Origin of the sequence: Breoghania corrubedonensis, assembly GCF_003053845.1 — a bacterium.
GTDB classification, from domain to species: Bacteria; Pseudomonadota; Alphaproteobacteria; order Rhizobiales; family Stappiaceae; genus Breoghania; species Breoghania corrubedonensis.
This window is the reverse complement of record NZ_QAYG01000005.1, coordinates 1-230,686: the sequence shown is the minus strand read 5'-3', so window position 1 is coordinate 230,686 and position 230,686 is coordinate 1. Positions and strand designations below refer to the sequence as shown.

Here is a 230,686-nt window from a genome sequence, read left to right as displayed (position 1 = left end):
TTCAGAACATGCAGTCCGACATTGTGGATGGCCTTGCCAACCGGTGGCAGACGTTGCCAGCTGTCAGGATCTTCGCCGAGCGCGTAACAAGCCACGACATGGGTTTCCGACGGACCATACTGGTTGAAGAGCCTGCACTTCGGTAGCGCGCGGAAAAACGCTCGCACGGGTTCGGAAACCACGAGTTGCTCGCCTGCGGTATGAATTTCTCTGAGCGAGCTCGGAAAGGTCCCCGCCGCCGCGGCGGACTGGACAAGCTGCTTCAAGGCCACAAACGGCAGAAAGAGCCGCGATATGTCGGAACGTTCTATCTCCTCGATGAGCAGGAACGGATCCCGCCGTTGCTCGGGCGAGAACAGGACGAGCAATCCGCCTGCGCACAAGGTGGAGAAGATTTCCTGAAACGAAACGTCGAAGCTGATCGGCGCGAACTGCCCGGTGGCAGCGTTTTCCGGCAATCCGCCCGAAAGCTCCAACTGCCATGCGATCAGGTTGGCAAGCGCCCGGCCCTTCATGTTCACGGCCTTGGGAAGCCCTGTCGATCCGGAGGTGTAGATCTGATATCCGCCGACCGGCGTCGCATCGTGACCACCGCGCGCGCGCTTCAAGGCGCTGTTGGACGTGCGCCCTTCACTCTCCCCCTCACCTATGTCTTCGGCGTAAAGCACGCGGCCCGGCGCGGTATCCAGCCCACACGCGGCGGCGGTGCGCCGGGAGGTGACAAGTACATCCGGGCGCGAGGTGCGCAGCATGTGGGTGAGGCGCTGAAGCGGATATTCCGTGTCCATCGGGACGTAGGAACATCCGAGTATCTGGCACGCCACGAGGCCCGCGACGAGATCAAAGGATCTCTCGAGGCACAGTCCGACGACACCAGGGAATACCGGCCGCCCCCCGGCAAGGTCGCCCTCCGTTCCTCTGGCGATTTCCCCGGCCAGAGCATGTGCGATGGTCTGAGCGCGACGAAGCAATGCCGCATAGGTGTAGACGTCGCCATTCCACCTGACGGCGGGGCGATCAGGGTCACGTTCGCCTATCCTGCTGATCGCCGAATAGAGAGTGATCTGGTTCGCGGCCGGGGCGATGTCGACGGACTGATTTCCGGGCAGATCGGATGTGCGGTCAACGGCAAGGGGTTCAAGAGGAATGGGCTTTGTCATTCAGGCAACTCCCCGATCGCAATAACGTGAATTTATAATATAGCTATATTGCTATTTCCAGATCCACCCGTCAACCGCTGGGCGGACGTTGTCTGGGCCTCCAGACCGTGACTCGATGATCGCGCCCGACGCCACACCGGCCTTCACTTGCGGACAGTCGCCTACTCCCCCGTTTCAGTCTCGCCCCCATCCAGCCCTTGCGGCCGGACATTTGCGATAGGAAGGGGTTCGCCTGAGAGGTTTCGATTGCAGAGGTGAGCCGTCCGGGAAAACTGCCGGTTTCCATAATAGGCTCGCTACGAAATTTCCCAACCTCTCTGCTCAATCGAAGTATATGCTCCGACCGGGCGTATCTCGCCCTCGCATTTCTTCGCCGCCTCGGTGCCGTTTCAGGCTCGCTTTTGGGCTCTCACTCGAATTCTTGACGAGACAGGCAGCAAAACCTCCGTCTCATGTGCGAGCCACATCAAACGCGAGCCCTGCATGCGGACCCGCAAACTGGTCGGTACGGGGGCGCAGGTGTCCGGGCTCGCCGCAGATTCTCTCCGCCCATTTCTCCACTCGTACAGGGCGCCGTTTTTCCAGATTGTCGGGATCGGGGGCGGCGGAGGCGACGTTCGCGCTGAGGCGCCGACAAGCGGGCTTCACCCGCAGGGCAAGGTGCCCTTGTGCGCGGTTGAACAGCCCGGCGCCACAGCCACGGCGCAAGTTCTTTTCCAATCCCGGCTGGGCACGATACTGAAGCTCAGCCGCACCTTGGATATAATAGTTAACATACCTACTGAATAGCACAGTACATTCACCCAGAAGTACTTTTCAATATAAAACGATGATCGGAATTCCAGTAAAAAATGATATATCAAGCAATATTCATGCTTGAAGAAGCCTATCATGCCATTATCCGAAAGACCACACACCCGACAACTCGTTGATCCATGATCAGCGGGGCGTCGATATGTGCTCCCTCAAACCCATCAGATCAAAATGCCGGTTCGCTTCACACGTTAATCGAAAGCCAACGGGAGAATTCCTTGATCGCGTCTTCGTTCCGGCTATAAAACGACCAGGAATGGATCTTTCTGATCTTCACGAAATCGCTGTTCTTTAGAATTTCGAGGTGACGGCTCGCCGTCGGCTGGCTGATTTCAGCTTTGGCCGCGATAAGCGTGACGCACACGCCGATCTTCGCGGGGTCTTCCGTCTTCTGGTTGGGGAAATTCGTCCTGGGATCCTTGAGCCATTCAAGGACTGTCAGGCGCACGTCGCTTGCGATCGCCTTCAATTGACGAAGTCTGTGCTCTGATGCTTCTGGCAGGCAGATCATGGTCGGCATCTTCTATTTTATGTTTATCGCTATATTGCTATGTCCCCAATCGTTAGCCGAGTCAAGGATCTGGCGAGGCGGCGCACGGGAACATGACGCAGCTCGACGCGCGCCGGACGCTTGAGCAATTTGAGGGGTCCGCGCACGGCGGACCATTCCGCATCGAGATCCGGATGCCGTGCGGAACGGTTGCCACACTCACCTTTTCCCGCACTGGTATCCGAACATGGACGCCTCCATCCCGGATGAATTCGGCTCCCCCGCGCCGGGGGGCTTATCCAGCCCCGCTCGTAACGGCCCGCTCCTGTGGCGCTCGCAGGGCATGTGCCGCTTTCTGGGAGATATAGGCGCAAACCAGAAGCTGGCTCATGTGATAGACGAGCAGAGGCAAGACGATCGCTCCCACCTTGTCGGCGGCAAAGAGCGCGGTGGCGATGGGCAGTCCCGACGCGAGGCTCTTGGTCGAACCGCAATAGAACAAGGCTGCGCGGTCGGGCGCATTCAACCGGAAGACCCGGCCCGCTCCCGCGATCAGACCCATGATGATCGCGAGGAACACCAGCACCACGAGAATCAGCATCAACAGGCTGCTGACTGGGATGGCTCCCCACAATCCCGTGACCGTGCTCCGGCTGAACGCGGCGTAGATGATAAGCAGGATCGACCCGCGATCGACAACCATGGTCAGCGTCTTGTGCTTTTGCACGAAGGCCCCGACCCATGGCCGCGCGATCTGTCCGATCACGAAAGGCAGCAGGATCTGCGTGCCGATCTTGATAACGGAATCAAGACTGACACCGCCATCGCCCTGATGCAGCAGAAAGGCGACCATCGCCGGCGTGAGCACGACGCCCACGAGGTTCGACACGGAAGCCGCGCAAATGGCAGCGGCAACATTGCCGCCGGCAATAGAGGTGAACGCGATGGACGACTGCACGGTCGAGGGCAGGACGGCCAGGAACAGAAGCCCCAGCGACAGCTTCGCCCCGAGCAGCGGTCCGAAGATCCAGGCGAGCGCGAAGCCCAGCAAGGGAAACATCAGATAGGTCGCGGCGAAGGTCATGCCCTGGATACGCCAGTTCGTGATCCCCGCGCGCACGGCCTTCGGATCGAGTTTGGCGCCGTAAAGAAAGAACAGCAGCGAAACTGCCCAATAGGTCAGATGCTTCAAGGAGGTGGCGGCCAATCCCTGTGCCGGGAGAAGCAGGCCGAGGCCGACCGTTGCGAACAGCAGCAACATGTATGTGTCGACACCGATGCGCCTTAACAAGCTCATTACCGGATCCATTTCCGTTGTTTGCCAGAATCCCGGCCTGGAAGACGAACCGCCAAGCCCCCCCCCTGTGCGGCGGAGTTCAGAACCCTGCCGCATGTCCGTCCTTGCGCGGATCCGAGCCGGCCGCATATCCGCCGTCCGGAAGCCGTTGAACCAGTTGCGCCCCGCCGAAGCCGAAAGCGTTGTCCGGGGCCTCAACCTGGATCTTGTGACCAAGGTCGACAAGACCGCGCAGCACTTGCGGCGCCATGGTCGGCTCACAGGCGACGTCCAGTCCCTCGATTGCCCGCCAGCGCGGCGCGTCGGCGGCACTCTGCACGTCCTGGTTCCACAGCTGCGTGCGCAGCAGAAGCTGCATATGGCCTTGCGCCTGAATCGGCCCGCCCATCATGCCATAGGCCATGAGAGGTTCCTCGCCCTTCATGGCAAAGCCGGGGATGATCGTGTGGAAAGGACGCTTTCCTCCCGCCACGCAGTTCGGGTGTCCCTTTTCGGTGGTGAAGCCGACACCCCGGTTCTGCATCGAAATGCCGTAACCCGGCACCACGACGCCGGAGCCGAACCCCATGTAATTCGACTGGATGAAGCTGACCATCATGCCCGAGGCGTCGGCAACGCTCATCAAAACGGTACCTCCGCGCTTCGGCGCACCGGCACCGAAGTCCTGTGCCTTGTCGGGATCGATCAGCGCGGCGCGTGACTTGAGATAATCCGGATCGAGCAGCGCTTCTTCGCTGACACCCGTCATGTATTTGCGGTCGGCGACAAAGGCATGCAGATCGCGATAGGCGAGCTTGATCGCCTCGATCTGGAGATGAACCGATGCAAGGTCATCCGGCCCGCGATCCCGGATCGAGGTGTGTTGCAGGATTCCCAACGCCATGAGGGCGGCGACGCCCTGGCCGTTGGGCGGAATCTCGTGCAATGCCACGTCATCGAACCGCTGGCTGATCGTGCCGCACCATTCGGGACGGTAGCCCGCGAGATCTGCCACGGTCATCGCCCCGCCGTTCGCCTTCGAGAAAGCCGCGATCGCCTCGGCGATCTCACCTTCGTAGAAGGCGCGTCCCCGGGTGTCCGCGATCGCCCTGAGGGTGCGCGCGGCACCGGGATTGCGAAAGCGCTCGCCCGCCTTCGGTGCGCGGCCGTCGGGCATGAAGGTTTCCGCGAAGCCGGGTTGGGCGCTCAATGACTGCGCCCCCTTGGCCCACAGCGCACCGATGACCGGCGACACGGTGAACCCATCTTCCGCATACCGGATCGCCGGCGCGAGAACCGTGGCAAGCCCCAGCTTGCCGAAGCGCTCCGAAAGCTCGACCCAGGCGCCGACCGCGCCGGGCACCGTGACGCTGTCCCAGCCATGCAGCGGAATGCCGTTCGGAAACCGCTCCGGCGCCCATGCGGCCGGAGCCGGCCCGGAGGCATTCAGCCCGTGCAGCTGCTTGCCATCCCACAGGATGCAGAAGCCGTCGGAACCAAGGCCGTTGCCCGTCGGCTCGACCACCGTCAACGTGGCGGCGACCGCGATCGCGGCGTCGACCGCATTTCCGCCCTGCTGCAGGATCGTTATGCCGGCCTGAGTGGCCAATGGTTGCGATGTGGCCACGACGTTATCGGCGAGAACCGGAGACCGTCGGGAGGGGTAAATGGGATCATGACGTAGAAGCATCGGACGTATCCTCGATATAGTATTTTTGTTTTTTCAGATGGCTGCGGATCGCCCAAACGATCGAAACGAAGGCGGCAGCAAGGAAGAGCAGGCTGATGGGCCGGGTGACGAAAAGCATCGGATCGCCATCTGTCATCAACGCCCGGCGCAGATTGGTTTCCGCGATTGGCCCCAGGATCACGCCCAGCACAAGCGGCGCGAGCGAATAGCCGAGCTCGCGCAGCACATAGCCCGCGACACCGATGAAGCCAAGAAGGTAGAGATCGGTCACACGGTTGTTGAGGGCGAAAGAGCCCACCACGCAGCAAACCATCACCACCGGCACGATCACCCATTTCGGCGTCTGCGCCACCCGCAGGAAGAGACGCATGGAGACGAGGGACACGAACAGCATCATCAGGGATGCCACGGCCATGGCGATGAACATGCCGTAGACGAGATCCGCGTGATCCAGCATGAGCCGGGGGCCGACCGAGATGCCGTGAACCATCAGGGACGCCATGAGGATAGCGTCGACCGCGGACCCGGGAATACCGAGCCCGATCAACGGGATCAGGCCGCCACCGGCGGTCGCGGAGTTGCCGGCTTCCGAGGCGACGACGCCATCTGGTATGCCACGCCCGAATTTCTCCGGCGTCTTGGAGGCCCGCTTGGCCTGGTCGTATGCCACGAGATTGGCGATGGACCCTCCGGCTCCCGGCAACGCGCCGATCAGCACACCGACCATGGAGGACCGGATCAGGTTTACCGGTCGCCCCAGCACCTCCTTCATGACCTTCCATGTCTGAAAGTCGATGGAGCCCGCCACGAGCGACGTTCCCGAACGCACACTCTTTGCGTCCTCCACCTCCGAAGTCAGCTGTGAAATCGCGAAAATGCCGATCAGCACGACCAGGAACGGCAATCCGGCCTGTAGCATCTCCACGCCGAAATCAAAGCGCGGACGACCCATGATCGGATCGGTGCCGACCGTCGAGATGGCAAGTCCGATGAGACCGGCAAGCATGCCCCGGATGACCGAGGACCCGACAAGGCTCGCCACGATCGTGAGGGCGAAGACGATAAGGGAAAAATACTCCCACGGTCCCAGCTTCACCGCGATGATGGCCAGCGGCGGCGCGGCGACGATGAGCACGATCGTGGAGATGACGGTGCCAAAGAACGAAGCCCACACGCCGAGCGACAACGCCCTGCCCGCTTCGCCGTTGCGCGCCATCGGGAACGCGTCGAAGGTGGTTGCCACCGAGGACGGCGTGCCGGGAATACCCAACAGCGCAGCCGAAATGAGACCGCCGGTATAGCCTCCCACATAGACCGAAAGCATGACCGCGATGCCCTGCAACGGCTCCATGGAAAACGTGAGCGGCAGGGTCAGGACGATGGCCATCGTCACGGTGAAACCGGGAATGGCGGCCGCGACGATACCGGCGATCGAGCCGGCCAGCATGTAGATCAGCGTGGTGAACGTGAAGATCTGCGACAGGCCGTCAAGGAAACTGTCCATATCACAACACTCCCCGTGGCAGGTACACGTTGAAGACCTCGGCGAAAAGCCAGTTCAACCCGAACGAGAAGGTGATTGCGACAAGGAGCCCGATGAAGATGGGAACCGGACGACGCGGCATCAGCACCAGTTCGAGCCCGAAGATGAAGAGAAAACTTGCGAGCGAGAACCCCAGCACCGGGATGGCGACCAGACATGCCGCCAGTGCGGCGAGGCAGATGAAGACCAGATAACGCCGCTGTGCCCAGCGGACGGTCTCGCCCAGAAACCGGCCGAAGGCCTCATGCCGTATTTTCCGCAGCGCATCGATGATCGCAATCACGGCGACCAGCGCGATACCTGCGAAAACGATCTTGGGAAAAGCGCCCGCGCCCAGGCGTTCGAAACGCGATGGAGGGATCGCGTTGGCGGAGAGGAACAGGCCGACTGACGCAAACAGGAGCAGGCCATAGCTCAGAAGGCGGGCAATTTCGCCCGCCTCCTTTGCGTGTTCCTTGTCATAACCGGGCTCGCTCACGGCGCGAGCACCTTGGACAGGGACTTGACGGTCTTGTCGAGGTTGGACAGGTACGTCCGATAGGCTTCCTGACCGCGGAAATCGACCGAGGCACCCGCGTTGTGGGTCTGCTCGATGTAGGACTTGTCCTCGGACAGCTTCTTGAGCGCCGCTTCAAGCGTGTTGCGGGCTTCTTCCGGCGCACCCTTCGGCATGACGATGCCGCGGGTCACGTTGAGCTCCAGATCTTTCCCGTTCTCCGCGAAAGTCGGCACGTCCGGGGTCTCCGCGACGCGCTTTGCGGATCCGACGGCCAGGAACTGCAGATCGCCATTGTCGACGAATTCCTTCGAAGAAGAGATATCGCCAATGGCCGCATCAAGGTTGCCGCCAACCAGCGCGCGAATACGCTGCCCGGTTCCCTCATAGCCCACATAGGCGAACTTCAGGCCATAGGCCTGCTCGATCATCGCGGCGTCCAGATGCGGCACGCCGCCAAGCGTCACGCCCATGGTGATCTCGCCGGGGTGGGCCTTGGCGTATGCGACGAATTCCTGCAGGTTGCTGTAGTTCTCGGAGGGATGCACCACGAGGTATTGGGGTGAGGCCGTCATGAGGGCGATGGGGTCGAAGTCGTCCCAGGCCAGATCGGTGATGCCGGTTTCGGTCGCCACGAGCAGGCCTTCATGCACCTGGCTGATCGTGTAGCCGTCCGCGGCGCGGCGCGAGGCTTCGCGCAGGCCCACGGTGCCGCCGACGCCGGGCATGTTGATGATCGGCATGTCGACGCCGAGATACGGCTTGATCTTCCCCGAGATGATGCGCATCAGCGTGTCCGAACCTCCGCCCGGCGACCACGGAACGATGAACTCGACCGGCCGATCGGGATAATCCTGCGCGCTGACGGGCGCGGCGAAGAGTGCGGCTGCTGAAAATAGAGCGGCAAGGCTCATCCTGAGTTTCATGTCGATAGTTCCCTTTTTTATTGTCGGCGGGTCGAGCGCCGGCACTTGTGGTGAGGAGACGATAGTAACTCAAGCAAAAGCCACGAAAACCGCATATTTGTTGTCATTAAGTTTAGGTTCTCTTATGTTGCGACCATGGATATGCGGCAACTCGAGACGCTGCTCGCGGTGGAGCGCTATGGAGGATTTGCGGCGGCCGCACAGGCCGTGAACCTGACGGCGTCGGCCGTCAGCCAGCAGATCTCTGCGCTTGAGAGGGAGCTTGGCGCGGACCTCTTCGACCGCTCCCGTCGCCCTCCCGCATTGACCGCCAAGGGAGCCGAGGTCGTGCGCTCCGCGCGCATGATCTTGCAGATCTATACGGAAACCAAGGCTTCGGGCCCGGGAGGGCCGGTCCGCGGCACGCTGGCCCTCGGCACATTGCGCACCGGAGCGGATTCCCTTCTGCCGCGCACGCTGGCGCGGATGCGAGAACTCTACCCGGACCTTTCCGTTCGCCTGCGCATCGGCATGGCGGAAGAGCTGATGAGCGAGGTCGCTTCCGGCCAGCTTGACGCCGCGCTCGTCGCCGACCACGTTGCCGTGCCCTCGAGCCTGCGATGGACCGAGGTCGTGCGTGAGCCTCTGGTGGTGCTGACGCCGCCGGGGACGACAGATCTCTGTCTGGAAGATCTGGTGCGCAACACGCCCTATATTCGCTATCGTACACAGGTGCCGCTCGCCCGGCAGATCGATACGGAAATGGCCCGGCTGAACGTGGCGCCGAAGCAGCTCGTCTCGGTGAACACGATGACGGCGGTTATCGGTTGCGTGCATGCAGGGCTTGGCTTTGCGGTCATCCCCTATCTCACATTGCAGGACCGGATAACCGCCTCCCTGAACTGGTTTCCCTTCGGAGCACCGCCGATCAGCCGGCGGCTCGGGGTCGTACAACGGCCAAGCTCCGGCCGTACCGAAGTTCTCACGTCCCTGGTTTCCGCACTGACGGAGATGGGCCGGCCGCGCGACGACAACGATTGAGCGGGCGGCAAATGCGCGGACGCCGAAGAACGCGGCCGCGCCGAGTGCGCAAAGGGGCCCGTCCCGGTCTTGGCGCGCGCGGCTCGGATTCTTGTCGATCAAACGTGTTCGTTTGATCGGAAAGCGCTCTAGTACTTCAGGCCAAATTCGCTGATCTTGTTGAAGAGATGCCGCTTGGTGATGCCCAGATGGTTGGCCGCCTCGCCGATATCGTAGTTGTAGTGAATGAGAACCTTTTCGATGTAGCTCTTTTCGGTCTCCTTGCGGAGCTCTCTCAACGAGCGTGAATCGATGCCGGTTGACGGCTGAGCGTAGTCGGTGGGGACCACGGATTCATCGAGCTCGATCTGCCCTTCCTGCGAAAACACGACGAGCTTCTCGATAATGTTGCTGAGTTCGCGCACGTTGCCGGGAAACGGATAGGTCTTCAGGAATTCGGAAGCCTCGTCGCTGATGGCCGTCACCGCCCGATTGTACTTCCGGCTGAAGCGCGCGACGAAATAGGAGATGAACATGTCCAGATCCTCCCGGCGCTCTCTGAGCGGGGGAATCTGGATGTTGACCGCGTTGATGCGGAACAGAAGATCCTGCCGGAAACGGCTCGCGGCGATTTCCTCTTTGGCACTCTTGTTCGTGGCGGAAATGAGCCTGATGTCGATATCGATGCTCTTGTTGCTGCCAAGCCGTTCGATCGACCGGTTTTCGAGCACGCGCAGCAACTTCACCTGAATGGCGGGGGACAGTTCCAGCGCCTCATCAAGAAAGAACGTTCCTCCCTGAGCTTCCTCGAAGCGGCCGATCCGTCGGCCGACGGCCCCGGTGAACGCGCCCTTCTCGTAGCCGAACAGCTCCGCCTCGAGCAGGTTTTCGGGAAACGCCTGGCAGTTGATCGCCACGAACGGACCGTCCTTGCGCAGGCTGTTGTCGTGAACATGCCGCGCCAGGACTTCCTTTCCGACGCCGGATTCTCCGCTGAGCAGCACCGACAAATCCGTAGCGGCGACCTTCTCGACCACATGCTCGACCTGCCGCATCTTGGGGCTGGCGCTCGCGCTCAACAGGGGTTCGTTCAGGTCCAGTTCCGTGCGAACGATCTGCTTCAGCCGGTTGATCTTCTCGATCTCGTGCAGCAGCTCACCGGGATCCGTCCCCTTGATGAAGTAGCTGAACGCCCCCGAGCGGATCGCCTCGACGGCGTTGCGGATCGAACCGTAGCCGGTCACGATGATGACTTCCGCCGGCACCCCCATGGCCTTCATTGCCCGGAGCAACCCGATGCCATCCATGTTCGGCATGACCAGATCGCTCAGGACCAGATCGTAGGCGTTGGCGGCGAGCTTCGTCAGCGCATCGGCGGCTGAAGCCGCGTCGTCCACCTCGTGGCCGGCGTCGCGCAGAAGAATGTGGAAGAGTTGGCGGTACTCCGCTTCGTCATCCACGACAAGTATCGACAGTCCCGGATTCATACCACGCCTCTCAGTCTGACTGTAAATGCCGTCCCCTCGCCCAGCTTCGTCTTCACGCTGATCTCCCCTCCCAGTTTCTGAACTTCGTTGTAGACAATGTAGAGTCCGAGCCCCGTCCCCTTGTTGGGTCCCTTCGTCGTGAAGAACGGCAGGAAAAGCGACTTGATGTGCTCGTCCGAAATGCCCTCGCCCGTGTCGGAAACGGTGATGAAAGCGTCGCGACCTTTGGTCGTGGATGCGAGCTTGAGCGTCCCGCCGTCCGGCATGGCGTCGATCGCGTTGGAAAGCAGATTGATCAGGATGTGCTTCATGCTTTCGAGATTGGAATGGAGAAGCAGCGTTTCGGGCACATCCAGCGCCGTCTCTATTCCTGCAATCTCGTATGTCTTCTTGCCCAGGGCGAACAGCTCCGTTCCCAGCGCGTGCAGATTGAACGTGTCGCGTTCATCGCCCGAAAGGCGGGAGAAATTCAGCAGGTTGGAAATGATGGTGTTCGCGCGCTCGATCGAATTGTCGATGACGGTGAGATAACTGGCGATGGTTTCCGGCTGCGCGGTGACCGCCTGGGGCTGGGCGTTGCGGATCAGGTAGCTGTAGCTGCGGATCAAGCCGAGAGGATTGCGGATCTCGTGGGCCATGCCGGTTGCGAGTTCGCCGATGGCCGCCATCTTGTTCTCGAGTATCAGCTTCGACTCGTCTTCCTTTTCCTTTGTGACGTCCTTCACCGTGACGATGATGTTCACCACCTGGCCCTTGTCCTCGACGGGATAGAGCGCCACCCTCAGGACAGCGTCGTTGAAGGGGATCTGTTCCTCGCGGCTCTCCCCATTGCGGAACACGCCCTCGACCATGGCGTCGTTCTCGGTGAGAAAGGCGAGCGCGGGGAACTCCGCGATGGAACGCTCCTTGAGCTTCAGCCGGTCCGTGGCCAGATATTTCTCGAGACTGAAATTCGCATTCAGTATCTTGCGCGCGTGATCGAGGATGAAGATCATGTATGGAATGTTCTCCAGGATCTTCTCCAGCTCCAGTTTGCGATAGGCAAGTTCTTCCGTTCTCTTCGCGATTTCTTCCTTCATGCGCTGATGAACGGTCTGGAAGAGAAAGGCGACAGTCGCCAGCAGGACGATGGAGGCCATCGTCCAGATCAGCGCGCGCCGCTGGTTGGAGCCTTCCTCGATGGGAGAGGTCACCCCCATCCACTTTTGTTGCAGACGATTGATGATGTCGGCCTTCTTCAGGTGAAGAATGCCCTTGTTTATGATGCTGACCAGTCTCTCGTTGCCCTTGCGGGTGGCAAGGACAACGTCCTGCTCATAGAGGTAGTGGTCCGACAGGCTGAGCTGCCCGTGCGCCTGTTCCTGGTTCAGGTAATAGAGAAGTACGGGCTCGTCACCCACAACAGCATCCCCGTCCCCCGCCAGAAGAAGCTTGATGCTTTCCGCCTGGCTGTTGGCATAGACGAACGTCGCGTCAACGGCCTTCTCGTGCAAGAAGTCCTGCGCGTAGTCGCCGGTGGTCAGGATAATCCGCTTGCCTTGCAAATCGGCCAGCGTCTGGATCCGGCCCGCGTCCCGCCTTGAAAGGATGGCGCCGCGGAGCCTGTAGATCGGATAGGCGAAGGAATAGGTCTGGGCGCGCTCCGGACTGGCCGATATGTCGCAAAGATCGGTCTCGCCGTCCTTCAGTTTCAACAGGGCATCCGACCAGACGGAGGGAACGAACTCGATTTCGATCCCCAGCTCCACCGACAGACTGTTCACGTAGTCGATGACGATGCCTTTGTACTGGCCGGATCTCGGATCTATGTAGCTCAACGGAGGGGAGCTCGCATCCGTTCCATATATCAACCTGCCGTGCGACTTCAGGTAGTCTTTTTCTTCCTTGGTATAATCGGCCGAATATTTGACGTAATCACTCAGATTGAGGCCGTAGGTGTTCTCTACCAGGTAGTTCGCGATCAGCAAAATCGCACAGGCCAGAACGATGATGACAACGACGGTTCTGGCCAGCCTCTGCATGCGGCTCCTGCCGGTCCCGGCGCGGTGGGTCCGCCCCCTAAGTCGACGGAAGGCGAGGAGTTTCCTGCGAAGCCACATAGCGTCTTGCCCTGTCAGTTCGTAGCGCCAACCCCGAAGGTGGATGCGCACGAGCGGCATCCACTGGCCGGGTTCGGCAACGGTTCGCGAAAGGGGGGCCTCCTTCTTCCCTCAGCTTTCCGACGTTGCGTTCGGGTGACATCGCGACGACATGCTGGAAGACTGTCCGGCACACCTGTCTCCAAGATCCGCGACCATGCCCGGCACCTCCGCACAGACATCTCAAATGCCGCATATGGGCGGAGGACAGGCTTGCGAAACGCTGTCGATTCGAAGTCCGCTCGGAAGGTTGTTCGAGGTTGCGAGCCGTTTCCGCAAGCACGGCGGCCTGCGGCCGGGTACGATTGCGAAGGGCACATGCATATTCTGCGTCGTTTCATTTTCGGCTTATTCTTCAACGCACTTGCACCATAGCAGATACCCTGTGCCGATACGTTGATCTGGGGCGTATGTGATGATTTGTAGCGCAACTCGCCCCCGTCGTTTGCGACATGGGGCCTGTACGGACCGCGAACCGGCCGGTTCCCGACGAATGCGATGTCGGTAACCGGCCGGCCCAGATGGACAACCTTTTACGCGATTTCGGGCACGTAAACGGTTTCGCCCACCTCGGCGCTCGTGATCGTCGTCCCAGTTTCGCCGCGAACGAGCGCCGGCAGATCCTTCAGCGCGCCGATGACCGCCGGCTTGCCGGTCAGGCGCGCGAAGTTGCACGCCGCCGCAACCTTCGGCCCCATCGAGCCCGCCGGGAAGGCGTGCGCCGCCATCGCGTCGGGGGAGGCCCGCCGGATCGCGCGGGCCTCGGGCGTGCCCCAGTCGAGGAACACGGCATCGGCATCCGTCGCCATCACGAACATGTCGACATCGAGTTCACGTGCCAGCAGATCCGAGCACAGATCCTTGTCGATAACCGCCTCCACGCCGGCGAGCTTGCCGTCATCTCCGTAAGCGGTCGGAATGCCGCCGCCACCGGCCGCGACGACGACCGCCCCCTTCTCCAGGAGCCATTCGATCGGCCGGATCTCGAAGATCCGCTTCGGCTTGGGCGAGGGCACGACGCGGCGCCACTTGTTGCCATCCTGCCTGAAAGTCCAGCCCTTCTCCTTCTCCAGATCATCCGCCTCCTGCTCCGAATAGACCGGACCGATGAACTTGGTCGGATTGTCGAAGGCGGGATCGTTGCGATCGACCTCCGTCATCGTCAGCACGGTTGCGAACGGCACCTCGAACGGCAGCAGGTTGCCGAGCTCCTGCTCGATCATGTAGCCGATCAGGCCTTCCGTCTCCGCCCCCAGAACATCGAGGGGAAACAGCGAGCCGGGGTCGTAGGCATGGCCCTGCAGCGACAGCAGGCCGACCTGCGGCCCGTTGCCGTGGGTGACGATCACCTCGTTGCCGGGGCAGATCGTCGCGAGCGAGCGCGAGGCGGTGCGGACATTGGCGCGCTGCGCCTCCGCCGTCATCGGCTCGCCGCGGCAAAGCAGGGCGTTGCCGCCCAGTGCGACCAGGATACGCATGAGATCAGTCCCCCAATGTCGCGACGAGAAGCGCCTTGATGGCATGCATGCGGTTCTCGGCCTGTTCGAACGACAGGTTCTGTTCGGACTCAAAGACGTCCTCCGTCACCTCCATTCCGTTCAGCCCGAACTGCTCGAAGATCTCCTGGCCGATCTTGGTTTCCAGATTGTGGAAGGCGGGCAGGCAATGCAGGAACTTGGCCTGCGGGTTGGCGGTGGCCGCCATCAGCTTCTCGTTCACCTGATAGGGCCTGAGAAGCTCGATCCGCTCGCCCCACACCTCCTTGGGCTCGCCCATGGAGACCCACACGTCGGTGTAGACGAAGTCGACATCCTTCACCGCCGCGCAGACATCCTCGGTGATGGTGAGGCGTGCGCCGTGCTTTGCCTGCAGACTGCGCGCCTGCGACTGGTAGGTGTCGGCCGGCCACAGCACTTCGGGGCCCGCAAGACGCACGTCCATGCCCATCAGGCAGCCGCCCAGCATGAGCGAGTGCCCCATGTTGGAGCGCGTGTCGCCGACATAGGCGAACTTGATCTGGTTGAGCGGCTTGTCGGTGTACTCGCGCATGGTCATCAGATCGGCGAGGATCTGGGTCGGGTGATATTCGTCGGTGAGGCCGTTGTAGACCGGCACGCCGGAGAAGGCCGCCAGCTGCTCCACCGATTCCTGCGAGAAGCCACGAAACTCGATGGCGTCGTACATCCGCCCCAGAACGCGGGCCGTGTCCTTGACGGACTCCTTGTGCCCCATCTGCGAGCCCGCCGGATCGAGATAGGTCACATGCGCGCCCTGGTCGTGGCACGCGACCTCGAAGGCGCAGCGGGTTCTGGTCGAGGTCTTCTCGAAGATGAGGGCGATTTCCTTGCCCTTGAGATGCTGCTGCTCGGTATGGGCGTACTTCGCCCGCTTCAGGTCCCGGGCGAGGTCGAGCAGATACCTGAACTCGCGCTGGCTGTAGTCCTGGACGGTCAGCAGGGACCGGTCGCGAAGATTGAAAGACATAAGTGGAACTCCTGATGAAGATTGGTCAGAGGGAGACGGGATCGCGCAGCACGGGGCAGGTCATGCAGTGACCGCCGCCGCGGCCGCGGCCCAGTTCGCTTCCGCGGATGGCGATGACCTCGACGCCGGCGGCCCGCAGGGCGGCGTTGGTCATCTCGTTGCGCTCGTAGGCGACGACGACGCCCGGCTCGAGCGCGACGACATTGGCGCCGTCATCCCACTGCTCGCGCTGCAGCTCGTAGGCATCGGCGGCAGCGCCGGGAGTGACGACCCGCAGGTTCTGCTGGCCCATGGCTTCGGCCGCGATGCCGGTGCCCTCGGCGGTGAGGAAAGGCCGGGTCTCCGACTGGTAATCCACCTCGTCGTCGCGATCGCCGGGACGCAGGCTCCAGCAATGGATCTGCTCGCAGACCGGGATGTAGGCGTCGACCACATCGCGGTCGCAGACCGTGAACACCGTGTCGAGATGCATCGCCGCGCGGGATTTGGGCATCTGGCAGGCGATGACCCGTTCGGCGGCTTCCGCCCTGAACAGGGTCCGGGCGAGCTCGCCGACCGTCTGAGGCGTGGTCCGCTCTCCCATGCCGACGAGCACCACGCCATTGCCGATCGGCATGACGTCGCCGCCCTCCAGGGTGGCGTTGCCGGTGTTCAGATCGGGATCGCCCCACCAGATGCGGGCCCCGTCCGGCCCGAAGCGCGGATGGAACTTGTAGACCGCGGCGAGCAGCAGCGATTCCTGCCGGCGGGCCGGCCAGTACATCGGATTGACGGTCACGCCCTCGTAGATCCAGCAGGAGCTGTCGCGCATGAAGAGCGAGTTGGGCAGCGGCGCGAAGACGAAATCGTCCGGCTCCATGGAGCCGGCGACGAGGCCGTGCGCCTCGAAGGGCAGCTCCGAACAGGCGATGCCGCCGATCAGATGCTCGGCCAGAAGCCGCGAGGGCATTTCATCGAGCCAGGCGCGGATATCCTTGCACATGGCGGTGCCGACAAAACCGGGCGTGACGCGGCGGTCGAGGATGTAGGCGCGGCCCTGGGCCGTGTTCAGGACGTCGGCGAGCAGGTCGTGGAATTCGAGAACCTCGATGCCGCGGCCGCGCATCATCTGCACGAATGCGGCGTGTTCCTTCTGCGCCTCGGAAACCCAGAGCACGTCGTCGAACAGCAGTTCCTTGCAGTTTTCCGGCGTCAGGCGCTTCTGGGCGAGACCGGGACGGCAGACGATCACGGTCCTGAGCCGGCCGCATTCGGAATGGACGCCGAATTGCGACGCTCCTTCGGCGCCGACGAAATTCAGCATCTCCGGCGCGCAGGGCTGGGCTCCTTTGGTGGAAAGGCCAAGATCTTGCATTTTTTCCTCTTTCGGCTTGTCGGCAGAGGCATTGCCGACGGTGGAAGTGGACGAGATGGGGGAGCCGACCTGGTGGTCGCGTGGCCGGCTCCCCGCCCGACGGTCCCGGGCAGGCGGGGCGCGTCGGGGGGTGGAGACGCGGGAAAGGCGTTTCGCGCGTCTCAGAACGGCGAGATGGTTCCCTGGTAGATGAGCCAGCCGGCGACGCAGGCGGCGACGATCAGCGCCAGCGCGAACAGGCCTTCCCAGACGTTGAACAGCCGCGCATGTTCGCCGGCATTGCGCCGCGCGAGCACGTAGACGACCATTCCGGGGGCGAAGAGGATCGTCATCATCAGCAGGAAGGACGGGCCGGCGGCGTAGAGCATCCAGACGCCGTAGACGGTGGCGATCAGCCCGATGACGAGGTCCTTGGTGCGGCCCCTGGGGTTCTCGTCGTAGCTCTCGCCGGTCAGCGCGATCTTGAGCGCGTAGGCGCCGGAGAACAGGTACGGCGGCAGGATCGCGACGGTGGCGATGGAATAGAAGAACTGGTAGGCGGTAGAGGCGAACAGGCTGAGGATCAGGAAGATCTGGATCAGGCCGTTGGTCATCCACAGCGAGTTGACGGGCGCACCTGCCGCGTTTTCAGCCGAGAACCAGCGCGGGAAGATGCCGTCCTTGCCGCAGACGTAAGGGATCTCGGCGCACAGCAGCGTCCAGCTCAGGAAGGCGCCGCCGACGCAGATGACGAGGCCGAGATTGATGAGGCCCGAACCCCACTTGCCGGCGATCGGCTCCAGCACGTAGGCCATGGCCGGGACCTTGAGGCCCGCCAGCTCCGGCTGGGACAGGACGCCGGTGGAGAGCAGCGAGACCAGGATGTAGATCGCGAGCGTGGCGAGGAAGCCGATCACGGTCGCCCGTCCGACGTCGGAGCGCCGCGCGGCACGGCCCGAGAACACGCTCGCCCCCTCGATGCCGACAAACACCCACAAGGTGACGAGCATGGTGCTCTTGACCTGCCCCATGACGCTGCCGAGCCCCTCGAAGCCGTCGGCGGTGGCGTTGCCCCAGAAGTTGAAGGTGAACTTGTCGTAGTTGAAGGCCAGCAGCGTCAGCACGATGAACAAGAGCAGCGGCGCCAGCTTGGCGATCGTGGTGATGACGTTGACGAAGGCGGCTTCCCGGACCCCGCGCAGCACCAGCGTGTGCAGCAGCCACAGGCAGATCGAGGCGCCGATGACGGACACCAGATTGTTGCCGGCGCCGAAGACGGGAAAGAAGAAGGCCAGCGCGCTGAAGATGGCGACCGCATAGGACACGTTGCCGAGAAAGGCGCTGATCCAGTAGCCCCAGGCGCTGGAGAAGCCGACGAAATCGCCGAAGCCCGCGCGGGCATAGGCATAGGGGCCGGCGTTCAGCTCCGGTTTTCGCATGGAGAGGTTCTGGTAGACCAGCGCGAGCGCCAGCACGCCGATACCGGTGATGACCCATCCCAGAATGATCGCGCCCGGGCTGGCGGCGGCCGAAGCGTCGTGCGGCAGGTTGAAGACACCTCCGCCAAGCTCCGATCCGACGACCAGTGCGACCAGCGGCAGAAGCGTGAGCTTGCCGCTCTTTGACGACGTGGCGGCGCCAGCGCTTTCTTCTGCTTGAACGGCGACATCTGCGACGGCATTTATATTTTCTGTGTTTGACATGTCTCGATACTCCGCATCGTGGACTTGTCCTGGTGCATGACGTCACGAAGGGGCGGTTGCGCAGGTTCGTTGCAACGGATGGGAGCGGGCATGCGGGTGCCCTGTCCCCCGACGCTATCGGTCGAACTGGCAAGAGATCCTCGGTCGCGAACGCAACGACCTGGCGGCGATGTGAGAGAGGGTTAGGAGCGGTTCCCGCCCGCGATGACGGGCGGTCCGCGCTGCACCCGAAGCCGCGAATTCCGGCCAGTTTCAGCCCGGCGACACTGCCGCTCTTCTTCGGCATGCCATCCGGAGTTGCGGCAGGAATTGGTCAATCGAAATCGCGTGGGCCTCTCGATCGTCGTCGGCTCGAAATCCCGCTGTCTGTCGTCGCGATGCTGTCTGCTTGCACGGTCCAGAGCCCGGGATGCGGCTTTTGCGGCGTTGGTCATTCGACTGTTTCCTTTTGCAACGTAGGAATTGCAAAAGGCGTGCCACAATAAAGACAAAGAAAATTCCGCGCGTTCTCGCCGAATTTCCAAATAACGCGCTGCGCGCGAGAAGAAATTTTCAGGGGAATAATGAAATTTTTTTCATTGACCGGCGCGCCCGGAGTGCCGCTGGATCCAGTCGAAGGCACACAAGACCTGTCCCACCCTTGTGAAGGGACGATGATGGAGCTGCCGATCCAGGCCCGTCCCCGGTCATCACCGATCCGCCGCAGCGTGGAGACGCAGGCATCCGAGAATGGACGGACCTTCCCGGACGCCCCAGCCCGCCCGCCTCGCCCTTGGCGCCAGGCTTATTCGTGTTCCGACATCTTATCAGGCGGTTGCGATCATACCCCCGCCGCGATCGGCAAGGAGGACGAGGCCGATGGCGGGGCCCCTGCTGTCGTTGACGAAAAGGCTTCCCCCGACAAGTTCGCCGACTGTGGGTGCGGCAGCACGGCCACATGTCCACCGGAGATCTGCTCCAGAGGCTATATCAATTGGAAATTCGTTCGTGAGAGCCCCCACGGCGGAGGCTAATCGTACCTACTGCCAACGGCAAGCGACTGTGTTGCGGTCGGAGAACCAGGCCCTTGGGACTGTTGCCATCCGATCTTGCGCGCCGTGCCACCTGGTTTTGCGCGCTACAGGTAGCTGGATTGCCGGATCGTCCGCCAACTTGGTGGCGTACGGTGATCGGTGATACATAGGCTATTGCACGCGGCAATCGGCGATAAGTGGCGGAGGAGGTGGGATTCGAACCCACGAGACGGTTGCCCGCCTGCCGGTTTTCAAGACCGGTGCCTTCAACCACTCGGCCACTCCTCCGGGAAATGCGCCCCTCCTTTGAGGGGATGGAAGCGCGTTGTCAAGCGGCGTGGTGTGGATGGGCGCGTATAACCGCGGTGCGGAGAATATTATCCCCGGACACCCGCGCCGTTAAACGGTCGCGAACTAGCCCTCTTCCTTCTTCAGCATGTAACCCAGAAAACGGACGGATTCGATCGGATCGTAACCCAGCTGCATCTTCAACTTCTTGCGCAGCTTGGAAATGTGACTTTCCACGACGCTCTCGTCCACATCCTCGTTGGAAATGCCGTAAACCGCATTGTAGATCTGCGTTTTGGTCACCCGGCGACCATGGTTGCGAGCCATGAATTCAAGGATCCGTCTTTCGCGACGAGGCAGGGCGTATTCCTCGCCGGCGATGACAGGATCGCGCCCGTCGAAGTAGACACGGATGCCCCCGACCTGCATGTCGTCCGCATCCTTGATCGCACGACGGCGGATGGCCCCCACCCGCGCCATGATCTCGCGGACATGGATCGGCTTGCGCAGGACATCGTCGACCCCGGCGGCAAACAGCTCCAGTGTCTGTTCCAGGCACGTCTTCTCGTTGAGTGCAAGAACCGGCGCTTGCCTGACACGGTTGCGAATGATGCGAGGATAGGTCGAACGCTCTTCGCAGTCACCGATGAGAAACGCGTCTACCGCAGTCAATTCATCTTGCGGAGTCGTATTTACCCAATCGCTAAACTCATCAGGCGGCAAACCGAGCGAAGAGATTCCTTCTCGTTCGAACCCGGAAGCGTAACCTGAGGTCACTATCTCTCTATCGTCTACAATGATGAACACGGTGATCAGCCCTCGAATACTCAGCCCGCATCATCCGTATGGTGTAATATAACGGACGTCAATTATTTCGGATGTTATCCAAACGCTGATTGTATTACATTGTTATAAATCCGTAAGCGGTGGCGGAAAAATCTTAATAAAAAACAATATATTCCACTTTGCAAAGAACCTAGCGTCAATTCACATCCCAGACAAGTTCTCGTAAAATTTGAAATTTCACGTGGTTAAAGAATTAAAACCACTCAACGCCGAAATCATGTTTTCAAAGACGCGCATATATACGGATAACCGCCAGTTTCCGTGCACATTGCATGCGAAGACGCCCCCCACGCGGCAGGCCGCGGAGGTTAACTCGGCAACAAGAATGTGAAGCTGGCAAGGAAAGAACAGGACCGGCGACAGCCCCCGCAACGTGAAATCGGCGCTTGCGGATGCGTCTGGCTCCCCGGTCAGGGCGCCACGAAGCCGGGCGAGGAACGGGTGTCGCGATCGGCGTTTGCGTGGCGGGGAGAAATCGACAGAAACAGGTGCGCGCGTATCCCGCGCGTCACGATTCGGCGGGCGATGCGTCGGCTGACAGCGCACGGGCCAGCGCGTCGAAGGGATCGCTGGCGATCTTGTCGCGCCCGCCCTGGCGCAGCGCCTCGTAAATGCGGGGCACGATCTGGCAGGCGTAGTCAAGTTGCGGATCGTTTCCGGGTTGATAGCCACCCATGAGCCGCAGGTCGCGCGTATCCTCGTACCGTGCGATCAGCCCCTTCAGGCGCATGACGAGTTCGCGCTGATCGGCCGTCCAGGCATGCTGTGCGAGGCGGGAAATGGATGCCAGCACGTCAACGGCCGGGTAGCGGCCGGCGTCCGCGATCGAGCGGCTCAGCACGATATGACCATCGAGAATGCCGCGGATGCTGTCAGCGACGGGATCGTTGTGGTCGTCGCCGTCCACGAGAACGGAAAAGACGCCGGTGATCGCACCGCCGCCGTTGACCCCGGGCCCGGCGCGTTCCAGCAGCCGGGGCAGCTCGGAAAAGACACTCGGCGTATAGCCGCGTGCCACGGGCGGTTCACCCGCCGCCATCGCCACATCGCGCGAGGCGTGGGCAAAGCGGGTCGCGGAATCGATGATCAGCAAAACGGAGTCGCCGCGATCACGGAAATGCTCGGCGATGGTCATGGCCGTCTTGGGTGCCAGGCGCCGCATCATCGGGCTCTCGTCACCGGTGGAAACGACGACGACGGACTTCCCGATCGCCTCGCCGAGCGCATCCTCGATAAACTCGCGCACCTCTCGCGACCGCTCGCCGACAAGCCCCACGACGACCGTATCGAAATCGCCGGAGCGTGCGAACATGGCGAGCAGGGTCGATTTGCCAACGCCCGAACCGGCAAAGATGCCGACGCGCTGGCCGATACAAAGAGGCGTGAAGAGATCGACGACGCGCACGCCGGTGCGAACGGGCGTCGTCACACGCGCGCGCTTCAGCGGCGGCGGCGGATCCCGGTCGAGCGGCACGGCACGGGTGCCTGGAGGGATGGGGCCCCGGTCGTCCACCGGCTGGCCCAGAGCGTTGACCACCCTGCCCTTCCAGCTTGCGTCCGGATGGATCGTCAGTCCGCCGACGCGATAGATCCGCGTCCCGATACCGACGGCTGTCTGCCTGTCGAACGGCTTGACGATGGCCTCTTCCTCATCAAGGCGGATGATCTCGCCATGCTGGGGCTTGTCCTTCGTCTCAAGAACGACCGTGTCTCCCAGGCACACGAAGGACGACAGCCCAACGACCCGGTAGAAATTCGGCGCCACCTGGTTGATCCGGCCGCCAATGCGCACCGGCGCCACCTCCTGAAGCGTTGAGGCGACCGTTCGTTCCAGCCGTTCAAGCTTGTTCATCGCCCAACAGTCCCATGTGCCGCTGGCGCAGCGTTTCCAGCACGCTCAACGGAAGGTGGTTATTGGGATCCGCCGCCAGCCCCTCGACACTCGCCGGAATGGCGGGTTCGCGAGCCCCCCATTGCGGGGCGTCGGGCGCGTCGTTCGAACCTGCAACGGGGAAGCGGGCGATCGCGGCTTCCGGGCGCAGCCATTTGAAAAGATCCGTCGGTGCGCCGGGCGCGGCTTCAGCGCCCGAAACAGCTTCGGCAACGCTGTCGCTTTCGGTCGGGGGCGCGGGCGTACCCGGGGCGTCGCCGGACGTGGCAAGCTGCACATCTCGCGTCTGAAAATGATCAGAAACGGCATCGCCCACCATGGCCATCCCAAGGAAGGCGCCCATCCCCACCGGGCCGCCAAGCGCCATGCCATAAAGAGCGCTGCCGGCATAGTGAGCCTGGGGAGAGATTTCGTCGCCCGTGACAGCGCGGTAGAGGCTGCCGACAAGCGGCAATTGCTGGAGCGGGTTCAGCGTGTCGATCAGATCGGAAAAGCCGAAGCCCTCGGCGTCGCCTTCACGCGCGGATGCGGCCGGACCGGCGGATATCCTCGCGGTCTGGGCGGACGCTGCCGGACGCACGGGGTTTGGCCGGGGCAACTGCACCTCGGCCCGCTCCACCGGTTTTGCCAGCGGCGTGACGGCGATCTCGCTCATGAGGTCTCACCCAGCTCGCGGATCGCCTGTTGCTGGTTGTCCGCCCCGGAATCGATCATCTTGGAAATGCTCTCGAAGGTGCGGGTGAGCTCGATCATCTTGGTCATTTCACGGATCGGGTTGACGTTTGAGCCTTCCGTGTAGCCTTGCGCGAAGCCGTTTTCGGAAAATTCCAGCACCGGCGTCGCCGGCTTGTCCGGGATGACCGCGGAATTGTCGTAACGCGTCAGACGGGCATCGCTGGCGATCGTGAACAAGCCGACATCGCCCAAGCGGTTCTCGCCCTGATAGACGGCACCGTCCGCGGTGATCGTCGGCGAACCGGCTTCGGGATCGAGCATGATCGGAAGACCGCCGCTATCGAGAACCGGATAGTTGTTCACCGAACGCAACATGCCGTCCGTTCCCATCTGCATCCGGCCGTCACGCGTGTAGGCGATGCCGGAAGTGGTGCGCACGGCGAGCCATCCATCCCCGTCGATGGCGATATCCAGCGGATTGTCGGTCTTGGTGAGGCCACCGTGCTGACGCGAGATGTAGGTTTCACCGCCATTGGCGAAGGAGACCGGATCCGGCCCCTTCTTCGACAGCACCTCGGAAAACTTGATCTCGTCGGCGCGGTAGCCGGCGGTGTTCATGTTGGCGACGTTGCGCGCGACCGTATCGAGCCGGCGCGCGATGGCGACCTGGCTCGAAAGCGAGACATAGAGCGACGACTGCATGGCTCACATACCCCCGAGCTTCAGGTTCTGGATGCTGGCGAGCAGGCTTTCGTCCATCGCCACGGTCTTGTTCGCCGAAGTGATCACCTGCAGCGCCGGCGAGGTCGCCGTGGCTGTCTTGTTTTTCATGTCGTACATGGCCGTGAACCGCGCGAGGAATTTCTCCGTCTTCTCCGGATCCTGGAAGTCCTCGATATCGATGCGGTCCGCGATGAAGGCAGCCTGCTTGTCGATGTCGGCGGAGGCGAACTCGTCGGGCAGACCGAGCGCGGTGTAGACGACCTGGGCCATGGCCTTGTCTGCGAGTAGATCCATGCCGCTGTCGATCTGGGAAGCCTTGCGCGAGAAATAGAGCGCCAGCCGCACGCCTTCGTTGGAGGACCCCTCGTTTTCTTCCAGCGTCTGACGCATGTAGGCGTCGACGACATCCTGCTGGGTCCTGTCGAAGGATGTGGTGGCTTCACCGTAGCGCGCGAAATTGAAGGTCTTGGCGAACGTCGCGTACTTTTCGTCGGCCAGCTGATTGGCGAAGGAATCGTCTTTGTCGGTCCCCTCCTCCAGCACCTTGCGCATGAACGCCTTGGCGTAGTCCATGTCTTCAAGGCCGAACGCCTTCATGGCGTAGTCAAAGAGCTGGTCGTCCTCCAGGAAGTCGTCGATCGACTTCACGTTGCCGATGTTTTCCAGATAGTAGGCGCTCTGGCGCTTCACGACGGGATCCGTGGCGACGGTCGTCAGCGATCGATCCAGGTTCTTCGTCACGATCTGGTACTGAAGCAGCGTACTTATCATTACAGCGCCCTCACAATTCTCGCCCTCACGATGCTGACGAGGGCTTTGCAAGGATGATCGCGGTCGTGGCTTGCCTCAGGCTGACGTGGTGAACCGGGGGGTCGGCAAGGCGCGGGAGAGAGGCTTAAAGAAGCAGCTTCGCCGCGCTTTTTGCGCTGGATTCCGAGTCTGGCCATGCGCCTCCGGCGCAGACCGCCCGGAATGAGGAGCGTGTGGCCAAGCTGTAGCCAAACTCGCCCTTCCTCATTCCGGACAAGTGAGGCGCAAGCCGAGCGCTGATCCGGAATCCAGAAATCAGCGCGCCGCAGGCGCTCAATTTCCCCTTCTACCTTCCCCTATCCTTTCCCTCTCACCGCCCCCTTCCCGCTCCGACAGCTTCGGGCAAGCCTCGCCCTCTAGCCTCCTGTCCATACAAACGAGCCAGCTCAAGCAGGAGGCGGCAATTGACTATCATCATCGGCCTGATCATCGCCGGCGCGTCGCTGATCGGCGGCTTTGCAGCGCTCGGCGGCAATGTCCTCGTGCTCTGGCAGCCCTATGAATTCGTGATCATCGTCGGGGTCGCGCTGGGCACCTATGTGGTTGCCAACCCGCTCAAGGTGATCAGCGACAGCGGTCGCGCCATCGGCGAAGCCCTCTTCCATTCCGTACCCGGCAAGCGGGACTATCTCGACGTGGTCGGCGTTCTCTACGCCTTGATGCGGGAATTGCGCGCCAAGGGCCGCAACGAGGTGGAGCCGCATATCGAGGACCCCGACAATTCCGATATCTTCCGCAAGTTCCCCACCCTGCAGAAGCAAAAGTCCCTCAGAACCTTCGTTTGCGATTACTTCCGCCTGATCATCGTCGGCAATGCGCGCCCGCATGAAATCGAAGCGCTCATGGACGAGGAACTGGAAACCATCGCGCGCGACAAGATGAAACCCTACCACTCGATGACGGTGCTGGCCGAAGCGCTGCCCGCCATCGGCATCGTCGCCGCGGTGCTGGGCGTCATCAAGGCGATGGGCGCGATCGACCAGTCGCCGCAGATCCTGGGCGGGCTGATCGGAGCGGCCCTCGTCGGCACCTTCCTCGGTATCTTCCTGTCCTATGCGCTGGTCACACCGCTCGCCAACAACATCAAGGGCGTGCGCGAACGCAGGCTTCGTCCCTACATCATCGTCAAGCAGTCGCTGCTGGCCTTCCTCAACGGAGCCGCGCCGCAGATCGCGGTCGAGCACGGCCGCAAGACCATCAATGCCAACGATCGCCCCTCGATCGACGAGGTGGAGAACGAAACCATGGCCCATGCCGTCATGGCAAGCGGAGACAACGTTCAGGAACTGAACCAGAAGGGAGCGGCCTGACGCCATGATGGATACAGCTACCGCCACCGTGTCGGAACGCTCGCAGATCACCGATCGCCTGCTCGATGCCGCCGGCATCTCAGTCGATCGCCTGCCGATGCTGCCTGTGGTTTTCGACCGCATGGCCCGCATCTTCGCCGACGCCATGCGTCAGAAGTCGACGTCGCCGTCCTACATCTCGGTATCCTACATCGACAACGAGCGCATCGGCGACGTGCTCGACGAACAGGAGGCGAATGCGCTCATCGCGGTGTTCTATTCGCCCGAATGGGACAGCCGCATCCTGATCGGCTTCGACCGCGACTTCATCTTCACGCTGGCCGACGTGCTCTTCGGCGCGGACGGAACCGAGCCGCCGGTCGATGACGAGCGCAGCTTCTCCAACATCGAGACGCGGATCGCCCGCACCATTTTCGATGAAGCAGCCAAGGCGCTGCGCGCCTCGTTCAAGCCCATCGCGGAAACCCAGCTGAAGCTGGAGCGCATCGAGAGCCGGATGGATTTCGCCATTCTGGGCCGGCGCAACAATCCGGCCGTCGTCGGCCGGCTGCTGGTGCAGGCGATCGGGCGCGGCGGCGAGGTCTTCGTGATCCTGCCGCACGCCACGCTGAACCCGCTGCGCCAGCGCCTGTCGCAGGTCATCTCCGGTGAAATGACCAACCGCGACAAGGAATGGACCCACCACTTCCAGAGCGAGATCCAGCGCACCGAAGTGAAGCTGCAGGCGATCATGGAAGAGCGACAGATGACTCTCGGCGAAATCGTCGATCTGGAGGTCGGCCAGGTTATCGAGCTTCAGGCCACGCCCAGAAGCCCGGTCAAGCTGGAATGCAACAAGCAGCCGATCTTTACCTGCCGGCTCGGCCGGCTCGACGGCGCCTACACGCTTCAGGTGGAAGACCTGATCTACCAGAACGAGGATCTGCTCGATGATCTCCTATCTCGTTGACGCCGCGCTGATGGTCGCGCTCGTGATCACCAGCGTCAAGATGATCGCGATGTATCGCGAGTTGAAGCGGCTGGGCGGCTATCACGCCGACTACCAGCGGATCTTCGATCAGACCACGCTGGCGCTCGACGGCATCGAGGTCTCGATTCAGGAGATCAACGTGCGCGGCGCCCAGGTCCTCAATGCGCTGGGCTCCCGCATGGACGATGCGCGCGGCATCATCGCCGACATCGAGACATTGATGCGCGATGCCCGCAAGCACCAGGCGGCGCTGCGTTCGGAGATGCGTGCGCTTCAGGCCGAGCGCGAAAGGCAGTGCAAGGGCCACTGCAAGGAGCAGAACGCCGAGGATGCGACGGGAGAGCGCAAGGCCGGAAGCGAAAAGACGAGCCAGGAAACGGTCGACCGCGATCGCGCGGGTCGCGACAAGGCGCGCCTTTACACGAGCAAGGGCAACCGGCTTGCGGTCGATGCCCAGGCATTCGCGACCGCCAATTCCACAGACATGCGCGTCCAGCGCATCGATGACAGCACCTATGCGGGCTCGTTCCGGTCCGTTTGTGTAGGCGAGAAGGATACTGCGAAATGAGTGATATCAACGATTTCGGCATTGGCCACGAAGATGGCGACGACAACACGATGGCAGCGAAAATGCACGATTTCGGGACCTCCGACGCCCCTCACGTCTCCAAGCACGCGATGCACGACGATGCGGACGATGAGGAGAAGCGCAACCTGGATACCATTCTCGGCATCCCCGTCGATGTGCAGGTGGTGCTCGGTTCCGCCTCCATGCTGGTCGCGAACCTGCTGAAGCTCGGCCGTGGCTCGGTCATCCCGCTCAACCACCGTGTCGGAGAGCCCGTCGACATCGTCGTCAACGGCCGCGTCGTCGCCCGTGGCGAGGTCGTGGTCGTGGAAGACGACAATTCGCGGTTCGGCGTTTCGCTGACCGAAATCATCGGAAACCAGGCCGGCGCGCTCGAAGCCTGAGTTGCGCGACCCGAGCGATAACGCCCGAGCAATAACGGATGAACGCAGATGAATGCCAATGTGAGCATCGAACCTCAGCGCAGGCCGAAGCCGCTGCGCGGCATCCAGAAGGTGGCGGCGCTGCTGCTGGCGATGGGAAAGACAAACGCCGGCCGTCTCCTCAGACACTTCGACCAGGAGGAGATCCGGCTCATCACGCTGAACGCCGCTCAGCTCGGGGCCGTCAGTTCGGCCGAGCTCGACGAGATCGCGGATGAGTTCCTGAGTCAGTTCGCCAATGGCGCCAGCCTTTTCGGGACTGCTGGCGAAGTGGAGAAGATGCTCGACGGCGTGCTGTCCGAGGATGCGGTCTCCGAGATCATGGCCGACGTGCTGGGCAATTCCAATCGCTCGATTTGGGACCGGATCGCGACCGTGTCGGAAACGGTACTCGCCAACTATCTCGCCAAGGAGCACCCGCAGACCGCGGCGCTGATCCTGTCGAAGATCCGGCCGGCGAGCGCGGCCAAGGTGCTGGGCCAGATGCCCGGCCCCTTACGCAACCAGCTCATGCGCCGCATGCTGTCGATCAAGCCGATCGTGCAGGAGATCATGCGCGACGTGGAGAAGACCCTGCACGAGGACTTCATGCTGAACCTTTCGGGATCGATGGAGGCCGACAGCTTCGCCCGCATGGCGGACATCCTCAACAAGATGGAGCGCGACCACATGGAGGAAGCGCTGGAAAACCTCAACGAGGAACGCCCGAAGTCGGCGGAGCTGCTGAAGGGGCTGCTTTTCACCTTCGACGATATCACCAACCTGAACGCCCGCACCCGCATGGCGATCTTCGACCAAATCTCCACCGACAGCATCGTCATGGCGCTCAAGGGCACCACGGCGCAGTTCCGGGAGGTGATCCTGTCGTCGCTGACCTCGCGCATGCGGCGCATTGTGGAATTCGAGCTCAATTCCGGCGAACCGGCTTCCCAGCGCGATGTGCTGGAAGCGCGCCGCGCGATCACCGACCTCGCCCTGGAAATGGCCGGGCGGGGCGAGATCGAGCTCAATCCCAAGCAGGACGAAAGCACCTATTTCAGTTGATCGCCCGCGCCGGCGGTGGGCCCGCACGGGTCCCCGTTCGACGCGGCGAAGCAATAGGGTGCGCTTCGTGCGGGTACGCATGGGGCGGTTTCACAAGGCCTTTGCGATTTCCAACAGGGCACGTCTCCGGCCGCTTCGGCGTGCCAGCGTCAGGCAGGAACGGCAATGTCGGATTCACAGGACGACGATTCAAAAACCGAGGAGCCGACAGAAAAGAAGATCAGCGATGCCATCGAGAAGGGAAATGTCCCGGTTTCAAAGGAGGCATCGGTTCTCGTCTCCTTTCTGGCTATCCTGCTGATCGGAAGCTTTGCGACGGTTTCGGGCGCGCAAAGACTGTCGCAGGCACTTGCCAGGTTCATCGACGACGCGGAGGGAATGCAGCTTGGAAACGGCGCCGATGCGATCATGCTTACCCGCGTTGTCGGGCTTGAAGTGGGACGGTTCCTCATCCCCATCGTCGCCATTCTCATGGTCGGAGGGCTTGCCGCGGCATGGTTCCAGAACGCCCCGCGCGTCGTCGCCGAACGGATCAAGCCGGACCTCTCCCGCCTCTCGCTTTCCAAGGGCTGGAAACGGATCTTCGGCGTGGAAGGTCTCGTCGAATTCCTCAAGGCGCTCTTCAAGTTCACAACCATCGCCGTGGTCGCACTCGTGCTGCTGCGTTCCGATCAGAACATCCTGGTGAATGCCATGTTCACCGACCCCAGTGACCTTCCGGAAACGATCCTCCGCCTGGCCATGAGGCTGTTGTCGGGGGTCGCCATCGCCACCATCATTCTGGTCGCCGCCGATCTCGTGTGGGCGCGCACCAACTGGCGGCGAAAGCTCCGCATGAGCCGGCGCGACATCAAGGACGAACACAAGCAGATGGAGGGCGATCCGCTTGTCAAGGCGCGCATGCGCTCGCTCGCGCGTGACCGTGCCCGCAACCGGATGATGGCAGCGATCCCCAAGGCGACGCTCGTCATCGCCAACCCGACCCACTTCGCCGTGGCGCTTCGCTACGAGCGCGACGAGGATGCCGCGCCGATGGTTGTCGCCAAGGGCCAGGACCTGATCGCGCTGAAGATCCGTCAGATCGCCGAGGACAACCAGATCCCCGTGATCGAGAACAAGGAACTCGCGCGCGCGCTGTACCCCGCCGTCGAAATCGACCGGATGATCCCGCCGCAATTTTATCGTGCAGTCGCTGAGGTGATCTATTATGTCTACTCGCGCGACAATGACATGGTCGTGTGATGCAACATGTTGGAGTGAGTCCCACGCCACGCTGTACCAGTGATAGCAGCGGCAAGCGCGAGCAGATCCTTGCGCACGCGATCCAGGATATCGCGGCCGAACTGCGTCTCATCGACGTGACAGACCTGATATTCAATGTGCTTGCTGGCAAGCATGGGAACATCAACGATCTGGTGCGCTCTTCGGTTGAACTCTATTTCAAGAACGACACGTTGCGCTACGGCTCGGCGGCGAATGTCGACCTCCATTGGGGATCCACGCCGACGGTCAATCTCGATCTGGAATTCCGCCACAACGGCGTGTGGGTCTATTTCGGCCTGTCGCTGTCCGCCCTGTGCGCGGGCGTCGACATGTACCACATCGAATTTCTGGAGCCGGCGGCCGATCCCGATCGCAATACCGAACAGCTGGTCAATGCGCTCAAGGACGCCCGTCTGCCCGCGCCACGCGCCAAGAGCCGCGAATTCCAGTAGTCGCTTTGCCGGCACGAACGGACAGGCCGGCGTACGGCCCCGTTCCGGCAGCGCCAGGCCGCGCATGCGGGACGACGCTCCCGCGCCCTGGGTTTCCCGCGGCCTTGTTTTCCCCGCCTTGCGCCTATGGCCGCGTGCCGGATGGCTCGCGTTTCATCGGTGTGCGGAAGGACAGGAAGGCCATATGCAGGAAGGCGGTGGCCCGCCCACATGGAGCAGCGCCTTTGACATCGCACAGGCGATATGGCGGAGCGGGTTCCTGAGAAGCGGGTTTTCGGCCCCTCCTCCTGCACGTCATTAGAGAGCGTCCGCGGTTGCGAGGCGCTGCACGGTGTTCCTCCGCACGGGGCCACCCCGCACGAAAAAAGACCGCCGCCTGGTTGGGGCAACGGTCGAGGTGAGGCGATAACCGCACCGAAGCAGAACGTCGGACTTCGGTGCCGGCCTCGATCGCCCGGGCAGGGCTGTCAGTCCGGGAAAGGCACTTCACCGCAGGAGAGAGAACTCCCTTCCGGCTCAGTGCGAAACGACGTCGTCTTTTGAGAAATAGTTGAACTCCTCCACCAGAACCTCATGAATGAAGGGTCCCTTCATCCGCGCGTTGACCCGGTCGCGGATCTGCGTCTTCAGGGTCTCGAGGTCGTAGCGTTCCAGATGCTTGAAATCGAGCGAGCGGTCTTCGTAGATCAGCCGGAACGCCTCATCGACGATGAAGGGATGAGGCGGCACCGGCAGACGGGCGAGCGCGGCGGCATCGGCGGTAAAGACGAATTGCGCCACCACGTACCCCTGAAGCCGTCCATCCTCGATTACCGGCACGTTGATCGGCCGCGTCTTTTCGTAGTCGAGCCCCTCCAGCACGGCAGCCGCCGGATCGCGCCCCTGCATGTGGGTCATCCAGTAGACCGCGCCATAGCTCGAGCCCGCCGTGACGGCCGCTATCCAGATCCCGGTTGCAAGCACCTTGAGCATGATCAGGCCTGGCCCGCGCCAAACTGGCGCGAATAGGTGCCGTCGGATTCCGCCTCGATCAGCGAACGCGAAATCAGTTCGGAGATCTCGCGCACCGCCCGCAGGTGGGTCGACAGCAGTTTCATGTTGTCATCGAGACTCGCGCGCAGCTTGCGCAGGTGCTCGACAAGCGCGGCATCCGCCGGGCCTTCGCCGAGATTGCGGCCGGCCCGGGTCAGGTCCAGCAACGCCTGGCTCTTGCGCCGTTCGAAATCGCGCAGATCGACCCCCGCCCGCTTGCGCAGTGCCCGGGTCTCAGCGACGACGGCATCGTTCGCGCGCTCTATGGCGACGAACAAGGCCTGGCGGCTGTTTGCCGAAGGAGCATGTTGCGGGGGCTGCGGAAGAGAGGATTCTGCCGGAAGGTTCTCCATCGAGACCAGACCTTTTTGTAAGCGTACCGTTTGCGGCCCGTGATCAAGAAACGAACGACCGCTGGTAATGTCGAAATGCCGGAGAGTTCCGCCGAATGGCGGCCGGCGGGAATTTGTCAACCGTTGCGCAGCGCCATGGAGCGCTGAAGCATGTCCGCGATACCGACACCGCCGGATGCGACGACCTGCTTGCCGATCTGCTCCGCCATCATCGATTTCCAGATCGAGCCGGCCGTGCCCTTGCCGAACACTTCTTCCGCGTCATCCGGCATCATCGTCTCGATGAACTGCTGGAGTATCAGGGCCTCGAACCGCTGGTTCGCCGTGAAGGCTCCAGTGCTGGCACTGGCGACCGCAGTGCGGCTGTGCATGCCCACGCGCTGGGCGTCGATGGAGGAACCGTACCCTCCCTTGCCGGCCAGGGTGTCATAGGTGTCGCCGAAGCCCGGGCCATCGGCACCGCGCATCGCGGTGGCGGAGGCGCTGGTGAGGGATTGCAGCTTCGCGGATGCGAGTTTGAGCTTTTCCGGATCCGCCGCCTTGGCGACGTCCAGTATCAGATCGCTGGGAGGCGAAATCGCCATCGTCCTATCTCCAGATGACGGGCTTACTTGTGTTTCAACTTAGCCGCGGGCGCTTGTGCGAGGCTTGCCTCACGTTTGGTAAGGACGGAGTCGATGACGAGGGTGAGCTGCTGCTTCTCCTCCGCCGCGCGCGCATCCTTCTCCACGCGGCCGAGCTGGCGCCTGGTCACCTCCATCATCCGTTCCTGACGCTGGAGCCCCTCCTCGACGCTCTGGCGCGCGGCGATCACCTGGCTCTGTTCGGCGGCGATCGTCTTCAGTCTGCGCGAGGCGTTGCGGATGAAACGGTCGTGCAGCGCCAGGTCTCCCCCCGACAACGACACCAGCACCCGTTCCTGGTTTTCCATCAGGGTCTGGTTCTTGCGGTCGAGGGATACCAGCATCCACTCCGAAAGCTGGTGGAGCTGGTTTTGCAGCTTGAGAATGCGGTTGATCTGTCGAAGTCGGTCGGACATCGCGCTCTACCCGTATTGAAGCCATGAGAAGTAGCCGTCGAGGAAGATCCTCATGAAGTCGGAAATGACGACGAAGAGGAAATAGAGGCCGCCGATGATGATGAGCGGCATGGAGATGAAGTAGACAGGGATCTGCGGCGTCAGGCGGTTGGTGATGCCGATCGCGAAGTTCACGGCCACGGAATAGACGATGAAGGGACTGCCGATCCTGAGCGCCAGGAAGAACGCGACGGAGAGCTGGTCGGCGAATTGCTCCAGTCCCTCCAGCGGCTGGATGGCGAGGCTCGGCGGCAGCCGCATGTAGGATTGCGCGAGACCGCGAAACACTTCCTGGTGCTGGTCGGTGATGAAGATCATCGCCGTTGCGGTAACCGACAGCAGGCTTGCCAGAGGGGGCATGGTTTCCCCTCCCCCGACCGGCACGCCGGGAATGTTGTTCATGCCGATCGCCATCGACATCAACGTGCCGATCATCTCGAGCGCGGCGATGAAGGCCCGCCCCATCAGCCCGATCAGCAATCCGATATAGAGCTCGCCCGCGATCAGCCGCACGGTGGTCGCGGGGCCGAGGTCGGGCATCGCCTGGCGCATGATCGGCAGCAGCATCGGCGCCATGGCGAAGGTCGAGGCAACCGCCATCAAGAGCCGGATGCGCATCGCCACGCGGTCGCTGGAAAAGCCCGGAATGACCAGCATGCACGCGCCGATCCTGCAAAACAGCAGAAACGTCGCCAGAACCATTTCCGGCCCGATCGCGGCGACGAGAAGCCCGCTCACGACACGCTGCCGATAGGCGTGACCTCGACGCCGCGCGCGATTTCGAGATGCGACAGCACCGGCAGCGTGGGGAACATCCTTTCCACGATCATGCGCACGTAAGGCCGGGCCTCGGGCGCGGCGACGACGACGAACTTGCTGCCCTGATCCATCTGCGTGCGCACGGCCTTGGAGAGTTCCGCGCCGAACTGCTCGACGAGCTGCGGATCGATGTCGAACTCGGTCACCTCGCCCTTGTTGTCGCGCTTCAGCGCCTGATGGAAAGCGAGATCCCAGCGATTGCCCAGCCGCAACACCTTCAGCGGTTCCCCGGCGGCGAGGTCGCCGCAGATCTGCTGGGCGATACGCAGCCGCACATGCTCCACCACATGTTCGGAGCGGCGCACGTGCGGCACGATCTCAGCCACCGCTTCCAGGATCAGGTGCAGGTTGCGAATGGAAACACGTTCGGCCAGCAGCAGCTTCAGCACCGCCTGAAGGCCCGAATACGAGATATGGGAGGGGCAGATATCCTCGATCAGGCGCTTGTATTCGGGGTCCAGCCTGTCGAGCAGATTGCGCATGTCCTTGTAGGAGAGAAGCTGCGGGAGGTTGTTGCGCACGACTTCCGACAGATGCGTGAGGATGACGGTGTCGTTTTCGGCCGGCACGTGGCCGCTTCGCTTGGCCTCCTCGCCATAGGTGCTCGGCACCCAGAAGGCCTTCATGCCGAAGGCGGGCTCACGGGTCTCGTCGCCGGGCACGGTCAGCTTGTCGTTCTCGCCCGTGATCACCAGCAATTCGCCCACGCGCAGCTTGTGCTGGGCGACGACCGTGCCGTGGATCTTGATCTGGTAGCTCTTGGGATCGAGTGTCAGGCTGTCGGAGACACGGATGTCGGGAACGACGAAGCCGAACTGTTCCGCGAACTTGCGCCGCATCCGCCCCACGCGCTGGGCGAGTTCGCCGTGATTGGCGAGAAGCTGGACGGCGATCTGCTTGCCCAGGCAAAGCTCGATCTCGACCGACTTCAGCGACTCCTTCACCGAATCCCGGTTTTCTCGCTTCTTCTTCGTCTCCGCCGCCTTAACCGCCTCATCCTCACGCGTCTTCTTTTCCGCCAGCTTCTTGGGCACCGTGTAGGCGACGAAGGACATCAGCGCGCCTAGCAGCGCGAAGGGAAGGAACGGCAGGCCCGGCACCAGAGCGAGAATGGCCATCAGCACGGAGGCGACGAACAGCGCACGCGGATAGTGACCGAGCTGGCCCAGAACCGCGCTTTCCGCCCGCCCCCGCGTGCCACCCTTGGAAACCAGCAGACCGGCGGCGAGCGAGACGATCAGCGCCGGGATCTGCGAGACGAGGCCGTCGCCGACCGACAGCTTGGTGAAGACATCGGCGGCCGACGAGACGTCCATGTCATAGCGCGTGACGCCGATGACGATGCCGCCAAGGATGTTCACCCCTGTGATGATCAGGCCGGCGATCGCGTCGCCGCGCACGAACTTGGAGGCACCGTCCATGGCACCGAAGAAGGAGCTTTCCTCCTCCAGCTCATAGCGCCGGCGCTGGGCCTCCTTCTCGTTGATCAACCCGGCATTGAGATCCGCGTCGATCGCCATCTGCTTGCCGGGAATGGCGTCCAGCGTGAAACGGGCGCCGACTTCCGCGATACGCGACGCGCCCTTGGTGATGACGAGGAAGTTCACGATCACGAGGATCGCGAAGACGATCAGGCCGATAACGAAATCGCCGCTCATGACGAATTTCGAAAAGCCGTTGATGATGTAACCGGCCGCCGTCGTGCCTTCGAACCCGTGCGCCAGGATCACCCGCGTCGTGGCGATGTTGAGCGAGAGGCGCAGCATCGTCGCCAGCAGCAGGATGGTGGGAAAGGAAGAAAAGTCGAGCGGCTTCTGGATCCACAGCGCAACCATCAGGATCAGCACGGAAAAGGCGATCGAAAGCGCCAGCCCGACATCGATCAGGAAGGAGGGAACCGGCAGGAACAGGATCGTCAGGACGATGACGATACCGACGGCGAAACCGATATCCCTGCGGCTTTCCTTGATGGCTTCGGTGGGTACGCTGACCCCGATTACGGACATGCCATCTCCTCTTGAGCGCATTTGCGTTGGAAGGAACTATTGCGCGCTCAAGCTTGCGCGAGGGTGGCGTGGGGAGAGAGGGACACGGTGCGAGGAGGCAGGGCGCGCACGTGCGAGCGGCCCATCCTGCGAGACGCGGCCCGCACCTGCTTCTCAGGACGGGCCACGTTCTCGGTTCCGCCGCCTCCGCGCCTTCCGCGAAACCGCTTCCTAGAACCCGGTCTCGATGTGCGAATAGGCGAGCGCGGTGAAGGCGTAGATCTGGGCGCCGATGAAGGGGCCCGCGATCACGATCATCACCAGGATGGCGACGATTTTCGGGATGAAGGTCAGGGTGACCTCCTGCACCTGGGTCAGCGCCTGCATGAGCGCGATGGTCACGCCGACGATCATCGCCGGCACAATCGCAGGTGCCGCTCCGACGATGATCGCCCAGATGGCGTTGCGGACCAGATCGAGTGCGTCTGCCTCGTTCATGTCAGGAAATCGCCACACCGGGGCCGAGCAGGATGCCGGACCCGTCTTCCAGCCCCAGCACGGTGCCGTCGCTGTAGACTTCAACGGAGGTGATCACGCCCGTGGTGCCGTTGGCCGCCGTCGCCGTGCGGCCGATCAGATCGCCGGCCTGGGAGAACGACAGGTTCGTTAGCAGCGAATCCAGCTTGGAGTTGGTCTGGATCGACTGTTCGACCTGCGAGAAGGTCGCAAGCTGCGACAGCTGCTCGGTGGAATCCATCGGATCGGTCGGATCCTGGTTCTTCATCTGCTGGATCATCAGCGTCAGGAACGCGTCGTAATCGAGCGTCAGGTCCTCAAGCGCGGAGGATGTCGCAGGCGTCGACGTGTTGGGTGTCGTCGTCGCGTAGCTGGTGGATGTGGTCGTCATCTTCCCTGCTCCTTCATGCCGCCCGGATCGAGGCGGTTTCGGACTTATTTGCCATGATCGCCTCCTCGGTCGCATAGAGACCGCGAATGATCTTCATGGCGTCGAAATAGCGGCCCGTCTCCAGCAACAGGCCCACCTGGTCGAGCCCGTTCAGGATTTCCAGGTTGGAGAACGTCCTCTGTGCCGCCTCGATCAGCGAGGCGGCGAGGCCGCGCGCCGGCCCGACCGTGTTCGGGTCCATCAGCATGGTCTGGAGCGCGAAATAGATCTGACGCAGCGGCGTCGTCGTCTCGTGCGGCTGGATCACGTGGCCTTCGAGCAGGAACACCGCGTCGCTCATCAGCTCCACCGTGGTCTTGCGATTGAAGCGCAGGACCGCGCCGTTGATGAACAGCCGTTCGCCCGCCTTCAGGACAAGGTTGATCGATTTGGTCATGCGAGCCCGTCCCGGATCATGGTGTTTATCTGGATGAGACCGTCGAAGCTCTCCGATTGTTCCGTGCGGATCGCCTCCAGTTCCTTCATCACCCACAGCCCGATCGAGATCAGATCGGCGCGCAGGGCCACCGGCAACTCGTTCCTCTCGTTCGACAGATCATCGATGAGGTAGGCCCAGACCCGGCGGGTGTTGTAGATGGCCTCGATCGCTTCTCTGGACCGCCGCCCCTTTTCCTTGGCAGCCTGCAGCTGCTCGATGATCACTCCCATTGCCTGCCTTTCGTTTCCGCGCGCATCGACGCAGAATTCGTCAAGCGTTTCGGCATACGAGAAGTTGTACATAGACACACCTTTGCCTGTGGACGCGGTGCGGGCCCGCGGCCCGCACCCGGCACCTTTCGGGAAATTAGAGGTAATTGATCAGGCTCAGCTGACTGAGCCGGGCCGTGACCGCGTAGGTGGTCTCCATCTGGTCGACGGCATTCTGCAGCCGCACAGCGGTCTCCGTCGGGTCGACGCTCTCCAGTTCGTTGATACGCTCGTTCAGAATGTTGGTCTGGATGGAGAGCCGTTCGCTGGCATTGGAGACCCGCTCCTGCGCGGTGCCCATGTCCGCCATCAGGTCCGTGACCCCGGCGATCGCCTCTCCCAGAAGCTTGCTCGCCTTGTCGGTGAGCGCCTGGTAGGCGCCCTCGCCCAGTTCAGATGTTCCCAGATCCGCAACCATCGAGAAGGCCTCGGCCAGCTGACGGAACGCGTCCTCGTTGGCACTCACCGATGTCTCGGCCAGTTCGCTGGTCGAAATCCGGCTGCGGATGCTCTGGTCGGACGCACTGGACCAGTCGTTGCCCCAGGCGGGATTGTCGAAGAGCGCGGCGAAGTCACCGTCGAGGAACGTCTCCATGTCGGCGGCGGAGATGTTCGCAACGGCCGGATCGTCCTGATTGAAGCCGAAGAAGGTGTTGAAGGCCGTGTCGACGGCCGTCTTGTTCGATCCCGCCGGCGTTCCGAAATAGTCCGCGATCGGGCTCACGTCGGTGTTCAGCCCGGCGAAGATGTAGCTGCCGTTCAGCTGCGTGTTGAGCCGGGCGACGAGGAGATCGAGCCCTGCCTTGCCCTCTCCCTGGGCCACGGAAGAACTGCCGGACGTGTCGGATACGCCGACCAGGGTCGAGAGGAAATTCTCCGCCGTGGACAGGACGTCGTCGAGAGCGGCCTGCGTCACATCAAGACGCGAGGCGACCAGTGCGTTCGTGTCCATGATGGCGTTCAGGCGGTTGTATTCGGAACGCAGGGTCACCGCCTCGCCTGTGCCGCTGCCAAGATCGAGCCCGACATCGGCCTTGCGACGCGTCGACAGCTCCGTTTGCAGCTTCGAGAGGTTGCTCGCCTGCTGCATCAGGACGCTGCGCGAGGAATTCGACAGGGTGTATGAGGAAACGAAGGTCGTTTTCATCGCGACAACTACCTTATGGTTGAGAAGAGATCGTCGAGCATCTCGTCGACGGCCGCGATCAGCTTGGCCGCGGCGGAGTACCCGCGTTCGATATCGAGGAGGAGGGTCATCTCCTCGTCGATGTTGACGCCTGTGGCGTTGGAGAGGGATTGAGCGGTTCGCTCGACGATGACGGTCTGGACCTCCATGTCGGAGTCCGCCGACTTCCGGGCGGCTTCGAGCCAGCTCACGGAAGAGGCGGCAAAGCCCGTCAGCGTGTCCGTGGCATCGAGTTGAACGCCGGCGTCGAAGACACGCGGTTCGTCGAAGGCGCTCAGGTATTCCTGCAAGCGGTCGGAGTAGGCAGCGAGATCGCCGGGGTTGTAGTCGTAGGCCGCGCCCGCCATGCCACCGTCGCGCAACAGATCGATGTTGCCGCCCTGATCGGGATCGACCGACACGTTGATCTGAATGTCGCTGGCAAGCCCTGTGATCAGCGTCGAGGCGGGCGGAAGCCCCGGACCGCCCGAATAGGTGAAGAGCCCCGCCTGATCCGGACCGCCACCACCGCTCTGGTCGCTTTCCGCGAAGGCCTCGATCAGTCCGCGCGCAATCTCGTCGAGCTGGCTCTGGTACGTCGTGGCGTCCTTGTCGCGCAGTTCCGTGAGGCCGAAAAGCTTGCCGCTGGAAATCGGCATGATGGCGTCTTCGCCGGTAACCGGCACGCCGTCGACATAGATGGCGTTGCCAACGGTTGCCGCCTGGTAGGTCGAGGTCGGCACAAAGGAGACGTCGCGCGCGGTCGTTTCGAACAGCGTCACACCGCTGTCGGTGTAGACGACGATGTCTCCGTCTTCCCGGTTCAGCGTCGTGATGCCGATTTCCTCCGACAGCGACAGCAGCACCTGATCCCGGGTATCGAGGGCATCGGTGATGTCCGCCCCGTTCTGGGTGCCCTTGACGATGATGCTGTTGAGATCCTCCAGCTGGGAGAGCAGCGCGTTGATGTTGTCGACCGAGGTGGAGATGTCCGCATCCGCGTCCGAGCGGACGCTCTGAACGAGATCGGACGCCTCGTTGAGGTTGGTCGCCATGTTCCTGGCGGCGCTCAGCGCCGATTGGGCGAGAATGGGGTCCGCCGGATCGGAAGCGTAACTCTGCAACGCGGTCTGGAGACTGCCGAGATAGGCGGCTGGCGAGGTCTCGAGCTTCGTGTCGCCGATCGTCTCTTCCAGGCGTTGCAACCCGGAGAGCACCGCATCCTGCCCGCTCGCCACGGAGGTCGAGGTGAGCAGCGTGGAATAGAGGGCGGAATTGGTGGTTCGGCCAATGCCCGCCACCTTGACACCGCCGCTCTGGCCGGAATCTGTCACAAGTGTGCTCAAAAGCACGCTCTTGCGCGAATAACCGGCCTGCGAGGCCCCGGCGATATTGCGAGACGTCGTCGCGGTTTCGGACTGGCGCGCGGCAAGCGCGGACTGGGCGACCCGAAGAGCTACGGATAGGCTCATCTGTCAAATCTCTCGTATCACTGGGGCGATTGTTACGGACGAGGCTCGCCTAGCGAGCCATGTTGACGAGGGTTTCCAGCAGGTCGGATCCCGCCTGGAAGACCTTCGAATTCGCGGTGTAGGTGCGCTGCGCCTCGATCATAGAGGTGAGCTCGGTGGCGAGATCGACGTTGGATGCCTCCAGCGCGCCCACCTCGATGGAGCCCATGCCGCCCTTGCCCGCAAAGCCGATGATCATGTCGCCGGAATCGTTGGAGACCTGATAGACGTTGCCGGAAACCGGGGTCAGCTTGTCCGGGCTCGCCACATCGGCGACCGGAACCTTGTAAAGCGCCTTGCGCGCGCCGTTGGCGTAGACCGCGTAAAGCGTGCCGTCGTCGTCGAACTCCACCGACTCCACCGCGCTTGGCGCGTTGCCGTTGGTGTTGACCTCGGTGACGGAGAAATCGGCGTTCAGATAGGTCATCTTCGACATGTCGATATCGAAGGTGCCGCCGTTGGGAATGGTGATGTTGAGCGCCGTCGGGCTCGTCGCCGTCAGATCGCCCGTGGTGACGTCGAAGGTGAAGGTATCGGTGGAAAGCGCGGGCGAGGTGTAGGGAAAGCCGCCGCCGGCCGCCGCATCGGCGGCATTGTAGACGGTGATCTCCCAGTCGGAGTCCGTGCCCGTCTCGGAGAGCTTGGTGTAGTAGACATCCAGCGTCAGTTCGTTGCCGAGATTGTCATAGACGGTGATCGACGTCTTGGCCGAATAGGTGGATGTGGCGAGGTTCGCCGCCGGCGTGTCGCCGGTCACCACGGTCGCATCTTCCGGTACGTTCGCCCACAGCAGCGCTTCGTCGGTCGGCGTCGCCTCGAGCGTGTTCTGCGAGACGTTGATCCTCTCGAGCCCGCCGGTGCCGTTGGCCACGGTGGAGACGTTGCCATTGTCATCGACCGGATAGCCCTGAAGGTAGTAGCCGGCCGTGTTGACGAGATACCCCTTGTTGTCGACCACGAAGGACCCCGCCCGCGTCAGCGCCGACGTGCCATCCTCATCGGCGACGACGAAGAAGCCGGACCCGTCGATCGCCAGATCGAGGCCGGACGTCGTGTAGTTGATCGCACCGCCTTCCGAGATCGAATAGACGGTCGTCGCCTTCACGCCGCCGGAATTGTAGCTGCCGGAGCCCTGCGACAGGACCTGGGAGGAGAATTCCGATTCCGCGCGCTTGTAACCGGTGGTGCTGGAATTGGCGATGTTGTCGGCGACGGTGCCGAGCTTGCTCGACTGCGCGTTCATGCCGGACACGCCCGTGCGCATAACTCCAAAAAGGCTCATGGAAAGACTCCGTTTTCCAGACTTGTCCCGAGCATTTGGCTTGTTCAAACTTGCGCGAGGCTTGTATTGGGAGTTTCCATGCGGATTATTTTTTTACTCAAATTTTAGTTTTCGCGTATCGGGAAGATATCTGCCCGCATGTGCCACGCTCTATTCTGTAGCTTTTCTAAAGTCGGCAAAGAAAGCCCGACACCCCAAAGGGGTGCCGGGATTGCGGATTTGCCGGATTTTCATGAAGGCTTGCGAAGGGGCGCCGGGCGCTCACTTCCCGAAGGGCTGCCGGAAAGCGGCATCCTTGCGGTCTATCGACAGAACTCGCGCGCGGCGCGCGTCCATGTGCCGAAACCGGAGGCCACCATGTTGGTGATCACCCGGCAGACGTAACGCTTCTGGGCGGCGTCGTTGTCGGGCCCGGCATGATAGCGCGCGACCGCCATCGTCCACGAGCCCTGTCTCGCGCGCAGCTGCTTCAGGAAGCGCGCCGCGTACTGGACGTTGGCGCGTGGTTCCAGCATCTGCGAAACCGAGGAAAACTGGCTGGCGTGGTAGTGGTGGTTGATCTGCATGCAGCCGAGATCGATCAGCCGTTTTCCCTGTCCGCGCGCCTGCAGAAAGATCGCCTCCGCCTCGCGTGCCGATTTCGCGAACCTCGCCTCACCCTCGATGTTGAGGGCATAGGGCTGGAGCGAGTCCTTGCGGCCCGTTTCCGTCAGGCCGACCGAATAGAGCACGCCCAGCGGAACGCCGTAACGGCGCGAGGCCGCGACCATCTCGCGCTCGCAGATGTTCATTGCAGCCGCTGTCCCCGCGCCGAGACCGGGCACGGCGAGAGCGGGAACGAACGCGCTAGAGATAGAGAGCGCCGCCGTCAGCGCGACGGTCGTAACCGCGATCCTCGCCGCCATGAGTATTCTCTCCGTTTTCCGCAGTCCCGTCACCACGTCCGCCGCCGTCAGACCCGGTGCCGCGGCCGCCCTCCCCGTTCGACGCCGCGCCGCCGGGCTGACCGTCACCGCGCCCGCCTGCCAGCAACGAGCCCTGCGCGTTGTTCTGCGCATTGGCCGTCGACCCGATCTGGAAGGGCGAACGATCACCGTCCATCGCCTGAATGGAGACGTGGTCCGCCTTGTAGCCCGCCGAATGCAGCAATCGGTCAAGCAGGTGCTTGTCCTTTTGCAGCAGTTCGACGGTCTGCGGGTTCGCCGAACGCACGTCCACCTGCAAGGTGTCGTCGACCATGCGCATGGTGACGCGCACCGTGCCGAGCTCTTCCGGCTGAAGCTTGATCTCCAGGATCTTCACCGTCGGGCCGGATGACTGGCCGAGCGCCGTGTTGGTGTCGATGAAAGTCGAGGGGTTTCCCTGCGTCGCCTGCGTGTTCGCGAGCGCCTTCGTCATCGCCTCGCCGACCTGCTGGATCGGCGGGATGCGCATGGAGGGGGCGAAATGGGTCTCCTGGCGAACCACTTCGATGCTGTCGGCGGTGATCCGTGTGGAGGCCTTGAGCGACGCCTTCGCATCGCCCGCGCCCACCGCCTCGGGCTTCACCGCGAAGCGCGAAAAGAGTGTGTCGCCGTCCTGTGTCTTTCCGGCTTCGCTCGCCTGCGAGGACTGCGCCTGCGCCAGTCGCTCGGAAATCGCCGATCCGGCCCCGTGCGCCGAGGGCCCGCCGTCCTTGCCCTGGATGGCGGCCGCAAGCCGCGTCGCAAGGTCGACAGCGCCCGACATGGTCCCAGGCACCGTGTTTTCCGTCTTGCCTGCGGCCTTGTCCGCGCCGTCGCCGGAAACATCCGCCGGCGTGGCATCGGGGTCCTCGCCAGCGGTGCCGGAAGCCGATCCTTCGCCGCCGTCTTTCGGGCCCTTCATGCCAAGGAACCGGGCCAGAGCCGAGGTGGTTGCGGTCCGGGCTGTGTCCTCACCGGCCTTCGCGTCGTGCGAGACGGCATCGTCCGTCGCTCCTCCACTCTTCGCACCTTCGTCCGAACCGCCCTTCTTCAGGAGGCGCATCATCGCGGTGAAGCCGCCGTCGGCTGTGTCCTCGGTGGTGCGTGATCCGGAGGACTTGGCATCGACACCGGCCGTTGCCGAACCGGCCGGCTTCGCGAGGCTCTGGGGAAGTTGCATGTTCAAGGTCTCCGGGTAGCTTTTTCGAGGTCGGCCTTCGCGTCATCGATATCCGAACCGGCGCGCTTCATCAGCGGCGTTTCCCATGAGGGGGCGTCCGGTGTCGCCGTCACTGTGACCGGGCTGAGGGACCCGTTCGTTCCCTTTGGGGGATCGGGCCAGTATCGCACCTGATTGATGCGCGCGAAGATCGCGTCGAGCAGCTCGGTTTCTTCGGGGTCGAGACGCTTGCGGTCAATCGACCACAACAGCGAAAGCGCCTCCTTGACGTCGTCCTTGCCGATCAGGGCGCCGGCCCGATAGAGCTTCAGCCGCAGAGCCTCGTCGGTGCCGGCCATGGCAAGCGGGGTCGCGATGTCGGTCGCCTTGCGCACGATCTCGAGCTGTCCCTTGACGAGCGCATGGTGGGCAAGCGCGATGTAGAGCGTACGCCGGCTGTCGATATCGAACTCGGCGAGCAGGCTCTCCAGAAGCGCAAACCGGGTGGCGCTGTCGGCGAAGCCCAGCGAGTCCAGCGCGGCGGCGAAGCGACGGCGGAAATCCCCGCCATAAACGGACCCCCGGTAACGCCGGAGATAGTTCAGCGACAACGACTGGAACTTCTCCAGATCGCCGAGCTTTCCGACGAGGAAGACCTCGCGGCGCAATGCCGCCTCTTCCACCAGCGTTCCCGGCATCAGCAGGCGCGCGACATCAAGCATGCGGATCGCTTCGGCCGGATCGTCGTGGACCAGCAATGCCGCGCGCACCAGCGCGACCTGGCCGCCGAGCCCCGGTTCGAGCGAAAGCGGATCGAAATCCTCAAACAACGTGCGGGCCTCGTCCGCCCGTCCCTCGATATAGGCGAGCGCGCCGCGCATCAGACGTTCATCGACCGCCGGTTTCGGATCGTAGCCGAGAAGTTTGACCATCACCGCCGGATGGCCGCCGGAAAGCAGGTAGACGACGGCGGCGCGCGCGTTGCGTGGGTCCTGCCAGACCTCGGGATCTGCCGCTTCGAACGCGGCGCGCATCGATTTCAGGAGAACCCGCTGCGCGGTATGGGCCTGGCTGTTGCCATGAGCCACCTGCCCCTGAAGAGCTTGCAGCGAGCGGACCATCTCGAAGGGAGCCGGAGCCGCCTCCTCGGAGGCCGACGCGGCACAATAGCCGAACGCCGCCAGCAGCCAGAATGCGATGAGCGCAACAAGCGGTGTTCGTGCCGGCGTCGCGCGCGGGACGTGGAGGCGTCTCATGCCTTGCCCCCCTCCTTGAGCAGAATCTCGATGCGCCGGTTGGCCGCCGCATAGGGATCTTTCGGCACCTTCAGATGACGGTCCGCATAACCTTCCACGCGCTCCACGCGCCCGGCATCGAAGCCGCCGCGCATCAGCATGTAGTAGGCGATATGGGCTCTCGCCGTCGAAAGCCGCCAGTTATCATAGGTCCTGGAGTGGAACGGCCGGGCATCGGTATGGCCGCGAATGATGACGTCGCCCTTGGAGGCGGCAAGGGTCTTGCCGATCTCTTCCATCAACTTGACGAGTTGCGGGCGCGGTTCGGCCGAGCCGATGGCGAACATGCCGAAATTCTTCGCATCCGTCAGGCTGATCAGCAGCCCGTCGTCGCTGCGTTCCACGCTCACGCGGGCCGCGACGTCGCCCATCGGACCGGAGGCAATGGCCGCGAGCTGCGAGCGCAGACGCCTCTCGGTCTCGTCGACGCCGTTCTTTCCCGAAGCCGGGCCGGCGTTGCCGGCGGAGCGTGCCGCATCCATGCCCGAAGCGGCTTTCACGCCCCCAGCCGATACGGCCGTTTCGGCACCCGCTCCGGGACGCGGTCCCGAGCCTTTCAGCGTATCGGCACCACCGGGGCCGGGTGCTCCGGCAACCGCCACATCCTTGGCTGCGAACCGCAGGCCGTCGCCGGGTGCCGGCTTGGCGGGCGGTGTCGGCGCGCTCTCGCTTGTCTCGGTCAGCACGGCGGTCCCCGCCCCGGCCGTCGTGGGACTCCGTTCAGCGCCCGGATTGGCGAGCGCAACCTGCCGCACACCGGGCTTCGCGGCGCTTCCCTCTCCCTGGGGGGTGAATTGCCAGTAAAGCGGATCGAAGGGATCGCGATAGGCATCGCCACCCTTGGCGCCCTTTTCGGTCTTGATACCGAAACCCGCCTTTTCCGGCGCGCTTCCTTGCGCCACGACCGTGCCGGGAACCGCGTTGGCGAGTTTCTCCAGAACGGCGTAAGGGTCCGCGAACAGCGTCTCTTCTGCAAACGACTGCGCGAACTCGCCCCCCGGCTTGACTTCACCCGTTCCCGCACCGCGCGAGGTCTGCGCGCTGGGCGTGTCGAAGTCCATGTCGGTGCCGGCGTCTCCCAACGGCTGGTCCTTGCCGTCCTCGTTGGTCACCCCGTCCTTGTCAGGATCGTTGAGGCCACGCCGGTTCGGCGAGGTCGCGGCCAGATTGACCGGATTGAAATACTGCGCGACGCCCTTCTTGACGTTGTCGTCCGTGACGTTGATCAGCCACATGACAAGAAAGAACGCCATCATCGCCGTCATGAAGTCGGCATAGGCGATCTTCCACACCCCGCCCTTGGGGGCTTCGGCGAACAGCGGCGGCCGGCGTCGAACGATCACCAGCTCCGTGGGGGCGCTCTGCGTCATGCCTTGTCCTCGCGCGCGTCTTCCAGGCGGCGCAGCCATGCGCCCAGTTGTGTTTCGATGGTGGTGTCATTGATGGAGACGAAGATCTCGATGCCGTCCACCGGTTCAAGACGGATCCCCGCGCCCTCATCGCCCAGGCACGCCTCAAGCCGGCGCAGCAGCCGGTCGGGGCCGCGCACGACAAGGCTCGTGCGGTCGTGCGAGCCGAGCAGGTCCTTCAGGTTGTCGGCAAAGGCCTCCACCACATGGGCGGTCGCGGCCTCTTCCAGAAAGGGCGAGATCAGATGAGCGACCGCGTCGGTCACCCGCATTTCCAGATCCTGCAGGCCCTTGACGATGGAGGACGCAAGCCGTTCGCCGAGGTCCTCCTCGAACCGCATGCGTGCCGCATCCGCTTCTTCGCGAAGGCGCTGCTTCTCGGCAAGCAGCTTCTCCTCGTAGTTTCGGGCAGCCTCCTCGCGCCCCGCTTCCTCGCCGCGGGCAAATTCGGCCGAAAGCTTGCGCGACAGGCTCTGAGGATCGAGATATGCGCTGTCGGGCTCCACGGGCACCAGATTGGCGGCATCGGCGCGCAACTGGGCGAAGGCGGCGGCGGAGAGATCCGGCAACCGGGCGGCGATGGAATCACTCATCGCACGACCTCCGTCTCATACATCCACTGTTTCAGGATCGCCGCCGCCTGGTCCTCATCAAGATCGAGCAGAGGCTCGAGTTTCTTGAGCGGGGACTGGTTGATCTTGCGGGTCAGATCCTGGATCAGCAGGCTGTGATCGGGCGGAGCCAGGCGCAGGGCGGCCTCGCCCTCGCCGCCTTCCAGCGCGGCCTGAGCCTCGGCGCTGCCGGGCAACGCCTCGAATTCGCTGATCTGGGCCGGCGGGGCCTTGGCCGGCACCAGGGCGGCCAGCGCGGGACGCAGCCCGAACCAGACCAGCATGCCGGCGACGATCAGGATCGTCAGCGCGTTGATGACATTGCCCGACTGGCGCACGAACAGTTCCACCAGCGAGATCGGCGGCACCGGCTCCAGATCCCGGCCGTTCGCGATGAAGTCGACCATGGAGACGGTGACGCTGTCGCCGCGCTTTGCGTCGATGCCGGCGGCCGAGGCCACGATCTGCTTGATATCGGCCAGCTGCGCATCGACCGCCTCTTCCCCGGCGTCCTCGCCGAGCGTCTTCATCATGCGGGCCTTGTCGACCAGCACAGCGATCGACAGTCGGTCGACACGATAGCCGTCGCGGGCGGTCTCGATCGTCTTCGACGAGATCTCGTAGTTGACCGTTTCCTCGCGCCGGTTGTTTTCCTCGTTCGAGCGGTCGCCGGCATTGGCCGTGACATTCTCGTTGGGCAGGTTCTGTTCCACCGTGGTGGGTGGCTCGGAGCTTGCGTTTTGCGAGGTTTCCTCCTCGCGCACGGTGCGGACGGAGCGCTCGGTGCGCGAGTCCGGATCGTAGATCACTTCGTTGGTGTGCTTGCGGTCGGTATTGAGGCTCGCCGTGACGCTCACTTCAAAGTTGTCGAGGCCGAGATAGGGCGTCAGCGTGGTGCGGATGTTCTCCTGGATGCGGGCGTTCACCGCTTCCTCGAGCGAGGCCATCATGCCGGCCGAGGCATTGGCGGGATCCTTGCCGGTGGCAAGCATCGTGCCGTGGGTATCAAGAACCGTGACCTTGTCGGCCGTCATTCCGGGCACCGCGGCGGCGACCAGGTGGCGGATGGCCTCCGCCGTCTTCACCTCGTCCGCGGAATCCATGCGGATCACGACGGAGGCGGATGGCGGTTGCTGGTCCCGGCGGAAAGATCCCTTCTCCGGCATGACGATATGAACCCGCGCCGCCCTGACCCCGCTCATGAGCTGGATCGTGCGGGCGATCTCGCCTTCCAGCGCCCTGACCCGGGTGACCTCCTGCATGAAGGAGGTGAGCCCCAGCGAGCCGATCTGGTCGAAGAGTTCATAGCCGGCTTCCGCCCCGCGCGGCAGACCGCGTTCGGCGAGCAGCATGCGGGCGCGCGCGGTTGCGGAATGATTGACGAGAACGGCGGTTCCTTCGGCATTGATGTCGTAGGGAATGCCGGCGTCCTGGAGGGCGGCGCCGATGCGGCTGACGTCCTCGCCCTCGAGCCCGGTATAGAGCATGACCATTTCCGGTCGGCTCAGATAGTAGGCGCCGAAGCCGACGGTCATCATCGTCGCAAGCCCTATCAACGCCAGGGCAATGAGCCGTTTCGGTCCCAATTCAAGAAGATTGGACCAGAGCTTTTCAGCGTGTTCGCGACCTGGCATCGAGCACCCCTGTCAACGGTCGGATTATCGGTTGCCCAGACTATGGAAGACCAAGCTTGCGCGGACATTGCGCGTGGTGCGCCAGGATGGTTCTCGGACAAAAAAGGCCGCGCCCCCCGGAGGAGGCGCGGCCCGTATTCGACCGTAGAACGGTCCCGGTGTTCTTACTTGAACAGCGAGAGGATGTTCTGGCTGGACGAGTTGGCGATCGACAGCGCCTGAATGCCGAGCTGCTGCTGGACCTGAAGGGCCTGCAGACGGGTGGACTCTTCGTTCATGTCGGCATCGACCAGCTGGCCGACACCACGATCGAGGGCATCCGTCAGCGAGGACACGAAGTCCCGCTGCATTTCGACACGGCTCTTGGCGGCGCCGAGCGCGGTGGCCGCGTCGGTGATCTGCGCAAGAGCGTCATCGACGTCCTTCACCATGCCTTCCAGCGTCGTCAGATCGGCGGCGGAGTCGGTCAGGGCGGAGATGTCAATGGTGGCGACGGCGTTACCGTTGGCCTGGGCCTTGTCGAGGATGCCGGACTGGTCCGCATCATCGTAAAGCTCGGTCTCGGTGATATCGACCTTGATCTTCTCGATCGTGATCACGCCGCTGTTGCGGCTGAACGAGGCGACCACTTCCTTCGTGGCATTGTAGGCCGCGTCACCGGAGTCGACCGACAGCCAGTTCTCGTTGTTGAAGACCGCGGAGTCGGCGATCGAGCGCAGGTTGTCCTGCAGAGCGCTGATTTCCTTCTGGATCTTCGCACGATCCAGTCCCGGCTCGCTGGCCGCGACGAGCTTCGACTTGATCTGATCGACGATGTCGACCGTGCTTTCCATGGCCGTGTACATGGTGTCCATCGTCGCGGCGCCGAGGCCGAGAGCGTCTTCCACCGCGGAGAGAGCCAGATTGTCGGAGCGCATGGTCGTCGCGATGGACCAGTAGGCCGCATTGTCCTCGGCAGTCGACACGCGATAGCCGGTCGCGATGCGGTTCTGAACTTCATCGAGAGACTTGTTGGTGGAGCTCAGGGTCTGCAGTGCGGTCATCGCCGAAGCGTTGGTCATCAAGCTAGACATTTCATGTCCCTTTCAAAGAAAAGATTGGATGGGACATACCGGGTTCGCGCCGGTACGGCAGGGCGGCATCATGCCTTCGGACCTGTGGTTGGTTCGTGGATCCAACCTGCCGTGCTTAGGAGACTGACACGCGGAGCTTGCGCGAACCTTGCGCGGCCCGATTGCGTGTCAGAAAAAAGATCGTACCAGATTCCCGACCAGAAGGTTCCATCCATCGATCAAGATGAAGAACAAGGCCTTGAACGGCAGGGAGATCACGGTCGGCGGCAGCATCATCATGCCCATCGACATGGTGATGGTCGCCACGATCATGTCGATCACCAGGAACGGCAGCACGATCAGGAAGCCGATCTCGAAGCCGCGTCTGAGTTCTGAAATCATGAAGGCGGGAATGAGAACGCGAAGCTCCACCTCCTCCGGGCTCGCCGCCGGCTTCTTCGTCACGCGATTGGCCGCAAGATCGTCGAAGAGCACAAGATCGCGTTCGCGCACCTGCGTGAGCATGAACTCGCGGAACGGCTGCGTGATCTTCGTGTAGGCTTCCTGTTCCGTGATCTTGTTCTGCATCAAGGGCTCGACGCCGTCATTCCAGGCTTTGTCGAAGGTCGGTGCCATGACGTAGAAGGTCATGAACAACGCCAGCGAGATCAGGATGAGGTTTGCCGGCGTCGTCTGAAGGCCGAGCCCCGAGCGCAGGAACGACAGCGCCACGGCAAAGCGGGTGAAGCTCGTCACCATGATCAGGATGCCGGGAGCGACGGACAGCACCGTCAGCAGCGCCGCGATCTGGATGATCCGCCCCGCCGCGCTGCCATCGCCTTCGGGGATCAGGCTGGAAAGATCGGGAACCTGCGCGGCGGCTGCCGTCGCGGTGAGGGCCACAATCATTGTGGCAAGAACCAGTCGCTTCATTGGACCACCAGCGATTCAAGGATGAGTTCGCGGACCAGCCCCTTGGAGCGAATTTTCGCCCGCTCGTTCAGATCCTCGCGCAGGTGCTGGAGACCACCCGCGCCCTCGATCTGCGACAGGGTGATGGTTCTCAGATAGGCGAGAACGTCCTGCTCTATCCGGCTGACCAGAAGGCTCGCCTCCTCGTTCGCCTCGTCCTTCAGGATCACCGAGGCCTGGAGACGGATCCACGTGTCGCGCGGGGCGGCGAGGTTCGTCACCATCGGCATCAGCGTTCGAAGCTGTGCGTTTGACACGTAGATGGGCGAGAAGCTCGTCTTGCGCGCGGACTGGGAGGCATTCAGGGCGACGGAGTCGCGCACCGTTTCCACCATCTGCAAGCCGATCAGGCCGCCGGCTCCCGCCGCCAGCGCCGTCAGCAGCACAAACCCCAGGAAGGTGCCCGCGCGACCTGCTCCGCTTGTGCGCGCGGCGGGCGCGGGTTCAAAGAAAGTTTCGGACATGGGCCGGGCTCCTAGAACGGGTTGACGATGTCAAACAGCTGCTGGCCCCAGCCCGGCTGCTGGACCTCGCTGATGCGCCCGCGTCCGCCGTAGGAGATCCGGGCCTCCGCGATCTTGTCGTATTCGATCGTGTTGTCGCCGGCGATGTCGCGCGGGCGCACGATGCCGGCCACGTGCAGGATCCGCATCTCGTAGTTGACGCGCACCTCCTGGGAGCCGGAAATCAGCATGTTGCCGTTTGGCAGACGCTCGGTGACGACCGCGGCGACCTTGAGCACGATTTCCTCGGAGCGGTCGATCGACCCTTGCCCCGTGGAAGACGATCCGCTCGTCGTACCGCCGGAAATGTCTCCGGAACCGGAATCGCTGGTGGTGTTGTAGGAGCCGCCGAGCTTCACGTCGGTGGACGAGCTCTTGGCCCGGTCCGAGGTGTTGTCGAGTTCGGCCTTGTCGTCGATGGCGATCTTGACGGTCAGCACGTCACCGACCTTGCGGGCGCGGGGATCGCGGAAGAAATCGTTGCGATCCGCAACCCACAGGGAATTGTAGTCCTTGCGCGTCATTGGCGCGAACGTCTCGGTCGGGATGGTCGTGCGCACGGGCCGAAGCCCCTCGCCGACCGCCGACATGCGCGGTTCGCGTCCGAGATCCTTCAGCTGGCCGGCGCAACCGCCCAGAAGGAGCGTGGAAAGCACAAGCGCGACCGGAACGCCTGGGCCGCGAAAAACGGAGCGGGTGCGCATCACGAGCCCTCACCCAGTTTCGCATTGGTGAGGCTTGCCATGGACTGCGCGAGCTGAGCGGCGCGTGCGGGCTCCATCTCGTTGAGAATGGCGCTGGCATCGCGCGGCTTCAGCCGTGAAAGCACCGCGACCGCGATCTCCTCGTCGAGGGTCGCGAGCTGCTCCGCGGCCGCATCGGGTCGCATCTTGCCATAGATAGAGACAACATGGTCCTCGACGGCGGCGAGGATCTTGTTGCGCTTTTCCACCCATTCCTGGAACTGCGCGCGCTTCCTCTCCAGCGCATCTATCTGCTGTCGCAGGGAATCCTGCAGGGCCAGAAGCTTCCAGGTCTGCCAGGCGATCCGGGCTTCGGCGGTCGCATCTGCGGTATTGCGGCAATAGGCGGCCACATCGCTCTCCTGGGTTGCGGCTTGTGTGTCGGCAGCGGGCGCATCGCTGTGCGCGGCCGCACCGGCGCCTGGCGCGGGAGGGGACTGTTCGGCGGCGCCGGCGGCGGACGCCGCAAACAGCGTGGCCAACAGCACGGGGGCCCATCTGCGCCCCGGGCGGATCGCGGAAATGAAAGTCATCGACGCACCGTCTCTCCATTCGCTTCAGGAACCGGAGCCGGGCTCATCCCGGCGCCGTACCGCCCGCATTGCAGCGGACGGTTCGCAGCATGGAGGGTCTGGCTTGTGCGAGGCTGGGGTGGAGAAAAGCGGAGGATTTCAGAAACGCTCGGGAAGCGGCATGCCGGCAATGCTCCACGCGCCAGCAATGCTCCACGCGGACGAGCACTCTATGCCTGCCACGTGCGCAGCACCCTCCACCGTCATTGCCCGGCACGGTCCGGGCAATCCATTGCCGTGTCCGACATAGGCGAGCGTGGCATCGATCACCCGGATTTCGCCGGTTGATGACGATAGAGCGGCAGGGACCCGCCCGCGCTCCCCCTACTGGATCACCAGTTCCGCCTGCAAGGCGCCCGCGGTCTTGATCGCCTGGAGGATCGCGATGATGCCGGTGGGCTTCAGCCCGATGCGGTTGAGACCGCGCACCAGCGTCTGCAGGTCGGAGCCGCCGACAATGGCCATTCGTCCGCCCTGTTCGTTGGCATCGATGAAGGTGCGCGGCACGACGGCCGTCTGCCCCCGTCTGGCGAAAGGTGCGGGCTGGGACACCTGGGGCGTTTCCACCACACGGACCGTCAGGTTGCCGTGCGTCACGGCGACGGTCGAGATCTGCACGTTGCGGCCGATGACGACCGTTCCGGTGCGCTCGTCGATGACGACGCGGGCGGGCTGGTCGGGCTGCACGAGAAGGCCCTCGATCTCGGCGATGAAGCGCGTCACGCCGACGCGCTTGGGCATGCGCAGGACAACCGAGCGGTAGTCGCGCTCGCGCGCCACGCGAACGCCGTAACGCTCGCGGGTATAGGTGTTGATGGCGTCGGCCATACGAACGGCGGTGCGAAAATCGGGGTTGTTGAGCTCCAGAACCAGCGCGGGGATGTCGGCGAAGCTGTCGCCGATTTCCCGCTCGATCACGGCGCCGTTGGGAATGCGGCCGGCCGTCGGCGTCCCGTCGGCCAGGCTTTCGGCATCGCCAGCGGCGGAAAACCCGGAAACGGCGAGCGGCCCCTGCGCCAGCGCGTAGACGGCCCCGTCCGCCGCCATCAGCGGCGTCGCGATCAGCGTGCCGCCCTTCAGCGAGGTCGCATCGCCCAGCGAGGAGACGGAGACATCCACCCTGCCCCCCTTGCCGATGAAGGCGGGGAGATCCGCCGTGACGACGACGGCGGCGACGTTTCGCGTCCTCAGCCGCGCGTTGCGGACATTGACGCCCATGCTGTCGAGCATCGATTGCAGCGACTGCTCGGTGAACGGCGCGTTGCGCATGCTGTCGCCGGACCCGTTGAGGCCAATGACGAGACCGTAGCCGACGAGCTGGTTCTCGCGCACGCCCTGAAGGCTCGCGATATCCTTGATGCGCGCCATGGAGTGGGCGGGACCGGCAAGGGTCAGGCCGAGAAGGAGGCAAAGCAGAAGACGCATCACTCGTTTCCTATCAGGACGGTGCCGTCGGACTGAACGGTGCCGAAGACGGTCAGTCCGCTATCGAGGTTGCGGACCTTGATGACATCCCCCACAGCGCCGCTCTGCACCGCTTCGACCTGCGCCACGATGATGAGCCCGCCGTCGTGGAAGACGAGCCGCGTCGGTTGTCCTCGCTTGACGAGTTCGGGAACCGCCACGGCATTGAGCGGGATCGGCTGGCCCGGCAGCAATGTGCGTCGGGCCTCCATGCCGGCGAGATCGGCGCGGTTGACCACGACGGCGAAGCGCTGGATCGTCGCATCCGGAAACCGCCGTTCGACGATCATCGACGGCTCGATCGCATCGCCCGGGTGGATCGTGGCGCGCGGGACCGGCAGATCGATGCCGGCCGAAGCGGCACCCGTACCCGCCGCGAATGCGGCGAGCGCCAGTGCCAGGGCCCGCGAGAGAACGTCGAGCTTGCCGTTCCGCGTTGTCGTTGCCTTCGTGGCGAACATTACCGATCCCCTGTGCTTGACCCTTGACGCTTGACCGTTGGCCCCAGGCGCCGCCGCGGTGCGTCTGGTTGTCGACCGGACCGGTTCAGTCCGATCGAAACGGGCTCTAGCGGATGCCGTTGGTGACGGTGCCGGCCATCTCGTCGGCGGCCTGGATCACCTTGGAGTTCATTTCGTAGCCGCGCTGGGCTGTGATCAACTCGGTGATTTCCTTGACCGGATCGACGTTGGAGCTTTCCAGATAGTTCTGGCGCACGATGCCGAAGCCGGGATCGCCGCCGACCCCGTCGACCGGCGTTCCCGAAGCCGGTGTCTCGCGAAAGAGATTGCCGCCGACAGGTTCCAGTCCGGCATCATTGGCGAAGGTCGCGAGCGAAAGCTGGCCCAGTTCGCGCGGCTTCACCTCGCCGTCGACCTTGGCGTAGATCTGACCGGATTCGTTGATGGTCACCTCGATCGTCTCGGGCGGAAAGACGATGGCCGGCTCCACAGTGTAGCCGTCGAGCGTCACCAACTGGCCTTCGTCGTTCTTGTTGAAGGAGCCTGCCCGGGTGTAGAGCGTCTCGCCATCCGGCCCGGTGATCTGGAACCAGCCGCGGCCATCGAGCGCCACGTCGAGCGGATTGTCGGTGTTGGTCAGGCTGCCCTGTTCGTGCAGCTTGCGAATGGCGGCCGTGCGCACGCCAAGGCCGAGCCTCGCGCCTTCGGGAACCACATCCTCGCCACCCCGGTTCGGCACGCCCTGCAGGCGGTCTGCCTGATAGAGCAGGTCCGTGAATTCGGCACGCGCCCGCTTGAAGGCGGTCGTGTTCATGTTGGCGATATTGTTGGCGATGACCTCGAGGTTGGTCTGCTGGGCGCTCATGCCCGTCGCCGCGATCGCAAGCGCTTTCATGCTTCAACTCCTGATGGCAGGCGCCCGCGTTCCATCAGGGACTTGCGGGCATTGAATTCGGGAAATCGGAGGGCTTCGACGCGACGCGTCAGATCGCCATGCGGGAGACTTCCTGGTATGCCGAGACGACCTTGTCGCGGATGGCGATGGCGGTCTGCAGCGTCGTCTGCGCCGACATCACGGCCTCGACCACCTGCTGGGCGGAGGCCTTTCCCGATACACCGGAGATCGCGGCGGCCTCGCCGTCCTTCAGGGTCTGCACAGCTTCCATGGAAACGTTGGCGAGCGCATCGGAGAAGCTGACTTGCGAAGCTTCCTGCACGCTCTGCGCGCCGCCGACCGGTTGGCCGTAGACGGTTTGGGAAACCTTGCTCGTCGAGGCGCCGTCGGAAACGGTGCGCAGGGCGTCGATTGCGTTGATCATCACGAATTCCTCAGAAGGTCGATTGTGCGCATCAGCATGGAGCGGGTCTGCGTCACCATCTTCAGGTTGGCCTCATAGGACCGACTGGTTTCGCGCATGTCCGCCATCTCGATCAGGATGTTGACGTTCGGTTTCTTGACGTAGCCGTCGACGTCGGCGGCCGGATTGCCGGGCTCGTACTCGACGCGGAACGGGGAATCGTCCTTGCCCACGTCCTTGACCCTGACGAGATCGGCGTTCTCCACGCGGTTGAACTCGTTCTCGAAGGTCACGGTCTTGCGCCGGTAGGGATCGGAGCCGGCGGTCTTGCCGGTCGAATCCGCGTTGGCGATGTTTTCGGAAACAACGCGCATGCGCTGCGACTGGGCATGAAGCCCGGAAGCCGCGATCGTCATCGATGCGCTGAGTGGATCTGCCATGGCCCTTATCCCTTCACCGACGTGAGGATCATCTGATGGAACGACTTCAGGATGGAGGTCGTCAGCGCGTGCATCTCGCCGACCTCCGTCGCCTTGACCATTTCCTGTTCAAGGGAGACGGAGTTGCCCGAATAGCTGACCTGCCAGGTCTCGCCCTTTTTCACTTCGGTGCTTTCACTGGTCGCTGCCGCGCCGCCCATGTGGCCGTCATGGGTCGCGATCATCGGCATCGCCATGTCATCGAAGACGGCGGTGAACGGCGTCACGTCCTTCGCCCCGTATCCGGGGGTGTTGGCGTTGGCGATATTCTCCGAAATCGCGGCCTGGCGGACCGAAAGCCACTCGTTGCGCTGCGAGGCGAGAGAAAAGAGATAGACAGGTTCCACGGACACTCTCCGGTATTCCCAATGTCGGAACCCGGTTTTAGGTGCCCAAGCTTGTCCGAGGCTGGCCGGATGCGGAAAGGCGGAGGAAGACGGGCGGGATCGGCCCGTGACCCCGCGCCGCACGGCAGCCATCGTCCCCCTGTCTCACCGGCGCACTTTCGCATCCCGCCCAAACGAAAAAGGCCGCGCCCTTGTCGGACGCGGCCCATTCATGCGTTTCTGCGATCAGCGACCAGCCGGCCTAGCGCACCAGAATGTTGCGGAACTGCCAGGGATCGCTGGTGTCGAGGTCTTCGGGAAAGAGCCCCGGACGATCATCGAGCGGAGTCCAGTCGGTGTAGTAACCCTTTACTGGTCCCAGATAGGGCTTCTGGATCTCCAGACACCGCTGGAAGTCCATCTCGTCGGTCTCCACGATGCCCGCTTGCGGGTTTTCCAGCGCCCAGACCATGCCGGCGATGACGGCGGAGGTCACCTGCAGGCCGGTGGCGTTCTGGTAGGGCGCGATCTCGCGGGTTTCCTCTATGGAAAGCTGGGAGCCATACCAGTAGGCATTCTTCGCGTGGCCGTAGATCAGCACGCCCAACTCATCGCAGCCGGAAACGATTTCGTCCTCTTCCAGAAGATGGAACGTCTCCTGGATCTTGCCGGCGCGCCCAAACAGTTCGTGCAGCGAAAGCACCGCGCAATTGGCCGGATGGTAGGCGTAGTGACAGGTCGGACGGTAGACCGCCTTCCCGTTCTCGCGCACCGTGTAATAGTCGGCGATCGAGATCGACTCGTTATGCGTGACGAGAAATCCGTATTGCGCGCCCGGTGTCGGGCACCAGGTGCGCACGCGGGTATCGGCGCCGGGTTGCTCCAGGAAGATCGCCGCCTGGCAGCCGGTGTCGAAGCCGGACGCGTTTTTCGGGATCCATTTCTCATGCGTTCCCCAGCCGAGCTCCGAAGGCTGGAACCCTTCCGCGATGAAGCCGTCGACGGACCATGTGTTCCAGAACTCATCGAGCGGCTTGGGCGTATCGGCGAGCTGCGTGTCGCGCTCGGCGATGTGGACGCCCTTGACCCCCAGATCGCGCATCAGCGCCGCCCAGCCCTCGCGCGTTGTCGGCACCTCGGTCTCAAGGCCGGTGTCGCGGGCGATGTCGATCAGCCCCTGCTTGACGAACCACGAAACCATGCCCGGATTGGCGCCGCAGCACGAAACCGCCGTCGTGCCGCCGGGGTTGTTCCGCTTTTCCCCACGCACCGCTTCGCGCAGCGCATAGTTCGTGCGCTTCGCGTTGTCGGCCTCGGTGTTGAAGTAGAAACCCAGCCACGGCTCCGTCACCGTGTCGATGTAGAGCGCGCCGATCTCGCGGCACAGCTTCATGATGTCGAGCGAGGAGGTATCGCAGGACAGGTTGACGCAGAATGCCTGCCCCTCACCCTCGCTGAGCAGCGGCTTCAGGACGTCGCGATAGTTTTGCGGGGTCAGCGTCGTCTCGTCGTAGCGGTAGCCGCGCTCGTCCACCAGCGCGCGATGCGCGGTGTCGGGCGAGATGACGGTGAAGCGGGTCTTGTCGAAATTGAAGTGTCGCTCGATCAGGGGCAACGTGCCGGAACCGATGGAGCCGAGGCCGATCATGACGATCGGGCCGGTTATCGTGGCGTGAACTGGCCAGTCGGCCATCGTTGTCCTCCGTTTCGTTCGGAAAAGGAATCGCGGGGCCTCATCCGGCTCGCGATCGGAAGGTCGGCCACAGGTCGCGGTATTCGCGAGCCGACAAGGAGTGCGGTTTCCCGCAGTTGCCGAATAGGCTTAGGCAAGCCTTGTCGAGGCTGTCAACCGGCAAGCCCGGTCTGCCGCCGAATGGCGCACATCCGGCGGACGGGACAATCGCCCAAACGATGTCCCTCCGCGCGACCCGTTACGCCGGTGCTCAGCGCACCGGCGGCCAGGGTTTGAGAATGGCACCGACTTTCGCCCCCTCGACAGCCGCGAAATGCTGCGTGGCAAGCGGAGCGGCAGCGCGAAGGGTGCCGGAGGCTCCGTCCAGGGCGCCGGTCGCAAGCTCGTGGGCCAGAAGGCGGTGCTGATCGTAGGCACCGGGCATCGACAGAGCGCCGGTATGGGCTGCGGTGAAGCCGAAGCGGGCATAGTAGGCCGGATCGCCGACCAGGATCACCGCCTCATGCCCGCCGACCGCCGCCTTGTTCAACGCGGCCCGCATCAGCCGCCCGCCAAGCCCCGCCCCCTGAAGCACGGGCGAGACCGCGAGAGGACCAAGCAGCAGAACGGCCCGGCCATCGCCGGTCACCGCACGCCACAAGCGCACGGTGCCGACAAGTTCGCCCTCCTCTATCGCGGACAGCGCGATCTCGGGAAGACGGCCTTCACGCAAACGCTCGGACGGCTTTTCGAACCGCGAGGGCCCGAACACGCGGTCGAGCAGGTCTTCGCGCGCCGCGGCATGCCACGGCGCCTCGTCAACGACATCGATCATCGCGCCAGTCCCTCAACCGGTCAGATGACGTAGGCGGCGAGCGGCGCGAAGCCGTTGAAGCCGACCGACGAATAGGTGGTCGTATAGGCGCCGCAGGCCTCGATCAGCACCTTGTCGCCGATCGACAGCGACACGGGCAACTCGTAGGGCACCTTCTCGTAGAGCACGTCGACGCTGTCGCAGGTGGGGCCTGCGAGCACACACGGCGCGGTGTCGTCGCCGTCCTTCGGCGTGCGGATCGGATAGCGGATCGCCTCGTCCATGGTCTCGGCAAGGCCATGGAACTTGCCGATATCGAGATAGACCCAGCGAAGGGTATCCTCGTCGGACTTCTTCGAGATCAACACGACCTCGGCCTCGATCATGCCGGCATTGCCGACCATGCCACGACCGGGCTCGATGATCGTTTCCGGCAAGCGGTTGCCGAAGTGGCGCGACAGCGCCTGGAAGATCGCTTCGCCGTAGCTGGCGACGCCCGGCATCTTCTTCAGGTAGTCGGTCGGGAACCCGCCGCCCATGTTGACCATGGAGAGATGAATGCCGCGCGCCGCCATTTCGCGGAAGATCGCGGCGGCGGAGGCGAGAGCGCCGTCCCAGGCATCGACATTGGACTGCTGGGAACCGACATGGAAGGACACGCCATAAGCGCGCAGGCCGGAGCGATGGGCGAGCTCCAGCACCTTCGGCGCCATCGCCGGCTCGCAGCCGAACTTGCGCGACAGCGGCCAGTCCGCGCCCGCGCCATCGCACAGGATGCGGCAGAAAACCTTGGCGCCCGGCGCAACGCGGGCGATCTTCTCCACCTCGGCCTCGCAATCGACGGCGAAGAGGCGCACACCAAGCTGATAGGCGCGCTCGATGTCGCGTTCCTTCTTGATGGTGTTGCCGTAGGAGATGCGGTTCGCGGTGGCGCCGGTGGCCAGAACCATCTCGATTTCGCCGACGGAGGCGCAATCGAAGGACGAGCCGGCACGCGCCAGCAGGTTCAGCACTTCCGGTGCCGGGTTCGCCTTCACCGCATAATAGACATTCGTGTCCGGCAGAGCGCGGGCGAAGGTCTCGTAGTTCTGGCGGATGACATCGAGGTCGACGACGAGGCACGGGCCGTCGTCTCGTCGGGTACGCAGGAAGTCGCGGATGCGTTGGGTCATGGCTGTTCCCCAATCCATTTTACGTATCACGTCGCAGGGTTGCGGATGTGACTTCGCCTTGCCCGCGCTGTGGAGACGCCGGCAATCGCTGCAGTTCATCGCGCGGTCGGTCGAGCCATCGGTCAAAACCGAAAAGCCGTCCCGCGTGTGATGCCTTGGCTTGGAAAGGGGGAAGACCCTTCCGCACGGCCGGCAAGGAGGTAATAAGTGCCTCTTCAGTGACCCCGGGCGTTGGAAAACCCGGAAGAGACCAAAAAAGCCCTCTTACGTCGTTGCTTTAAGCCGTCCGGTGTGCCGCAGGCGGTGGGAAGCCCCTCCCCGCTGCGACGGCCCTTGTTCAGTGTGGACGACCACGGGCACGTGCGAATTTGGGCGGGACTGAAATCGCTCCATTTGCTTTCGATTGCAAGAGGTAATTTGCCATCGAGAAATTTTTTTGCCGATCCGGCACCTGTGCAAAACCACGCCCCATATCCACAGGCAACGCGCCAGCATTCACAAGCTATTCATAATTTACGTAATGCTACCTATATGTATTTCACTTCACTCCCATTTTTTACGGAAGACAGATTGATTCTCATATCAAAATGATCTATCAATCCTAGTGATTTCTCGCACCGCTTACTTGCTCGCATCTGCACGTCGCCACGTGTTGGTCAGGCTTTCCCCTTCCAGTCTCCCGTTTCCGGAAGATAGGGATACATATTTATACTTTTCACGTAGGCAGGAGATGGGCCGCGAATGAGGACGGTCGCGATGACCAGGCAACGGCGACTATCGATCAGCAACCGAAAGCTGAACGACGTCATCGCACTCGCCCGGCGCTCGCAGCCCGTTACCCGGTTGACGAGTATGGGTAGTGAAGTCCCGCTCGGCGGATCTTCGGCGAACAGGACCGAAACACGCGGTGCGGCGCCGCGCGACGATGCCCTGCTCCACCACATAGAGGCCTTTGATCAGCGCATTCAGCAAGATCTGCTGGCTCTGGCGTGGTTCGGCCGCGAGGAAGCGGCTGCGGCGGAGTGGGAAGACTTCGCGCTCGATGCCAAACGCGCCTGGACGCGGGCCACAGCCGCCTATCTGGCCGCCATGCCCGCTCTGGGCGACTATCTGGAACAGGCGACCGCGATCCTGGGCATGCCACGATCAGACGCCTAGCGCGCTTTCCGAACAAACCAACCGTTTGATCGACAAGAAGCCGCTCCAGATAGCTTGCTGGAGCATATTCTTATCGACCGGATCGATTCGATCCGATCGGAATATGCTCTAGCGCGCGGGCCGGCCGCAATCGCAGAACGCTCACGTGTTGCCGCTATTCGGAAAGAAGATCCTTCAGCGCCAGTGCGACGATTTCCGTCGCCGCCTTCAGGTCGCCGAGATACAGATGCTCGTCGGCGCCGTGGGCGTTTGCCTTCAGGATGGAGCGCGGCCCCGCTCCGTAAAGCACGGTCGGAATTCCGGCCTCGGCATAATGGCGGGCGTCGGTGTAGAGCGGGATACCCGTAACACCGATCGGTTCACCCAGAATGGCTTCGGCGGGAATGGCAATCGCCTTGACCAGCACGTCGGTGCCGTCGCCCGGGCGCAGCGGTTCGGCCAGCATGATCCGCCGGCATTCCACCTCGATACCGTCCGTCGAGGGTGCCGCGGCCATGATCAGCTCGCGCAACCCTTCCTCCACGGCAGCGCCATTTTCCTCCGGGATCAGGCGGCGATCGACACGGAAGGTGATGCGATCGGGAACGACGTTGGTGTTGATGCCGCCATTGATGAGGCCGATCGTGAGCTTCGGCGTATCGATGCCCTTCTGCGCGCTGTGTACGCCCGCGAGGCGGTGGCGTTCGTCATAGAGCGCGGCGAGGATCGGCACCGAAGCCTCCAGCGCATCCGCGCCTGTTTCCGGCATGCCCGCATGCGCCTGACGGCCGCGCACGAGCACTTCCACATGCAGGCAACCGTTATGCGCGGTGGTGATGGCGTACGAAAAGCCGGCGGAAATCGCATAATCGGGCTTTGTCAGCTCCTGCCCCAGCAGCCATTTCGGCCCGACGAAGCCGCCCGCCTCCTCGTCATAGGTGAAATGCAGCTCCACAGCGCCGTTAAGCCCGTCCGGCTCCGCGATCAACGCCAGCAGGGCGAAGGCATAGGTGGCGAAATCCGATTTGGAGACGGCGACGCCACGCCCGTAGACCGCGCCGTTGTGTTCCTCCGCGCCGTAAGGATCCGTCGTCCAGCCGTCGCCCGGAGGCACCACGTCGCCATGCGCGTTGAGCGCGATGGTCGGGCCCGTTCCGGCACCGAAAACCTGGCGCACGATCAGGTTGGTCACCGAACGCATGCCGTTCTGACGCACGAAGGGTTCCGGCACAGGGTGCTGCTCGACCTTGAAACCCAGTTCCTGAAGAAGTTCCGCGGTGCGCTCGGCATGGGCCTCGCAATCCCCCGGCGGATTGTCCGACGGTACCTTCACAAGTTCCTTCAAGAATTCCACTTCCTCGGCCCATCGGGCCTCGATCGCGGCTTTCATCGGACGTTCCTCTCCTGCTGCGCCAGCTTTTCTATCGTTCGCACGAGAACCTCGACGGCCGTGCCCATGTCCTCGACAGAGGCATGTTCCAGCGGATTGTGGCTTATCCCGGCCCGGCAGCGCACGAAAATCATGCCGATATCGGTCAGTTTCACCATCGCCTGGCCGTCGTGGCCTGCTCCCGACATCAGCCTGAGCGGTTTCACGCCGATGTCGGTTATGGCCTGTTCCATGGCAGTTTGAAGGTGGGGTGCGCAAGGGGCCGTCTCGGCATCGTGGAAACGTTCGATGCCGATGACGCAGCCGCGGCGCGCGCCGATCGCCCGCGCCCGCGCCCGGATCGTGTCGATCGCGGCCTGTCGCGCCGCATCGTTCGCCGCGCGCACGTCGAGCGGCATGCGCACCTCGCCGGGGATGACGTTGACGGCGCCGGGATGCGCATAGATCTCGCCGACAGTCGCGACCAGATTGTCGCGCACGCCTGCGCGGGCAATGTCCTCGACGGCGAGAACAAGCTCGCTCGCGGCCGCCAGCGCATCGTGGCGCAGCGCCATCGGAACGGTGCCGGCATGGCCAGCCTCCCCGCGAATCGTGATTCGGAACCGGCTCGCGCCCGCGATCGCGGTGACGATGCCGACGGGAAGGTTTTCCTTCTCCAGAACAGGCCCCTGCTCGATATGAACCTCGAGATAGCCCAACACTTCCTTCGGGTCGTAGGCGGCACTACCCGCGAGGTCGGGATCGCAGCCGAACCGTGTCAGCGCCTCGCGCACGGTGATGCCGTCGGCGTCCGCGGCCTGAAGGGCCCGCCAGTCGAGTTGACCGGCGGCAGCCGAGGACGACAGCAACGTGGTGGGAAACCGCACGCCCTCCTCGTCGCCGAAGGCCAGCACCTCGATGCCGAAGGGACGTTCCACACCGCGCTCGGCCAATCCGTGGGTTGCCAGGATGCCGGCGACGACGCCGAGATTTCCATCGTAGCGGCCGCCGTCGCGCACCGTGTCGATGTGCGAGCCTATCAGCAGCACACGGCAACGGCCGGCCACGTTTGGCGACAGATATCCACGCACCGTCCCCAGGTTGTCCTCAGACACCTGCAAGCCCGCCTGCCGCATCCACGCGGCCACGTCATCGGCCGCCGCCCTGTGTTCGCGCGAGAGATAGAGGCGGGTGAGCTTGCCTTCGTCACTGGTGTGGCGCGCGAGCGCCTCGATCATCTCTTGTGCCCGCACACCGAACCGGCCATCCACAGCCTTGTCCCCAAGCTTCTCCACAGACCCGCCCGCTGTCTCTCCCGGTCCTTTCCCGGTTTTTTCCCCAAGGCCGTGCACAGTTACGCGGTCTTCGATGCGGAAACGCAGAATGCGCGCGATCTGGGTGAGCGCGGTTGCGAATTCGGTTTCGGGATCGTTGCGGATGCGTTCCTCGAACGCGCTGAGGATCTGGTACTTCGTCGCCCCCTTCACCGCCAGGATGAAGGGAAAATCGAAGCGCACCTTGTAGGCCTCGTTCAGACGCTCGAAGCGGGCGAATTCGTCCTCGCTCAACGTGTCGAGACCGGCGCCGGCCTGCTCGCGGCGGGAATCGTCGGCCACCTTTCCCGCGTTGGCCGCCTTGCCGGCGAGATCGGGGTGGGCGCGGATCAGGGCAAGCTTGCGGTCGCGCGAGACGGAGCGCATGGCAGCCTCGAAGCCCGCGACCATGCTTGGAACATCGGCGAAGGGGCGAAGTTCCGCGGCCGCCTCAGCCACCCAGGGCGAATGCTCCGCCACATCGGCGAAATGACGGACGAAATCGTCCGCGGTCATCGCATTGACCGCGGCGAGTTCGACCGGAAACACGGGTCTTTCTGACATCGTCTGGTTTCGTCCGAACCTGTTGGCGCCAGCTGTCCGTGCTGGTCTTTCGGCACTGGTCTATTGCTGCTGGGCGATCCATGCCCCCAGCTCCTTGCGCTCTTCCTCGGTCATGCCCGTCTCGTTGCCAAGCGGCATGGCGTCCGAATGCACGGCCATTGCCAGGATCTGCTCCGACCAGCGGTGCAGCTCATCAATGGTCTCCAGTTGCACACCATTGGGCGGTTCTGCAAACAGTTCGTTCGTCGGCGTGGCGGAATGGCAGGCGATGCAGTGCTTGTGGGTCAGCGCCAGCACCGCCCGATCGGAGACCGCCGCGCCACTGGCGTCGATGCTTTTAGGTGCCGTCATGACGATGGCGGCAAAAAGGCCGATGGCGGCGATCGGCAGCGTCCACACGATCTTGGCGAGCGGATCACCCGCCTCGTGCCGGTTGAGGAAATGGCGCACCATCGCGCCGATGATGATGATCAGCGCCACCAGCAGCCACGAATGGGGATGGTTTGTGAGCATCGGATAATGGTTCGACACCATCATCACCAGAACGGGCAGCGTCAGGTAGTTGTTGTGGACCGAGCGCTGCTTGCCCTTCGCGCCCAGCGCAGGATCGGGATCGCGGCCGGCCATCAGCGCGCCCGCGATCTTCTTCTGGTTGGGGATGATCACGCCGAAGACGTTCACCGCCATGATCGTGCCGATGAAGGCGCCGACATGGATGAGCGCGCCGCGCCCGGAAAAGACATGCGTGTAACCGTAGGCGGCCGCCAGGATCAGCGCGAAGACGCAAGCCGCCAGAAGCGGCGTGTTGCGCCCGATCGGCGACTTGCACAACGCATCGTAGACGAGCCAGCCGCCGGCAAGCGATGCGATGGAAATGAGGATCGCCTCGCCGGGCGTCATCACCAGCACGCCCGGATCGATCAGGTAGCTCGACGCCTTGAAATAGTATTGCACCATCAGGAGGCCGAAGCCGGTCACCCAGGTCAGATACGCCTCCCACTTGTACCAGAGGAGATCATCGGGCAGCTGCTTGGGCGCGACCGCGTATTTCTCAACGTGATAGAAGCCGCCGCCATGCACCTCCCAGGCGGTTCCCATCACCCCTTCGGGCATCGCCTCCCGCTTCTTCAACGCCAGATCGAGCGCGATGAAGTAGAAGGACGTGCCGATCCAGCCGATGCCGACGATCATGTGCGCCCAGCGCAGGAGAAGATTGAGCCAATCGGCGATAAAGGCACTCATGGGAAGATTCTTCTTTTTAAGGCCGCAGTATCTGGAAGCGGGCGCGGGCGCCCGTCGCGGTCGGCGGCTCATCGGTTGATGCGTGACCGGCCCGGCATCGCGCGCCGGGCCGGCCGGTTCGCGTGGCCTCAGGCGGCCTTTGCATCCGTCGCTTCGGCGGGAAGGACGAGGTTGAGGACGACGGCCAGCGTCGTTGCAGGCAGCAGACCGGAGGTCAGCAGAACCTTGAGCGTCGCCGGCAGATGCTGAAGCGATTCCGGCACCGCCTGCAGGCCCAGACCCACCGACAGCGAAATCGCCAGGATCAGCATGTTGCGCCGGTTCCAGTGGACGTCGGACAGCATGTTGATGCCGGCCGACACCACCATGCCGAACATGACGATGACGCCGCCGCCCAGCACCGCGATGGGCATGGTGGAAATCACCGCGCCCACTTTCGGCACGAGACCGGCGACGATCAGGAAGATCGCGCCGTAGGTGACCACATGCCGGCTCATCACGCCCGTCATCGAGACGAGCCCGACATTCTGCGAGAACGAGGTGTTCGGCAGACCGCCGAAAACGCCGGCGATCGCGGTGCCAAGACCATCGGCCATGGTGCCGCCGCCGATCTCGCGATCTGTCGCCTCGCGCCCCGCCCCGCCCTTGGTGATGCCGGAAATGTCGCCGACGGTCTCGATCGCCGAGACGATCGCCATCAGGCACATGCCGATAACGGCCGCGATGTTGAACTCGAAGCCATAGGAAAACGGCTGCGGCAGCGCAAACCATTCGGCCCCGCCGACACGGGCAAACGACACCATGCCGAAAGCCAGCGCCACCAGATAGCCGGCCAGAAGGCCGATCAGCACGCCGGCGGTCGATACCATTCCCTTGCCGAAGAACTTCGCGGCCAGGGTGACCAGGATGACGACGATGGCGAGCCCCCAGTGTTGCAGGGTGCCGAATTCGGGCTTGCCCATCAGCGGCACGCCGCCGGCGGCATACTGGATGCCGACCGGGATCAGCGCGAGACCGATTGAGATGACGACGATACCGGTGACGAGCGGCGGCAGCGCGTTGCGGAAGCGGCCGATGACCGTGCCGATCAGGAAATGGAAGATGCCGCCGATGACCACGCCGCCGAAAAGCGCCGCCATTCCGGCGGTCTTCACCACCGGGATCATCACCGGAATGAAGGCGAAGCTGGTGCCCTGCACCACCGGCAGGCGCGCGCCGACAGGGCCGATGCTGACGGTCTGGATAAGCGTGGCGACGCCGGAAAAGACCATCGCCATCTGAACCAGATAGACCATGTCGGGCGAGCCGAAGGCATAGCCGGCGGCAAGCGAGACGATAATGGATGGCGTGAAATTGCTGACGAACATCGCCAGCACGTGCTGGATGCCGAGCGGCACCGCCTTTTCGATCGACGGCGTCCAGTCGGGATCGCGCAATTGCTCGGGCGTTGCCCCGAGATGCTGAGCCTCAGACATGAATAGTCCCCCATGGAAGATGTGACCTGATCCCTCGCCGATCTTTTGCCGGCGTATCGGATCTCAGTTCCCGTATCCGTTGCGAGCAAGGGTGTCAGGACGGCTCCGAGCGGTCGCCGCTTGTTCCCCTCTCCCCCCTTGCGGGGGAGATGTCGGCGAAAGCCGACAGAGGGGGTGAAGCCGCTTGCTCCGAGCCTGCCGCCTTACCCCCCTCTGTCACCCTGCGGGTGACATCTCCCCCACAAGGGGGGAGAGAGGTGCAAGCGGCGAATTTTCCCGAAAAGCCAAATGCTCCTTCCCCGGCCGGGCCGTGGTCCGGCCAAGGTATTCGGTCTCACGGCCGATACGGCCGCGGTCGCTCAGAGCATGATGCTGGTCGGGACGGCTCCGACAGATCCCGAGCGGTTGCCGCTTGTTCCCCTCTCCCCCCTTGCGGGGGAGATGTCGGCGAAAGCCGACAGAGGGGGGTGAAGCCGCTTGCTCCGAGCCTGCCGCCTACCCCCCTCTGTCACCCTTCGGGTGACATCTCCCCCACAAGGGGGGAGAGGGACGCAGGCCACCGTTTTCCCGAAAAAACAAAACGCTCTGCCCCGGCCGGGCCGTGGTCCGGCCGGGATGTTCCTTCTCCCGCAGATCCCTCGTCATGCGGGAGAAAACGGCGTTCGACCCCGCCTTACTGCGGCAGCTTGTCGTCGATTCCCTTGATGTAGAAGTTCATGCCGAGCAGCGTGCCGTCGTCGGCGACTTCGCCGTCCTTCAGCCACTCGGAGCCATCCTGCTTCATGATCGGGCCGGTGAAGGGATGCAGCTCGCCCGACTTGATCTTGGCTTCGGTTTCTTCCGCCATCGCCTTCACGTCGTCCGGCATGTTGGTGAAGGGCGCCAGATGGACCATCTCCTTGTCGAAGCCGCCCCAGGTGTCTTCCGACTTCCAGGTCCCGTCGATCACCGCCTTGGCGCGGGAGATGTAATAGTCGCTCCAGTTGTCGACGATCGCGGTGAGCTGCGCCTTCGGTCCGAACTTGATCATGTCGGAGGCCTGGCCGAAGCTGTGGATGCCGCGTTCCTCGGCGACCTGCGTGGCGGCCGGGCTATCGGTGTGCTGGGCGATGATGTCGACGCCCTGGTCGATCAGCGCCTTGGCCGCATCGGCTTCCTTGCCCGGATCGAACCACGAGTTCACCCAGATCACCTTGACCTTGAAGTCCGGGTTGATCGACTGCGCACCCAGCATGAAGGCGTTGATGCCGCGCACCACTTCCGGGATCGGCACGGAGGCGATGTAGCCGGCGGTGCCGGTCTTCGACATCTTCGCCGCGATCTGGCCGATCACGTAGCGCCCTTCATAGAAGCGCGAGGAATAGGTGGAGACGTTGTCGGCGCGCTTGTAGCCGGTGGCGTGCTCGAATTTCACATCCGGGAACTTCTTGGCGACCTTCAGCGTCGGGTCCATGTAGCCGAACGAGGTCGTGAAGATCAGCTTGTTGCCGGCGCGCGCCAGACGCTCGATGGAGCGCTCGGCGTCCGGGCCTTCCGGAACGCTTTCCAGATAGGTGGTCTCGACCTGGTCGCCCAGCGCCTTCTCGATGGCCTTGCGGCCCTGGTCGTGCTGGTAGGACCAGCCGAAATCGCCGGTCGGGCCGATGTAGATGAAGCCGATCTTCAACGGCTCCGCCTGGGCGGCGCCGGTCGCAAGGCCGAGGGCCAGTGCGGCTGCGGCAAAGAGTTTTGTCTTCATGGCAATGGTTCCTTTGGGTTCCCTTTGGAGTTTGGGGTGCGCATTCGCCCGTGCCGGGACTTTCTCGCTAACGCTCCGGCACGAAGGGCTTTCCGAGCGCCGCCGGCGTGTTGATCAGCGACAGCCGGCGGTTGCTGGAAATCAGGACAAGGACGACGATCGTCGCGATGTAGGGCAGCGACGAGAGAAACTGCGAGGGGATGCCGCTGCCCAGCGCCTGCAGGTGCAGCTGCGAGATCCAGACCGCGCCGAAGAGATAGGCCCCGACGACCACCCGCCACGGCCGCCAGGAGCCGAAGACGACCAGCGCCAGCGCGATCCAGCCGCGCCCGGCGGTCATGTTCTCCACCCATTGCGGCGTGTAGGCGAGGCTGAGATAGGCGCCCGCCAGCCCCGAGCACGCACCGCCGAACAGGATCGCCAGATAGCGGTAGCGGACAACGGGAATGCCGAGCGCATGGGCGGAGACGTGGTTGTCGCCGATGGCGCGCAGCTTCAACCCCGTGCGCGAGACGAACAGAAACCACGTCACCGCGACGACAAGCGCGAAGGAGAGATAGACCAGCAGGTCCTGACCGAAAAAGACCGGCCCGATGAACGGAATGTCGGAAATCCCGGGAATGTCGAGCGCCGGCAGCTTGATGCCCGGCTGGCCGACGAAGGCCTCGCCCAGCATGCCGGAAAGCCCCAGCCCCAGCAGCGTCAGCGCAAGGCCCGAGGCGACCTGGTTGGCGACCAGTGTCTGGGTGACGAAGGCGAAGATCAGCGCCATGAACATGCCCGCCAGCACCGCGCAGACGATGCCCGCGTAAGGATTGCCGGTCCATTGCGCGCCCGCAAAGCCCATGACGGCGCCCATCACCATCATGCCTTCCACGCCGAGATTGAGGACGCCGGAGCGCTCCACCACCAGTTCGCCGATGGCGGCGAGCAGCAGCGGCGTGGAGGCGGTGATCACGGTCAGCAGGATGGCCTCGAACATGGTCATACCGCTTCCTCCGCCGGAACGAGGTTTTCGCGCGGCGCGTCATCCTTGCCGGCGGAACTGCGCCCCGAAACGAGGCTGATCCGGTAGAGGATCAGCGTGTCGCAGGCGAGCACGAAGAACAGCAGCATGCCCTGGAACACCCGCACGACCTTGTCGGAGATGCCCATGGTCACCTGCGCGGACTCGCCGCCGAGATAGGTCAGCGCCAGCATCAGCCCGGCGATGAGGATGCCGACCGGATTGAGCCTTCCCAGAAACGCGACGATGATCGCGGTGAAGCCGTAGCCCGGCGAGATCGAGGGCTGGAGCTGCTGCACCGTGCCCGACACCGTGGCGATACCCGCGAGCCCCGAAAAGGCACCCGACAGCAGGAAGCCGAAATAGACCATCTTTTTCCGCGAAAAGCCGGCAAACGCCCCCGCGCGCTCCGCCTGCCCCAGCACCTTGACCTCGAAGCCCTTGAGTGTGCCGCCGAGCAGGAAGGCGACGACGACGACGGCGACGAGCGCGAAGACCGCTCCCCAGTGCATCGCGCCGTTGCCGAACATCGGCGGCAGGATGGCGGCCTCTGAGAAATCGCGGGTTTCGGGGAAATTGTAGCCGCCGGGATCGCGCCAGGGGCCGCGCACCAGCCAGTCGAGGAAGAAGCCGGCGACATAGACCAGCATCAGCGAGGTCAGGATCTCGTTGGTGCCGAAGCGGGTCTTCAGAAAGGCCGGGATCGCGCCATAAAGCGCGCCGCCGATCATGCCCATGATCATCATCGCCGGCAGCACCATCCAGCCGTCCCACTGCCAGAAATAAACCGGGATGATGGAGCCGAAGATGGCGCCCATCGTGTACTGGCCTTCCGCGCCGATGTTCCAGGTGTTGGACAGGAACGCCACCGAAAGGCCGACCGCGATCAGTACCAGCGGCGTGGCCTTGGAGGCGAGTTCCTCCAGCGACCAGGCTTCCGTCAGCGGCTCGATGAAATAGGAATAGAGCGCCTTCAGCGGGTCGTAGCCCAGCACCGCGAACAGGATCGCGCCGAAGGCAACCGTCAGCGCGATGGCGATCAGCGGCGAGGCGATGGCCATCGCCTTCGAATGTTCGGGACGCTTCTTCAGCTCAAGCCGCATCGATCTGTTCCCCTGCGGTCTTTGCCGCGTCCGTGCCGCCGCCGGCGTATTTCTCGCCGGCGCCGCCCATCAGCAGGCCGATGCGCTCGCGCGTCATCTCTGCCGCCGGTTCGGGTTCCGACAGTTGCCCGCGCGAAATGACCGCGATCCGGTCGGCGATCTCGAAGATCTCGTCGAGATCCTGCGAGATGACGAGCACGGCGGAACCCGAGCGTGCCAGATCGATCAATGACTGGCGGATCAGCGCCGCGGCGCCCGCATCCACGCCCCATGTCGGCTGGTTGACGACGAGCACGCCCGGCGAGCGGTCGAGTTCGCGGCCCATGACGAATTTCTGCAGGTTGCCGCCCGAAAGCGAGCGGGCCTCGGGGTTCTCCCGGCTCATGCGCACATCGAAGGCGCCCTTGATGCGCCGCTCCATGGCGCGGGCCGCGCCGCGTGCCAGCAGGGTGAGGTTGACGAGCCCGTCGCCGGTGGAATGGCGGGTGAGCAGGATGTTGTCGGCGAGCGCCAGCCCCGGCACAGCGCCGTGGCCGAGCCGTTCCTCCGGCACGAAGGCCGCGCCTGCGCGCCGGCGCTGGGTGATCCCCATCCGGCCCGACGGCTTGCCGTCGATCTCCACCGCATCCGCCTGGCGCGCGATCGTCTCGCCGGAAATGGCGTCGAAAAGCTCGCTCTGGCCGTTGCCGGCGATGCCTGCGATCGCCACCACCTCGCCGGCGCGCACCGCCAGCCCCACATGTTGCGGCGGCACCGAGAACGGGCTTTCGGCCGGCATGGTCAGGTCGTTGAGGGCAAGACGCACAGGCCCGGTTGCGGACGCACCGTCGGCCTTCACCTGCTTGACGTCGGCCCCCACCATCATCGAGGCGAGCGAGCCGGCGGTTTCCTCTCGCGGATCGCACGAACCCACGACCTTGCCATGGCGCAGGATCGTCGCCGCCCGGCACAGCCGCTTCACCTCCTCCAGCCGGTGCGAGATGTAGAGGATCGCGCAGCCTTCGCGCGCCAGACGCTCCAGCGTCTTGAAAAGCCCGTCCGATTCCTGCGGCGTCAGAACCGAGGTCGGCTCGTCCATGATGATCAGGCGCGGATGCTGGAGGAGACAGCGCACGATCTCGATGCGCTGGCGCTGGCCGACGGAGAGATCGGCGACGCGGGAACCGGGATCGAGCGGCAGCCCGTAATCGCGCGAGACGGTCTCGATCCGATCGCACAGCGCCTTCATCGATGGCGCATCGTTGAGCGCCAGCGCGATATTCTCCGCCACCGTCAGCGCCTCGAACAACGAGAAATGCTGGAATACCATGCCGATGCCGAGCGCGCGGGCCGCGGCCGGGCTGGAAATCGCAATGGGCTTGCCGTCCCACACGATCTCGCCCTCGTTCGGCTCCAGCGCGCCGTAAAGAATCTTCACCAGCGTCGACTTGCCGGCGCCATTTTCGCCCAGAAGCGCATGGATCTCGCCGGCCCGGATGGCGAAATCGATATGATCGTTGGCGAGCAGATCGCCGAAGCGCTTGGTGATCCCGCGCGCGACCAGAAGCGCGGCACCCGCGTTCTCCCCGGCACCCGAGGGCGTCATCGTCGGCCCAGCGTCGCTCATCCTCGAAACCCCCGCCTCATACCCGTCATTCGGGCGGCTCTCGCCGGCCCGTCCCCGTCCAACCCGTTATCTGTCGCTACGCCGGCTCAGTGATGCTCCGGCCTCTTCCGTTTTTCCATCGGTCACGATACCGCGCGTACCGAATTGCCCGCCTTGCCCGTGGCAGGTTTCGTGCCAACGGCGGCGCTGTCGCGCAGCACCAGCAGTTCCGCGACGGTGGCGACCGCAATCGCCGCCGGCTCGCGCGATGTGATACCGCTTATGCCGATGGGGCACACAAGTTCAGAAATCAGATCCTGCGATATCCCCACCTTGCGCATGTGCCGTTCAAAGCGCGCGCGCTTCGTCTGGCTGCCGATCAGTCCCACATAGGCAAAACGCCCCGCCGCGATCGCGGCTTGCGTGATTTCCAGATCGATGGCGTGCGAATAGCTCATGATCAGCACGCAGGCCCCGTCCGGCGCGTGATCGAGCACGCTCGCGGGCTCCGGGACATGCCGGCAGACGACATTGCCCGGCACGGCCGCGGGAAAGGCATCGGCGCGCGGGTCGATCCAGGTGACGTCGAAGGGCAGCGGCGCCAGCGCCAGCACCATCGCCCGGCCGACATGGCCCGCACCGAAAAGATAAAGCGGCACCCGCGCCTGCCCGAACCGTTCCACCAGCACCCCGCCCTCGCCGAGCGCTGCCGCCGGCATCGCCGCGACATCGGCCTCATCCAGAATGACACGCTCCAGAACCGTGCCTTCGCCGAGGATGGCGCGGGTCGCGAACGGTCCCAGTGCCTCGCGTTCGGCCAGCGCACGTACCGTCTCCGCCCGTTCGGGGGTAAAGCGCTCGATCAGCAGGTCTGTTCGCCCGCCGCAGCATTGGCCGAGTTCGGGGCCAAGCGCGAAATTGCGCCGCACGGTCTGGGGCAGCCGGGCCCCGTCCGCCGCCTCAAGCGCCTTGCGCGCCGCCGCGATTGCCTGAAATTCCAGCTCACCGCCGCCGATTGTGCCGCGAAACGCGCCGGACGGCCGCGCCACGAGCCGCGCACCGGCCTCCCGTGGGGCGGATCCCTCGACACGGATCACCGTCACCAGCGCGGCGGCGCCCTCGCTCTCGAGCGCCTGCGCCACCTCGGCCCAGATCCCGTTCCCCCCCTGACCGCGCCTCATGGCACCCTCGCGGCTTTCACCGCATCGACGGCGGCGAGGATCGCCTCCGGCGTCGCGGGCGCATCGAGCGGCGGAATAACGCCGGGCCTCAAGCTCGCCACCGCATCGACGATGGCGCAGAAGACGGAATTCGCCAGCATCACCGGAGGCTCGCCAACCGCCTTGGAACGGTAGATCGTCGGCTCGGGATTTCCCAGGGAATTGTATAGGGATACACGGAAGTCTTCAGGAACGTCCGAAGCTGTCGGGATCTTGTAGGTTGAAGGCGCATGGGTGGTCAGGCGGCCCCTGTCGTCCCACACCAGTTCCTCGGTTGTCAGCCAGCCCATGCCTTGCACGAAGCCGCCTTCGATCTGGCCGATGTCGATGGCCGGATTGAGCGACTTTCCGACATCGTGCAGCACGTCGACACGGGTCACCCGCATTTCGCCGGTCATCGTGTCGATGATGACTTCCGAACACGCCGCGCCAAAGGCGAAATAGAGGAACGGCCGGCCGGTCGCCGTCTGGCGGTTCCAGGTGATCTTCGGCGTTGCGTAATAGCCGGTCGCGGAAAGTTGCACGCGGCTCGAAATGGCCGCCTTGGCAAGCTGGCCGAGCAGGATCGGCTCGTTGCCGATCAGCACATGCCCGTCGCGGAACACGATCTTGTCGATCGGCACGCCGTACTTGTCGGAGGCGAAGCCGACGAGCCGCTCCTTGATCGTCTCCGCCGCCCGACGCGCCGCCATGGCGTTGAGATCGGAACCGGAGGAGGCCGCCGTCGGCCCGGTATTGGGCACCTTGCCGGTGTGCGTCGCGGTGATCTTCACCTTGTCCAGCGCAATGGCGAATTCCTCCGCCACCACCTGCGCGACCTTGATGTTGAGCCCCTGCCCCATCTCCGTGCCGCCGTGGTTCAGATGAACCGAGCCGTCCTGGTAGAGATGAACCAGCGCGCCGGCCTGGTTCAGGTGCGGCAGGGTGAAGGCGATGCCGAACTTCACCGGCGTCAGCGCCAGCCCCTTCTTCAGGATGTGATTGGCGGCATTGAAGGCGCGGATCTCTTCGCGCCGCGCCCGGTAATCGCAGGTCTGCTCAAGCTCGGTGACGATAGCGTGCTGGGTCGCGAATTCCTCCACGCGCATGCCGTAGGGCGTGATATCGGCGCCTTGCGCATAGAAATTGCGCTTGCGCACGTCGAGCGGATCGAGCCCGAGCGTGATGGCGATGGCGTCGATCAGCCGTTCGGCCGCCAGCATGCCCTGCGGGCCGCCGAAACCGCGAAACGCCGTGTTGGAGACGGTATGCGTGCGCATGCGGCGCGAGGTGATCAGCGCGTCGGGATAGTAATAGCTGGAATCGGCGTGGAACATCGTGCGGTCGACAACGCCCAGCGACAGGTCCGCCGAACAGCCGCAACGCGCGGCAAACGCCATGTCGACCGCCTTGATCGCGCCGTCGGTCTCGAAGCCCACCGAATAGTCGATGCGGAAATCATGCCGTTTGCCGGTCATGATCATGTCGTCGTCACGGTCGAGCCGCAGCTTGCAGGCCTTGCCTGTCACGCGCGCGCCAAGGGCTGCGAGCGCCGCCCACTGGTTGGCCTGGCTCTCCTTGCCGCCGAAGGCCCCGCCCATGCGGCGCACCTCGATCGTCACGCCCGCTTCGATCACATCCAGCGCCTTGGCGACGATATGCTGTACCTCGCTCGGGTGCTGGGTCGAGCAATGGACGAACATGTCTCCATCCTCACCCGGCACGGCCATCGAGATCTGGCCCTCCAGATAGAAATGTTCCTGCCCGCCGATGCGCATGACACCGGAAAGCCGCCGGTTGGAGGTATCGAGCGCCGCCTCCGGCTGCCCGTTGCGGAACTGGTAGTCCGGCAGCACGGTCGCATCTTCCACCAGCGCAGCATCGACGCTGATCGTGGGTGCGTCTTCCTCGACCTTTATGCGGGCGAGCCGGGCGGCGCGGCGCGCCTCGGCGCGGCTGCGCGCGACGACGGCGAAGACCACCTGCCCCCAGAACATGATCTCCCCGTCCGCCAGGATGGGGTCGCCGCCGATGGAGGGCGAACAGTCGTTGTCGCCGGGAATGTCCTCGGCCGTCAGCACCGCGACGACGCCGGGCGCCGCCCTGACGGCATCGAGGTCCAGTGCAACGATCCGTCCGCGCGCGGCACCGCGGCACCAGCCCGGCGCCATGTGCAGCGTGCCCTCCGGCTCGGGCACGTCATCGACATATACGGCTGTGCCGCTGACGTGCTTTTCGCCGCTGTCATGTTTCAGCGCGCGACGAACCGTGGCGTAGGGAGTTGTCGGCGTTTCAGCCATATCAGACAAGGATTTCCGCCGCCTCCCTGTGTCCCTGCACCCGGGTGCGCTCAGACGGCATCCCGGCCGCCTCCACCAGCGCCTTGGCGAAGAGCGAGCGGGCGGCCTTGGCGCGGTATTCCGCGCTGGCCCGCATGTCGGAGATCGGCGCGAAGTCGCGTTCGATGGCCTTCAGCGCGCGCCCCCAGGTGCCGGGTTCGGCGAGAACAGCGCCGCCAAGGGCGGCTTCCGCACGGCGTGCGCGCCGGGGCGTCGCGGCCATGCCGCCAAAGGCGATGCGCGCATGGATGATCCGGCCGTCCTCGACCGTAAACAGAAAGGCCGCCATGACGGCCGAGATATCCTGGTCGAAGCGTTTCGAGAGCTTGTAGGCGCGGAAGACGTCGTTGGGGCCGGGCGCCGGCACGAACAGGCCGGTGACGAACTCCGCCTCGCCGCGATCCTGCCGGCCGTAGTCGATGAAGTAATCCTCAAGTGGCAGCGTGCGGGCCGTATCGCCCTTGCGCAGCTCCAGCGTGGCGCCAAGCGCGATCAGCATCGGCGGCGTGTCGCCAATCGGCGAACCATTGGCGATATTGCCGCCGACCGTACCCGAGGCCCGCACCTGCTTTGACCCGATGCGCGACCAGACCGCGCCGAGATCGGGATCGAGACGGGCGATTTCCGGCTCGACCCGCGACAGCGAGGCCGTCGCGCCAATGATCAGCCCTTCCTCGATCGGTTCCACCCGGTCGAGGAAGGCCACCCGGCCGAGCCAGATGATCTTCGGCAATTCGCGAAGCTGCTTGGTGATCCACAGTCCGACATCGGTCGCCCCGGCGACAAGCGTCGCATCCGGGTGGCGGGCGTAGAGATCGGCCAGTGAGTCAATGCTTGCGGGCGATGCGAAGAACGACCTCTCGTCGCCGATGAAGATCTCGTCGCCATCCCGCAGGCCCGACAGGATCTCGACGATCGTGTCGGCCTGACGGGAAAACTTGTCGTCGGGCTCGGCGAAGCAGACCTCCAGCGCGGCGTCGGCGATCGGCCGATACCCCGTGCAGCGGCACAGGTTGCCCGCCAGCGCCTCGTTCACCGCCTTGCGGTCTGGTGCCGCCGCGGGCTGGTGGTAGAGCGTGAACAGGCTCATGGCGATGCCGGGGGTGCAGAAGCCGCATTGCGAACCGTGATGGCGCGCCAGCGCCTCCTGCACGGGATGCAACGCGCCGCCTTCGGCCAGATCCTCGATGGTGACGACCTCGCAGCCATCCACCTGGCCCAGCAACTGGATGCAGGCATTGACCGGCTCATAGACCAGCCGTCCGTCGACAAGCCGGCCGAGCGCCACCGTGCAGGCGCCGCAATCGCCTTCGTTGCAGCCCTCCTTGGTGCCGACCTTGCGTTCGCGCAGGCGCAGATAGTCGAGCAGCGTCTCGGTGGGCGCCACGTCGAACAGCTCGATGATCTGATCCCCGCGCAGGAAGCGGATCGCTTCACGCATGCAACTCAACTCCCGCGATAGGTCGAATAACCGTAGGCCGACAGCAACAATGGCACATGATAGTGCTGGCCGGAATCGGAGACCCCGAAGCGGATCGGGATCATGTCGAGAAAGGCCGTCTCGGGCAGCTCCTGCGTCTTGCGCAGGTAATCGCCGGCAAAGAAACGCAATTCATAGGTTCCGACGCGAAAGTCCGCTCCTTCCAGAAGCGGCGCGTCGGCGCGTCCGTCGGCATTGGTCGAAAGAGCCGTCAGCCGCACCGGTTCGCCATCCAGGCACCATAGCTCGATATGCAATCCGGCCGCCGGTTTGCCCGCGGCGGTGTCGAGAACATGGGTGGTCAGGCGGCCCATCACGGCTCCTCTTGATAACGACCATTCATTGGGCATGCACCACGAGTGTGCATCACCATAGAGGCTCACAAAAGAACTTAATTCAGCACCCGGCGATGCCAAAACGGCATCGCCCTCCACCGTACCGATGCCACAGCGGACTCATCCATGATCGAAAATCATCGCCGGCGCGAGAGCAAGCCCGGATCGGGAAAACGCCGGAGGCTGCGAAGGGCCGGATTCGCCCGGCTTTCGGCGACGGCAAACGCACGTCCCGAAAGACCGCACAAAACCGCCATTATCATCGCCTGCCGGGATCAGCGGAGGAAATGCGGCATATGGTGCGCGCGGACGAGGACGTCGTCGGGAAGGAACGTCTTGTGGATAAGAGGCTGACGGCGCCCGCAAAAGCGCAACGCCAACCCCCGGATATCGCCGCAGCCCGCCCCATCGGTCCACGCCTCACGGCATGTCTCAGGGCAGCAGCACCGTCGTGCCCGTCGTGCGGCGGCCTTCAAGGTCCTGGTGGGCCTTCACGGCATCGGCAAGCGCGTAGGTCTGGTTGACCTGGATCTTCACCGCACCGCTCGCCACCACGTCGAACAGATCGTTGGCGGTGCGCTCCAGGTCGGCCCTTTGGGCGACGTAGGTGAAGAGCGTCGGCCGGGTGGCGAAGAGTGAGCCCTTCTGGCCCAGCAGCGCCAGGTTGAAATCCCTGATCGGGCCCGACGACTGGCCGAAGGACACCCACATGCCGAGCGGCTTCAGGCAGTCGAGCGAACCGGGATAGGTATCGTTGCCGACCGAATCGTAGACGACATCGCACTTCGCGCCGCCGGTGATCTCGGCCACCCGCTCCACGAAGTTCTCCTTCGTGTAATCGATAACATGCTCGTAGCCGTGGGCTCGCGCCAGCTCCGCCTTTTCCGGCGAGCCGACCGTGCCGATGACGGTGGCCCCCAGGTGCTTCGCCCACTGTCCGGCGATCAGCCCGACACCGCCGGCCGCGGCATGGAACAGCAGGGTGGTGCCCGGACCGACCTTGAACGTGTCCTTCAGCAGATAGCTCGCCGTCATGCCCTTCAGCATCATGCCGGCCGCCGTTCGACTGTCGATTTCGCCGGGAAGCTTCACCAGACGGTCGGCCGGCACGAGCCGTTCCTCCGCATAGGAGCCCAGCGGCCCGACATAGGCGACGCGGTCGCCCACCTTGACCTCGGTGACATCCGGCCCCACGGCGACGACCGTGCCGGCGCCCTCGTTGCCAGGCGTCATCGGCAGGCCGGCGGGGGCGGGATAGAGGCCTGAGCGGAAATAGGTGTCGATGAAGTTCAGGCCGATCGCCTCGTGCCGCACGCGGGCCTCCCCGGCTCCCGGCTCGCCGATCTCCACCTCTTCGAACCGCATCACTTCCGGTCCGCCGGTTTCATGCACGCGAATGGCTCGAACCATCTCAAGCTCCCTTTTGGTTTCGCCGTTGTCGGAGTGCCCCGCGCCAAACGGGATCAGCGCACCGCCTCGCGGCGTTCGCGGCGGCGCTTTGCGGCCATGACATTGAAGACCTCGACCGCGGCCGCGAACGCCATGGAGAAGTAGATGTAGCCGCGCGGGATGTGAAAGCTCAAGCCGTCGGCGACGAGCGCCACGCCGATGAGCAGCAGGAAGGCCAGCGCCAGCATCTTGGTCGTGGGGTGGCGCCGAATGAAACCGGCGATCGGGCCGGACGCCACATACATGATGACCAGGGCAACGACGACGGCGGCGATCATGATCGACAGATGCTCGGCCATGCCGATCGCGGTGATGATCGAGTCGATGGAGAAGACCATGTCGATGATCGCGATCTGAACGATGATGGACATGAACGACGCGGCCGGACGGGCCTGTCGCGCGCCCTCTTCGTCGTCCTCGCCCTGCTCGATGGTGTCGTGGATCTCCCGCGTCGCCTTGACGATCAGAAAAAGGCCGCCGGCCAGCAGGATCAGGTCGCGCCACGAGAAAGCGACATCGAACAGATCGAAAAGCGGTCGCTGCAACGTGATGATCCACGCCAGCAGAGACAGCAGCACGACACGGAAAACGAAGGCCAGCATCAGACCGATGCCGCGTGCCCTGTCGGCGGAGGCCCCTTCGAGCCGGCCGACGATCAGCGAAACGAAGATGATATTGTCGATGCCGAGGACGATCTCCATGACCGTCAGGGTGATAAGGCTGGCCCAGCCGGCCGGTTCAGTCACCCACTCGAACATTCATCACTCCGTATGGCGTGCCCGCATCTTGTCGTTGAGCTGAAACAGCGCGCCGATCACCAGCAGATAGATACTGGAGGCGGCAAGTCCAATACCGGCCAGCCCATTGGCCTGCATATTGTTGCTGGCCGCCACGAAGGCCGAGGCCAGCCAGACGACGGCGACGAGAAGCGTCAGCGGCCGCCACCGCTTGACCCGGACGGGATGGACGAAGCGCACGGGCGCGAAGGTGAGCGCGACGAAGACGAGGACGATCACCAGAGAATACGCCTGGAGAACGGGAAACGCGAAGATCACGAAGACCAGCATGTTCCACGTCACGGGGAAGCCGCGGAAACAGTTGTCGGGTAGCTTCATACCGTCATAGGCGAAATAGAGCGCGCCGGAGACGACCACCAGACCGGCGGCGATCAGATTGTACGGCGTGCTCATCAGCCCGGCCGTGGCGATGGCGAAAGCCGGCAACAACACGTAGGTCGCATAATCGATGACGAAATCGAGCGCGGCGCCCGACCAGGTCGGCAGCCTCTCGGTGACGTTGGCCGCGCGCGCCAGCGGTCCGTCGATGCCATCGACGACGAGCGCGACGCCAAGCCAGGCAAACATCATCGGCCAGTCGCCATCGGCCGCGGCGACCATGGCGAGCAGAGCCCACAACGCACCGGACGCGGTAAGGATATGAACTGCGAAGGCCAGCCAGGTGGACCTGCCTCCGGTAGCGGTTTCTTCGCGCGGCTGCGTCGCCATTTCACTTGCTTTCCGGGGATACGCGTTGGTTGCGCCGTTGCAGCAGACTGCCTCCTAACGGCAACCGGGCTTTCATTCCAGCCTTTTTGAACCAATAGGCTGTCGAAGCCATACTCTCTTGACGTGAAAGATCGTTTGATCCAGATCGGCTTCGCCTGCAAAGGCACTCCGGATAATGTCTTCGCATTGCTGGGCGCCGCCGTCGATCAAAACTTGTCGCAAAGCCGCCCATTCCAGCCGGCCCGCCCGGAAAAATTGGGCAAAACCGCGCAACAGTCGTTTACCGTGTCGCAGAATGACGCAGGGCGCACGGTCTGGCGGCCCGCGGGTGAGTCGCGCGCGCTGACCCCTCGCATGATCACGCTCTTGCCGGAACCCGACGGCTGGCCTAAGCCTTCCCCACACACAAGCTTCGAAACGAAACGGACCTCGCGGGGCGCCTTCGGGCACCTCTCCCGCGACGTCAGGAAGGATGGAGAACATGAACCAGGCGACAGCGGACAGGACGGAGATCGCCGTGGTCGGGTCCGGCCCATCAGGCATGATCGCCGCGCTCCTGCTCTCCCGTCGGGGTTTCTCCACCGTTCTCGTCGGCCCCCGGGCGAAAGCCGATCCGCGCACCACCGCGCTGCTCGATGCCTCCGTCGCCATCCTTGGCGATCTCGGCATATGGGAGGATATCGCGCCGCTGGCCGCCCCCTTGCGCCAGATGCGGCTCATCGACGACACGGGCCGCCTCGTGCGTGCGCCCGAAACCCTTTTCGACAGTGCGGAAATCGATCTCGACGCATTCGGTTACAATGTGTTGAACAACGATCTTAATTCAGTACTCGAAAAGGCCCTGGCAGCCTCCTCCGTGACGCGCATCGAGGCGCTCGCAGACGCGATCCGGCCCGGCGACGATGGCGTGGAAATCGATATCGAAGGCCGCGCGACACCGCTTCGCGTTCAGCTTCTGGTCGCCAGCGACGGCCGCTCGTCGCGGGCCCGCGACGCGGCCGGCATCGCGGTACAGCGCTGGAGCTATCCCCAATCCGCGCTCGTCGCCAATCTTTCGCACCAGCGCCCGCACGACGACACATCCACCGAATTCCATACCCCTCACGGCCCCTTCACGCTGGTGCCGCTGAAGGGCAACCGGTCGAGCCTCGTCTGGGTGGGTGAGCCGAAGGAGATCGTGGCGATGCAGGCGCTGGACGATGCGGCCTTCGCGCGCGAGGTCGAACGGCACGCCAAATCGATCCTGGGGCCGATGACGCTTGAAAGCGGCCGGCAGGTCTTCCCGCTGTCGGGCATGAAGGCGAAGACGGTGGCGGCCAACCGGATCGCGCTCGTCGGCGAAACCGCGCATGTCTTTCCGCCGATCGGCGCGCAGGGGCTCAACCTGTCGCTGCGCGATGTGGCGGATCTTGGCGACGCCTGCGAGCGCGCCCGCTCCAACGGCCAGGATATCGGCGGCGGCGCCGCCCTGTCGGCCTACGCGGCGGCGCGGCGCGGCGACATCGACACCCGCATCTTCGGTGTCGATACGCTCAACCGCACGCTTCTGGCCGACTTCCTTCCCATTCAGATGGTGCGCGGCCTCGGGCTCTATCTCGCCGGACGGGTCGGCCCCTTGCGCCGGCTCCTGATGCGCGAGGGCGTCGCCCCCTCGTTTCGGGGACGCGCCAGATCGGCATGAGGGCCGAAAGGTCCGTCTCGAAGGACGGGCCGCTTGCTCCCCTTCTGCGCCGGTCCCGTTCGGCCGCCACGCGGCCCCCTCACCTTGGCGGGATCGAGTAGGTCGCTGTGGCGTGAGCCACGATCTCGTCGCTTTCCTCGCTGGTGATCGCGCATTCCGTCACGGCCAGCCGTTTGCCGAGCTTCAGCAGACGGCAGGTGCCCAGCAGATCGCCGGGCGCCGGCTTCTTCAGGAAGTTGATGTTGAGGTTGGTCGTCACCGCCAGCGCCACCGGTCCGATATGGGCGAGAATCACCACATAGGCGGCGAGATCCGCCAGCGCCATCATCGCCGGGCCGGACACGGTGCCCCCGGGCCTGAGGTGGCGATCATGCGCGTTCAGGCGGATCACCACTTCGTTTTCACGCACCGATTCAACCGAATAGGCCGGTCCGTCGTGGTTGATTTCGGGAAACTCGCGGTCGAGGAAGCCGGAGACCTCCTCGCGGTTCATCACGGTGCCCATCGCTCCTCCCAGTGAGATTGGCATCTTTACCTATGCGTCATGGGAGACAATCTCGACCGATTTCGCAAGCGCCTTGAGAGACGACGGGACGTGATTTGCGTTATAACGCGCGAAACACGATGGAGGTGCCCATGGCCGATGCCGCGACCACGCTGCCGAGCAGCCCGCTCAAATCCTCGCTCGAAAGCGGGATCCTGCGCCTGACGCTGAACAAGCCGGAGCGCATGAACGCGCTGTCGGAAGCGATGATGGCCGCGCTCTCCTCCGCGCTGTCGAAGGCCACCGACGACGACGCGGTTCGGGTCATCGTCATCGACGCTGCGCCCGGAAAGGTCTTCTGCGCCGGCCACGACCTGAAGGAAATGACCGTCCATCGCGCCGACAGGGATCGCGGGCGCGCCTATTTCCAGGACATCCTGGGCCGCTGCTCCGCGCTGATGCAGCAGATCGTGACGCTGCCCAAGCCGGTGATTGCGGGGGTCGCCGGCGTGGCGACGGCGGCCGGCTGCCAGCTCGTCGCCTCCTGCGATCTGGCGATCGCCACCGACCGGGCGACCTTCTGCACGCCGGGGGTCAATATCGGGCTTTTCTGCTCCACGCCGATGGTGGCGCTGGCGCGCAATGTCAACCGCAAGCAGGCGATGGAGATGCTGCTCACCGGCGAGAGCATCGATGCCTCGACGGCGCGCGAATTCGGCCTGATCAACCGCATCGTGCCGTCGGAATATCTCGATACGGTCGTGATGAAATACGCCGAGATGATCGCGTCGAAATCGCCGCTGACACTGAAGATCGGCAAGGAGGCGTTCTACCGGCAGGCGGAACTGTCGCTTGAGGACGCCTACCGCTACTGCGCCGACGTGATGGTGGAGAACATGCTCGCCCGCGACGCGGAGGAAGGCATCGGCGCGTTCCTCGAAAAGCGCGCACCAGAGTGGGAGGGGCGGTAACGGGGCTGCGCTCCAGCAGGCCAAGCGGGCCTTGCGGCCTTCCCGTTCTCGTTCTCCCGACAACCCCGCTCGCCTAACTCGCCTGCCCGCTCTGCATCAGTGCCACAGCGCCGCTGACGCCGGAAATCACCATCTGTGTGCCGATGACCGCCAGGATCAGCCCCATCAACCGGGTGATGATCTTGATGCCGTTCGCGCCCAGATAGGTGACGAAGCGGTTGCCGAACAGGAAAAAGCCGTAGCTGACCACGCACAGCACGAAGAAGGCCGCGATCGTCGTCATCAGTTCGCTGACACCGCGTCCCGATGCGAAGCTGACGGCGGTCGCGATGGTGCCGGGGCCTGCCAGGATCGGCACCGCGAGTGGCGCTATGGCGACATCGAGTTCCGCCTCCCGGCTCGCCTTCTTGTCCTCGCTCGAAGGCTGCTGCACGCGCGAGGCATCGCCCTGCACCATGTGATAGCCGACGAGAAACACCAGCAGTCCGCCGGTGATGCGGAAGGCCGGCAGGGTGATGCCGAAGACCTGAAAGATCAGGTTCCCCGCCACCGCGAAGACAACGACGATGGCGAATGCCAGCGCCAGAGCGCGGAAGGCGACGAGATGGCGGACGTCCTCGTCGTCGCCCGAGGTGAGCGACAGGAACACGGGCGTGTTCGCGACCGGGTTCATGATCGCGAAAAAGGCGGCGAAGACCGAAACGGCGTGCCCCAGGAAACTCTCCAACACTCTCTCCGCAAAGCCGTGGCTTGCTCCGGCTTGCCAAAGCCAATAGCGTTGCCGGCGCTCATGTTAAGCAACCTTCAGGTCCATACGTGTTCCACGATCAATATTCCGATGCAACGATCCGCGCCATCCTCGACGAGGTCAAGACCATCGCCATCGTCGGGGCCAGCGCCAATCCGGTCCGGCCGAGCTTCTTCGTTCTCAAGTACCTGATCGACAAAGGCTACACGGTCTTTCCGGTCAATCCCGGACAGGCCGGCAAGGAGATCCTCGGCCGCCCGTGTTTCGCAAGCCTCGGCGAGGTTCCCGGGCCGGTGGACATGGTCGACATCTTCCGCGCCTCGGAGGCTGTTCCGGCCATTGTCGAGGAGGCATTGGGCCTCGCCCCGCTTCCAAAGGTGATCTGGACGCAGCTCGGCGTCGTCCACGAGGCGGCGGCGATGCGGGCGGAGGAAGCCGGCATGCAGGTCATCATGAACCGCTGTCCCAAGATCGAATACGGACGGCTTTCCGGCGAGATCGGCTGGACGGGCGTCAATTCGCGCACGATCTCGTCCAAGCGGCCGGCGATGCGCGGCGGTTTCCAGCATCGGGGCCTGCGCAAGTAGCGGCTTTGGAAGCCAATCCGGCAGCCAATGAGGTAACGCTTTGCCGCCTTTCGCGGCCATTGGGAATGGCGTGCTTTGCTTTCGGGGCGAGGAAGCGGCATTTTTGTCGCCGATTGACATTCAACGATCCGCAAGAACGACCGGGCAGACCGGGCGCGGCGGGAACAACGACAAGGAAAACGACCTTTCATGACCGACAGGACTCCGGGATTTTCCACGCTCTCCATCCATGCCGGCGCCCAGCCCGATCCGGCGACCGGCGCGCGCGCAACACCGATCTACCAGACGACGTCCTACGTGTTCGACGATGCCGACCATGCGGCCTCGCTGTTCGGCCTGCAGGCCTTTGGCAACATCTACACCCGCATCACCAACCCCACGACGGCCGTGCTGGAAGAGCGCGTCGCCGCGCTGGAAGGCGGCACGGCGGCTTTGGCGGTCGCCTCCGGCCACGCGGCGCAGCTGATGGTCTTTCATGGCCTGATGCAGCCGGGCGATGAGTTCGTCGCGTCCACAAAGCTTTACGGCGGCTCCATCAACCAGTTTGGCCATTCCTTCGAGAATTTCGGCTGGAACGTGAAATGGGCAGATCCGGACGACATCTCGTCATTCGAGAAGGCGCTCTCGCCCAAGACCAAGGCGATCTTCATCGAATCGATCGCCAATCCCGGCGGTATCGTCACCGACATCGCGGCCATCGCGGCTATCGCCAGGAAGGCGCGGGTGCCGCTCATCGTCGACAACACGCTCGCCTCGCCCTACCTGTGCCGGCCGATCGAGCACGGCGCCGACATTGTCGTCCATTCGCTGACCAAGTTCATGGGCGGCCACGGCAATTCCATGGGTGGCGTGATCGTTGACGGCGGCTCGTTCGACTGGTCGGCCGATGATCGCTACCCGATGCTCTCCAAGCCGCGGCCCGAGTACAACGGCATGGTGCTGCACGAGACCTTCGGCAACTTCGCCTTCGCCATCGCCATGCGGGCGCTGTCGCTGCGCGATCTTGGCCCGGTGCTCTCGCCGTTCAACTCGTTCATGATCCTGACGGGTATCGAGACCCTGCCGCTGCGCATGCAGCGCCATTGCGACAACGCGCTGGCCGTCGCCAGCTGGCTCGAGAAGCACCCGCAGGTGTCGTGGGTCTCTTATGCGGGTCTGGAGAGCAGCCCCAGCCACGAACTGATGAAGAAATACGCGCCCAAGGGCGCCGGCGCGGTGCTGACCTTCGGCATCAAGGACGGCTATGACGCGGGCGTGAAATTCGTCTCCAACCTCCAGCTGCTGTCGCATCTCGCCAATATCGGCGACACCCGCTCGCTGGTGATCCACCCCGCCTCCACCACCCACCGCCAGCTCTCCGACGAGCAGAAGGTCGCCGCCGGCGCCGGCCCCGAGGTGGTGCGCCTGTCAATCGGCCTGGAAGACGTGGACGACATCATCGCCGATATCGATCAGGCGCTGACCGCCTGAACCGTCACTGCGCGAAATACGAGACGGCGTGCGGGCTCACCGTCCGCATGCCGGCATGGAACAGGACCATCGCCGGCGGGGTTTGGCGACAGAGCTCCACAATCAGCTCTCGCCCCCTGTCATTTGCCCGGTCGCAGCCGCTGCGGTCCGGTTTCATATCGTGCTTCATTCACGGAACTCTCCAGCGTCATCCGTGTCCACGGTGGCTTTGGATCAAGTTTTCCAAGACCGATCAAGCATTCGCACCCCACTCGCTGATCCAAACCGGACAGGAGCGATCGGAGCGTGCAATGACGCGCGAACAGGGAAGCCCGCCCCCACGCTCACGCCGCCCGGATGCGGTCGAAGAACGCGCCGATTTCCTTGCGCAGCGCCTCAAGCTCACCGCCGACCGTGTCGACCGAACCGCCGACGCCCTCACTTGCCGCAAGCGTCTCGCCCGCGACGTTGCGCAGCTCGCCGAGATTGCCCGCGACACGTTGGGTGGCGGCCGCCGTTGTCTGCATGTTCGCCGAAATATCGCCTATCGCCAGCATGTTGCCGGCGATCGACGTGCCGATCTCGCCTGAAATGCCGGTAATCTCGGTAGTGGACGTGACGATGCCCTCGATCTCGTCGACCGTGCGCGCCGTCGACTTCTGGATCGCCTCGATCTGGGCGGCGATTTCTTCCGTGGCGCTCGAGGTCTGCTCGGCGAGCTTCTTCACCTCCACCGCGACGACCGCAAACCCCCGGCCAGCTTCCCCGGCGCGCGCCGCCTCGATGGTGGCATTCAATGCCAGCAGGCTGGTCTGGCCGGCGATATCGCTGATCAGCGAGAGCACGGAACCGATACGGTCGGCGGCATCGGCGAGGTCGTGCACCGTGGCGCGCGTCGCCGTCGCCCGCTCGTGACTGTCGCCGGCAAGGTGCGTCGCCTTGTCGGACTGATCGCGGATCGAGGCGACCGCCCGGGTGAGATCGTCGGAGGCCTGCGCACTCGCCGAAACCCCCTCGCTGGCGCGTTCCAGTTCGCTGCCCACGCCGTCGGCCATGGTCTTGGTCTCGGTGGCCACGTGGCCGAGCGTCCCCGCCATCTCCCGCATCGCCTGCATCACGTCGCCAATGCGCGACAGCGAGGTTTCCGTCGCCCCCTCCAATACATGGATTGCTTCCTCGCGCCGGCGCATGCGGTCCTGACGGGCCTCGGCGTTCATCTGCTCGTAGACGGCGAGCGACAGATCGAGATCGAGCATGATCGCACGCATGATCGCCCGGTTGGCCATCACCGAACGGTTGGCGCGCAGAAACCCGGAGCGGCCGACGATCGACAGCAGTTCCACCATGATCCGCTGATAGCCGGCAATGTACCAGCGCGGCTCCATGCCGATGCCGTAGTGTGCCCGCCCGATGCGCACGATACTGGCGACGTGTTCCTGCGCGAAGGGGGCGTTGAACAACAGTTTCCAGTGCCGCATCTGCGCCGACTTCAGCCCGCTCGTGTCCCGCCCGACCATGGAGCGGGTTTTGTCGAACTGCCCCAGATGCTCGTAGAACCGGTCAAGCACACCCGGCATCTTCGCCTCGACCTGCGGCCAGACCTGCGTCAGCGCCAGGCGGTCTTGCGCCGAAAAGGAGGCGAAGGACAACCGGTTCTCGATGTCCAGGGTATCGGTTGTTGTTGTTCTCAGCACGTTGCGGGCCTCCCAAACCAGCGTTTGAAATATCCGGACTTCTACGGAGGCTCAGATAAAAATACTGTTAAGAATGCCGGGAGCCGCGACGGAATATCCGCCGCGGCCGTCCGGTTCTCGAACAAATTCGAAATATGGCATGCGGCCGATCCGTCAGATCCCGCGGGCCGTGTTGGCGGGGAAAAACCGCGCGGCGTGGACAACGAGCGACATCAGGACCAGAACGGCGAGCGCCTGATGGGCGAGCGCGAACCAGAAGGGCACCACCAGCAGCAGCGTCGTGATGCCGAGCATGGCCTGTATGAGGATCGCCCAGACCGCATGCGCGGCGCCCCATTTGAGCCGTCGCGAGGCGGCGCTGCCGCGCATGGCCCACCAGTGCCACAGCGCGACCGCGAGCAGCAGGTAGGCGCCGCAGCGGTGCTGGAACTGCACGGTGGTGATGTTCTCGAAGAAATTCACCCAGCCCGGGTGCATCATCAGCAGACCGGAGGGCACGAGGTCGCCATCCATCAGCGGCCAGGTGTTGTAGGTCAGCCCCGCGTGCAGTCCCGCCACCAGTCCGCCCAGGAAAATCTGAAGGAATCCGAGCCCGACCAGCAGGAACGCCCGGCGGCGTCCCGAGGGGGGCGCGTGGGCGGCAACCTCCGCGTCGGCCGGCGACAGGCGCTGCGCGAGCCAGAGCGCATAGGAAAGAATTCCGCAGGCGAACGTCAGGTGAACCGCGAGCCGGTACTGGCTGACATCGACGCGGTCGACGAGGCCGGAGGCGACCATCCACCAGCCAATCGCGCCCTGAAAACCGCCCATGGCGAACAGCACGACAAGGCGCGGCTTCAGCCACGGTTCGATACGACGGGTTGCCCAGAAGAACACCAGCGGCACGAAGAAGACGAACCCGACGAAGCGACCGAGGAACCGGTGCGCCCATTCCCACCAGAAGATGTTCTTGAATTCGCCGAGGCTCATGCCCTTGTTGACGCGCTCATATTGGGGCGAGAGCTTGTACTTGGCGAATTCCTCGTCCCAGTCGGACTGGCTGAGCGGCGGGATGACGCCGTGTATGGGCTTCCATTCGGTGATGGAGAGGCCGGAATCGGTGAGCCGCGTCGCCCCGCCCAGCATCACCATGGCGAAGACCAGCAAGACGATGGCATAGAGCCACAGCCGCACACCCTTGCGACCGCGCACGGCCGATGACGTCTCCAGGGTTCCGTTCAACGTGGTTTCGGCGTTCATCGGTTCTTGCTTTCCCTCTCCCCCCGGCCCTCGTATCCGGGCAATTCGACCTAGCCCGAACCGCGCCGCGGGGCAAGACGGGGATGACGGGCCGCATTCCCCGGTCAGATGCCGCCTCCGCCCAACGTCCCCTCGACTTTCGCCCCTGACGGCAGCTAAACAGGGTCCCGGACGGTTCATGTCGAGCCCGCCCGCTGTTTGCCGCCCCGTGCCAAGGACCTTTCATGCCGCCGCTCAAACGTCTCTTCGGCACAATCGTGCTGGTCGTCTTCGTGGTCGTCTACGCCTTCGTCGCCGCCGTTATCGGCGACATGACGATGCAGAACGCCTCGGAGCTGACCCGCATCGCCTACTATCTTGTCGCCGGACTTCTGTGGACGGTCCCGGCCGGCGCGATCATCTGGTGGATGTATCGCCGCTGAAGGGGGCCTGAACGGGAATAGCGATCCTGTCGGGTCCCTGCCGGGCGCTCCGCCCTGCCCTTGTCTTCTCCGGCTTCGCGGGATGGACAACCGAAAGAGCCATTCTCCTCACAAGCCCGGCAGCAGGTTGTTGGTGATCGCGTAGAGAAAGCCCGTCACGGTGACCACCGAGGCGAGCGTTCCCAGCAAAACGATGGCGGAGGCGCGCTGCACGTAGGTCTGGTAGGCCGTCGCCATGACGAAGACGTTGGCGGCCGGCGGCAGGCAGGCCATCAGCACGGCGGTCGCCTTCCACAGCGGGCTTATCCCGCCGATCCAGTTCAGCAGAACGAGAACGAGAATCGGGTGCGCGATCAGCTTGATGAAGAGCAGTACCGGCAATTCGCCCGGAATGCGCCCCAGCGGTCGGATCGCGACGGTGACGCCGAGCGCGAACAGGGCGCAGGGCGCGGCGGCCGAGCGCAGGAAGGTCAGGAGCGTGTCCAGCGCCGCCGGCGGCTTGAACTGGATCGCCGCCGCCGCGACGCCGAGCACGGTCGCCACGATGAAGGGATGCGTCGCGATCTGGCGCATCACGCCGAAGGCCGCCTTGCGAAATCCGACCTTCTCCGTGCCGCCCAGCGCCATCAGCAGCGGCAGCAGGGTGAACAGCAGGATGTTGTCGAAACAGAAGATCAACGCCGTGGGCACCGCCGCCGCCGCCCCCAGCGTGGCAAGCGTGATGCCCGGCCCCATATATCCGATGTTGGAATAGGCGCCGGCCATGCCCTGGATGGTCGCCTCGCCGATGCGGCCGGTCTTGACGATGCCGAAGCAGAAGGCCAGCGCGAAGGCGCAATAGGTGGAAAAGGTGGTGGTGGCGACAAAGGCCAGATTGGCCAGTTCCTGAATCGGCGTCTTTGCCAGAAGCTGGAAGAACAGCGCCGGCAAGGCCAGATAGAGGATGAAGAAGTTCATCCAGTCGAGACCGGCGGCGGGAATGGAGCGGATCTTGCCGGAAAAATAGCCGAGAAAGATCAAGCCGAAGAACGGCAAGGCGAGGGATATGACGTCCTGCATGCGTGGATCGGTCCGGTGGCGCGGCGGGGACAGGAGCCGGGTTGGGGCGGTGCCGGTTGCGTCGTCTGGCCGGCTCGGGGTATCCAGAATTGCCTAGAGCGCTCTCCGCTCGGGCGGAACCGCCTGAGCGACAAGAAACCGCTCAAGATCAATGCCTTGAGCATATTCGTGTCGATCAGTTTGATTCAATCTGATCGTAATATGCTCTAGCGGTTTCATTCCGTTAGGTCAATTGAACGACAGGCCCGCACGAGAACGGGCCGCATGAAAGACGACATGGCCCGGCATAATCTCTCCCCCCTCATGAAACTGCGTTATGCGGGCGAATACGTCGTGTTGCGGCTGGTCGCGGGGCTGATCCGCCTGATGCCCGTGGACATGGCCTCGCGGGCAATGGGCAAGGCCTGGCGGCTGATCGCGCCGAAAACGAAACGCCACGCCCATGCGCTGGAGCATATCGCCCTCGCCTATCCCGACATGCCGCCGGCCGAGCGCGAAAGGCTGGCACGCGCTATGTGGGAAAATCTCGGCCGGATCGCGGCGGAGACCTTCCAGCTCGACCGCCTCCATGCCCAGCCCTCGCGCTACACGTTCGACGTGGAGGACGCGCGCGCCTTCGTGGAGAAAAACGGCGGAGCGGCCGTCGTCGTCTCGCTCCACACCGGGAACTGGGAAATCATCGCGGAACCGGCGCGTTATGTCGGCCTTGATACCGCCGGCGTCTATCAGGCGCTGAAAAACCCCTATGCCGATGCCTATCTGACGGATATGCGGCAGCGCTATTTTCCCGGCGGACTGCACGCCAAGAGCCACAGCACCGCGCGCCGGCTGATCCAGCATGTCCGCAGCGGCGGCGCGATCGCCTTTCTGGCCGATCTTCGCGACGTGCGTGGCGTGACGGTGCCCTTCTTCGGCCACCCGGCGACGGCCAATCCGTTCCCCGTCATGGTCGCGCGCACCTATGGCGTGCCGCTGATCATCTGCCGCACGATTCGCAGGGACGGCGCGCATTTCCATTTCGAGGCGCGCGTGCTGGAGCTTCCGCGCGAGGGCGATCGGCAGGCCGATATCCAGGAAGGCACGGCCCGCATCCATGCCGTCTTCGAGAGCTGGATCCGCGAGCATCCCGAGCAATGGATGTGGATCCACCGCAAATGGGTGATGCCGAAGAAGAAGCGGAAGCCAGCGTCCCAGTGACGGGTTGCCTCACACACTCCCCATCATTGCCGGCACCGGCCCCGGCAATCCATGCCGTGATGTTTCGGCAAGCGGGAGGACAAGCCGGCATACGGATCACTCTTCAATCGTGTTGACAGATCACGGGATGGACCCCGGCTCGGGGGCTGGATGACGAGAGCAAGCAGGAACATCCGACCAGGGACCGACTGCGGCGCAGCGCCGCAAGCGTGCCCGTTTCCGCAATGGGCCACCCGCCAGCCACCATCTTCCTCCCCTCGCCTTTCGCCGCATTTGTGCCCTGCACAAAAAGCGCTATACGATACGGCAAACTCGGGGAATTTGAGGGAGGAACCAATCGTATGAAGACACCGCGCGCCTTCTACCAGCCGCTCGCCATCGGAGCGCCCGCGCCCTATCGCGAGCTGCCCGTCACGCTGGAACGGATGATCCATTTCGTACCGCCACACGTGGAGAAGATGCGCGCCAAGGTGCCGGATCTCATCTCCAGGGTGGATGTGGTGCTCGGCAATCTGGAGGACGCCATTCCCGCAGACGCCAAGACGGCGGCGCGCGACGGCTTCATCGAGATGGCGAAGGCGAACGATTTCGGTGCCACCGGTCTGTGGACGCGGGTCAACTGCCTCAACAGCCCGTGGTTTCTGGACGACATCATGCAGATCGTGCCGGCGGCCGGCGACAAGCTCGACGTCGTCATGCTGCCGAAGGTCGAGGGTCAGTGGGACATCCACTATCTCGACCAGCTTCTGGCCCAGCTTGAAGCAAGGAACGGCATCACCAAACCGATCCTCATCCACGCGATCCTGGAGACGGCCGAGGGCGTGAAGAACGTGGAGGCGATCGCCACCGCCTCGCCGCGCATGCACGGCATGAGCCTGGGGCCCGCCGACCTCGCCGCCTCGCGCGGCATGAAGACGACGCGCGTCGGCGGCGGCCATCCCGATTACGCGGTGCTTGCCGATCCGCATGGCGATGCGCCGCGCGCGGCGTTCCAGCAGGATCTTTGGCACTACACCGTCGCCAAGATGGTGGATGCCTGCATGTCGGCCGGTATCCGCGCCTTCTACGGCCCCTTCGGCGATTTCTCCGATACCGCGGCCTGCGAGGCGCAGTTCCGCAACGCCTTCCTGATGGGCTGTGTCGGCGCGTGGTCGCTGCACCCCTCGCAGATCGAGATCGCCAAGCGGGTCTTTTCGCCCGACCCCGACGAGGTCGCCTTCGCGAGGAAGATCCTCAAGGCGATGCCCGACGGCACCGGCGCGGTGATGATCGACGGCAAGATGCAGGACGACGCGACCTGGAAACAGGCGAAGGTGATCGTCGATCTCGCCCGGCGCGTCGCCGACAAGGACGCTGAAATGGCGGAACGTTACGGATTTTGAGGCGTTGAGCCGGGCCGCTTGCGATGACTGTCACTTGACACTCAACCGCAAGCGTGCCTTGTAAGGCGCCCAATGAAGACCAGAGACATTCCAGACCGGCTGGCGGCCTCCGGAGAGGCCGCTGGCGGGCGTTTCATCACGCGCGGAGACAACGATTTGATTGAGAGGATCCGATCGGCCAAATACAGGATCGGCCAGGTCGTGCGCCACCGGGTCTACCCGTTTCGTGGCGTGATCTTCGACGTCGACCCGACATTCGACAATACCGACGACTGGTACGATGCGATCCCGGAAGACATCCGCCCGCGCAAGGACCAGCCGTTCTACCATCTCCTCGCGGAAAACGAGGAGAGCGAGTACATCGCCTATGTCTCGGAGCAGAACCTGGTCTGCGACGACACCGGCGAACCGGTCCGCCACCCGCAGATCGACGAGTTCTTCGACGTCCTCGAAGACGGCAGCTACCACGCCCGCGACGTGGAAATCCACTAGAGAGACTTCGACGGCAAGGCCATCGGGCTCATCCGCCTTTGTTCACCTCCCTCTGAACGGGAGATCGCGCGGATGGATCGCATGGGGCGCGACGTCTCGTGGATGCGGCGCATTCAACACCCCTCACCCCGGCCCTCTCCCCATGGCAGAGGGGGCGGACGCGGCAAGTCCTGCGCACCCCTGCAACGAACGCGGGGCGCTCACTCTTGCGGCGGCAGCGCTTCCTTCTTTTCGCGGAAGATGAAGTAGATGTTGCGGAAATAGATGATCAGGCCCAGCGCCTGACCGGCGATGAAGACCGGGTCCTTGCGGATCAGCGAATAGACCAGCAGCAGGAAGCCGCCGGCCACCGAGAAGAACCAGAAGGCCACCGGCACGATCGAGCGACCGACGCGTTCGGACGCGATCCACTGCACCACGAAGCGCATCATGAACATCGCCTGGGCGATGAAGCCCAGAAGCACCCACACATCGAACTGCAGAACGAAGACCTGATGCGCCCACTGCGCCAGGCCGTCGAGCCATCCCTCACTCACCATCTTGCGCAATCTCCGAAACGATGGGCACCGCCTTGCGGCGCCGGCGCAGCCACCACACGCCGAAAAGGTCCAGAATGCCGATCAGCGCGCGGTCGAACACGCCGTATTTCGAGGCGCCGTGACGGCGTTCGCGGTCGACGACGTCGACATGAACGATGCCGTAGCCCTCGCGCATCACCAGCGCCGGCAGAAAGCGGTGCCAGCTGTCGAAATAGGGAAGCCGCAGGAACACCTCGCGGCGAACCGCCTTCAGCCCGCACCCCGAATCCCGGGTGTTGTCCTTCAAGATCGCGCCGCGCAGCCTGTTGGCGAACTTCGAGGCGAACCGCTTGAAGGCGGAGGCCTTGCGCCCCACCCGCTGGCCGGCGGCAAGCGCCACGGCCGGCCCGGCGGCATCGAGCGCGTCGACCAGCGCGGGGATGTAGGCCGGGTCGTTCTGGCCGTCGCCGTCGATGGTCACGACGATATCGCCGCGCGCATGCAGCAGGCCCGTGCGCACCGCGCAGCTCTGGCCGCAGGCGAAGGCATGGCGCACCGGGCGCAGCCACGGCGATGTGGCGCGCATCTCGGCCAGCATCCGGTCGGTGCCGTCCGACGAGCCGTCGTCAATGGCGATCACCTCGAAGGTGCGGCCCGAAAGAGCGGTGCTGATTTCCTGGATCAGGCCCGGCAGGTTGCCGATCTCGTCCTTTGCCGGGATGACGACCGTAACGGCGGGGGCATCAAGGCCGCAAGCTTGCCGCGAGGACGTCTCGCCGGCCAATTCGGGAGCCGATGCGGGCATCGCTTTATCGGTCATCGGATTGTGTCTCGTTGTCGTTCGGCCGGACGGGTTCAAGCCGTTCGCCTCCGAAGAGGCGCGCATGAACGAGGGAGCGGCCAAGGGTTGAAAATGCCCGGGCAAGGGTTCGGCCGCCGGCGATCGGGCGTATTCCCTTGCCCGGCACGATGGCGAAACCAAGGTGGCGGACGGCCATGTAGCGCGCCGTCCACAGCGTGACGGACACACCAAGCAGCGTGCCGGCGATCACGTCCGAAGGATAATGCGCGCCGACCATGATGCGCGAGAAGATCAGCCAGAAGCCGCACACCGCGATCAGCCAGAGCCAGGCGGGGAAGATCAGACACAGCGAAGCGGCAAGCGCGGCGACCGAGGTCGCGTGGCCTGACGGGAAGCTCGTGTAGGAGATGTTGAAGGCGAGGAAGTCGAAGCCGAGGGGCCCCACGGTCTCGAACAGCTTTGGCCGAGGCCGGCCGAGGCACCATTTCAGGACCAGCGCGATCACCCCGCTTGCGGCGATCGAGAAGAAGATGAAGGCGCAATAGGTCCAGATCAGCGTCAGCGAGGCGCGCGTGCGCCAGGCGACGTGACGCCAGTCCAGAGCCATGGTGAGGACAAGGAAAAGCCCCGTCGTCCAAAGCATCCAGTGCGACTTGCCGATATCGGTGATGGTGCGGAAGAACTCGGTGTAATCGCGCGGCAGCGAATGGATCCAGGGATAGGAGGCCCGGTCCAGCGCGATCACGGCGATGCCGACGCTCAGCAACAGGATGGCGAGCAGGTCCTGCGGCCTGTGGCCGGGGGGCAACGGATCGTGCGCACGGGCCGCACGCGGATGCCGCCGCCGAAGGTTGGCCTTCAGCAGTTTCGCGTTGGCGCGCATGCGCCGGCCGGCACGCGAAAGCCGTGCCCGCAGCCCTGTCATCGTCTCGCCGTCGGTGATCCGGCCAAAACTGCCGTCCTGTTTCTTGTCGTTCACTGGTTCGTCCGCTTGTAAACGGCGATATCCAGCTTGCGACCGCCGTTGATGTTCACCCCCTCTACCCGAGACGACAAGGCGAGCGCCACCCCTAGCGCTTTCGCCTTGGCCAGGAAATCGCCTTCATACCGGCTTTCCACCGCAACGACCCGGCAATCGGGCAACGCGCCCGCGCCGGAGATCCATGTCGCCGCCTCCTGCGCGCTGCCAAGCCGGGTGTCGGTCGCCGTCAGGAAGATGAAGCTCGGCTCATTGAAGCCGACGGAGAAAATCTCGGCCTTCGCGCAGCCCGATGCCCCATCCGCGGCCTCCGCCAGGCGCGGGCTTACCCAGATCGGGCTCAGCGACGGCATGACGAAGCCCCACACGCCCGCATAAAGCAGAAGTGCCGTCAGGACGACGCGCGGCACCGCATTGATCACCGGCCCCGCAATCAGCTTGCGGACGGCGTAGATGGCAACCACCGCGGCAAAGACGCACAGCACCACGCCCGGAGGCGACGGGCTCACCGAAAGCATGAGCGGCCCGGCGATGGAGGCCACCGCGAACACTACCGGCACGATCGCCAGCACGAGCGCCATGATCCACACGAGCCATTTGCGCGGCGCGGCATCCGCCGTCGTCACCAGGCCAAAGGCCGTCAGGATGGCGAGGCCCGGCAGAAGCGGCATCGTGTAGTGCGGCAGCTTGGTGGCGACCAGTTCGAAGACGATCCAGCTCGGCACCACCCAGGCGACGCAGAACTGAACGATCGCGGCACGGCGATTGCGGATGGCTGACGCGATCGCCGCCAGCAGAAAGGCCGGCATCGGCCAGAACGTGCCGAACATGACGGCGAGATGGGTCAGGGGCGGCGCGCCATGGCTCTCCTGTCCCTGTCCCAGCTTGCCGATCAGGTCGCGGCCCAGCGCCTCCTGAAAGAAGGCCCCCTTTGTGGCGATGCCGATGGCGATGAACCACGGCGCGACCAGAACGACGAGAATACCAAGCCCGAGAAGCGGGCGCAGCGATGCCAGCCAGCGCCCGCGCCGGTTCATCGTCACAAGCGCCGCGATCGTCAGTCCCACCACCATCGGCGCGACCGGCCCCTTGATCAGGATGCCGAGCCCCAGCGCGATCCAGAAGGTGAGAACGAGGCGCAGCGGCTGCTTCGCCTTGCCCGACAGCCACATCCGCGCCAGCGCCCCCTGGCTCGCGACGATGGTCGCAAACAGCATCGCGTCGGTCTTGGCAAGACGTGCCTCCACACCGACGACGAGCGCCAGCGCGACGAAAAGCGCTGCCAGAAAAGCCTGCGGCGGCCCGGTGAAGGCGCGCGCGGCCCAGAAGGTCAGGAGCGCCGCCAGAATGGCGCCGGCGATCGACGGCAGCCGGTAGACCCAGATTGGCGCATCGGCGCCATAGCCGGTCACCTTGGCGGCGGCGACCTGAAGCCAGTAGATGCCGACCGGCTTCTTGTAGCGGGTCTCTTCCTGGAAGCGGATGTCGGAATAGTTGCCCGTCTCCAGCATCTGCCTGGAGGCCTGGGCGAAGCGCGGTTCGTCGCGATCGAGCGGCGGCACGCTCCAGAAGCCCGGCACGAAGGCGGCGAGCGTGACAATCACGAGCAGGATCTGCGCGATGCCGGAATGGCCGAAGATGCGCAACCAGCGCGGCGGAACGGCGGAAGGCGGCGGTGCGCCGGGCGCATCGGCGTCGTCGTTGGCCGGCATCGGCGCGGCGCCCGGATCAGATTCGCGGCCAGATTCGGGGTCAGGTTCGGCATCGGATTCGGACGCGATATCCGCGCCGGCGTCCGTGACCGCAACGGCTTCGGCGTCAGGACCGGATCCGGGCGCGCTTTCCTGTCCCGGTTCGGGTGCGGGCGCATGCGCGCCCCCGGGTGCGCCCTCAGGTGCGCCCTGCCCAGGCTTCGTTTCGCTGCTGGCCGTGTCCGCGCTGCGGCGGGGCTCTTCGGGATCGCTCAAAATCCGGCTCCGGATGAAAGGTCGCCCGCCAATGGCGGCGGAACGCGTTTCTCCTACAGGATGATGCGGCAAAGGTCGATTCCGAGCTTCACCGGCCCTCCCCCTTGCGCCGTGCGCGACTTCCGTTTTTCCCCGGCCGAGCTGTCATTCATCCGTCACGCGAGAGGCCTAACCGGGTGGCGCATCGCCGCGAATGATGCAAACTCGATGATGACGTGCCGCCTTCCCGCCCCAGCCTCCTCTGTGCACGCCTTTCGCGCCGCGCATGCCGGACCTTCTTTCGACCAAGATAGAGACCGAGATGACCCTGATTGCCCAGATCTCCGACCTGCACCTGAAGCCGCGTGGTCTCGCCTGCTACCGGGTGAGCGAAACGAACAAGCTCGCCGAACGGGCCGTGCAGGCATTGATGGCGCTCGATCCCGCCCCCGACGCCGTCATCGTGACCGGCGACATCGCCGACCAGGGCGATCCGCGCGAATACACCGTTGCCCGGGAAATCCTGTCGCGCCTGCCGATGCCGGTCTATCTGCTTTCCGGCAACCATGACGATTCGGCGCACCTGAAGGCGACGTTTCCCGGCTACCCGGGCCTCGACCAGGGGCCGGCGGATCGCATCCGCTATGCCTCCCGCATCGGCGACGTGCGCCTGATCGCCCTGGATTCCTCCATTCCCGGGGCCGGGCACGGGGCGCTCGGTGCGGATCAATGCGCCTGGCTCGACGAAACGCTCGGCGCGGAGCCCGAGGTTCCCACGCTCATCGCGGTTCACCATCCCCCCGTCCTCACCGGCATCCGCCACATGGACGCGATCAATCTGCGCGACGGCGCGGCCCTGGCCGACATCGTGCGCAAGCATTCGCAGGTAGAGAGAATCATCTGCGGCCACGACCATCGCGGCATCGTCGCCTCGTGCGGGGGGCGGATCGTCACGATCGCCCCGGGCGTCGCGCACCAGGTCGTCCTGGCCTTCGATGAGGACGCCCCGGCGCAGTTCAACTTCGAGCCGCCGGCCTATTACCTCCATCACTGGAGTGCCGAGGCGGGTCTGGTGACGCACACGGCCTACATCGAAAAGGCCGATGGTCCGTATCCGTTCTGGGCGGGCGAAGGCGTCAGCTGGCCGGGCTACTGAGGGACGGCCGAAAGGCCATCCCTTTTCCCGGGGCCGGCGCGCGGACTTCGGGCAAACGCGCGAACCGGGCGGCTCAGGCGGCGACCGTATCGGAGGATTGCGCGGACGCGGCCTTTGAGGCGATCTGCGAACGCTGGGCTTCGCGGATCATCAGCACGGTGCGTCGGGCATCTTCCTGCCGGGTCCGGCCGAAATCCTCGGACAAGGCGTTCGCCTCGCTCTCGGGGCGGCCGACGCGCTTGCAGATAAGCCGGCAGAAGGCGCAAAAGCCCTGCATGCCCATGCTGGTCGCCCGGCAAAGCACGACGACGGAAGACATGTCGCTGTGCAACAACGAGCGCTTCAGCGTCGTCTCGTCGAGCCGCAGCAGCATCGCGAGCAACCAGATGCCATCGCTGAGCCGGTCTTCCATGGCCAGTTCGCTGATGACCGAATCGAGTGTCCGCCGGCCGTCGCGCACCGCGTCGTAAAGGGCGTTGCGCTCAAGCTGACGGTGAGCGCTTTCCTTCATCCCCACCTCGATCATCCCCGAGGCCCGGCGCACTGCCTCCTCGAAGCGTCCCTCTTCCACAAGCGAGGCGAAGGCGCCAAGCCGCGCGCGCAACTCGTCGGTCAGCGAGGATTGCAGACGGTGGCCGAACTCCTTCTCGTCGCGGCCGCGCTCGGCGAGGCCCTTTTGAACCTGCGGGTCCTCGCCGCCCCTGTTGAGCAGATGGCCGAGGCCGGCCATGGAGAACCGCGCACCGCGATTGCCGGCAATCTTGCGCAGCACATCGGCGCCGCCGACCTGCGCCAGTACGTCCGTCACCGCCTCGCCGATCGCCGGTCGCCCGGCAATCGCAATGCGGTGGCTTTCGCCGCGCACACGCGCGATTTCGGCAAGGTCGTCGTCACGCAGCAGCGGCGACATCTGGAGAATGGGCGTCGCCACGACGGCGTCGTCATTGGCCAAAGCCAGCACGAGATCACGGTCGACATGTTCGGAGCGTGCAATCTGGTCCGCAATATCGGCGCGAATCTCATCCGCGACCTGATCGAGAATCTTCGCGACGACGTCGCCGAACAGACGTTTCTCGATGTCGCCTGGAATATGGGTTTCCCGGAAAAACACCTCGGAAATCGCCTTGACCAGCGCGGTCCTGCCCTTGGCGCTGCGGTCGCGCGCCAGTTCCACCAGTTTCGCCACCGGCATATTGTTGCCCCTTGTTACCGCCGTATCCCGAAATTGGTCGAAATTCTAGCATGTTGCGCCGCTTCGCGCGCCTGTAACAGTTCGGTATGCTTTCGCCGGAGTAAATGGCACGGCGCATTTCGCGCGGCATTGCAGTTTGACACGGACACCGTCCGCGGTGCGCGATTACCGGCCTCCTCGATATCCGCTTGCCGGGCCCGGCTTTTGTCGTGTATCCAACGCTCGCGGATCCGCCGCACGATCCGCCGCTCGGGGCATGGCGCAGTCTGGTAGCGCACCTGGTTTGGGACCAGGGGGTCGCAGGTTCAAATCCTGCTGCCCCGACCATTTTCTTTCGAAAGAGGCCTGATATCATGCGGGCCTCTGCCGGAAGAGAACTGCGGAGGCGGCCGTTCGAAACGGCGGCTACCATATGATGATTGGCGAAGAATCGGAGACGGTCATGGTCGCACGCATCTATCGTCCCGCCAAAACGGCGATGCAGTCCGGCAAGGCGAAGACAAAGCGCTGGGCGCTCGACTACGAGCCGGAGAGCCCCCGCGAGATCGAGCCGCTGATGGGCTACACGTCGTCGGTCGACATGAAGGGCCAGATCCGCCTTTTCTTCGAGACCTGCGAGGAAGCGGTCGCCTATGCCAAGGCGCAGGGCATTCCCTACCGGGTGAGCGAGGCGCACGAGCGCAAGACGCGGCCGATGGCCTACGCCGACAATTTCCGTTTCGACCGCGCCACCCCCTGGACGCACTGATCCTGCGTGCCGCCGGACGTCTCCGGTGGCGCCAACTGCCGGCGCCCCTCAGGCGCAAGACTTTGCCGCACACATGTGGCACCTTTGCCGGAAGCGCAGGGTTCCTGCGCCGCCAAACCGGCCCCGTAGCTCAGCTGGATAGAGCAACGGCCTTCTAAGCCGTCGGTCACAGGTTCGAATCCTGTCGGGGTCACCAAAAATCCAATTTCATAGCGCTGAATTCCCGATAGGCCTGTGCCATTCGCGCGCCATCCGCACTCGCCAGACCCTCCCGCGTCGCGCGCCGCTCCCCCGCCCAACAAGGAGCGATCGGCGCGAGTGCCCTCCTTCCGTCGCTGTCGCGGCTTCGATCGAGCGTCCCGACAGTCAAACAGACGGATGAATTGAACAATCCAACCGAATACGCACCTTTGTCTCAGTAGTTTCCATAGCGATTTCAGCACGAATAATTACCAACTCAGATCGTATATTTGATATATGTCTTAGTGGTTCGATTCTTTCGCATATTCGGAGCTGTTCCTGTTTCAGCTCCTTATCCGGGCGAGACAATGAGACGGCTACTGGGTTACCGCTTCGGTTCTCTGACCTACCGGATCATGTTTCTGGTCTGCTTCAGCGTTGTCGCCAGCACCGCGACCCTCGGGCTGTTGGTCTATTCGGAAATCCGGCAGATTACACGGGATCAGGCGGTCGACTCGATCGCCTCTGAAACGCGGCTGATGACCCAGCGTTTCGAGCTCATCTATTCCGCGATGGCGAGAAATCTGCGAACCCTCGCGGGCGTCCCGGCGGTCGACGGGATCATCCGCAGCCTTCAAAGCGCGGGTCCCGACCCTTCCGACGGGTCGACGACGAACCGGTTGCGCGCCCGGCTCGAGTCGACATTCCGCGCCGTCCTGCAGAGCAATCCCGAATACTTCAAGATCCGCTTCGTCGGCTATCCCGATCAGGGACAGGAACTCGTTCGTGTCGAACGTATCGGGCGCGGCACCATCGTGCGGCCGAACACGGCACTCACACAAGTGGCCGCAGAACCCTATTTCAAGTTCGGCATCGCCCAGCCCTCCAACCAGGTCTCCTTCTCCGACGTTTCCTACGAATACGAGGACAACGACAGCAGACTCAGGAAGCGGCTGGTCGTCCGCGGCATGATCCCGGTGGACGACGCCGGCGGGCGGCGTTTCGGCCTCATCGTCATCACCGCCGATTACGAAGCCATGCTCAGATGGGCCATGGGCGGTACGGTGGACCACAGTTTCATGATCGCGGTGAACGGTGGCGAAGAGGACTACATCCAGCGCGCGCCCGGCGAGCCCGCCGGACACGTCACATTGCAATTGCGTTCCGATCCCTCGCATCGCCCGACGCCGCTCATTTCCGCGGTCCTTTCCTCGCAGGAGCGCGAGGGACTGATACAATTCGGCGACATGATCGCCTATTTCGTGCGCGATTCAGGGAAATATTCCCAATACTCGGCGCAGATCGGTTTCGCGACGCAAATGCCGGCGGAGGCTCTTCTCGGCTACGCGAACGTCGTCAGGGACCGGATGATAACCATCTGTGTCATCGCGGCGTTTCTGTTCGGCGTGATCGCGGTCCTGGTGACACGACGCCTCATAAATCCCCTGGGCTCCCTGACCAGAATGATTCTCGAATCCTCCGATGAGGAGCTGATCGCCGAACTGCCGACGGCGCGCTATGACGAGATCGGCGACCTTGCGCGGTCCTTCCAGCAGCGCACGCAGGCGCTGATCGACAGCGAAGCGCGCGCCAAGGTCATCGTGAACAACGCTCCCGACGGCCTCATCCTTATCAACGAGGACGGTATCATCGAGGGCTTCAATCCGAGTTGTGAACGGCTGTTCGGCTACGAGGCGCAAGACGTTATCGGCCAGCATGTCGAAATATTGCTTCCCGAACACATGTCGCAATACACGCAGATATTCGGCGACATCAGCGAGATCCTGCGAGATCCCGCCCACCCGGGAACGATGCGCGAGCTGGAGGTGAAAACATCCCGGGGGGGCCGCGTGCCCGTCGAGATCAGCGTCAGCGCCCTGACCCTCGAAGGCAAGCCGAAGCTGAGCGGCGCGATCCGCGATATCTCCGAGCGGCGCGAGATCGAACGGGTGCGGACGGAATTCGTGGCAACCGTCAGTCACGAGTTGAGAACGCCGCTGACGTCCATTCGCGGCGCGCTGGTGCTGATGGATCAGATCATGGCCAAGCCCCGGCCCGAGAAGATCGAAAGAATGCTGAGCATGGCGCAGAAGAACACCTCGCGCCTGATCCTTCTCGTCAACGACATCCTCGACTTCGAGAAGCTGCAGGCCGAGAAGGTGAATTTCCAGCTTTCGCGCTGCGATCTGAATGACGAGATCGGGAAGTCGGTGGACATGAACATGACGTTTGCGCAGGAACGCAAGGTCACGCTGAAAGCCGTCATGGCCAGCGAGCCGCTCGTCTGTCCCGTCGATCAGGACAGACTGCAACAGGTCCTGGCGAACCTGATCTCGAACGCGGCGAAGTTCTCGCGGGAGAATGGACGTGTCGAGGTGGGCGTGGAACGGGTCGGCATGGATGCGCGGCTGTTCGTCACCGATCACGGCGCAGGCATCCCGCGCGACTTCCATGACAAGATTTTCACGCCCTTCAGTCAGGCCAACACGGGCTCATCGGCGAAACGCGCAGGCACCGGGCTTGGCCTGATCATCACGAAGCGCCTCGTGGAGGGCATGGGCGGTACGATCGGCTTCCACAGCACCATGGGCGAAGGCACCACATTCTGGGTCACGTTCCCGCTCATCGAGTGGCGCGAGCGAAATACGCGCGGCGCACCTCCCCGACATATCGGACTGCATCTCGAAGACGACGCCGATTTCGCCGAAGTCCTCAGGACCGCCGTGGAAGATGATATCGAACTGGTCAATGTCGCGACGCTGGAGGAGGCCAGACGCCAGCTGCGGGAACGCTCGTTCGACCTCGTGATCATCGACATCGCGCTTCACAAGGGGGATGGCCTCGCCCTCATCAAGTCCATTCCCGCCCCGGACCGGACCGCCATCGTCGTTCTCACCGCGCTCGACGAGACGGTCGACAATCCCGAGGTGGACCTGACGATGGTCAAGTCGAAGCACCAGATCGGTGACGTCACCGCACGTATCATGAGATTGCTGGAAAAGAAGGCCGCCCTCAAGGAAGCGACGTCGTAAGGCGGCGAAGCGGCGTGTTTCCGCGCTCCCAGACGTTTCGATACCCGCGACGGAGACGGCCCCGCGCGCCGGGCTGAGCGGATGCCGTCGAACAGGGATCCGTCGGGACCCACCACCCCTTTCAGCCGCCCAGTCAGCTAGCAGCCCTGTCAGCCGCCGATGCCGGCGCCCTCGACCTTGTCGCCCGGCTGGATCCCCAGCCGCTTCGCCGTGCCGGAAACCACTTCCAGCACGTAGCGCACCGGCACGCCGGAAGGCACGACCTTTTCCGACAAGGGCGTTGTGTCCTGAGCGATGCGCGCGATGGCGCCGTTCTCGCGAATGAATATCATGTCGAGCGACACGTAGGTGTTCTTCATCCAGAAGGAGACCGGTTGCTGGTACTGGAAATCGAACAGCATGCCGGTGCCATCGGGCACGGACTTTCGATACATCAGGCCGCGCGCGCGATCGGCGGGCGTCGCGACGACCTCCACGCGGAAGTCGTGACGGCCGGAGCTGGTCACCAGCGTCAGCGGTTCGGTTTGCCCCGCCTGCACGCCTTGTGCCGCGCCCAGGGCGAGAACGAGCGCCATCACGCCCGCCACCAGCAGGCCGAGAGAACAAGACGTGCGCCGGGCGAAAAACCGGTCAGCAGGACGGAACATCGGCAAACTCCTCTATCGCGCGGAACGGATCGTCTTATGCCACGAATTCCCGGCCCCGTCGCCCATCCTGTCAGGTCGCTGCGGCCCGTCGCGCCTCGCTCCAGCACCTCAAATCGGGCTCAACATATCCATCCAGAATATTGATCCAGATACGCTTTCCGACATTTCGCCACGTTTTCCGGGCCCGCTCGGACCGCCCGTCGCCCCGTGTCGGGGAACGCTTGGGCACGCTGTGGCGTTTATTTGTCAAAGGAGGCGTGCTTTCGGCAGAAACCTGGCGCTTTTGTGTGACCCCCGTCACGGCGCTCCGGTTACCTCTAAGGCATTATGATCTCCAAGGAGGCCGGAAAACGGCCACGCACTCAGCAGGGAAAAGACGTCATGGCCTATACCGAGCACGATACCTTTCACATGAGTTTGCCGTTCAGCATCCGCCCGCGTGAGTTGACGGTCGCCACCGCCGCCGCGCTGGTTGTTTTCTTTCTCGCGCTGTTCGGCATCAGTTTCGGCACCGCCGGGGCGGGCGACGTCGTCTCCGCCAGCCCAATGAAGAGTGACCGGCACGCGATCGGCTATGAAGACGCCTGCGCCGGTCAGGCCTGGGGCAACTGGAACGAGAGCTGCCTGAAGGCCCTGTCGAAGCGCCAGGACCTGCGGCTTGCACCAAGCCGGACCGTCGAGTTCCGCGATACCGGCCGCCAGCTTTCCGTGCTGCAGCGCCAGCCTTCCAACAGCTGATCCGAGACATCCGCGCCTGATACGTGCCGTCTGACGGCCCTTCCCTGCCGCCTTGACGAAACAAACAGGGCCACCCGATTGTTCGGGCGGCCCTGTTTTTGTTCAACTCGGGAAAAGATCAAACCCGATCAGGCTTCCGGCTCCGTGCCGCCGGGCGCGTCATCCGTTCCGGGCTCTCCCGTGCCATCCGGTCCTTCCGGCGCTTCGCCGTCCTCGTCGAGATCATCCTCGCCGTTTTCGCCGTTCACATCCTCCGAGATGCGCTCGACGGCGACGACATGCTCGTCCTTGGCGGTATGGAAGACCGTCACGCCCTGTGTGGAGCGGCCGGCTACGCGGATACCCTCGACGGGGCAGCGGATGAGCTGGCCGCCATCGGTTACCAGCATGATCTGGTCGGCATCCTCGACCGGGAACGACGCGATGAGGCTGCCGTTGCGCTCGTTGACGGTCATCGCCGCGATGCCCTTGCCGCCGCGCCCGGTGATCCGGTATTCGAACGACGAGGTGCGCTTGCCGAAGCCGTTTTCCGAGATCGTGAGGATGTGCTGTTCGATCGCGCTCATTTCCACGTAGCGGGTTTCGGAAAGCTCGCCGCCGGATGTGACGGTTCCTTCCTCGCCCTCGCCTTCCAGCGTCACGTCCTCCGTCTCGCCGCGCATCAGCCGGCGGCGCTTGAGGTACTCGGCACGCTCGTCCGAGGTCGCCTCGAAGTGGTTGACGATGGACATGGAGATGACGCTGTCGCCGGGGCTGAGCGAAATGCCGCGCACACCGGTGGACGCGCGGCTCTGGAAGACGCGCACCGCCGTGACGGGGAAGCGGATCGCCTGGCCGAGCGCCGTTGTCAGCAGGACGTCGTCGCTCTCGCGGCAGGTCTCGACATTGATGATCGAGCCGTCCTCTTCCTCCAGCTTCATGGCGATCTTGCCGTTGCGGTTCACCTGGGTGAAGTCGGAGAGCTTGTTGCGGCGGACCGACCCCTTGGTGGTGGCGAACATCACGTCGAGTTCGCCCCAGGTGTCCTCATCCTCGGGCAAAGGCATGATCGTGTTGATGAACTCTCCCGGCTGCAACGGCAGCATGTTGACCAGCGCCTTGCCGCGCGAGGTCGGCCCGCCAAGCGGCAGGCGCCAGACCTTCATCTTGTAGACGATGCCGCGCGATGAGAAGAACAGCACCGGCGTGTGCGTGTTGACGACGAAGAGGCGGGTGACGAAGTCCTCCTCCTTCATCGCCATGCCGGAGCGGCCCTTGCCGCCGCGCCGCTGCGCCCGATAGGTGGAGAGCGGCACGCGCTTGATGTAGCCGGTGTGGGAGACGGTGACGACCATCTCCTCGCGGGCGATCAGGTCCTCGTCGTCGAGGTCGGCGCCGCCTTCCAGAAGCTCGGTGCGGCGCGGCGTGGCGAATTCCTCGCGCACGGCGACAAGCTCTTCCTTGATGATGGAGAGAATGCGCGGGCGCGAACGCAGGATTTCCAGATAATCGGAGATCTGCTCGCCAAGCTTGGTCAGCTCGTCGCCGATCTCGTCGCGCCCCAGGGCCGTGAGCCGCTGCAGGCGCAGGTCCAGAATGGCGCGGGCCTGCTCTTCCGACAGCTTGTAGGTGCCTGTCTCCGACACCTTGTGACGCGGATCGTCGATCAGTTCCACCAGCGCGGCCACGTCGCTTGCCGGCCAGTCGCGCGCCATCAACTGCTCGCGCGCCGTCGCCGGATCGGGGGCGGTGCGGATGAGCTTGATGACCTCGTCGATGTTCGCGACGGCGATGGCGAGGCCGACCAGCACGTGGGCGCGGTCGCGGGCCTTGCCGAGCAGGAACTTGGTGCGGCGGCTGACGACTTCCTCGCGGAAGTCGATGAAGGCGCGCAGGAAGTCCATCAGGCCGAGCTGCTGCGGCCGGCCGCCGTTCAGCGCCACCATGTTGCAGCCGAAGCTCTGCTGCAGCGGCGAGAAGCGGTAGAGCTGGTTGAGGATGACATCGGCCACCCCGTCGCGCTTCAGCTCGATGACGACGCGCATGCCCGAGCGGTCGGACTCGTCGCGAATGTCCGAAATCCCCTCGATCCGTTTGTCGCGAACAAGCTCGGCGATCTTCTCGATCATCGTCGCCTTGTTCACCTGATAGGGGATCTCGTGGATGATCAGCGCGTCGCGGCCCGAGCGGACCTCTTCCGTCGTCACCCGGCCGCGCATCAGCACCGAGCCGCGACCCGTCTCATAAGCCGAGCGGATGCCCGACTTGCCGAGAACGAGACCGGCGGTCGGGAAGTCCGGACCGGGGACGATTTCCATCACCTCGTCCAGCGTCGCTTCCGGCTTGTCGATCAGCAGGATCGAGGCGTCGATCACCTCGCCCAGATTGTGCGGCGGGATGTTCGTCGCCATGCCGACGGCGATGCCGCCGGCGCCGTTGACCAGCAGGTTGGGAAAGCGCGCCGGAATGACAGTGGGTTCGCTTTCGGAATTGTCGTAGTTGTCCTGAAAGTCGACCGTGTCCTTGTCGAGGTCGTCGAGCAGCGTGTGCGCGACCTTCTGCAACCGGCACTCGGTATAACGCATGGCGGCGGCGGGGTCGCCGTCGACGGAACCGAAATTGCCCTGCCCCTCGATCAGCGGCAGGCGCATGGAGAAGTTCTGCGCCATGCGCACCAGCGCGTCGTAGATCGCGCTGTCGCCATGGGGGTGATATTTACCCATGACGTCACCGACCACGCGGGCCGACTTGCGGTACGGCTTGTTCCAGTCGTAGCCGTTCTCGGACATCGAGAAGAGGATGCGCCGGTGCACGGGCTTGAGGCCGTCTCGAACGTCGGGGAGCGCGCGAGACACGATCACGCTCATCGCGTAATCGAGGTAGCTGCGCTTCATCTCCTCGGTAATCGATATGGGCCGGATATCCGACGGCAACCCGCCGGATGACGTCGTAGTGTCCTGGTCTGCCAAGAAAAGTCTCGTCGGTTGGAACGGATTCTTATCTTATAGCCGATTCCGCTTTGCGATCCAAATGCGAAGCCTGCAAATTGGGCGCTATTTTCCCTTTTTTTTCATATTGTTATCAAGGGTCCGACAAGCTACGCACAACATTGTGGCGGCAAAGCGCCTGTGGCCGGCGGCGGGCGCGCCTGCTATGGAATCAAATTGCTCGCAACAGGGGCCCTTCATGCTTGCCGACTATCTGATCAATGCCTTCGCCACGCTGTTCGTGACTGTGGACCCGATCGGCCTTGCGCCGATGTTCCTGGCGGTCACAACCGGCACGTCGGGCGTGGCCCGGCGGGCAGTCGCCGTGCGGTCTGTCTCCATCGCCGCGGTGCTGCTGATGATCTTCCTGTTCGGCGGCAAGACGTTGCTGCACGTGCTCGGCATCTCGGTTCCCGCCTTCCAGGTTTCCGGCGGACTGCTGCTGTTCTACATCGCCTTCGAAATGATCTTCGCCCGCCGCCAGAAGCGCAAGAGCGACACCGCCGACAAGCTCGCGCATCCTGATGACGACAGCGACCAGTCGCACGATGTCGCGGTGTTCCCGCTGGCGATCCCGCTGATCGCCGGTCCGGCGTCGATCTCCGCGGTGATCCTGCTCGCCTCCCAGGCGAGCGACGGCATCGAGCTGACGGGGCTGATCATCGTCACGCTTGCCATCGTCGGCTCGTGTTTCGTGATCTTCCTGCTCGCCGACCGCATCGAGCGGCTGATGGGCGCGACCGTTCAGCTTGTCCTGACGCGCCTCCTCGGCGTGCTGCTGGCCGCGCTCAGCGTACAGTTCGTCGCCGATGGCGCGCGGGCGTTTTTTGCGGGGTAGAGCCTGCTCGGGCGCTCCGGCGAAACGCTAAGATACCGAAAAGCCGCAACGAGCCCCCCTCTCCCCCCTTGTGGGGGAGATGTCACGCGAATGCGTGACAGGGGGGGTAGCGCCGCTTGCTCCGAGCCTGCCGCTAGTACCCCCCTCTGCCCCTGACGGGGCATCTCCCCCACAAGGGGGGAGAGGGGCGCAAGCGGCGAGACCACGGCCTGTCGGTCGTCATCCCCCGGCGAAGTCCGGGGGATCCAGCACCTTCCGAGAATGCCGGAGCGACGCGTGTGCCTTTGACAGTTCCCAAAGCACCATTGGCATTCCCGCCCTTGTAGCCTGCCGTGCGGTTGCCCCCGCCTCTCGCTCAATTTTCTCCAGTGTCATCCCGGACGCGATGCGGCACGCCCGTGACGCTTCGCAGATCCGGGATCTGCCCTCATCCGTGCTGCGCGAGGTCCCGGGTCCGCACAGCAGCACTGCGTGCTGCAATGCGCCCGGGATGACGCCGGCGAGATTGCCGTTTCGCCAGCCCCCTACTCCCGCATCGGCTTGCCGTCGTCCCTCAGCACCACGTAGATCGCCGGGATCACCAGCACGGTCAGCAGCGTGGAGGACGCAAGGCCGAACAGCAGCGAGATGGCGAGCCCCTGGAAGATCGGATCCGTCAGGATCACCGCCGCGCCGATCATCGCGGCGAGCGCTGTCAGCAGGATCGGCTTGAAGCGGATCGAGCCCGCCTCCAGCAGCACGTCCTTCAGCGCGCGGTCTTCCGTCTTGGCGTGGCGGATGAAATCCACCAGCAGGATCGAGTTGCGCACGATGATGCCGGCCAGCGCGATAAAGCCGATCATCGAGGTGGCCGTGAACGGCGCGTGGAACAGCCAGTGACCGATCATGATGCCGATCAGCGTCAGCGGCACGGGCGTCAGGATGACGAGCGGCAGCTTGAACGAGCCGAACTGGCCGACGACGAGGAAGTAGATCCCCAGAAGCGCCACCATGAAGGCGGCCCCCATGTCGCGGAAGGTCACCCAGGTTACCTCCCATTCGCCGTCCCACAGCATCGCGACATTGGCATCCGACACGGGCTGGCCGTGCAGGATCACCTCCGGCTTGGGCAGATCGCCCCAGTCGGTCTCGTCGATCTTCTTCTGAACCGCCAGCATGCCGTAGATCGGCGCCTCGTATTCGCCCGCGAGGTCCGCCTGCACCATCTCCACCGACCGCAGGTTGTGGCGGTAGATCAGATAGGACGCCTTCTCCCTCTCGATCTTCAGCACGTCGCCCAGTTCCACCACGCCGCGCGCGCCGGGAAGCGCGTTGGCCGGCACCGGCGTCGCCAGCAGCCGTTCCGACAATGTGCGCTCGCTCTTTGGCAGGGCGATAGTGATTTCCACCGGCCGCCGGCCCTCGCCGCGGTGCGAATAGCCGACCGTGGTCGAGCCCAGCAGCGACTGGATGGCGTTGTAGACGTCGCTTTCCGAAACGCCGTGATATTCAAGGTTCTCCTGATCGATGGCGAAGCGCAGACGTTCCGTCGGTTGGCCGTGCGAATTGTCGACATCGACGATGAAAGGCACCGACTTGAAGATCTCCTCCAGCTTGTCGGCGACAGCGCGGCGCGTCTTCGGGTCGGGGCCATAGACCTCGGCCAGCAGCGTGGAGAGCACCGGCGGTCCCGGCGGCACCTCGACGACCTTGATCGACGTGCCCTCAGGCACGTTCAGCGCCTTCAGCCTTTCGCGGATTTCCAGCGCGACCGGGTGGCTTTCGCGGCTACGTTCGGATTTGGGCAGAAGGTTCACCTGAAGGTCGCCCAGCTCCTGCGATTCACGCAGGAAATAGTGGCGCACCAGCCCGTTGAAGTTGAAGGGTGCGGCCGTGCCCGCATGGCTCTGGATGGACGTGATCTCGGGGATATCCATCAGCAGCGAGGCGGCACGCTCCAGCGTGCGGTCGGTCTCCTCCAGCGAGGTGCCCTCCGGCAGATCGAGCATCACCTGCACCTCAGACTTGTTGTCGAAGGGCAGCAGCTTCACCGTCACGTCCTTGGTGTAGAACAGCACCATGGAGCCGAGCGTGGCCGCCCCGACAAGCAGCAGAAACACCCAGGCATGGCTCTTGGAGGCAAGCACGGGACGCGCGGCAATGCGATAGACGCGGCCGAGCAGACCGCCCGCGTGGGACGCATCGCCCGGCGTCTCGGGCGCATGATGCACCGGAGCCTTTCCGGCAAAGCGCAGCATCAGCCAGGGCGTCACCACCACCGCGACGAAGAACGAAAAGAGCATCGCGGCCGAGGCATTGGCCGGGATCGGGCTCATGTAGGGGCCCATCATGCCGGAGACGAACATCATCGGCAGAAGCGCCGCGATGACCGTCAGCGTGGCGATGATGGTCGGATTGCCGACCTCCGCCACCGCCTCGATCGCGGCCTGCATGCGCGTGCGCCCGTCCTTCATGGCCCAGTGGCGCGAGATGTTCTCGATCACCACGATCGCGTCATCCACCAGAATGCCGATGGAGAAGATCAGCGCGAACAGGCTCACCCGGTTGATCGTGTAGCCCATCATCTGGGCGGCAAACAGCGTCAGCAGGATCGTCGTGGGAATGACGATCGCCACCACCAGCCCCTCGCGCCAGCCAATGGCGATGCCGACCAGCAGCACGATGGAAAGCGTCGCCAGCCCCAGGTGGAACAACAGCTCGTTGGCCTTCTCGTTGGCCGTATCGCCGTAATCGCGGGTGATGCGAACGTCGATGGTATCGGGGATCAGCCGACCCTTCAGATCCTCGATGTGGTGGAGGATCTCCTCGGCGATGACGACGGCATTGGCGCCCGGCCGCTTGGCCACCGCCACCTCCACCGCCGGCAGACGCGTCACCTCACCCTTTTCCGTTCCCGCTTTCTGGCGCTCGATATTCCAGACGCGCGATTCGTCCTGCGACGGCCCGACGATCACGCGCGCCACGTCGCGGACATAGACGGGCCTGCCGTCGCGCGTGGTGAGAAGCAGCAGGCCGATATCGGGCACGCCCTCGAGTGTCTGTCCGGCGGCGACCGGCACCGAGCGGCCGTTTTCGCGCACGTAGCCCGCCATGAAGGAGCGGTTCGCCGCCTGAACCTTGCCGACGAGTTGGTCCAGCGTCACGCCGTAGAGCGACAGCTTTTCCGGGTCCGGCTCCACGCGGATCTGGTTCGCGGCCCCGCCCACCACGTAAGTCAGCCCGACATTGTCGAGCCGGGACAGCTCGATGCGCAATTCGTCGGCAAGATCGTAGAGCTCGTTGGGGCGCCAGCGGTCGGCGGCCTCGGGTTTCGGCGTCAGCGTGGCGACGACGATGGCAACGTCGTTGATGCCGCGCCCCACCACCAGCGGCTCGGGAATTCCGGTCGGAATGCGGTCCATGTTGGCGCGGATCTTCTCGTGAACCCTGAGGATCGCGTCATCCGCGTTGGTCCCCACATAGAAACGCGCGGTGACCATGACATGGTCGTCCACGGTTTGGCTGTAGACGTGTTCCACCCCATCGATGGCCTTGACGATGGTCTCCAGCGGCTCGGTGACGAGTTTGACCGCATCCGGCGCCTTCAGCCCGTCCGCCTGCACGATGATATCGACCATCGGCACGGAAATCTGCGGCTCCTCCTCGCGCGGCAGCGTGACGAGCGATATCGACCCCAGCACCAGCGCTGCAAAAAGCAGCAGTGGTGTCAGCGGGGAACCGATGAAGCCGCGGGTCAGGTTTCCCGAAAGCCCGAGCTTCATGGCATCACCAGTTCGTCGCCGGCCTTCAGTCCGGTCAGGATCTCCACGCCCGGTTCGCGCCCCATCTCCCCGGCGATTTCATGCCGCTCGCCAAGCTGGACGACGATGTCGAGCGGTTCGCTCCCCTCGCGCGCAAGGTGCACGAAATCGAGGCCGAAGCGGGTGGTGACGTATTTCAGCGGAATGATAATCGCCTGGCGCGTGCCGACCGAGATCAGCACCTGCGTGCGCTCGCCGACGAAGAAATCGCCGAGCCCCGGCACCCTGGCATCGGCGACCACGCGGCCTTGCGTGATCTCGGGATAGATCTTGACGATCTCGCCCGCCCGCGCGTTGCCGTCATCGCCCAGCTCATCCGCGCCGAGGCGGACCGGATCGCCCACCTTCATGAAGCGGGCGTGGCGTTCGGGTACCTCGATGCGCAGCAGGAACCCGTCCGCGGCGACCTTGGCGACCACCTCGCCGGCCATGATGACGGAGCCTTGCGTGACCGGAACCTCCAGCACGCGGCCCGTCGTCGGCGCCAGCACGTCGCCCTCCGCCTTCTGCTGCTCGATGACGGCACGGTCGGCCTCGTTGGCCTTCAGCGTGTTCTCGGCCACGGTCAGCGCGGTCTGAAGCTGGTCGATATTCGATTTGGAGACGGTGCCGCGCTTGAACAGCTCCTCGGCGCGCTGGTAGTCGAGCTGCGCCTTGGTGACCTGCGAGCGCGCGGCCTCGATCTTGGCTTCCAGCGCCCGGGCCTGAAGCGACAACTTCTCGTCGATCACATGGGCGACGACCTCGCCCTTTTGCACAAAGCTGCCCTCATCGACGGAAAGCGCCTCCAGCGTCCCGGAAATCCGGGCGCGGGCCGGCACCTCGACGGTGGCCTCGACCGTGCCATAGACACGCTTGATGTCCTCGACCTCGCTGGATCGCACGGTAAAGGCTTGCGCGAGCGCTGCCGCCGGCAGAAGCGCGAGGCAGGCGGCGAGCGCCAGCGTGCGGAAAGGACCCGACGCACCGCGGCGCCGACCCCGCATCACGCCGCGGGCTTCGCGTTTCTGCTCGGCCGACCCATCCGGCCCAGTCCTCGCTGGAGAGGCATGGGAAACCATTCTGTCACCCCGTACATTAGTATATTCGAATATAAATATATTAGGAAATGAGCCGGATTCATACCCCTTCTTTTTATTCCATTCGCCCCCCGGCGGAATTGATCATTCGCAGCGGATGGAAGCGGAAAAGGTGGCTGCGCTCTGCTTCATTCACCAAATCCCTTCAGTGTCAACAACTCTGTTTCGTGACCTCCGGAGACGGCAATCGACGGCGGCCGAACATCTGCGATGTCATCCCGGCCGCAGCGAAGCGGAGAGCCGGGACCCAGTAACCGTTGCCGCTCAAGGCTCCCGCCGCGAAGGCGCCACATGGCGACCGGACCCAATATGAGGCTTCGCGTTTACTGGGTCCCGGGTCTCGCAATGCTCGCCCGGGATGACATCGAGAGGGTGAAAGCGCCCGAGGGTCGTTCCTTCTCGCCCTGCACTCCCTCCAGCGTCATCCCGGACGCGTTGCGGCGCGAAGTGCCGCTTCGCAGAACCGGGATCTCTTGGAGCCAGCCGATCGAGATCCCGGGTCTGCACGGCAGCACTGACGTGCAGACCCGGGATGACACGCGGAGAGAGCGGACGAGGAAGAACGCCACTCCGGCCGATCCTTCCGCTTGTCACTCCCGCGAAGGCGGGAATCCAGCATTCCAGAGACCCACGCGGTTCCTTCGCGCGTCCGGCCCCCATCCCCCATGGAACGCTCCCGCCGGACAATCGTTGTCAACGCGTCGTTTCCATCCCGCCGTTCCCGGCTATAGTTGCCGCCGAACGTCGCACCGGCGTTCCGGCTCCCCCTGCGCGATGTCCCCGAAAGGCGTTTCCAAATGGCCCATGGCTCGAAAAAGGTGATCTATGCGGCGCTCGCCGGCAACACGCTGATCTCCATCACCAAGTTCGCGGCCGCGATCTATACCGGTTCCTCCGCCATGCTGTCGGAGGGCATCCACTCGCTGGTGGATACCGGCAACCAGGGCCTGCTGCTCTACGGCATGAAGCGCGCCTCGCGAAAGGCCGACAGCGAGCATCCGTTCGGCTATGGCGTGGAACTCTATTTCTGGGCCTTTGTCGTCGCCATCCTGATTTTCGCGGTCGGTGCGGGCGTCTCCATCTACGAAGGAATACAGAAGCTGCTGGAACCCCACCCGGTCAGCAATCCGCTCGTCAACTTCGTCGTCCTCGGCCTCGCCTTCGTCTTCGAGGCCGCCGCATGGTGGATCGCGCTCAGGGAATTCACCCGCGCCAAGGGACGACGCAGCTATATCGCCGCCGTGCGCCAGTCGAAGGACCCCACCGTCTTCACCGTGCTGTTCGAGGACAGCGCCGCGATGCTCGGCCTCATCATCGCCTTCGCCGGTCTGGTCGCGGCGGAGATGACCGGTATCGAATGGTTCGACGGCGCGGCCTCGGTCGCCATCGGCGTCGTGCTGGCGGGAACGGCGGTCCTGCTCGCCTTTGAGACCAAGGGTCTGCTGATCGGTGAGGCGGCGGCGCCCGAACTCATCTCGACCGTGGAGCAGATGGTGGCGCGCAACGAGGCGGTCACAGGCCTCAACGAGCTGCGCACCATGCATCTGGGCCCGCATGACGTGCTGATGGCGATTTCACTCGATTTCAACGATGCGTTGAGCGCGGCGGAAGTGGAGGAAGCGACCTCCGACCTGGAGGCCGAGATCAAGAGCCATTATCGCGACGTCAGCCGCGTCTTCATCGAGGCGCAGAGCCGGCGCCGCCACCGCGAGGCGCTGGAGCGCGATGCCCAAAGAGACGCGGAGACCGGGACGGCGTGACGAAAACGCGGGGAAGACGCTCCGCCTCAAGCCACGTCGAGCCTGCGAAACCCGTTGTAGAGCGCCAACGGTACGCCGTCGCGCAACAACTCCGCATAGCGCCGTTTCTGATAGAGGCCATTCAGCGAGACACGCGGCAACGCCGTCAGGTGTGTGCGGTGGGCGGGGAAGATCTGGCCGGGGCGGGTCGTTACCGCGAGCTTGAAGCCGAGTTCGGCGGCGAGCGCGAAATCGCGCGGACCGGCGGCCAGCTTGCCGCCATAGGGATAGGCGAAGAATTCCGGCCGCTTTCCCAGTTCCGCCTCGTGACGCTCCATGTCACGCACGATCTGGTCGCGCGCCTCCGCCTCGCTCATCCGCGCCACCGCGTGATGGCCGACGGTGTGCGCGCCGATCGTGGCGAGCGGTTCGGCGGCGAGACGGCGCAGACCGTCCCAATCCATGGCGAGCGAACGGCAAAGCGCGGCCATGTCGAGACCCGCCCAATCGGCCAGCGCCCGGATCGCGCGGCGCTGCGCGTGTTCGTCGAGGCCCGCTCCGATCCAGCCGCACAGCCGCTCGTAGGCCGCGTTCTTCTGCGCTGTGGTGCCGGCCGGCACGGTTTCCCTCATGCCCTCGAAATCGATCCGTATTTGCGAGTTTTCCGCGATGATGCGTTCCAGCGCCAGCCACCACAGTTCGCAGGTCGCGTCGGCGATGCCGCTCGATGCGAAGACCGTGAAGGGCACCGCGTGGCGCCGGAACACCCCTAGTGCGATGTCCAGATTATCCTGATAGCCATCATCGAGCGTCATGACCGCGAACCGGTTCGCGAATTCACCCGCCACCAGCCGGCGATGCGCCTCGGCGATGGAGACGAACTCGATGCCGGCGGCCCGGGTGTCGAGGATGACGGTTTCGAGAAATTCCGGCGTCACCTCCAGAAAGGCATTGGGCTGGAATTCGTCGTCGCGCGCGCCCACCACCCGGTGCAGCATGTAGACAAGCCCCCGCCCGCGCGTGAGCGGCGCCAGAACCCGTTGCGCTCCGGTCAGATGGAGCGCGTCCATTACCGTTCGATAGCCCAGCGTCTTCCAGAAATTGGTCACCGTAAAATCCCGACAGACAGCCCCGAAATATGTCTGATCGTAACCACCCTTTCTTTAGAACTCCTTGCTAGAGCATATTCCGACCGGATCGAATCGATCGGGTCGATAAGAATATGCTCCAGCAAGCTATCTGGAGCGGTTTCTTGTCGATCAAACGCGTCCGTTTGATCGGAAAGCGCTCTAGGAGTACCGAGTGAAGCGGGTCAGGGAGTTTTCGCATGCCTGTGGCAACGGCGGAGCCGCGCGCAGCTGATAAAATGACCGACGCAGGTCACTCGGCCGCGCTCGATCTTCGGATCCATGACAGTTTCGACGAGATTCGCCCCCTGTGGCGGGCTTTTGAACGCGATGCCGTCATGTCCGTCTATCAGGGTCTGCGCTGGCTTGAGCTGTGGCACAGCCATGTCGGCGGAGCGACGCTTGACCGGCTGGCTCTGGTCGTCGGCGAGCGCGACGGCAGACCTGTCTTCATCTGGCCGCTCGGCATCTGGCGCGCCGGACCGCTGAAGATCGCGCGCTGGCTCGGCGGCAAGTTCAACAACTACAATCTCGGCCTGTGGTGCCCCTCGGAGATCGCCGCGATCACCGAAGAGGAGATGCGCCGCGCACTCGGCGACATCGCGCGCAAGGCCGGTATCGACAGCTTCGAACTCGCCAACCAGCCCAAAACCTGGGAAGGGTTCGACAACCCCTTCGCGATGATCTGCGAGCAGCAGAGCCCGAGCAATTCCTTCGTCATGGACCTGGAGCCCGATTTCGACGCCCTCTACGCGCGCCGGCGCTCCAGCCGCAGCCGCCGCACCCAGCGTCGCAAACGCGAGACGATGGCCGAGGCCGGCGAAATCCGCCTCCTTCACGCCCGCGACGAGGCGACGGTTCTCAAGATCGTCGATGCGCTGGTCGAGCAACGCAACGCGCGCGCCGCCGAGGCCGGCATTCCCAGCATCTTTGCCGAAAAGGGCGCGCAGGCGATGACCCGCGAGATCCTTCTCGACGGTCTTTCATCTCCGACAACCGGGCCCATCATGGAAGCGCATGCGCTGGAGGTTGGCGGCATCATCCGCGCGACCTATGTCGGCGGCGTCCATCGCGGACGGTATTCGTGCTTCCTCAACTCCTTCCGCGAGGACGATCTGACCGCCACCAGCCCCGGCGACCAGCTGCTTCTCGACGTGGTGGAATATTGTTGCCAGAGCGGCATGACGCAGCTCGATCTCGGCATCGGCGAGGCCCGCTACAAGAGCGCCTGGTGCGAGCCGGATCCGCTTTTCGACAGTTTCATCGCCATGTCGGCGGCCGGTCGCCTGCATGCCGGGTTCTACGAGCTTCGCCAGTCGGTCAAACGTGCGATCAAGGCGAATCCGGTGCTGTGGAACGCCGTCAAGAAGGCCCGCCAGTTGCGCAGCCGCGCGCATTTCTAGAAGCGCGCCTTCCGCTTCAAGCTTCCATCAGCACTCCGCCGGTCATTGGCGAAGGCGCGCCCGTCGTTCCGGGAAAGGTCAGGGGCAGGCCCTTGAGACTGCGTACGGCGAGATAGGCGAAGGCCTGCGCCTCCACGAAATCCGCCGCCCAGCCGACCGCATCGGCGGTGCGCACATCGATGCCGCTTCGCCTGGACAGATGGTCGAGCAGTGTCGGGTTACGCGCCCCGCCCCCCACGACGACGATCAGCTCCGGCGATCGCGGCAGCAGCGCCAGCCCCCGCGCGATCGTTTCCGCCGTGAACGCGGCGAGCGTCGCCAGCCCGTCTTCGGTCGATAGCAGGTCGAGGCCCTCGCAGGCGAAGGCGTCGCGGTCGAGCGATTTCGGTGGGCGGCGGGAGAAATAGGGATTGTCGAGCCAGCGCGAAAGCAACGCCTCATCCACCCGGCCCTTCGCGGCCAGCGCGCCGCCCGAATCCATCGCGGCACCGGTACGCCGTGCGATGAAATCGTCCATCAGCGCATTGCCGGGTCCGGTGTCGAAGGCGATCAGATCGTTCTCTCCCGCCCCGATCCACGTCGCGTTCGCGACCCCGCCGATATTGACGATCGCCACCGGCCGGGAAAGCTCAGCGCTTGCGACAAGCGCGCGGTGATAGACCGGTACCAGAGGCGCTCCCTCGCCTCCCGCCTCCACGTCCGCCACCCGCATGTCGGTAACCACATCGATACCCAGCGCCCGCGCCAGCGCCCTGGCATCGCCGATCTGCACCGTCAGGCGTCGCTCGGGCGCATGGAAGAGCGTCTGGCCGTGGAAGCCGATCACATCGATCTCCTGCGGCGCAAGGCCGCTCTCGTCGAGGAATGTGCGAACCAGATCCTCATGCGCGCGGGTAATCGCGGCTTCGGCCGCGGCCATCGCAGGCGTTCTCTCCGCACGGTGGCCCACGACACGCGCCTCCTCGAGGCTTTTGCGGATGAGCGCGCGCTCTTCCTCGCGATAGGGGCGGAATGCGGTTTTCCCGGCCGTCACGAGGCCCTCTCCATCGGTCTCCATGACGGCCAGATCGATGCCGTCCATGGACGTGCCGCTCATCATGCCGAGCGCGCGGTAAGTTCCAGACATGGATGCCACCTTTTTTGGCCGTGAAATTGGCCGCGATTTCCGCTATGACCCAGCGCGCACCCGCCGGAGGGTGCCATTTCAATCAAGGAAAAACGCTATGACCGTCTACAAATCGGATTTCATGAGGACCCTATCCGAGCGGGGCTTCATCTACCAGTGCTCCGACACGGATGCGCTGGACAGGCTTTTCCTGTCCGAGACGGTCACCGCCTATATCGGCTTCGACTGCACGGCGAAAAGCCTGCATGTCGGCTCGCTGGTGCAGATCATGATGCTGCACTGGCTGCAGGAAACCGGCCACCGCCCCCTCGCGCTGATGGGCGGAGGCACGACCCGGATCGGCGACCCGACCGGCAAGGACGAGGCGCGCAAGATCCTCACGGATGAGGAGATCGAGGAGAACAAGGCCGGCATCCGCAAGGTCTTCGACCGCTTCCTCACCTTCGGCGATGGCCCGAAGGACGCTATCATGGCCGACAACGCCGACTGGCTGATGGGGCTCCGCTACATCGATTTCCTGCGTGAGATCGGCCGCTTCGTCTCGGTCAACCAGATGCTCCAGCGCGACAGCGTGAAACTGCGGCTGGAGCGCGAGCAGCACCTGTCGCTGCTGGAATTCAACTACATGGTGCTGCAGGCCTACGACTACGTCGAACTGACGCGCCGCTACGGCTGCCGGTTGCAGATGGGCGGTTCGGATCAGTGGGGCAACATCCTGTCCGGCGTCGACCTCGGCCGCCGGCTGACGGAGACCGAGCTGTTCGCGCTGACCACGCCTCTTCTGACCACGTCGTCGGGCGCGAAGATGGGCAAGACGGCGGACGGCGCGGTCTGGCTCAACGCGGACATGCGTTCGCCCTACGACTACTGGCAGTTCTGGCGCAACACAGAGGATGCAGATGTCGGCCGCTTCCTGAAGCTCTTCACCAAGCTTCCGCTCGACGAAATCGCCAGGCTGGAGGCGCTTGAGGGCGCGGAACTCAACGAGGCCAAGAAGATCCTGGCCAACGAGGCGACCCGGCTGATGCACGGCGACGAGGCGGCGGCGGAAGCGGCGGAAACCGCGCGCAAGACCTTCGAGGAAGGCGCACTCGCCCAGTCGCTTCCCTCGATCGAGGTGCCGCAAACCGATCTGGAGGCCGGCATCGGCCTTCTGGCGGCTTATGTGCAGGCGGGACTGTGCGCGTCCAACGGCGATGTCCGGCGCAACGTCAAGGGCGGTGCGGTGCGTATCAACGACGAGACGGTGACCGACGAGCGCCGCACGCTCACCGCCGCCGACCTGACCTCCGACGGCGTGATCAAGCTCTCGCTCGGCAAGAAGAAGCACATCCTGCTGCGCCCGGTGTGAGGCGCATGCCTGCGAGATAAGACGGCGTGATCCGCCGACCGTCCGAAATGAACCGAAAGCCGCCGGCACTTGTGACCGGCGGCTTTTTCCTGAATGCGCCGACGATCACCCCCGGCAATTGCCCCTCCTGCGGGGTTCGAAGGCCGCCTTCCCGCTTATCCATCGCCCGCGCTCCTTCTCTGACGCGCCCGCCCCATTGGCGTCTTCCGGGGCTCGTGGCCTATACGTGGCCCCCGCGTCAGGGGCCTTTGCCTGCACCTCCCGCGCCGGTTTGCGGATTTTCGAAAACAGGGGTGCTGCCAGCGAAGAGACCGGGGGGGCGGAGAGGAAGGCGCGAGCGGGTGCCGTCAGCGGGAACCGTCGATCGCATCGTCCGCGGTCCGGACACGCATCCCGCACGCCCCTTCTCTACTCGAAGATCTTCCTGAAGATGCCCGGCGCGATGGCGGACATCGGATTGACCGAGACGACCGGCGTGTCCAGGCTTCCGGTCACACGGAAGTTGACGCCCAGCAGACCGCCGTTGCGACCGCCCACAAGCTGGCCCAGAACCGGAATCTGGCCGAACAGGTTGTTGACCGCGTAGGCAGGCACGAAGGTGCCCTTCAGGTTCACCTGCTGCGAGGCGAGATTGATGGTGCCGTCGATCGCCCCGCCAAGCACCGAGCCGCGCAGGGCGCCGGAATCGATCGTCAGCAGGTCGCCGACCTTGTGGAAACGGACGTCGAGCTTCTGGAACGACATCTCGCCACGCGACAGCACGCGCCGGCGTGCGATCGGCCTGGAATCGGCGCCGATCAGGCCGGGATCGGCGCTGACGATCTTCTTCAGTGCCGGGTCGTCGGTGATCGCCAGATCCGAAACCATCAGCCGGCCCGTTGCACGTCCCGGCGCGGGCAGCGACGCGGTGATCGTCGCCTTGCCGCCCAGCAGCCTTTCGTAGAAGTCGGCAAACCGGAAAAATCCACCCGCATCATCCGTATCGACGCGCAATTGCCGCTGCGCTCCATCGCCGGAAAGCGCAGCGGTGAGATCGCTGCGCGCGTTGATCAGTCCGCTGGCCTCCAGATCCTTGATCGTCCCGCCGGCTGCGGAGAGATCGAGCGAGAAGCTGGTGATCATCGTATCGTTGAAACCGATCAGCCGGTCCGCCTTCATCTTGAAGGTCAGCGCCCGGCCCTGCGGATCGTCCGCCTCATCGCCGCCACTGCCGGAGCGCCGCATCATGGCGATGACGCCGCGTCCGTCAAAGCTCGTGGCATTGAGTTCGACCTCATAACCGGATTTGGCGCGGGTGATCGAAAGCGTGCCGGAATCCGACTTGCGCAGCGAGAACTTGTTGAAATCGGCATCCAGCAGCTGCCCGTCCTTGCCGATCCGCAAGCTGCCTTGCACATCCACCCCGTCCGAGGTCAGATGGAAGTTGTCGACGATCTGGACGCCATTGCTTTCATGCACGGTGAAGCGGGCCTTGGCCGGCACGCCGGCGCCCTTGGTCCAGCCGATCTCGGCAAGGCGCAACTGGCTCTGGGTCAGATCCGCGACGACCGTGCGATGGCCGTCTTCCGACGTCTGTACGGTCAGACGCAACTTGCCGTCGATGATCCCGCCCAGATCGACACCGCGCTCGCTCAGATCGCCGGCGTCGAAATCGAGAACCACGCCCTGGTCGCGCTCGCCCGTGGCGCCTTGCAGCGGCTGGTTGAGATTGATCTCCACCGGCAGCCCGTTCAGGAGACCGCGTCCCCGGGCCTGGGCGGCGGCGGCATTGGCCGTCACCTGAAGATCGGCGTTCTTGATGATCTGACCGCCGATCGGCTCATCGCTGGAAAAATCATCGAGCTTCGCGGCGACCGTCCAGGAGACCTCCCGTTGCAGGACAGTATCTTCCTTGCGGCGAATCGGGAACGAGGCCGAGACCGTCACATCGGCCTGGCCGGACATGCCGTCGGGGCTGATATCGAGCCGCTCCCGACCATTGACCGGGTCCTGTTCGGCAATGCGCGCGATATCGGACGCGGCCCCTTTCAGGGTCAATTCCAGCTGACCGGTCTTTTCGTCGGGGCGCAGGTCGGGAATCGAGAACACGCCCTTGGCGACTTCCACCTGACCACCGCCGGGAGCGACGGTCTTCGCCTTCTCAACGTTCAGGGCGAAGCCGCCGCCACGGATGGTTCCGGTCGCCTTCATGTCGGTGAGGTCCGGCAGGTCGCCAATCGTCCTGATCTTTCCCCCCGAGAGCGAGAAGTCGAGACGCAGGCCGTCCTCCGTCCAGCCGACGGTCGCGGGATCGCCATCAAAACCGAGCGGATCTAAAGCGATGATGAAGCGCGCGTCCTTGAACTTGCCGGAAACCGCATGCTTGATGAACCAGTCGCGCGCTTCGGGCACGGTCATCGCCGGCCACAGCCGCTTGAGGCTCGCGACCGTCAGTTCCTGCGATGAGATGGCGAGTGCCGCGAGCGGGCCATCGGGACCGAACTCCACGCTTCCCGCCGCCGTCACGCTGAGGTTGCCGGCGCGCAGGTTGAAGGTATCGATGTCGAACAACATGCGCGCGGGATCGAAACTGCCGAAAAGCAGGCCCCGGTCGAGCGTCAGCGGCGGCCCGGCGACATCGCGCGGTTTCAGCCGCGCCTGCGGCACCTCGATGGCGAACTGCCAGTTGTCGCGTTTCGCATCGGGCGGCCGGATCTCGCCGTGGAACACGATCCGGGTATCGCCAAAGGCGGCGAAGGAGGGCTCCAGCACGATCTGCTGGCGTTCCGGCGTCCAGGACAGCGCCAGCAGCATCTCGTCGATCAGGATCGCGTCGTCGTCCTGCAGACGAATGTAGCCCGCACCGACGCCAAGGCGCATCTCGCCGCGCGTGAGATTGCCGTCCGCGTCCAGATGGAACCGCGCCTGGGGAAACAGCGGCAACCCGAGCCCGCGCCCGGCGCGCACGGGATAGTCCGCCGGCAGCAGGTCAGCCAATGTGACGTCGGCGCCGGCCACGGAAAACCAGCGGCCGCCATCCTTGTTGTCGGCTCCGCTCCGGAAGCGCAGGTTCCAGCGCCCGGCCCGGCCGGCGACAGAGGCGTCGATATCCATCTGCTCGCCGCTCTTGTCGGGCGCGATGCGGATGTCGATCGTGCGGAAGCGGCGATCGAGCGGTCCGGCAAGCTCCAGCTCGGCGTCGTCCACCTCGACGCTTTCGATGCCGAAAGTCGCGAAATCGGCCACCGCCGCGCCGATCGTGGCATCGACCTCCCTGGCGAGATCGGCGGCGGAGGGAAAGGCGGACGTCGCGTTCGCTTCGCGATCGATCACCACCGCCGGGCGCACGAGCTTCACGCGCCCGACACCGAAATCGCCGAGCAACAGCCCGGAAAGCACCTTTTCAACACGGACTTCCGGAATTTCGGCCGAAACCGAACCGTCCTTCGTTTCAACGGTCAGGTCGAGAAGCGTCAGCGGCGCTGCCGCCTTGCCCGAAAAGTCGATCCGCACGGCATCGAGCGAGATGTCGGCGCCACGGCTGCGTTCGACCAGATACGAAGACGCAAGCCGGCCAAGCCAGACGCTGTCATAGGGGGCGGATGCGAGGCGCGCGCCAACAACGAGGAAAAAGGCCAACAGCACGAACGCGACGAGCGTGCGCACGCGCAAGAACCAACGCCGTCGCGGCGGCGTGCCGGTCGCGTCGCTCGCAGCCGCGTTCGCGGGTCGGTCGTACCGACGAAATCGTGGCCATCTCACAGGCGCTCTTTCCCCTTGATCCGGCAGTGCGGGCCTGTACCTTCGACCCGCTAGACCAATCACTTTGCGGCCACACTTCCGGCCGCGATGCGGACCGGCTCCTCCAGCCATTTAAAAGCCCCGATAGGCTTAATCTTCTGACATGGTTCTTGGCCGGGCGCACCTGGAAACCGCCTCGGCGCGCGTCTTGCGCACAGGCCGGCGTTCTTGTTCTTTATGCGGCGAAAGCCGACGAAAGGAAGGCAGTATGAGCGAATTGCTCGAGGGAGCCACCGCTCCCGATTTCACCCTCCCGACGGACAGCGGCGAGACTGTCCATCTTTCCGGCCTCAAGGGCCGCAAGGTCGTGGTCTATTTCTATCCAAAGGCCGACACCCCGGGCTGCACGACCGAAGCGCTTGATTTCACCGCCCGCAAGGCCGAGTTCGAGGCCGCCGGCGCAATCGTCATAGCCCTATCGCCGGACGCTTGCGCAAAACATGCGAAGTTCCGCGCAAAGCATGACCTCGACGTGGTTCTCGCCTCCGACGAGGGCCACGCGGTGGCGGATCTCTACGGGGTCTGGGTGGAAAAGAAGAACTACGGCCGCACCTACATGGGCATCGAACGCTCCACCTTTCTGATCGACCGCGACGGCCGGATCGCTAAGATCTGGCGCAAGGTGAAGGTGAAGGACCATGCCGAGGCCGTGCTCGCCGAGGCGCGCGCGCTTTCGTGAACGCCTTGCGCCAGAGCCGGCGGCATGGTGGCCGCCCGCTCTGGCGCAAACCTGCGGAAGCAGCATTGCCCTGCCCTCGGCTCCGCGCGGTCTTTTCTAGCCTCCGCCCTCGCACAACGGCCCCATTTTCCGCAGCCCGCCCCTGATGAAAAAGGCTTTGTTAACCTTACCGGGGCTTTAATCGGCTTCAGGTTCGGGAGAGGTCCGCGAACGCCGATACGAGAGCTTTCGTTTCCCGACGGCTTGCGCAAACGGCGAGACGACACATTCCCGGCCACGGCTTTTTTCAGTTCATTGTGCGGTCCGTGCCATGCAGCAGCCTTCCTCAAAGGCCGAGCCTTCCCAGAAGATCCCGCTGCGAATCATTCTGTGTCGCGGCGAACGCGCCAGCAGCTTCACGGTCCGCCCCTCCGTGGCGATCGCGGCGGTCGCCGGATGCCTCCTGCTGATGACGGGGTACCTGGGGGCGGCCGGCTACATGATGCTGCGCGATGACGTGCCCTCCGGGCGGGTCGCCGCTGAACGGGCGCAACTGCGCATCTACCAGGACCGCATCGCGCAACTGCGCGCCCGCATCGATCGCATCACCAGCCGCAGCATGGTCGCGCGCCATACCTATGAAAGCGAGATCGACGCCCTCAAGCGGCGTCAGGGTGAGATCGACGCACGCCACGCGCGGGTGGCCGACGTGCTTGCCCGCGCGGCCAGGACGGGGCTCGCCATCGCCGCGGCCGAGCCGCTTCCGCCGACCAAGCCTCTAGCTTCGATCGAACAGGCGCGGGCCTCTGATCTGCCCGAGAGCATCGAAGCGGCGCGGATCGATACCACTCCCGCCCCCCTCGACGGGTTCGGTCTGCGCGGAACGATGGCCGGACCATCGCACAAGACCGACCGCAAGCCGCGCCCCCTCGTCCAGCCCACTTCGACGCCCTCCGGGCCCGAGCCGGCTGTTGCAAAATCCGACAAGATGGTGATGGGCCGTATCGAGAACGCACTCGACGTGATGGACCGGCAATCCGCGACCGCGCTCGACGTGATCGCCGTGACGGCGGAACATCATATCGCCCGCATCGAACGGGTGACGCGCTCCCTCGGCCTTCCCCTCGGCAATCGCGACGAGGACGCCGTCGGCGGACCGTACGAACCGCTGACCACAGATGACAGCTTCAACGACCGTCTGCTGCGTGCGGAGCGCGCGGTGGACCGGCTTTCCACCCTGCGCGACGGGGTCCGCTCGTTGCCGCTCGCCATGCCGCTCGACGGCACGCTTTCTGTCAGCAGCCCGTACGGCGCCCGGGTCGATCCGTTTCTGGGCACGCCCGCCATGCACACCGGCGTCGACCTGCGCGCGCCCTACGGCGCGCCGATCCACGCCACGGCGGCGGGAACCGTCGTGTCGGCGGGGCGCAACGGCGGGTACGGACTGATGGTGGAAATCGATCACGGAAACGGCATCGTCACCCGCTATGGCCACATGAGCCGGGTGTTCGTTTCCGCCGGACAGAAGGTGTCGGTGGGAGCGGTTATCGGCCAGGTGGGCAGCACCGGCCGCTCCACCGGCGCGCATCTGCATTACGAAACGCGGCTGAGTTCAGGCCCGCTCGACCCGGAGACGTTCCTCACGGCCGGCGAAAAGCTGGCGGGAATCCTGTGAGCGCCACAACGCGCGCGCAATAGCTCCAGCCAGACGATACCGGATCACGGAAAACAAGGCGAAACGCGGGGGTTCGGGTCTGGAAACGGCCCGCGTCGCTGTCGCGTCATGTCCGCACGGCCGCCGGCGCTGGCGGCGCAAGCCCCTTGGCGGCGACGGGCTGCGGGGACGCGCTCCCCGCCATTTCGCCCCTTCAGCCCCGCGAACGCCGTCAGCGCGAGGCGATGTCCTTCTTTTCCCAATGCTGGGCGAGCTTCATCGCACGGCGGCGCTCGGTCTCGCTTGAAAGCGAAAAGGCGCGCTCCTGGGTATCCGTGATCCAGGCGTCCTTCATGCCGTGCGCGCGCGGCAGCGCGATCGTCAGCCACATCAGGCCGCGGACCCGGTTCGGCCCCATCGCATCGTCGAAGAACAGCAATTTGCCGAGCGTCGCCTGGGCCTCGTAGTGGCCCTTCAGCGCGGCAAGCTTCAGCCAGCGCGCGGCCATGTGCGGGTCGGGCTTTTCGTTGCCGCCGCCCACCAGATAGAGCCGGCCGAGATTGTACTGAGCGTCGGCATTGCCGAAATAGGACGCGGCATAGGTGAAGATCTCGCGCGCACGGCGCACGTTCGGCTTCACGGCCGTGTTCTGTATGCCGGTCAGGTAATAGGAGCCGATGGCCACGAAGGCGCTGGCGACATAGGGCGCCTGCTCCGAGCTCGGCGCATCGTCGGCATGCTGGTCGGCGATACGGGAGAAGTACTTGAATGCCTTGAGGTCGTCCTCGGCCACGCCGTCGCCGTCGGCATACATGCGCCCGAGTTTCCACTGTGCCGCGGGAACGCCGTTCTCCGCCGCGAAGGACAGCGCATCGACCGCCTTTTGCTTGTTGCCCGCAAAATAGGCCTGCGCGCCCATCCGGAACGCTTCCACCGGCGTCGTCTGCGCATTGCCCGACGTCGCGCTCGGATCGAACGCATAGCTTGCGTCGAGCGGACACAACGTAAGCACGCCGCCCAGGCCCAATGCTCCTGCCAGACAAAGGATCGCGTTGGTATTCCGCATGATCATTTTCTGTTCGTTACTCCGCGAAAGCCCGCTGCGGCGACGTCATCGACCGGTTCCGGAAAATCCGGCGGCAGCACCATGTGCCATGAGCCGCTGGTGCGCCTTCCAGGCTTCCGGGGTCGGTCTCCCGTCTTCCGTGCGGCGGCTTCTCCCGCCATTTCCGCGAGCGTGCCCCTGAAGCGGTAAACGTCGCGTATCCGTGGCGGTGTTGTCGGTCACGATCATCCTTTCAAGACATGCTCGCAAGGCAGATCGGGATCCGGCACCGCTCCCTGTCGACCCGGTACATGCCCGCAGAAACGTGGCCGAAAGGGGGCGCGAACCGCCTGTCGGATACTTAGCCGATACATTCACGAAGGTGTGTTGCGCGCCGGGCACAATTGCCGGAAAGCTGCCGTTGGGGCGCCGAATTCGCGCCAGAGAGTCGCCAGGATCCCGCCGTTTTCCAGCGCCTGCCCGCCCCTGCGGCATCGTGTTCGCGCAAGCGCCCACTCAGGCCCTGCCGCCGGGATGCACCACGCCGCGCGGCGTGCGGGAGCCGGGTGAGGCGCCCTGATCGCGCCGCGCGCGCAACGCCCTGGAAACGAAAGTGGCGGGCAAGGCGGCCAGCGAGAACGCCGCCAGCATGCCGGGGGGCGGCATGATGCGCGGATCGGTGCGAAGCTGGACTTTCGAGAGCGCTGCCTCGGCGCGTTCTGCGCTCGTGCGTAGCTCGGCCAGCACCGCATGAAGCTCGGAGTGCGTGTCCATCCTGGACCTCCTGATCATGGGAGGTCGCAACACTAGGCGCGCGAGGGTTTCGGCTTGGTTAATGGAATGCGACGCGGGGGCACCGACCAATTCGGAACAGTGTCGCTGAGCCGAGCACGCGTCTCAGCGCCGGCCGAGCTTCGGCTCTGCCGCATCGAGCACGCGCAACTGAACCTTCGGTGTGCCCTGCCAGTGATCGAGCGACAGGCATCCCGCCACGTGCAGCATGTGCCCGCGCGCGCCGAGCAACGCCTTGCCCAGCGGCTGGTCGGCACAACGGAAGGCGATCGCCTTGATCGAACTGCGATCGGAACCGGCGAGCGCCAGCCGCACGTGACCGTTGCCGACCGTATCGGCGAAGGTCACCCGGTGGGAGGGCAGCGCGAAGATCGGCTCGCTGTGGCCCGCGCCATAAGGCCCGGCCTTTTCCAGTAGCGCCATCAGCTCCAGCGTCGCGCCCGATGCCGTCACCGCGCCGTCGATCTTCAGGACGTGATCCTCGCGCGAGGCGGCGACCGCGGCCGACAGACGCTCTTCCATGAAGGCCTTCAGGTCCTCCACCCGGTTGCGCTCCACCGTGAGGCCGGCGGCCATGGCATGTCCGCCGCCCTTGACGATCACGCCCGCATCCACCGCCGCGCGAACGGCGGCACCAAGATCGACGCCGGGCACAGAACGCCCCGAGGCAGTGCCGCGTCCGTCCGCATCGAAGGCGATGGCGAAGGCGGGGCGGCGGTGGCGTTCCTTCAGGCGCGAGGCGATGAGACCAACCACGCCCGGGTGCCAGGTGTCGGATCCCGTCACCAGAACCGACGGCCCCTCGCCGTCCAGCATCACGGCGGTCGCCTGGGCCTCGCCCTCCTCCAGCATCACCGCTTCCATGGTCTGGCGTTCGGTGTTCAGCCGGTCGAGCCGGGCTGCGATTTCGCCTGCCGCCTGCGCGTCGTCGCACGATAAAAGCCGCGCGCCCAGCGCCGCATCGCCGATGCGGCCTCCGGCATTGATGCGCGGACCCAGCAGGAAGCCCAGATGATAGGGCGTCAGCGGCCCGTTCACCCGCGCCACATCGGCAAGCGCCGCCAGCCCGGCATTGCCGCGCCGGTGCATGGCGAACAGCCCCTTGGTCACATAGGCCCGGTTGAGCCCCTGAAGCGGCACCACATCGCATACGGTGCCAAGAGCCACAAGATCCAGCCACGCGAGCAAATCCGGTGCTTTGCCCGCAAAGTAACCGCGCCTCTTCAACTCGCGCATGAGCGCGACGAGGACGAGGAACGTGACGCCGACGGCGGCCAGATGCCCCTGGCCGGAAAGATCGTCCTGCCGGTTCGGGTTGACCAGCGCCACGCAGGGCGGACGTTCGACGCCCATCTGGTGATGGTCGGCGACCAGCACGTCGAGGCCTATCCGTTCCGCCTCTTCAAGCGCCTCGAAGGAGACCGAACCGCAATCAAGTGTCACGAGGAGGCTCGCCCCGCCGGCCTTCAGCTCGCGCATGGCGGCCGGGTTGGGGCCGTAGCCTTCGATGATACGGTCGGGAATATAGATGCGCGGATCGAGGCCGAGGCTGCGCAGCCCGCGCGCCATCAGGGCGGACGAGGTGGCGCCATCGACGTCGTAATCGCCGAAGATCGCGACCCCCTCGCTTCGCTCAACCGCATCGGCAAGACGTGCCGCGGCCGCGTCCATGTCGACAAGGGTCGAGGGATCGGGCATCAGCGCGCGGATGGAGGGATCGAGAAATTCGGCCGCGCCTTGCGCATCGACACCGCGCCCGGCGAGCACCCGGGCAACCACGTCGGGAATACCGTTCTGCTGGGCGATGGCCTGAGCCTGGATCGCACTCATCGCATCCAGCCGCTCCCGCCAGGCCCGCCCCGTCGCGGAGCGCGAGACGCCCAGGAAGGCGCGGGTCTCGGGGTCTTCGCGAAAGCTGTCATGGCGGAGGGAGGCGGGCTTTTGAAGCAAGAGAGGCTCGTCGGTTCGGGTTGAAGTTCGTGCGCGACTATAGCGCGAGTCGGGCGAGGATGCGGCTGCGGGAGAAGAGGAAGGGGATTAGGCGCGGCTTCACCGCCCTCCTTGCGCTGGATTCCGGATCAGCACTCGGCTTCGCCTCGCTTGTCCGGAATGAGGAAGGTTGGGTTAGGCTTCAAGTCCGCTACAAACCCCCTCATTCCGGGCGGTCTGCGGCGAAGCCGCATGGCCAGACCCGGAATCCAGCGCAAGGAGGGCGGTGAAGCCGCGCCTAATCCCTTTCACACCCCCTACCCCGCCCGGAAATCGATGAGCGGCTTTGCCGCGCCCGGCACATGGAAGGCCGCGACCGCCTCGCGCCAGCGTTCCAGCGGGAAGACCTCTGCCTTCGGGAACGCCACCTGCCGCAGCAGCGGCCACAACCGGTCGAATTCGCCCTGCCAGTCGGCGGCGCTCATCACGGCGAGATCGTCGCGCAGATGGAAGCGTTCGAAGGCGGCGCGCGGGAAACCGTCGGGGGTGACCGGCGCGCCGCTCATGAGCCCGTAACCGGCAAAGACCGAGCCGTCCCCCATCGCGTTCAGGATGAGGGAGCCGAGCCGGCCGCCGACCGCATCGAAGGTCACGTCGGCCTTGCGAGCCGCCTCCGTGACCGCACCGGCATCGCCTTCGTGAAGCGGCGTAATGGCGAGCGCGCGCATGCGCTCCACCCGCGCCTCGCTGCGATAAAGACCGATCACCTCGCGTGCCCCCTGCCCCAGCGCCCAATGGCCCAGCAACGTCGCGCAGCTCGACCCCGCGGCGGTGAGCAGCACGCGCTTGTCGCGAACCGGCCAGCGGGTCAGCATGCGAAGGGCCGCCATCGGATTAATGTAGGCACGCGCCGCTGTCGCATCGTCGATATCGTCGGGAACGGGCACGGCAAGGATGGAATCGCAATCGACATGGCGCTGCCAGGTTCCGGGGCCGCGCAACGGCAGCACGCGACGGCCGACAAGCGCCGTGTCATCCGCCTCCACGATCCGCCCTACGCCCTCGTATCCGGCGACCATAGGTGGGGTGATCAGATGCGAATAGGCGCCGGTGACGGGGATCAGGTCGGACGGATTGACGGGGACGAGCGCCATTTCCACGCGGAGCGTGCCGGGCGCGCGCGGGGCAAGCTCGGCGGTTTCAAGGCGAAGGACGTCGAGCGGATCGCCGAAGGCGCGGTAGATGAGGGCCTGGTTTTTCATGGGTCTACGGCTGCGGCTTTAAAGGCAGGATGAAGAAGGAAGGAAGGATAAAGGAGCGCGCATGCGCGCGCGCTGATTTGCTGGATTCCGGGTCTGGCCATGCGCCTTTGGCGCAGACCGCCCGGAATGAGGAGCAAGAGGAGAGTTGAAACCAAATCCAAACTTCCTCATTCCGGACAAGTGAGGCGGCAGCCGAACGCTGATCCGGAATCCAGCGCAACAAGTGCGGCGAAGCCGCTCCATACCTCACACTTACCTCCCCCCTTCCCTGAACGCAAAACGGCGCCGCACGAGTGCAGCGCCGTTTCACATGGCGAGGGTCTGTCCGGACCTCAGTCCAGATAGAACTTCTTGAAATCGGTGTGTTCGCCCTCGATCCAGCGCATCGTGCCGGTGGTGGAGCGCATCACGCAGGTGTGCGTCAGGATCCGGTTCTTCTCGAACTTCACGCCCTGCAGGAAATTGCCGTCCGTAACGCCGGTCGCGGAGAAGTAGACATCGCCCGATGCGAGCTCTTCCATCCTGTACTTGCGGTTGAGGTCCGAGATACCCATGCGCTCGGCACGCTCGTACTGGTCGTCGCGCGCGATCACCAGACGGCCCTGCATCTGACCGCCGACGCAGCGAAGCGCGGCCGCCGCCAGCACGCCCTCAGGCGCGCCACCGACACCCATGTAGATGTCGATGCCGGTCTCGTCCGGCGTCGTGCAGTGGATCACGCCGGCAATGTCGCCGTCGCCGATCAGGCGCAGCGCGCAGCCGATCTCGCGGATGTCTTCGATCAGCTTGGCATGGCGCGGACGGTCGAGAACGCAGACGTTGATCTCTTCCGGCTTCACGCCCTTGGCCTTGGCCAGCGCTTCGATGTTTTCCACCACCGGCGCATCGAGATCGACCAGACCATCGGGATAGCCCGGGCCGATGGCGATCTTGTTCATGTAGCAGTCGGGCGCGTTCAGCAGCCCGCCATGCTCGGCAAGCGCCAGAACGGCGAGCGAGTTCGGCAGGTTCTTGGCGCACACGGTCGTGCATTCCAGCGGATCGAGCGCGATGTCGACCTGCGGCCCGTGCTTGGTGCCGACCTTCTCGCCGATATAGAGCATCGGCGCCTCATCGCGCTCACCCTCGCCGATGACGACGGTGCCGTCGATGGGCAGACGGTTCAGTTCGCGCCGCATGGCGTCGACAGCGGCCTGGTCGGCGGCCTTCTCGTCACCGCGTCCCCGCATCCTGGCTGCGGAAACGGCCGCGCGCTCCGTCACGCGGGCCACCTCCAGGGTCAGAAGGCGGTCAAGCTTGTACTTCGATGTATCATCGTCAGAAGACATAAGTGTCATCCTTGCGCTGTGCCAGCGTCCGGTTTGCGTTCGATGCGGATCATGCGCGGCTTGCCGACGATGACGTTTTCGCGTCCGATCGCCTCAAGCGCGGCCTTGATATCCGCTTCGGTCGTTTCATAGGTGATCATGATGACCGGCTGGGGCGCCGTCGGGCGGGGGGCATCGGCCGACAGGTCGGGCGCCTCGCTCCTGGGCGCGCGACGGCGCTGCACGATCGATTCAAGTGAGATGTTCTTCTCCGCCATGCAACGCGCGATCGTCGCAAAGGCTCCCGGCTTGTCGAAAACGGACAGCCGGATGAAGTAGCCGCCTTCATGCCGGCGCATGCGGGCACGCGTATAGGGCTCCAGCTCGGTCGCCGGACGCCCCATGGTCGGCATCAGGTCGCCGCGGGCAATATCCGCGATGTCGGCAACGACCGAAGAGGCGGTGGCGTTGCCGCCGGCGCCGGGGCCGACGAGGACCACCTCGCCCAGATAGTCGGCCTCCACCGCAACCGCGTTCAAGACGCCGTCGATGCGCGCGATGGCCGACGATTTCGGCACCATCGTCGGGTGGACGCGCTGCTCGATGCCGGTGTCGGTGCGCTGGGCGATGCCCAGCAGCTTGATGCGGTAGCCAAGCTCGTCCGCCGCCTCGATATCGGCGGTGGTGATCTCGGTGATGCCTTCCAGATAGATGGAATCGACGGATGTCTGGCAGCCGAAGGCGAGGCTCGTCAGCAGCGCCAGCTTGTGGGCGGTGTCGTTGCCTTCGATATCGAAGGTCGGATCAGCCTCGGCATAACCCAGCCGCTGCGCTTCCCGGAGGCATTCCTCGAAGGACAGCCCCTCGCGCTCCATCCGGGTCAGGATGTAGTTGCAGGTGCCGTTGAGGATGCCGGACACGCGGGTCACGGAATTGCCCGCCATCGACTCGCGCAGCGTCTTGACGATCGGAATGCCGCCGGCGATCGCCGCCTCGAAATTGAGGCTGACGCCATTGGCCTCGGCGAGTTTGGCAAACTCCATGCCGTGTTTGGCGAGCAGCGCCTTGTTGGCCGTCACCACGTGCTTGCCGGAGGTGAGCGCGGCGCGCACCGCCGCTTCCGCCGGGCCGTCCTCGCCGCCGATCAGTTCCACCAGAACGTCGATGCTGTTGGAATGGGCGAGCGTGAGGGCGTCGTCATACCAGGCATAGCCGGAAAGATCGACGCCACGGTCCCGGGTCTTGTCGCGCGCGGCAACGGCGACGATTTCGATCGGCCGGCGACAGCGGACGGCCAGATGCTTGCCATGCTCCTGGACGAGACGGATGACGGACGCGCCGACCGTTCCAAGGCCGGCGACGCCAAGTCTCAAGGCATCTTGCATAAATACGTGATCCAGTTTTCAGGTTAGCGGCAGGCACCCATCGGGATCACGTTGTGCAATGTTTCGTCCGCCGTTTCAAGGAAGCGACGTATGTTTCGCGCGGCCTGACGAATCCGCTGTTCATTCTCCACAAGGGCGATGCGGACGTAGTCGTCGCCGTATTCGCCAAAACCGATGCCCGGCGCGACCGCGACATCCGCTTTCTCGATCAGCAATTTGGAGAACTCAACCGAGCCAAGGTCCCGGAATTTTTCCGGAATCGGCGCCCAGGCGAACATCGAAGCCTTCGGCGACGGCACCGGGAAGCCGGCATTGGCGAAGCTCTCCACCAGCACGTCGCGGCGCTTCCTGTAGACCTGACGCACATCCTCGATGCATTCGTCCGGACCGTTCAGCGCGGCGGTGGCCGCCACCTGGATCGGGGTGAAGGCGCCGTAGTCGAGATAGGACTTCACCCGCGCGAGCGCGTTGATCAGCCGTTCGTTGCCCACCGCAAAGCCCATGCGCCAGCCGGGCATGGAGAATGTCTTGGAAAGCGAGGTGAATTCGACCGCGATGTCTATCGCGCCGGGCACCTGAAGCACCGACGGCGGCGGCGTGCCATCGAAATAAATCTCCGAATAGGCGAGATCGGAGAGCACGAAGATCTCGTGCTTCTTCGCGAATGCCACGACGTCCCGGTAGAATTCCAGATCCGCGACATTGGCCGTCGGGTTCGACGGATAGCACAGAATCACAGCGATGGGCTTGGGCACCGAATGGATGACGGCGCGCTCCAGCGCATGGAAGAATTCCGCGTTCGGCTCCGCCGGCACGTAGCGCAGCGCGCCGCCGGCCATCAGGAAGCCGAATGCATGGATCGGGTAGCTCGGGTTCGGCACCAGCACCACATCGCCCGGCGCGGTGATCGCCTGGGCCATGTTGGCGAAGCCTTCCTTGGAGCCCAGCGTCGCGACGACCTGGGTATCGGGATCGAGCTTCACGCCGAAGCGGCGGCCGTAATATCCGGCCTGGGCCTTGCGCAGGCCCTTGATCCCCTTGGAGGCGGAATAGCGGTGGGTGCGCGGATCCTGAACGGTCTCGGTCAGCTTGTCGACGATGTGCTGCGGCGTCGGCAGGTCGGGATTGCCCATGCCGAGATCGATGATGTCTGCGCCTGCGGCCCGGGCCTTTGCCTTCAGCTTGTTCACTTCTTCAAACACATACGGCGGCAGCCGGCGTGTCTTGTGGAACTCCATGGCTCTGGCCCTTCTCCTGAACAACGCCCCGCGGATGTTTCAAGGATCCCGCAGCCGGCGCACGACATTTGCGGCGGATGGATACTCCATCGCCGGACGCGACTCTAGCTAAATCGCAATCAAGGCGAAAATCGCATAATCTTGCTTATGTGAACCTTATGGGCACATTTTTCGAAGATTATTCCAAACTTCCAGGGCTAACAGCGTTTGAATTGCATTCCCATACGCGGAAAGTTCGCAGATTCAGAGCGTGTTCCGGGGCAAGTCGATGCGCGATGCGGGGGCGTTTTTGCGCAATTCTCATACGCCGACGCCCGGCACGTCTTCCAGCGTGTACCGCCAGGGTTCGGCATTTTGAGGGCGAGTCGGGATCGGTGGGGTGTGGCCCCTCGCGCGCGGCCAGAGCGGGCGTGTCTAGTCGGTGTCGTCTTTTTCGATCTTCCTGATCGCGTCGTCGATATGGTGATCGCGCTTCTGGAGCAGATCCTGGATCTTGGCGTTCCACAGCCCCCGACCGCTGCCGGAGGAATTACGCTGGGCGAGATGGCGCAGTTCCGTCTCCGTGCGGTTGACCTCGTCGGGCTGCTTCAACGGCGCGCCGCTGATGGAAGGTTCCGCATAGGCGATCGGCGCGGTCTCGCGCGAAACCACCTTGTTGGGGCTGTCGGGATCGTAAAGGTAATCGGGCTTTCGGGTGTCGCGGGAGGCGGGGTCGCGATAGGCTGGCGTCGAGACCGGCGCGACCGCGGGCTTGGCCCGCGCGACGCCGGGGCTAACGCCGCCCGGAACGCCGTTGGGCGGCACCATGACCACCCCCAGAAGAGTCGCGTCCGGATCGCCCGCGCAACCGGCAAGCAGCAACGACACGGCCAAGGCGGCCATCAGCCCTCTGACAGGCATCCGTCGTCCCGCCGCATCCGTGGCCTTCGCGTTCGACCGTCGCACCGTTTCACCCTTCACGCAGTCCCCCGTTTTCACGGGGCCCCTCGACAGCCACCGGACAATCCGGATGCCGTTTCCAATGTCGCGGGCATGCCAGCCCCACCGGAACCAGAACCATAGACCAAAACCAGATACCGGAACCGGCCCGATCGCCGTTTACCCTATCATGATCCCCGAATACGCCGCGTCGCACAAGATCTTCCGGCTACCACACCGCCGCGTCGCAATATCATGGCCGCGCGGCGCAGGATAGAGCAGCCGGCGCACACGCGTTCGCCAGCGCTGACAGAAGGCACGAAAGAAGGCGCCCGCGATTCGCGGCGTCCGCGGCTACAGATATGATCTCCCGCCCCCGGCGCAAGTCCGGCGAAGTGCTTGACCCGAGTCCGCGCATCCCCATCTTGATGATGTGCCGCTAGGTTAGGCGAATTGCCTAGGCGTTCGCATATCTTTTATGCAAGTCTTTGTTGCGCCGCGATTTTTTTGCTGCAGCGCAATGGCAAAAAGCAACCTTTGGCCCTTGTCAGAATACGGTTGCAGAAGCCTATTATGAAATAAGCGGACGAAGAAAAGTCGCGGGGGGCCGGAGGGGCTGGGTCCGCCGGCGACGAGTGAGGTCCGGATGGCGCATTTGCGCGAACCGGGGACCCGCAGTCAGGGAGGCGCGTTCATGTCCGAAGCCCACGACAACAGCCCGATGTTGCGCTTCATCGTGGAAAATCCCGAGGCCTTTGCGCACAACATGGCGCGCGTCGTGGAGGAAGGCGGCAAGGCGCTGGCGGCCTATGTGCGCCCGCGCGAGACCGGCGAGGCCCAGGACGCCATGGCCGATCAGATCACGGAAGTGGTCAAGACGCTGTCGCGCGTTGGCGAATACTGGATGAAGGACCCGCAGCGCAGCGTGGAAGCCCAGTCCCGGCTGATGGAGGGCTATGTCGACCTGTGGAACGGCACGCTGAAACGGATGGCCGGCGAAGAGGTGAAGCCGACGATCGAGCCGGAACCGCGTGACAAGCGTTTCAAGGACGACGACTGGACGGAAAACCGGTTCTTCGACTTTCTCAAGCAGCTTTACCTGATCACCACGCGCTGGGCGGAGATGATGGTTGCGGAAGCCGCGGAGCTGGACGATCACACCCGCCACAAGGCCGATTTCTATGTGCGCCAGATCACCAACGCGCTGTCGCCGTCGAACTTCCTGCTGACCAATCCGGAACTGCTGCGCGAGACGATGGGCTGCAACGCGCAGAACCTGGTGCGCGGCATGCAGATGCTGGCCGAGGACATCGAGGCAGGGCATGGCGACCTGCGGATCCGCCAGTCGGACGGCAGCAAGTTCGAGGTCGGGGTCAACCTGGCGATGACACCGGGCAAGGTGATCATGCAGAACGACGTCTGCCAGCTCATCCAGTACGAGCCGACGACGGAAAAGGCGCTGAAACGGCCGCTGCTGATCATTCCGCCGTGGATCAACAAGTTCTACATTCTCGATCTCAACCCGGAAAAGTCGTTCATCCGCTGGGCGGTGGATCAGGGACACACCGTTTTCGTCATTTCCTGGGTCAACCCCGACGAGTGCCAGGCGCAGAAGAGCTTCGAGCATTACATGCGCGAGGGCATTTTCGAGAGCCTCGACAAGATCAAGCGCGCGACGCAGGTCGAGGAGGTCAACGCCATCGGCTATTGCGTCGGCGGCACGCTGCTGGCCGTGACGCTCGCCTACATGGCTGCGCACGGCGACGAGAGGATCAGGACCGCGACCTTCTTCACCGCACAGGTCGATTTCAAATATGCCGGCGATCTCAAGGTGTTCGTGGATGAGGAGCAAATCTCGAACCTTGAGGAGCGCATGCGGCAGAAGGGCTATCTGGACGGGCGCAAGATGGCGGCCGCCTTCAACCTGCTGCGCTCCAACGATCTGATCTGGCCCTATGTCGTCAACAATTACCTGAGGGGCAAGGAGCCCTTCCCCTTCGACCTTCTGTACTGGAATTCGGACTCCACCCGCATGCCGGCGGCGAACCATTCCTTCTACTTGCGCAACTGCTATCTGGAAAACCGGCTGACTTCGGGGACAATGGAGATCGCGGACGAAAAGCTCGACCTTTCAAAGGTCAAGATCCCGGTCTTCAACCTCGCCACACGCGAAGACCACATCGCCCCCGCGCTCTCCGTGTTCGAGGGCTCGAAGCATTTCGGCGGCGATGTCCATTACGTGCTGACCGGGTCCGGCCACATCGCCGGCGTGGTCAATCCGCCGGCGAAGAAAAAGTACCAGTACTGGACCGGCGGCAAGGTCGACGGCGCCTTCCAGGACTGGCTCGCCAGCGCCACCGAGACGCCCGGCTCCTGGTGGGAACACTGGGACGGATGGATCCGCAGTCACGACGCCACGGAAGTGAAGGCCAGAAAACCCGGCGCCCGACGGGTGAGGATCATCGAGGACGCACCGGGCTCATACGTGAAGATGCAGGCGTAGCCGGGGATAAGTCGACTCGGAGAAAGAAAGGGGAGCCGGAGCGGCTTGGCCGCCCTGATTTGCTGGATCCCGGGTCCGGCCATGCGCCTGCGGCGCAGACCGCCCGGAATGAGGAAGGTCGGGTTTGGCTTCAAGCCCGCCACAAGCGCCCTCATTCCGGACAAGTGAGGCCAAGCCGAACGCTGATCCGGAATCCAGAAATCAGCGCACCGCAGGTGCTCCGCCTCCTTCACCTTGCCGGACCGAGTTATCCCCGCCCGGCCCCGCGCTAGGACCGACCTGCCCGCGACCGAATTATCCCCGCCGCCGGACCGTTCTCGCCCTTTCGCGGATCTTTTGCATTTACGAGAAACACGATAGGAATTCAGTCCCAAATGTTAATCGGCTGCAAAATGTTCGTTTGAACGCTTCAGCCGCCGGCCTTGCGCCTTTCGTCGAGCAGGCCGAGATAGTACTGGGCCACGCTGGAGGCCGCGATCGCGGTGATGTCGGCGTGATCGTAGGCGGGGGCCACCTCAACCACATCGCCGCCGACGAAGGCGAGGCCCGAAAGTCCGCGCAGGATCATCAGCGCCTCGCGCGAGGAGAGCCCGCCGGAGACCGGCGTGCCGGTTCCCGGTGCGAAGGCCGGATCGAGGCAATCGATGTCGAAGGTCATGTAGGCGGGGCCGCCACCGACCCGTTCCTTGATCTTGCCGATCACCCCATCCACGCCGAGCCGATGCACATCGTCACCGTAAATAATTGAAACGCCGCATGTTTCCGGCGCATGCGTGCGGATGCCGATCTGCACGGAGCGCTCGGGATCGATCAGCCCCTCCCTGACCGCCCGGCCGACGAAGGTGCCGTGATCGATCCGGTCGCCGGCATCGTCCCAGGTATCCTGATGAGCATCGAACATGACGAGCGCCAGCGGCCCGAACTCCGCCGCATGCGCCTTCAACAGCGGATAGGTGACGAAATGGTCGCCGCCGATAGAGAAGAGATGGGCCCCCGATTTCAGGATCCCGGCCGCCTGGGCCTCAATCTGCGCAGGCGCGCGCTCGTTGTGACCGTAGTCGAGAGAGCAGTCGCCATAGTCGACAACCACCATGTTTTCAAAGGGATCGGCGTGAAACGGGTATTGCGGATCGCCGCAGAGAATGGCGGAGGCCCGGCGCACGGCCTGCGGTCCGAAGCGGGCGCCGGGACGGTTGGAGACCGACGCATCGAAGGGAATACCCCAAACGACGGCATCGACGCCTTCAAGATTGCGCGACAGGCGGCGGCGCATGAAGGAGGAGACGCCCGAATAGGCCGGTTCATGCGAGCCGCCGGTCAGGCTCTCGCCGAAAACGGCATCGTCGGTGGGATAGGGACGGATGTCGGACATGGTTCCTCCGGCGGGTCGACTGAACAACGTTTCGCATGACCTTGCACCGAAACGGCGAAAGATGGAATGGCGCGCAACACCTGACGTCGCGTCTGTTCTGTTTAGAGAGTCTTCGGTCAAATTCCGTACAAACGACGAGCAAGGTGCCCTCGGCACTCCGCGGAATTCCGCCAGATCCGGCCATTTTCGCCGCCGGTCGGGAGCGAGCCCAAAGCGCATCGGGATAACCGGTTTCGCGCCCGAAGCCGGTTCATAGTGACGCTTGCGGCATCTCCGCTTGCCCCGGCGGCGTTAGCCCGGAACAATGGAAGGCAACCGAAGGAGCTCGACCCATGCGAAAGGCCGCCACTTCGATCCTGACGATGGCCGCGATCCTGTGTTTCGCGATGCCGCTGAGCGCCGCCAAGGCGGAGGTCATTTCCAAGACGCGCTACAAGCGGCATACGGTCTACGGCAGCACGCCGGCATCGCTCGTCATGTCGATGAACAGGTTTCCGATCCGCCAGCCGGGAAAGGAAGTCGTGATGGGTCTTCTGGAGATGGAGCCGTCCTTTTCCTATGTGCCGGTCAGGAACGCCAATGGCTGCCGGGTGGGCGCGCTGAAGACCCGGATCGAGTTCACCATCACCCTGCCCCACGCCCGCGCGCAAAGCCGCCTCGATCCGGCCACCAGGAGACTGTGGACCCGGTTCGTCGCCACGGTGAAACACCACGAGCTCACGCACCGGCGCTATTTTCTGGACTACGCCGCGCGCTACGAGGCGCGCGCGAAGCGCGTGGCGGCGCCAACCTGCGCCGGTGTCGACAAGGCGCTGGCGCGCATCGCGGAAGAGGAATACGCCAAGGCCCAGCGCCAGAACGACCAGCTTGATCGGCATGACGGCGCGGAGGTCGACAACCTGCCGCTCTTCGTCGCCGCCCGGCGCGGCCCGGAAATCGCCGGAAACGACCCGCGCCGCCTGGCCCAGACACGGCCGTGAGCCATCGCCGTCAACGCGGTGCGGCATTTGCGCTGCCGCCTTGCCTCCGGGAGCCGCGAACGGGCGATCATCCGTCCGGCACCCGCATTTGGCGGATCGCCTCGCGTGCCCCGCCGCACGCGGTTCAAACCTGCGTTTATTGACCGTTCAGTCCTTTTGGGCTGTTGTAGACAGACCGCGCGGGCGCAAGGACGGTGCGCCCTTCTTTTTCCGGGATCGGGGGATCACAGATGCGGCGTGCCAGTTTTTTCCTGAACATCGCGGTCGCCGCCGGCCTTGTCCTTTCAGCGGGAACGGCCGGTGCCGAAGTCACCTCCAGGACACGGATCAAGAACCATTCGGTCTACGGCAAGAGCGAACATGACCTCGTCGTGTCCATGTTCAGATACGCCATACGCCGCAAGGGGGTAGACGTGGTACTCGGCATGCTGACCATGCGCGCGCCCTCGGTCGTGTTCAATGCGCAGCAGACCCCCAGGGGATGCAAGCTGAGCAACTTCAAGACCCGCCTCGACTTCACGATGACCCTGCCCCAGGCACGCGATCGCAGGCGGCTTTCCGGCAAGACGGAAGCTTCGTGGAAGCAGTTCACCGCTTTCGTGAAACGGCATGAGGAGCAGCATCGCAGCTATATCATTGAGTGCGCCAGGCGCTACGAACGGAGCGCCAGCAGACAGTCGCCCAAGAACTGCGCCTCGGCGCGGCGGGACGTGGCCAAGGTCTTTTTGGCGGAAATGAAGCGCTGCGGCGCGTTGCATGCCGCGCTCGACCGGCGGGACGGCCAGAAACTCGAGCGGCTGCCGCTGTTTGCCGAGGCGTTGCGCAAACCCTCCATCGCAACCCTCGCCGCAAAGGCCCGCGAAGGCATGAAGGATCCGACGACGCAGGCCCTGTTGCGCCGGCAGTAAGGCCGCCTCACGTTGTCGCAATCGCCCTTCGGGCGGGATCGGATCACCGCGAGGCGCGCAACCGCTCCATGACCCAGGCCACGTCGGCATCGCTCGGGAACACCGGATAGAGCACGTCCTCAATCACGCCATCGCGGACAATGAAGGTCAGCCGTTTCAGAAGCGTCATGCCGGCCGCCTCGAAGGTGGGAAGCTCCAGCGCCCGACGGAAGTCGCCGCCGACATCCGACAGAACGGCGAAAGGCAGGTGCAGCCGCTCCACCATCTCGCGCTGATAGTCGCTCGCCTGGGTGGACAGACCGAAAACCTCCGCACCAAGGGCCTTCAGCTCGGCATGATGATCGCGCCAGGAACAGCTTTGCGGCGTGCAGCCCCGCGCACCGGGAATGGTGTCCCATCCCTCCGGCAGGGCGACGTCCGGGCGGCCGGTCATCGGATAGCAGTAAACGACGACTCGGCCCGCGATGGCGGAGAGGTCGACCGTGCCGCCCTCAGTCGAGGCCAGCGGCACGCATGGCAGGCGCCGGCCCGGCAGATGGGCGGCTGCGCCGTCATCGACGGGCCGCGGCAGGCCGGGCGGCGGGGTGTGCAGGTCGGGCGGCGGGGTGTGCAGGTCGGTCATCGGATGCTCCCTCCTCTTTCGAGCGAGCATAAAAAAACGCTGCACCGAAGTGCAGCGTTTTTGTCGAATTCGAAATGTCGCGAAAGCTTAGCGCTTGGAGAACTGGAAGGACCGACGGGCCTTGGCCTTGCCGTACTTCTTGCGTTCCACCACGCGGCTGTCGCGGGTCAGGAAGCCGCCCTTCTTGAGGACGCCGCGCAGCTCCGGCTCGTAGTAGGTGAGCGCCTTGGAGATACCGTGGCGGATGGCACCCGCCTGGCCGGACAGTCCGCCGCCGGAGACGGTGGCGACGATGTCGTACTGGCCGTCACGATCGGCGGTGACGATCGGCTGGCGAACGATCATCTGCAGGACAGGACGACCGAAATAGGCCGTGAAGTCCTTCTTGTTGATGACGATCTTGCCGGTGCCCGGCTTCAACCAGACGCGGGCCACCGCGTCCTTGCGCTTGCCGGTTGCGTAGGAACGGCCCTGCGCATCGACCTTCTTCTCGTGGACCGGAGCAGCGGCCTCAGCGGTCGTGCCGATGGCTTCGCCCAGTTCCTCAAGGGATTGCACTTCAGCCATGCTCAGCCCCTCTTCGCGTTCTTGGCATTGAAGGAAGCAACGTCGATCGTTTCCGGCTGCTGAGCTTCATGCGGGTGTTCGGAACCGGAGTAGATCCGGAGGTTCTTGAGCTGAGTGCGGGTCAGCGGGCCGCCGGGCATCATGCGCTGCACGGCCTTCTCGAGCACACGCTCCGGGAAACGACCCTCAAGGATGGCGCGCGCGGTGCGCTCCTTGATGCCGCCGGGGAAACCGGTGTGCCAGTAATACTTCTTGTCGGTGTACTTCTTGCCCGTAAGCACCACCTTGCCGGCATTGATGACGACGATATTGTCGCCACAATCGACATGCGGTGTGAACGTGGCCTTGTGCTTACCGCGCAGGCGCATGGCGATCAGCGAGGCGAGGCGGCCAACGACGAGCCCTTCGGCGTCGATCAGAATCCACTTCTTCTCGATATCCGCCGGTTTGGCAGAAAAGGTCTTCATGACTCGCATCCGAGATGACGGTGTCCGGTTTCGCAAGGCAAGAGAAGCCTTCCATTGCCGGACAATTGCTGTTTGGGCGTCGGCGCGAATTGCCTCAGGGGGCAAGACCCGTCCGCCGCAGGATCGGTGGAGGTAATATAGAGAGGCGGCAGGCACGTCAAGCAGAATGTTTCGAAAAACATGCGTAAAAACAATAACTTGCAAAAAAGGTAACTAGTTACCACACATTTGGACCCTGATTTCAGGCTTCGAAATTGCCCCGGCGTCGTCACCTGCCGACAATGGTCCCATGCGGTTTCTACCTTGGAATTTTTCAATTAAAAAATTTAGTTGACCCACATCAAAGTTACAGCCCCTGCCGGGATGGTCTGCTGAACGTGCCGACGGCTGGTTTTGCTGCGATACCACGCCAGATCAAACCGCAGCGAACCGCCCTTGGCACGTCTTGTCCGACCGGCCCGAGTGCCGGTCCGGACGCTCCAGAAAGGGGGCCTTTCCATGAAACGCCTACTTGCAACACTAGCGATCGTCATGATGACTTCGGCCGCGCCGGCCGTTGCCCAGGATCAACTCATCGAAGACGCGAAATCCTACTTCGAACCGATCCCCACCGTGGTACCGGCACCGAAGAATAACGCGATAACGCATGACAAGGTGCGGCTCGGCAAGATGCTGTTCTTCGATCCGCGCCTGTCGTCATCCCACCTGCTGTCCTGCAATACCTGCCACAATGTCGGCCTTGCGGGAGCCGACGGCCTGTCGACCTCGGTCGGTCACGGCTGGCAGAAGGGCCCGCGCAATGCGCCCACCGTTTTGAACGCGCTCTTCAACGTCGCCCAGTTCTGGGACGGACGCGCAGAAGACCTGAAGGCCCAGGCGAAGGGCCCCATTCAGGCCGGCGTGGAAATGAACTCCAAGCCGGAGCGCGTGGTTGAGGTGTTGAAGAGCATTCCCGCCTATGTCGGTGCCTTCACCGAAGCCTTCCCGGGTGAGGAAGATCCCGTCAGCTTCGACAATGTCGCCAAGGCGATCGAGGCCTTCGAGACGACGCTGATCACCCCCTCCTCGCGTTTCGACCAGTTCCTGGAAGGCAACACAACGGTGATGACCGCCCACGAGAAGCAGGGCCTGCAGCTCTTCATGGACAAGGGATGCGTCGCCTGCCACAACGGCGTGAACATCGGCGGGAACGATTACTATCCCTTCGGTGTCGTGGAACAGCCGGGGGCCGACATCCTGCCGCGCGCCGACAAGGGCCGCTTCGCGGTGACCGACACGGCGAGCGACGAGTACGTGTTCCGCGCTCCGCCGCTCAGAAACGTTGCGCTGACCGCCCCCTACTTCCATTCCGGCAACGTGTGGCACCTGAAGCAGGCCGTCGCCGTGATGGGAACCGCGCAGCTGGGCGAAGACCTGAATGACGAGGAAATCGACGCCATCGTCGCCTTCCTTGACACGCTGACCGGTGAACAGCCGCAGGTCGAGTATCCGCTGTTGCCGGCTTCCACCGACACGACGCCACTGCCGGAACTGATGATCGCGAAATAACGTCCTCCCCCAAGCAAGACCTGGCCCGGCCCCGAGAGTCGCCGGGCCATATTTTGCCTGCAACAAGAGGAGACATGGCGACGGCGATGCCGTCCCCGCACAAACGCAAAAGGCCGGCCCCATGCGGCGGGACCGGCCTTTCGAAAGGATCGTCCTGGCTGAGCGTTCAGGCTCAGAACGGGATATCATCGTCCATGTCGTCCGCGATCGGCCGGCTGCCCCCCTGGCCACCGCCCTGGGGCTGACCACCGCCATAGCCGCCCTGGCCACCACCCTGGCCGCCGCCATAACCAGGATCAGCCGGGCGCGAGCGACCGAAATCGGATCCGCCGCCCTGACCGCCACTGAAGCCACCGCTCTGGCCACCGCCTTCACCGCGCCCGTCCAGCATCGTCAGCGCGGAGTTGAAGCCCTGCAGCACGACCTCGGTCGAGTACTTGTCCTGGCCGCTCTGGTCCTGCCACTTGCGGGTCTGAAGCTGGCCCTCGAGATAAACCTTCGCACCCTTTTTCAGGTACTGCTCCGCGATCTTGCAAAGACCTTCGTTGAAGATCACCACGCGGTGCCATTCGGTGCGCTCGCGCCGTTCGCCGGTGTTGCGGTCGCGCCATGTCTCGGAGGTTGCGACGCTCAGGTTGGCGATCGGCCGGCCGTCCTGTGTGCGGCGGATATCCGGATCGGCCCCGAGATTGCCGACCAGAATGACCTTGTTGACGCTTCCAGCCATGATTGACTCCGTTCCATTCGCTGATGCCGGCCCGGTTACGCGTGCATCGCAGCGCCCACGGCAGACATTCGTCGCTTAAAATTCGTCGCTCCGTGCCCGCAGCCGGGTTCACCGCAGCTTTCGCCGGAACGATCGCTGTTCGCGGTGCGGCTCGCGTTCGTGCGCCGGCAGTACGCGAGCCGCGCGGGCAACGCAACCCGCCACACGGCTTTGCCACAGGCCATCCGCCGGCAAACCTGTTTCGCATCACGCATCCTGGCCGCGTTCGCGGCCGGGGTTGCGCGCCTTGCGGGGCGAAGCAAGTCCGTCACTCTAGACGCTCCCGCCTCTGCCCGCGCGCAAATGGCGCCGTTTTCCACAACCGCATGGGACCCGGGCGATACGGAAACAGACCCGGATAGGTATGTTCCTTTTTTGTTCTTTTTACCCGCCAAGTCAACCGCCCCGCAGCCCCGAGCGCGCGCCCCACGATGGATTGGCCACCCTTTTTCGTGTCGCGACGTTCCATCGCCGCGAAGGTTGCTTTACGGTGCCGCCTCTATTAGCGCCCGACTGTTTTCTCTCGGAGGTTTCCTGAATGTCGTTTCGTCCCTCGTTCCGCCTCATGACGGCCGCCGCACTTCTGGCCGCCGGTCTTTCCGCGCCCGTCGCCCTGGCGCAGGGCACCAGGCAAGAACAGCCGGCCGCGGCGGCGACCACCGAAAACGCCCGACTTTGGTCCGTTTCATGCGCAGATACCGCTGCCGGTGGCGGCAGCCAGTGCCAGATGGTTCAAACGCTCGCCATGAAGAATACCGGCAAGCGTCTTCTCACCATCGCCGTGCAGAAACAGGAAAAGGCCGAACATCCGCGCCTGATCGTCGGCCTGCCGCACGGGGTCTACTTCCCCGCGGGAATCGGTATTGCCGTAGATGAGGCAGGCAAGAAGAAGATCGAGGTGGAAACCAGCGATGCAAACGGCGCCTACGCCATCGCCGAGATCGACGACGGCCTTCTGGAGGCGCTGCGCAAGGGAACCCAGCTCAAGGTGAGCTTCGAGAGCGGCAAGCGGCAGGAACTCGTCGTCCCCGTCTCGCTCACGGGCTTCTCGGAAGCCTATCAGCGGGTGTCCAGCTTCGGCGGCTAAAGCCCGCTTTCCGATCCGGCGGAACCGCCCGACCGGAAAGAATCGTTCAAGAATGACGAATGGCTGAAGAACGCCGGCGACCTGCCGGCCGAAACGGGCGGCCGGCCCCAGCGTCGATGTATCGCCGCATCGGGGCTCATCCCGAATGGGGCCGCTGCGCCTTCCGCCAGCGCGCGAGAGACAGCGGCCATGCGACCTGGCTTATTCTTCCACCTGGGCGCGGCGGGCAAGGTCGCCCCACGACTGCGAGGAGACCAACTGGCAGTAGATGCCGGCCAGCACGCCTTCGTGACGCAGAGCCAGGAAGACCTCGTCGGGCAGAGCCTGAAGCTTGCGCTCGTCGATCACCATATAATCGGCGATGCGCACCGTATCGCCGTTCTTGAGCGTGAACTGGGCCTGGTTGGGCACCAGCAGGTCATGCTCCTGCAGGCGCTTGACGAAGGCCTCCGTGGTGCTTGCCTGGCGCTGGAAGGCGGCGCAGAATTCAAGCGCCTTTTCCGTCCATTCGGAAGGTTTCCCATCCACGAAAAGCGGCATTTCGCCGCCTTCGCGCAGGCGCGGGCTCGCCCTGTCGACACACAACGCGAAGTTCTCGCCCGAATTCTCGCGCACGAGAATATAGGGATACCGGCGCACATAGCCGGGCACATAGGCCGCATCCGCCCAGCGCCCGTCCGCTTCCACGAACAGATTCTCGTTCTGGTGCAGGCCGACGATCGCCACCGGCTGCGGCGTTCCACTGCCCACGAAAACGATCGGATAGGTGCGGCAGGCGGCCGGAAATTCCGCCAGCGTGATCGGCACGGCCTGTGTCCTGGCGGCGAAGCCGACATCCTGTCCGGGGTCGAGCCCCAGCCCGCCATGGCGTTCCGGGCTCAGCGCTTCCGGTGCGGAATAGAACAGCGGCAGGATGCCCTGCCCCGTACCGCTCCCGGCATCGGCGGCCGGCTGGGATCCGTTCCCGTTTTTTGCACCGTTCGCCATGGTGGCAGCCATCGTTGTCTCGTCCGTCATGAGATCAGGTCCTGAACCGGAAATTCCACGTCAAACAAACCGCTCCGCCGTCGAATCGCGCATGCGCTCCGGATTCTCCGGCTTTCGCGCGTGATACGGCGGCGCCACCCGCCCCCTCCCGCATGGCTCAGGCAGCGAATATGCCTTATGTTTCCTGCCTATTGCCGCGACCGTGCGGATATGATCCGTTGGCGCATGGGGCGATCAGGCGGAACGCGCCGCAGTCTATTGGAGCAGGCCGGTGAGCGAAACCCAAAAGACGATTTCGGGCAGGGACTTCATCAGCGAAACCATCGTCATCGACGGATACAGCCTAGAGAATTGCCGCTTTCGCGATTGCCGGCTCGTCTATCGTGGCGGCGAACCGCCGAAGATCCGCGGCTGCCGGTTCGACGCGTGCCGCTGGGAGTTCGACGGCGCGGCGGCCCGGACTTTGCAATTTCTCGCCGCGCTCCACCAGGGCGGCTTCGAATCGGTGGTGGAAGGCACCTTCGCCTCCATTCGCGAAATGACACCGGCCCCGATCTCGGCCTCGGTCTCGGCCCCGGTCCCGGTCCCGGCAAAGGAAAGCTCCACCGCGAACGCCTCGCAGCCCCAACAGGCTGCACGCATGAGTGACCTCGCCCGCCGGCTCGCCGATTTCCCGCCGGTGCGGATCATCAGGCGCGCGAAACCGAAAATAGGGCCGCAGCGCGACCCGGAATCCGGGGCGGGCAGCTGACCCGCAAAGGCCTTGGCCGGCCATTCGTCATACCGTAAGGTCAGTGCCACTGCTCAAGGCTGCACCCATCGCAGCATCGTTCAACGACAAGGCCGCCCATGACAGATCTCGCCACGCTCGAAGTGAGTACCTTTACACCGCTGATCGGCGAGACCTTTCGCGTGCGCACCGCCGACAGGGAGATCGAGCTGGTGCTGCACGAGGCGAGCGCGCTTGGCAAGGCGGTGCGGCAGGGAGGCGCCTTCTCGCTTGTGTTCCGCGGGGACGACGGCCTCGAGATCGCGCAGCAACTCTGCCCGGTCCATCACCGCGCCATCGGCGAGATCAGCCTGTTCCTGGTGCCGATCGGCCCGCTCGGCGAGGGCATGGGCTTTGAAGCGGTGTTCACCTGAGTGCCGCGCCGAGGCATCTCGCAGCCGATATCTTTCCGCGCGCACCTGTTTCGACATCGCCCTTCGCGATTGCGGTCTTCATTGCGGGAACCGATCCCTCATCGGCCTTGAATTGGGCGCACCTCAATTCGACGGTCGGTTCTCCAACTCCCAGACCTCCGGGTGAGGCTCGATTGCATGCACGCCCCAATCGGGATGCCACTCCAGCAGGTCGTAGACCTGCTTGTCTTCGATGACCCGATAGCCGAGCCGGGCATAGAGACGCTGGGCGGGATTGGTCTTCTCGACATGGGCCCGCACAGGCTTCCCCCGATGCGCCGCCGCTTCCATCACGTCGCTCAGCACGAGCCGGCCAAGCCCCTGCCCCCGGTGCTCCGGCATCAGCGCGATGTCGATCAGACGCAGTTCATCGTCCCATTCGTCGAGATAGAGGCGGCCAACCGGATCGGCATCGCGCTCGATCAGCCAGAAATCCGCCTTGCTGAAGTGGCGCATGTAGTGGGCGTGCTGGGCTTCGAACTGCATCGCCAGAAAATGCGCCCGCTGCTCCGCGCCCCAGGGAACCTGCGCCATCTCATCGGCGCGGGTCGAAGAATAGAGGATGCGCAGGAAGTCCTGATCCTCAGGCCGGATCTCGCGAAAGCGCAGGCCACGGGAGGTCGCTCGCGGCAAGGCAATTCCATCATCGCTCACGTCCGATTTCCTTTCCTCCGGGAGTATGCCGCATAACTCGGGCGTTCAAGCGTGCCCGCGATCACACCGATCGTGCAAACGCCCTGTCCGTTCGCCACACTTACCCAGCCGCGATGCTGAGATCGCGCACAACAGCCATTGTCACCGCGCCATCGAGAACGGACGTGCCGAACGCGCTCCATTCCGAAGACCCCGGCGCCGCCTGGGCAACCATCCAGACGGTTCCCCCCTCGTCGGCCGGCGTCAGCCCGAAGAGGGCCAGGGCGCGGTTCGCATTGAACCCGAAAGCCATCGCCGTCGTTGCCGGCACATGGGCACTGGGTTGCCAGCCGCCCCATTCGCCCGGCACCGCAACGCGTTCCAGGTTCGTCCACGCGACGTTATCATGGCTCGCGGCGCCCAGCGCGACATTGCCGGAAGCATTGAGCCCCACGGCCAGGCAGCCGAGACCGGCCAGCGTCAGCCCCGGATGGACGTACCCCGTCCACGCGCGGCAACCCGCCTTTACCTGCCGGGCGTGAGAAATCTCGTTTTGAGCGTCCAGAGCGAACACGTTCACGCGCTCGCTGTCATCGAGCGATGCGCCGATTTCCGTGAAGGGGGCGAGCCCGTCCCCGGACACAACCTCCCAACCGTACCAGTCAGAGGGATCTGAGGCGTTCATGACGCGCGGCTCGTTGAAGACAACGTCGCCACCGTCCGTGATCGCAAACAGGATGATGCGGTCGTCGGCATTATTGGCAAGCGCCAGCTTCGTGACGGTCGCGCCGTCAAGTTTCTGCCAGCCGCTGAACGGTGGGTCGGCGGGACCGAGTTCCGGCACCTTGATGGTGATTGGTTCGCGGGCGCCGGGCGGGGTAATGGTGATTTCCCTTTCCACCACCTTCGGCGGCTTCTTGAAAAGCCACCAGACATCACCGACGTCCGAAACCCCGAAGACGGAGGTCCGCCCCAACGCATCAAGCCCGATCAGCAGTTCGGTGAAGACTGTCTCGGCGGGCCGGCCGAGATCGAGCGGCGTATCCCATTCCGCCCCCGGCGTATCAGGAAAGGCCGGTCCCGACGCGAATTCGCCCCCGTGCTGGAATATCAGATCGACGCCCTTGTCCGCCGCGCGCACGGCGGCGAAGACGATGCGTCCATCCATGGCGGTCGCACCGGCCAGTACCGGGTCATAAGCAACATCGTTGACGGGAACAGCGGATCCGGCAGGAGGAAACGAACCATCGGGGCTTTGCTGGACAGTCGTCACCAACGTGCAGCCACCCCCTGCCCCGGCCACCAGCGCACCGACAAGAATACGCATGTTCGCAGCCGCTACCGGCTCGGTGACGGCATCGCGATCATTGGACGGCACAACCGCCACATCGTCTTCCAGCAACGCGGTGGTATCGTCGGCCGCAGCCTTGGCGCCTGCTTCTTCGACCATGGTCAGTCCCTCCTGCCTGTCGGGTCCAGATCCGCCGGAAACCGTGCCCCGGCGTATTGCTAGCGCGGCGCGACTTGTGACTTGTGAGCCTGAGGCCTTTTCGCCGCGGCGCGCGCGTCTACGCCCGCCCGCTCAGCTGCGCGAGGGATAAAGACCCTGCAACGCTATGATGAAGTTCAAAGTGAGATACGGCTGCACGTTGTTGTGCGACTGGCTTCCGCCCGCCACCTCAAGCGTCTCGTAACTCATGGGCTCCAAATTGGATGAGGCTTGCGACTGGTAGATCGGATTGGTGGAGCGCGCCAGGGAAGCGGTTGAGCTCGGCTCGGAACCGCTCGCGCGCGAAGTCGTACCCCGCATGGTATGCGAGTGGTTTGGCAACTGCGCTTCCGTCAGCGTGACGGTCTCCACGCCGACCTTCTGGCCCAACCGGCGGCTTGTCAGTCCCGGCCCTCTGCCGGGATGCATGGGAGCCCTGCCCATCAGGTCCGGCAGCGCGGTCGTGGTGCGCCCATCGCCGCCATAGGTGGTGCCGATCAGCGAAAACAGTGCCGTGTTCTGTGAAATCGGCAGCAGCTGACCGTCGCAGAAGGCCCACCCGCGTGGTGCGAAGTTGCCGGCAAAGATACGGATTTCAGCGATGAATGGTTCAGACATGCACGCCCCCTCAGTGTCGGCTTGGATAAATGCCGAACAACGCGACAATGAAATGGACGCAAAGGGTCGGCATCAGGTTCGTATGCTGCCGAGAGCCGCCGATATTGGAAATCGCGGTGTTCGCCATGGACGCCAGTTGGGGCTCGTCCGCGAGATACAATGTGAAGCCTTCCGTATTGGCTACAACACGGTCGAACGGCGATCCGTCACTTTCACCCTCCGCCGTCGATCCCGAAAAAGGGTGGCTATGGGAAGGCATCTGGTTGACCGTCAGCGTCTCGTATTCCGCACCGCTTTTGGATCCGAGCCTTCGCTCGCTCAGCCCCGGGCCCTGCCCCTGGTGAAGCGGAATGCGCCCCCGCAGATCCGGCAGACCGAACGTCGTGCGGCCGTCGCCGCCGTAAATCGTTCCGAACAACGAGAACAGCGCGTCGTTCTGGCTGACGGCCAGAAGCTGGCCGTCACAAAAAGCCCAGCCTCGAGGTGCGAAATTGCCCGCGAACATGCGGATCTCGCCAACATATGGTTCCGACATGATCGCCCCTCAGTTGCGCGACGGAAAGAGCCCTTGAAGGGCGATGCAGAACCCGAGCGTCAGGTAAGGTTGCATGTTGTTGTGCGCCTGGTTACCGCCCGTGTTGACGACCGTGCCGCTGCGCAATTGTGTCATGTTGCCGACCTGCGGATCGGCGTAGAGCATTGGCGATTGCGCCAGCACGGTACCATCGACAGATCGCTGGTCCGCGATCGTACTAGACGCGAACACACTATGTGAATGCTCCGGTATTTGCGCCACGGTCAGTGTGACCGTCTCGCTGCCCGACTTTGCACCAAGCCGGTAGTCCTCCCCACTGTGAACGGGGGTCCGGCTTCGGAGGTCCGGCAGGGCAAAGGTCGTCCGCCCATCGCCGCCATAGGTCGTCCCGAGAATCGAATAGAGTGACTGGTTCTGGTTGATCGGCAGGATCTGACCGTCGCAAAAGGCCCAACCGCGTGGCGCGAAATTGAAACCGATTATCTTGATTTCGGCAAGAAATGGCTCGGCCATGAAGTAATGACTCCTCCCAAGGACGACAAAACTCAAATCAATGCGAAAACGCTTCCAAATACCTCTTTTCTTTTATCCTTACGCACCCTATTGCCGCAAGGGAATCTCGCAGCTTCAACAAAATTAGTATCGAGAAACCGACCCGGTGCACGCGTCCTCAGGGAAGCGTGCAGGTCCCGCTGACGGCGGTCGCACCGCTATCGAGGAACACATCGGCGGAATTGACCGTCGCCGTGTTGTTGCCGTCGAGGAACGTGCGGATGTTGGCCTCGCTGGTCGAGCCGCCTGCGTAGCCCGGCAGGATCAACGACGTCGACGGATAGGTGTCGAAATAGATCGAATTGCCGCTGGAGCCGCTGGCGAGGGTATTGCCGGTCACATCGGCGCAGATCGTCGGCGCCGTGGAATTGCCGACGAAGAAGAGGATGCCGTTGGAGACCACGTCAAGCGGCGAATTCACCGTGTTGTTGGTGATCGTCGTATCCGCCCGCCCCACGCCATCCTGCCTCACGAAGACGCCGTTGCGCGTGTTGGAGATAATGTTGGTATCGATATCGACCGTGGTCTGGCTCGCAAAACCTGCAATCTGGTGGATATAGACGCCGTAGTGACCGCCGCTGATCGTGTTGTTCGAAACCGTTCCGCTCAGGACGCCCGACGTTGACGTTGCGGAGCTTTCGATCGTGACGCCGGCGTGATCGTTCAAGGTCGTACCGGTGGAAATCGTGTTGTTGTCGATCGTGAAGGCGGTGGTGAACGTCGTTCCGGCCGTGTGCGTGAGATAGACGCCGTGACCGGAACCAGAATTCGTGAGCGTGGAGTTGCGGACCTGGAGCGAGCCGTTGATCTGGGCGCCGCGCACCACGGCAGAGCTGGCCGAGGATGAGGTATTGGTCGCCCGGATGCCGTCGACCACGCTGCCGCCGGCGGCGTTGAGATTGACGGTGGCCGAACCGGACGATGTGATCGTCGCATCGACAGTGTCGATCGTACCGGTGTTGGGGGCTGCGATGGCGCTGGAAAAGCTGCCGGAAAACTGGAACGCCGCCGGCGCGCCCGTGGCCAGCCCGTAGGCTGTCGGATCGAAGCTCTCGCCGGCCACCAGCCCGACCAGGATCTGATCCTGATCCAGATCGAAGGCGCCGGAGCCGAGATCGAGCGTCGTGGAGGAACCATCCACCGTGGTGTCGATCACGACGATCACATCGACGTTGGCCGCTTCCGCGCCCGTCACCGTGCCCGGATCGGCAAAGGTGCCTGTGCCGCCCGAATTCGCCGTATCGACCACATAATAGCTGGCGCCCGAAATCGAGGATGTATCGCCCGTCAGCGTGGCATCGAGGAAGTTGTAGCTGCCGCTCGCCGGCAAGCCCGAGCCGTCGTCGTCCACCGGCGTTACCGCCGTGATGGAAGACCCGGTATCGGTTGCGCTCTCGCCGTCGCCGAAGACGAAGGTGACGTTCGTCGTGGAGGAGAAGAGCACACCCGTCGTCGGGCCGCCGGTATTGCCGGCCGTGCCTGCGATGGTCGCATCCCCGCCGCCCACGGCCGTGTCGCCGATCTGGATGGTGCCGGTGCCGGTGGTGCCGCCGAGATCGATGCCGGTCGTGCCCGTGGCGCTGCTGCTCGTCAGATCGAAATCGCCGGCGGTGATGTCGGCATTGATCGTCGCGCCGGAGACGTCGATGCCGATCGAGTTGTCGCTCTCAAGCGCGATGTTGAGATCGGCGAAGGTGACGTCGGCGCCGAGCGTGCCGGAGATCAGGACGCCGGCCGCCGTCGGGTTGGTGATTGTGGTAGCGCCCGTCACCGAAATCGCGCCGGTTCCCGACACATTGTTCAACGAAATGGCGCTGGAGGTGACCGCCCCGGTCGCGGTCAGCGTGTCGAAGGTGACGCCCGAGGCGGCGATCGTCGTGCCGGAAAGCGAGAGGATCGTGCCGGTGGAGGTCGAAATCGCCGTGTTCGTGCCCATGACCGACAGCGTGCCGCCGGTCATTGAGAGGCCGTTGCCGCTGGAGGTCGTGAGGGAGAGATCGCCGGAGAAGTTGAACGTGCCGCTGGAAGCGATCGACACCGCGTTGGCAGATGTCGTGTTGGCGGTGATGGCAGCGGCGATGTTGTGGACGCCGCCCGTGGAATTGGTAACCGCGAAGGCGCCGGCTGCGTTGTTCTGGGTGATCGAACCGCCGAACGTCAGGCTGGTGACATTGGAGTCCGCGATGGTGAACGCGGTGCCCGTCGGGCTCGTGATGCTGGTGTTGGAGAAGGTGAACGAGGCATCCGAACCGTTCACGATATCGACGCCCGCATCACCCCCGTTCAGCGTCACCGCGCCAGTGAAGCTGTAGGACGTGCCGTCGGCATTGTCGAACTGCAGGCCGGTGCCGTTGGTGGCATTGATCGTGCCGGAATAGGTCAGGCTGCCGGTGTGGCCGCCGGAAACCGAAACGGCGGCCGCATTGGCCGTCTGGGTCAGCGATGAGCCAGCTGCGAAGGTGACATCCGCGCTGCCGCCGACGATGCTGACGCCGATGCCGGAGCCACCGGAAATGGTCGCGTTGCCGAGCGAGAACGCGCCCGATGAAGCATTGACCAGCACGCTTGCCCCCGTCGCCCCGGAGACCGAAAGCGTCGAGATCGTCACCCCGTTGGAGCCCGTCCCCACGCCCGTCACTCCGTCGAAGGTGATGCCGGTGGTGCCGGAATTGGTGGAAGACACGGTGTTGAACGTCAGATCCGCCGACAGGGGATCGAGGAACATCGCCGTGCCGTTGGTGGTGTCGATGGTGCTGGTGGCGACCGAATTGGTCAGCGTGAAGGTCGTGCCATTGGTCTTGGTATCGACATAGAGGCCGGTGCCGGCATCGTTGTAGATGTCGAGATCGCCGAGGTTGAGCCTGCCCTCCGGCGCATCGAAGCGCAAACCGTCGCCCGCAACCCGGTTCGAGGCGTCCTGGCCGATCTGGACGGCACCGGTGGCGGTGACCGCCGTGCCGGAAAGTGCCGTCCCGCTGGCGTCGAAGGTCACCTCGTCGAACAGCACGCCGCCGCCGGTACCGTTGCCGGTGACCGTCAGTCCACCAAGCGCGGAGAGAATCGTGGAATTGGCCGCACTGCCGGTGATGGAGACGGTCGCCCCGGCAGAGCCGCGCTCGAAGGTGTTGGCGGAGGACGAGCCGAGATCGAGCACGAGCTGGCCGGCCGTGCCGCCGTCCGTCGTGACGAGGGCGGCGCCGGTGGATGCCAGATTGGCGCCCTGCACCGACAGCGTCAGCGTGCCCGCGCCGGTGGAGGATGCGGAAATGCCCGCCCCGGAAATCGCGGTCGTCGCGCCGCTCGAAAGAGAGGTCAGCGTGACGGTGCGCGCCGTCGCGTCCGTATTGGAAACAGCAACGGCGTTGCCGCCGATGGCGGTCGTTCCGCCAAAGGTGACGCCCGTGACGGAAGCGGCGGAATTGGTGATCGTGATGCCGTTTCCGGTCGTTCCGTCAACCGTGCCGCCCGCAATCGAGACGGTGGTGCCATTGCCGGAAACCAGCACCCCGGCCCCGCCCGATCCGTCGATATCGATGGTGCCCAGCGACAGCGCGCCGCCGGTCGTGTTCTGGACCGAAATGCCGTCGCCCGTGGCGCCGCTGGAGGCAAGCGAGGTGAAGCTGATGCCGCCGGCATCGATCGCCGTCCCCGACAGGGTGAGCGCCGCGCCGCCCGTTGTCGATATGGTTGACGTGCCGTTGATGTCGAGCGTGATGCCGCCCGCGCTCAGGCCGCTTCCCGCCGCCGTGGTGATATCGAGATCGGCGAAGGTTACCGTTCCGCCCGAGCCGGCGAGGCTGACGGCGGTGTTGCCGGAATTGTTGAAGGCCGTTGTCGATCCGATGTCGACCGCGCCGAAGGTGAGCGTGCCACCGCTCTGACCGCTGACCGCAATGGCCGAAGCCCCGGTTGCGCCGGTCCCGTCATAGGTGAGCGCGCCGAAGCTGATCGCGCCGCCGGACTGGCCGGTAATGGAGATGGCCTCGCGAACCGCACCCGTCAGCGTGATATCGACCGCATCCGCATCGATGTTTCGCGCACCGGCGCCGATCTCGAAGATCGTCGCGGTGTTGCCGGTGGAGAAGGCCGACGTCGCGTCGAAGGTGATCGCGCCGGTCGAACCGCCCGTGCCGATATCGATATCGAAGATCGAATTGGCGCCCGTGTGGTTCGTCGCCGAAAGGCCGGTGAAATCGATGGTCGCGTCGTTGTCGTCGGCAACGAGCGCGGAGCCTGTGCCTTGCGAGGAAAGCCCCGTCGCGGAAACGCTGCCGCCGGTGGTGCCGGAGATATCGAGCAGCGTCGCCGTGCCGGTGACCGACAGGAAGCCCGCCGCGCTCGTCGTGGCGATGGTGCCGGCATCGAACGTGTAGGTGGCCGTGCCGCCGGAGATCTGGAACAGGGTTCCCTGGCTGATCGTGACCTGGCTGTCCTGCACGAAGACGCCGCCGGTCAGGCCCGAGAAGGAGAACATGGCCGAGGTCGCGGCGAGGTTGATCGCCTCGACCTCCTCGATCGTCACCGCGCCGCCGTGGCTGGACGCAGTGATCGCGTCGCCCGTCAGCGAGGACGCATCGACGGTGACGTAGCTCAGCCGGTTGTTGCCCTGTAGGTCGAAGACCGAGGCATTGCCGGTGTTGGTGAATTCCTGACTGCCGCCGCCCGTTATCGTACCGCCAAGGCTACCGCCGAAATCGCCGATGATATTCGCAGGCTGGTTGACGCCGTAGGTCACCTCGTTTGCGAAGGCGAGGCCCTGCGCGGTCTGGTCGCCGGAAAGCGTGAAGGCGTTGCCGCCGTTCAGCGTCGCGAAATCGTAGACGCCATCAAGGAACACGAAGCTCGCCGTGCTCGTGAGAATCGCGTCGGCATCCGACACCGAATAGGGATTGGCGTAGCTGCCGTCGCCGGTGCCGTTCGTCGCCGTGGCGCTGACGAAGATATAGCTGGTCGCCGACGGAAAGTTCGGATCGCCGGTGAACGTGACGTCGGAAAAATCGAAGGTCGAGGCGCCGAGCGTGCCGGAGCCGGCGTCGATCGTATAACCGCCCGCGACGACGGAAATGACGCTCGCGACATCCGACGCGCTCTCACCGTCGCCGAAGGCGAACTGGACCGCGGCCGTGTTGTCGATGAGGACGCCGGTTTCCAGGTTGACGATGGAGGCCGAGGGTCCCGAAGCGGGTGTGGCGTGGCTGCCCAGATAGACGATCTGGTTGCCGAGGACTCCGGTGAGATTGACGCCGATGGAATTCTCGACATCGGTCGCGGTGGAGGAAACGCCCTGGATGGCGATGGAATTGACCAGCAGCGCGCCGGTCAGCGTCGCGCCCGACAGATCGAGGCCGGTGTCGTCGTCGCCAAGCCCGGTGATCGAGACATTACCGAAGGTGATCGCGGCATTCGTGCCCTCGACATCGATGCCGACGCCGCCCGTCGCACCGTTCGGATCGCTGATCGTGACCTCATTGAAGGTGACCGTACCCGTGTTGTCGGTCAGAGCGATGCCATCGCCACCCGGGCTGGTGACCGTGGTCGTGCCCTGGATGCTGACGGTTGCGGACGAATTGGAAATGTCGATGCCGTTGCCGGTCGCCCCGTTGACCGTCACGTCTCCGGTCACCGTGAAGCTGCCGCCGATCGCATCAAGCACCAGCCCCTGACCGCCGTTCGAGGTGATCGAGGTCAAGGTCACATTCGCCGTGAACGGATCGAAATAAACGCCTGATCCGGTTGACGAACTGATCGTTCCGGAGGTGGTCGCCAACTGGAAGCCGGTGCCAGCGCCAGCATTCAGCGCGCCGGTGCCGGTGACCGTGAAGGCGTTGCCGACGGACGAAATGTCGACTGCACCGAATGAGACGTCGCCCGAGACGTTGGCGAAGCTGACGCCCGCGCCGGCGACGGTACCGCCCTGCCCGACCTGAAGCGTGCCGCCGTTGACGGTATCGCCGGTGAAATCCGCATCGCCGCCGCCGGCCGTGCCGCCATCGGCATCGAAGGTGACGGTATCGAGGGAGACGCCCGCCCCGCCCGCCGTGGTGACGGAGTTGTTGCCAAACGCTTCGATCGTGATCGAACCGCCGCCGGTGCCGTCGATATCGATGCCCGCGCCGGCCGCATTGATGACGGCAACGCCGCTCAGCCCGGCGACGATGTTCTGTGCGTTGTCATCGATCGTGACACCCGCCCCGCCGACCGCGCTTGTTCCGCCGACGGTAAGGCCGGACAGCGAGACGTTGGCGCCGGAGGACGACACGCCGCCGAGGCCGGTGCCGTCGATGGTGTTGGTGCCGGCAAGCGTGACCTGGCCCGTGCCGTTGTTGTCGCTGACCAGAACGCCGTAGCCGCCGCCCCCAGAAATGGCGACGTTGGTCAGGGTGATGTCGGCATCCGACAGGAAATAGTGAATGCCGTCCGCCGTCGCCGAGCCGGAGGTGACGTTGATCTGAGAAGTCACTCCGGCGTTGCCGACAGTGAAGGTGCCGGTGCTGTTTGTGGCAAAAAAGACACCGTCGCCCGCGATCGCCGTGGTCGCGCCCAGTTGCAGACCGCCCGCGCCGGTGCCGAGATTGACGGCCGAGTGCGCTCCACTGAACGTTGCCCCCTGTCCGGAGCCATCGACCGACAGGCCGTTGGTCCCCGTTCCGAGGTTCAGGGTCGCGGTATGCCCGCCGACGCTGACGATACCGGTCGCGCCGCCCGTGATGCTGATATCGGCAACTGTGAAGGCGCCGGTCGTCGTGATGTTGCTGAGAGCGAGGCCGGTATTGCCCAGATTGGTGATCGTCGCGTCGCCGATCGTGAACGAACCGGCGCCGGAAAAGTCGGTAACCGTAATCGCCGTCGACGCGCCATCGGAATTCAGGCGGTCAAGACTGAGGCCCGACGACGTGGTCGTCCCGTTCTCGATCAGGATGCTGTTGCCGGCTCCGGCCGTGGTGATGGACTCGTCCTGAGCGGTCGCGGAGACATTCAAATCGCCGCCGTCGTTCGCGTGGAGGCCGACCCCGGTTGTCGTGTCGATCGTCAGGCCGCCGCCGAAACTGGTGGAGAAGCCGGAACTGGAGGTCAGGGAGACGCCCGCCGAGCTGCCGGTATGGGTCGTGACCTTGCTCGTGAAGGTGACGCTGCCGCCGGTGTTGGCGGAAACGGAGATACCGGCGCCGGTTCCATCCGTCTCGTTGACCGCGCCGGAATAGGTGATCGTGCCGCCGGTGCGGTTGGTGATGGAGACCGCCGTGCCCGTCGTGCCCGACACATCGACGTCGAGCGTCATGTTCTGGCTGCCGCCATCCACCACGACGCCCGAACCACCGCTGCCGCTCACCGTGGAATTGCTGGCCGCGACCGTACCCGTAACATTGGTGAGCTGGAGGCCCGTTCCGGCCGCGCCCGTCACGTTCACATCCGCCAGCGAGATCGCACCGGAGGCACCGGTAAGCACGATGCCGTCGCCGGTCGAATTCGCGATCGTGGTTCCGGAGATCGTGACGCCCGCGATGCCGCTGCCCGAAATCGCCGCCGCGCCCGCGCCGCCGCCGTTCGACAGGTTCACGCCGGAGACAAGGTTGCCGTCGCCGAGCGTCAGCGTGTCGGCGCCCACCGTCACCGTCGTCAGTGTCGGCGCCAGTCCCGTGTAGGGATTGATGATGTCCGTCGACACGCCGTAGAGCAGCACGTTCATCGGCGCGCCACCCGCAAGCGAGATCGTGTCGCCGGTGGCGAAGCTCATCAGGTCCTGGTCGTTGTCGAGGGTCAGAGTGCCGTCGCCGCCCAGCGTGATGGTGTCGGCGCTCGTGCCGTTGGTATTCACCAGAATGATGACGTCGGCGCCCGAGGCCTCCGCATCCGCGATCGATCCGGTATCGCTGATCGTGGCGCCCGTGCCCGTGCCGTTCGCGTCGGCATAGAAGACCGTCTGGCTGGAGATCAGGCCGGAGGTGTCGCCGACGAGGTTCACGTCGTTGAAATTGTAGGTGCCGCTGGCGCCGCTGAGACCGGCAACGACCAGCGGCGTCGTGGAATCGATGGTGGAGGCCGCGCCGTCGCCGTCGAGGTTGGAACCGTCGCCGAACTGGAAAAGGCCGGTGATGGCGGCGTTGGTCATGTCCACGCCGATGTCGAGCCCGGCGATCGTGCCGGTGCCCGTGGTGCCCACATTGCCGGAATTGGTGGAACCGGTCATGTCGATGCCGGTGCCGCCGGTGCCCGAAATATTGAGCGAACCGATAATGACGCTGGCCGTCGTGGTCGTTCCGCCGTCGGTGAGATCGATGCCGGTGGTGCCGCCCGTCAGTCCGTTAATCGTCAGGCTGCCGAATACGGTCTGGCCGGTGTTGGCGCCCTCGAAATCGACGCCGACGGAGCCGGGCGTGCTGATGGTGACGTCGCCGAAGGTAATGTCGCCGGAATTGCCGGACTGATACATGCCGCCGGTGCCCGGCGTGTCGATATCGACGTCGCCGAAGGTGATGTCGCCGTCTGAGTTCTCGATCCGGATACCCCAGCCGCCGGCGTTGGTGATCGTCGTCTGGCCGACCACGTTGAAGGCGCCGGAGACGCGATCGAGGATGATGGCGTCGCCGTCGGCATTGGTGGAGGTGATGGACGACAGCGTGACGTTGGTCGTCACCGGGTCGATCTTGACCGCCGTGCCGCCGACGGAATCGATCGAGCCGCCGGTGGTGGAGAAGTTGAAGCCGGACCCCGCATCCTGGATGAACAGGCCATAATCGCCCGCCACGCCGGAATTGGCGATGTTCAGGTTCCCGAAGGCGATGCCGCCATCGACATTGTTGAGGACGAGGCCGGAGCCGCTGACGCGGTCCGTCGTGGTGCCGATGGTGGTATCGCCGCCAGCCGCATCGCCGCCGCCCGATGCCTGCAGGGTCGCGGTATCGACGACAATGCCACCGTCCTCGCCGTTGCCGCCGAGCACCGTGTTGCCGGAAAGCGAGGTGATGGTGAGCGTGCCGGCGCCGGTGGAGCCGTTCGCATCGACCACCGCGACGCCGCCCGTGGTGGCGAGCGTGGAGGTGTCTATCGCAAGCGCGGTGTTGTTCGCGCCGGTGTCCACGTCGATGGCGGAGCCTGCCGCGCCACCGGTGATCGTGGAGCCGGATATCGCAAGGCTCTCAACGTTCGACGCCGAAATGCCGTCCGTGCCGACCTCATTGCCCGACCCCGTGAGCCCGCCGATCATGCTGTTCGATATCGCGATGTCGCCGGTGGTGTCGGAGAAGTCGAGACCGTTGCCGGTGGAGCCGCTCACCGTAAGGCGCGAGATCGTCGCCCCATCGATGCCGGAACCGGACACGCCGGTGCCGCCGTCGGCAATGGAGAAGTCCTGCAGCGTGTTGTTGTTGGCGAGCGTGAAGACAGCCCCGCCGCCGGTGCCCTGAACGGTGGCGTTTGTGCCGCCGAAGCCGAAGGAAACGACGGAGCCGTTCGACAGAAGAACGCCGATCGAGCCGCCTGCGCCGACGACCGTCTGATCGTCCTGCAGCGTCACGCCCGCCGTGGTGATCGTGCCGGCCTGACCGTCGAGGACGACAATCCCCCCGGTCGTCGTGCCGCCGACGTCGGTGGCGTTGGTGATCGCATCGGCGATCGTGGTCGGATCGGCCGCAGTGCCCGCGCCAATCGTGCCGTCGCCGTCGGCGTAATAGATGTAGCCGTATTCGGTGCCGGTTCCGTCCTGGGCGAACCGCGTCACGGATCCGCCGCCGCCGACCCGCTCCTCGCCGAGCCGGATATCGAGGTCGCGGCGCACACGCGCGGTCATCCGCTGTTCCAGCGGCGAGAGCCCGGGCCGCTCGCCCTCCCCGCCGAAGACGGTCTGCAACGGCACGCGCAGGCGAATTTCGCCTGTGAGCGCCGCATGGTCGACATTGTCATAGGAGAGCGTGCCGCCGAGCGACAGGGTCGAACCGTCGATGCCGAAGACATCGTTCAGGCTGTATTCCAGCGTGCCACGGCCGCCGGTGACGGTACGCACGTCATCCGCCCAGTAATGATAGCCGCCGGCATAAAGACGCAGGTCGTCGCCGCTGGTGAGCGACACCGGCAGCTTGACGCCCACTTCGGTGTCGAAACCCCACATCGGCTTGTCGCGCAGCAGCGTATCAACGGTCTGCTCGACAAGGCGATTGCTGATGATCGAGAGCGTCGTGGTATTGACGCCGCCGCTCTTCTTGGCGCTGGAAATCGGAACGTGAAAGTTGAAACGCGCATCGAAGTTCGGCGTCATCGCCTCCACGCCCACGGTCGTGGCGAAGAAGCTGTTGCCGTCCTTCAAGGTGGCGTCGGAATAGATGTAGCCGCCAAGAATCAGGTTGGGGTTGAAGATCTGGCGGACGCCGAGGCCCCAGTTGCCGAAGATATCGACCTGATCGGAAATACCCTGACGGGCATCCAGAAAGAACAGCGAATCCTCGTCCTGACCGAGCGGAATGAAAGCTTCGAGCGATCCGCCGATCCGGTTCGTTCCGGGCCGGAAGACGCTTTCCGCGTGGCCCTGCCACTTGTCGCCATCGGCCGCCTGCGTCACGCCCGGCACGAGGCCCAACGCTGCGGCAGCGACACAGGATGACGTCATCAGCCGCCCGCGCAGAGAGTTCAAGCCCCCCGAATGAACCGATAGCCCCACGTCGACCTCGCAGACAAAATCATGAAATATTCGAAAAATCCCGAAACAAATGGAATCCACGGCACGATATCCGCTGTGTTTTCCTTGCATCAACACCTATCCGCGCCAACGCCTATCGTTACGGCATTTTGCATGATCTTGTTGCAAATTTACCATACGGAAACAACCGGGAAACACAGGAAGAAAGCCCCTTTCCGCTCGCTTCCCCGGTGCTGACGGCACTGCTTTCAATTTCGGCTTGTTCTCTTTTTGTCCATGTTTAGAATGCTCCGGCATCGGCGTTGAAACCGCCGGGAAATCTCCCACTTGATGCGACGGGGCGAAGCGGGCATTGCTGCGCCCTATTCAAATGCGACCCGAGGACGGCACAAGCGCCGGGCGGGCCGGCAAACCACAGACACGCTATTTTCCCGACAGGGCTGGCCTGCCGGGCGGAAGGACTTCTTCATGCCGGACCACAGATCCGAGGCCACCCGGTTCATCTCCATTCGCGGCGCGCGCGAACACAATCTGAAGAATGTGGACGTCGACATTCCGCGCGACGAACTGGTGGTGATGACGGGCCTTTCAGGTTCCGGCAAATCCTCGCTGGCCTTCGACACGGTCTATGCGGAGGGGCAGCGGCGCTATGTGGAAAGCCTTTCGGCCTATGCGCGCCAGTTCCTGGAAATGATGCAGAAGCCTGACGTCGACCAGATCGACGGGCTGTCGCCGGCCATCTCCATCGAACAGAAGACGACGTCGCGCAATCCGCGCTCGACGGTGGGAACCGTTACCGAGATCTATGACTACATGCGCCTGCTGTTCGCCCGCGTGGGCGTACCCTACTCGCCGGCGACGGGCCTTCCGATCGAAAGCCAGACGGTCAGCCAGATGGTGGACCGGGTGCTGGAGCTGGAGGAGGGAACCCGGCTCTACCTGCTCGCCCCCATCGTGCGCGGGCGCAAGGGCGAATACCGCAAGGAACTGGCCGAGCTGATGAAAAAGGGCTTCCAGCGGGTCAAGATCGACGGCGAGTTCACCGAGATCGCCGAGGCGCCGGCACTCGACAAGAAGCTCAAGCACGATATCGACGTGGTGGTCGACCGGCTCGTCGTGCGGCCCGACATCGCCAATCGCCTGGCCGACAGTCTGGAGACCGCGCTTGCCCTCGCCGACGGCATCGCCATCGCCGAATTCGCCGACCGGCCGAAGGAGCCGGCCGAGGCGGGCGCGGTGCTGCAGAACCGGAACGAGACGCACGAGCGAATGGTCTTTTCGGAGAAGTTCGCCTGTCCGGTCTCCGGCTTCACGATTCCTGAAATCGAGCCGCGGCTGTTTTCCTTCAACAACCCTTTCGGCGCGTGCCCGTCCTGCGACGGTCTCGGCACCATGCTCTCCTTCGAGGGGGCTCTGGTGGTGCCGGACGGATCGCTGACACTGCGCGGCGGCGCCGTCATGCCATGGGCGAAGACCGGCACATCCTCGCCCTATTACGCGCAGACGCTGGAAGCGATCTGCCGGCACTTCAAGGTTTCGATGAACGATCCGTGGGATGAACTGCCACAAAAGGTGCGCGACGTGATCCTCTACGGCTCGGGCGATGAGGAAATCACCTTCACCTACGATGACGGCGCGCGCAGCTACGAGCGCAAGAAGTCCTTCGAGGGCGTGGTGCGCAACATCGAGCGGCGCTGGCGCGAGACCGATTCCAACTGGGTGCGCGAGGAACTGTCACGCTACCAATCCGACAGCCCCTGCGAGGTCTGCAACGGCTACCGGCTGAAGCCGGAGGCGCTGGCGGTCAAGATCGGCGGCAGGCATATCGGCGAGGTGACGCAGCTTTCAATCCGCAAGGCGGCGGACTGGTTCGAGACGCTGCCGGAGCAGCTCAACACCAAGCAGAACGAAATCGCCCCACGCATTCTCAAGGAGATCCGAGAGCGGCTTAATTTCCTGAACGACGTGGGCCTCGACTACCTGACGCTGTCGCGCAATTCCGGCACGCTTTCGGGCGGCGAGAGCCAGCGCATCCGCCTCGCCTCGCAGATCGGCTCGGGCCTCACCGGCGTGCTCTACGTGCTGGACGAGCCCTCCATCGGCCTGCATCAGCGCGACAATGCCCGCCTGCTCGACACGTTGAAGCGGCTTCGCGACCTTGGCAACACAGTGATCGTGGTGGAACATGACGAGGATGCGATCCTGACCGCCGATCATGTCATCGATGTCGGCCCCGGCGCGGGCGTCCATGGCGGGCGGATCATCGCAGCCGGCACGCCCAAGGACATCATGGAGAATCCCAATTCTCTGACAGGGCGCTATCTGACCGGTGACCTGGAAGTGCCGCTACCAGCCGAACGGCGCAAGATATCCAAGACGCGCCGCCTCAAGGTGGTGGGCGCCACCGGCAACAACCTGAAGAACGTCAGCGCGGAGATACCGCTCGGCACCTTCACCTGCATCACCGGCGTTTCGGGCGGCGGAAAATCGACGCTGTTGCTCGATACCATCTACAAGGCGGTAGCGCGCAGGCTGAACGGCGCGCGCGAGAACCCAGCTCCGCACGAGCGGCTGGAAGGTCTGGAATATCTCGACAAGGTCATCGATATCGACCAGTCGCCGATCGGCCGTACGCCGCGCTCCAATCCGGCAACCTATACGGGCGCATTCACACCGATCCGCGAATGGTTCGCGGGGCTCCCCGAGGCGAAGGCGCGCGGCTATGCGCCTGGGCGCTTCTCGTTCAACGTCAAGGGCGGGCGCTGCGAGGCCTGCCAGGGCGACGGCGTCATCAAGATCGAGATGCACTTCCTGCCCGACGTCTATGTCACCTGCGACGTATGCAAGGGCAAGCGCTACAACCGCGAGACGCTAGAGGTGCAGTTCAAGGGCAAGTCGATCGCCGACGTGCTCGACATGACGGTGGAGGAAGGCGCGGAGTTCTTCTCCGCCGTGCCTTCGGTGCGCGACAAGCTGACGACGCTCAGCGAGGTCGGCCTCGATTACATCAAGGTCGGCCAGCAGGCGACAACGCTTTCGGGCGGCGAGGCGCAGCGCGTCAAGCTAGCCAAGGAACTGTCGAAGCGGGCGACGGGCCGCACGCTCTACATCCTCGACGAGCCGACCACGGGCCTGCATTTCCACGACGTGGCCAAGCTGCTGGAGGTGCTGCATTCGCTGGTCGACCAGGGCAACACCGTGGTGGTGATCGAGCACAATCTGGAGGTCATCAAGACCGCCGACTGGCTGATCGACCTGGGCCCGGAAGGCGGCGACGGCGGCGGCATGATCGTCGGCCAGGGCCGGCCGGAGGACCTCGTCAAAGTCGAGGAGAGCTATACGGGCCGATTCCTGAAGGAACTCCTCGGCCGCCGTCCAAAGAAGAAGCGCGAAGCGGCGGAGTAGACCGGGCACCTCGCCTCGCGGGTCCTCCTTGGTGCTGCCCTTGCGATAGAAGCACCGGGACCGCGAGAAGCGGCGCAATGGCCCTGATCGGCGCGCCCCAGGCGTCAGGGCTTTCGGGCGTCCTTGCTGCCCGCGTTCCAGCGCGCGCGAACGCTCGCCCGTGCGTCGGGGCCCGGGCGTTTTCGGGCTCCGAATCCGGGAAACCTTTGCCAACAGACCGCGCGGCTCGCCTCGTGGAGACGGAATCGGCGTTTCCGTATCCTGATCGGTCGATAACTTTTTTGCATCGCACCATTTTCCCGCACTCCTATTCCGTATCCGTACTTTCCCTGTCGGGAACCGGACTCAGCCGAAACGGGGGTGCGCGAATCCGCGCAGGGGACTGGGATTCGCTTGTTTTCGCTACGTTACCTTCGCGCTTTGCACTGAGTGCAGAGCTGCTATGCGAGCACCCCCCTCGCGGCACAATCGTGATTGTCTTAGGTAGAGATCATCAACGACGCGCTGCACCGCAACAAAGCGGTCACGCAAAGCGAGCTGGACCTGGAGGCGCAAAAATGCTCGACACGATCACGCACCGCTTCCGCAGCTGGCGGAAATATCGCGACACCTACGACGAACTGTCGAAGCTGTCCAACCGAGAACTGCACGATCTTGGGATCGGCCGCACGGACATCGAGTTCATCGCTCGCCGCGCCTCCCGCTAAAAGATCGCGACATAGGGTTTGCGTCCCTGAAGCTACCTCCTCCCAGGCTTCATGGACGTTCCGCAGGGGCTACCTCCTCCCAGGCCCCACGGAGAAAAAGCGCCCGCCGGTACCTCCTCCCACCGGCGGGCGTTTTACCGACACGCCGAAAGGCGCCAGGACGGATCAATCGATCCGGGGCGACATCGGAAAAGCGGAGAAGACAGGTTTGCGTCCCTGAAGCTACCTCCTCCCAGGCTTCATGGACGTTCCGACGGGGCCACCTCCTCCCAGGCCCCAAGGAAAAAAGGCGCTCGCCGGTACCTCCTCCCACCGGCGAGCGCTTTTTCCCAGCCTCGGAATGCGCAAGGCGGGATCGTCAGATCCAACGCGGCAGGACGAGACCTCCGGAAGGGAACCGGGGACGGGAATTGAGAGTTTGCGTCTCTGAAGCTACCTCCTCCCAGGCTTCAGGGATGTTCCGCAGGGGCTACCTCCTCCCAGGCCCCACGGAGAAAAAGCGCCCGCCGGTACCTCCTCCCACCGGCGGGCGTTTTTACCAGGCCGAGCAATGCGCGAAAAATGGTCGCAGACCAGTCGCTAAGTCGGATCTGGTACGGAATTCGCAAAGTTTGCGTCCCTGAAGCTACCTCCTCCCAGGCTTCATGGACGTTCCGCAGGGGCTACCTCCTCCCAGGCCCCACGGTAAAGAAACGCCTGCCGGTACCTCCTCCCACCGGCAGGCGTTTTTTTTGCTTTTTCTCCAAAACTGCCCAAAAGGAAGACGTGCGCGCGGCGTGCCCATTTTCGCGCCACTGCGCCCGGTAATCAGTCGTTAATCCCGGTCTTCACCTCTTGCAGGGCTGCTATGCAGTCAACCAGCTGCCTCTGAATCGTTCAATCGCCTAGATACTGGTCATAGAGTTTACCGCGGCTCCGCCCCACGCCCCAAGAAGCGGGCAGCCCCGGTCTGAAGCCCCAATGGAGATGACCATGTTCAATACCTTCGCTCGCAAGTACCGGTCCTGGAAAAACTACCAACGCACCGTCTCGGAGCTGTCGCGTCTGTCCGACCACGAACTGCACGATCTGGGCATCGGCCGTGGCGACATCGAGTACGTCGCCCGTCGTTCGGTCCACTAAGTTGCTGATAGCGCCTAGGAAGTTCCTCCCACTTTCAAGGCACGGAGCGGGATCGACGTTCCCTTCCTCCCCGCTCGAAAAAAACGCCCGCCGGTAACCTCCCCGGTGGGCGTTTTCTTTTTTCTTACCTGGCGTTCCTGTCGGCTGCGGAAACGGATGCGTGGCTGCTAGAGCGCTTGCTGGAGCATATTCTTGTCGCCCGGATCAATTCTATCCGGTCGGAATATGCTTTAGCCGCCCGGATTTTCGGCAAACCATCTGTTCAGCGTCATGACGTCGGGGCGTTCCCCGTTGTCATGCGTCCACGAGTCGATTGCGTAGGTTCGCCCGCCCTTCTTTTCCGCGACGACGGCGGTAGCATGCGGATAGCGCCCGTCCAGGAAGAACCCCCGGGCGACAGGGCTGCGGACGAAATGATGTTTCAGCATCCCGTGCCGCTCGGCGACGATAAGCAGGCTTGTGGTGTTCGTGGCCTCGTCGATGCAATCCATCTGCCCGGTCACGCCGGAATCGAATGTGAACCCGCCCTTGTCGTTCGCGGAGCCTACAGCCGGGGCGACGCGCCGTTCCTGCCATTGCACGGCACGCGCAATCGCCTCGCGCTCGGCCGCCGGCGACTTGGCACCTTTGGCGAGAATCCCCTTGAGCTTGGCAAGATCCCTGGCGGAAAACGGCACCGTGGTGCGCAAGGCGCAGCCGAAACCGTGGCATATGACGACCTTGTCGCGATGGGGGGCGGCAAGTTTGTGCTGCCCATACCAGCTTGCAGGCGAATTCGCCGCCTGGCCGGCGCAACCGGCCAGGCCCGATCCGGCCGCGCCCAGGGCGATAAGCAGGAGCGCCTCGCGAGCGCGCAACTTGTAATGCCGCATCGGAAATTCCTCTGGCCGGAACTTTCGCCGAATCTCGGGCCGTGGTGGCCGGCCCTGATGCGTCAGACTTACGCAGAAACGTTGCGCGTGCCAAGCTGACGGGCTATCAGCAGCGCGAAGAGAAGCATGCGCTGACCGCCGTATCGGCAAACCCGGCACGAACCAGCGCGAACGCAGAAAATGCGGGAAGATGCTTCGTCGGAGGCCGTGCCGCCGAACCGCCTCGAGCGGAACGCCGCGCGTGCCTGCAACCGGTTTTACAAGAGAACGGGACGAAATCCCATGAACCCGATTCATGTCATCGGCGGCGGCCTCGCCGGTTCTGAGGCCACGTGGCAGATCGCTCAGGCCGGTGTTCCCGTGGTGGTGCACGAGATGCGCCCCCACCGCGCCACTGAGGCGCATGTTAGCGAGGAGCTTGCCGAACTCGTATGCTCCAACTCGTTCCGCTCCGATGATGCGGAACTCAACGCGGTCGGGTTGCTGCATGCGGAGCTGCGGCGGGCAGGCTCGCTGATCATGTCGGCGGGCGATGCCAATCAGGTACCCGCCGGCGGCGCGCTCGCGGTCGACCGGCACGGATTTTCCGCCGCTGTCACCAGGACCCTGGAGGAGCATCCGCTCGTCACCATCGTGCGCGAAGAAATCGACGGCTTGCCGCCGGCCGATTGGGACAGCGTGATCATCGCCACCGGGCCGCTGACCTCGCCCGCGCTGAGCGCCGCCGTCGTCTCTATCACCGACGAGGACGCGCTGGCCTTCTTCGACGCGATCGCGCCGATCGTGCATTTCGACAGCATCGACATGGACAAGGCCTGGTTCCAGTCGCGTTACGACAAGGTGGGCCCCGGCGGCACGGGGGCCGACTACATCAACTGCCCGATGAACCGGGATGAGTACGAGGCCTTTGTCGACGCACTGATCGCGGGCGAGAAGACCGAGTTCAAGGAATGGGAAAAGACGCCCTATTTCGACGGCTGCCTGCCCATCGAGGTAATGGCGGAACGTGGCCGCGAGACACTGCGCCACGGGCCGATGAAGCCGATGGGGCTGACCAATTCCCACAAGCCGGACGAGAAGGCCTATGCCGTCGTCCAGCTTCGTCAGGACAATGCGCTTGGCACGCTCTACAACATGGTCGGCTTCCAGACGAAGCTGAAATACGGCGTTCAAACCGACATATTCCGCATGATCCCGGGGCTGGAGAACGCCCAGTTCGCGCGGCTTGGCGGATTACACCGCAACACCTTCCTCAATTCGCCAAAACTGCTGGACGGATTCCTTCGCCTCAAGGCTGAACCTCGGCTGCGCTTCGCCGGTCAGATCACCGGTTGCGAGGGCTATGTGGAATCCGCCTCCGTCGGCTGCATGGCGGGGCGCTTTGCCGCCGCGCACAGGCTCGGCCGCGAGATCGCACCGCCTCCGGTCACCACGGCCATGGGCGCGCTGCTCAACCACATCACCGTCGGCCATCTGGAAGACGAGGAGCCGGGCAAGCGTTCGTTTCAACCGATGAACGTCAATTTCGGCCTGTTCCCGCCGGTGGAGTTTTCCAAGAAAAGCGAAGACGGCGAGCGCCTCAAGGGCCCGGACAAGGCAAAGGCCAAGAAGCGCGCGTTGACAGCCCGTGCCATGGCCGATTTCGACGCGTGGCTTGCCGGTACCGAAAAGGCGGCGGCGGAGTAGCGCGGCGCACCGCACGTGAGCACGCATCGCGAGAGCGCCTGAGGCCCATTCTTTGAGACGGGCCTGCGGTCCTCCCGCCATGCGCCCGGCGGTCCTTGCGCCTCAGCAGGCTTTCGACTTCGTCGCCTGGCGGCTGGCGCGCCACAGGGTCCACTGGCGGCGCCACTGGGGGATCTCGATCACGTCGTTCAGCGGATCGTAGTCGGGTCGCTCCATGCGGGCGAGATAGCCATCAACCAGCGCAACCGGCAGCAGCGCCGGGCCGCATCCCTGTCCGAGACCCTTGATGTGCAGGCGGGTCTCGCCGAGGTGCCCGCGTATGATGGCGCGCATCTCCGCCAGGCAGGATTTGAGTTCCGGGGTCGTCTCGCCGCTGAAGATAGCCTCGCGATCGACGTTGAAACTGTCTAGCAGATCGCCGGGCAGATAGAGTTGACGCCGTCTCGCATGCCACGGCAGGGCCCGCAGAAGGCCGGTCAGCGCATAAGCAACGCCGCCATGGCCGGAGGCATCGCACACCGCGTGGGCGGGATTGCCGGACAGGATCATCGAGGCGAGTTGGATCGGCACCGACGCGGTCTCGCCAGCATAGCCTTCAAGATCGGCGAGCGTGGGCATCGGGTCTTCATAAAGATCGAAGATTCGCGCCTCGAGCAGGTTGAAAAACGGATCTCGCGGCAGGTCGTGCGCTTCAATCGCCCGTAGCAGAGGGGCCGCGACCGGATGGGCGATCACATCGCCATGCCCCTGGCCGGAGAGGACATCGCGCCACCATTGCAGCCGAACCTCGCCCGGCAGCGCGTCCGAGACCTTGTCGCGGATGCCGGCAACCTCGGTATTGAAGGCATAGAGCGCAAAGACGTCCTGACGCTTGTCCGCAGGCGCGAACAGCGTGGCGAGATACCGGTCCCTGTCGCGTTCGCGGACCAGGTCCTGGCAATAGGTTGGTGCTTCGGTCATTGCTGACAAAGATAGGGGCGCGCGGCCATCTCGCCACCGCACTCTTGTCGCACGAAAGAAATTTTCGGCGCTGCGGCCGCAGTCACCCGTCTCATTCAACGGCAATCAGGGCCGCGGCAACGGCCCTGTTCTCGGCAAGCAGCACGTTGAGCGTGCGCACCGCAGCTCCCGTGGACATGACGTCGGCCATGATGCCGACATCACGGAAACGCTGACGCAGCCTCTCATCAAGACGCACCAATTGCGGACCACAACCAATCAGCAGGATCTCGATATCCTTGGCCTGCTCGAAGACGGGCGCGAAAACGTCGGGACCGAAATCCTCCGCAGAGATCACATCCCAGCCGTGTATCCCGCTTGGAAGCACGATCAAGGAACCACGATGGGACATGTCGGCGAAGCGGAACCCGCCGTCGCCATATGCATCGATCGGCGCGCGGCCGGGGAAATGGGCCTCGCGAATGACGAGGCCCTTCGCCTGCCCCGGCCAGAAGCCCTTGGGACGTTGCGACATCGTGATCGATCTCAGGCCGTTTCCGCCTGCTCCTTTTCCGCCGTGCCTCCGGAGGCGTCGGGACCACGGCGCAGGTTCAGGAAATTGAGCACCGGCGCGGCCACGAAGATCGACGAATAGGTACCCACCAGAACGCCCCAGATCATCGCGAAGGTGAACGAGCGGATGACCTCGCCGCCGAATGTGTAGAGCGACAGCAGCGCGAGCAACGTGGTGAAGGATGTCATCGTCGTGCGCGACAGGGTCTGGTTGATGGCCCGGTCGAGCAGATCCAACAGCGGCATCTTCTTGTACTTGCGCATATCCTCGCGGATCCGGTCATAGACCACGACCGTATCGTTGAGCGAATAGCCGACGATGGTCAGGATCGCGGCGATACTGGACAGCGAGAAGTCCAGATGCAGCACCGCGAACATTCCGATCGTCAGAATGACATCATGCACCGTGGCTATGATCGCGCCAACGGCGAACTGCCATTCGAAGCGGAACCAGATGTAGACCAGCACCGCAAACAGCGACACGACGACCGCGAGGGTTCCCGCCTGAGCGAGCTCACCGGACACACGCGGCCCGACGACCTCGACACGGCGAAAGTCGACCGTGTCGCCGAACGTGTCGCGGATAAGCCCTATGGCCTTCTGCTGGGCCTGCTCGCCGCCCTGCTGACGTTCGATACGGATCAGCACATCATTCGGCGCGCCGAATTCCTGCACCTGAACGTCGCCCAGGTTGAGATCGCGCAGTTCGGAGCGGATATCGCCGATATTGGCGGGCCCGTTCTTCGTGGCGATCTCGACGACGGTTCCGCCTTCGAAATCGATGCCGTAATTCAGGCCCAGCGAGAAGAACATCACGATGGACAGAACGGCGAGCGTGCCGGACAGCGTGAAGCTGATGAACCGGTTCTTCATGAACCCGAAGTGTGTGTTCTCCGGGACAATCCTCAGTAAGCGCATGTCTTTCCCCTTCCGGCTCGCTCAGATCGGCAGCTTCGACGGGCGGCGATTGCGCAGCCACATCGAAACCAGGAACCGGGTGAAGGTGAAGGCCGAGAACACGGTGGTGACAATACCGATGGCAAGCGTCACCGCGAATCCGCGGATCGGGCCGGAGCCGAGATAGAACAGGATCACGGCGGCGATCAGCGTGGTGATGTTGGCATCCAGAATGGTGCCCAACGCACGCGAGAAGCCCGCATCCAGTGCCGAGACGGCAGATCGTCCGTTGCGGACCTCCTCGCGAACGCGTTCATAGATCAGCACGTTCGCATCCACCGCCATGCCGACGGTGAGCACGATACCCGCGATACCGGGCAACGTCAGCGTTGCGCCAAGGAACGAAAGCGCGCCGAAGATCAGGACCATGTTCACGAACAACGCGATGTCGGCGATGATGCCGAACAGGCCGTAGGCGAGGATCATGAAAACGGCGACCGCGACGATGCCAACGAGCGAAGCGATCTTGCCCGCTTCGATACTGTCGGCGCCAAGGCCCGGGCCGACGGTACGCTCTTCGACGATGGTAAGCTTGGCCGGCAGAGCGCCCGCGCGCAGCAGGATGGCGAGATCGTTCGCGCTTTGAACCGTGAAGTTGCCGGAGATCTGCCCGGAGCCGCCGAGGATGGGCTCGCGGATGACCGGCGCCGAGATCACTTCGTTATCGAGGACGATGGCGAACGGACGTCCGACATTCTGCTGGGTCACCTTGGCGAACTTGCGCGCGCCCGAGGTGTTGAAGCGGAACGTCACGACCGGCTGGTTGGAGCGCTGGTCGAAGGTCGCCTGGGAATCCTGAAGGTCCTCACCCGTCAAGAGCGGGGTCTCGTCGATGAGATAGGGCACCGGGGGATCGTCGGTCGAATAGACCAGCAGGTCGCCGGCCGGCGGGCGCGTCTGGATCGCCTGCTGGACATTGGCGTTGCTGTCGACCAGATGGAAGGTCATCTGGGCGGTCTGGCCGATCAGTGTCTTCAGCCGTTCCGGATCGTCGAGACCCGGCGCTTCGACGAGGATGCGATCCTCGCCCTGGCGCTGGATCGACGGCTCGGTGGTGCCGAGTTGGTCGACGCGGCGACGGATCACCTCGATCGACTGATCGACAACCGAGCGGATGCGCTGGGCGAGCCCCTCATCGGTGAAGGAGAACCGGACCAGCCCGTCATCGGCTATCGTGAAAGAAAATTCGTTGATCTGGGTGCCGGCGAAAAGGCTGGCATCAAGCGGATTGACCAGATCCTTGAGCCGCGCGCGCGCCTCGTCGATGCGGCCGGTGTCACGCAGGCGGAACTGGACGGTCTTGTCGTTCTTCACGCCAAGACCGGTGTATCCGATGCGCGGCTCGCTCTGGCGCAGCGACGTGCGGATATCACCGACAAGCGCCTGAAGGCGCTTCTCCTCGTATGATCCGCGGTCGACTTCATACAGCAGATAGGCACCGCCCTGCAGATCGAGACCGAGGACAAGCTGTCGCCCAGGGACCCAATCCGGCCACGACGCAACCTCGTCGCGGGTAAAAAAGTTCGGAATCGTGAAGATGAAGCCGGCGAAAACCACCAGCAGGATCGAAACGACTTTCCAGCGTGCGAAATAAAGCATCATGGGGCGCCCGTGCTGTACCGTCCGGCGGACCGGACGGCGGTGCGTGTCGAAAGGTTATCCGTTTTCCTTGACGGGCTCGCCCTTGGAGCGGACGTCCTGAATCATGGAGCGGACCACCTTGACCTTGACGCCTTCGGCGATCTCGATCTGGGCTTCCGTCTCGTCGAGAACCTTCACCACCTTGCCGACGATGCCGCCGGTGGTCACGACCGTATCGCCGCGACGCAGGGAGCTGACCATCTCCTGATGCTGTTTCATCCGCTGGCGCTGCGGCCGGATGATCAGGAAGTACATGATCGCGAAGATCAGAATGAACGGCAGGATATTCAGCAGCAACTCGCTGCCGCCGGCGGCCGCACCGGTCTGGGCATATGCCGGGGTCACGAACATGGGCCTCTCCTTAGATGTTTGTCTTCAAGCCCCTGCCGGCGCCGCGGGCGCATGCTGGTGGCGGCAATCGAGATGGTCAGCCGGCCGGGGGAACGCAAGTCGCGGCGGACTATAACGGCCAACGGCAGCTTTGCAAGCGAAGCCGGCATCACCCGGTGCGGCGCGAACAAGGCGCCCAAGGCGTACCGCATTCAGCCCCGGCGGCCTTTTGCCGCCTGCCCCGCCATGATAGAGCGCAAAGGCCGATCCGCCCATCTACCGCGAGGCTGGAACAAGGGCGCGCAATCGCCCGAAAATCGGCGGCACACGACAGGAGGCTCGCGTTCAGGCCATGGCAGACAATTCGGAAATCGCACGCATCGGCGACAAGCTCGACCAGCTGATCGAGCTGATCGCGCGGGTCGTGCCGGCGCAGGCGGCGCCGCCCGATTTCGAGGCCGCGGACGCCTTCATCTGGGTGGCGGCGGAACGCCGGCTCGAATCGGTGACGCACGTCAATCGCGTCGCCATGACACTGCTTCAGGCCGTCACCCGCATGCGCGAGACGCTGGTCACCAATACCGAGCGCTTCGCACGCGGGCTGCCGGCCAACAACGCGCTTCTTTGGGGCGCGCGCGGCATGGGCAAGTCGTCGCTGGTCAAGGCCGCCCATGCCCATGTGAACACTGAACTCGCGGCCGAAGGAAAAGCGGCGCTGAAGCTTATCGAGATCCACCGTGAGGATATCGAGACCCTGCCGGCGCTGATGAGCCTTCTGCGCCCTGCCCCGCACCGCTTCATCATCTTTTGCGACGATCTCTCCTTCGACGGCGACGACGCCTCCTACAAGTCGCTGAAGGCTGTGCTTGAAGGCGGCATCGAGGGACGCCCGGCGAATGTCCTTTTCTATGCGACCTCCAACCGGCGCCACCTGCTGCCGCGCGACATGATGGAAAATGAACGCGCCACCGCCATCAATCCCGGCGAGGCGGTGGAAGAGAAGGTGTCGCTTTCGGATCGCTTCGGCCTGTGGATCGGATTTCACAAATGCAGCCAGGACGACTACCTGGAAATGGTTCAGGGCTATGTCGACCATTACGGCCTGACCATCGACCAGGACACGATGCGCGCCGAGGCGATCGAATGGGCGACGACGCGCGGCGCACGTTCAGGCCGCGTCGCCTGGCAATATATCCAGGATCTCGCCGGACGATTGGGCATTGCGCTGGACTGAAGCGGGTGAACCGAACGGGCCGGACCCGGGCACGAGGACCGGCACGGGCACGGGCACGGGCAGACTGAAATGCCGACCCGTTTCCTGTCCATTCCTCATCTTCTAAAAGCGCAGAAGCCCCAAACGGAAAAGGCTCCTCTCACAGCTGTGAGGGGAGCCTTTCGCATTTTCGAGGAAAATACCTGCCCGTCAGGAAGACTTCGGCAGGAACTGCATCGGATCGACCGGCTTGTTGCCGCGGCGCAGCTCGAAGTGGAGCTGGGGCTGGTTCACCGTACCGGTGGAGCCGGCCTTGGCGACGACCTCGCCGCGCCGCACCGTGTCGCCACGACGAACGTCCAGCTCGGAATTGTGGGCATAGGCGGAGACCCAGCCATCGTCGTGGCGGATCAGGACGAGGTTGCCATAGCCCTTGAGCTCGTTGCCGGCATAGATGACCGTGCCGCTTTCGACCGCGCGCACCGCCGTGCCTTCGGGCACAGCGAGATTGATGCCGTCGTTGCGGGTGCCGCCCGGCTTGGAGCCGAAGCTTGAAATGATGCGACCGCGAACGGGCCAGCGGAAGCGGTTGGTGCCGTCATCGGCGACCTGGGCCGGCGTCTCGTCGCGCTGGATCGAGGCGGTGGTGATCGGCTGCTCAGGCGCGGTCTCGCGCTTCACCTCGGCTTCGCCGACGACCTTGGGCCGAGAGACGGGTTCGCTCGTTGCAACGGCTACGCGAGGAGTGGAACTCGACGCGACGGCGGGCTTGCGCGGCGGGCGCGCATCCGTCGAAACGGATGCGACATGCTGTTGCGAGGCTGAACGCGGCCCGGAAACGGAGTGAGGCTCGCGTTCAGGACGCGCCGGCGCGGTTGAAGCCACATGGCTCGCCCGGCGCGGCTTGGAGCTCGGAACGACATCGGCGCTGGAAGCGACGCGGACCGTTTCGGTGCGTGCGGTCGTTGACCTTGTCGAGGCGGTCTGCGTCTGCGGTTGCGGACGGATGACCTTGTGCCCGTTGTAGACATATGTCGGAATGACGATCTGCGATCCGGCGCGAACCTCGTTCGGATCGTTGATGCCGTTGACCGCCACGATCGCCTCTGTCGGCACGCCATAGCGGCGGGCGGCCGAACTCACGGTCTCACCGGGCTCAAGCGTCACGACCGTGCCGCCGGCCGAGGTCCAGCCACCATAGGTACGGCCCTGGCGCGTCTGCGCGTTGGAGGCGATCGGCGCGGGCATGGGCGGCTGCGCGGGCTGGGCCACTGGCTCGCCCTTGGGAATGGAGGCGGTATAGAGGGGCTTGTTCTGGCTGTTCTGGCGGCCCTGGCTCAGCGGCGGCAGGGCGACCGAGGCTACCATCGGCCGCCGCTTCTGCGAAGCGGGGCTGACGGGACCATTGCCGGCGATATCGTCATAGGAGGGCTGCTGGGGAGAGCCACCGAGAATATCGCGCTGATTCGCGGTGCCGCCGGTATAGATCGGATCACCGAAGCGGGACACGGACCCGCTGCAGCCGGCCGCAAGACCGGAAAGAAGCGCAACGGCGGCTACTCTGGTCAGCAAACTGGAGGTCAACTGCAATCGCTTTGCGGACATGGCTCAACTCGATCAGGAACTCTGGCGAAACATCGCGTTGAGTAGAGTTAAGCGCGGTAACGTTGACAAAGACTTAAGGGCGCCCCAATTCGGCACAGCGCAAAGAGGATTGCTCAAGCATAGCGCGGAATTTCAGCATCCGGCATGGAACCGGATTTTGATCACAACCGCGTGGCCAGACCTTCCGCAAGGGGCACGAGCCGCAAGGGCCCGAGATCCGCCTGCTTGCCGTCGCGGGAAAACCGGATAAGCCGTTGCTCTTCGCCCACGAGCCCCACGGGCGCGACGAGCAGCCCCCCTTCGGCCAGATTGTCCATCAAGGGGCCCGGCAGGCTCGACACGGCTCCGGAAAGAAGGATCCGGTCAAACGGTTCCTCCTCGCCTTTGAGTCCGGCAAGCCCGTCCGCATGGCGGACCTCCACATTGGCGAGTTTCAAGGTGACGAGGCGCTGGCGGGCGAGTTCCACGAGCGTGCGGTAGCGCTCCAGAGTGACCACCTGCGCCACCATCTGACCGAGGATCGCCGCCTGATAGCCAGATCCCGTACCGATATGCAGAACCCGATGTTCGGGCTTCAGCTCCAGCGCGGTGATCATCCGCGCCATGGCGGAGGGCGCCGGCGTGGTCTGGCCACACTCGATGGGCAATTGCGTATCGACATAGGCGAGCATGTGTTGGCGGGCCGAGAGGAACAGCCGGCGCGGAACACGCTCGATGGCACCAAGAAGCCGGGTATCGCGTATGCCGCGCGAGCGCAGGTCGAGGATCAGCCCGAGACAGGCTTCGCGCTCGTTCGCGCCGCGCACCGGGGCTTCGTCGTCGGCATCGCTCATGGCGGGCGCCTGTCTTCGCCGGCGGCCGTGGCGGCTGCCGGTCCCACTCTTCAAACGTGCGCCGGCCCCGTAGAATCACCGTACGGGCATCGGCGTCACGGCGCCATTATGCAAGAAAATCGCCCAGATCGCTCAAACTTGCGTGGTCGGTGAGATCCAGCCCCAGCGGCGTCACGGAAATCTTGCCCGCATAGATGGCGTGCAGGTCCGTTCCCGGCTCCGGTTCGGAACGCATGCGGCGGAAACCGATCCAGAAATACGGATTGCCGCGCCCGTCGGCACGTTCGTCGACATAGAGCTGCTCGGCGTTGCGCCGTCCCTGCACCGCGACCTCTATGCCGACCACCGCCTCGGGCGCGCAATCGGGAAAATTGATATTGTAGAACTTGCCGACCGGCTGCGGCCGCTCCAGCAGCCGGCGCAAAAGCTCCGGCGCGTGGTGCTCGGCCGTCTCGAACGGCGGCTTGTCCTTGTTCTGGATACCGTAGGCCTGGGAGAGCGCAACCGAGCGGATCCCCAGCAGCGTGCCTTCCATGGCGCCGGCCACGGTACCGGAATAGGTCACGTCATCGGCCAGGTTCTGACCACGGTTGACACCCGAGATCACCAGGTCCGGCGCTTCTTTCATGATGTGCTTGACGCCCATGATGACGCAATCGGTGGGCGTGCCGCGCACGGCGTAGCGGTTGAAACCGAGAGAGCGCAGGCGCAGAGGGTCGTTGAGCGAAAGTGAATGCGCGACGCCGCTCTGGTCGCTCTCCGGTGCCACGACCCAGACCTCGTCGGTCAGCGTGCGGGCGATGCTCTCGGCCACCTTCAGGCCGGGCGCATGGATACCGTCATCATTGGTGACCAGAATTCGCATTATCTCTTTCCCGAACCGTTCACGTCGTGGCGCTTGATTTCTTCCCGATCACCTCGACGCCGCCCATCAGCGGACGCAGGACGTCCGGAATGGTCACGGAGCCATCGGCGTTCTGGTAATTCTCGACAACCGCGATCAGAGCCCGGCCAACGGCAAGGCCCGAGCCGTTGAGCGTGTGGACGAACTGCACGCCCTTCTCGTTTGCCGGCCGGAAGCGGGCATTCATGCGCCGGGCCTGGAAGTCGCCGCAGACCGAACAGGACGAGATTTCGCGATAGGCGTTCTGCCCCGGCAGCCAGACCTCGATATCGTAGGTCTTGCGTGCACCGAAGCCCATGTCGCCGGTGCACAGCGTGACCACGCGATAGTGCAGGCCCAGCCGCTTCAGCACCTCCTCGGCGCAGGCGAGCATGCGCTCGTGCTCGGCGATCGATTCATCGGGCTTCGTGATCGAGACCAGCTCGCACTTCTGGAACTGGTGCTGGCGCAGGATGCCGCGCATGTCGCGCCCGGCCGCCCCGGCTTCGGAGCGGAAGCAGTAGGTCAGCGCGGTCACCCGCATCGGCAGCGCACCCTCGTCGAGGATTTCCTCACGCACCAGATTGGTGAGTGGCACCTCGGCGGTGGGGATCAGCCAGCGCCCTTCCGTGGTCTTGAACAGGTCTTCTTCAAACTTCGGCAACTGGGCCGTTCCGTAGAGCGGATCATCGCGCACCAGAAGCGGCGGGGAGACTTCCTCGTAGCCGTTCTCCCGGGTGTGCAGGTTGATCATGAACTGGCCAAGCGCCCGCTCAAGGGCCGCCAGTTCGCCGCGCAGGACGGCGAAACGTGCGCCGGAGAGCTTCGCAGCGCGTTCGAAATCGAATTCGTCGACGAGCCCGGCGATCTCGAAATGCTCCTTCGGCTCGAAGTCGAAGCCGGGCTTTTCGCCGTGGACGTGGTGGACCACGTTGTCGTTCTCATCCGCCCCGACCGGCACATCGTCCAGCGGCACGTTCGGGATGACCGCGAGCGCGCTTTCCAGCGCCTCATCGAGCCGGCGCGCTTCTTCTTCGCCCGATTGCACGAAGGTCTTGATCTCGGCGATCTCGTCGATGAGCGCCTTGGCCTTCACCTCGTCGCCGGAGGCCTTGGCCTTGCCGATCTCCTTGGAGGCGGCGTTGCGGCGCTCCTGGGCTTCCTGCAGGCGGGTAACATGGGTGCGGCGGGCGTCGTCGAGGCCGATCAGACGGGCGGCGGCGGGCTCGGCGCCCCGGGTCTGAAGCGCACGGTCGAGCGCTTCCGGATTGGCGCGGATCCACTTGATATCGAGCATTGGTCTTTTCCGGGGTCAGTTCCGGTTGAGGATGGGCCGGCAAATCCTGCCAGAGCGCTTGATGCGCGGGGCCCAGGGCAAGGCGAAACCGCAGAGACGAACCCGTCAGTCCGCGTCGCGTTCTGCCCTGGCCTCCTCGCGCCGGCGTTCGACGAACTTCACGGCGAGAATGGAGAACTCGTAGAGGAGCAGGGTCGGGATCGCAAGGCCGATCTGGCTGATCGGATCCGGCGGGGTCAGCACCGCGGCCATGATGAAGGTGATCACCACCGCCCACTTGCGCTTTTCCTTCAGCGTCTGCGAGCTGATGAGACCGACGCGCGCCAGCAGCGTCAGGACAACGGGAAGCTGGAACACAAGGCCGAAAGCGAAGATCAGAACCATGATGAGGCCGAGATATTCGCTGACCTTGGGCAGGTGCTTGATCGCCGCCTGGGTCGCCGTGCCGGCCTGCTCCATCGACAGGAAGAAGGTCATCGCCATGGGCATGACCAGAAAATAGACCAGGCAGGCGCCGATGGCGAAAAGAATGGGCGTGGCGAAGAGATACGGCAGGAAGGCACCGCGCTCGTTCTTGTAGAGGCCGGGCGCGACAAACATGTAGACCTGCGTCGCGATCACAGGAAACGCCAGGAACAGCGCTCCGAAGAGCGCAAGCTTCAGCTGCGTGAAGAAATATTCCTGCGGCGCAGTGTAGATCAGCTCAAGCGGGTGCTGCGGCCCCGCCGCCCACTCGTAGGGACGGATCAGGATGTTGAAGATGTCGGACGCGAAATAGATGCAGATGAAGAAGGCGATCAGGATCGCGATGACCGACTTGATCAGCCGCGAACGCAGCTCGATCAGGTGTTCGATCAGCGGGGCCTTGGATGCCTCGACCTCGTCGATATCTGCCTCGTTCATGACGTGCTCCCGGCATCAGACTTGTCACCGCCAACGGCCGGTGTCGCGGCCTTGGCCGCTGTCGTTTTCGCCTTGGCGGTTCCCGCTGTCTTCTTTGCCGTGGCGGACTTCGTCGATTTGGCGGCCGCGGGCTTCGCCGCTCCGGATTTCGCCGTCGCCGCCTTTGTTGACGAGGCGGATTTCGTGGTCGTGGACCGGGAATCCGGCTTTTTCGTCGCGGACGCCTTGGAGGTAGTGGGTGCCTTGGAGGTAGCGGATGCCTTGGCGCGCGTGGCCTTGGTCTTTGCCCCCGTGGCCGAGGTCGGCTTGGCGGGAGCATCTTCGGAGACAGGCGTTTCCGCAACCGGCGCTTTCGAGGCGACCGCGACATCGCCGGACTTTTCAGCCGGTACAGCGGGCTCCACAGGCTTGTCCTCGACCTTTTGAGGCGCTTCGCCCGTATCGATGCGCTTGTTGACGTCCTTCGCCAGGTCGTCGCCCGCCTTCTTTATCGGTTCGATGGATTTCTTGATGTCCCCGAGCGGATCGAAATTGCCCACTTCCTCCACCTGCTTGCGCATCTCGTCGATGTCAGCCTGCTTCTCGGCCTCGCGCAGCGCGTCGTTGAAGGTGGACTGGAATTCGTTCGCCATGCGGCGGAGCTTGCCGACCATCTGGCCGAAGGTGCGCAACATGCGTGGCAGGTCCTTCGGACCCACCACGATGATCGCAATACAGGCGACAACCAGAAGCTCAGTCCAGCCGATATCGAACATAGACGATCATTCCTGCCGGAATCCGATCACAATAGGGACGCAACCCCGCAAGGACCTCCGGCTCCGGGAGATCCGAGACGCATGCCCAAGCCTGGGCCCGCGCCTTCCGGGTCATTGCGGGCGGCACGTGACGGCGGACCGGTCCGCCCGCCATCGCATCAAGACGCGCAGGTCAGCCCGTGGTCTTGGTCTGATCCTCGGTCTGCTTGGGCGAGACAGTGTCCGAAGCCTGATGGTCGATGGTTTTGTTGGCAGGCTTCGCCTCGTCTTCTTCGTCGTCTTCCGCCATGCCCTTCTTGAAGCTCTTGATTCCCTTCGCCACGTCCCCCATCAGATCGGAAATCCTGCCCCGACCGAACAAGAGGATCGCCACCACGGCGATGATCAGAATCTGCCAGATACTCAAACCCATCTCACAACTCCCGCTGGTACGGCGATCACACTTTCCCCCGAACGAGGACCGCCTGTGCTCTGACAGCACTTAAGGCGTCAAGCGAAAGACCGCAACCGATTTCCATGTCCGACACGGCTTCAATGCGGCCTTCGGCATGCATTGTGTCCGGATTGTCCGCATATCACCCGGCCCGCGTTGATCCCGAGCGGGTTCCTTCCGCTCAGGCGGTTTCGTCAGGACGAGTTGCGCTCTGCGGTGCGGGCCTACCGCTGTCGCTGGCGAAGACCAGAATATCCCGTGCCTCGACCGCCAATGCGACATCAAGCCCCGACCGAAATCCCTGACCGGTCCGCACCCGCGCCTTGAGCGGGCGCGACAGACCGTCCACGGCGATATCGAGCTGGTCGACCTCGCCAAGGAAATGGCGATTGACGATACGCCCCGCAACACCTTCGCCGGGGCCTTCCCACAAGGTGACCCGCACCGCATGCGGCCGCAGGCAGGCGATCGCGGAGGTGCCGTCATCCAGTTCGGGGGCCGGAAAACGGCCGAGAACCGTTTCCAAGGCGCCGCCGACGACCGTGCCTTCCAGTTCGTTAAGTTCGGAGAAAAAGCGCGCGGCGAAGATATCAGCGGGATGATTGTAGAGGGCATCCGCCGTTCCCAGCTGGATCAACCGGCCGGCGCGCATCAGGGCGATGCGGTCGCCCATGCGCAGGGCTTCTTCAGGATCATGGGTAACGACGATGCAGGTCGCGCGCGTTTCGCGCAAAACGGCCATGGTTTCGTCGCGAACGCTGTCGCGCATGCGCCTGTCGAGGCCGGAGAACGGTTCGTCCATCAGCAGCACGGAAGGACGGGGCGCGATGGCGCGCGCCAGTGCCACGCGCTGCTGTTCGCCGCCCGAAAGCGCATGCGGATAGTCACGCGCATAGTTCTTGAGGCCCACCCGTTCGAGCGCGTGCAACGCCTCCCGTTCGGCCTCCGCCGGCGGCAGCGCGGTCAGCCCGAAGCGCACGTTGTCGAGAATGGAGAGATGCGGGAAGAGCGCGTAGTCCTGAAACATCAGGCCGATTCCGCGTTTCTCCGGCGGCAGAAAGGCATCGGGCCCGGCGATCTCGCGGTCGTTGATCACCACTCGGCCCGCGCGTTGACGCTCCACACCGGCGGCTATGCGCAGAAGAGTCGTCTTGCCGCAGCCCGAATGCCCGAGCAGACACAGCACCTCGCCCGGTTCGACCGTCAGCGACACGTCGCGCACGGAGGCCACACCCTCATAGGCATGCGAGATCGCCTCGAAGGACAGGCGCGCGGCGATCGCGGCGCCCGCGGTTCCCCACTCCCCCCAACGATCCGCGCGTCCCGCACGCGATTGCGCGCCCTTTCCCGCATCGCCGTGCGTTGCGACGATATTCTTGTTCTCAGCGCTCAGAAGTATCTTCCTCGTCCCCCGCACCGCCGGAGCGGTCTTCCTCTTCCAGATCGGCAAACATGTCGCCGGTTTCCAGCGGATCCTCGTCTTCCTTCAGCTCATCGCTGTCATCGGGCGAAGGCACCAGAAAATCGATCGGCACGGCGCTGTCGAGAAGTCCCGCGCCGCGCAATTCCTCAAGTCCGGGCAGATCACGCACCTCGTCCAGAGCGAAATGATCCAGAAAGGCCTCGGTCGTGCCGTAGGTGACCGGTCTGCCAGGGGTGCGGCGGCGTCCGCGCATGCGGATCCAGCCCGTCTCCAGCAAAACGTCGATCGTTCCCTTGGAGGTGGAGACGCCCCTCACCTCCTCGATCTCCGCGCGTGTCACAGGCTGGTGATAGGCGATGATGGCGAGCGTTTCCAGCGCCGCACGCGAGAGTTTCTTCTGCTCGGTCGCTTCCCGGCGCAAAAGGAAGGCAAGATCGTCGGCCGTGCGGAAGGCCCACTTGCCCGCCACATGCACCAGATTGACGCCTCGCCCCGCATAGGCCTGCTGCAATTCCGAAAGAAGCGCGGGAATATCGACGCGCTCCGGCAGGCGGGCGGCGAGTTCGTCATCGCCCAGCGGCTCGGCGCTGGCGAACAACAAGGCTTCAAGCATCCTCAACTCGTAGCGGTGCGTGGCCGAAGGAAGGCTCGTCACGTTGCCTGCCCGTGCCTGTTCCGGCGCGTCGCCGTCGTGATCTTCGTTATCGCTCATCGTCTTCTTCCGTGAATGGAGCGCGACCGCCCTCCTCCTGCGCCGCTTCGTCCGCTTGCGGTGCCGCCGTCTCGTTTGCCGTCGCGCCCGGGCGCCAGCGGATGTAGAGCGGAGCGAAAGGATTGGACTGACGCAGCTCCACCTTACCTTCGCGCACCAGTTCCAGACTTGCGGAAAAGGCGCTGGCCAGCACGCTCACGCGCTCCTCGGGCCTTGCCATGTAGGTCGCGAGATAGCTGTCGATCGGCGCCCAGTCGGCGGCGGCGCCAACGAGCCGGGTCAGAATGGTGCGGGCATCGGCCAGGGACCAGACGCTGCGCTTTCCCACCGACACCGAGGTGACGGAATTGCGCTGACGCTGCGAGGCGTAGGCCATCAGCAGGTCGTAGATGGTGGCGCCCCATTCGCTGCGACGCACCACGGCGACCGTTTCCGGCGCGCCGCGGGGAAAGACATCGCGACCGAGCCTGTTGCGGTTCATCAGCCGCGCGGCGACCTCACGCATGGCCTCCAGACGGCGCAGGCGGAACGCGAGCGCTGCCGCCAATTCCTCGCCGGTGGGTTCGTCGTCGTCCTTCTGCTCGGGCAGCAGCAGGCGCGATTTCAGATAGGCGAGCCAGGCCGCCATCACCAGATAGTCGGCCGCCAGCTCAAGCCTGAGTTTTCGCGCCTCGTGAACGAAGGTGAGATATTGCTCGGCAAGTGCGAGAATGGAAATACGGGTGAGATCGACCTTCTGGCTGCGTGCCAGCGTCAGCAGCAGATCGAGCGGCCCCTCGTAGCCGTCGACATCGACGACGAGTGCAGGCCCCTGCGGTTCGGGGGCATCGTGCAAGGGCAGCTCGAAAGGCTCCTCGTCGGCCATGGCAATTCCCTTTGGGTCCCCACCTTGGAGCGCTTTCCGCTCAGGCGGTTCCGCCCGAGCGACAAGAAACTGCTCAAGGTATTGACTCTATGGATAGACTTATCGAGGCGGAAGGGAACCTTCCGTCTCGGTCTATCCACTAGACCTCTCCCACCGGGGCCAGCAACGCATCGAATTCCTCGCGCGCGGCCATCTCGTCCAGCGGGCCAGGCTCGCGCCGGGCATCGAGCGCGGCCTGCGCCCGCAACGCGGCCTTTCCGGCAAGTTGCGGTGTCGCGGCCGCGATCTCCACCATCTCGGCCATATCGCCGTTGCAATGCAAGGCCAGATCGCACCCGGCGGCAAAGGCCGCCGCTGTCCGCTCGCCCAGCGAGCCCGTCAGCGCCCGCATCGACAGATCGTCGCTCATCAGGCAGCCCTCGTATCCTATCACGCCACGGATGACGGTCTCGATGACCTTGCGCGATGTCGTTGCCGGGCACACCGCGTCAAAGGCGGTGTAGACGACATGCGCCGTCATCGCCAGCGGCAGCCTCACAAGACGGCGGAAAGGCTCGAAATCGGATGCCTCGAGATCCTCCGCCGTTGCCAGAACGCGAGGGAGTTCCAGATGGCTGTCGGCAGCGGCCCGACCATGGCCGGGAACATGCTTGGCGACTGGCAGAACGCCACCGCACATCAGCCCCTCGGCTGCGGCAGAGGCAAGTGTCGTCACCGTTTCGACATCCTCGCCATAGGCCCTGTCACCGATCACCGCGTGTCCGCCGGCGACCGGCACGTCCAGGACCGGCAGGCAGTCGACATCGATGCCAAGCTCATGCAGATCGTGTGCGATGAGCCGAGCGCCCAGCCAGGCGGCCCGTTCGCCCGCAACCGGATCGCCAGCAAAAAGCCGGCCATAATGGCGCCCCGGCGGATAGTCGGGCCAGTGCGGCGGCTTCAGCCGTTGGACCCGACCGCCTTCCTGATCGATCAGAACCGGCGCATCCGCACGCCCGACAGCATCACGAAACGACGCGATCAAATCCGCCACCTGGGCGGGCTCCGCGACATTGCGGCGAAACAGGATCAGCCCCCAGGGCCTTTCGGCCCCGAAAAAGGCGACCTCGTCGGCGTTCAGGCGCAGATCCGCGCAACCGGTAATGAAAGCCTTGGTCATCATCCGTTCCTGGAGAGCCCCGTCCATGCCGCATTCGGCTCAAAAGTCAGGGCGGGCGCCACGTCGCAGACGTCGTGTGACGCGAGGCAAGAGCCCCGCGCCACGAGACAAGGTCTGCACTTGCGCTATTCGGAGCGACGCACGAAGCAGTCGCCGCCGGCATCCTTCAGACGCGTGCAAAGGTCATTTGCCGCCGCCTGCCCGCCGGCCACGATCCGCACCCGGTAGAAGGTCCCGCGATCGCCAAGATCGACACTCGGATAAGCGGCCTGCACGTTCCCCAGGATGGAGGGAAACTGCCGCTGCATCGAGGCATAGGCCTGCTGGGCTTGCTCAAGCGTGCGCTGAGAGGAGACCTGAACCACATAGGATCCCGAGGGAACGGATGCGGAGCCGGTGCTTGCGGCGGGACGCGCGGCAGCGGCCGGCTGAGAGGTATTGCCGCCGGTCAGATCGAGTGGACCCGAACGCTGGATCGGCGCGTTGCTGACAGGCGTTGCGGCCGCCACACGGGTTTCCGGCGCTTCGGGCTTGGGCCGCGGCATCAAAGTCTCTCCGGCAGCATCGCCAGACGTGGCGGACCGCTCCGGCGTGGTCGGCACGCGGGCCTCGCCATCTGCCATGTTCCCCACGACGCCATTACCGGTCGCCTCGGCCATGGAATCGACCGGCCTTGCATTGATCGTGCGGATATTGGCATCAGCACCCGGGGCGGCCTGCGGCGTCGCATCGAGGGTCGGCGCTTGCGCCGTCTGCGGATCGTCCGCAGAAGCGGAGGTTCCCGGCAGATCGGGCGCCGCGATGATCGTGCCATCGGGACGCACGACGACTGTGCGCACGCGCTTGGGCCGTGCCGGCGTATCAGCGGCAATACCGTCGGCACCAACGGTGCGAAGATCATTGCCATCGGTGGTGGGAACCGCGGAAACCGGCTCTTCCTCGCGCGGCACCAGCTGCTCGTCGCGCGACTGAACGCCGGCGACACGATCGTAGATCGCCTTGCTCGGAGAGGGGTCGGCGGATGCCTTCGTCGCCTCGGGGAAGACCTTGAAGGGTCCGGCTTCAGCGGCTATGCGCACCGGCGGGCCGCTGGGCCCGTCACTGCCGAACAGACCGCTCACCAGAAACGCACCGCCGCCAAGAACGACGATGGCGCCAACGGCGGCGGCAGCCATCATGCCACGCCGTTTCGGCTCGGCACGCGGAGCAGCCCGCTTTTCGGCCTTGGGGTGTTCAGGCAGCACGCCTTGTGGCACGCGTTGAGGCGCTGCGGTTTCTTCTGCCTCGAATATGTCATCGAGCTCGAAGTCGTCCTGAGGCTGGCGGGCATAGCCCTGACCGTCGTCAAAGCGCGGCTCGTCATAACCGGGCACAGCGCCGCGCTCGTCGGCACGCATGTCCAGCGAGCCCTCGGCCGCCGGCCACTGCATGTCATCGACATCGAAGCGCGGCTCCACCTGCGCGACCAGTTCGGGCGCGGCGGGCGAAGGAACACGGAGAGAGGGAGCGACGGGTTCGGGCTCAGACGATGACGGCACGTCCGGGAAGACGGGTTCCTGCTGCGCGTAAACCGCGGGCTGCTCCGGATAGATCTCCTGCGCGTAGGAAGGCGCATAGTCCTGATCGAAGGAGCCGCGCAACGCACCGGCCTGGGACGGATTATAGAAGGCGTCTGGCGAATCCGCGCCATAGGACTGCGGCGCGGCAACATCCGCCCTCACCACCTCGGGCACCGGCTCGTCCTGAACGAACTGCTGGCGAACGGGTTCGGGCGCGGCCGGCTCTTCGGCATAGCCCTCGTTGAAATCGCCGGCATAACCGGCAAGCCGCAGTTCCTCCTGAACGGCGGCTTCAAGTGCTTCGGCCGCAGCATCGGCATAGCGGGCCGAATCATCGACCGGGTCGGGCTGCGGGGACGAATAGGCGAGCGGATCGAAGAACGGTTCGCCCTGGTAGGCGGGTTCCTCGAATTGGCCGTAGTCCACCGGCGGCTCGACACGCGGTTCCGGCGCACGCTGCTCGCGCGCCAGAGCCTCAAGACGGCGCGCTTCCGACGCCGGAATGGCATGGGTCGAGGGATCTCCGGCGGGAACATGCGGCGTGGCGCGCGGCATCGGATGAACGACGCGCGCGGGTTCCGCCCGCCGCGGCTCCACCTGAGGCGCTGACGGCTGCTGTTGGCCAGGAGCCTCGAATTGGGGTTGCGGCCGGGCCTGAGGCTCGGGCGCATAGACCGGAGCCAGCTCTGCCATCAACTCGGCTTCGAGATCCGAACCGAAGTCGTCGGGAAGACTGTAGTCCCGGGGCTCGGCTGGAGCCTCGGGAACCGGGTCGCGACGCGGCTGCGGAGCGCCTTCGTATCCGGTGGCGTATCCGGGGGTCACCGGCGCCGTGTGCGCGGACTCGCTGACGATGCGGGCGAGTTCAACAAGCGGATCCTCGGCGTAGGGCGACTGGGCAGCCGTCTGCTGAGCAGGCCGAGTGTCGGCCTGGGTCGGATCCGCGTATTGCTCTTCCGCTTGGCCGCGGTTGAACGGGGGCGTTTTTCTGTCGGACATGGACGAGCGCTAGACTTTCGTTACCCGCAAGGCACTCTACACTTGCCGGGAGAGACTCACCATCGCTGGATCCGGCGCCGGCCGATGTCGAACATCAGCGCATTTCCTCCGGCGCATCCACACCGAGAACTGACAGACCCGAAGCCAATACCGTCGCGATAGAGCGCACCAGCGCCAACCGCGACAGGGACAACTGTGAATCTTCAGCGTTAATAAAGCGTAATTTAGGCAAATCCTTGCCTTTGTTCCAATGAGTATGCAAGGCGCTTGCCAATTCATACAGATAGAACGCCAGCCGATGCGGTTCGTGAGCCTCCGCGGCCGAATCAATGATTCGCGGCCACTCGGCCATCTTCACGATGAGATCCAGCTCGCCACGGTCGTCGAGCAGCGAGAAGTCGGCCTTCATCAAACCGGCCTGCGAGAGGTCGAGCCCCGGCAGTTCCTCCGCCGCCTGACGGAAGACCGACGCACAGCGGGCATGGGCGTACTGCACGTAGAAGACCGGGTTGTCCTTCGACTGCTCCGTCACCTTCGCGAAATCGAAGTCGAGCGGCGCGTCGTTCTTGCGATAGAGCATCATGAAACGCACCGGGTCGCGGCCGACCTCCTCCACGACATCGCGAAGCGTGATGAAATCGCCCGAGCGCTTGGACATGCGCACGGGTTCGCCGCCGCGAAAGAGCTTCACAAGCTGGCAAAGCCGCGCGATGACCTGCGCATCGCCACCCGAAATGGCACGCCCCACCGCCTCCAGGCGCTTGACGTAGCCGCCGTGGTCGGCGCCCAGAACGTAAATCATCTGCTTGAAGCCGCGCAGGTACTTGGAGCGGAAATAGGCGACGTCCGCCGCAAAGTAGGTGTAGGCGCCGTCCGACTTCTTCAAAGGCCGATCGATGTCGTCACCGTAGTCGGTAGCGCGAAACAGCGTCTGCTCGCGGTCTTCCCAATCCTCGGGAAGCTGCCCCTTGGGCGGCGGCAACCGGCCTTCGTAGACGAGATCGCGGCCGCGCAGCTCTTCCAGCATCTCATCGATCTGCGAGGGCTTTCCGCCCTCGCGGGCATGCAGGGTGCGCTCGGAGAAGAAGACATCGTGACGCACGTTGAGCGTTGCGAGATCGTCGCGGATCAGCGCCATCATCGCGTCGATGGCCGCATCGCGCACGATCGGCAGCCACTCCGCCTCGTCCATCTTCAACAGCGCATCGCCATGCGCATCCGCCAGCGCCTTGCCGACGGGGATGAGATAGTCGCCGGGGTAAAGGCCTGACGGGATCTCGCCGATCTCCTCGCCCAGCGCCTCGCGGTAGCGCAGGAAGGAGGAACGGGCGAGCACGTCGATCTGAACCCCGGCGTCGTTGATGTAGTATTCGCGGGTGACGTCGAAGCCGGCGAAGGCCAGCAGGCTCGCCAGCGCATCGCCCATCACCGCGCCGCGGCAATGGCCGACATGCATCGGCCCGGTGGGGTTGGCCGAGACATATTCGACATTGACCTTGACACCGGCGCCGCGAGCACTGCGGCCATAATCCCTGCCGCTTTCAAGAATCTGCGCGAGAAGCTTCGTCCAGTAGATTGATTTCAGCCGAACATTCACAAAACCCGGGCCGGCGACATCGACCGTCTCGACGTCCCCGTCGGCGGTCAAACCCTGTGCGATCTTCTCGGCCAGATCGCGCGGCTTCATGCGCGCGGGCTTGGCGAGCACGAGAGCCGCGTTGGTCGCGAGGTCGCCGTGATCGGGATCGCGGGGCGGCTCCACGACGACGCGCGCGAGATCGGCGTCCGTCAGATCAGCGGCAAGATCGAGGCCGCGCACGATGGCGCGCACGCGTTCGGCGAATTCGGCAAAGACGTTCATCGGACCAACTGTTCTAGTGAGAGCACACGCAAACCGGCGTGGGCGGCGGAACGCGGCTCGGACATTCGGGCCGAACGTTCCGGTCGCGCTCGCCTATCGCAATTCCGGGGTATCGTCAAACAGTCGGCGGTGTTCGTCTATGGCATAACGGTCCGTCATCCCGGCAATGTAGTCGCACACGCGACGATGGAGCGTGGTCGTCGAAGCATCGTCGAGATCGCAGGCCCACTCTTCCGGCATCTCGTGCGGATGGGCGATGAAGCCGTCGAAAAGGTCGCGCACGACCTTGGCCACCAGCTTGCGCACGCAAAGAACATCTTCGTGGCGGTACATGTGTTCGAAGAGGAACGCCTTGATGCCGGCCTCCGCCGCCGCCATCGCTGGCGAAAAGCCGATCACCGCACCTTGGGCCATACGGATATTATCGGCAGAAAGCGGGCCCAGCGCCTGCAAGCGGCCCTGCGCCTCGCCGATCACATCCTCCACCATGCGGGTGATCGCGCGTCGCACCAGTTCGTGAATGCGGCGCGGCGTCTCCAGTCCCGGATACCGGCTGTCGACCTCCGCAAGCAAATCGCCCAGCAGCGGCACATCCTTCAGGTGCTCCAGACGGAAGAGCCCCGCGCGAAGGCCGTCATCGAGATCGTGCGCGTCATAGGCGATGTCGTCGGCAATCGCGGCGGCCTGCGCCTCGGCCGATGGCCAGGACCAAAGCATCAGCCCGTCATGGGCGGGATAGTCGAGAATGGCCTGCGGCAGGGCGTGGCCGGCGAGCTTGCCGATGCAGGCGCCGGCGCGATCGGTAAGCGGCCCGTTGTGCTTGACGAGACCTTCGAGGGTTTCCCAGGCGAGGTTGAGGCCGTCGAATTCGGCGTAGCGGCGTTCAAGCGAGGTGACGATCCTGAGGCTTTGGGCATTGTGGTCGAAACCGCCATAGTCCGCCATGCAGACATCAAGCACGTCCTCGCCCTCATGGCCGAACGGCGTGTGACCGAGATCGTGGGCCAGTGCCAGAGCCTCGGCCAGATCCTCGTCGAGCCGCAAGGCGCGCGAAATCGAGCGCGCGATCTGCGAAACCTCGATGGAGTGGGTAAGCCGGGTCCGGTAGTGGTCGCCCTCGTGATAGACGAAGACCTGTGTCTTGTGCTTGAGGCGGCGGAAGGCGGTGGAGTGAATGATCCGGTCGCGATCGCGCTGATAGGGCGTGCGTGTCGGGCTGTCAGGCTCGGGCTTCAGCCTGCCGCGCGTGTGGGTCGGATCGACGGCATAGGGTGCGCGCTCCTGCGAACCGAACCCAAGTTCCGCATGCGCCAGACGCGCCGTCATCGCAATTCTCCATCATTGAGGGCGGCAGCTTGACGCCACCATGAGGCCGGCCTTTGTGAAAGGCGGCGCCTGCCCTATATTATCGGCTAACTGGACCCTGTCCGCCCGTCGGATCGGTGCAGGGAGGCCGGAGCGCGGGAGGCAGAACAGCGAGTCTGCGACCCGGCAGGTTTCCTAGCACGTTTCCTAGCATGCCGGGTTTCTTCCGCGGAAGGATCCCTTCCCGACAAGCCCGGCGACAGACACAGGGCCCCTGGCGCAAAGACACTCGCACGGATTGATGACATGACTGTTGCCGCCGATATCGAACGTCCCGAAACCACGCCCGTAAGCCTGAGCGACAGCGCCGCCCGGCGTATCTCGAAAATCCTGTCCAAGGAAACGGAAGGCGCCATGCTGCGCATATCCGTCGAAGGCGGCGGGTGCTCCGGCTTCCAGTATACCTACGAACTGGTGACCACCCGTGCCGACGACGACCTGGTGCTCGAAAAGGATGGCGCCACGGTGCTGATCGATTCGGTATCGCTTCCCTACATGGAAGGCTCGGTCATCGATTTCGTCGACGACCTCATGGGACAGGCGTTCAAGATCGAGAACCCGAACGCCACCGCGTCGTGCGGCTGCGGAACCAGCTTCTCGATGTAAGCAGAGCGCGGAAGAGCACGCTTCCACGGCCCGTCCCAGCGCACGGCAGCCGTCAGATGGCGGCCGCCGCTCTCCCCGAATCCGTCCGCGCGTGCTAAGTCCATCAGCAACAGCGGATGGATACCCATGAAGATTGCCACCTGGAACATCAACGGCGTCAAGGCGCGCATCGACACGGCTCTGGCCTGGCTCAAGGAAGCAGAGCCCGATGTCGCCTGCTTTCAGGAAATCAAGTCGATCGACGAAAATTTCCCCGCCGAACCCTTTCGGGAACTCGGCTACAACGTCGAAACCCACGGCCAGAAGGGCTTCAACGGAGTGGCGCTTTTGTCCAAACATCCCTTCGATGAGGTTACGGCCCGCCTTCCCGGCGACGCGGAGGACGAGCAGGCCCGCTATCTGGAAGGCGTCATCTGCGCGCCGTGCGGCACGATCCGGATCGCAACGCTCTACCTGCCGAACGGCAATCCCGTCGACAGCCCGAAATTCGGCTACAAGCTCGCCTGGATGGAGCGGCTGGAAAAACACGCCCGCAAGCTTTTGGAGGAGGAAGAGCCCTTCGTGCTTGCCGGCGACTACAATGTCATCCCCGAGCCCGAGGACGCGCGTCATCCCGATGCCTGGGCGGGCGACGCGCTGTTTCGCCCCGAAAGCCGCAGTGCCTTTCGCGCGCTCAAGAACCTCGGCCTGACGGACGCCCTGCGCGCCTGCCATGGAGAGTCCGACCGCTATACCTTCTGGGACTATCAGGCCGGCGCCTGGCAGAAGAACAACGGTATCCGTATCGACCACCTGCTGCTTTCGCCGCAGGCGGCCGACCGGCTCAGAGCCTGCGAGATCGACTCCCATGTCCGCGGCTGGGAGAAACCGTCCGACCACGTGCCCATCTGGATCGATCTCGACGTCGAGGCGTAAGACGGCGACACGCAAGGTTCCTGCCCTCGCCCGCAGTTGTGTGTTTTCGCAAATACCTCATTCCGTGCTATCCTGAGTGACCAAGGGATAACCGGTGATGACGAGATGATCAGGCTCCTTCCTTCCAGCGGCCTCGCGCTTGCCGCCCTTGCGGCTTTCCTCGTCCCGGCAAGCGCCGCAACCGATTGCACCTGCCGCGTGAACGGAACGCGCTTCGAACTCGGTGCGATCACCTGCATCCACGGGCCGCGCGGCAACCGTCTGGCGCAATGCCAGATGAACCTCAACAACACGAGTTGGAAGGTTCTCTCAAACGGCTGCCCGACCGCGATGCTTGTCGTACCGCACTCTCCGCCTCCCCATGCCCCGGCCTCTTCGGCGTCCGCGCCCGACAGCGCGCGCTGAAACGCCGGGATCTGCGAGGAGCGACCATTCGCCCCGCCCAATGGTCCCTGTTCCAATCGCATCGCCTCGCGCTAAGCTTTCGTACCGACCCAATTATTCCGAGGGGGGAATTCATGACGGTTCGTATCGAAAAGAGCGACGTGGTTACCACCATCACCATTGACAGGCCGCAGGCGCGCAACGCGGTCGATCCCGCGACCGCCGACGCGCTTTACGACGCGTTTGTGGCATTCGAGAACGACGCCGAGGCCCGCGTCGCCGTATTGACCGGCACGGACGGCACATTCTGTTCCGGCTTTGATCTCAAGGCGGCAAGCGGCTTTGCGAACGAGCGCCGGCCTCTCGGCGAATTCGACATTCCGCCAGGCTGGAACGGCAAGAGCGAGACGACACCGCGCGGGCCGATGGGACCGAGCCGGCTTTTCCTCGAAAAACCGCTGATCGCCGCGATTGCCGGCCCCGCCGTCGCCGGCGGCATGGAACTGGCGCTTCTGGCCGACATGCGGGTAATGGAAGAAACCGCCTATATGGGGGTCTATTGCCGGCGCTGGGGTGTCCCGCTGATCGACGGCGGCACCGTCCGCCTGCCCCGTCTCGTCGGCATGGGCCGGGCGATGGATCTGATCCTGACCGGGCGCAAGGTGGAGGCGGCGGAATGTGCGGCCATCGGCCTTGCCGAACGTGTGGTGGCCGAGGGCAGCGCGCTGGAGACGGCGCAGGCGCTGGCCGCCGATATAGCCCGCTTTCCGCCCGAATGCGTGCGCGCCGACCGCCGCGCCGCCTATCTCGGCTGGGGCCAGCCGGTCCACACCGCCTTGCAATACGAATGGAAAAGCCGGCAGGTACTGGAGCGCGAAGGGATCACCGGCGCGACGCAGTTCGCTGAAGGCGCCGGGCGCAGCGGCACGTTCGAGACCACCTAGGAGGGTGTGGCAGTCATCGCCCTTGGCCTACCCGTCGTGTTCCAGCACGGCGGCGGCCATCGGGCGGGTGATGCGACGGCGCGCCGCCAGTGCCTCGCGGTCAAGCGTCGCCACGATGCGGTTCGCCGCTTCCAGCGAACGCTCCATGCGCACGACAAGATACTCGATCACCGGAAGATCGACGGAAAGCTGTCGGTCGGCGAAGAGCTTCACCAGCACCCGGCGCAGCAGGTCGTCGTCGGGCTCGGCCACCTCGACGGGCGTCGCAAGTCGCAGCCGGGAGGCGAGATCGGGCAAGGTCAGGTTCCACGCCGCCGGCCAGCTGCGCGAGGTGATCAGAACCTGGCGGCTGGCATCGCGGGCAGCGTTGAGCAGATGAAACAACGCCTCCTCGTCGATGCCGCCATGGGCATCTTCCACCGCGACGGGCCCCTTGCGCGCAAGCGCCAGAACGTCCTGACTGGCGAGATTGTCCGCGCGGATCACCTCGGCCCCCGAAATCTGTTGCCAGATCGAGACGAGATGGGTCTTGCCCGCACCCACAGGCCCTGCCAGCAGCACGAAATTGGACGGCCAGTCCGGCCAGGCGGTGATCAGGTCGAACGCCGCACGGTTGCAGTCGCCAACCAGATAATCGTCACGACCGAGTGCGGCTTCGTGCGGCAGCTCCAGCGGCAACTGGCGCGGCGTCTCCTCGCTCATCGCACATCCTTCTAATATTTCTCTCGCCGGGCACTTGCGCAGGAACCCGAGCTTCGCCGTCAGCCATCGCTCTCACGCTCGGCCGGCGCGTGAGGCGCATTGGTACCGTAGTAGAGCGGGCTTGTGAGATACTGCGCCAGTGCGAAACGGGCAAGCACGCCGATTGCCGCCGAGACCGGCACGGCCACCAGCATGCCGACGAAACCGAACAGATAGCCGAAAGCGAAGAGCGCGAACATCAACCATACCGGATGAAGTCCGACGCGTTCGCCAACGAGCTTCGGCTGAAGGATATTGCCTTCAAGGAACTGTCCCGTCCCGAAGACCGCGAGCACGGCGACGATCATGTGCCACTCGGGCCAGAACTGCACAAGAGCAACGCCCAGCGACAGGATGAAGCCGGTGGTGGCGCCGATATAGGGGATGAAGCTGATGAGCCCCGCGCCGATGCCTATGAGCAGACCGAACTTGAGGCCGAGAACCGCGAGCCCCACCGCATAGAAGGTGCCCAGTATCAGGCAAACGCTCACCTGACCGCGCACGAACCCTGCCACGGCGACATCGATCTCGTGGACGAGCTTGTGGACGAGATCGCGGTGTTCGCGCGGCAGCCAGCTGTCGACCTTCGCGGTCATTCGGTCCCAATCAAGCAGCAGATAGAAGGCAACGACGGGCGTGACCACGAACAGCGCGACGATCGACATCAGCGCCTGCCCGCCGCTCCAGATCGACTTCAGCAGATTGGCCAGCCACCCCGCGCCCTGGGTCATCAGGTTACCGAGCGAGCTCTTCACGTCGCTGGAACCGAAGCCGGAGATCCGGCGCAGCTTGTCGCCGAAATTGTCCACGATCAGCGTCTGGAGCTGCGACACGTAGTCGGGGAGTGCCGCGATCAGGCTCGCAAGCTGGTTGCCGAGAACCGGCAGCAACAGGACAAGCACGAGTACGAATATGAGCAGGAAAAGGATCAGGATGGTGATCGTCGCCCACAGCCGGTTCATGCCGATGGATTCAAGCCGGTCGGCGACGGGATCGAGCAGATAGGCGAGCGCCATGCCCGCGACAAACGGCAACAGGATCGGCGAAAAGACCCACAGGAACAGGATCGTTCCGGCAAGGGCGATCATCCAGAAGGTGATCCGTCGCTGCAGCGTCATTCGTCGGTTCCTTTTGGCATCTTTTTTCCGGCCCCGCTCTCATTGCCCGCCATGAACCTCAGCCACTCGACCAGATAAGCGGCGGTGGAGATCGTCGTGAGCGCAGCGACTGCGTATACCAGGAGAAGACGCAAGCCCCCCGTGGACAGTTCCAATCCGGCTTCGGCGAGCACAATGGCGGCCAGCGTGATCTGGGCCGTGGTGTTGACCTTGGAAACCATCAGCGGCTTCATCTCCACCGGTCGGCCCATCACCCAGGACAGGATGACTGCGCCGACGATGAGAATATCACGACTGATCACCAATATGACCAGCCACGCGGGCAGTGCCGCGATGAGCCCCAGGCTCAGGTAGATGGAAACCAGCAGCGCCTTGTCGGCAAGCGGATCGAGGTAGGCGCCGAGTTCGGAAAAGAGCCCGAACCGCCGCGCGATGATGCCGTCGGCCGCGTCACTCAGGCCGGCCAGAACGAACACCCAGAAGGCGGCCAGATCGTCGCCGGAAATGATCAGCGTGACGATGGCCGGCACCAGCAGCAGGCGCAGGACCGAGATCAGGTTCGGCAGGGTCATGTCGTCTTGCTCCAAACGGCACGTGGACCTCGCAGTTAGGATCACCACACGGCACTGGCAAGCATTTTCGCGTATTCGCGGCGTGAAAGCGGAGCGACGAACGGCAAACTTTCCACCTTTCCCACGCAAACCGGGGCCCCATGCCGCTCTTCGCGTTTGACTTCGCCGCTGCCAACTGGTTTGAAGACCGTCGAAAGTTCCAAATCCGGAAGCGGTATCCATGAGCGACACATCGTCCGCCGGCGGCGGGCTGACCTATGCCGGCGCGGGCGTCGATATCGACGCAGGCAACGCGCTGGTGAAACGCATCAAGCCGATGGTCAAGGCGACGGCGCGCTCGGGCGCCGACAGCGATATCGGCGGTTTCGGTGGCCTGTTCGACCTGAAGGCGGCCGGGTTCACCGACCCGGTGCTGGTCGCCGCCAATGACGGCGTCGGCACCAAGCTGAAGATCGCCATCGACACCGGCATCCACGACACCGTCGGCATCGATCTCGTCGCCATGTGCGTCAACGACCTGGTCGTTCAGGGCGCAGAGCCGCTGTTCTTCCTCGACTATTTCGCGACCGGCGCGCTCGACGTGGAAGCGGCGGCAACCGTTATCGGCGGCATAGCGGAAGGCTGCCGCATCGCCGGGGCCGCGCTGATCGGCGGCGAGACGGCGGAAATGCCGGGCATGTACGCCAAGGGCGACTACGATCTCGCGGGCTTTGCCGTGGGCGCTGCCGAACGCGATGCGATCCTGCCGCGACCCGACGTGCAGCCGGGCGACGTGGTGCTGGGGCTCGCCTCCGCCGGCGTCCATTCCAACGGCTTCTCGCTTGTGCGCCGTATCGTGGAGCGTTCCGGCCTCGCCTGGGATGCACCAGCCCCGTTCGGCACGAACCTCACGCTCGGCCGTGCGCTGCTGGCGCCAACGCGGATCTACGTGAAGCCGCTGCTTGCCGCCCTGAAGGAAACGACGGGCATAAAGGCGCTCGCGCACATCACCGGCGGTGGACTGCCGGAAAACCTGCCGCGTGTGCTGCCGGACACCTGTGCGGCGCATATCGATTTGTCCGCCGTGCCCGCCCTGCCCGTCTTCGACTGGCTCGCCACGACCGGCGGCGTCGAGCAGGCGGAAATGCTGCGGACCTTCAACTGCGGGATCGGCATGGTTGTCGTGGTCTCCCCGGAGGATGCCGACAGCGTCACTGAGGTCCTCACCCGCCAGGGGGAGACTGTCGCACGGCTCGGTTTCATCGAGCACCGGCTGGCAGACTACGTCGTTTTCGACGGCACGCTTTCAGTATGAGCGCGCCGCGCAAACGGGTCGGCGTGCTGATTTCCGGGCGCGGCTCCAATTTGGCCGCGCTCATAGAGGCTGCGAAGAACAACGACTATCCCGCTGAAATCGCGCTGGTTCTTTCAAACCGGCCGGACGCGGCGGGCCTTACCCACGCCGGCGAGGCCGGGATCGCCACCGCCGTCGTCGACCACAAGTCTTTCGCCGGGGATCGCGAAGCCTTCGAACGCGCGCTCGATGCCAGCTTGCGTGAGCACGATATCGAAATCGTGTGTCTTGCCGGCTTCATGCGACTGCTGACGCCCTGGTTTGTCGATACCTGGGCAGGCCGGATGATCAACGTCCACCCTGCCCTGCTGCCTTCCTTCAGGGGGCTAGACACCCATGCCCGGGCAATCGAGGCGGGGGTCAAGCTGCACGGGGCCACCGTGCATTATGTCACCAGCGACATGGATGCGGGACCGATCATCATGCAGGGCGCGGTACCGGTTCTCTCCACCGATGACGAGAAAGCACTGGCGGCGCGCGTCCTTGGCGTGGAGCATCAGCTCTACCCCCAGGCGCTGGCACTGATCGCATCCGGCCGCACCCGCATCGAGGACGGTCGCGTGGTTGTGAGCGAGGCCGCAGAGGCACCCGCTCCGCTGGTGTGGCCGGCGTGAGAGGCTGCCCTGGACACGCCGGCTGGTTTTCTCGCCATATCAATCTTCTCACGCGCGGATGTTTCACGGCATGGATCCCGGCTCGGAGGCCGGGATGACGGGGAGAAACAGCGGCACATAGCCCAACACCGTTTCCGGACAGGACCGCGAGAGTGGAGTGGCGTAGCGTGTGCGGTGGCACGTGCGGGTCCGACGCGCGCCCTACCCCTTCATGAACAGTTCCAGCACGTCGGCGGCGCGTTCGGCGCCGGATTCGGCACGCACCAGACGGCCGAGCTCCTCGGCTTGCGTGCGAACCTCTTGTGAAAGCGCCTCCTGAAGCCTTTCGGCGAGCTTTTCCGCGCTGAACCGCTTCATCGGCAAGGGCGCGGATCCCGCACCCGCATCCGCCACACGTCGCGCCCAGAAGGGTTGATCGCCGAAAATCGGACAAACGACCGCCGGGCGCCCCCAGCGCAGGGCCTGGTGGGTGGTGCCCGTTCCACCATGATGCACGATCGCCGCGCAACGCGGAAAAAGCCAGGCGTGTGGGGCACCGGAGATCACATGCATGTCGTCGCCGGCAACCTCCGCATCCAGCCCGCCCCAGCCCGTGGCCAGCACGCCGCGTCGGCCCGCGAGCCGCAGTCCCTCGACAGCGGCGTGCGCCGTCTTGCGCGCATCGATCGATGGCATCGACCCGAAACCGACATAGACTGGCGGGGGACCAGACTGGAGAAAGCGCGCGAGATCGGCCGGCGGCGTCCAGTCCGGCTCGCCATTGTCGCGAAACCAGTAACCGGTGATTGTCTCGCCATCCGGCCAATCGTCGGGTCGCGGCACTAGGTGGCGGCTGTAGGCGTGAAGGCGCGGAACGGTTCGCCCACCAGGCGCGTAGCCGGCCAGTTCGTCAAGGCCCGCCGACAGGCTCACATCCGGCCGGCTTGCCGACAGCGCCTTGAAATTGCGCCGGTTCAGCAGATGCGCCAGGCCTGCTGCCAGGCGATGCGACAGCCTGTTTCCGACCGTGCCCAGACTTCGCGACGACATCATCATGAACGGGAATTCACCGGTTGGCGCCAGCACAGGCTGCAACAACGCAGGCACCGCCGCCGCCCGCAATTCATGAGCGACATGAGGTGCCATCGGCGCCTTGGGATTGTAGACGATGAGATCCGGCCGGATTGTCCTGGCCAGATCCCATTGCTCTTCCAGCTCCTGCCGCAACCAGTCGCGGGACTGCCTCAACACACGGAACTTGCCCGACACAGAGTGCATCGCGGCCTGGATATCGGGCTGCTGCAAGAGGCTCTGATAATCAATGGAAAAGGGAGCGGCCTTCAGTCCGGCCCCCTCGATCATCGCTTCGAAGCCCGCGCCGGTGGAAACGGTCACCTGAGCGCCACGCCCCGCCAGCACCGAACCCAGCGCCACGAAGGGCTGCACGTCGCCGCGCGTTCCAAGGCTCATGAGAAGAATGCGCAAAAGCGGATGCCCCCGTGCCGATCCGTTGCCACCAACCCGGACCATACCGAAGCATGTTCGCCCCGCGAGTGCCAGTCCCGAGAGACTGGCCCGCCATCAGCCTCGGCGCAGCCACACCCGGTTGTCGTGGAACGCAGCACCGCCATAGGGCGCGATCGGGTCGGCCCCGGTCAGGGTGTTGATGCCCCTGCCGTCGACGAAGGCATCGTTCGGCCAGATCCCTTCCGAGATCACTGTCCCGCGCTTCACACCATCGAAGAGGCGAACATGCAGGCGGACCTCGCCGCGCAGGTTGCCCATGGCGACGAGCGCCCCCTCCTCGATCCCGAGCCCGGAGGCATCTTCGGGATGCAGCATCACCTCCGGCCGGCCTTCCTTCTTTCTCGATCCCGGCGTCTCGTTGAAGCTGGAATTGAGGAAGGACCGCGCCGGGGCGGTCACCAGGCGGAAGGGATGTTCGTCGTTCGCCGTCTCGACCACGGCCCAGTAATCGGGGAGTGCCGGCATTGACGTCCAGGGCCCCATGGCACCGTCATTGTCGGCGGGCGTCGCGGTCCAGTCCGGCTTGAAGTGGTACTTGCCGTCGGCGTGAGCGAAGCCGGTAAGGAAGTGCGCGGTCTCGAATGCGGGCTGAATGTCGATCCACCGGTCGCGTTCCAGCGTCTCCAGATCGCCGAAGCCGGAGGACTTCAGCATCCAGTCGATATGCTCGCGTGCGCTCATGTGGTTGCCGGGGTGATCGACGCCAAGCCGCTTCATCAGCTCGTTGAGAACGAAGAGGTTCTCGCGCGCCTCGCCGGGGGCTTCGATGAGCTTCGGGCCCAGGACGATGTACTGGTGGCCGCCGCCCTTGTAGACGTCGTCATGCTCCAGGAACGTCGTCGCGGGCAACACGATATCGGCCATCGCGGCCGTCTCGGTCATGAACTGCTCGTGGACGCAGGTGAACAGATCCTCGCGCGCGAAACCCGCCCTCACCTTGTCCTGTTCGGGGCACACGGATACCGGATTGGTGTTCTGGATGAGCATCGCGGTCACCTGCGGACCGCCGAGCAGCGCATTCGTTTCACCCGTCAGCGCCGCCCCGATGCGCGACTGGTCAAGCCGGCGCGTTGCCGGATCCACCACGTCGCGGCCTTCGATCATGGTCTTGTCGAACGCATAGATGCCGCTGTTCGACAGCAGCGCTCCGCCGCCTTCGTATTGCCATGCGCCCGTCACGGCCGGAATTGAGGTGACGGCGTGCGTGGACACGGTGCCGTTGCGGCTGCGCGCGAAACCGTAGCCGATGCGAAAGTAGGTTCGTTGCGTCTCGCCCACCAGTCGGGCGAAGGCCTCGATCTCATCCACGTCGAGCCCCGTGATATCGGAGGCCCATTGCGGCGTGCGGGTCGAAAGATGTGCTTCCAGCTCGGCCGGGCAATCGGTGTATTTCGCCATGTAGGCGCGGTCGGCATGGCCATCGCGGAAGGCGACGTGCATGACGGCGCAGGCAAGCGCCGCATCCGTTCCGGGGCGCAGCACAAGTCCCAGGTCGGCCTGACGAACCGTTTCGTTGCGATAGACGTCGATGGCGACGATCTTGGCGCCGCGTTCTTTTCGCGCCTTCACCGCATGAGTCATCACGTTGACCTGCGTCGCCACCGCGTTGGTGCCCCAGATGACGATGCAATCGGATTTCTCGATCTCGCGCGGATCCGAGCCCCGCAGATGACCGGTACCGGCGATGTAGCCGGTCCAGGCGGCATTGGTGCAGATGGTATCGAACTGGCGGGAATAGCCCTTCGCGTGACGCAGGCGGTGGATGCTGTCACGCTGAACCTGCCCCATCGTGCCGGCATAGTGGTAGGGCCACACGGTCTGTGCGCCGAGCCGCTGCTCGGCCTTGAGGAACGCCTCCGCCACCTCGTCGAGAGCGTCGTCCCAGGAGATTTCCTCGAACTGGCCCGTCCCTTTGGCACCGGTGCGGCGCAGCGGTTTGAGCAATCGGTCGGGATGGTGCACACGCTCGGCATAGCGCGCGACCTTCGCGCAGATCACACCGTCCGTGTAGTCATTGTCCGACGCCCCGCGAATGCGACCGATGCGATCCGGGCCCAGCACCTCGACCTCCAGCGCGCAGGTCGACGGGCAGTCATGCGGGCACGCGGACGCGCGGGTGAGGATATCGACGGGTTTGTTCATGGCTGCGGCTCTCCTTGCGGGCCCATGTTCGCGGGTGGGGTTGCCATGTCAAGGGACAGTGAGCGATGAACCTTCGGTGCGGACCACAAACCGGCTTGCGGATCGGATCAGCATGATGTCCCCTCAAGTAATTTTCGCGATCTCTCTAACTTTTTTTCAAAATGCGCGAAGCACCCTTCCGGAGACCGCCGCCGCATGCACCAACGCCTCGCCCTTTACACATTCGGACAGTTCCGTCTTCCTTCCGAGCATCCCGCCAATGACGGCTTTCATGCCCTCAACGATCCCACTTTCGCAGCGGCCGAGGCGGCGGAAGGCTTCATCGCGCGCTCCGGCTATGAGGACGAACCCGGGCCCGCGTGCTGGGGCGAGCAGGTGTATCCGCGTTTTTATCGTGACAGGGGGGATGGCTGGGCGCCCGCCACGTTGTCGCTTTGGCGCGACGCGGAGAGCGTGACGGCATACGTCTATTCGGGCCTCCACAGCGAGGCGATGCGTCATGCGCGCGAGTGGTTCGACAAGCCGGCATGGCCGCCGCTGGTGCTGTGGTGGGTGGCGGCTGATCATTCGCCCGACTGGGCCGAAGCCGTCGCGCGGCACGAACACCTGGCCGATCACGGCCCGACGCCGCGCGCCTTCACCCTCAAGATGCTCTTCGACGCCACAGGCCGGCCGGCAACCACCGACCGGGACCGTATCCGGAACCTGATCGCGCACAACTCCGCCGCGAAAACGAAAAAGCCGGCCTGATGGCCGGCTTTCCCGAAGTTCCAGATCGCAGGATCCGCCAGCTTCAGCCGACGACCTCGGTCTCGGAGAACCAGTAGGCGATCTCGCGCTTGGCGGTCTCCAGAGCGTCGGAACCGTGCACGGAGTTTTCGCCGATCGACAGGGCGAAATCCTTGCGGATGGTACCCTCGTCGGCGTCGGCCGGGTTGGTGGCGCCCATGATCTCGCGGTTCTTGGCAACCGCATTCTCGCCTTCCAGAACCTGCACGATAGTCGGGCCCGACGACATGAACTCAGTCAGTTCGCCGAAGAACGGACGGGCCTTGTGCTCGGCGTAGAAGCCTTCCGCCTCGCGCAGAGACATCCACACGCGCTTCTGCGCGACGACGCGCAGACCGGCGCTTTCCAGACGGTCAATGATCTTGCCGGTGACGTTGCGCTTGGTGGCGTCCGGCTTGATCATCGAAAAGGTGCGTTCGATGGCCATTTTTCGTTTCCCCGTGATTTCCAGTGTTCGGATGCGAAAGCGGCGCCCGGTTCAAGGGGCGCCGAAACTGTCGCGGTCCGTATACAGGGGGCCAGACGGGGCCGCAAGTGAAAGCCTTGCGACAGCTTGATACCGTCACTGCGGCTTGGCAAACAGTCCCAGCCGAGGACACTCGATTTCGGCGATAAAATTGTTGTCGACGGTCTTCACCTTGGGGGTGGCACCCCACGGGCTGGGATCCTTTTGGAAAGAAACATAAACGAGGTGACCTGTCACAGCATGGCCCGACTTGGTCGTTCCGTCCACCAGACCGCACGCAATCAAATACCCGTTTGTCGGATGCACCACGGCGCGGATTTCACGAAAGCGTATCTCTGCCGCAGCCTTGATGGAATCCCGGACTCCCGCTTGAAATACCGTCATTTGCGCAGGGTTTAGCGAAAGGTATTCCGACTGTGCAATGTCATACGGCTTGACGCCCTCGCCACAGGACGCGAGGAAAACCGGAATAAACATAAGCAAAAGTGCGCAGGTCATTGCGCGCTTGCGTCGAACGATCATCATTCCATCCAGTTTCATCGGATTTTATGTGGATACACCGTCGCCCCTCTGTTCGACGGCGTGCGAAGGAAAATTCAAGCGGCGGCCGGCTGGTTGCGGCCGAGGTGGTTGTGCAGGTCGAGACAGCGCTCGAACCAGTCGGCGACCGGGTCGCCGGCCTCCAGCAATCGGAAATTGCTCGCCACGCGCGGCCACTGGAGTGTGCCGAAGAGAATGTAGTCGGCAAAAAGCGGGCTCATTCCTCCGATAAAGGCTTGCGACTTGAGCATCTGGCGCATGGGTTGGAGAGAGAGGCGGAAGGCTTCCAGCCGCTCGTGCCGGTTTTCGTGAAGCTCCTCCAGCGTGTGCCCGAGCCGTTTCTCGCGGGTCTCGCGGAAATAGGCCTGATCGGGCGGCGAGAGAATGTCGTGGATGTCCTTGACGACGAGATGCACGAGCTTGGTGTTCACGCTCGTGTTCACCCAGCTTTCCACGAACCTGGAAAGCGCGCGGCCCGCTTCGCCGCCGAAAAGTGTCGGCCGATCCGGATAGGTGTCTTCCAGATAGGTGGCGATGTCCCAGCTGTCGGAGATCGTGTGTTGTGCATCCTCGATCACGGGAACGGTAGCGGAGATGCCGCCCGCAACCTCTCGGACCTTCGTGAACGGCGTCGGACGCTCCTCCCAGCCGAGCCCCTTGTGAGCCAGCGCCATCTTCACACGCCAGCAATAGGGTGAAAACCGCTGAAATTCATCGGCGCCGCAAAGATCGTATAGAATGACAGGCATGAGGTCTCCCTTGCATGGCGGCCGAAGCCGATCGGCAGTTCTCCGGAACAGCCGCCGGCGAGATTATGGAGCAGGAGCAGTCATGAAAGAGATCTTTGCAATGATGGCGGGCTACAATCAATGGGCCAATGCACGCCTTTACAAGACTGCCTGCGCCCTGACGCGCGAGCAGTATCGCACAAACCGCGGCGCTTTCTTCGGCTCCATGCACGGTACGCTGAACCATCTGCTCGTCGCGGACAGGGTGTGGATGCGACGATTTACCGGTGAAGGCCCGCAGCCGCGCTCGCTCGACGAGATCCTCTTCGATGAACTTGCCGATCTCACCCGCGCCCGCCAGGCTGAGGACACGCGGATCATCGACTATGTGGACGGGCTCACCGAGGAGTCCCTTGCCGCCCGCTTCACCTATCGCACGATGACGGCCCCGCAGGACATCACCCAGCCGCTTGCACCTGCGCTGATGCACGTCTTCAACCACCAGACGCATCACCGGGGCCAGGCCCATTGCCTCTTGACGGAAATCACCGGCGATGCACCGAGCTTCGACCTGATCCTCTACCAGCGCGGCAGCGGCCTGGGGATGAACTGACGGAGCGCGAGAACCGCAGGGGCTACGGCGCCTACGCCCGCATCGGCCGGTGCCGTGTCTTCTGCATGGAGACGCCCATGTCGAAGACATCGAACCAACCCGCAAGGTGCGGCCGGCCGACGCGCCAATCGCGCTGGGGCCAGCGAAAATCGAGATAACCGCACAAGACGCCGACCGAGATATCGCCGATCGTGGGTTCCACAAACGCAAGCTCGCGCTTTTCCAGCTCATCAAGCGTGGCGTCAACCGCCTTGACGAAACGGGTCATCATCTCGTGGTTGCGCGCATTCTCCGGCTTCTGTTCATCGGCATAGAGCCGTCCGGCGGCTGTCAGCGCGCCATCGCAAAGCCCCTGAAGCACCAGGGCGCCCCAGCGCGCCGCGCCGTCGGCGGGAAACAACAGGCGCTGCGGCCCCAGGCTATCGAGATAGTCGCAGATCACTCCGGATTCGTAGAAGACCGTCCCGTCCGCAGCAACGAGCGTTGGAACTTTCGAGAGCGGATTGACTGCGCGCAGTCCGTCATCCTTCCACGGGTTGGTATCGTGAAGGCGGATGCGGCTCGAAAGGCCCAGTTCCTCCGCCGCAACCCGCACCTTGCGGGCGAAGGGAGAGGTCGTCGAATACCAGAGTTCCATCGCTGTCATTTGTCCCGCGTCAGACCCTTTGCCTCAAGTTCGGCAAGATAATCGGCCCACAAGGTCTCCTCCTCGCGCCCGAGCTGCATCAGGTAGCCCCACGAGTAGATGCCGCTGTCGTGCATGTCGTCGAAGACAATCTTGACCGCATAGTTGCCTTGCGGCTCGACTTGCATGATCTCGACGCGACGCTTGCCGTGCATCGTCTTCTTCTGGTCGGGCGAATGGCCCCGAACCTCGGCCGAGGGCGAGAGAACGCGCAGGTATTCCGCGGGAAGTTCGAACCGCTCGCCGGAAGTGAAACTCACGGTCAGGGTCTTCCTGTCCTTGGAAACCCGCAACTCGCTGGGCCATGCTTTCGCGTTCAAGATCCGTCTCCTGTTGCTTGCCACTCCCGGTCGACATTAGGCCTGCGCCTGCGCTTGGCAAGAGTGCGAATGTCCGCGCGTCCGCATCCACCCCGCATTGACCTTCGATCCCAATCGTCTACCTTTGAGGAAGAATAATGATCGCGCACGATCCCCCGACAGGACGGGGGCGGCACGAGACGATCGACGGCGCGACGAAACGCGACACTCCCACAAGGACCCAATCCCATGAACGATGCGACAGGCCTGGATCAACGCCGACCGCCTGCGCTGACGGACCCCTTCGGACGGGACGTGACCTATCTGCGCGTATCGGTCACCGATCGCTGCGACTTCCGATGTGTCTACTGCATGGCCGAGGACATGACCTTCCTGCCAAAGAAGGACGTGCTCAGCCTTGAGGAACTCGACCGGCTGTGCTCCGCCTTCGTCGCCAAGGGCGTGCGCAAGTTGCGGCTGACCGGCGGAGAACCGCTGGTGCGCAAGAACATCATGAGCCTCTTCCGCTCGCTGTCGCGCCATCTCGACAGCGGCGCGCTCGACGAGGTCACCGTCACGACGAACGGTTCCCAGCTCGCCCGCTTCGCCGACGAGCTGTATGGCGCGGGCGTGCGCCGCATCAACGTTTCCATCGACACGCTCGATACCGACAAGTTCAAGACGATCACCCGATGGGGCGATCTGGACAAGGTCATGGCCGGGCTTGAGGCCGCCAGACGCGCCGGGCTACAGGTCAAGATCAACGCCGTCGCGCTGAAGGGCGTCAACGAACACGAGATCCCGGCAATGATCGAATGGGCGCATGGCGAGGGCCACGACCTGACGCTCATCGAAACCATGCCGCTGGGCGATATCGAGGGCGACCGGACCGACCAGTACCTGCCGCTATCGCAGGTCCGCGCCTCCTTGATGGACCGCTTCACGCTCACGGACATCCCCTACAAGACGGGCGGGCCGGCGCGCTACATGAAGGTGGAGGAAACCGGCGGCAGGCTCGGCTTGATCACGCCGATGACCCACAATTTCTGCGAAAGCTGCAACCGGGTGCGCATCACCTGCACGGGCATGCTCTACATGTGCCTCGGCCAGGACGACAGCGCCGACCTGCGCGCCGCGCTGAGGGCATCGGAGGGCGACGAATTGTTGAACCGCGCCATCGACGAGGCGATCGGACGCAAGCCCAAGGGGCACGATTTCATCATCGACCGCGACCGCAAGGCCCCCGCCGTCTCGCGTCATATGAGCGTGACGGGCGGCTGAGCCGGCAGCGGGAAAGGTTCGCGCCGATGGCATCGACGGCTGAGCGCCCGTTTCTCGACCGGCCCGCGGCGCGTTTGGTTGCGATTGGCATTGCGCTGGCGGCGGCAGGCGCCCTTGCCTGGATCAATCGGGATGCATTTAGCTCCGCACCGTCCACAACATCGGTTGCGACCAGCAACCCGGACCTTGCCGCCTGCCTTGACGAACGCGTGGGCGCCGTCGACGCCATGCGGCGGGACGGCGTGATCAATGAGCAACAGTACGGCTTGTTTCGCTCGCGTGCGCAAGCCTATTGCACGGCGCGATATCCGACGCAGTGACATTGGCGAAAAGCCGGCTTTCGTCGTTGCCTGCGGCTTATCCGGGGCATGCTCGGCGACCACTTCCGTTCGCCCTTGCAACCTTCCCTCTTGCATCCGGCGGCGACCTTCGCCAAACGTTCCCCCACCATGCTACATGTCAACGACCTCACCTATCGCATCGCCGGGCGCACGTTGCTCGATCACGCCACCGCCGTCATCCCCGATGGGGCGAAGGTCGGGCTCGTCGGCCGTAACGGCTCGGGCAAGACCACGCTGTTCAAGCTGATCACCGGCGATCTCGCGCCAGAGTCCGGATCCATCAAGATCCGCCGTCAGGCCCGCATCGGTCAGGTCGCGCAGGAAGCGCCCGGATCCGAGACGAGCCTCATGGACGTGGTGCTCGCCGGCGACACCGAACGCGCCGCGCTGATGGCGGAGGCCGAAACCGCGACCGATCCGCATCGCATCGCCGAAATCCACACCCGGCTCGCCGATATCGACGCGCACTCCGCCGAGGCCCGCGCCGGCGCGATCCTTTACGGGCTCGGTTTCAGCGCGGATGCCCAGCAGCGCCCCTGCTCCGCGTTTTCCGGCGGCTGGCGGATGCGCGTGGCGCTCGCGGCCGTGCTGTTTTCCCAGCCCGACCTGCTGCTGCTCGACGAACCGACCAACTATCTCGATCTGGAAGGCACGCTGTGGCTCGAGAACTACGTCTCGCGCTATCCGCACACGGTTGTGCTGATCTCGCACGACCGCGATCTCCTGAACAAGGCGGTCGATACCATCGTGCACCTGGAAGCGACGAAACTCACCACCTATCGCGGTGGCTATGACAGCTTCGAGCGTCAGCGCCGCGAGCAGATCATTCTGCAGGAAAAGCAGCGCGAGAAGCAGGAAGTCCAACGCAAGCACATGCAGGACTTCGTCGACCGCTTCCGCGCCAAGGCGACCAAGGCGCGCCAGGCACAGTCGCGGCTGAAGATGCTGGAGCGGATGCAGCCGATCGCGGCGATCATCGAGGATTCGAGCCTGCCGCTTTCCTTCCCTGCCCCCAAGTCCCGGGCCGCCCCGCCGCTTCTTTCCATCGAAAGCGGCTCGGTGGGCTATGACGGCAAGGCGGTGCTGCGCAACCTGAACCTGCGGCTCGACCCGGATGACCGCGTCGCGCTGCTGGGGGCCAACGGCAACGGCAAGTCCACCTTCGCCAAGCTCATCGCCGACCGGCTGACGCCGCTTTCGGGCCATGTGGTGCGGGCGAACAGGATGAATGTCGCCTATTTCGCCCAGCATCAGCTCGATGAGCTGGTGCCGGCGAATTCGGCCGTTGCCCATGTGCGCGCTCTTATGGTGGGTGAGGCCGAATCCAAAGTGCGCGCCCGCGTCGCCCGCTTTGGCCTGCCGACCGACCGCATGGACACGCCCGCCAAGGATCTCTCCGGCGGCGAGAAGGCGCGCCTCCTGCTGGGGCTCGTCACCTTCAACGGTCCGAACTTGCTGATCCTCGACGAACCGACCAACCACCTCGACATCGACAGCCGCGAGGCGCTGGTACACGCGCTCAACGACTTTGCAGGGGCGGTGGTGCTGATCTCGCATGACCGCCATCTCGTGGAGGCCTGTGTCGACCGGTTGTGGCTCGTCGCCGATGGCACGGTTTCGCCCTATGACGGCGACATGGACGACTACCGTCGGCTGATCCTGCAGGCCGGAAAGGAAGAGCGGGCTGCGGCCAAGGATGCTGAAAAGCAGGTTTCGGCGCAGGATCGCCGCCGTGAGTCGGCCGAAATGCGCGCGCAGCTCGCCCCCTTGCGCAAGAGGATCCAGGAAGCCGAGCGCAAGATGGAGAAGCTTCAGGGCGATCTGAAGCGCGTCGACGGCCTGTTGGCCGATCCCGATCTCTACGTGAAGGATCCGGCCAAGGCGACCCAGCTTGCCAAGAAGCGCTCCGATACGGAAAAGGCGCTGCAGAAGGCCGAGGAAGCGTGGCTGGAGCTCTCGGGCGAGTACGAGGCCGCTTCGGCGTAAAGAGGGCAATAGCCCAATCTCTCCACCGTCATCGCCCGGCGAAGTCCGGGTGATCCAGCGCTCGCCCATACGCCACTGCCGGCAATGGATTGCCCGGACTTCGCCGGGCAATGACCAATGAGAGGACCCGACGGAAGCCAGGCGCACGCCGATGCCGGGAGAGACACGCTACGGGCCGTCCCCACGGTTCTCTCCCCGCTCAGGCGGCGGCCTGCCCGGCTTCGGCCAACCGCACCAGCTTCGTCAGGATCACCGCGACACCCTTCAGGCGTTCCTGTGCATCCCGCCAGTCCCGCACCAGCACGATCTTCTGGTCGGGCCGGATCTTGGCCAGCACGCCCTGTTCGGTGATGTAGCCGACGAGCCCGGCCGGATTGACGAATTCGTTGTTGCGGAAGCTGATGACGACGCCCTTCGGGCCGGCGTCGATCTTCTCCACATTGGCCTGGCGGCAAAGGCCCTTGATGAAGACGATCTTCAGGAGATGCTCCACCTCCTCGGGCAACGGGCCGAAGCGGTCGATCATCTCCGCACCGAAGGAGTCGATTTCCTGCGGATCGGTGAGATCGGCAAGGCGGCGATAGAGATCGAGTCGCAGCTGCAAATCGGCCACATAACCTTCGGGAATCATCACCGGCGTACCGACATTGATCTGCGGCGACCAGTGCTCGTCACCCGCTGCGTCATCGCCATCGCGAAGCTGGGCGACAGCCTCCTCCAGCATCTGCTGGTAAAGCTCGAAGCCGACTTCCTTGATGTGGCCGGACTGCTCCTCACCCAGGAGATTGCCCGCACCCCGGATATCGAGGTCGTGGCTGGCGAGCTGGAAGCCGGCGCCGAGCGATTCAAGCGACTGAAGCACCTTCAACCGGCGTTCCGCCTGGCCGGTGAGCTTCTTGTTGGCCGGCACCGTGAAGAGGGCATAGGCGCGTGTCTTCGAGCGACCGACCCGGCCGCGGATCTGGTAGAGCTGGGCCAGGCCGAACATGTCCGCGCGATGGACGATCAGCGTGTTCGCGGTCGGAATGTCGAGGCCGGATTCCACGATCGTTGTGGACAAGAGCACGTCGTACTTGCCGTCGTAGAAGGCGTTCATGACGTCATCGAGCTCGCCCGGCGCCATCTGGCCATGGGCGGTGGCGACCTTTACCTCCGGCACCATTTCCGCCAGAAACTCGCGCCGCTCGGCAAGATCGGAGACGCGCGGCACGACGTAGAAGGACTGACCGCCTCGATAATGCTCGCGCAGCAGCGTCTCGCGCACGATTAGCGGATCGAACGGCGAGATGAAGGTGCGCACTGCCAGCCTGTCCACCGGCGGCGTGGCGATCAGCGACAGGCCGCGCACACCCGTCAGCGCCATCTGCATGGTGCGCGGAATGGGCGTCGCCGAGAGCGTCAGCACGTGGACGTCCGACTTCAGTTCCTTCAGACGCTCCTTGTGCTTGACGCCGAAATGCTGCTCCTCGTCGATGATCAGCAGGCCGAGATCCTTGAACGAGATCCCCTTGCCGAGGAGCGCGTGGGTGCCGATGACGATATCGACGGTGCCGTCGGCGACGTCCTTCTTGGTCTGCGCCAGAGCCTTGGGACCGACCATGCGGGAGGCCTGCGCGACGCGCACCGGCAGGCCGTGAAAACGCTCGGCAAAGGTCTTGTAATGCTGGCGGGCAAGAAGCGTGGTGGGCACGACCACCGCCACCTGACGGCCTGACATGGCGACAAGGAAGGCCGCTCGGAGCGCCACTTCGGTCTTGCCGAAGCCGACATCGCCGCACACCAGCCGATCCATCGGCCGGCCCGACCCCAGATCCTCGAACACCGCCTCGATCGAGTTGAGCTGGTCCTCGGTCTCCTCATAGGGGAAGCGGGCGGCGAATTCGTCGTAGAGGCCGTCGGGGATCTCGATTGCGGGCGCCGTGCGCAACGCACGAGCTGCGGCCGTCTTGATCAGGCCGTCGGCGATCTCGCGAATGCGCTGCTTCATGCGCGCCTTGCGCGCCTGCCAGGCACCGCCGCCCAGCCGGTCGAGCTGGGCATCCATGTCTTCCGAGCCGTAGCGCGTCAGAAGTTCGAGGTTCTCCACCGGCAGGTAGAGCTTGTCGCCGCCGTGATATTGAAGCTCCAGACAATCGTGCGGCGCGCCGGCTGCGTCGATGGTCTTCAGACCAATGAAACGGCCGATACCGTGATCGACGTGGACGACCAGATCGCCCTCGGAAAGGCTCGAAAGCTCGGTGAGGAAATCCGACGCCTTCTTCGAGCGCTTGCGCTGGCGCACCAACCGGTCGCCCAGAATGTCCTGTTCGCCGATGAAGGCGAACTTGTCGATCTCGAAGCCGGTCTCAAGCCCCAGAACGGCGAGGCCGACCATGCCCTGCGGCAGCACCGTGGCACCGCCAAGCGACTCGATCGGCACGGCGCGCTCAAGACCGTGGTCGGAAAGCACCTGGCCGAGCCGGTCGCGCGATCCCTCGCTCCAGCAGGCGATGACGACCCGCTTGCTGTCCTTGCGAAGGGCCGAGACGTGCTGGATCAGCGCATCGAACACGTTGACGTCGCCGGCGGCGCGTTCCGCGGCGAAGGTGCGGCCCTGCCGGCCGCAGAGATCGACGGTCTCGCCCTGGCCTTCCGGCACGGCGAAGGGATTGAACCGGGCCGTGGTGTGGGCCGAAACGACTTCCTTCCAGCCGTTCTGCATCAGATAGAGCGCACGCGGCGCGACCGGCTTGTAGGGAACGGCGCCGGATCCCCCGTCGCGGTTCATCGCGTCGCGGCGGGCCTCGAAATGATCGCGAATCTGATCGAGGCGTTCGGATACGGCGTCTTCCACCAGCGGATCGAAGATCACGGGCGCGGTGCCGACATAGTCGAACAGCGTCTCGGTGGTCTCGTGGAAGAGCGGAAGCCAGTGTTCCATGCCGGCATAGCGGCGGCCTTCGGAAACCGATTGATAGAGCGCATCGTCGCGCGGAGCGGCACCGAATTCGGCCACGTAGTTGCGACGAAAGCGGGAGATCGTGTCTTCGGAAAGCACGATCTCGCTCATCGGCACCATTTCCAGGCGCTTCATCTGGGCGACGGTGCGCTGGGTCTCTGGATCGAAGGTGCGGATCGATTCCAGCGTGTCGCCGAAGAAATCGAGGCGAACGGGAAGCTCCGTGCCGGGTGCGAAAAGATCGAGAATGCCGCCGCGCACGGCATATTCGCCAGTATCGCGCACCGTGGGCGTGCGCATGTAGCCGTTGAGTTCCAGCGAATGAGCGAGCTGGCTCATGTCGAGCCGGTTGCCGGGAGCGGCCGACCAGGCGTGCGCCGCCATCCACTCGCGTGAGGGCACACGCTGAATGGCGGCGTTGACGGTCGTCATCAGGATGACCGGCTTTTCCTGCTGGCTCGCCCGGGCGAGCTTCGCCAGAACGTTGAGCCGGCGCGCCACGACGCCCGCATTTGGCGAGACGCGGTCATAGGGCAAACAGTCCCATGCGGGAAGCTGGAGCACCTCCACGTCGGGCGCGAAGAAGCCGAGCCCGTCCGCAGCCAACTGCATGCGCTGGCCGTCGCGCGCGACGTAAACCAACGCCGGAAGCTGTCCGGCCTGACTATCGCGCACCAGATCGGCCAGCACCATCGCCTCGGCGCCATCAGGCGTCGCCGCAAGCGTCACCGCATCATGAGTGGCGAAGAGCCGCTTCAACGCCTTTAACATGGAGCCTCAAATCCTCGAAACGTCTTTTCTGTTCAATCAGTTCGTTGTCTGATCACGGTTATGGAAGTCGGAAACGGCGTGGAAGATGTCCGTATCGTATTCGGTCGGCACGGGCTTGCGGCCGGTCAGCCAGTCCAGCAGATCGGCATCGGCAGCGTCCATCAGATGCTCCAACCGGTCCAGTTCGGCATCTTCCAGATCGCCAATCCGGGCCTCGACATAGCCGCCCAGCAGAAGATCCATTTCCTTCGTACCGCGATGCCAACTGCGAAACAGGATGCGTTTGCGGCGCGAATCCAACCCGTCGCTCGTGCGGTTCAATCCGGTCATGGAATTACCTCTTCCTCGCGGGCCCGGCACCATCGCCATGATGGCGGGGCAAGATGCGGCCCATATGGATTTGCGTGACGGCGCATGTCCGGGGGCCTGTATAGCGATCCCGATGGCCGCTGTCAGCGTCCTGCGCGCAACCGGGTAACAATGCGCCCGACCGGCATTGCCGAAGACCGCTTCGCCGTGCGAAATGAACGCAGTCTGCGCCACACGACCGGAAAGCCATGCGTCCGCCCCTGCTCGATCCCCTGTTTGCCGCCGCAACCGACCTTCCCGGCATAGGCCCGAAGGTGGAAAAGCTCCTCAGGGGGCTTCTGGGCGTTTCCGAACGAGATACGCGCATCGGCGATCTGCTGTTCCATCTGCCGCATTCGGTCATCGACCGGCGGCGCCAGCCGGGAATCGCGCACTCTCCCGAAGGGGCGATCGTTACCTTGAAGGTGCGCATCGACCGGCATCAGGCGGCTCCCGCCGCTTCGCGCGCGCCCTACAAGGTCTTCGCTCATGACGAGACCGGCGAGATACAACTCGTCTTCTTCCACGCCCGTCGCGACTGGCTGGAAAAGACGCTTCCCGAAGGCGAAACGCGATACGTAAGCGGCAAGGTGGAGTGGTTCAACGGCCGTCCCCAGATGGTGCATCCCGACCATATGGTGGACGAGACGTCCTTCGCCGAAATGCCGCTGATCGAGCCCGTCTATCCGATGACCGCGGGGCTTTCGCCCAAGACGCTGCAAAAGGCGATCACGGCTGCGCTCGATCTCCTGCCGCCGATGCCGGAATGGCTGGACGAGGCACATCTTGCCCGCGATCACTGGCCGGATTTCAACACCGCGCTCGAGACCGTCCACCGGCCGGAAGACCCCGCCGATATCGATCCCAAGAGCCCGGCCGTGATGCGGCTTGCCTATGATGAATATCTCGCGAGCCAACTGGCGCTTGCCATGGTGCGGTCCCACATGCGCAAGACCGCCGGCGTGGGCAGGACTTCGGCAGGCTTGCTGAAGGAAAAAATCCTCGCCGCCCTGCCGTTCCACCTCACCCCGGGCCAGGCTCAGGCCATTTCGGAGATCGAGGGCGACCTCGCCGCCTCCACACGCATGCTGCGACTGGTGCAGGGCGACGTGGGTGCAGGCAAGACCGTCGTCGCGCTCATTGCCATGGCGGACGTGGTTGAGGCAGGCGGACAGGCGGCGATGATGGCGCCGACCGAACTGCTGGCCCACCAGCACCTGCGCGCGATAGGACCATTGTGCGAGGCTGCCGGCATCAAGGCGGCGCTTCTTACCGGCAAGGCCAAGCCGGCGGAGCGACGCGCGATCCTGGCAGGGCTGGAATCCGGCGAAATCGACATTCTCGTGGGCACGCATGCGCTTTTCCAGGCCACAATCGCGTTCAAGGACCTGGGCCTTGCGGTCGTCGACGAGCAGCACCGTTTCGGCGTCCACCAGCGGCTTGCCCTGCAAGGCAAGGGCCGGGGCGTCGATGTGCTCGTCATGACCGCGACGCCGATCCCGCGCACGCTCGTGCTCACCTATTTCGGCGATATGGAAGTCTCGCAGCTTCCCGACAAGCCGGCCGGGCGAAAGCCGATCGAGACGCGCTCGGTGTCGCTCGATCGCCTCTTCGACGTCGTCGACGGACTGAAGCGCGCGCTGGCGGATGGACAGAAGGTCTACTGGGTCTGTCCGCTGGTGGAGGAATCGGAGGTTCTCGACGTGACGGCCGCCGAGGAGCGTTATGGAACGCTTCAGCAGGTCTTCGGCGATCAGGTGAGCCTTGTGCACGGACGCATGAGCGCGGCGGAAAAGGACGCCGCCATGCAGGATTTCAAGGATGGGCGGACGCGCATCCTGGTCGCGACAACGGTCATCGAGGTCGGCGTCGACGTCTCTGACGCGACGATCATCGTCATCGAACATGCGGAGCGGTTCGGGCTCGCCCAGCTCCATCAATTGCGTGGACGCGTGGGGCGCGGCGACAAACAGTCGACCTGCCTGCTGCTCTACAAGGGACCTCTCGGCGAGACGGCCAAGGCCCGGCTCGCCATCATGCGCGAGACGAATGACGGCTTCGTGATCGCGGAGGAAGACCTGCGGCTGCGTGGCGAAGGCGAAATCCTGGGCACACGCCAGAGCGGCATGCCGGGATTCCGCATCGCCCAGATCGAGACGCATGGCGAGCTGATGGAAACGGCGCGCGCCGATGCGCGGCTGATCCTTGCCAACGATCCGGATCTGGAGGGGCCGCGCGGCCAAGCGCTGCGGCTCCTGCTCTACATCTTCGGCCGCGACGAGGCCATCCGCTTGCTTCGGGCAGGCTGAACGATGTGATTTCGAGATTCCCGCATCGCAGTGACGGCGGGAACAAGCGCGGACGCCTACCCCTCGATTTCAGCCGGCTCCTTCGGCATCGCGCCCTTTTTCGCCGCGCGCTCCGGCAGCGCTTTGCGCTGTTCCGGCGGATACGGGGGCGTCACGAGGCCCGCGGAGATAACGAGCTTGGCAGCCTCCTCCACGGACATGTCCAGCAGGATCACCTCGTGCCGGGGCACGAAGAGCAGGAAGCCGGACGTCGGATTCGGTGTCGTCGGCAGGAAGACCGAGATCATGTCGGGATCGGCATGATCGAGCTTGACCGCCACCTCCCCCTTCGTGTCCGTTGCCAGAAAGACGATCGCCCACAAGCCTTTGCGCGGATATTCGATCATCCCCGCCCGCTTAAAGCTCGACCCGCTTTCCGACAGCACGGTTTCGAAGATCTGCTTCAGGCCGCTGTAGAGATTGCGCACCAGCGGCATGCGGCCAAGGATCTGCTCACCATAGGAGACGAGCGTCCTGCCGGCGATGTTGGCGGTCAGGAATCCAACAATGATCAACATCGAAACCGAGACGATGAGGCCCACGCCGGGAACCGGAAACGGCAGATAGGTATCGGGGTTGTAGTGGATGGGCAGAAGCGGCTTGACCCAGCCGTCGATCCACTGGATCAGCGACCAGCTCAGATAGAGCGTGATCCCGATCGGCCCCGCGATGACGAGACCGGTGAGAAAGTAAGTGCGCAACCTGGCCATGGGGCGCGTCGCCTTCGGTTGGATCCCACCCGAGGTGTTCGGATCCGGATTGCCTGACATGAAAGTTGTCTGTCCTGCCTTGGCTCCATCGCAGCCCGGTTGGAGGTCCGAGGTCGCGATGCGAGGCCGTTTGAACGCGATAATACCGGTTTCACCGCGCCGATACAGGAGAATAACCCCTTAACAAGGGGGAGTCTCATCGCCTTGTCGAGCCCGAATTCGAGGTGCGGCCGCCCCAGCGGCAATTGCCGCGGGAACGAACCGCCCCGAAGGGCCTATTCCACGGTGACGGACTTCGCCAGATTGCGTGGCTGATCGACATCCGTACCCATGAAGACGGCCGTGTGATAGGCGAGCAACTGGATCGGGATCGAATAGACCATCGGGGCGATGGTGGCGGGAACGTCCGGCATGACGAGGGTTTCCATCGTCTCCACTCCCGCCGCTGCCGCCCCTTTCTGATCGGTGATCAGGATGATGCGCCCGCCGCGCGCCGCCACTTCCTGCATGTTCGAGGCGGTCTTCTCGAAGACCTTGTCGTAGGGCGCGATGACAATGACGGGCATGGTCTCGTCGATCAGGGCGATCGGTCCGTGCTTGAGCTCGCCCGCCGCGTAGCCTTCCGCGTGGATGTAGGAGATTTCCTTGAGTTTCAGCGCGCCTTCCATCGCCAGCGGATAGGAAGAGCCGCGACCGAGATAGAGGATGTCGCTCGCCTTGGCGAGATTACGGGCCAGCCGCTCGATTTGCGGTTCGAGCTTCAGCGCGTCCACCATGTAGCGCGGCGTTTCGGTGAGCGCGCGCACGAGACGGCCCTCGTCGTCGGCGGAAAGGACGCCGCGCTGCCGACCAGCCATCACCGCCATGCTGGCCAGCACCGAGAGCTGGCAGGTGAACGCCTTGGTCGAGGCAACGCCGATTTCCGGACCCGCGATCGTCGGGAATATCACGTCGGATTCGCGCGCAATGGTCGATTCCTTCACATTGACCACCGCGCCGATATGCTGCTTCTCCGCCTTGCAATACCGAAGCGAAGCGAGTGTGTCGGCCGTCTCGCCGGATTGCGAGATGAAGAGCGCCAGCCCGCCAGGATCGAGTGGCGTCTCGCGATAGCGAAACTCCGAGGCGACATCGATGTCGACCGGCAGGCGGGCAAGCCGCTCGAACCAGTACTTGGCGACCAGCCCAGCATAAAACGCCGTCCCGCAGGCGGTTATGACAACGCGCTGCAGATTGGCGAAGTCGAAGGGCAGCCCTTCGGGCACTTTCGTCGTCATGGCGTTGAGATCGAGATAATGGGCGAGCGTGCGCGCCACGACGTCCGGCTGTTCGTGAATCTCCTTCGCCATGAAGTGGCGGTAGTTGCCCTTGTCGACCATGGCGGCGGACGCGGACGAAGTCTGGATCGCGCGCTCGGCCACCATGCCCGCCTCGTCGCGGATCGTCGCACCTTCGCGCGTCAGCACCACCCAGTCGCCGTCATCCAGGTAGGCGATACGACTGGTAAAGGGGGCCAGCGCGATGGCGTCGGAACCGAGGTACATTTCGCCTTCGCCGTATCCGACGGCGAGCGGACTGCCGCGCCTCGCGCCGATCAGCAGGTCATCCTCGCCGTCGAACAGGATCGCAAGCGCGAACGCGCCCTCCAGCCGTGCGAGCGTCTTGACCACGGCATCGGTGGGCGTGCCCCCCTTGCCGAGATAGGCGCCGATCATCTGACAGACGACCTCGGTGTCGGTGTCGGTCGCGAAGGTGACGCCCTCGCCGGTCAATTCGGCACGCAATTCGCGAAAATTCTCGATGATGCCGTTGTGGACGACAGCGACGCCCGGCCCGATATGGGGGTGCGCATTGGCCTCGGTTGGCGCGCCATGCGTCGCCCAGCGCGTGTGGCCGATGCCGGAATGGCCGGCAAGCGGCTCTGCTTCAAGCCGTCCTTCCAGGTTACGCAGCTTACCTTCCGCTCGACGACGGGTGAGGACGCCCTCCTCCAGCGTGGCCACGCCGGCAGAATCATAGCCACGGTATTCGAGGCGCTTCAGTCCATCGACCAGCAGCGGAGCCACCGGCTCACGCCCCAGAATTCCGATAATGCCACACATAGACCATCCTCACGCGTCAACGCCCACCCGGCCATCCGTGTAGCGGATGAGCGCACTGCAATAGAAATCAAATGCTATTTCAGACAAGCCTGAAAGTTGAATTGACAGAAAGAGGCTCCAAACCACCCGGATGAAGCCCGCCAACGGCACATTCCGGGTGTGCGCGTTTTCCGTTGCACTATTCCGCCGCTACCGCCGCCGCGCGCGCAAAGACGTGGGCATAGCGCTGCGAGCACAGCTGCTCCCAGTCAAGAGAACATCGACGCGCCGCGCGGCGCGGCAACGCCCCCTGAAGCTCGGTTTCATCGACCGGATTGAAGTCCGCCAGAGCGGCCAGTTCGCTCAGCGCGTCACTGAGAATCGAATGGAACCGCGGGACGTCGTGCCCTCCCAGTTCCTGGATCATCCCTTCTATCTGCGGATTGAGCCGGCGCTTCAGTTCCACGACCTCCGCCGGGCGCGATCGGTTGTCGACCGTCGACGTCGCGATTTCGGCTGCACTGCCGGCACCCATTGCACCCAGGATATCCGTGTTGGACGAAGAACCTTTCGAGAAGCGGTAGAAATACCCATGAACCCGCGTCTCGCCAAAAGCCCGCAGGTAGGTATCCAGAACGTCGCAATAGCGGCTCAGGTCGCTGCCCATCCATTGCGCCGCGTAGCGCTTGAACTTGATGTCGCGGTAGGTAGCGGTGATCAGCTGGCGGTAGTTGGAGCGCACGAGGTCTTCGTGCGGCCGGAAACAAACAAAGACATCAACCGGATCGAAGGCCGCCTTGAGATGGCACGCCATGGTTTCGACCTCTTCCGGCAAGAGACGCACCAGCGTCTCCTCGGTCATGATCACCGTGCCGAAGTTTTGGGCGGCCTCGGCCACCTCCTCGACCCACCGCGTCGCGAGAGGCAGTCGCTCATGGCGCTCAACACCGTCGAATATCCGCGTCAGTCCCGGGGCCTGGCTGTGGGCGTCGAAAAGCTGGAGATGACGGTGACGGATCCCCGTCGCCGCGGGCACGTAGATGCCCCGCTTTGCCAATTCATCCGCCTCGGCCATCAGAGCGCGTTGCATTGCGCTCGTTCCGGTCTTGGCGTAGCCGACATGCAGTTTCAACGCAGTCAAACTTAACCTCTGCCCATATGGGTATCGCCGGCGCAAAAGACCGTCGCGTTTCCAGAAATCGCGAGTGCCTCATACCACAAGTCTCGTCAAGAACGCACTCACCCTGACGAATGGGCTGCTCAGGCTGCTTGCGCAGGCTTTCGAAAGCCAATGAACGCCAGATCACAACAATCCGCAGCTCCTGTCGCCGCGCCCCTTTACCGGGCTCGCCGTGCGTCGTTCCCCGTCACTTTTTCCGTTCCGCGCTCATTCTCTCCTTGATTGCGCGGATGGAGACGGCGCGACCTTCCTTCACCACTTGCTGGCCGCGCGCCACCGCCAGCGCATCATCCGGCACGTCCTTCACGATGACGCTTCCCGCAGCCACCAGCGCGCCGTCACCGATCGAAACCGGAGCAACCAGCGCCGTGTTGGAACCGATGAAGGCACCAGCGCCGATATCGGTGAAGAACTTGTTGTATCCATCGTAATTGCAGGTGATCGTTCCCGCGCCGATGTTGGCCTTCGCCCCCACCCGCGCATCGCCGATATAGCTGAGGTGATTGACCTTGGCGCCGGCCTCGACACTCGCCTTCTTCACCTCCACGAAGTTCCCGATTTTCGCACCTTGCCCGATTTCGGCGCCAGGTCTCAGCCGCGCATACGGACCGATGCTCGCCCCCTCGTCGACGAACGCACCTTCCAGATGCGAGAACGCATGAATGACCGCTCCGGAGGAAACCGACACGCCCGGCCCGAAGACGACATTGGGCTCGACAACCACATCGGCCCCCAGCTTCGTGTCATACGAGAAAAAGACGGTTTCGGGAGCCACGAGCGTCACACCAGACAGCATCGCCGAACGCCGCATGCGAGCTTGAAATATCTCTTCGCATTCAGCCAGTTGAACACGGTTATTGACACCCAGAACATCCTCGACGGGACCGGTCTCGGCAACGACGGTCAGGCCACGCCCCGTGGCTATTTCGACAGCATCGGTAAGGTAGAACTCGCCCTTCGCATTGTCCGAACCGATCGCGTCGAGCAGTTCCGGCAAGAGAGCGCCTCGAAAGCCCATGATGCCCGAGTTGCAGAAGGAGACCTCGCGTTCTGAATCCGTTGCGTCCTTTTCCTCGCGGATCGCAACAAGGCGCCCTCCCTCGACCAGCAACCGACCGTAGCCGCTCGGATCGGCAGCTTCGAAACCAAGGACCGCGATATCGGCGCCACGCGCCAGCGCTCTGCGGACGGTTTCTACCGCTTCCGCCGTGATCAGCGGGGTATCGCCGTAAAGAACGATCACGTCATCGACGGGAGCTTCGAGCGCCGGGCGAGCGGCCAGCACGGCATGCGCGGTACCTTTGCGCTCATGCTGCACGAAGCACACGGCGGACGATGCAGTTGCGGCGACAAGGCTCTCCACCGGGGACATATCCGGACCAATCACCACGGCGATCCGGTCGGAACCGGCCCGCGTCGCGGTCTCCAGCACATGACCGAGCATCGGGTGGCCGCCAATGGCATGCATGACTTTCGGCATGGCGGATTTCATGCGTGTGCCAAGACCCGCGGCAAGGATGATGGCGAGGCAGGATCGATCGGTCATCTGTCCCTCGAAAAGCTACCCGGCCGCAGCATGCGACCGTCGCGCGACGACGTAGCAGATTGCCCACACAAGGGAAATAGTCGAGCCGCCGCCCGACCTCTTGTGTCTACAGTGTCTTCCCGGCTTGTTAGCGTTAATGAAACCTTCTTAGATGGAAACTGTTGCGTGCCGGAGATTCGGTCCTCGCGAGCGGAATAGATTTGTGCTGAAGAAACCGCCCATCCTGCAGGAGATCTTGAAGGGCGGCGCCCGCATGCGTACGGGCGTCGTGCTGCTCGGCTGGGGTTTTGCGGCTACCATGTCCCTTCTGGTTGCCGTCAGCGCCTATCAGAACCGCGCGCCCGATCCGTTCGGAGCGCGCTATGCGGCTCTGGTCCTGCCGAGCGCGGGAGACGTGAGAACCACCGCCTCGATCGGCAACGCCAACAAGCGCCCTACCGAATTCGGCGTTTTCTCCGCCCCCAGCCCTGTCGAATCTCCTCGCCCCGGACAGTTCGAAGCGCAGATCGATACATTGCGGCACGAGATCATCGCGCTACGTCGCTCTGCCGACGCGCTGAGACGACAGAACGACATCATGTCCGACAGGCTGGCGCAGATCGAGGGTGGAAGGACGCCATCGGTACAACCGCCCTCCGGCTACGCGACACCATCGACGAGTTACGATACCTCGGCGCGCTACGCCACGAACAATCGACAGCAGGCCGTGGACCCGATGATTACGGGCAGCATCGGCAAGGCGAAAAAGAGCCGAGGGACCGCAAGCGCACCGCGCACGAAATTCGCGGTGGATCTCGGCGCCTACGGTTCGCTGGAAGAAGTTGCCACGGCATGGCACGCCATGCAGGCGACGGAAACCCGAATCATCGGCTCCCTTCTGCCGCTGGCATCGATCGCCGAGGACGCCAACAACAAGATGGTCGCCCATCTCGTCGCCGGTCCGTTCGACAATGCGGCCGACGCCGCAGCCGCCTGTGCGCGGCTGGAAAAACGGCTGATCGAGTGCAAGCCGACATTGTTCGCCGGTCAGAGACTTCCCGCGCGCTGAGCCGACGGCGACATTGGCCAGACCAGACTCAGCCCACGCTCTGCAATACGGGAAACGTTTCCAGAAGCCAGAACGAGAAAGTCGCCATCTGCCCGGTCAGGAAGGCGACGCCGGTGACCACCAGGAAGAGCCCCATCACCTTTTCGACAATTCCGAGATGGCGCCGGAACCCGACCATGAAGCGCATGAACGGACCGGCGAAGGCCGCCGCCACCATGAACGGTACCCCGATCCCCAACGCATAGGCCGACAGAAGCAGCGCACCGCGGGCAACCGTATCCTCAGCGCCCGCGACGAACAGGATCGTCGCCAGAATCGGACCAACGCAAGGCGTCCAGCCAAAGGCGAAGGCGAGACCGATCACATAGGCGCCAAGCGGTCCCGCGGGCTTTCGATCCACGTGAACGCGGGCCTCGCGATACAGTAGTCCGATACGGAAAACGCCCAGGAAGTGCAGCCCCATGATGATGATGAGGACACCGCCGACATAACCGAGGATCTGGATGTTGCTGGCCACGAACTGGCCAAGGAAGGACGCGCTCGCGCCCAGCAGGACGAAGACGGTCGAAAAGCCGAGAACAAAGGAGAACGCTGTCATCATGACCTTGCGTCCGTCGGTGGCTCGTGCGGCCGCTTCCTGCCCCTCGCCCGTCAACTGGTCGAGCGACACACCGGCGAGAAAGGCAAGATAGGGCGGCACGAGCGGCAGCACACAAGGTGACACGAAGGACAGGAGCCCGGCAAAAAACGCGCCCAGTATCGTTACATCGTGCATCGGATTCCTCTCATCTGCTCCCCTCGCCGTCCCGGGCGACAAACGCCCGCGGGCGACCGTCAACGCGTTGTAGACGACGCGAGCGGCAATGACACCCCGCAGAATGCGCCAAAGCCAGCCCCGGCGTTCATATTGGCTTGAGCGGCTTCATGTCCACGCATAACCCTATGCATGCCACCCGCGCGCTCATACCGACCCGCGACACACGCGTTCGAATGTACGTTGGCATCTCGCTTGCCCCCGGCAATCGCCGCAAAAGCGGCTCTAATCGGTTCTCCGGGGTCGATTTTTCGAAACCGTGGGTTTAGATGGACGCCTGAGGGGCGCAACCCGCACTTGCGGAATTTGCGAAAAAAGGAAAACGAAGAGTGCCGGCAACAGCCATAGAGGAACCGGTCGGTTCGCTCGACATGAACCAGATGCACGACAAGGCCAAGCAGGCCAGCGACTATCTGAAGGCGCTGGCCCACGAAAATCGGCTTCTGATTCTGTGCATTCTCAGTGAGGGGGAAAAGTCGGTCACAGAGCTGGAGAGCATGCTCTCGCTGCGCCAGCCGACGGTATCCCAGCAACTGGCCAGACTGCGGGCGGAGAACCTCGTCTCCACGCGCCGGGACGGGAAGACGATCTACTATAGCCTCGGCGACGAAAACGTCCGCCGGATCCTCGCGACGATCTACGACATGTTCTGCGGGGCGTGAGCCCTTCCTTTGCAGTGCGCAGGCGAGCGGACCGTCATCCGGCGCCGAGCACAGCGAGTGTCTGTGCGCCCCGCGTCGGGCTCCGGCCGAGATCGGTAGCAAGCCGTCGCGCACGGGCGATTGTCGCGACATTGTCCCGGACGATCTCGCCATCCGGCCCCCACAACGAATTTTCGAAGCCGACACGCGCATGGCCGCCAAACGCCATGGCGGCGGCCGCACAGGCCGTCTCGCCACTTCCGAATGCGCAGAGCATCCAGTCGATCGCCGGACAATCAGCGGCGCCATCGAGCCCCTGCAAAAACGGGCGGAGCATGTGCGCATCGCTCTGCTGGCCGGAGCTGTAGCGGCCAAGGACAAAAAGCACGGACAAGCGGTCGCCCGGAATGATGCCCCGACGCGACAGATCGAGCAGGCGGTCCAGCTCGCCCGCATCGTAGACAATATGTTGTACGGCAACGGACTCACGCCGGCACCAGGCATAGAAATCCGCCGCTTGCGCCTCGTCTGGTTCTCCCGGCGCAAGTTCCTTGACCGCAACGGAGACGGCGGCAGGGCGCACCGCGCGCACCACGGCCATCTGCTCGGCAGGTGCATAGCGACCGACCGCTTCCGTGGTGACCTGGCAAATGAAATCGGCAGGCGCTTCGCGCGAAACCGCATCGATCAGCGCAATATAGGCATCCGCATCCAACAGATGCCGGCCGGCCGCATCGCGAACGTGAAGATGCGCGGCGCTGGCGCCGGCCTCGGCGCAGGCGGCCACCACCCGTGCCGTCTCATCGATCGTGACGGGAATAGCCGGATGATCGGATTTGGTACGCCGCGCGCCATTGGGCGCGACCATCAGGGTAAGGGGTTCGGACACGACGGCTCCCGCATTTTCCCCTTGGCGAGCGCCGCGCCTCTCGCGCGCCGGACACCTCAGGACCAGACCGATGCGTACGCACCGGCGCGGGAATTTAGTCGGATTCGGTAGCCGCCGGGCAAGCCGGACTTTCAGCAGTTCGCCTTATTCCGCAGCGCCGCGTCCGCCTTCGATCACTTCGAACAGATGCGCATTCAGACGGTTGGCTTCCGGCTTTGCCGTATACAGCCCCTGGCGCCACTGATCGATGATAAGGCGCAAGGCCAGCGTGTCTCGCGTATGCGGTAACTGACCAAGAAAACTGGTGAAATAACCATCCAGAGCGTCACGATCGATCACATTTTGAAGCACAAGACCATTTACCAATGCCATGGTCGCTGCAATGTGCCCCTTGACGAATTCGAACTGCACGGCTTCGCCTTGGTCCGGCTCGTTTATGTTCATTGTCTACGTGCGCCCTGCTGAGCACCTTCCGCTACGCACCCCCAGCCCATCCTGCCGTTGAGGTACATCTCGTCCGGAGCGAATTTTTATCTCTATGACCCCTCACGAATGCAAATTGCGACACATAAGACCACGAATTGCAACTCGTAGACTTGCCGAGGCCAACGCGCCTTCGGCATCAAACGGGCCGACAGATCGGAAATCTACGTGTAAGTAAAATGAGTTAGGCAACCTTACCGTATAGTGAAGCTAATGTTCGTTTAGCGAACTTTTGCGGAATTTTTTGGCAAATCCATTATACAAACAAATCTCCAATTAACTCACCTGTTCTGCCGGATAAGTATTTATCTCATGTAGATTTATTACATATAGGCGCTCGCAGAAATGGGCTCTTTTGGACATTCTTACTCAATTCAAGCTGGGAAGCAGGCAATTCAAGCTCGCCGCTTCCATGTACGGAATTGTCACGCGCCACCAGCGCGCGTCACCGTGCCGCACCGTGCGTTTCAGTGATGCCCCGGAAGACCCGAGAAAGGAATGACGGCAAACCGGTCAAGAACTGCGGCACTGTGCAGGACGTCCACGCTGCCCCATATCCGAGTTCCGGCACGAACAATGGCCGACAACACGACCGACACGATGACAGCATTATTCGAAGGCGAGACGAAAGCGGGATGGAATGGAACGCCCGGCCAATGCGTGACTTCATCGGGCCGCGAATGCCGGACGGAATGCGCATTGTGTTTCCGGGTGAAAACTCACCCAAGCCATTGAAAAGACTTGGTGAGCCCGCAGGGGCTCGAACCCTGGACCTACTGATTAAAAGTCAGTTGCTCTACCAGCTGAGCTACGGGCTCCCAGTGGCGAGGTGTGTAATCTAATCGCGGGGTTAGCGCAACCGGTCACGTCC

The 230,686-nt window shown here is 64.1% G+C and carries 196 protein-coding genes and 4 tRNA genes (1 of these 200 cut by a window edge); 55 read left to right on the top strand and 145 right to left on the bottom strand.

The features are described from left to right. The 7 genes from C8N35_RS14875 to C8N35_RS14840 all read right to left on the bottom strand — a co-directional run. Positions 1–1,160, bottom strand: partial view of an amino acid adenylation domain-containing protein gene (locus C8N35_RS14875; protein ID WP_107990480.1) — the 5' portion only. The gene continues 874 nt to the left of window position 1, outside the view; the window shows 1,160 of its 2,034 coding nt (coding positions 1–1,160); its start codon is at positions 1,158–1,160; the stop codon falls past the left edge of the window. Positions 1,161–2,157: 997 nt separating this feature from the next. Beyond that, positions 2,158–2,493 carry an ArsR/SmtB family transcription factor gene (locus C8N35_RS14865; protein WP_210203539.1) on the bottom strand — a complete coding sequence of 112 codons (336 nt, stop codon included), beginning with the start codon at positions 2,491–2,493 and terminating at the stop codon, positions 2,158–2,160. A 265-nt stretch (positions 2,494–2,758) separates the two neighbouring features. Continuing rightward, a complete protein-coding gene (locus tag C8N35_RS14860; protein WP_107990478.1) occupies positions 2,759–3,760 on the bottom strand; it encodes a bile acid:sodium symporter family protein in 1,002 nt (333 codons plus the stop codon). 79 nt (positions 3,761–3,839) lie between these two features. Continuing rightward, positions 3,840–5,429: a gamma-glutamyltransferase family protein gene (locus tag C8N35_RS14855; RefSeq protein WP_107990477.1), complete on the bottom strand. Its 1,590-nt coding sequence runs from the start codon at positions 5,427–5,429 to the stop codon at positions 3,840–3,842. Further along, positions 5,413–6,933: a tripartite tricarboxylate transporter permease gene (locus tag C8N35_RS14850; RefSeq protein WP_107990476.1), complete on the bottom strand. Its 1,521-nt coding sequence runs from the start codon at positions 6,931–6,933 to the stop codon at positions 5,413–5,415. Before C8N35_RS14850 ends, C8N35_RS14855 begins: the two co-directional genes overlap by 17 nt. A gap of 1 nt (position 6,934) precedes the next feature. Continuing rightward, positions 6,935–7,450: a tripartite tricarboxylate transporter TctB family protein gene (locus tag C8N35_RS14845; RefSeq protein WP_107990475.1), complete on the bottom strand. Its 516-nt coding sequence runs from the start codon at positions 7,448–7,450 to the stop codon at positions 6,935–6,937. Beyond that, the gene (locus C8N35_RS14840) at positions 7,447–8,394 is read right to left on the bottom strand and encodes a Bug family tripartite tricarboxylate transporter substrate binding protein (RefSeq protein ID WP_107990474.1); all 948 of its coding nucleotides are present in this window, start codon (positions 8,392–8,394) and stop codon (positions 7,447–7,449) included. The genes C8N35_RS14845 and C8N35_RS14840 overlap by 4 nt, the downstream gene beginning before the upstream one ends. A 141-nt stretch (positions 8,395–8,535) precedes the next feature. Between C8N35_RS14840 and C8N35_RS14835 the strand changes: the two genes are divergently transcribed. Beyond that, on the top strand, positions 8,536–9,414 hold the full coding sequence (locus C8N35_RS14835; RefSeq protein ID WP_210203538.1) for a LysR family transcriptional regulator: 879 nt from the start codon (positions 8,536–8,538) through the stop codon (positions 9,412–9,414). A gap of 128 nt (positions 9,415–9,542) precedes the next feature. Here C8N35_RS14835 and C8N35_RS14830 read toward each other — a convergent pair whose 3' ends face one another. The 12 genes from C8N35_RS14830 to C8N35_RS14775 all read right to left on the bottom strand — a co-directional run bounded on the left by C8N35_RS14830 (position 9,543) and on the right by C8N35_RS14775 (position 24,745). After that, complete coding sequence (locus C8N35_RS14830; RefSeq protein WP_107990472.1) at positions 9,543–10,880, bottom strand: sigma-54-dependent transcriptional regulator; 1,338 nt, start codon at positions 10,878–10,880, stop codon at positions 9,543–9,545. Then, positions 10,877–12,901 (bottom strand): transporter substrate-binding domain-containing protein, encoded by a 2,025-nt coding sequence (locus tag C8N35_RS14825; RefSeq protein ID WP_170122114.1) that lies wholly within the window; start codon positions 12,899–12,901, stop codon positions 10,877–10,879. The genes C8N35_RS14830 and C8N35_RS14825 overlap by 4 nt, the downstream gene beginning before the upstream one ends. 650 nt (positions 12,902–13,551) lie before the next feature. Continuing rightward, on the bottom strand, positions 13,552–14,496 hold the full coding sequence (gene arcC, locus C8N35_RS14820; protein WP_107990470.1) for a carbamate kinase: 945 nt from the start codon (positions 14,494–14,496) through the stop codon (positions 13,552–13,554). Positions 14,497–14,500: 4 nt separating this feature from the next. Then, positions 14,501–15,502, bottom strand: a complete 1,002-nt coding sequence (argF, locus tag C8N35_RS14815) for an ornithine carbamoyltransferase (RefSeq protein ID WP_107990469.1) — start codon at positions 15,500–15,502, stop codon at positions 14,501–14,503. A gap of 25 nt (positions 15,503–15,527) precedes the next feature. Next, positions 15,528–16,805, bottom strand: a complete 1,278-nt coding sequence (locus tag C8N35_RS14810) for an arginine deiminase (protein ID WP_107990578.1) — start codon at positions 16,803–16,805, stop codon at positions 15,528–15,530. Between the two features lie 212 nt (positions 16,806–17,017). Further along, on the bottom strand, positions 17,018–18,538 hold the full coding sequence (arcD, locus tag C8N35_RS14805; RefSeq protein WP_107990468.1) for an arginine-ornithine antiporter: 1,521 nt from the start codon (positions 18,536–18,538) through the stop codon (positions 17,018–17,020). Positions 18,539–19,749: 1,211 nt separating this feature from the next. Beyond that, positions 19,750–19,839 (bottom strand) — tRNA-Ser (locus tag C8N35_RS14800). Between the two features lie 126 nt (positions 19,840–19,965). Beyond that, a complete protein-coding gene (locus C8N35_RS14795) occupies positions 19,966–20,511 on the bottom strand; it encodes a response regulator transcription factor (protein ID WP_342753503.1) in 546 nt (181 codons plus the stop codon). Positions 20,512–21,193: 682 nt separating this feature from the next. Continuing rightward, positions 21,194–22,537 carry a flagellar protein export ATPase FliI gene (gene fliI / locus C8N35_RS14790; RefSeq protein WP_107990466.1) on the bottom strand — a complete coding sequence of 448 codons (1,344 nt, stop codon included), beginning with the start codon at positions 22,535–22,537 and terminating at the stop codon, positions 21,194–21,196. Continuing rightward, the gene (locus C8N35_RS14785) at positions 22,524–23,231 is read right to left on the bottom strand and encodes a hypothetical protein (protein WP_107990465.1); all 708 of its coding nucleotides are present in this window, start codon (positions 23,229–23,231) and stop codon (positions 22,524–22,526) included. Before C8N35_RS14785 ends, fliI begins: the two co-directional genes overlap by 14 nt. Further along, positions 23,228–23,953, bottom strand: a complete 726-nt coding sequence (gene flgF / locus C8N35_RS14780; RefSeq protein ID WP_107990464.1) for a flagellar basal-body rod protein FlgF — start codon at positions 23,951–23,953, stop codon at positions 23,228–23,230. The genes C8N35_RS14785 and flgF overlap by 4 nt, the downstream gene beginning before the upstream one ends. 3 nt (positions 23,954–23,956) lie before the next feature. Beyond that, positions 23,957–24,745: a DUF1217 domain-containing protein gene (locus C8N35_RS14775; RefSeq protein WP_107990463.1), complete on the bottom strand. Its 789-nt coding sequence runs from the start codon at positions 24,743–24,745 to the stop codon at positions 23,957–23,959. A 443-nt stretch (positions 24,746–25,188) separates the two neighbouring features. Here C8N35_RS14775 and motA point away from each other — a divergent pair, with 443 nt between their 5' ends. The 7 genes from motA (at position 25,189) to C8N35_RS14740 (ending at position 30,834) form a co-directional block, all read left to right on the top strand. Then, positions 25,189–26,094 carry a flagellar motor stator protein MotA gene (gene motA, locus C8N35_RS14770; protein ID WP_107990462.1) on the top strand — a complete coding sequence of 302 codons (906 nt, stop codon included), beginning with the start codon at positions 25,189–25,191 and terminating at the stop codon, positions 26,092–26,094. A gap of 4 nt (positions 26,095–26,098) precedes the next feature. Beyond that, complete coding sequence (locus tag C8N35_RS14765; RefSeq protein ID WP_107990461.1) at positions 26,099–27,043, top strand: flagellar motor switch protein FliM; 945 nt, start codon at positions 26,099–26,101, stop codon at positions 27,041–27,043. After that, the gene (locus tag C8N35_RS14760) at positions 27,024–27,632 is read left to right on the top strand and encodes a hypothetical protein (RefSeq protein WP_107990460.1); all 609 of its coding nucleotides are present in this window, start codon (positions 27,024–27,026) and stop codon (positions 27,630–27,632) included. Before C8N35_RS14765 ends, C8N35_RS14760 begins: the two co-directional genes overlap by 20 nt. 110 nt (positions 27,633–27,742) lie before the next feature. Beyond that, positions 27,743–28,036 carry a flagellar motor switch protein FliN gene (gene fliN, locus C8N35_RS14755; protein WP_245926809.1) on the top strand — a complete coding sequence of 98 codons (294 nt, stop codon included), beginning with the start codon at positions 27,743–27,745 and terminating at the stop codon, positions 28,034–28,036. 48 nt (positions 28,037–28,084) lie between these two features. After that, positions 28,085–29,119, top strand: coding sequence for a flagellar motor switch protein FliG (locus C8N35_RS14750; protein WP_107990459.1), 1,035 nt, complete (start codon positions 28,085–28,087; stop codon positions 29,117–29,119). A gap of 165 nt (positions 29,120–29,284) precedes the next feature. Further along, entirely contained in the window at positions 29,285–30,361 is a 1,077-nt protein-coding gene (flhB, locus tag C8N35_RS14745) for a flagellar biosynthesis protein FlhB (protein ID WP_107990458.1), read from the top strand. 14 nt (positions 30,362–30,375) lie between these two features. Further along, positions 30,376–30,834, top strand: a complete 459-nt coding sequence (locus C8N35_RS14740; protein ID WP_146177413.1) for a hypothetical protein — start codon at positions 30,376–30,378, stop codon at positions 30,832–30,834. A gap of 516 nt (positions 30,835–31,350) precedes the next feature. Here C8N35_RS14740 and C8N35_RS14735 read toward each other — a convergent pair. The 33 genes from C8N35_RS14735 to C8N35_RS14575 all read right to left on the bottom strand — a co-directional run bounded on the left by C8N35_RS14735 (position 31,351) and on the right by C8N35_RS14575 (position 60,293). Continuing rightward, a complete protein-coding gene (locus C8N35_RS14735; protein ID WP_107990456.1) occupies positions 31,351–31,806 on the bottom strand; it encodes a flagellar basal body-associated FliL family protein in 456 nt (151 codons plus the stop codon). 2 nt (positions 31,807–31,808) lie between these two features. Beyond that, positions 31,809–32,144 (bottom strand): flagellar protein FlgN, encoded by a 336-nt coding sequence (locus C8N35_RS14730; RefSeq protein ID WP_146177412.1) that lies wholly within the window; start codon positions 32,142–32,144, stop codon positions 31,809–31,811. Between the two features lie 191 nt (positions 32,145–32,335). Next, positions 32,336–32,803 carry a rod-binding protein gene (locus C8N35_RS14725; protein WP_107990454.1) on the bottom strand — a complete coding sequence of 156 codons (468 nt, stop codon included), beginning with the start codon at positions 32,801–32,803 and terminating at the stop codon, positions 32,336–32,338. A 23-nt stretch (positions 32,804–32,826) separates the two neighbouring features. Beyond that, positions 32,827–33,258 carry a flagellar biosynthesis protein R gene (locus C8N35_RS14720; RefSeq protein ID WP_107990453.1) on the bottom strand — a complete coding sequence of 144 codons (432 nt, stop codon included), beginning with the start codon at positions 33,256–33,258 and terminating at the stop codon, positions 32,827–32,829. Positions 33,259–33,264: 6 nt separating this feature from the next. Next, on the bottom strand, positions 33,265–34,035 hold the full coding sequence (locus tag C8N35_RS14715; RefSeq protein ID WP_210203537.1) for a flagellar biosynthetic protein FliR: 771 nt from the start codon (positions 34,033–34,035) through the stop codon (positions 33,265–33,267). Continuing rightward, positions 34,032–36,122 (bottom strand): flagellar biosynthesis protein FlhA, encoded by a 2,091-nt coding sequence (flhA, locus tag C8N35_RS14710; protein WP_107990452.1) that lies wholly within the window; start codon positions 36,120–36,122, stop codon positions 34,032–34,034. The genes C8N35_RS14715 and flhA overlap by 4 nt, the downstream gene beginning before the upstream one ends. A gap of 210 nt (positions 36,123–36,332) precedes the next feature. Continuing rightward, positions 36,333–36,599, bottom strand: coding sequence for a flagellar biosynthesis protein FliQ (gene fliQ / locus C8N35_RS14705; protein ID WP_107990451.1), 267 nt, complete (start codon positions 36,597–36,599; stop codon positions 36,333–36,335). A 1-nt stretch (position 36,600) separates the two neighbouring features. Beyond that, positions 36,601–37,008 (bottom strand): flagellar hook assembly protein FlgD, encoded by a 408-nt coding sequence (gene flgD / locus C8N35_RS14700; protein ID WP_107990450.1) that lies wholly within the window; start codon positions 37,006–37,008, stop codon positions 36,601–36,603. Between the two features lie 13 nt (positions 37,009–37,021). Next, complete coding sequence (locus tag C8N35_RS14695; RefSeq protein ID WP_210203536.1) at positions 37,022–37,444, bottom strand: flagellar biosynthesis repressor FlbT; 423 nt, start codon at positions 37,442–37,444, stop codon at positions 37,022–37,024. Then, the gene (flaF, locus tag C8N35_RS14690) at positions 37,441–37,788 is read right to left on the bottom strand and encodes a flagellar biosynthesis regulator FlaF (RefSeq protein ID WP_107990449.1); all 348 of its coding nucleotides are present in this window, start codon (positions 37,786–37,788) and stop codon (positions 37,441–37,443) included. The genes C8N35_RS14695 and flaF overlap by 4 nt, the downstream gene beginning before the upstream one ends. Before the next feature lie 64 nt (positions 37,789–37,852). Further along, positions 37,853–38,902: a flagellar hook-associated family protein gene (locus C8N35_RS14685; protein WP_107990448.1), complete on the bottom strand. Its 1,050-nt coding sequence runs from the start codon at positions 38,900–38,902 to the stop codon at positions 37,853–37,855. Positions 38,903–38,910: 8 nt separating this feature from the next. Then, positions 38,911–40,392 (bottom strand): flagellar hook-associated protein FlgK, encoded by a 1,482-nt coding sequence (gene flgK, locus C8N35_RS14680; protein WP_107990447.1) that lies wholly within the window; start codon positions 40,390–40,392, stop codon positions 38,911–38,913. A gap of 49 nt (positions 40,393–40,441) precedes the next feature. Continuing rightward, positions 40,442–41,713, bottom strand: a complete 1,272-nt coding sequence (locus tag C8N35_RS14675) for a flagellar hook protein FlgE (protein WP_107990446.1) — start codon at positions 41,711–41,713, stop codon at positions 40,442–40,444. A 302-nt stretch (positions 41,714–42,015) separates the two neighbouring features. Then, complete coding sequence (locus tag C8N35_RS14670) at positions 42,016–42,618, bottom strand: transglycosylase SLT domain-containing protein (RefSeq protein ID WP_107990445.1); 603 nt, start codon at positions 42,616–42,618, stop codon at positions 42,016–42,018. Next, on the bottom strand, positions 42,560–43,837 hold the full coding sequence (locus C8N35_RS14665) for a flagellar hook-length control protein FliK (protein ID WP_107990444.1): 1,278 nt from the start codon (positions 43,835–43,837) through the stop codon (positions 42,560–42,562). The genes C8N35_RS14670 and C8N35_RS14665 overlap by 59 nt, the downstream gene beginning before the upstream one ends. A gap of 2 nt (positions 43,838–43,839) precedes the next feature. Further along, positions 43,840–45,072, bottom strand: a complete 1,233-nt coding sequence (locus C8N35_RS14660) for a chemotaxis protein (RefSeq protein ID WP_107990443.1) — start codon at positions 45,070–45,072, stop codon at positions 43,840–43,842. Continuing rightward, positions 45,069–46,481, bottom strand: coding sequence for a MotB family protein (locus tag C8N35_RS14655; RefSeq protein WP_107990442.1), 1,413 nt, complete (start codon positions 46,479–46,481; stop codon positions 45,069–45,071). The genes C8N35_RS14660 and C8N35_RS14655 overlap by 4 nt, the downstream gene beginning before the upstream one ends. Then, positions 46,478–47,113 (bottom strand): hypothetical protein, encoded by a 636-nt coding sequence (locus C8N35_RS14650; protein WP_107990441.1) that lies wholly within the window; start codon positions 47,111–47,113, stop codon positions 46,478–46,480. Before C8N35_RS14650 ends, C8N35_RS14655 begins: the two co-directional genes overlap by 4 nt. Beyond that, positions 47,110–48,765: a flagellar basal-body MS-ring/collar protein FliF gene (fliF, locus tag C8N35_RS14645; protein WP_107990440.1), complete on the bottom strand. Its 1,656-nt coding sequence runs from the start codon at positions 48,763–48,765 to the stop codon at positions 47,110–47,112. The genes C8N35_RS14650 and fliF overlap by 4 nt, the downstream gene beginning before the upstream one ends. Before the next feature lie 164 nt (positions 48,766–48,929). Beyond that, positions 48,930–49,838 (bottom strand): flagellin N-terminal helical domain-containing protein, encoded by a 909-nt coding sequence (locus C8N35_RS14640; protein WP_107990439.1) that lies wholly within the window; start codon positions 49,836–49,838, stop codon positions 48,930–48,932. A 168-nt stretch (positions 49,839–50,006) separates the two neighbouring features. Continuing rightward, complete coding sequence (fliP, locus tag C8N35_RS14635; protein WP_107990438.1) at positions 50,007–50,750, bottom strand: flagellar type III secretion system pore protein FliP; 744 nt, start codon at positions 50,748–50,750, stop codon at positions 50,007–50,009. Then, positions 50,747–51,253, bottom strand: coding sequence for a flagellar basal body-associated FliL family protein (locus C8N35_RS14630; RefSeq protein WP_107990437.1), 507 nt, complete (start codon positions 51,251–51,253; stop codon positions 50,747–50,749). Before C8N35_RS14630 ends, fliP begins: the two co-directional genes overlap by 4 nt. An 11-nt stretch (positions 51,254–51,264) precedes the next feature. Next, on the bottom strand, positions 51,265–51,996 hold the full coding sequence (gene flgH / locus C8N35_RS14625) for a flagellar basal body L-ring protein FlgH (RefSeq protein WP_107990436.1): 732 nt from the start codon (positions 51,994–51,996) through the stop codon (positions 51,265–51,267). After that, a complete protein-coding gene (locus tag C8N35_RS14620) occupies positions 51,996–52,568 on the bottom strand; it encodes a MotE family protein (protein ID WP_107990435.1) in 573 nt (190 codons plus the stop codon). The genes flgH and C8N35_RS14620 overlap by 1 nt, the downstream gene beginning before the upstream one ends. A gap of 363 nt (positions 52,569–52,931) precedes the next feature. Beyond that, a complete protein-coding gene (gene flgI / locus C8N35_RS14615) occupies positions 52,932–54,032 on the bottom strand; it encodes a flagellar basal body P-ring protein FlgI (RefSeq protein WP_107990434.1) in 1,101 nt (366 codons plus the stop codon). Beyond that, positions 54,032–54,532 (bottom strand): flagellar basal body P-ring formation chaperone FlgA, encoded by a 501-nt coding sequence (flgA, locus tag C8N35_RS14610; protein ID WP_107990433.1) that lies wholly within the window; start codon positions 54,530–54,532, stop codon positions 54,032–54,034. The genes flgI and flgA overlap by 1 nt, the downstream gene beginning before the upstream one ends. 106 nt (positions 54,533–54,638) lie before the next feature. After that, entirely contained in the window at positions 54,639–55,427 is a 789-nt protein-coding gene (gene flgG / locus C8N35_RS14605) for a flagellar basal-body rod protein FlgG (protein WP_107990432.1), read from the bottom strand. Between the two features lie 88 nt (positions 55,428–55,515). Then, positions 55,516–55,851, bottom strand: a complete 336-nt coding sequence (fliE, locus tag C8N35_RS14600) for a flagellar hook-basal body complex protein FliE (protein WP_107990431.1) — start codon at positions 55,849–55,851, stop codon at positions 55,516–55,518. Further along, positions 55,851–56,270 carry a flagellar basal body rod protein FlgC gene (gene flgC, locus C8N35_RS14595; protein WP_107990430.1) on the bottom strand — a complete coding sequence of 140 codons (420 nt, stop codon included), beginning with the start codon at positions 56,268–56,270 and terminating at the stop codon, positions 55,851–55,853. The genes fliE and flgC overlap by 1 nt, the downstream gene beginning before the upstream one ends. A 5-nt stretch (positions 56,271–56,275) precedes the next feature. After that, positions 56,276–56,656 carry a flagellar basal body rod protein FlgB gene (flgB, locus tag C8N35_RS14590; protein WP_107990429.1) on the bottom strand — a complete coding sequence of 127 codons (381 nt, stop codon included), beginning with the start codon at positions 56,654–56,656 and terminating at the stop codon, positions 56,276–56,278. A gap of 241 nt (positions 56,657–56,897) precedes the next feature. Further along, positions 56,898–58,328, bottom strand: a complete 1,431-nt coding sequence (locus tag C8N35_RS14585; protein ID WP_210203535.1) for a homospermidine synthase — start codon at positions 58,326–58,328, stop codon at positions 56,898–56,900. 250 nt (positions 58,329–58,578) lie between these two features. Then, positions 58,579–59,142, bottom strand: coding sequence for a GNAT family N-acetyltransferase (locus C8N35_RS14580; protein ID WP_107990428.1), 564 nt, complete (start codon positions 59,140–59,142; stop codon positions 58,579–58,581). A gap of 20 nt (positions 59,143–59,162) precedes the next feature. Further along, positions 59,163–60,293, bottom strand: a complete 1,131-nt coding sequence (locus C8N35_RS14575; RefSeq protein ID WP_107990427.1) for a type III PLP-dependent enzyme — start codon at positions 60,291–60,293, stop codon at positions 59,163–59,165. A 756-nt stretch (positions 60,294–61,049) separates the two neighbouring features. Here C8N35_RS14575 and C8N35_RS14570 point away from each other — a divergent pair. Then, positions 61,050–61,451, top strand: coding sequence for a DUF3775 domain-containing protein (locus tag C8N35_RS14570; RefSeq protein ID WP_170122113.1), 402 nt, complete (start codon positions 61,050–61,052; stop codon positions 61,449–61,451). A gap of 154 nt (positions 61,452–61,605) precedes the next feature. Here the strand turns inward: C8N35_RS14570 and C8N35_RS14565 are convergent, their stop codons facing one another. From C8N35_RS14565 to C8N35_RS14490, 15 genes are all read right to left on the bottom strand, one after another. Then, positions 61,606–62,820 (bottom strand): ArgE/DapE family deacylase, encoded by a 1,215-nt coding sequence (locus tag C8N35_RS14565; RefSeq protein WP_107990425.1) that lies wholly within the window; start codon positions 62,818–62,820, stop codon positions 61,606–61,608. Further along, positions 62,817–64,676 (bottom strand): allantoate amidohydrolase, encoded by a 1,860-nt coding sequence (locus C8N35_RS14560; protein ID WP_107990424.1) that lies wholly within the window; start codon positions 64,674–64,676, stop codon positions 62,817–62,819. The genes C8N35_RS14565 and C8N35_RS14560 overlap by 4 nt, the downstream gene beginning before the upstream one ends. 60 nt (positions 64,677–64,736) lie before the next feature. After that, positions 64,737–65,918: a urate hydroxylase PuuD gene (locus C8N35_RS14555; RefSeq protein ID WP_107990423.1), complete on the bottom strand. Its 1,182-nt coding sequence runs from the start codon at positions 65,916–65,918 to the stop codon at positions 64,737–64,739. 128 nt (positions 65,919–66,046) lie between these two features. Then, positions 66,047–67,393 carry a uracil-xanthine permease family protein gene (locus C8N35_RS14550; RefSeq protein WP_107990422.1) on the bottom strand — a complete coding sequence of 449 codons (1,347 nt, stop codon included), beginning with the start codon at positions 67,391–67,393 and terminating at the stop codon, positions 66,047–66,049. Between the two features lie 673 nt (positions 67,394–68,066). Next, positions 68,067–69,131 carry a BMP family ABC transporter substrate-binding protein gene (locus tag C8N35_RS14540; RefSeq protein WP_107990420.1) on the bottom strand — a complete coding sequence of 355 codons (1,065 nt, stop codon included), beginning with the start codon at positions 69,129–69,131 and terminating at the stop codon, positions 68,067–68,069. Between the two features lie 67 nt (positions 69,132–69,198). Further along, positions 69,199–70,119, bottom strand: a complete 921-nt coding sequence (locus C8N35_RS14535; protein ID WP_107990419.1) for an ABC transporter permease — start codon at positions 70,117–70,119, stop codon at positions 69,199–69,201. Continuing rightward, a complete protein-coding gene (locus tag C8N35_RS14530) occupies positions 70,116–71,240 on the bottom strand; it encodes an ABC transporter permease (RefSeq protein WP_107990418.1) in 1,125 nt (374 codons plus the stop codon). Before C8N35_RS14530 ends, C8N35_RS14535 begins: the two co-directional genes overlap by 4 nt. Then, positions 71,230–72,846 carry an ABC transporter ATP-binding protein gene (locus C8N35_RS14525; protein WP_428977110.1) on the bottom strand — a complete coding sequence of 539 codons (1,617 nt, stop codon included), beginning with the start codon at positions 72,844–72,846 and terminating at the stop codon, positions 71,230–71,232. The genes C8N35_RS14530 and C8N35_RS14525 overlap by 11 nt, the downstream gene beginning before the upstream one ends. Positions 72,847–72,968: 122 nt before the next feature. Continuing rightward, a complete protein-coding gene (gene xdhC / locus C8N35_RS14520) occupies positions 72,969–74,006 on the bottom strand; it encodes a xanthine dehydrogenase accessory protein XdhC (protein WP_107990417.1) in 1,038 nt (345 codons plus the stop codon). Then, positions 74,003–76,324, bottom strand: a complete 2,322-nt coding sequence (gene xdhB / locus C8N35_RS14515) for a xanthine dehydrogenase molybdopterin binding subunit (protein ID WP_107990416.1) — start codon at positions 76,322–76,324, stop codon at positions 74,003–74,005. The genes xdhC and xdhB overlap by 4 nt, the downstream gene beginning before the upstream one ends. Position 76,325: 1 nt before the next feature. After that, positions 76,326–77,804 (bottom strand): xanthine dehydrogenase small subunit, encoded by a 1,479-nt coding sequence (xdhA, locus tag C8N35_RS14510; RefSeq protein ID WP_107990415.1) that lies wholly within the window; start codon positions 77,802–77,804, stop codon positions 76,326–76,328. A 5-nt stretch (positions 77,805–77,809) separates the two neighbouring features. After that, positions 77,810–78,157: a hydroxyisourate hydrolase gene (gene uraH / locus C8N35_RS14505; RefSeq protein WP_107990414.1), complete on the bottom strand. Its 348-nt coding sequence runs from the start codon at positions 78,155–78,157 to the stop codon at positions 77,810–77,812. 453 nt (positions 78,158–78,610) lie between these two features. Then, positions 78,611–79,588, bottom strand: coding sequence for a quinone oxidoreductase family protein (locus C8N35_RS14500; protein ID WP_107990413.1), 978 nt, complete (start codon positions 79,586–79,588; stop codon positions 78,611–78,613). A gap of 53 nt (positions 79,589–79,641) precedes the next feature. Beyond that, complete coding sequence (locus C8N35_RS14495; RefSeq protein WP_107990412.1) at positions 79,642–80,385, bottom strand: TerC family protein; 744 nt, start codon at positions 80,383–80,385, stop codon at positions 79,642–79,644. Positions 80,386–80,388: 3 nt separating this feature from the next. Then, positions 80,389–81,132, bottom strand: a complete 744-nt coding sequence (locus tag C8N35_RS14490; RefSeq protein WP_107990411.1) for a CDP-alcohol phosphatidyltransferase family protein — start codon at positions 81,130–81,132, stop codon at positions 80,389–80,391. Positions 81,133–81,613: 481 nt separating this feature from the next. Between C8N35_RS14490 and C8N35_RS14485 the strand changes: the two genes are divergently transcribed. Continuing rightward, positions 81,614–82,813 (top strand): UbiH/UbiF family hydroxylase, encoded by a 1,200-nt coding sequence (locus tag C8N35_RS14485; RefSeq protein ID WP_107990573.1) that lies wholly within the window; start codon positions 81,614–81,616, stop codon positions 82,811–82,813. Positions 82,814–82,892: 79 nt separating this feature from the next. Here the strand turns inward: C8N35_RS14485 and C8N35_RS14480 are convergent, their stop codons facing one another. Beyond that, positions 82,893–83,318 carry a PaaI family thioesterase gene (locus C8N35_RS14480; protein ID WP_107990410.1) on the bottom strand — a complete coding sequence of 142 codons (426 nt, stop codon included), beginning with the start codon at positions 83,316–83,318 and terminating at the stop codon, positions 82,893–82,895. 131 nt (positions 83,319–83,449) lie between these two features. Between C8N35_RS14480 and C8N35_RS14475 the strand changes: the two genes are divergently transcribed. Continuing rightward, positions 83,450–84,268 carry an enoyl-CoA hydratase gene (locus tag C8N35_RS14475; protein ID WP_107990572.1) on the top strand — a complete coding sequence of 273 codons (819 nt, stop codon included), beginning with the start codon at positions 83,450–83,452 and terminating at the stop codon, positions 84,266–84,268. A gap of 73 nt (positions 84,269–84,341) precedes the next feature. Here C8N35_RS14475 and C8N35_RS14470 read toward each other — a convergent pair whose 3' ends face one another. Beyond that, positions 84,342–84,995 (bottom strand): MarC family protein, encoded by a 654-nt coding sequence (locus C8N35_RS14470; RefSeq protein ID WP_107990409.1) that lies wholly within the window; start codon positions 84,993–84,995, stop codon positions 84,342–84,344. 89 nt (positions 84,996–85,084) lie between these two features. On the opposite strand from C8N35_RS14470, the gene C8N35_RS14465 reads away from it, so the two are divergent. Further along, on the top strand, positions 85,085–85,603 hold the full coding sequence (locus C8N35_RS14465; RefSeq protein WP_107990408.1) for a CoA-binding protein: 519 nt from the start codon (positions 85,085–85,087) through the stop codon (positions 85,601–85,603). 189 nt (positions 85,604–85,792) lie between these two features. Then, entirely contained in the window at positions 85,793–87,073 is a 1,281-nt protein-coding gene (locus C8N35_RS14460) for an O-acetylhomoserine aminocarboxypropyltransferase (RefSeq protein WP_107990407.1), read from the top strand. Positions 87,074–87,077: 4 nt separating this feature from the next. On the opposite strand, the gene C8N35_RS23880 is transcribed toward C8N35_RS14460, so the two are convergent. From C8N35_RS23880 to C8N35_RS14450, 3 genes are all read right to left on the bottom strand, one after another. Beyond that, positions 87,078–87,242 carry a hypothetical protein gene (locus tag C8N35_RS23880; protein WP_170122112.1) on the bottom strand — a complete coding sequence of 55 codons (165 nt, stop codon included), beginning with the start codon at positions 87,240–87,242 and terminating at the stop codon, positions 87,078–87,080. 154 nt (positions 87,243–87,396) lie between these two features. Next, a complete protein-coding gene (locus tag C8N35_RS14455) occupies positions 87,397–88,746 on the bottom strand; it encodes a globin-coupled sensor protein (RefSeq protein ID WP_107990406.1) in 1,350 nt (449 codons plus the stop codon). A 153-nt stretch (positions 88,747–88,899) separates the two neighbouring features. After that, the gene (locus C8N35_RS14450; RefSeq protein WP_107990405.1) at positions 88,900–89,985 is read right to left on the bottom strand and encodes a COX15/CtaA family protein; all 1,086 of its coding nucleotides are present in this window, start codon (positions 89,983–89,985) and stop codon (positions 88,900–88,902) included. A gap of 224 nt (positions 89,986–90,209) precedes the next feature. On the opposite strand from C8N35_RS14450, the gene C8N35_RS14445 reads away from it, so the two are divergent. After that, positions 90,210–90,407 carry a DUF2842 domain-containing protein gene (locus tag C8N35_RS14445; RefSeq protein WP_107990404.1) on the top strand — a complete coding sequence of 66 codons (198 nt, stop codon included), beginning with the start codon at positions 90,210–90,212 and terminating at the stop codon, positions 90,405–90,407. Positions 90,408–90,515: 108 nt separating this feature from the next. Here C8N35_RS14445 and C8N35_RS14440 read toward each other — a convergent pair whose 3' ends face one another. Further along, complete coding sequence (locus C8N35_RS14440) at positions 90,516–91,466, bottom strand: AEC family transporter (protein WP_107990403.1); 951 nt, start codon at positions 91,464–91,466, stop codon at positions 90,516–90,518. A gap of 264 nt (positions 91,467–91,730) precedes the next feature. Here C8N35_RS14440 and C8N35_RS14435 point away from each other — a divergent pair, with 264 nt between their 5' ends. From C8N35_RS14435 to hspQ, 3 genes are all read left to right on the top strand, one after another. Then, positions 91,731–92,663 carry a lysophospholipid acyltransferase family protein gene (locus tag C8N35_RS14435; RefSeq protein ID WP_210203534.1) on the top strand — a complete coding sequence of 311 codons (933 nt, stop codon included), beginning with the start codon at positions 91,731–91,733 and terminating at the stop codon, positions 92,661–92,663. A gap of 341 nt (positions 92,664–93,004) precedes the next feature. Continuing rightward, positions 93,005–94,045, top strand: coding sequence for an HpcH/HpaI aldolase/citrate lyase family protein (locus C8N35_RS14430; protein ID WP_107990401.1), 1,041 nt, complete (start codon positions 93,005–93,007; stop codon positions 94,043–94,045). Positions 94,046–94,204: 159 nt separating this feature from the next. After that, a complete protein-coding gene (gene hspQ, locus C8N35_RS14425; protein WP_428977114.1) occupies positions 94,205–94,537 on the top strand; it encodes a heat shock protein HspQ in 333 nt (110 codons plus the stop codon). 200 nt (positions 94,538–94,737) lie between these two features. On the opposite strand, the gene C8N35_RS14420 is transcribed toward hspQ, so the two are convergent. The 4 genes from C8N35_RS14420 to C8N35_RS14405 are packed head-to-tail and all read right to left on the bottom strand — an operon-like array spanning position 94,738 to position 98,548. Next, complete coding sequence (locus C8N35_RS14420; protein WP_107990571.1) at positions 94,738–95,076, bottom strand: lipid-A-disaccharide synthase N-terminal domain-containing protein; 339 nt, start codon at positions 95,074–95,076, stop codon at positions 94,738–94,740. Further along, positions 95,066–95,875, bottom strand: a complete 810-nt coding sequence (locus C8N35_RS14415) for a glycosyltransferase family 2 protein (protein WP_245926795.1) — start codon at positions 95,873–95,875, stop codon at positions 95,066–95,068. The genes C8N35_RS14420 and C8N35_RS14415 overlap by 11 nt, the downstream gene beginning before the upstream one ends. Further along, positions 95,865–96,836 (bottom strand): phosphatase PAP2 family protein, encoded by a 972-nt coding sequence (locus C8N35_RS14410; RefSeq protein ID WP_210203533.1) that lies wholly within the window; start codon positions 96,834–96,836, stop codon positions 95,865–95,867. The genes C8N35_RS14415 and C8N35_RS14410 overlap by 11 nt, the downstream gene beginning before the upstream one ends. Then, entirely contained in the window at positions 96,833–98,548 is a 1,716-nt protein-coding gene (locus C8N35_RS14405; RefSeq protein ID WP_107990568.1) for an ArnT family glycosyltransferase, read from the bottom strand. The genes C8N35_RS14410 and C8N35_RS14405 overlap by 4 nt, the downstream gene beginning before the upstream one ends. A 556-nt stretch (positions 98,549–99,104) precedes the next feature. Between C8N35_RS14405 and C8N35_RS14400 the strand changes: the two genes are divergently transcribed. After that, positions 99,105–99,938 carry a phosphodiesterase gene (locus C8N35_RS14400; RefSeq protein ID WP_107990567.1) on the top strand — a complete coding sequence of 278 codons (834 nt, stop codon included), beginning with the start codon at positions 99,105–99,107 and terminating at the stop codon, positions 99,936–99,938. A 73-nt stretch (positions 99,939–100,011) separates the two neighbouring features. Here the strand turns inward: C8N35_RS14400 and C8N35_RS14395 are convergent, their stop codons facing one another. Then, the gene (locus C8N35_RS14395; RefSeq protein WP_107990399.1) at positions 100,012–101,130 is read right to left on the bottom strand and encodes a DUF2336 domain-containing protein; all 1,119 of its coding nucleotides are present in this window, start codon (positions 101,128–101,130) and stop codon (positions 100,012–100,014) included. 250 nt (positions 101,131–101,380) lie between these two features. Here C8N35_RS14395 and C8N35_RS14390 point away from each other — a divergent pair. The 4 genes from C8N35_RS14390 (at position 101,381) to C8N35_RS14375 (ending at position 105,090) form a co-directional block, all read left to right on the top strand. After that, positions 101,381–101,457: transfer RNA gene (locus tag C8N35_RS14390), tRNA-Pro, on the top strand. Between the two features lie 115 nt (positions 101,458–101,572). Next, the gene (locus tag C8N35_RS14385; protein WP_107990566.1) at positions 101,573–101,878 is read left to right on the top strand and encodes an ETC complex I subunit; all 306 of its coding nucleotides are present in this window, start codon (positions 101,573–101,575) and stop codon (positions 101,876–101,878) included. Between the two features lie 119 nt (positions 101,879–101,997). Further along, a tRNA-Arg gene (locus C8N35_RS14380) sits at positions 101,998–102,074 on the top strand. A gap of 352 nt (positions 102,075–102,426) precedes the next feature. Continuing rightward, complete coding sequence (locus tag C8N35_RS14375) at positions 102,427–105,090, top strand: hybrid sensor histidine kinase/response regulator (RefSeq protein WP_107990398.1); 2,664 nt, start codon at positions 102,427–102,429, stop codon at positions 105,088–105,090. A gap of 149 nt (positions 105,091–105,239) precedes the next feature. Here C8N35_RS14375 and C8N35_RS14370 read toward each other — a convergent pair whose 3' ends face one another. Next, positions 105,240–105,737 (bottom strand): DUF192 domain-containing protein, encoded by a 498-nt coding sequence (locus C8N35_RS14370; protein ID WP_107990397.1) that lies wholly within the window; start codon positions 105,735–105,737, stop codon positions 105,240–105,242. Positions 105,738–106,118: 381 nt separating this feature from the next. Between C8N35_RS14370 and C8N35_RS14365 the strand changes: the two genes are divergently transcribed. After that, positions 106,119–106,475 carry a hypothetical protein gene (locus C8N35_RS14365; protein WP_107990396.1) on the top strand — a complete coding sequence of 119 codons (357 nt, stop codon included), beginning with the start codon at positions 106,119–106,121 and terminating at the stop codon, positions 106,473–106,475. A gap of 128 nt (positions 106,476–106,603) precedes the next feature. On the opposite strand, the gene gyrA is transcribed toward C8N35_RS14365, so the two are convergent. Next, positions 106,604–109,423, bottom strand: a complete 2,820-nt coding sequence (gene gyrA / locus C8N35_RS14360) for a DNA gyrase subunit A (RefSeq protein ID WP_107990395.1) — start codon at positions 109,421–109,423, stop codon at positions 106,604–106,606. Positions 109,424–109,640: 217 nt separating this feature from the next. Here gyrA and C8N35_RS14355 point away from each other — a divergent pair, with 217 nt between their 5' ends. Further along, positions 109,641–110,279 carry a MarC family protein gene (locus C8N35_RS14355; RefSeq protein WP_107990394.1) on the top strand — a complete coding sequence of 213 codons (639 nt, stop codon included), beginning with the start codon at positions 109,641–109,643 and terminating at the stop codon, positions 110,277–110,279. A 524-nt stretch (positions 110,280–110,803) separates the two neighbouring features. On the opposite strand, the gene C8N35_RS14350 is transcribed toward C8N35_RS14355, so the two are convergent. Both C8N35_RS14350 and C8N35_RS14345 read right to left on the bottom strand, forming a co-directional pair. Further along, positions 110,804–114,040 carry an efflux RND transporter permease subunit gene (locus C8N35_RS14350; RefSeq protein ID WP_107990393.1) on the bottom strand — a complete coding sequence of 1,079 codons (3,237 nt, stop codon included), beginning with the start codon at positions 114,038–114,040 and terminating at the stop codon, positions 110,804–110,806. After that, positions 114,037–115,065, bottom strand: a complete 1,029-nt coding sequence (locus tag C8N35_RS14345; protein WP_107990392.1) for an efflux RND transporter periplasmic adaptor subunit — start codon at positions 115,063–115,065, stop codon at positions 114,037–114,039. The genes C8N35_RS14350 and C8N35_RS14345 overlap by 4 nt, the downstream gene beginning before the upstream one ends. Before the next feature lie 890 nt (positions 115,066–115,955). Here C8N35_RS14345 and C8N35_RS14340 point away from each other — a divergent pair. Beyond that, the gene (locus tag C8N35_RS14340; protein WP_107990391.1) at positions 115,956–116,918 is read left to right on the top strand and encodes a cation diffusion facilitator family transporter; all 963 of its coding nucleotides are present in this window, start codon (positions 115,956–115,958) and stop codon (positions 116,916–116,918) included. A gap of 26 nt (positions 116,919–116,944) precedes the next feature. On the opposite strand, the gene C8N35_RS14335 is transcribed toward C8N35_RS14340, so the two are convergent. Beyond that, entirely contained in the window at positions 116,945–118,006 is a 1,062-nt protein-coding gene (locus C8N35_RS14335) for a polysaccharide deacetylase family protein (protein ID WP_146177411.1), read from the bottom strand. Positions 118,007–118,263: 257 nt separating this feature from the next. Here C8N35_RS14335 and C8N35_RS14330 point away from each other — a divergent pair, with 257 nt between their 5' ends. Continuing rightward, positions 118,264–119,427, top strand: a complete 1,164-nt coding sequence (locus C8N35_RS14330) for a GNAT family N-acetyltransferase (protein ID WP_170122111.1) — start codon at positions 118,264–118,266, stop codon at positions 119,425–119,427. A gap of 16 nt (positions 119,428–119,443) precedes the next feature. On the opposite strand, the gene C8N35_RS14325 is transcribed toward C8N35_RS14330, so the two are convergent. Continuing rightward, positions 119,444–120,553 carry an anhydro-N-acetylmuramic acid kinase gene (locus C8N35_RS14325; RefSeq protein ID WP_107990565.1) on the bottom strand — a complete coding sequence of 370 codons (1,110 nt, stop codon included), beginning with the start codon at positions 120,551–120,553 and terminating at the stop codon, positions 119,444–119,446. A gap of 97 nt (positions 120,554–120,650) precedes the next feature. On the opposite strand from C8N35_RS14325, the gene tyrS reads away from it, so the two are divergent. Then, positions 120,651–121,904 carry a tyrosine--tRNA ligase gene (tyrS, locus tag C8N35_RS14320; protein WP_107990388.1) on the top strand — a complete coding sequence of 418 codons (1,254 nt, stop codon included), beginning with the start codon at positions 120,651–120,653 and terminating at the stop codon, positions 121,902–121,904. Between the two features lie 408 nt (positions 121,905–122,312). Here the strand turns inward: tyrS and C8N35_RS14315 are convergent, their stop codons facing one another. Next, entirely contained in the window at positions 122,313–125,555 is a 3,243-nt protein-coding gene (locus C8N35_RS14315; protein ID WP_170122110.1) for a YhdP family protein, read from the bottom strand. Positions 125,556–125,892: 337 nt separating this feature from the next. Between C8N35_RS14315 and bcp the strand changes: the two genes are divergently transcribed. Together bcp and C8N35_RS14305 are read left to right on the top strand one after the other, a co-directional pair. Continuing rightward, positions 125,893–126,363 carry a thioredoxin-dependent thiol peroxidase gene (bcp, locus tag C8N35_RS14310; protein ID WP_107990386.1) on the top strand — a complete coding sequence of 157 codons (471 nt, stop codon included), beginning with the start codon at positions 125,893–125,895 and terminating at the stop codon, positions 126,361–126,363. 310 nt (positions 126,364–126,673) lie between these two features. Beyond that, positions 126,674–128,017, top strand: coding sequence for a M23 family metallopeptidase (locus tag C8N35_RS14305; protein WP_107990385.1), 1,344 nt, complete (start codon positions 126,674–126,676; stop codon positions 128,015–128,017). A 211-nt stretch (positions 128,018–128,228) separates the two neighbouring features. Here the strand turns inward: C8N35_RS14305 and C8N35_RS14300 are convergent, their stop codons facing one another. The 8 genes from C8N35_RS14300 to C8N35_RS14265 form a co-directional block, all read right to left on the bottom strand. After that, a complete protein-coding gene (locus C8N35_RS14300) occupies positions 128,229–129,062 on the bottom strand; it encodes a tetratricopeptide repeat protein (protein WP_107990564.1) in 834 nt (277 codons plus the stop codon). A 495-nt stretch (positions 129,063–129,557) separates the two neighbouring features. Next, positions 129,558–129,815: a hypothetical protein gene (locus C8N35_RS14295; protein ID WP_107990384.1), complete on the bottom strand. Its 258-nt coding sequence runs from the start codon at positions 129,813–129,815 to the stop codon at positions 129,558–129,560. A gap of 123 nt (positions 129,816–129,938) precedes the next feature. Then, on the bottom strand, positions 129,939–131,663 hold the full coding sequence (gene recJ / locus C8N35_RS14290) for a single-stranded-DNA-specific exonuclease RecJ (RefSeq protein ID WP_107990563.1): 1,725 nt from the start codon (positions 131,661–131,663) through the stop codon (positions 129,939–129,941). 416 nt (positions 131,664–132,079) lie between these two features. Then, entirely contained in the window at positions 132,080–133,024 is a 945-nt protein-coding gene (locus C8N35_RS14285; RefSeq protein ID WP_107990383.1) for a zinc-dependent alcohol dehydrogenase family protein, read from the bottom strand. A gap of 332 nt (positions 133,025–133,356) precedes the next feature. Further along, positions 133,357–134,352, bottom strand: coding sequence for a class II fructose-bisphosphatase (gene glpX / locus C8N35_RS14280; protein WP_107990382.1), 996 nt, complete (start codon positions 134,350–134,352; stop codon positions 133,357–133,359). A gap of 5 nt (positions 134,353–134,357) precedes the next feature. Next, positions 134,358–135,716: a homoserine dehydrogenase gene (locus C8N35_RS14275; protein ID WP_107990381.1), complete on the bottom strand. Its 1,359-nt coding sequence runs from the start codon at positions 135,714–135,716 to the stop codon at positions 134,358–134,360. Between the two features lie 23 nt (positions 135,717–135,739). Further along, positions 135,740–136,954 carry an LL-diaminopimelate aminotransferase gene (locus C8N35_RS14270; protein ID WP_107990380.1) on the bottom strand — a complete coding sequence of 405 codons (1,215 nt, stop codon included), beginning with the start codon at positions 136,952–136,954 and terminating at the stop codon, positions 135,740–135,742. A gap of 414 nt (positions 136,955–137,368) precedes the next feature. After that, positions 137,369–137,836: a hypothetical protein gene (locus tag C8N35_RS14265; RefSeq protein ID WP_107990379.1), complete on the bottom strand. Its 468-nt coding sequence runs from the start codon at positions 137,834–137,836 to the stop codon at positions 137,369–137,371. Positions 137,837–138,566: 730 nt separating this feature from the next. Here C8N35_RS14265 and phaC point away from each other — a divergent pair. Further along, complete coding sequence (phaC, locus tag C8N35_RS14260) at positions 138,567–140,375, top strand: class I poly(R)-hydroxyalkanoic acid synthase (RefSeq protein ID WP_107990562.1); 1,809 nt, start codon at positions 138,567–138,569, stop codon at positions 140,373–140,375. A gap of 409 nt (positions 140,376–140,784) precedes the next feature. Here the strand turns inward: phaC and speB are convergent, their stop codons facing one another. Beyond that, complete coding sequence (gene speB, locus C8N35_RS14255; RefSeq protein WP_107990378.1) at positions 140,785–141,747, bottom strand: agmatinase; 963 nt, start codon at positions 141,745–141,747, stop codon at positions 140,785–140,787. Between the two features lie 332 nt (positions 141,748–142,079). On the opposite strand from speB, the gene C8N35_RS14250 reads away from it, so the two are divergent. Together C8N35_RS14250 and C8N35_RS14245 are read left to right on the top strand one after the other, a co-directional pair. Then, positions 142,080–142,727, top strand: coding sequence for a DUF922 domain-containing protein (locus C8N35_RS14250; protein WP_107990377.1), 648 nt, complete (start codon positions 142,080–142,082; stop codon positions 142,725–142,727). Between the two features lie 230 nt (positions 142,728–142,957). Next, entirely contained in the window at positions 142,958–143,635 is a 678-nt protein-coding gene (locus tag C8N35_RS14245; RefSeq protein WP_107990376.1) for a DUF922 domain-containing protein, read from the top strand. A 43-nt stretch (positions 143,636–143,678) separates the two neighbouring features. Here the strand turns inward: C8N35_RS14245 and C8N35_RS14240 are convergent, their stop codons facing one another. The 3 genes from C8N35_RS14240 to rplM form a co-directional block, all read right to left on the bottom strand. Next, the gene (locus tag C8N35_RS14240; protein WP_107990375.1) at positions 143,679–144,257 is read right to left on the bottom strand and encodes a peroxiredoxin; all 579 of its coding nucleotides are present in this window, start codon (positions 144,255–144,257) and stop codon (positions 143,679–143,681) included. Between the two features lie 87 nt (positions 144,258–144,344). Then, the gene (rpsI, locus tag C8N35_RS14235) at positions 144,345–144,824 is read right to left on the bottom strand and encodes a 30S ribosomal protein S9 (RefSeq protein ID WP_107990374.1); all 480 of its coding nucleotides are present in this window, start codon (positions 144,822–144,824) and stop codon (positions 144,345–144,347) included. A 2-nt stretch (positions 144,825–144,826) separates the two neighbouring features. Beyond that, complete coding sequence (gene rplM, locus C8N35_RS14230; RefSeq protein WP_107990373.1) at positions 144,827–145,291, bottom strand: 50S ribosomal protein L13; 465 nt, start codon at positions 145,289–145,291, stop codon at positions 144,827–144,829. Between the two features lie 498 nt (positions 145,292–145,789). Between rplM and C8N35_RS14225 the strand changes: the two genes are divergently transcribed. Beyond that, complete coding sequence (locus tag C8N35_RS14225; protein ID WP_107990372.1) at positions 145,790–146,839, top strand: cytochrome-c peroxidase; 1,050 nt, start codon at positions 145,790–145,792, stop codon at positions 146,837–146,839. Positions 146,840–147,011: 172 nt separating this feature from the next. Here C8N35_RS14225 and C8N35_RS14220 read toward each other — a convergent pair whose 3' ends face one another. Next, the gene (locus C8N35_RS14220; RefSeq protein WP_107990371.1) at positions 147,012–147,566 is read right to left on the bottom strand and encodes a single-stranded DNA-binding protein; all 555 of its coding nucleotides are present in this window, start codon (positions 147,564–147,566) and stop codon (positions 147,012–147,014) included. A gap of 577 nt (positions 147,567–148,143) precedes the next feature. Between C8N35_RS14220 and C8N35_RS14215 the strand changes: the two genes are divergently transcribed. Continuing rightward, a complete protein-coding gene (locus C8N35_RS14215; protein ID WP_107990370.1) occupies positions 148,144–148,692 on the top strand; it encodes an invasion associated locus B family protein in 549 nt (182 codons plus the stop codon). Positions 148,693–148,893: 201 nt separating this feature from the next. Here the strand turns inward: C8N35_RS14215 and C8N35_RS14210 are convergent, their stop codons facing one another. Further along, positions 148,894–149,709 (bottom strand): SapC family protein, encoded by an 816-nt coding sequence (locus C8N35_RS14210; RefSeq protein WP_107990369.1) that lies wholly within the window; start codon positions 149,707–149,709, stop codon positions 148,894–148,896. A 241-nt stretch (positions 149,710–149,950) separates the two neighbouring features. Between C8N35_RS14210 and C8N35_RS14205 the strand changes: the two genes are divergently transcribed. Together C8N35_RS14205 and C8N35_RS14200 are read left to right on the top strand one after the other, a co-directional pair. Beyond that, a complete protein-coding gene (locus C8N35_RS14205) occupies positions 149,951–150,430 on the top strand; it encodes a hypothetical protein (protein ID WP_107990368.1) in 480 nt (159 codons plus the stop codon). A gap of 98 nt (positions 150,431–150,528) precedes the next feature. Next, positions 150,529–150,822 carry a DUF6916 family protein gene (locus C8N35_RS14200; RefSeq protein ID WP_107990367.1) on the top strand — a complete coding sequence of 98 codons (294 nt, stop codon included), beginning with the start codon at positions 150,529–150,531 and terminating at the stop codon, positions 150,820–150,822. 123 nt (positions 150,823–150,945) lie between these two features. Here the strand turns inward: C8N35_RS14200 and C8N35_RS14195 are convergent, their stop codons facing one another. The 6 genes from C8N35_RS14195 to C8N35_RS14170 form a co-directional block, all read right to left on the bottom strand. Beyond that, on the bottom strand, positions 150,946–151,515 hold the full coding sequence (locus C8N35_RS14195; RefSeq protein WP_245926794.1) for a GNAT family N-acetyltransferase: 570 nt from the start codon (positions 151,513–151,515) through the stop codon (positions 150,946–150,948). Between the two features lie 100 nt (positions 151,516–151,615). Further along, positions 151,616–152,944, bottom strand: coding sequence for a DUF8189 domain-containing protein (locus C8N35_RS14190; protein WP_107990366.1), 1,329 nt, complete (start codon positions 152,942–152,944; stop codon positions 151,616–151,618). A gap of 132 nt (positions 152,945–153,076) precedes the next feature. Further along, positions 153,077–153,601: a phage tail protein gene (locus C8N35_RS14185; RefSeq protein WP_107990365.1), complete on the bottom strand. Its 525-nt coding sequence runs from the start codon at positions 153,599–153,601 to the stop codon at positions 153,077–153,079. Positions 153,602–153,611: 10 nt separating this feature from the next. After that, positions 153,612–154,106: a phage tail protein gene (locus C8N35_RS14180; protein WP_245926793.1), complete on the bottom strand. Its 495-nt coding sequence runs from the start codon at positions 154,104–154,106 to the stop codon at positions 153,612–153,614. A 39-nt stretch (positions 154,107–154,145) separates the two neighbouring features. Further along, positions 154,146–154,649: a phage tail protein gene (locus C8N35_RS14175; RefSeq protein WP_107990363.1), complete on the bottom strand. Its 504-nt coding sequence runs from the start codon at positions 154,647–154,649 to the stop codon at positions 154,146–154,148. Positions 154,650–154,806: 157 nt separating this feature from the next. Next, a complete protein-coding gene (locus C8N35_RS14170; protein WP_146177410.1) occupies positions 154,807–165,288 on the bottom strand; it encodes an inverse autotransporter beta domain-containing protein in 10,482 nt (3,493 codons plus the stop codon). Between the two features lie 498 nt (positions 165,289–165,786). Here C8N35_RS14170 and uvrA point away from each other — a divergent pair, with 498 nt between their 5' ends. The 3 genes from uvrA to C8N35_RS14155 all read left to right on the top strand — a co-directional run bounded on the left by uvrA (position 165,787) and on the right by C8N35_RS14155 (position 170,552). After that, complete coding sequence (gene uvrA, locus C8N35_RS14165) at positions 165,787–168,723, top strand: excinuclease ABC subunit UvrA (protein ID WP_107990361.1); 2,937 nt, start codon at positions 165,787–165,789, stop codon at positions 168,721–168,723. Between the two features lie 557 nt (positions 168,724–169,280). Next, positions 169,281–169,430 carry a DUF1127 domain-containing protein gene (locus tag C8N35_RS14160; protein ID WP_107990360.1) on the top strand — a complete coding sequence of 50 codons (150 nt, stop codon included), beginning with the start codon at positions 169,281–169,283 and terminating at the stop codon, positions 169,428–169,430. A 972-nt stretch (positions 169,431–170,402) separates the two neighbouring features. Then, positions 170,403–170,552 carry a DUF1127 domain-containing protein gene (locus tag C8N35_RS14155; protein WP_107990560.1) on the top strand — a complete coding sequence of 50 codons (150 nt, stop codon included), beginning with the start codon at positions 170,403–170,405 and terminating at the stop codon, positions 170,550–170,552. A 230-nt stretch (positions 170,553–170,782) separates the two neighbouring features. Here C8N35_RS14155 and C8N35_RS14150 read toward each other — a convergent pair whose 3' ends face one another. After that, positions 170,783–171,424: a hypothetical protein gene (locus C8N35_RS14150; protein ID WP_245926792.1), complete on the bottom strand. Its 642-nt coding sequence runs from the start codon at positions 171,422–171,424 to the stop codon at positions 170,783–170,785. A 282-nt stretch (positions 171,425–171,706) separates the two neighbouring features. Between C8N35_RS14150 and trmFO the strand changes: the two genes are divergently transcribed. Further along, on the top strand, positions 171,707–173,110 hold the full coding sequence (gene trmFO / locus C8N35_RS14145; RefSeq protein ID WP_107990558.1) for a methylenetetrahydrofolate--tRNA-(uracil(54)-C(5))-methyltransferase (FADH(2)-oxidizing) TrmFO: 1,404 nt from the start codon (positions 171,707–171,709) through the stop codon (positions 173,108–173,110). Positions 173,111–173,212: 102 nt separating this feature from the next. Here the strand turns inward: trmFO and C8N35_RS14140 are convergent, their stop codons facing one another. The 5 genes from C8N35_RS14140 to yajC all read right to left on the bottom strand — a co-directional run bounded on the left by C8N35_RS14140 (position 173,213) and on the right by yajC (position 177,571). Next, positions 173,213–174,070, bottom strand: a complete 858-nt coding sequence (locus tag C8N35_RS14140) for a phytoene/squalene synthase family protein (RefSeq protein WP_107990359.1) — start codon at positions 174,068–174,070, stop codon at positions 173,213–173,215. 91 nt (positions 174,071–174,161) lie between these two features. Beyond that, entirely contained in the window at positions 174,162–174,584 is a 423-nt protein-coding gene (locus C8N35_RS14135) for an Mth938-like domain-containing protein (protein WP_107990358.1), read from the bottom strand. Between the two features lie 11 nt (positions 174,585–174,595). Continuing rightward, complete coding sequence (gene secF, locus C8N35_RS24100; RefSeq protein WP_107990357.1) at positions 174,596–175,540, bottom strand: protein translocase subunit SecF; 945 nt, start codon at positions 175,538–175,540, stop codon at positions 174,596–174,598. A 21-nt stretch (positions 175,541–175,561) separates the two neighbouring features. After that, a complete protein-coding gene (secD, locus tag C8N35_RS24095; protein WP_107990557.1) occupies positions 175,562–177,178 on the bottom strand; it encodes a protein translocase subunit SecD in 1,617 nt (538 codons plus the stop codon). A 57-nt stretch (positions 177,179–177,235) separates the two neighbouring features. Further along, positions 177,236–177,571 (bottom strand): preprotein translocase subunit YajC, encoded by a 336-nt coding sequence (yajC, locus tag C8N35_RS14120; RefSeq protein ID WP_107990356.1) that lies wholly within the window; start codon positions 177,569–177,571, stop codon positions 177,236–177,238. Between the two features lie 331 nt (positions 177,572–177,902). On the opposite strand from yajC, the gene C8N35_RS14115 reads away from it, so the two are divergent. Beyond that, on the top strand, positions 177,903–178,784 hold the full coding sequence (locus C8N35_RS14115; protein ID WP_107990355.1) for an ATP-binding protein: 882 nt from the start codon (positions 177,903–177,905) through the stop codon (positions 178,782–178,784). Between the two features lie 189 nt (positions 178,785–178,973). On the opposite strand, the gene C8N35_RS14110 is transcribed toward C8N35_RS14115, so the two are convergent. The 14 genes from C8N35_RS14110 to C8N35_RS14045 form a co-directional block, all read right to left on the bottom strand. Continuing rightward, on the bottom strand, positions 178,974–180,368 hold the full coding sequence (locus tag C8N35_RS14110) for a M23 family metallopeptidase (protein ID WP_107990354.1): 1,395 nt from the start codon (positions 180,366–180,368) through the stop codon (positions 178,974–178,976). 161 nt (positions 180,369–180,529) lie between these two features. Further along, complete coding sequence (locus C8N35_RS14105; RefSeq protein WP_107990353.1) at positions 180,530–181,201, bottom strand: protein-L-isoaspartate(D-aspartate) O-methyltransferase; 672 nt, start codon at positions 181,199–181,201, stop codon at positions 180,530–180,532. A gap of 106 nt (positions 181,202–181,307) precedes the next feature. Next, positions 181,308–182,066 carry a 5'/3'-nucleotidase SurE gene (gene surE, locus C8N35_RS14100; RefSeq protein WP_107990352.1) on the bottom strand — a complete coding sequence of 253 codons (759 nt, stop codon included), beginning with the start codon at positions 182,064–182,066 and terminating at the stop codon, positions 181,308–181,310. A 19-nt stretch (positions 182,067–182,085) separates the two neighbouring features. After that, positions 182,086–183,381 (bottom strand): serine--tRNA ligase, encoded by a 1,296-nt coding sequence (gene serS, locus C8N35_RS14095; RefSeq protein WP_107990351.1) that lies wholly within the window; start codon positions 183,379–183,381, stop codon positions 182,086–182,088. Positions 183,382–183,486: 105 nt separating this feature from the next. Next, the gene (gene tatC / locus C8N35_RS14090; RefSeq protein WP_107990350.1) at positions 183,487–184,284 is read right to left on the bottom strand and encodes a twin-arginine translocase subunit TatC; all 798 of its coding nucleotides are present in this window, start codon (positions 184,282–184,284) and stop codon (positions 183,487–183,489) included. Further along, positions 184,281–185,039, bottom strand: a complete 759-nt coding sequence (gene tatB, locus C8N35_RS24250; RefSeq protein WP_210203532.1) for a Sec-independent protein translocase protein TatB — start codon at positions 185,037–185,039, stop codon at positions 184,281–184,283. Before tatB ends, tatC begins: the two co-directional genes overlap by 4 nt. Before the next feature lie 172 nt (positions 185,040–185,211). Further along, positions 185,212–185,451, bottom strand: a complete 240-nt coding sequence (locus tag C8N35_RS14080; RefSeq protein WP_107990349.1) for a twin-arginine translocase TatA/TatE family subunit — start codon at positions 185,449–185,451, stop codon at positions 185,212–185,214. 202 nt (positions 185,452–185,653) lie between these two features. Further along, positions 185,654–186,751: an ABC transporter ATP-binding protein gene (locus tag C8N35_RS14075; protein WP_245926803.1), complete on the bottom strand. Its 1,098-nt coding sequence runs from the start codon at positions 186,749–186,751 to the stop codon at positions 185,654–185,656. 103 nt (positions 186,752–186,854) lie between these two features. Next, positions 186,855–187,607, bottom strand: a complete 753-nt coding sequence (gene scpB, locus C8N35_RS14070) for an SMC-Scp complex subunit ScpB (protein WP_107990348.1) — start codon at positions 187,605–187,607, stop codon at positions 186,855–186,857. Further along, positions 187,597–188,472, bottom strand: coding sequence for a segregation and condensation protein A (locus C8N35_RS14065; protein ID WP_107990347.1), 876 nt, complete (start codon positions 188,470–188,472; stop codon positions 187,597–187,599). The genes scpB and C8N35_RS14065 overlap by 11 nt, the downstream gene beginning before the upstream one ends. Before the next feature lie 139 nt (positions 188,473–188,611). Then, positions 188,612–189,634: a beta-N-acetylhexosaminidase gene (nagZ, locus tag C8N35_RS14060; RefSeq protein ID WP_107990555.1), complete on the bottom strand. Its 1,023-nt coding sequence runs from the start codon at positions 189,632–189,634 to the stop codon at positions 188,612–188,614. Between the two features lie 122 nt (positions 189,635–189,756). Next, positions 189,757–192,189: an SPOR domain-containing protein gene (locus C8N35_RS14055; protein WP_107990346.1), complete on the bottom strand. Its 2,433-nt coding sequence runs from the start codon at positions 192,187–192,189 to the stop codon at positions 189,757–189,759. A 94-nt stretch (positions 192,190–192,283) separates the two neighbouring features. Beyond that, positions 192,284–194,050 carry an arginine--tRNA ligase gene (argS, locus tag C8N35_RS14050; protein WP_107990345.1) on the bottom strand — a complete coding sequence of 589 codons (1,767 nt, stop codon included), beginning with the start codon at positions 194,048–194,050 and terminating at the stop codon, positions 192,284–192,286. 93 nt (positions 194,051–194,143) lie between these two features. Beyond that, positions 194,144–195,376, bottom strand: coding sequence for a deoxyguanosinetriphosphate triphosphohydrolase (locus tag C8N35_RS14045; protein WP_107990344.1), 1,233 nt, complete (start codon positions 195,374–195,376; stop codon positions 194,144–194,146). A gap of 285 nt (positions 195,377–195,661) precedes the next feature. On the opposite strand from C8N35_RS14045, the gene erpA reads away from it, so the two are divergent. From erpA to C8N35_RS14025, 4 genes are all read left to right on the top strand, one after another. Then, positions 195,662–196,021 (top strand): iron-sulfur cluster insertion protein ErpA, encoded by a 360-nt coding sequence (gene erpA, locus C8N35_RS14040; protein ID WP_107990343.1) that lies wholly within the window; start codon positions 195,662–195,664, stop codon positions 196,019–196,021. A gap of 126 nt (positions 196,022–196,147) precedes the next feature. Further along, the gene (gene xth / locus C8N35_RS14035; protein ID WP_107990342.1) at positions 196,148–196,936 is read left to right on the top strand and encodes an exodeoxyribonuclease III; all 789 of its coding nucleotides are present in this window, start codon (positions 196,148–196,150) and stop codon (positions 196,934–196,936) included. Between the two features lie 105 nt (positions 196,937–197,041). Continuing rightward, on the top strand, positions 197,042–197,341 hold the full coding sequence (locus C8N35_RS14030) for a hypothetical protein (protein WP_210203531.1): 300 nt from the start codon (positions 197,042–197,044) through the stop codon (positions 197,339–197,341). A gap of 113 nt (positions 197,342–197,454) precedes the next feature. After that, a complete protein-coding gene (locus C8N35_RS14025; protein WP_107990341.1) occupies positions 197,455–198,264 on the top strand; it encodes a crotonase/enoyl-CoA hydratase family protein in 810 nt (269 codons plus the stop codon). Between the two features lie 27 nt (positions 198,265–198,291). On the opposite strand, the gene C8N35_RS14020 is transcribed toward C8N35_RS14025, so the two are convergent. The 3 genes from C8N35_RS14020 to C8N35_RS14010 are packed head-to-tail and all read right to left on the bottom strand — an operon-like array spanning position 198,292 to position 200,695. After that, a complete protein-coding gene (locus C8N35_RS14020; protein WP_107990340.1) occupies positions 198,292–198,966 on the bottom strand; it encodes an HdaA/DnaA family protein in 675 nt (224 codons plus the stop codon). A 59-nt stretch (positions 198,967–199,025) separates the two neighbouring features. Continuing rightward, entirely contained in the window at positions 199,026–200,123 is a 1,098-nt protein-coding gene (locus tag C8N35_RS14015) for an AI-2E family transporter (protein WP_107990339.1), read from the bottom strand. Further along, positions 200,120–200,695 (bottom strand): CDP-alcohol phosphatidyltransferase family protein, encoded by a 576-nt coding sequence (locus C8N35_RS14010; protein ID WP_107990338.1) that lies wholly within the window; start codon positions 200,693–200,695, stop codon positions 200,120–200,122. Before C8N35_RS14010 ends, C8N35_RS14015 begins: the two co-directional genes overlap by 4 nt. Before the next feature lie 220 nt (positions 200,696–200,915). Between C8N35_RS14010 and purM the strand changes: the two genes are divergently transcribed. Further along, positions 200,916–201,989: a phosphoribosylformylglycinamidine cyclo-ligase gene (gene purM / locus C8N35_RS14005; RefSeq protein ID WP_107990337.1), complete on the top strand. Its 1,074-nt coding sequence runs from the start codon at positions 200,916–200,918 to the stop codon at positions 201,987–201,989. Continuing rightward, entirely contained in the window at positions 201,986–202,642 is a 657-nt protein-coding gene (purN, locus tag C8N35_RS14000) for a phosphoribosylglycinamide formyltransferase (protein WP_107990336.1), read from the top strand. The genes purM and purN overlap by 4 nt, the downstream gene beginning before the upstream one ends. A gap of 201 nt (positions 202,643–202,843) precedes the next feature. On the opposite strand, the gene C8N35_RS13995 is transcribed toward purN, so the two are convergent. Both C8N35_RS13995 and C8N35_RS13990 read right to left on the bottom strand, forming a co-directional pair. Continuing rightward, positions 202,844–204,091 carry a glycosyltransferase gene (locus C8N35_RS13995; RefSeq protein WP_170122109.1) on the bottom strand — a complete coding sequence of 416 codons (1,248 nt, stop codon included), beginning with the start codon at positions 204,089–204,091 and terminating at the stop codon, positions 202,844–202,846. A gap of 111 nt (positions 204,092–204,202) precedes the next feature. Then, positions 204,203–206,290 carry a molybdopterin oxidoreductase family protein gene (locus C8N35_RS13990; protein ID WP_107990334.1) on the bottom strand — a complete coding sequence of 696 codons (2,088 nt, stop codon included), beginning with the start codon at positions 206,288–206,290 and terminating at the stop codon, positions 204,203–204,205. Between the two features lie 195 nt (positions 206,291–206,485). Between C8N35_RS13990 and C8N35_RS13985 the strand changes: the two genes are divergently transcribed. Then, the gene (locus C8N35_RS13985) at positions 206,486–207,040 is read left to right on the top strand and encodes a DUF3291 domain-containing protein (RefSeq protein ID WP_107990333.1); all 555 of its coding nucleotides are present in this window, start codon (positions 206,486–206,488) and stop codon (positions 207,038–207,040) included. A gap of 43 nt (positions 207,041–207,083) precedes the next feature. On the opposite strand, the gene ndk is transcribed toward C8N35_RS13985, so the two are convergent. The 3 genes from ndk to C8N35_RS13970 form a co-directional block, all read right to left on the bottom strand. Beyond that, positions 207,084–207,506 carry a nucleoside-diphosphate kinase gene (gene ndk, locus C8N35_RS13980; protein ID WP_107990332.1) on the bottom strand — a complete coding sequence of 141 codons (423 nt, stop codon included), beginning with the start codon at positions 207,504–207,506 and terminating at the stop codon, positions 207,084–207,086. A 135-nt stretch (positions 207,507–207,641) separates the two neighbouring features. Next, on the bottom strand, positions 207,642–208,085 hold the full coding sequence (locus C8N35_RS13975; protein ID WP_146177409.1) for a hypothetical protein: 444 nt from the start codon (positions 208,083–208,085) through the stop codon (positions 207,642–207,644). A gap of 56 nt (positions 208,086–208,141) precedes the next feature. Beyond that, positions 208,142–208,834 (bottom strand): glutathione S-transferase family protein, encoded by a 693-nt coding sequence (locus tag C8N35_RS13970; RefSeq protein WP_107990330.1) that lies wholly within the window; start codon positions 208,832–208,834, stop codon positions 208,142–208,144. 82 nt (positions 208,835–208,916) lie between these two features. Between C8N35_RS13970 and C8N35_RS13965 the strand changes: the two genes are divergently transcribed. Continuing rightward, positions 208,917–209,426, top strand: a complete 510-nt coding sequence (locus C8N35_RS13965) for a DinB family protein (RefSeq protein WP_107990329.1) — start codon at positions 208,917–208,919, stop codon at positions 209,424–209,426. Positions 209,427–209,457: 31 nt separating this feature from the next. Here C8N35_RS13965 and C8N35_RS13960 read toward each other — a convergent pair whose 3' ends face one another. Both C8N35_RS13960 and C8N35_RS13955 read right to left on the bottom strand, forming a co-directional pair. Further along, complete coding sequence (locus C8N35_RS13960; protein WP_170122108.1) at positions 209,458–210,063, bottom strand: glutathione S-transferase family protein; 606 nt, start codon at positions 210,061–210,063, stop codon at positions 209,458–209,460. A gap of 5 nt (positions 210,064–210,068) precedes the next feature. Beyond that, a complete protein-coding gene (locus C8N35_RS13955; protein ID WP_107990327.1) occupies positions 210,069–210,431 on the bottom strand; it encodes a gamma-butyrobetaine hydroxylase family protein in 363 nt (120 codons plus the stop codon). Between the two features lie 228 nt (positions 210,432–210,659). On the opposite strand from C8N35_RS13955, the gene moaA reads away from it, so the two are divergent. From moaA to C8N35_RS13940, 3 genes are all read left to right on the top strand, one after another. Beyond that, on the top strand, positions 210,660–211,691 hold the full coding sequence (moaA, locus tag C8N35_RS13950) for a GTP 3',8-cyclase MoaA (RefSeq protein ID WP_107990326.1): 1,032 nt from the start codon (positions 210,660–210,662) through the stop codon (positions 211,689–211,691). A 26-nt stretch (positions 211,692–211,717) separates the two neighbouring features. Next, the gene (locus C8N35_RS13945; protein ID WP_107990325.1) at positions 211,718–212,011 is read left to right on the top strand and encodes a hypothetical protein; all 294 of its coding nucleotides are present in this window, start codon (positions 211,718–211,720) and stop codon (positions 212,009–212,011) included. Positions 212,012–212,140: 129 nt separating this feature from the next. Next, the gene (locus tag C8N35_RS13940) at positions 212,141–214,018 is read left to right on the top strand and encodes an ABC-F family ATP-binding cassette domain-containing protein (protein WP_107990554.1); all 1,878 of its coding nucleotides are present in this window, start codon (positions 212,141–212,143) and stop codon (positions 214,016–214,018) included. Positions 214,019–214,217: 199 nt separating this feature from the next. Here C8N35_RS13940 and mfd read toward each other — a convergent pair whose 3' ends face one another. After that, positions 214,218–217,727, bottom strand: a complete 3,510-nt coding sequence (mfd, locus tag C8N35_RS13935) for a transcription-repair coupling factor (protein WP_107990324.1) — start codon at positions 217,725–217,727, stop codon at positions 214,218–214,220. Between the two features lie 36 nt (positions 217,728–217,763). Further along, complete coding sequence (locus tag C8N35_RS13930; protein WP_107990323.1) at positions 217,764–218,057, bottom strand: FAD assembly factor SdhE; 294 nt, start codon at positions 218,055–218,057, stop codon at positions 217,764–217,766. Positions 218,058–218,284: 227 nt separating this feature from the next. Here C8N35_RS13930 and recG point away from each other — a divergent pair, with 227 nt between their 5' ends. Further along, complete coding sequence (recG, locus tag C8N35_RS13925) at positions 218,285–220,384, top strand: ATP-dependent DNA helicase RecG (RefSeq protein ID WP_107990322.1); 2,100 nt, start codon at positions 218,285–218,287, stop codon at positions 220,382–220,384. Between the two features lie 56 nt (positions 220,385–220,440). On the opposite strand, the gene C8N35_RS13920 is transcribed toward recG, so the two are convergent. The 4 genes from C8N35_RS13920 to glmU form a co-directional block, all read right to left on the bottom strand. Further along, the gene (locus tag C8N35_RS13920) at positions 220,441–221,133 is read right to left on the bottom strand and encodes a DUF502 domain-containing protein (protein WP_107990553.1); all 693 of its coding nucleotides are present in this window, start codon (positions 221,131–221,133) and stop codon (positions 220,441–220,443) included. A 275-nt stretch (positions 221,134–221,408) separates the two neighbouring features. Continuing rightward, on the bottom strand, positions 221,409–223,235 hold the full coding sequence (gene glmS, locus C8N35_RS13915; protein ID WP_107990321.1) for a glutamine--fructose-6-phosphate transaminase (isomerizing): 1,827 nt from the start codon (positions 223,233–223,235) through the stop codon (positions 221,409–221,411). Between the two features lie 178 nt (positions 223,236–223,413). Beyond that, entirely contained in the window at positions 223,414–224,289 is an 876-nt protein-coding gene (locus C8N35_RS13910) for a hypothetical protein (protein ID WP_146177408.1), read from the bottom strand. Positions 224,290–224,581: 292 nt separating this feature from the next. Continuing rightward, entirely contained in the window at positions 224,582–225,940 is a 1,359-nt protein-coding gene (glmU, locus tag C8N35_RS13905; RefSeq protein ID WP_107990319.1) for a bifunctional UDP-N-acetylglucosamine diphosphorylase/glucosamine-1-phosphate N-acetyltransferase GlmU, read from the bottom strand. Between the two features lie 202 nt (positions 225,941–226,142). On the opposite strand from glmU, the gene C8N35_RS13900 reads away from it, so the two are divergent. Continuing rightward, on the top strand, positions 226,143–226,988 hold the full coding sequence (locus C8N35_RS13900; protein ID WP_170122107.1) for an SPOR domain-containing protein: 846 nt from the start codon (positions 226,143–226,145) through the stop codon (positions 226,986–226,988). Positions 226,989–227,016: 28 nt separating this feature from the next. On the opposite strand, the gene C8N35_RS13895 is transcribed toward C8N35_RS13900, so the two are convergent. Continuing rightward, positions 227,017–227,763, bottom strand: coding sequence for a cytochrome c biogenesis CcdA family protein (locus tag C8N35_RS13895; protein WP_107990317.1), 747 nt, complete (start codon positions 227,761–227,763; stop codon positions 227,017–227,019). A gap of 410 nt (positions 227,764–228,173) precedes the next feature. On the opposite strand from C8N35_RS13895, the gene C8N35_RS13890 reads away from it, so the two are divergent. Continuing rightward, on the top strand, positions 228,174–228,464 hold the full coding sequence (locus tag C8N35_RS13890) for an ArsR/SmtB family transcription factor (protein WP_107990552.1): 291 nt from the start codon (positions 228,174–228,176) through the stop codon (positions 228,462–228,464). A gap of 34 nt (positions 228,465–228,498) precedes the next feature. On the opposite strand, the gene C8N35_RS13885 is transcribed toward C8N35_RS13890, so the two are convergent. The 3 genes from C8N35_RS13885 to C8N35_RS13875 form a co-directional block, all read right to left on the bottom strand. Continuing rightward, positions 228,499–229,332, bottom strand: coding sequence for a beta-keto acid cleavage family enzyme (locus C8N35_RS13885; RefSeq protein ID WP_210203530.1), 834 nt, complete (start codon positions 229,330–229,332; stop codon positions 228,499–228,501). Between the two features lie 144 nt (positions 229,333–229,476). After that, positions 229,477–229,776 carry a hypothetical protein gene (locus C8N35_RS13880; RefSeq protein WP_107990315.1) on the bottom strand — a complete coding sequence of 100 codons (300 nt, stop codon included), beginning with the start codon at positions 229,774–229,776 and terminating at the stop codon, positions 229,477–229,479. A gap of 781 nt (positions 229,777–230,557) precedes the next feature. Continuing rightward, positions 230,558–230,633: transfer RNA gene (locus tag C8N35_RS13875), tRNA-Lys, on the bottom strand. Positions 230,634–230,686 lie beyond the last annotated feature (53 nt).

What these genes read in the sequence shown, in the direction of transcription:
- C8N35_RS14565 (WP_107990425.1), bottom strand. Translation starts at nt 62,820, where the DNA reads ATGAAAGCCGCGATCGAGGCCCGATGGGCCGAGGAAGTGGAATTCTTG.
- C8N35_RS13970 (WP_107990330.1), bottom strand. Translation starts at nt 208,834, where the DNA reads ATGCCTGTCATTCTATACGATCTTTGCGGCGCCGATGAATTTCAGCGG.
- flgI (WP_107990434.1), bottom strand. Translation starts at nt 54,032, where the DNA reads ATGCGTCTTCTGCTTTGCCTCCTTCTCGGCCTGACCCTTGCCGGTCCC.
- C8N35_RS14760 (WP_107990460.1), top strand. Translation starts at nt 27,024, where the DNA reads ATGATCTCCTATCTCGTTGACGCCGCGCTGATGGTCGCGCTCGTGATC.
- C8N35_RS14210 (WP_107990369.1), bottom strand. Translation starts at nt 149,709, where the DNA reads ATGACGGACGAGACAACGATGGCTGCCACCATGGCGAACGGTGCAAAA.
- C8N35_RS14865 (WP_210203539.1), bottom strand. Translation starts at nt 2,493, where the DNA reads ATGCCGACCATGATCTGCCTGCCAGAAGCATCAGAGCACAGACTTCGT.
- C8N35_RS14675 (WP_107990446.1), bottom strand. Translation starts at nt 41,713, where the DNA reads ATGAGCCTTTTTGGAGTTATGCGCACGGGCGTGTCCGGCATGAACGCG.
- flhB (WP_107990458.1), top strand. Translation starts at nt 29,285, where the DNA reads ATGTCGGATTCACAGGACGACGATTCAAAAACCGAGGAGCCGACAGAA.
- C8N35_RS14220 (WP_107990371.1), bottom strand. Translation starts at nt 147,566, where the DNA reads ATGGCTGGAAGCGTCAACAAGGTCATTCTGGTCGGCAATCTCGGGGCC.
- C8N35_RS14250 (WP_107990377.1), top strand. Translation starts at nt 142,080, where the DNA reads ATGCGAAAGGCCGCCACTTCGATCCTGACGATGGCCGCGATCCTGTGT.
- C8N35_RS14420 (WP_107990571.1), bottom strand. Translation starts at nt 95,076, where the DNA reads ATGGTGAGTGAGGGATGGCTCGACGGCCTGGCGCAGTGGGCGCATCAG.
- flaF (WP_107990449.1), bottom strand. Translation starts at nt 37,788, where the DNA reads ATGTACAACTTCTCGTATGCCGAAACGCTTGACGAATTCTGCGTCGAT.
- ndk (WP_107990332.1), bottom strand. Translation starts at nt 207,506, where the DNA reads ATGGCCATCGAACGCACCTTTTCGATGATCAAGCCGGACGCCACCAAG.
- C8N35_RS13895 (WP_107990317.1), bottom strand. Translation starts at nt 227,763, where the DNA reads ATGCACGATGTAACGATACTGGGCGCGTTTTTTGCCGGGCTCCTGTCC.
- C8N35_RS14500 (WP_107990413.1), bottom strand. Translation starts at nt 79,588, where the DNA reads ATGGTTCGAGCCATTCGCGTGCATGAAACCGGCGGACCGGAAGTGATG.
- C8N35_RS14530 (WP_107990418.1), bottom strand. Translation starts at nt 71,240, where the DNA reads ATGCGGCTTGAGCTGAAGAAGCGTCCCGAACATTCGAAGGCGATGGCC.
- C8N35_RS14400 (WP_107990567.1), top strand. Translation starts at nt 99,105, where the DNA reads ATGACCCTGATTGCCCAGATCTCCGACCTGCACCTGAAGCCGCGTGGT.
- C8N35_RS14855 (WP_107990477.1), bottom strand. Translation starts at nt 5,429, where the DNA reads ATGCTTCTACGTCATGATCCCATTTACCCCTCCCGACGGTCTCCGGTT.
- C8N35_RS14175 (WP_107990363.1), bottom strand. Translation starts at nt 154,649, where the DNA reads ATGGCCGAGCCATTTCTTGCCGAAATCAAGATAATCGGTTTCAATTTC.
- C8N35_RS14185 (WP_107990365.1), bottom strand. Translation starts at nt 153,601, where the DNA reads ATGTCTGAACCATTCATCGCTGAAATCCGTATCTTTGCCGGCAACTTC.
- C8N35_RS13985 (WP_107990333.1), top strand. Translation starts at nt 206,486, where the DNA reads ATGCACCAACGCCTCGCCCTTTACACATTCGGACAGTTCCGTCTTCCT.
- fliN (WP_245926809.1), top strand. Translation starts at nt 27,743, where the DNA reads ATGCACGACGATGCGGACGATGAGGAGAAGCGCAACCTGGATACCATT.
- C8N35_RS14785 (WP_107990465.1), bottom strand. Translation starts at nt 23,231, where the DNA reads ATGAGCGAGATCGCCGTCACGCCGCTGGCAAAACCGGTGGAGCGGGCC.
- recJ (WP_107990563.1), bottom strand. Translation starts at nt 131,663, where the DNA reads ATGAGTGCGATCCAGGCTCAGGCCATCGCCCAGCAGAACGGTATTCCC.
- flgD (WP_107990450.1), bottom strand. Translation starts at nt 37,008, where the DNA reads ATGACGACCACATCCACCAGCTACGCGACGACGACACCCAACACGTCG.
- C8N35_RS14540 (WP_107990420.1), bottom strand. Translation starts at nt 69,131, where the DNA reads ATGAAGACAAAACTCTTTGCCGCAGCCGCACTGGCCCTCGGCCTTGCG.
- C8N35_RS13910 (WP_146177408.1), bottom strand. Translation starts at nt 224,289, where the DNA reads ATGGCCGAGGCGGATGAATTGGCAAAGCGGGGCATCTACGTGCCCGCG.
- C8N35_RS14025 (WP_107990341.1), top strand. Translation starts at nt 197,455, where the DNA reads ATGACGGTTCGTATCGAAAAGAGCGACGTGGTTACCACCATCACCATT.
- fliI (WP_107990466.1), bottom strand. Translation starts at nt 22,537, where the DNA reads ATGAACAAGCTTGAACGGCTGGAACGAACGGTCGCCTCAACGCTTCAG.
- C8N35_RS14620 (WP_107990435.1), bottom strand. Translation starts at nt 52,568, where the DNA reads ATGACTTTCATTTCCGCGATCCGCCCGGGGCGCAGATGGGCCCCCGTG.
- C8N35_RS14200 (WP_107990367.1), top strand. Translation starts at nt 150,529, where the DNA reads ATGACAGATCTCGCCACGCTCGAAGTGAGTACCTTTACACCGCTGATC.
- C8N35_RS14810 (WP_107990578.1), bottom strand. Translation starts at nt 16,805, where the DNA reads ATGCTGAATTTCGTCGGCGCCGAAGGAGCGTCGCAATTCGGCGTCCAT.
- C8N35_RS14150 (WP_245926792.1), bottom strand. Translation starts at nt 171,424, where the DNA reads ATGCGGCATTACAAGTTGCGCGCTCGCGAGGCGCTCCTGCTTATCGCC.
- arcD (WP_107990468.1), bottom strand. Translation starts at nt 18,538, where the DNA reads ATGTCAAACACAGAAAATATAAATGCCGTCGCAGATGTCGCCGTTCAA.
- C8N35_RS13880 (WP_107990315.1), bottom strand. Translation starts at nt 229,776, where the DNA reads ATGAACATAAACGAGCCGGACCAAGGCGAAGCCGTGCAGTTCGAATTC.
- C8N35_RS13890 (WP_107990552.1), top strand. Translation starts at nt 228,174, where the DNA reads ATGAACCAGATGCACGACAAGGCCAAGCAGGCCAGCGACTATCTGAAG.
- C8N35_RS14375 (WP_107990398.1), top strand. Translation starts at nt 102,427, where the DNA reads ATGAGACGGCTACTGGGTTACCGCTTCGGTTCTCTGACCTACCGGATC.
- C8N35_RS14155 (WP_107990560.1), top strand. Translation starts at nt 170,403, where the DNA reads ATGTTCAATACCTTCGCTCGCAAGTACCGGTCCTGGAAAAACTACCAA.
- phaC (WP_107990562.1), top strand. Translation starts at nt 138,567, where the DNA reads ATGTCCGAAGCCCACGACAACAGCCCGATGTTGCGCTTCATCGTGGAA.
- C8N35_RS14265 (WP_107990379.1), bottom strand. Translation starts at nt 137,836, where the DNA reads ATGGCCGCCTTGGCCGTGTCGTTGCTGCTTGCCGGTTGCGCGGGCGAT.
- C8N35_RS14535 (WP_107990419.1), bottom strand. Translation starts at nt 70,119, where the DNA reads ATGACCATGTTCGAGGCCATCCTGCTGACCGTGATCACCGCCTCCACG.
- serS (WP_107990351.1), bottom strand. Translation starts at nt 183,381, where the DNA reads ATGCTCGATATCAAGTGGATCCGCGCCAATCCGGAAGCGCTCGACCGT.
- C8N35_RS14395 (WP_107990399.1), bottom strand. Translation starts at nt 101,130, where the DNA reads ATGCCGGTGGCGAAACTGGTGGAACTGGCGCGCGACCGCAGCGCCAAG.
- xth (WP_107990342.1), top strand. Translation starts at nt 196,148, where the DNA reads ATGAAGATTGCCACCTGGAACATCAACGGCGTCAAGGCGCGCATCGAC.
- C8N35_RS14415 (WP_245926795.1), bottom strand. Translation starts at nt 95,875, where the DNA reads ATGACCGATAAAGCGATGCCCGCATCGGCTCCCGAATTGGCCGGCGAG.
- C8N35_RS14850 (WP_107990476.1), bottom strand. Translation starts at nt 6,933, where the DNA reads ATGGACAGTTTCCTTGACGGCCTGTCGCAGATCTTCACGTTCACCACG.
- C8N35_RS14665 (WP_107990444.1), bottom strand. Translation starts at nt 43,837, where the DNA reads ATGCAACTTCCCCAGAGCCTCGCGAAGCCGGCCGGTTCGGCAACGGCC.
- purN (WP_107990336.1), top strand. Translation starts at nt 201,986, where the DNA reads ATGAGCGCGCCGCGCAAACGGGTCGGCGTGCTGATTTCCGGGCGCGGC.
- C8N35_RS13995 (WP_170122109.1), bottom strand. Translation starts at nt 204,091, where the DNA reads ATGAGCCTTGGAACGCGCGGCGACGTGCAGCCCTTCGTGGCGCTGGGT.
- C8N35_RS14030 (WP_210203531.1), top strand. Translation starts at nt 197,042, where the DNA reads ATGATCAGGCTCCTTCCTTCCAGCGGCCTCGCGCTTGCCGCCCTTGCG.
- glpX (WP_107990382.1), bottom strand. Translation starts at nt 134,352, where the DNA reads ATGTCTTCTGACGATGATACATCGAAGTACAAGCTTGACCGCCTTCTG.
- C8N35_RS14735 (WP_107990456.1), bottom strand. Translation starts at nt 31,806, where the DNA reads ATGCTCAAGGTGCTTGCAACCGGGATCTGGATAGCGGCCGTCACGGCG.
- fliQ (WP_107990451.1), bottom strand. Translation starts at nt 36,599, where the DNA reads ATGAACGAGGCAGACGCACTCGATCTGGTCCGCAACGCCATCTGGGCG.
- C8N35_RS14660 (WP_107990443.1), bottom strand. Translation starts at nt 45,072, where the DNA reads ATGAGACGCCTCCACGTCCCGCGCGCGACGCCGGCACGAACACCGCTT.
- yajC (WP_107990356.1), bottom strand. Translation starts at nt 177,571, where the DNA reads ATGTTCGTGACCCCGGCATATGCCCAGACCGGTGCGGCCGCCGGCGGC.
- xdhA (WP_107990415.1), bottom strand. Translation starts at nt 77,804, where the DNA reads ATGCGTGAAGCGATCCGCTTCCTGCGCGGGGATCAGATCATCGAGCTG.
- C8N35_RS14325 (WP_107990565.1), bottom strand. Translation starts at nt 120,553, where the DNA reads ATGTCTGGAACTTACCGCGCGCTCGGCATGATGAGCGGCACGTCCATG.
- C8N35_RS14685 (WP_107990448.1), bottom strand. Translation starts at nt 38,902, where the DNA reads ATGAAAACGACCTTCGTTTCCTCATACACCCTGTCGAATTCCTCGCGC.
- C8N35_RS14655 (WP_107990442.1), bottom strand. Translation starts at nt 46,481, where the DNA reads ATGACGCAGAGCGCCCCCACGGAGCTGGTGATCGTTCGACGCCGGCCG.
- C8N35_RS13920 (WP_107990553.1), bottom strand. Translation starts at nt 221,133, where the DNA reads ATGGCCAGGTTGCGCACTTACTTTCTCACCGGTCTCGTCATCGCGGGG.
- C8N35_RS14585 (WP_210203535.1), bottom strand. Translation starts at nt 58,328, where the DNA reads ATGGCCGACTGGCCAGTTCACGCCACGATAACCGGCCCGATCGTCATG.
- C8N35_RS14575 (WP_107990427.1), bottom strand. Translation starts at nt 60,293, where the DNA reads ATGACCCAACGCATCCGCGACTTCCTGCGTACCCGACGAGACGACGGC.
- C8N35_RS13965 (WP_107990329.1), top strand. Translation starts at nt 208,917, where the DNA reads ATGAAAGAGATCTTTGCAATGATGGCGGGCTACAATCAATGGGCCAAT.
- flgC (WP_107990430.1), bottom strand. Translation starts at nt 56,270, where the DNA reads ATGGCAGATCCACTCAGCGCATCGATGACGATCGCGGCTTCCGGGCTT.
- secF (WP_107990357.1), bottom strand. Translation starts at nt 175,540, where the DNA reads ATGCGCTTACTGAGGATTGTCCCGGAGAACACACACTTCGGGTTCATG.
- argF (WP_107990469.1), bottom strand. Translation starts at nt 15,502, where the DNA reads ATGTCTTTCAATCTTCGCGACCGGTCCCTGCTGACCGTCCAGGACTAC.
- mfd (WP_107990324.1), bottom strand. Translation starts at nt 217,727, where the DNA reads ATGTTAAAGGCGTTGAAGCGGCTCTTCGCCACTCATGATGCGGTGACG.
- secD (WP_107990557.1), bottom strand. Translation starts at nt 177,178, where the DNA reads ATGCTTTATTTCGCACGCTGGAAAGTCGTTTCGATCCTGCTGGTGGTT.
- C8N35_RS13945 (WP_107990325.1), top strand. Translation starts at nt 211,718, where the DNA reads ATGGCATCGACGGCTGAGCGCCCGTTTCTCGACCGGCCCGCGGCGCGT.
- C8N35_RS13930 (WP_107990323.1), bottom strand. Translation starts at nt 218,057, where the DNA reads ATGACCGGATTGAACCGCACGAGCGACGGGTTGGATTCGCGCCGCAAA.
- C8N35_RS14105 (WP_107990353.1), bottom strand. Translation starts at nt 181,201, where the DNA reads ATGAGCGATGCCGACGACGAAGCCCCGGTGCGCGGCGCGAACGAGCGC.
- tatC (WP_107990350.1), bottom strand. Translation starts at nt 184,284, where the DNA reads ATGAACGAGGCAGATATCGACGAGGTCGAGGCATCCAAGGCCCCGCTG.
- C8N35_RS14555 (WP_107990423.1), bottom strand. Translation starts at nt 65,918, where the DNA reads ATGAGTGCCTTTATCGCCGATTGGCTCAATCTTCTCCTGCGCTGGGCG.
- C8N35_RS14140 (WP_107990359.1), bottom strand. Translation starts at nt 174,070, where the DNA reads ATGACCGAAGCACCAACCTATTGCCAGGACCTGGTCCGCGAACGCGAC.
- speB (WP_107990378.1), bottom strand. Translation starts at nt 141,747, where the DNA reads ATGTCCGACATCCGTCCCTATCCCACCGACGATGCCGTTTTCGGCGAG.
- C8N35_RS14170 (WP_146177410.1), bottom strand. Translation starts at nt 165,288, where the DNA reads ATGACGTCATCCTGTGTCGCTGCCGCAGCGTTGGGCCTCGTGCCGGGC.
- C8N35_RS14630 (WP_107990437.1), bottom strand. Translation starts at nt 51,253, where the DNA reads ATGTCCGAAACTTTCTTTGAACCCGCGCCCGCCGCGCGCACAAGCGGA.
- C8N35_RS14180 (WP_245926793.1), bottom strand. Translation starts at nt 154,106, where the DNA reads ATGTTCGCGGGCAATTTCGCACCTCGAGGCTGGGCTTTTTGTGACGGC.
- C8N35_RS14080 (WP_107990349.1), bottom strand. Translation starts at nt 185,451, where the DNA reads ATGGGTTTGAGTATCTGGCAGATTCTGATCATCGCCGTGGTGGCGATC.
- C8N35_RS14695 (WP_210203536.1), bottom strand. Translation starts at nt 37,444, where the DNA reads ATGACCAAATCGATCAACCTTGTCCTGAAGGCGGGCGAACGGCTGTTC.
- C8N35_RS14010 (WP_107990338.1), bottom strand. Translation starts at nt 200,695, where the DNA reads ATGACCCTGCCGAACCTGATCTCGGTCCTGCGCCTGCTGCTGGTGCCG.
- uvrA (WP_107990361.1), top strand. Translation starts at nt 165,787, where the DNA reads ATGCCGGACCACAGATCCGAGGCCACCCGGTTCATCTCCATTCGCGGC.
- flgF (WP_107990464.1), bottom strand. Translation starts at nt 23,953, where the DNA reads ATGCAGTCGTCGCTCTATGTCTCGCTTTCGAGCCAGGTCGCCATCGCG.
- C8N35_RS14240 (WP_107990375.1), bottom strand. Translation starts at nt 144,257, where the DNA reads ATGACCGACCTGCACACCCCGCCGCCCGACCTGCACACCCCGCCGCCC.
- C8N35_RS14725 (WP_107990454.1), bottom strand. Translation starts at nt 32,803, where the DNA reads ATGGCGATTTCGCCTCCCAGCGATCTGATACTGGACGTCGCCAAGGCG.
- C8N35_RS14840 (WP_107990474.1), bottom strand. Translation starts at nt 8,394, where the DNA reads ATGAAACTCAGGATGAGCCTTGCCGCTCTATTTTCAGCAGCCGCACTC.
- nagZ (WP_107990555.1), bottom strand. Translation starts at nt 189,634, where the DNA reads ATGATGACCAAGGCTTTCATTACCGGTTGCGCGGATCTGCGCCTGAAC.
- C8N35_RS13960 (WP_170122108.1), bottom strand. Translation starts at nt 210,063, where the DNA reads ATGGAACTCTGGTATTCGACGACCTCTCCCTTCGCCCGCAAGGTGCGG.
- C8N35_RS14245 (WP_107990376.1), top strand. Translation starts at nt 142,958, where the DNA reads ATGCGGCGTGCCAGTTTTTTCCTGAACATCGCGGTCGCCGCCGGCCTT.
- tyrS (WP_107990388.1), top strand. Translation starts at nt 120,651, where the DNA reads ATGACCGTCTACAAATCGGATTTCATGAGGACCCTATCCGAGCGGGGC.
- C8N35_RS14830 (WP_107990472.1), bottom strand. Translation starts at nt 10,880, where the DNA reads ATGAATCCGGGACTGTCGATACTTGTCGTGGATGACGAAGCGGAGTAC.
- C8N35_RS14495 (WP_107990412.1), bottom strand. Translation starts at nt 80,385, where the DNA reads ATGTTCGAGTGGGTGACTGAACCGGCCGGCTGGGCCAGCCTTATCACC.
- C8N35_RS14015 (WP_107990339.1), bottom strand. Translation starts at nt 200,123, where the DNA reads ATGACGCTGCAGCGACGGATCACCTTCTGGATGATCGCCCTTGCCGGA.
- trmFO (WP_107990558.1), top strand. Translation starts at nt 171,707, where the DNA reads ATGAACCCGATTCATGTCATCGGCGGCGGCCTCGCCGGTTCTGAGGCC.
- xdhB (WP_107990416.1), bottom strand. Translation starts at nt 76,324, where the DNA reads ATGGCTGAAACGCCGACAACTCCCTACGCCACGGTTCGTCGCGCGCTG.
- C8N35_RS14215 (WP_107990370.1), top strand. Translation starts at nt 148,144, where the DNA reads ATGTCGTTTCGTCCCTCGTTCCGCCTCATGACGGCCGCCGCACTTCTG.
- glmS (WP_107990321.1), bottom strand. Translation starts at nt 223,235, where the DNA reads ATGTGTGGCATTATCGGAATTCTGGGGCGTGAGCCGGTGGCTCCGCTG.
- arcC (WP_107990470.1), bottom strand. Translation starts at nt 14,496, where the DNA reads ATGCGTATCCTGGTCGCACTGGGCGGCAACGCCCTGCTTTGCCGCGGC.
- recG (WP_107990322.1), top strand. Translation starts at nt 218,285, where the DNA reads ATGCGTCCGCCCCTGCTCGATCCCCTGTTTGCCGCCGCAACCGACCTT.
- C8N35_RS14160 (WP_107990360.1), top strand. Translation starts at nt 169,281, where the DNA reads ATGCTCGACACGATCACGCACCGCTTCCGCAGCTGGCGGAAATATCGC.
- C8N35_RS14305 (WP_107990385.1), top strand. Translation starts at nt 126,674, where the DNA reads ATGCAGCAGCCTTCCTCAAAGGCCGAGCCTTCCCAGAAGATCCCGCTG.
- C8N35_RS14355 (WP_107990394.1), top strand. Translation starts at nt 109,641, where the DNA reads ATGCTTGCCGACTATCTGATCAATGCCTTCGCCACGCTGTTCGTGACT.
- C8N35_RS23880 (WP_170122112.1), bottom strand. Translation starts at nt 87,242, where the DNA reads ATGAAGCACGATATGAAACCGGACCGCAGCGGCTGCGACCGGGCAAAT.
- C8N35_RS14275 (WP_107990381.1), bottom strand. Translation starts at nt 135,716, where the DNA reads ATGCAAGATGCCTTGAGACTTGGCGTCGCCGGCCTTGGAACGGTCGGC.
- fliE (WP_107990431.1), bottom strand. Translation starts at nt 55,851, where the DNA reads ATGATCAACGCAATCGACGCCCTGCGCACCGTTTCCGACGGCGCCTCG.
- C8N35_RS14330 (WP_170122111.1), top strand. Translation starts at nt 118,264, where the DNA reads ATGACCGACGCAGGTCACTCGGCCGCGCTCGATCTTCGGATCCATGAC.
- fliP (WP_107990438.1), bottom strand. Translation starts at nt 50,750, where the DNA reads ATGAAGCGACTGGTTCTTGCCACAATGATTGTGGCCCTCACCGCGACG.
- C8N35_RS14525 (WP_428977110.1), bottom strand. Translation starts at nt 72,846, where the DNA reads ATGAGCGACGCTGGGCCGACGATGACGCCCTCGGGTGCCGGGGAGAAC.
- fliF (WP_107990440.1), bottom strand. Translation starts at nt 48,765, where the DNA reads ATGCCAGGTCGCGAACACGCTGAAAAGCTCTGGTCCAATCTTCTTGAA.
- C8N35_RS14490 (WP_107990411.1), bottom strand. Translation starts at nt 81,132, where the DNA reads ATGGCGACGCAGCCGCGCGAAGAAACCGCTACCGGAGGCAGGTCCACC.
- C8N35_RS14835 (WP_210203538.1), top strand. Translation starts at nt 8,536, where the DNA reads ATGCGGCAACTCGAGACGCTGCTCGCGGTGGAGCGCTATGGAGGATTT.
- C8N35_RS14295 (WP_107990384.1), bottom strand. Translation starts at nt 129,815, where the DNA reads ATGGACACGCACTCCGAGCTTCATGCGGTGCTGGCCGAGCTACGCACG.
- C8N35_RS14055 (WP_107990346.1), bottom strand. Translation starts at nt 192,189, where the DNA reads ATGTCCGACAGAAAAACGCCCCCGTTCAACCGCGGCCAAGCGGAAGAG.
- xdhC (WP_107990417.1), bottom strand. Translation starts at nt 74,006, where the DNA reads ATGAGGCGCGGTCAGGGGGGGAACGGGATCTGGGCCGAGGTGGCGCAG.
- erpA (WP_107990343.1), top strand. Translation starts at nt 195,662, where the DNA reads ATGACTGTTGCCGCCGATATCGAACGTCCCGAAACCACGCCCGTAAGC.
- C8N35_RS14045 (WP_107990344.1), bottom strand. Translation starts at nt 195,376, where the DNA reads ATGACGGCGCGTCTGGCGCATGCGGAACTTGGGTTCGGTTCGCAGGAG.
- C8N35_RS14110 (WP_107990354.1), bottom strand. Translation starts at nt 180,368, where the DNA reads ATGTCCGCAAAGCGATTGCAGTTGACCTCCAGTTTGCTGACCAGAGTA.
- C8N35_RS13940 (WP_107990554.1), top strand. Translation starts at nt 212,141, where the DNA reads ATGCTACATGTCAACGACCTCACCTATCGCATCGCCGGGCGCACGTTG.
- C8N35_RS14720 (WP_107990453.1), bottom strand. Translation starts at nt 33,258, where the DNA reads ATGTCCGACCGACTTCGACAGATCAACCGCATTCTCAAGCTGCAAAAC.
- rpsI (WP_107990374.1), bottom strand. Translation starts at nt 144,824, where the DNA reads ATGGCTGAAGTGCAATCCCTTGAGGAACTGGGCGAAGCCATCGGCACG.
- flgG (WP_107990432.1), bottom strand. Translation starts at nt 55,427, where the DNA reads ATGAAAGCGCTTGCGATCGCGGCGACGGGCATGAGCGCCCAGCAGACC.
- C8N35_RS14190 (WP_107990366.1), bottom strand. Translation starts at nt 152,944, where the DNA reads ATGGTCGAAGAAGCAGGCGCCAAGGCTGCGGCCGACGATACCACCGCG.
- C8N35_RS14750 (WP_107990459.1), top strand. Translation starts at nt 28,085, where the DNA reads ATGAATGCCAATGTGAGCATCGAACCTCAGCGCAGGCCGAAGCCGCTG.
- C8N35_RS14115 (WP_107990355.1), top strand. Translation starts at nt 177,903, where the DNA reads ATGGCAGACAATTCGGAAATCGCACGCATCGGCGACAAGCTCGACCAG.
- uraH (WP_107990414.1), bottom strand. Translation starts at nt 78,157, where the DNA reads ATGGGCCGCCTGACCACCCATGTTCTCGACACCGCCGCGGGCAAACCG.
- C8N35_RS14365 (WP_107990396.1), top strand. Translation starts at nt 106,119, where the DNA reads ATGGCCTATACCGAGCACGATACCTTTCACATGAGTTTGCCGTTCAGC.
- C8N35_RS14300 (WP_107990564.1), bottom strand. Translation starts at nt 129,062, where the DNA reads ATGCGGAATACCAACGCGATCCTTTGTCTGGCAGGAGCATTGGGCCTG.
- flgH (WP_107990436.1), bottom strand. Translation starts at nt 51,996, where the DNA reads ATGCGCACCCGCTCCGTTTTTCGCGGCCCAGGCGTTCCGGTCGCGCTT.
- glmU (WP_107990319.1), bottom strand. Translation starts at nt 225,940, where the DNA reads ATGACCGATCGATCCTGCCTCGCCATCATCCTTGCCGCGGGTCTTGGC.
- C8N35_RS14285 (WP_107990383.1), bottom strand. Translation starts at nt 133,024, where the DNA reads ATGAAAAACCAGGCCCTCATCTACCGCGCCTTCGGCGATCCGCTCGAC.
- argS (WP_107990345.1), bottom strand. Translation starts at nt 194,050, where the DNA reads ATGAACGTCTTTGCCGAATTCGCCGAACGCGTGCGCGCCATCGTGCGC.
- bcp (WP_107990386.1), top strand. Translation starts at nt 125,893, where the DNA reads ATGAGCGAATTGCTCGAGGGAGCCACCGCTCCCGATTTCACCCTCCCG.
- C8N35_RS14270 (WP_107990380.1), bottom strand. Translation starts at nt 136,954, where the DNA reads ATGGAGTTCCACAAGACACGCCGGCTGCCGCCGTATGTGTTTGAAGAA.
- flgA (WP_107990433.1), bottom strand. Translation starts at nt 54,532, where the DNA reads ATGTTCGCCACGAAGGCAACGACAACGCGGAACGGCAAGCTCGACGTT.
- C8N35_RS14440 (WP_107990403.1), bottom strand. Translation starts at nt 91,466, where the DNA reads ATGCAGGACGTCATATCCCTCGCCTTGCCGTTCTTCGGCTTGATCTTT.
- C8N35_RS14445 (WP_107990404.1), top strand. Translation starts at nt 90,210, where the DNA reads ATGCCGCCGCTCAAACGTCTCTTCGGCACAATCGTGCTGGTCGTCTTC.
- C8N35_RS14560 (WP_107990424.1), bottom strand. Translation starts at nt 64,676, where the DNA reads ATGTCAGAAAGACCCGTGTTTCCGGTCGAACTCGCCGCGGTCAATGCG.
- C8N35_RS14640 (WP_107990439.1), bottom strand. Translation starts at nt 49,838, where the DNA reads ATGTCTAGCTTGATGACCAACGCTTCGGCGATGACCGCACTGCAGACC.
- C8N35_RS14650 (WP_107990441.1), bottom strand. Translation starts at nt 47,113, where the DNA reads ATGAGTGATTCCATCGCCGCCCGGTTGCCGGATCTCTCCGCCGCCGCC.
- C8N35_RS14450 (WP_107990405.1), bottom strand. Translation starts at nt 89,985, where the DNA reads ATGAACGCCGAAACCACGTTGAACGGAACCCTGGAGACGTCATCGGCC.
- C8N35_RS14480 (WP_107990410.1), bottom strand. Translation starts at nt 83,318, where the DNA reads ATGGGCACCGTGATGAACCGCGAGGAGGTCTCCGGCTTCCTCGACCGC.
- C8N35_RS14020 (WP_107990340.1), bottom strand. Translation starts at nt 198,966, where the DNA reads ATGAGCGAGGAGACGCCGCGCCAGTTGCCGCTGGAGCTGCCGCACGAA.
- moaA (WP_107990326.1), top strand. Translation starts at nt 210,660, where the DNA reads ATGAACGATGCGACAGGCCTGGATCAACGCCGACCGCCTGCGCTGACG.
- C8N35_RS14775 (WP_107990463.1), bottom strand. Translation starts at nt 24,745, where the DNA reads ATGATAAGTACGCTGCTTCAGTACCAGATCGTGACGAAGAACCTGGAT.
- C8N35_RS14430 (WP_107990401.1), top strand. Translation starts at nt 93,005, where the DNA reads ATGAAGACACCGCGCGCCTTCTACCAGCCGCTCGCCATCGGAGCGCCC.
- C8N35_RS14670 (WP_107990445.1), bottom strand. Translation starts at nt 42,618, where the DNA reads ATGGCGGCGAGGATCGCGGTTACGACCGTCGCGCTGACGGCGGCGCTC.
- C8N35_RS13975 (WP_146177409.1), bottom strand. Translation starts at nt 208,085, where the DNA reads ATGAAACTGGATGGAATGATGATCGTTCGACGCAAGCGCGCAATGACC.
- surE (WP_107990352.1), bottom strand. Translation starts at nt 182,066, where the DNA reads ATGCGAATTCTGGTCACCAATGATGACGGTATCCATGCGCCCGGCCTG.
- C8N35_RS14765 (WP_107990461.1), top strand. Translation starts at nt 26,099, where the DNA reads ATGATGGATACAGCTACCGCCACCGTGTCGGAACGCTCGCAGATCACC.
- C8N35_RS14475 (WP_107990572.1), top strand. Translation starts at nt 83,450, where the DNA reads ATGGCCGATGCCGCGACCACGCTGCCGAGCAGCCCGCTCAAATCCTCG.
- rplM (WP_107990373.1), bottom strand. Translation starts at nt 145,291, where the DNA reads ATGAAGACCTTTTCTGCCAAACCGGCGGATATCGAGAAGAAGTGGATT.
- C8N35_RS14340 (WP_107990391.1), top strand. Translation starts at nt 115,956, where the DNA reads ATGGCCCATGGCTCGAAAAAGGTGATCTATGCGGCGCTCGCCGGCAAC.
- C8N35_RS14570 (WP_170122113.1), top strand. Translation starts at nt 61,050, where the DNA reads ATGACCAGGCAACGGCGACTATCGATCAGCAACCGAAAGCTGAACGAC.
- C8N35_RS14435 (WP_210203534.1), top strand. Translation starts at nt 91,731, where the DNA reads ATGAAAGACGACATGGCCCGGCATAATCTCTCCCCCCTCATGAAACTG.
- C8N35_RS14350 (WP_107990393.1), bottom strand. Translation starts at nt 114,040, where the DNA reads ATGAAGCTCGGGCTTTCGGGAAACCTGACCCGCGGCTTCATCGGTTCC.
- tatB (WP_210203532.1), bottom strand. Translation starts at nt 185,039, where the DNA reads ATGTTCGATATCGGCTGGACTGAGCTTCTGGTTGTCGCCTGTATTGCG.
- C8N35_RS14385 (WP_107990566.1), top strand. Translation starts at nt 101,573, where the DNA reads ATGGTCGCACGCATCTATCGTCCCGCCAAAACGGCGATGCAGTCCGGC.
- C8N35_RS14065 (WP_107990347.1), bottom strand. Translation starts at nt 188,472, where the DNA reads ATGGCCGACGAGGAGCCTTTCGAGCTGCCCTTGCACGATGCCCCCGAA.
- flgK (WP_107990447.1), bottom strand. Translation starts at nt 40,392, where the DNA reads ATGAGCCTATCCGTAGCTCTTCGGGTCGCCCAGTCCGCGCTTGCCGCG.
- C8N35_RS14460 (WP_107990407.1), top strand. Translation starts at nt 85,793, where the DNA reads ATGACCGACAGGACTCCGGGATTTTCCACGCTCTCCATCCATGCCGGC.
- scpB (WP_107990348.1), bottom strand. Translation starts at nt 187,607, where the DNA reads ATGAGCGATAACGAAGATCACGACGGCGACGCGCCGGAACAGGCACGG.
- C8N35_RS14370 (WP_107990397.1), bottom strand. Translation starts at nt 105,737, where the DNA reads ATGTTCCGTCCTGCTGACCGGTTTTTCGCCCGGCGCACGTCTTGTTCT.
- C8N35_RS13990 (WP_107990334.1), bottom strand. Translation starts at nt 206,290, where the DNA reads ATGAACAAACCCGTCGATATCCTCACCCGCGCGTCCGCGTGCCCGCAT.
- C8N35_RS14550 (WP_107990422.1), bottom strand. Translation starts at nt 67,393, where the DNA reads ATGTCTGAGGCTCAGCATCTCGGGGCAACGCCCGAGCAATTGCGCGAT.
- C8N35_RS14860 (WP_107990478.1), bottom strand. Translation starts at nt 3,760, where the DNA reads ATGAGCTTGTTAAGGCGCATCGGTGTCGACACATACATGTTGCTGCTG.
- flhA (WP_107990452.1), bottom strand. Translation starts at nt 36,122, where the DNA reads ATGTCCGTAATCGGGGTCAGCGTACCCACCGAAGCCATCAAGGAAAGC.
- C8N35_RS14405 (WP_107990568.1), bottom strand. Translation starts at nt 98,548, where the DNA reads ATGCCGGCCAACGACGACGCCGATGCGCCCGGCGCACCGCCGCCTTCC.
- C8N35_RS14225 (WP_107990372.1), top strand. Translation starts at nt 145,790, where the DNA reads ATGAAACGCCTACTTGCAACACTAGCGATCGTCATGATGACTTCGGCC.
- C8N35_RS14485 (WP_107990573.1), top strand. Translation starts at nt 81,614, where the DNA reads ATGAACCAGGCGACAGCGGACAGGACGGAGATCGCCGTGGTCGGGTCC.
- C8N35_RS14135 (WP_107990358.1), bottom strand. Translation starts at nt 174,584, where the DNA reads ATGTCGCAACGTCCCAAGGGCTTCTGGCCGGGGCAGGCGAAGGGCCTC.
- purM (WP_107990337.1), top strand. Translation starts at nt 200,916, where the DNA reads ATGAGCGACACATCGTCCGCCGGCGGCGGGCTGACCTATGCCGGCGCG.
- C8N35_RS14580 (WP_107990428.1), bottom strand. Translation starts at nt 59,142, where the DNA reads ATGATCGATGTCGTTGACGAGGCGCCGTGGCATGCCGCGGCGCGCGAA.
- C8N35_RS14825 (WP_170122114.1), bottom strand. Translation starts at nt 12,901, where the DNA reads ATGCAGAGGCTGGCCAGAACCGTCGTTGTCATCATCGTTCTGGCCTGT.
- C8N35_RS14345 (WP_107990392.1), bottom strand. Translation starts at nt 115,065, where the DNA reads ATGCGGGGTCGGCGCCGCGGTGCGTCGGGTCCTTTCCGCACGCTGGCG.